The sequence below is a fragment of the Lacinutrix sp. genome, assembly GCF_029238095.1.
GTDB lineage: Bacteria > Bacteroidota > Bacteroidia > Flavobacteriales > Flavobacteriaceae > Lacinutrix.
On record NZ_JAQWGS010000026.1, the window covers coordinates 115,344 to 304,134 of the forward strand.

Genomic DNA, 188,791 nt, shown 5'->3' on the forward strand with positions numbered 1-188,791 from the left:
GGCTTTCTCTAATTTTAGTTTATTATCTTCAATGTTATTTGTAGATAAAACAAGTTGGTATTCTAACCAAGTCCAATACCAAGAAGTTAAATAAACAAGTAACATATGCTTACTTTCAAAATAACGATAAATAGAACTCTCATTAGAACCAATTTTTTCTCCCAATTTTTTGAAAGTAAATCCATCAAAACCAATAGTATCTATTAAATAAATACTGTTTTCAATAATTCGCTTTCCCAAATCTGAAGATTCTGGATCTTTTAAATAAATTTTTTCGTTTATATTAATTTTAATATTTGAAAGTAAATATTTCATAGTAAAATAATTTAATTGCAAATATTATAGTATTACTATTAATACTATAATTATATTAACTAATAATTAACTATTAAGCTATTTTAATAAGTATTAATTAAATTAATCACTACTTAAAAGCACTAGAATTTGGAAGTTCGAAGATTTCTAAATCAAAATAAGGCACTGAAGCTAAGAAGTGATCGAAAAGATCTGACATAACATATTCGTAATTTTCCCAACGTTTGTCTTTACTAAACGCATAGATTTCTAGAGGAATACCTTGAGTGGTTGGCTGTAATTGTCTTGCCATTAGCAACATGTCTTTATTAATAGCTGAGTGATTTTCTAAATAGGTTTGTATGTATTTTCTAAAAACACCAATATTAGTAAGATTTCTTCCGTTTAGCAGTTGGGTTTTATCTGCATTATTTTGCATATTATATTTACTAATCTTACTATTCATTTGTTCTAAATAATCGCTTATTAGCTGAACAGATTTGAGACGCTCGATATCTTCATTAGTTAAGAATTTAATAGAGCTCTGCTTAATCATTAAATGTCTTTTAATTCTTCTACCATCAGAATTTGTCATGCCTCTCCAGTTCTTAAAAGAATCAGAAATCATTGCATAAGTAGGAATTGTAGTAATTGTATTATCGAAATTCTGAACTTTAACTGTTGCTAAGTTTATTTCAATAACATCTCCATCTGCACCATATTTTTCGAATGTAATCCAGTCACCAATGCGAACCATATCGTTTATAGAGACTTGAATACTAGCTACAAAGCCTAAAATAGTATCTTTAAAAATAAGTAGAATAATTGCTGAGGCAGCACCAAAACCTGTAATAAATTTCCAAATAGAAACGGAACTAAAAACTGCAATTGCGGCAATTATACCTGTTATCCAAGCAAAAATCATGAATACTTGAATGTAGCTATCTATTGGTTTATCTTTTAATCTTGGTAAGGTTTTAAAATAATCTTCTAGTGTATGCAAAACACTTCTAACAATCCATAGTGTTAATACTATAAATAGAACTTGTAATATTTTACGCACTGGAATCTCTATAAAACCAAAATCAATAAAAATTATTGGCAATAAGTTTAAACCAATAATTAATGGCAGAATATGTGCAACATTTCTAGGAACTTTATTGGCTAACAATAAATCATCGAAAGGTGACTTGGTTTGTTTGGCTATTCGAGCAGATAATGCACGCAAAATGGCTCTAATAATTTTATCTATAATATAAATAAGAATGATTGATAACAATAATAGTGTTAGCATGTTTAGATATTTTGCAGTTATAGGTTCTACACCTAAACCTTGAAAAATATCGTAAAAAAAACAACCTATTTGCTTTTGCATATTGTATTTAAATTTTAAACAAAACTAATGAGATTTATTGATTCTTAGTCTTATAAAAGTAATAAATTATAGTTAAAGCTCAGCAAGAATATTTATGGCGTTAACATCGCCAACTTTCATATTATCAAGCCTAATTTTACCAATCCTAAAGCGAACAAGCCTTAAAGTTGGGCAACCAATAGCACTTGTCATTTTTCTAACCTGTCTAAACTTGCCTTCTGTTAACGTTATAGAAATCCAAGACGTTGGACCATGTCTTGCATCACGAATTTTTTTTGAGCGGTTGGGCAGAAGAGGAGGTGTTTCTAGTTTTAAGACCTTACATGGTTTGGTTTGGTATTTTTTACCATCAAAACCTATTTCTACTCCTTTTTGAAGTTGAGTAATTTGACTTTCAGAAATCGCTCCATCTACTAATGCATAGTATTCTTTTTCTACACCATTACTATTAATATAATTACTTATTTTTCCATCTGTAGTTAATAATAATAAGCCTTCACTTTTTTCGTCGAGTCTACCAATAGGCATTATGCTTTCTGGAAAATTTCCCAACTCTCCTAAAAAATGTTTTCTTTTTTGTTGGGTTGAATTACTCGCGAATTGTGAGAGCATACCATAGGGCTTGTGTATTTTAAAGTGTTTATGCTGTTTAGCGTCCAATTAATATTGTGTTTTAAAGATGATGTAGCAACAAGTACCTCATGCTAAATTTTTTAATTCTCTTTCAAAATTTTATAAACCAAGTCTTTAGTTAATTGCTGTCCATTTGCATTTTTACGAATTAAATCATAATTATATCTAAAGTCGCAACCACTTTTATATTCGCTGCAACCATAAGCTGTTTTTCCTTTTATAATTGTGCCTTTATTGCATTTTGGACATTTGTTTTCTTCGGAAGTGTTCTTCGAAATAACCTTACTTCTTTTTGCTTCAAATTTAAGTTTGAAATTATCATCAAAACGAAGGAGTCCTTCTGTAAAAATCTTATTAACTTTAAATCCTTTTAAATTAACTGTAGATCCTTTTTTAAGTAACCTAATGTATTGTTTTTCGGAAATCGTTTTGCCTTCAAACTTAAATGGTATCACAAAATCACAAGTTTTTTTAAATTCTGAACAACCATAAGCCGATTTTCCTTTCAAAATTCTACCATTCTTACATTTTGGACATTTTTCTGATGTTATTTCAGTGGATTTCTTAACTGTTTTTTTATTTGTTACCGTTGGTTTATTATTTACAGAAGAGATATTTGCTTTTATGGTTTCACTTCTAACATCAAAAACCAAACGATCTACCATACGCTTCATTTGTTTAATAAAACTTCCTGCACTAAAGGTTCCTTTTTCAATATCCTTTAATTGTTTTTCCCATTTACCAGTAAGTTCTGCAGATTTTAATAATTCATTTTGAATAGTATCTATTAATTGGATTCCAGTAATTGTTGGTATGACTTGTTTTTTGTTACGTTTTATATATTTTCTTCTAAAAAGCGTTTCTATAATATTTGCACGCGTAGAAGGACGACCAATACCATTTTCTTTCATGATCTCTCGCAACTCCTCATCATCTACTTGTTTTCCTGCAGTTTCCATAGCACGTAGGAGAGAGGCTTCTGTAAATTGATTTGGTGGTTTAGTTTGTTTTTCTAAAAATGAAGGCTCATGTGGTCCTTTTTCGCCTTTTACAAATGTTGGTAACATTTCAGAATTACTACTTGTGGCGTTTGTTGTCTCAAAAACAACTCGCCAGCCTTTTTCTAAAATTTCTTTTCCTGTGGTTTTAAACTTTACTTTCTCGGCTTTACCTATAACTGTGGTATTAGACACTTTACAATCCGGATAAAAAACAGCAATAAATCTACGTACAATAATATCGTAAACCTGTTGCTGGTTGTACTGTAAATTCATTTGTTGCCCAGTTGGAATAATCGCATGATGGTCTGTTACCTTACTGTCATCAAAAACTTTTTTAGTTTTTTTAAGTTTTTTGCCTTGAAGTGGTTGTGTTAGTGCAGCATAATTAGTTAACTTTTTTAGTATTCCTTGTGCTTTTGGATACACATCGTTTGGTAAAAAGGTGGTATCTACTCTTGGATAAGTTACTACTTTTTGCTCGTATAGTTTTTGAACAATTTTCAAGGTTTCGTCTGCACTAAAACCAAATTTTGTATTGCAATAGACTTGCAAACCAGTTAAATCGAATAATTTTGGAGCATATTCATTGCCTGCTTTTTTGGCTGTAGATACTATCTCAAAATCATGTTCTTTTACAATTACGGCTAGTTTTTTTCCATCTTCCATTTTAAGAAAGCGTCCTTCTTCATAACTAAACAAGGTGTTACGATACATGGTTTGAAGTTCCCAATAGGGTTGTGGTATAAAATTTTCAATCTCTTTAAAACGGTTAACCAACATGGCTAGAGTTGGTGTTTGTACACGACCAACAGATAGTACTTGCTTATAACCTCCATGTTTTACGGTGTATAAACGTGTGGCATTCATACCTAACAGCCAATCTCCAATAGCACGAGAAAAACCTGCATAATATAAATTATCGTAATCACTCGACGGTTTAAGGTTGTTAAAACCTTCTTTTATTGCTTCTGTTGTTAAAGACGAAATCCAGAGTCTCTCTACTTTACCTTTATAATTGGCTTGGTTTAAAACCCAACGCTGTATGAGTTCTCCTTCTTGTCCAGCATCACCACAGTTTATAACAACATCTGCTTTATCAAATAAACTTTTTACAATGCTAAATTGTTTTTTAATTCCAGAATCTTTGGAAACCTTGGTTTCAAAGCGTTCTGGCAACATTGGTAAATTATTTAAATCCCAGCTTTTCCAATACGGTTTATAATCGTTTGGTTCTTTAAGCGTGCATAGGTGTCCAAAAGTATAGGTTACAGCATAGCCATTGCCCTCGTAGTAACCATCACGTTTTGTGTTAGCTCCAAGAACAGCAGCAATTTCTCTTGCTACAGATGGTTTTTCGGCAATGCAGACTTTCAACATTAAAAATAATTTAGAAACTGCAAAATAGTAATTTCAATTAGAGGTTTTTTGTGAAGTTATTGAGAGTTATTAACTAATAAATATTTTATAATTTATTTAAACTTTAGCATCACATATAACTATAAATTCTATAACTGCTCTTAATTATTAAAAGAACAGACATTTAAAGCTAGGGAAAAAACACATTTAGTTGTTGTAGGTTTAACATTAAAACGCTTACAATCAATATTTTTATTTATATTCGTTTTTTAATTAATATAATATGATCAATAAACTACCCAAAATTACCATTATACTGTTACTTCTTCTAACAAATTTTTCTTGTTCTGAAGATAATAATCCTGCAACTGATGATGGTTACGAACCAACTCCAATATCTCCAGTGGTTTTAAATATGGACGCTTATCCTTTTAATACGCTTTCTGAATATCGTTTTTTTGAAGGTGATATGAAAGCTCAAGATCCAGCAATAGGAGTTATAGCTTACGAACCGATTTCTACATTATTTACAGACTACGCAAAAAAGAAGCGTTTTGTATGGATGCCTAGCGATGTTAAAGCGACTTATAGTGCTGATAATGAAATTATAAACTTTCCAGTTGGAACAATTTTAATTAAAACATTTTATTATACAAATGTCCAACCTGGTAATACCACACGTATTATTGAAACCCGTTTAATGTTAAGAAAAGAGGACGATTGGCACTTTGCAGATTATATTTGGAATGATGACCAAACGGAAGCAACTTTTAGTCTAGAAGGCTCTTTTACTAATGTCGACTTTATAGAAAATGGAGTTGTAAAAAATACTAATTATCGCATACCATCTGAAGTGGAGTGTTTTACATGCCATAAACTTCAAACCAGCTCAGTTCCAATTGGTGTAAAACCACAAAACTTAAATAGTAATTATAATTATCCTGAAGGTTCTATAAATCAATTACAAAAATTAATCAATGAAGGCTATTTAGAAAACAATATACCAGCAACAATTAATACTGTAGTAAAATGGAGCGACGAAACCCAGCCTATTAACTTAAGAGTACGATCATATATTGATATTAACTGTGCTCATTGCCATTCAGAATTATCACATTGTGATTATAGACCTGTACGTTTTGCATTTGATGAAACAGAAAATGAAACAAATTTAGGTGTTTGTGTTGATCCAGACACAAATATTCCTGGTATGATTGATATAGTAACACCTTCGTTAAAAGAACGTTCAGTAATGTATTACAGAATAAATACAACTGCTGAAGAATTTAGAATGCCTCTTCTAGGTAGAAGTATTATTCACGAAGAAGCAGTTAGCCTTATTGGCCAATGGATTGATAGTTTAACAACAGAATGCGAATAAATAACTATTTAACAAACTAAAAAGCATTCTTAAAAAAAATATTTACATTTTAAATAAAAAACCAGCTTATGAAAAAGATTACTTTAATAATCTGTTTATTGGTTTCTTGCCTTTTTGCAGAAGCTCAAATAACAGTAGATTGTTCTGCAGGAGCAGTAAACACAACTTATTGTTACACTAACAACGACACAACAAGTTTCGTGTTTGTGAGTACTGATGGTTCAGACTTACAAGTTACATTTAACTCTGGTCAAACAGAAGACACTTGGGACGAATTGATTGTTTTAGACACAAATGGTTCTGAAATATATAATGGTTACGGAAATAATGGAGATTTAACCGGTCTCACATTTCAATCTAATGGAGATACAATTACAGTCTCTATAAATTCTGATATCACCATTAATTGTTCTGATAATAACTATACACCTTGGGATTTTGATGTTACTTGTTCTACCTGTACAAATCCTACTGCTGCTTACACAGTTGTAAACGACTGTGATACTAGTGGAGGTTTTTTAGTGAATGTTGATGTATCAGACATTGGTTCTGCAACTTCATTAACTGTTTCAGATAATCAATCTAGTCCAACGCAGTCTTTAAGTACTGCTGGAATGGTTCAATTTGGACCATACGTAAATGCTACAGATGTTACTTTTAACATACAAAATGATCAAGATGTAAATTGCTCAATAAACAGTGGCTCTATTACTCAAAGCAATTGTCCACCACCTGCTCCTGTTGGTGTAACTTGTGCTTCGGGTAATTCAACATTTATTGTAACAGAAGAATTCGATGTTGTTTCTGGATGGACAGGAGATTTAAATAATGGCAATGGAAGTTGGGAAATCCCTAACGATTCAGGATCTGCAGGTACAGGACCAAATAATGCGTTTAGTGGCTCTGCTTTTATGAACTATGAAGCTTCTGGAAATACTTCTGCCACAGCATCTGCAATTAGTCCTGCTATAGACTTAACAACTGCTACAGATGGAGCAGAATTGTCTTTTTATATGCATGCTTATGGAGCAGATATTGGAACATTAAATGTTAACGTAGGAACTGCTGCAAGTGGTCCTTTTACAACCTTATTTACACATACTGGAGAGCTACAATTAAGTGGAACAGAAGCTTGGGCTCCAATAGGAGTAAACTTAGATACTTATGTTGGTCAAGTTATTTATTTGGAGTTTAGTCATACAGGAACAGGAACAGGATTTGAGGGCGACATGTCTATCGATTTTGTTCGTATTGAGACTTGTGGAACTTTTTGTATTGCTCCTTCAAGCTTAAATACTAGTGCTATCACTCAAGATTCAGCAACCTTAACATGGGTAGCCAATAGCGGAGAAACTGCATGGGAATATGTTTTACAACCTGCTGGAACAGGTATTCCTTCAGGAACTGGCATTGGAGTAAGTGCAAGTACAGTTAATTTAACAAGTTTAAACGCTGGATCCAACTATGAAGTCTATGTACGTGCAATTTGCGGATCTGATGTTAGTATTTGGGGAGGACCTTTAATGTTTACAACATTAGCACCTCCATCTCCTTCAACATTTACTGTTTCTAATGTTTCTGTAACAGGATCACAAAGAGCAGCAGTAGACATGAATGGTGACTTTTTAGATGATGTTGTTTCTATTGGCAATACAAATGTAAATATCTTTTACCAACAAGCTACAGGTGGACTGAGTTCTACAGCTACAAACATAACTACAACCAGCGCAGACAATTCACCTTCTTGGAGTTTAGCCGCTGCAGATTTCGACAGAAATGGTTTTACAGATTTATTATATGGTGGAGGAAATGGTGTTACATTTATGAAAGCCAATAATACAGGAGATGGTTTTACTGAAATTTCTGGATCAGAATATGTATTCTCTCAACGTTCAAACTTTGTAGATTTAAATCAAGACGGTCATTTAGACGCTTTTGTTTGTCATGATGTAGATCCAAATGTTTACTATTTAAATGACGGTAATGGTAACTTAGTATTTAACCAAGGTGGCCTTGGAGATATAGCTGGTGGAGGAAATTACGGCTCTATATGGATTGATTATGATAACGATAGAGATATGGATATGTTTATTGCAAAATGTCGTGGTGGTTCTTCTACAATTAATATTAATGAAATGCACGAAAATGACGGTACAGGTAGCTTTACAGAAGTAGGTACTGCTGTTGGTTTAGCAGATCCTTTACAAACTTGGTCTTCTGCTTGGGGAGATTTTGATAATGATGGTGATATGGATGTTTTTATAGGCGCAAGTTCAACTGCAGATGGAACGCATAAATTAATGCGAAATAATGGTAATAGCACCTTTACAAATGTAACAGCTGCATCGGGAATTTTACCTGCATTATCCAACTTAGGAATAGAAAATGCAACCTATGATTTTGACAACGATGGAAACTTAGATATTGCCTCAAATGGTAGTGTACTATTTGGAAATGGAGATATGACGTTTACAGTACATGATAATGTTTTATCTGGCAATAATGGTTCTTTTGGTGACCTTAATAATGATGGCTTTGTAGATGCTATTTCAGGCTCAAGTTTATACCTAAACGATACAAATACCAACAACTGGGTAACTATTACAACAACAGGTGTTGCTAGTAATATAAATGGTATTGGAGCTAGAATAGAAGTGCATACTGCTGGTGGTATTCAAATACGCGATGTTCGTAGTGGTGAAGGCTTCCGTTTTATGAGTACTTTAAATGCTCATTTTGGAATAGGAACAGAAACAGCGATCACTAATATAATTATTTATTGGCCTTCTGGAATTATAGATAATATAGAAAATCCAACCATAAACACTCATCATGTTATTACAGAAGGACAGACTTTAAGTGTAGAGGATGAGACGTTAGTAAATACTGTTATTTATCCAAATCCAGTTGGAAAAATAATGAATATTAATAGTCCTGTTAGTTTAGTTGGGAAAATTGCAACTGTTTTTAATATTGAAGGAAAACGTGTCATGAACCTGAAATTAACTAAACACACAATAGATGTTTCTAATCTAAGTCAAGGAAGTTATATCCTTCGTTTAGAATCTAATGGTAAAATGTTTACAAAGAAGTTTATAAAAAAATAGTTTATAAACTATTAAATTTAAAAAGCCATTACTTTTAAGTAATGGCTTTTTTATTGAAGTACTTATAGAACTATATAATTAATTTTTAAATTGCCTTTTTAACTTTTAATTATCTACAAATCAAGAAACTACAAAACATTTAGCTATAACACCTGAAGGCTTTTTAAGCCATAACATGGGCGAGTAACCTTCAGTTTGAAATACTTTTAATTCTGGTAAAATGGCATCATAGGATCTCCAATCTACATTTAGAGTAACATCAAGTAACCAATCTGTTTTTTTAGGTTTATAGAATTTGCAATCGTTAAATTCATATAATTTATCATATTTAAAATAGAAACCATAAATACAATCTTGATTGAGCGTTTTTAATTCTATTTGTTTTCCAAAAGGCACAAAAATTTGCGCTTTAAAGTAAATTTTCTGACTAAAATCTTCAGCTTTTAAATTTAATCGATCAAGGAGTGGCTTTGTTTCCTTTGCAAATAGTAGTGGCAACTGCTTTTCTTTTAGCTTTTGCAATTTTTCGTTTAAAGTGTCACGTCGCATAGGACCTATACAATGATCAATTTCTGTGCTACCTAAAGTAACATCATACAAATAAAACTTAAACTGAATTTCTAAATGCACAGGCTGTTCACCTTCTAAAAACAAACAATCTAATTCGCCAATAGTCTGTCTATTTTCTGTTTGAATTTGCGGATTTTCAGATAAAATTTTAATAGTGTTATTTTGAATCAATTCTGTAGTAACAAAACGTTCCACACGTTGTCCAAGTCTTATTTTTTCTAGATTACTACCAGAAAAAACAGGAGTATTTTGCTTTAAAGGTACAAATGGCTCCATCTTACGAACACGATCAAGAAATAAATGAGGCGTATTGTAGAATCCACTAAACTGTGCTTGTAAATTATCTGAAATGTCTTTCATATGAGATCGCTAAAATAAACATTTAAAAAAAAATTCCCATATTGTTCTTGTAAAGCCTTTAATTCGTTGTATTTTTGCACATCGCAAATTTGAAACAGATTAATGAAAGTTACAGCTTTAGAATTAGAAGAAAGACAAGAAGGAAAGAGTTTATATAGCTACCAAAAAGGTGCAATTGATAAGATTTTTAAGTGTTTTGAAGATGCTCCAGAAGATTATCATTTACTATACCAATTACCAACAGGTGGAGGTAAAACGGTTATTTTCTCAGAAATTGTTCGTCAGTATTTAAAGCATCACAAAAAACAAGTTTTAGTGATGACGCACAGAATTGAACTTAGCAAGCAAACCTCTAATATGCTGTCTGAATTTGGTGTAACCAATAAAATTGTTGATTCTAAAGCAGATTTAAGCGACCAAGGCGATTACAATTGTTTTGTTGCCATGGTAGAAACTTTAAATAACCGTTTAAATGACGATAAACTAGACATTAGCGATATTGGTTTAGTTATTATAGATGAAGCGCATTACAATTCGTTTACAAAACTTTTTAAATTTTTTGAGAAATCTTTCATATTAGGTGTTACAGCAACGCCTTTAAGCAGCAATATTAATTTGCCAATGAAAGATAATTACAACGAATTAATTGTTGGTGAAACCATACATTCTTTGATTGAAAATGAATTTTTAGCACGTGCCGAAATATTCTCTTACAATGTAGGTTTAACGTCTTTAATCGTTGGAGCAAATGGTGATTATACTGTAAAATCTTCTGAAGATTTATATACCAATACAGATATGCTTACCAAGCTTATTCAATCTTACGAAGAACGTTGTAAAGGTAGAAAAACACTAATATTCAATAATGGAATTAACACCTCTTTACACGTTTATGACACCTTTAGACGTGCAGGTTATCCTGTAGCACATTTAGATAATAACAACACAAAAAAAGAGCGTAGAGCCATTTTAAAATGGTTTAAAGAAACGCCAGATGCCATATTAACTTCTGTTAGTATACTAACTACTGGATTTGATGAACCTACTGTAGATTGTATTATTTTAAACAGAGCTACAAAATCGTTAACTTTATACTACCAAATGATTGGTCGTGGTTCACGTATTTTAAAGCATAAAAATAAATTTACTGTTGTAGATTTAGGAAACAACCTTCACCGTTTTGGACCTTGGGGAAGTGACTTAGATTGGCACAAAATTTTTAGATCTCCAAACTTTTATCTTGATGGTATTTTAAGTGATGAAGATTTAGAAGAAAATTTTAGGTACGAAATGCCAGACGAACTTCGAGCTGAGTTTGCAAAGTCTGAAGATATCTATTTTGATATTAAAGCCATGTATATACAATCTGTTAGAGAAGGAGATTCATCAAAAGTCATATTAGAACGCTCTATAAAACACCATGCAAAAATTTGTATTGAAAATAGTGAAGATTTATGGGATGCTTTAGCACTAGCAAAATTACTTAAAGACGATATAGACTACAGAATTCAACGTTATACAAAGTGTATTAGTAAAAGTACTTTTAACTTTGTAGAATGGTTAAAAGACGACTATAAAAAGAAATTAAATGCCTATTTGCGTTCTAATTTTGATAGTGATTTTGAAGCCATTCATGGCTATCCACCAGAAGATTAATTTTTAGATAGTTATAAGTCGTCTCGTCGAGCGCAGTCGAGACGTTTTTTACTCAATACTTATTTAGGTCTCGACTGCGCTCGACCAGACAAAACAAATAGATTATGAGTACTTTTAAAGATTTAGGATTACACAGCAATTACATAAAATCACTTAAAGAATTAGGTATTAAAACACCTACAGATATTCAAGAACAAGCGATTCCCATATTAATTAAATCTAAAACCGATTTTGTTGGTTTAGCACAAACAGGAACTGGAAAAACTGCTGCTTATGGTTTGCCTGTTTTACACAAAGTTGATGCTAATAAAAACGCAGTTCAAGGCTTAATTATAGCTCCAACACGAGAATTGGTTCAGCAAATAAAAAAACAGCTCTTTAAATTTACTAAATATAACGACAAGAAAATTTTTGTTGAAGGTGTTTATGGTGGCGAGAAAATAGACATACAAATAAGTAATTTAAAACGACCTACACATATTATAGTTGCTACTCCAGGTCGTTTAGTAGATTTATTAGACAAAAATATAATAGATTTAAAACACATTAACACTTTAGTGTTAGACGAAGCAGACGAAATGCTAAGTATGGGCTTTAAAAAAGATTTAAACACCATTTTAGACGCTACAACTAAAAGCGCTCGTAATACATGGTTATTTTCTGCAACTATGCCAAAAGATTTAAAAGTAATTGTAGAACGCTATATTTCTAAAGATGCTAAACGTGTTGAAATTGATAGAGAAAGTATTGTGAATGCTAATATTTCTCATCATTTTGTAAAAACTGCAATTGTAGATAAGTCGCATACTGTTATGCGTTTATTAGAAGATAGAGAAGAGGAACGTGGTATTATTTTTTGCAGAACTAAAGCAGGAGCACAGGCTTTAAAGCAACAATTACAAAAAGAAGGTTTTAATGTTGATGCTCTTGAAGGTGACATGACACAGAAAGAACGTGATAAAGTGATGCGTGCTTTTAAAAACACAAATTTGCAAATATTAATCTCTACAGATGTTGCTGCTCGTGGCATAGATGTAAATAATTTAGCGTTTATTATTCATCATCAATTACCAGAACACATAGAGTACTATACACACCGAAGTGGAAGAACTGCTAGAGCAGGAAAAAAAGGACAATCTATTGCTTTAGTTTTGCCTAGCGAACTACAAAGAGTGGCAGATATTGAAAAGATATTAGGCATTAAAATTAAAGAATTGACGCTTTAATACTATGAGTGAATATGCATCAAGTATTACTTCAAGTTACACACCTAAACGATTAGCTGTAAAGTTAAATGCCAAAGGAGAACAGTTTGTAATGCAAGGCCATCCATGGGTATTTAGTGATAATATTACAAAAATTAATGATGATGCTAAAAGTGGTGATCTAGCTATTATTTTTGGAAAAAATAAAAATAAAGTTATTGGACTTGGCTTATATGATGGTAATTCTCCCATTCGTATAAAAATGCTGCATAGCGGAAACACTTCAGCTACTATAAATACAGCCTTTTTTAACACAAAAATTAAAGAAGCCTTCGCAAAACGAAGCACGCTACTAAAAACCAATACTAACAGTTATAGACTTTTATTTGGCGAAAATGATGGTTTTCCAGGTTTAATAGCAGATGTTTATGCACATGTTTTGGTGGTAAAAATATATTCTGAAATCTGGATTCCCTATTTAGACTCTATTTTAAAAAGTCTGCAAACCACTTCTAAAGTTAAAACTATTGTAATTAGACTTAGTAGAAACCTAGAGCAGTCAAAACTTCACAATCTTGAAAATGGAGCAGTGGTTTATGGTGTTTTAGAAAATGAAGTTGTTGAATTTGTTGAGCACAACGTTAACTTTTCGGCAAATGTAATTAAAGGTCATAAAACGGGTTATTTTTTAGACCATAGAGCCAATAGAAAACAAGTAGGTGAGTGGAGTAAAGGCAAAACCGTTTTAGATGTGTTTAGTTATGCTGGAGGATTTTCGGTACATGCTTTAGCCAATGAAGCAAAAGAAGTTACAAGTCTAGATATTAGTAAACAAGCATTAGAGATTGCAGTTTTAAATGGCAAACTAAATCGTTATTCTGGTTCACATAAAACCATTGCAGACGATGCATTTATAGCTATGAAAACCATGATAAAAAACAAACAAACGTTTGATGTTGTGGTAATAGATCCTCCTAGTTTTGCCAAACAACAAAGCGAAATAGAATTAGCTAAAAAAAAATATGCACAATTAGCACAATTAGGTGCAAAACTAACGACTAAGAAAGGACTTTTAGTTTTAGCCTCTTGTTCTTCTAGAGTAATAGCACAAACATTTTTTGATATTAATGCTCAAGCGTTAGGAGAAGTAAGCAGAGGCCAAGAGTGTATACTAAAGACATATCACGACTGCGACCATCCTATTAGTTTTCCTGAAGGTGCTTATTTAAAATGTGGTTATTATCGTTTTGAGGATTAATTTCAATAATTCTCAACTATTTTATTATTGTAATTTGTATAAAAAAAGCCACTCTGTAGAGTGACTTTTATTTAAATCAATTTTATATTAATGCGTTTGCATCAGGCTTTTTCGTTTATCTAATTGCCTCTCTAAAGCGGTTAAAACTTCAGCAGCACTTTTATGAAAAGAATCTGATGTGGTCTCTGCAAACAATCTAGGTCCAGGAGCACTCAATCGAATAGAAGTTTTCATTTTAGAGCTCCTGTTAGATGTGTTTTCTGTTTTAAAAAATACATCTGCACGCACTATAAATTCATATTTATTAAATAATTTATCTAATTTACCCTTTACGTAAGCTTCCAGTTCCTGGCTTGCTGTTACGCCATCGTATTCATAGTTCACTGTCATATAATAAAAATTTTAAGTTATACTTAAAGATACAAAAACTGTTACATGTAATTGTTTTTTTAACCAAAAATTATGAAATTATTATAGTAAAATAATACTAATATATTTTTCCTTTGCATGTATTAATTAAACGAATTAACTGTTAAAAATAATCTATCAAAATTAAAATTAATTCTACAATATTGTTAATTTCGAAGCATAAAACACAACTATAAACATTAAATAAAACCTCGTTTTTAGGACTTAAAATTGTAATTTTGTTTTAGTATAATATAAGTATAATAACCAATTACAATGACTAAGAATTCTAAATATATATATATTATTGGTGCTGGAATTAGCGGACTGATTACTGCTTTAGAACTTGAGAAAGCCAACTTTAAACCAACTATTATTGAAGCGACCAATGGTGTTGGTGGACGCGTTAAAACAGACACAGTAGATGGTTTTCAGTTGGATCATGGATTTCAGGTCTTGTTAGAAGCCTATCCAAAAGCAAAACAGTTTTTAGATTATAAAGCTTTAGAACTTCAAACATTACTGCCAGGAGCTGTTATTTTTAAAAATGGAACACCAACAACTATAGGTGATCCATTAAGAGCTATTTCGCTTTTTATTCCAACTCTTACGTCTAATATTGGCTCTGTAAAAGACAAGCTTGCTATTTTTAAATTGAATTTGGAACTGAAAAACAAATCTATTGAGGCTATTTTTAACGCAGAACAAACCACAACACTTCACTATTTAAAGGCAAAAGGGTTTTCAGATCGTATTATCAATAATTTTTTTAAACCTTTTTTTAGTGGTATTTTTTTGGAGACCGAATTACGCACCTCGAGCGTCATGTTTCAGTTTATCTATAAAATGTTTGGTGAAGGTTTGGCTGTTATCCCTAAAAATGGCATTCAAGCTATTCCTAATCAGTTACAATTAAAACTGAAGAACACTACGTTTAAATTTAATACTAAAGTTAAAGCAGTAGAAGAGAATCGTATTATTTTAGAAGATGGTTCTGTTATAGAAACCGATGCTATTGTTATTGCCACAGAAGCTTCTAAACTATTAAATTTAAAGCAAGAAATGAATTGGAAATCTTGCGATAACCTCTATTTTGAAGTCGAACAAAACACACTAAAAAAACCTATTATAGGTTTAATTGCCGATGAAAAAGCAATCATAAATAATATTTTTTACACTACAAGTATTGAAACAAAAAATAGCATTACAAATAATCATTTATTATCTGTAACCGTTGTTAAACAACATCATTTAAACGAAGCTGAGTTAATCCAGAAAGTAATATCTGAACTAAAAACCTATTGCAATATTACAACCAAACGTTTTATTAAGCGTTATGAGATTAAGCAAGCTTTACCAGACTTAAAACTAGTGAGATACACTAAAGATTACTTAAAATATAAACACTCAGATAGCATCTATTTAACAGGAGATACTGAACTTAATGGTTCTTTAAATGCTGTAATGAGTAGTGGAGAGGCAGTAGCAAAACAGATTGTTGAAGATTTTAAATAGCATATTGCTCTAAAACATCTAAAGAAACAAACTTTAATGTTAATTGATGTGTTGCGTTTAAGTCTATTTTTGGTGCAACATTTGCTTTTAGTGCTTCTTTCCAACGCGATACACACAAACACCATTTATCACCAGCTTTTAAACCAGGAAAGTTCCATAATGGTATTGGTGTGATTAAATCATTGCCTTTTTGTAATGAGTAGTTTAAGAACGCATCAGTAACGATTGCACAAACCACATGTGTGCCAAAATCGTCTGGTGTGGTATTACAAAATCCATCACGCAAATAACCTGTTAATGGATTACATGAACAGTTTTGTAGTGGTTTACCGTAGACATTAAGTGCGTTAGTCATAATTTATATTATATCTTTAGCAAAGATAGAGAGCTAATAACAAATAGTATTAACAATATGTTTATTAATTAAAAATTAAGCTACAAAGTGTCTACTGTTACAAATCGATATTTTGTTAAATTTACTTTTTTTAAAACAAAGAAAATTTATGAATAGAAAGGCTTACACAATATTTATTAGTTTTATAGTAGCGTTAGGAGGCTTTCTTTTTGGTTTTGATGCTGGAATAATATCTGGAGTCATGTCTTTTGCAGGTCCAGAATTTAATTTAGATCCAGGAGGTGTTTCTTGGGGATGGATAGTTAGTGCGCCATCTTGGATTGCTATGTTTGCAATGTTATTTTCTGGAAAACTAAGTGACACTTTTGGAAGAAAAACAATACTTATTCTAGTTGCTTTTTTATATGCCATTTCAGCATTATTATCAGCATTAGCTATAAGCTACGAAATGCTTTATATCGCAAGAATGATTGGTGGTTTAGCCTTTGGTGCAGCTTTAGTTTTGGCACCAATGTACATAGCAGAAATTTCAACTCCAGAAAATAGAGGTAAGCTAGTATCAATACAACAACTAAACATCGTTTTTGGTTTTTTTGCTGCTTTTTTAAGTAATTATTATTTTAATAAATATAATACTCCTGAATACACATTTTTAACAGATGAAACCGTTTGGCGATGGATGCTAGGAGTGGAGTTAATTCCAGCTTTATTATATTTTATTTTATTATTTTTTGTACCTAAAAGTCCCAGATGGCTCTATTTAAAAGGAAAATATGAGGAAGCAAAAACAGTCTTAATACAAATTCACGGAAAAGAAAGAAGTGCCATAGAAATAAAAGCTATTGAACACAACATAAACACAGATAAAAATAAAACGCCTTCAACGATTAAAGACTTATTAAAGCCATCACTCCGTTTTATTATTGTTTTAGGTTTAATTATTGGCATTTTGCAACAAGTAACTGGAATTAATGCGGTTTACTTTTATGCGACTTCAATATTTAAACAAACAGGAATTGGTACAGATGCTGCATTCTCATCTGGTGTATTACTGGCTGTTAATTCTGTGATTTTTACTTTTGTAGCCATCTATTTAATAGATAGAATGGGAAGAAGACCCTTATTACTCATTGGAACTGCTGGAATTGCTATAAGTTTATTACTTTGTGCCTATGGCTTTAACCAAGCGACCTATAAGCTTACGCAAGAGCAAATTAATACGTTTACGTTTTTAAATTCTGAAAAACTATTACCTTTTGCAGATAAGGTTTATGATAATGATATTGATTTTAAAAATGATGTTAAAACTGCTCTAGGAAATAAAGTCTATGGCAAAAATGATGGTGCTATTTTAGAGGCTGCAACCATAATAAATGCGAATTTAATACTCATTGGTATTTTGGGTTTTATAGCGTGTTTTGCTTTTTCTTTAGGCCCAGTAATGTGGGTTTTATTATCAGAGCTATATCCATTAAAATATAGAGGTTTAGCCATAGGTTTTATTGCATTTATTAACTCATTATTTAGTTCTTTAGTACAATTAATTTTTCCATGGGAACTAGCTACTTTAGGTAACGCTTTAAGCTTTTTTATATTTGGAGCTATAGCATTGATAGGTTTCTTTATCTTTTTAAAAATCTTACCAGAAACCAAAGGGAAATCTTTAGAGGCATTAGAATACGAATTAGCAAAAACAGGAAATTAAATTATATAAATTTAAAACCATGAAACTATTTAACATCAATAGATTTAAATCTATTAAAACCAAACGTTTGCAGAATTACCTAGTTTATGCTATTGGAGAAATTATACTTGTAGTTGTTGGTATTTTAGTTGCTGTGGCTATTAATAATAGAAATGAAGCAAAAAAAGACGAAGCACAAGTAGATAAAATTGCTGCATAGAAACAGATATTAAAGAAATAAAAAGAATTAAACAGATTTTAGATGAAGATTTAAAACTTTATAATCTTTTTCTTAAAAAAGATAAAACACCAAAAGAAACTAAATACGTAAGCCAACAAGCTCCTTATCTAGTAACTATGGTTGTTGAGTTTGCATCTTTTAATTCTATTGTTTCTTCATCTTTAGATAAAGCAACTCTAAGCAATTCTGTATTATCTAACAAATTATTAGAAATAGATCAAGATTATAAATCTATTTACGAGACGCTTAAACCTACAGAAGACTTAATTAAGGATGAATTAATTTCAAATATTAACCACATAAAAAAGAACTTCTATTGGTACGAAAAGTTAATGAATGATCAAGCACCTATTTTACATAATATTAATTATAGGACAATTGCTATTATTTGGTTTTCTAAGTCAGAGTACCAATTCTCAGCTATAATGTTATTATGTAAAATATCCCAGAATAATCCGTTTCCATAAGTATGTGCAGTACTTGGGCATTAAACCAGAAATCGGTCTGCTACGCAGCGTTAATCAATGTTCCTATAATTAGACTCCACAAAAACAGCGAAACGGACATTGCGTTACTCGGTAAAGAAAAAGAACTAAAATCACTTACTATTTTATCTAATCTGCTATCTTTTTGTTTATTAATAACTAGCTCATTTTCTAAACTATCTATTACTTTATTTTGTGATAAACTAATGGTAGAGAATTGAAGAAAAAAGATTAAAAAAACAGAAGATTTGATAATTTTCATAATAAATTAAAGAATAATCAGCTAATTAACAATATAAACTATAAAAACAAGAAAAAATACAACAAAAGAAATGTGTCATTCCTTTTTTAAATAGTTTGAAGCCATAAGCGTAGCGTTTCATTACATATTCGTTTACCACAAATATAATTCTCTATTAGAAGTCTTTATAAAACACTTTAAAATCCTTTAAAAGGCTTGGTTATTAGCTATTTAACGTACTTTTTTAGTAGATCTTGAATAAGCCTTACATCTGTTTCCTTATTTCGGATTAAATTATTTTTAGAATCACAATCAAATAAAGAATAATCAATTTCTATTAAATTAATATTCTTTTTCTGTAATACGTCTTTGCGTCTTTTATTATATCTAATAATTTGTTCACCTCTAGTAATACCACTGGTAGTCATAACTTGCAGTTTCTCTTGATAAGCTTCTGTGTGGTTCGTTTTCTCTTTAAATTCTATAACCAAATTTGCATTTTCATAATAAGCTGCTAGAGGTAACTTTGTTCTAGTTTTTCCTCTTTTGTGCATGTCGCCTAGCAAAAAAGAAAAAGTATGTTTTCGAGAAGATTGTTCTTTAAGATACTCATCACAAAGATCTAAAATATAAAATTCATCGCTGCTTTCTCTTGTCGCTTTTGCTCTTTCTTTTTTAGATATTGTACTTGTAGGTTCTTGAGGTGTAAATGTTGTACCTTCTCTAACCAAGTACCAATAAACAGCTGACTCTGTTCGTTCTGCATGAACAGAAGGAATACTACTAAGTAGGGTTTCTTGATCTAAAGCACGTAAAACTTTACGAAGTGGTAATCCTTTTTTTTGATCTTTTGAAAAAACACCTGCTTTTACTAAATCGTGCATAATGTCTTTTACTGGAATCCAATCTTTATCTGGATTTGCGTTAAAAAATGCTTCAACAACTTTATTAATTTGTGTTACTTTATCTTCTGTTTTACTTCTTTTTTTCATGATTTTAACTTTTTATATTATCTATATTGCAAATACAAATAAAACGCGTGCAAGATAAGCGAATATTATGTTGAAAAAGAAGATTCTACAAGACTCTTTTTATAACTTTTATACTAATAGCCTTATCTTAAGTTCATAAATATGAAGAATCTAAAGTAGATTTGTAAACTACTTAGACCTCAGGTCTAAATGACTTTAAAAAAAGGAACGTTTATTTTAATAATTTGAGTGAAATTATAAAGCATGATTATACCTAAACTACATTATATTACTCAAGGCAAATCACCTAAAGAACACATAGAAAACATACAAAAGGCATGTTCTTCTGGAGCCGAATTAGTGCAACTACGCTTAAAAAATATTTCTGAAAAAAAGATTTTAAAACTAGCAACAGAAGCAAGAGAAATCACCTCTCATTTTCAAACCAGATTAATTATTAACGATTATTATAAAATTGCAAAAAGTGTAAAAGCAGATGGTGTGCATTTAGGACCAACAGATACTTGTCCTAAAGAAGTAAGAAAACATTTGTATACTTGGCAAATAATTGGTGGCACTGCAAGTACATTACAAGAATGTCAAACATTAATTACTAAGGATGTAGATTATATTAGTTTAGGACCTTTTAAAGCTAGCAAAACAAAAGAGACTACAAATCCTGAGTTAGAATTAGAAGCTTACAAAACAATTTTAGATACTTTAAATACTCAAATACCAATTATTAGCGTTGGTGGCATTACAACTGATGATGTTAAAGCTATTTTAGAGACAGGTATAGTTGGGATTGCAGTTTCTGAAGCGATAACACTCAATTTCAATAGCATTAAAACATTTAACAATTTGCTAAAAGCCTCTTCAACAGAAGAAAAACGTTATAGCTTTAAGTAGATATTATGCTTTTTTACATATGCTTAAAAAGGAACTAAAAGCATTTCATACTCAAAATTTAGACAGCCTCTCCTCTTCAGTCATGTTTTCTAGATAAACTAATTTTTTTAGTCAATAAAAATACGCAGTATATCGTATTGTAATTTATTAAGGCAAAAATGGTTATTTAATTAAAGAAATTTTACAAAGCGGAATTTACGATTATAAAGTAATTGTGGATAAAAAAGGTAACAAAATCGACTTTTATGATATTAATAAAACCGATGCTAAACACTTTAAAACCTACAACTTATACTTTAGGCGGAAAAAGAAATGGTTATGGTATATATACCTATGTAGACCGTTCTGTATTTAAAGGCTTCTTTAAAGATGATAAAATAGATGGTCTAGGTGTCATGAAGTATAACAAATCTGGAGACTTAGTTCAAGGTGTTTTTAATAACAAAGGAGCAAAGATTAAAGATTTTTAAAATTTAAATATAACACCTATCCAAATAAAATTGTAATCTTGTTAAAAATTAAAACAACAATAAAAAAGCCCATCAAAATATTGATGGGCTTTTTAAAAAAACTTGAAATATATATTAGATAACTTTTACGTTAACTGCATTTAATCCTTTGTTTCCTTCTTGTAGGTCAAATTCAACCTCGTCACCTTCACGAATTTCATCTACTAAACCTGAAATGTGTACAAAGTGATCTTTGTCTACACCTTCTTCTGTGATAAATCCAAAACCTTTAGTGTCGTTGAAAAATTTTACTGTTCCTTTACTCATAATAATGTAATATTTAATTTTAATAATTGTTTACTAAAGCGCAAAGATAGTGCCAATAATTTGATATAACCTACCAATCTATAGGAAATTAAATTTATGAGTTTAAATCGCTACTGTTTTTTTGTATCAGAGTTCATCAATAAATGCTGAATTTATTAATAATAACAACAGATATTTGATAAAAAATCAACAGTTGAAAACAGAAATATTAGGTTTTTTTTCTAGATGTAATGAAATAAACACCTGTAAGCAATACTGCAGCTGCAATTATAGATTGTGTACTTAAGGTTTCATCTAAAACATACCATCCTAAAACCATAGCAACTATTGGATTTACATAAGCAGATGTTGCTACTTTCTCTGCAGATACTTGTTTTAAAAGATAATTAAACGCAGTAAAAGCTGCAATACTTCCAAAGGTTACAAGTCCCAACATAGAGAGTTGTACATTTATGCTCCAGTGTAATGGCGAAACCCATGCTTCTCCAAAAATAAGGCTTAAAATGGTTAGCATAATACTGGCTATTAGCATTTGGTAGCCTGTACTTACAAAATAATTTTTAGGCAAATCTGCTTTACCCACAAACACACTTCCATAACTCCAGGCAAAAACACATGTAAAAATCATAAAAATACCTAATAAGGTGTCTTTGTCTGTTACTAATTCTTGTTGGCCTACAAGCAAATACATTCCAATAACACCTAAACCAACACCTATTAAAGATTTTGGTTTCATTTTTTTATTATCAATAAAACGCATTAACAATAAAACAAATAAAGGTTGTGTAGAAGCTAATAAAGCACCAAAGCCACTATCCACATATTTTAAAGCCCAAACAAAAACACCGTTACCGTAAACTAGAAATAGAAATCCAATTAATGTAGAATTTAATAGCTGTTTTTTTGAGATTTTTAGATTGAATTTTAAAGCTTTTGCTATACTAAAAATTAAAATACTAGCACTAAAAAAACGAATTGCTGCAAGAAAAAAAGGTGGTAACTCTGTTACAGATATTTTATTTAGCAAGTATGTAGATCCCCAAATAACATAAATACCTATAAATGCAATAATAATTAAAGCTTTAGAACTTAATTTTGGCATGGTTAAAATTAGTTATTTTTAATTATTAATATGAATTTAAAACCTACCAATCAATTGGAAAATAATCTTTTAAAAACTTACCAGACCAATGTTTTCCTGTGTTAATACCATCTATCAAAGGATCCATAACTCTGGCAGCACCATCAACAATATCTAAAGGTGGCTGAAAATCGTGTACTTCTACTTTTTTCTTAGATAATTCTGCAGGATCTTCGTCTGTTACCCAACCAGTATCAACTGCATTCATATAAATACCAGATTTAGCAAATGTTGCTGCAGAAGTATGCGTTAGCATATTTAAGGCAGCTTTAGCCATATTTGTATGTGGATGTCTGTCCTCTTTTTTAAAGCGATGAAACTTACCTTCCATAGCAGAAACATTAATAATATGCTTTTTACCTGTGTTTTCTTTCATCATAACATTTGATAATCGATTGCACAGTACAAATGGAGCAACAGCATTTACTAATTGCACTTCTACCATTTCGGTAGTTTCAATTTCACCAAGCTTTAAACGCCAGCTATTGGTTTTACGTAAATCTACTTGTTGTAAATCTGCATCCAATTTTCCTTCTGGGAAGACTTCAGACGTTTGTAAAGAATTATCAAAACTATAAGGGATTTGAGATAATTCTGCCGAGTTACGCAATCCAATGCCAGGTTCTGGACCATGCCATGTTACTGGTAACACATTGTTTTTACTCGTTTTTGATGTACTTATACTTAAATCTGATAGTTCTTGTAAACAATTAATATGGTCTTTTAATAACGGTTGAGCCAATTTTGGTAGTTGGTCTACAGGAAGCTTTTCGTTTGCCATTAAATGAAAATAAAAGCCTGATGGTCTTCTTACTGTTTGCGCTGCATTATTAATTAAAATATCTAATCGGTTGTATTTTTGTTCAATGTAATTGCAGAAAATTTCTACACTTGGTATATGTCTTAAATCGAGTCCGTGTATATGTAAACGAGCACTCCAATCCTTATAATCTTCTTCTTTAGAAAACCTGATTGCAGAATCTGCAGGAAAACGCGTAGTAGCTACTACTGTTGCTCCAGAACGCAATAACATAAGTGTAATATGGTAGCCTATTTTTAATCTAGAACCTGTAATTACAGCCACTTGATCTGTTAAATCTGTAGTTTGAAATCGTTTGGCATAATTTAAATCACCACAGTTTGTGCACATGGTATCGTAAAAGTGGTGCAGTTTTGCATAAACAGTCTTGCAAACATAGCAGTTTCTTGGAGATTCTAATTCTGGTGTGTCTTCTGGTATTGATGCCGCAGACAATAATTTTGGAGCTACAAATAATGCAGCTTCGCGAGCAGAACGAATTCCTGTAGATTTCCTAGCATGTTTATCGCTTTCAATTTGTTTACGCTTTGCAGCTTTTTTTGCATCTTTTCTTCTGCGCTGAAACTCTTCTCTATTAGGACGCGTTAATTCTCCAGCTGCTTTAAATAGCGCGACACGTTGTGCTTCTGGCAATTCAAAAAGTGTACTAGTATTTTCTAGCAGCTTTTGTAGCGTTGCAATACAAGCTTCTATCTCTTGATTATGGTTGTTTTCTTTCATGTAAATTACAACTAACTAGCTACCTTTCTTATTTTTATTATCTTCAGATTTTGTAATCACATTTTCTGTTTCCTTTACATAATTTGCAAGAATTTTATCTACTAATTCTTCTTTTGTTAAATGATGAAAAATAGTTTTAACTTTAGCTTTCACATCTTCAGAAATGGTTCTATTTGGCTTGGTTTTAAAAATTCTTTTTGCCCATAATAAGGTGTTATTGTCTTCAATACTTTTAGCATCTGCCTTTTTAAAACGTTTAAATACAATATCGAGTTCGTTTTCAAAATCCGAAATATCTTCAATCTCTTCTTTTTGAATTATGGTAAGCGACAAGCCTTTTGCTCCTGCTCTAGCTGTTCTTCCACTTCTATGCACATAAGCATCATAAGTATCTGGTAAATGATAATTTACAACGTAAGACACTTCTTTTACATCAATACCACGAGCAGCCAAATCTGTTGCTACTAAAATATCTATATGTCCTTCTCTAAACTGACCCATAATACGGTCTCGTATACCTTGAGATAAACTACCATGTAAAGCACCAGATGAAAATTTATTTATTGCTAATTTTTTTGCTAACTTGTTTACAGCAGCTTTTGTTTTACAAAAAATAATAGCGCGTTCTCCTTCTCGAGTGTTTAAAAAATGAAGCAACACTTCAAGTTTCTCTATTGGCTCTACAACAATGTATTGATGCTCTATACCTTGATGACCAACAGTTGCCATATCTACTTCTATTTGAATTACTTTTTTAGACATGTAATTTTGGACCAATTGCTTTATGGCTCCTGGCATAGTTGCAGTAAATAATAAAGTTCTTCTTTTTTTAGGAATTTCTTTAATTATACTATCTAAACCTTCTTTTAAAGCACTTACCATTTCATCTGCTTCGTCTAAAATAAAATATGAAATGTTTTTAATATTAATTGCTTCACGCTTTACCAAATCTGCCAATCGACCTGGTGTTGCTACAACAATATGCGTAGGTTGTTTTAAGCGTTCAATTTGAGGTTTAATTGGAATGCCTCCACAAACGGAAGCTATAGAAATCTTAGGACTATGTGCTGCAAAAGATTCTAGACTATTAAAAATTTGTTGTCCTAATTCTCTTGTTGGAGCTAAAATTACTGCTTGAATAGTGCTGTCTTCTACATTAATTAATTGTAATAAAGGCAAGCCAAAAGCAGCTGTTTTACCAGTTCCTGTTTTTGCTAATGCAACTACATCTTCTTTTTGGTTTAATAGTACAGGAATTACCTGTTCTTGAATTGCTGTTGGAACAGTAATTTTTATAGCTGAAAGACTTTGTTGTAAAGCTTCATTAATACCTAAATCTGAAAAATGGTTTGGCATAGAATATAATTTTGAGCAAAGATAACTACACTTTTATAAGATGTACTACCAATTCTTAAAATATACTTTAAAGTACTTCCAACTTATAACCTACTCCATGAACGTTAGTTAGCTTTATTGAAGCATCCTCTTGTAGTTTTTTACGTAATTTAGAAATATAAGTATCTAAACTTCTACCAACAAAAACACCATGGTCTTCCCATACTTTTTTTGTGAGTTCGTCTCGCTTTATTATTTTATTTGGGTTTGCTACAAATAGAGCAAGAAGCTCGCATTCTTTTTTTGAAAGACTAATTTCTGTTGCTGCTTTTACTAAATTGTTTTGCTCTGGATAGAATTTGTACTGTCCAATCGCCTTATAATTGTCTTGATTAATTTCATTCGATGGTTTAGACCTTGTTCTAAAAAATTTAAATAGCAATAACCCAAAAATACCTATAATAGATAAAACTATAGGCAAAGTATAACCAGAACCAGCTTTAGTTATTTTAGTAAATCTAACCGTTACCAAATAACAATCACTATGTAATTGTCTGCCACCACAAGGGATGATTCCATTTTCTTTGTTTTCTTTCATTTCGTAGCTATAAGCTACTTGATTGTCTTCACATTTTATAACTTCGGTAAGATACTGATTAGGTAAACTAGCTTTTTCAAAACTAATTTTTATATGTTTTACCAAAGTATCTGGATGAATACTTAGTTGGTTTTCAAAAGATAATTCATATTTAAAATTACCTAAATTTATAACTGGCATAATTAAAGAAGTTGAATCTTGATTGCTTAGTAATAAATGATGTCCAACATCACGTAAAGCTAGTTTTGTGGTTTCAGAACGTGTAGTGTTTGGTTCTTTTGTACAAGATAAACTCACTAATAAAAGAGCAAAAACAGTACAATAGAATACTACAGAATAAATGTGTTTTCTCATAATTAGCTGTAAATAACACATAATTTTATGACTTTTGGTAGTTGTTGACACTTCTTTTACATTCTTTTGACATATTTTGAAACTATTCCTCCTAGTTTTACTTCATCAAACAAAATAAGTCATCATTAATCATTAAATTTAAAGTTATGAAAAAAAGTATCCTCATTATTTGTACTACAGTTATTACATTAAGCGTTATTGCTTTTTGTGTTTTAAACAGAAACAAAAAAGAAGTTAATGTTTCAAAAGACCTTGCAATTAACTCAACACAAACAGACAAAAAAGAACCAGAAGTATTTGAAGATTTTATATATGATGTTGGTACACGATTTAGACCAATAAAAAAGAGTGCGCTAAAAAAGATAAAATCCTTTGAAGCTTTTTTAGATCAAGAAGTTGTGGATGGTATTATAGACGTTGAGTCTGTAAGTGTTGTAATTTTTAAAGATGAAAAATATTCTGAAATACAAGAACAAGCTAAAACACCTTTATTTAATGTCAACCAATTAAAGCTTTTACAAAACTCAGACTATTCAACAAATTTTAAAATTTCAGTATACTTTACTGAAAAAAATACCGAAACAAATGCTATCCAAACTAATCATTGGACACCACACCATACTATAGTCCCAGAAAAACAAGCTGAATATTCTAAAGGAAAAGCTGTGCTTTTAAACTTTTTAAGAACTAAAGGAAAAGCCATTGTAGCTTCTGAAAAAGTAGAACCAAAAAAATTACAAGCCGCTAAACTCTTTTTTACAGTTTCAAAAATTGGAGACATTAAAAGTGTAAGATTAGACAGATCCTCTAATTATCCAAAAATAGACGATTTTATGATTCAATTAATAAAAAACACTCCAGACCAATGGGTTCCTGCTGAAAATAAAAAAGGTGAAAAAGTAGAACAGGAATTAGTGGTATCGTTTGGATTAATGGGTTGTTAAACCTAACACTAAAATTGTAAAAAAACAGGTTGTATTTATCAGCCTGTTTTTAGTTCTATACCTCATGAACACGTACTTTTTTCTTCTTTAGTCGTGTATTATTGGTATTAGCAATAATGGTTTCCAATTTAACTTTTGGCACAGCAACAAAAGCGCAGTCTTGTTTTAACTCAATTACACCTAATTCGTTACGTTGCAAATTACCTTGTTTAAAAAACAAACCAGCAATATCGGCTTTAGAGATTTTATCTTTTCTTCCTCCAGAAATAAATAAGGTGGACCACTCACTTTTAATTTTAGAGGTCTTTCCTCCTAGCTTTTCAATTTGAGTAGATGTTATAAACTCTGGTAAATATTCGTTTTCCCATTGCAAAACATATGCTGTTCCTTGTGCATTCATTCTGGCAGTTCTACCATTTCTATGAGTAAACTCTTCAGCTTTTAAAGGCAATTGATAATGTATAATAAAATTTAATTCTGGAATATCTAAACCTCTAGCAGCCAAATCTGTAGCTATAATAATTTGATGCGTTCCGTTTCTAAATTTTATTAAAGCACGCTCTCTGTCTATTTGTTCCATTCCTCCATAAAAACAACCATGTGGTATGTTGTTCTCTAGAAGAAAATCGCTTACATATTGAATGGTATCTTTAAAATTACAAAATACAATTCCTGGTTTATTACCAATAGAATGTAATAAATCTACTAAGGTTTGTAGTTTGTTCTTTTCTGGAGAAATCACCTTCTTAACTACTAAATTAGAGGTTTTAGTATCTAAATAATCTATAACTATTTCGTTTTCAAGACCAACAAATCTTGGAATTTCCATGTCCTGAGTTGCAGAAGTTAAAATTCGTTTTTTAATATTTGGTAAACTAGCTAAAATAGCACTCATTTCTTTTTCAAAACCTATTTCTAGAGATTTATCAAATTCATCTAAAACCAGCGTTTTAATGTCTTCGACTAAAAATGTTTCACGCCTTAGGTGGTCTGCAACGCGACCTGGTGTTCCAATTAATATTGCAGGAGCATGTGCTAATTCTATTTTATCTTTAGAAAATGGTCTTCCGCCATAAACTGCATTTACTTTAAATCCAGATCCCATTTCTCTAACAACTTGCTCAATTTGTATTGCCAATTCACGAGAAGGTACTAATATAAGTAATTGTACATTTTCGCATTTAGCAGATAAATTATTAATAGTGGGTAGCAAAAAGGCAAGTGTTTTACCAGTTCCAGTAGGAGATAATAAAACCGTATTATCAATAGATGAAATAGATAAAAACGCTTCTTCCTGCATAGGATTTAGCGCTTCTATATTCAATTTGTTCAAAATAGCTTGTTGCGATTTATTTTGGTTTGCCATTACTGTTTTTTTGGTAAAGATAAAGACACTTTAATTAATTATAACCTAGAAGCCAAACTAGTTTTAATACTATCAAACCATTCGTTTTTTAGAATACTTAAAACAATGCTATCGCGTCTGTTACCTTCTGGTGTAGAGCAATTTTGCCTTAAAACACCTTCTACTCTACAACCTATACTTTTCATGGCTGCAATACTCTTTTTATTATTATTGTCTGCTCTAAATTCTACACGTTCAACACCTAATGTTTCAAAAGCAAAAGAAAGCATTAAATATTTACAATTTTTATTTAAACCTGTACCTTGATAATCCTTACCATACCAAGTGTAACCTAGCTGTACTGTGTTGTGTTCTGGTTGGTAATCGTAAAAGCGAGTACTTCCTGCGTATGCGTTCTTTCGTTTATCGAATACAATAAAAGGATACGATTTATTATTTAATTTATCATGTAATGCTTTCTCAATATAAACCTTCAAATTTTCTAAACCATTAGCAGGTTGCAAAGAGAATTCCCATAATTTTGGTTCGTAAATTGAAAACCTCGATAACAAATTAATATCATCTGCTTTTAGAGGTGATAGTAGAACAACATCATTTTCTAAGATATAGTCGAAATTAAAGTCTAATAGTTTCATTGCATAAAAAAATAATTAACACTTGTTAAACTAAAGTTCTTCTCCAGAAGCACGATATTCTACATCTTTATTTTTTCCTTTTTGTTTGAATTCTACATCATAAAATTCACCTTTTAAAGCACTATCAACCTTTTCAATCTCAGCGATTTCCTCTTTAGAATAATTTTTCTTAATGGCTTCTCTTATAGATTTTGGTAAGTCTTTTTTAGATATGCTGGTTTCTGTTTCAATCCAAATACCTTCAGGAGAAAAATCAGCTCTATATTTTACACCTTCTTTTTTAAAATGAGATTCAAAATTACCGTGAGCATCTATTTCCCAATCTGGATCGTTTTCATCTGGATACTTTAATTTAAAAGCCTTTTCAACAACTTTTGGAACTTGACTTACAGCTTGATTTTGGCATCCAAAAAAAGCCAACGAACAAATAATTATTAGTATTCGTGATTTTTTTTTCATCTTTTCAATTCTCTATTTTTTTATACTGTTGTAAATTTATTGATTTAAAAATCAAGATTTTATAATCTTATCTTAAAAATCAAGTTTCAAATTATTAAATTTAAAAAATATTATAAATTTATTACTAATACTATGCTTAAAGAATTTTGCAAAACGCATAGTTTCTGTTACCTACACAAATTAATAATTTAAATGAAAAAACTTCTAATTACAACACTATTATTGTTTGTTTCTTTAAATACAATGCAATCACAATCTATTGCAAGACAATGGAATGAAGAATTATTAAATGCTATTAGGTCCGACTTTGCAAGACCTACAATACATGCTAGAAACTTATTTCATACTTCTGTTGCAATGTATGATGCTTGGGCTTTGTTTGATACTCAAGCCGAAACTGTTTTTTTAGGAAAAACATTTCAAGGTTACAATTTTAGCTTTAATGGTATCGCTACACCTACAGATATAAATGTTGCAAGAGCAGAAATGATGAGTTATACAATGTATAGACTTTTAAATTATAGATTTGCAAACTCACCAGACTCAGCTAACACTCTTATTTCAATTAACACTCTGTTTAGTAACTTAGGATACGATGCTACATTTACTTCTACAGATTATAGTACCAACTCTTATGCAGCATTAGGAAACTATTTTGCACAAGAAATTATAGCTTTTGGTCTTCAAGATGGCTCTAATGAACAAAATAGTTATACAAATCAATTTTATTCTCCATCAAATCAGCCTTTAGTTTTGGAGCTATACGAAGACAATACTGCTATAAATCCAAATTCGTGGCAACCTCTAGCATTCGACGTGTTTGTTGACCAGAGTGGAAACACTTATCCTCTAGACACACCTAGTTTCTTGAGTCCTGAATGGGGAGAAGTGAGTCCGTTTGCACTTAAAAGCACAGATTTACAAATATTAAATAATGGTTTTGATTCTTATGTTTATAACGATCCAGGACCACCAGATTATATACAAAACTCTAATGAAGATGGTATTGACGATCCTTATAAATGGTATTTTACATTAGTTGCCTCTTGGTCATCGCATCTGGATCCAAACGATAATACAACTATTGATATTTCTCCAGGAGCTTTAGGAAATGTTGACTTAACCAATTATCCTCAAACTTTTCAAGAATATAAAGCGTTTTACGACTTTACAAATGGAGGAGATTCTGGAACTGGACATGCTTTAAATCCAAGTACAGGATTGCCTTATGTACCACAATTGGTAAAAAGAAGTGATTACGCTAGAGTTTTAGCAGAATTTTGGGCAGATGGCCCAGATTCTGAGACTCCTCCAGGACATTGGTTTACTATTATAAATTATGTAAGCGATCATCCAGATACCGTAAAACAATTTAATGGTCAAGGTCCTATATTAAGCGATTTAGAGTGGGATGTTAAAGGCTATTTGGTTTTAGGTGGAGCAATGCATGATGCTGCTGTAGACACTTGGGGAATTAAAGGTTATTACGATTATATTAGACCAATATCTGCAATTAGATATATGGCTGGAAAAGGACAAAGTACAGATGCAACTTTACCTAGCTACGATCCTCATGGCATGCCATTAATTCCTGGTTTAGTAGAATTAATAGAAACTGGAGATGCTCTAGCTGGAACTGGTGATGAAAATGTAAATAAAATTAAAATTAAATCATGGAAAGGTCCAGATTTTATTACAGATCCAGCAGTTGATGTTGCTGGAGTAGATTGGATTCTTGGAGAGCATTGGTGGCCCTACCAACGTCCTACATTTGTAACACCTCCTTTTGCTGGTTATCTTTCAGGACATTCTACTTTTTCTAGAGCTGCTGCAGAAGTATTAACTTTAGTAACTGGAGACGCCTTTTTTCCAGGTGGAATGGGAACATTTGATATTTTACAAAACGATTTTTTAGTTTTTGAAGAAGGACCAACTCAAAGTTTTACTTTACAATGGGCAACCTATAGAGATGCTTCAGATCAAACAAGTTTATCTCGTATTTGGGGAGGAATTCATCCTCCAATAGATGACATAAGAGGTCGTATTATTGGTGATAAAATTGGTAAAGAAGCCTATGACTTAGCAGTACAATATTTTGATGCGTCACTATCTACCTCTGAGAATACTTTGGAAAACGATATTGTTATATATCCTAATCCTGTTTTAAACCAATTAAACATTCAAACCAGCAGTATTAAAAATTACACTGTTGATATTTACACTATTAATGGTGCATTAGTAAACTCTAGCGCTATTAGCAATAATAAAAGTGTTAATGTTTCTCATTTGTCTGCAGGCTTATATTTAGCAAAATTTATAGATCCTAACACAAAAGAAATCACTATCAAGAAATTAATAAAAAAATAGGATGCTTAAAACGTTTAGAATTATTGCTTTGTTAGAAGGTGTTTCGTATTTGTTATTAATGGCAGCAGCTGTATATAAGCGTATGCCAGAAGGTAACGATGAATATGTTCAACTTCTTGGTATGCCTCATGGCTTACTTTTTGTAGCTTATATTGCTTTGGCAATATTTTTACAAACAACATACAAATGGAATACTAAAACTTTTATTGTTATTTTACTAGGCTCTTTAATTCCTTTTGGAACTTTTTATGTCGATAAAAAATATCTAAAACCTTTAGCGTAATTTAAACTTTTAATTCAATTTTTTTTTGAAAGTTTTAATCACACTAATCGTTTAACCTGTCGCTTATAAACTCTACTTTAGTTTTACCATGTGGTTTTGGCTTACCATCATCTCCAAGGTTTACCATAGTAATATTATCTACTGTAACTATTGTTTCTCGTGTCATCATATTTCTAACTTCGCATTTTAAAGTAATAGAGGAACGTCCAAAACTTTTAACTTCCATACCAATTTCAACTATATCACCTTTTAAAGCTTTACTGTTAAAATTAATTTCGCTAATATATTTTGTAACAATTTTTGAGTTATTAAGTTGAACGACAGTATATAAAGCTGCTTCCTCATCAATCCATGCTAATAAACGTCCTCCAAATAAAGTGCCATTAGGATTTAAATCTTCTGGTTTTACCCATTTTCTTGTGTGAAATCTCATAGTATATTAATTTTTATAAAGATAATTGTTCATAAGACCGTTAACAAGAAAATTCTATAGTGAATCATTATAGCTTCATAATTAATATTTTTATAAAAACTGAAACAATTATGACTACTAGAGATGAACAATTATTAGCTATTAGACCTATTATTTCTTCTATTAAAATTAGTAATAATATGAGTACAGACGAGCGTTTTCAGAACTTAACACTACGTCCTATAATTAAACTGCAAAACGATTTATTTGTTGAAGTTTTTAAAAACTATATTTCTAAACACAAAAATGTGTTTTATGAATTGACTTTAGATAAACGAATGCATTATATAGACAATGCTATACATAAAGATATAAAATTTAGAAATGCCTTAAAAGGAATAATTATTGGCCTATTTACTATTGAAGAATATAAGCTTTACATTACCAACTCTTCAGCATTAAATAAGCGTATGATGAATTTGGTAATACAACGTATACAAAGCCAAATCCAACTGTTAGAACCTGTTCTTGCAGAGGTATAGTTTACTTTTTTTTAAAAAAATTAAATAAAAAGCCACAATTACTAATGAAATTGTGGCTTTAAGATTGATTATTAAATTAACCTTTATTTTTTATTTCCAAAAATATCTAATTCAATAACGGTTTTACCTAATTTCTTTACTTCTTCAAATTGAGTTTTCTTATCTCCTACTACAACATAAATCATCTCCTTTTCATTTAAGTAAGTACCTATAACTTCTTTGTAATCAGATAATTTCATATTAACTAATTCTTCTTGGTTTTTCACTAAAAAGTCTTCAGCTTTATTATACTTGCTCATTTGTCTTAACATACCAAGTTTAGCTCCTAAGCTTTCGAAAGCACGAGTTTGGCTTTTTAAAACTTTTGTTTTTGTTAGCTCTACTTCTTTATCTTTAAAGTTCTCTGCATAATTAGTCAACATCTCTTTTATAATATCTAACGATTTTAGTGTGGCATTTGCTCTTACACTAGTTCGTACTGTAAATGGAGAGACTTCTTTATTAGAACTTATTGAAGAATAAGCACCATAAGTATAACCTTTACCAATACGAAGCGTTTGAAATAATTGTCCGCTAGAACCACCTCCAATAATTTCGTTTGCAAAACTTAAATTATTAGCGTCTTCATTTGTTTGAGATAAGGCTAATTTACCAATGTAAAGTACAGATTGTTTTGCGTCTGGAACATCTATAAAATACAATGTGTTTGCTTTATTTTGTTCTGGTATAGTGTAATTATCTATAACTATAGCATCATTTTTCCAATCGTTTAAAATTGAGATTTTATCTAAGGTTTGCGCTTTAGTTAAAGCACCTGCAAGATGAAAGTTAGCATCTTTTGGTGATAATTTTAAATAATACTCTTGCAAATCGTTTAAAGTAATTTTACTAACCGATTCAAAGTTTCCAGATGTTGGAACTCCAAAAGGATGATTTTCTCCATATATTAATTTATTAAAATTAGAAGATGCTATAAAATTAGGATTAGCCTCTCTACCTTTTAAGTTAGTTTCTAATGCTTGTTTTAAACGGTTATATTCTTTTTCATCCCAACGTGGTTCTAATATAATTTCTTTAACCAATGCTATTGTTTCTTCAAAATTTTTAGCTAAACAAGAGCCAGTTACATGAAAGTCTTCGTTGGTAGTATACATGTTAATTGAGGCTCCTAACATACCAATAGCTTCTTCTAAATCTGCTGCAGATTTAGTTTTAGTGCCTTGCATTAGCAAATCGCTTAAAAGACTTGAAACTCCTGCTTTTTCAATAGATTCTATTAGTTGTCCTCCAGGAATTGTTATATCGAACTCTACTAATGGTACTTCATTATTTTCAATGCCAGTAAACGTCATTCCATTTTCTAACTTGCCTTTCCAAACAATTGGTGATTTAAATAATGGTAACTCACCAAAATCTGGTTCACTTCTATCATATTTGCTTGGTGTTTTCTCATAAACCGCTTCTTCTCCTTGGCTAACTTCTTCGTTTGCAACATCTTTTTTAACTTCTTCTATCCAAACTTTTGCTTCTGTAGATTCTGTAATGGCTAAATTTAGTTGTTCTTTTGGAACAACACTAGTCATTAAATAGTTTTTACCTTTTAAGTAAGTATTATAAACACGCATTATATCTTCTGCTGTAACTGCATTGGTTAATTTAGCAGTTTCTGTTATGTAACTAGGATCGCCAATAAACTCATTATCTTGAACCAATTGGAAGGCTTTGTTTAAAACGGTACTGACACCTCGATATAAGTTAGTTTCTTGCTCTGCTTTTATGCGTTTTAAATCTTTTGTATTAACGCCTTCTGCCTCAAACATGGCTAAACCTTTATCTATGGCAACTTTTACACTATCTAAATCTATGGTTTCGTTAGCTCTTACTCTAAAAATAAATTCTCCAGCTAACTCGCTACTTGACTGGTAACTTCCTACATTAGGTGCTAATTTTTCTTCTTCAACAATAACTTTATATAAAGGTGCTTTTTTACTTCCGCTTAATAATTGTCCTAAAATGTTTAAGGCATAAGAATCCTTATGATACTCCTCTACTGTTGGAAAAACGATACGAAGTTCTGGTAATTTTGCAAAGTTATCTTCAAAATATAGAGATTTAGTAGCTTCAAGTGTAACAGGTCTAGGCTCTAAAGGCTTAACTTCTGGTCCTCTTGGTATTTCTCCAAACCATTTCTTTACTAAAGCTTTAGTTTCCTCAACATCGATATCTCCAGCAATTACAAGTGAAGCGTTACCTGCTCCATAATATTTTTTATAAAATGTTTTAACATCTTCTAACGTTGCCGCTTGCAAATCTGGAAGCGACCCAATAACTGTCCAGTTGTAAGGATGGCCTTCTGGATAAAGGTTTTTTCTAATAATTTCGTTTGTATAACCGTAGGCTGCGTTATCAACACGTTGTCGTTTTTCGTTTTTAACCACTTGTTTTTCGCGTTCTAATGCTGCTTCGGTTACAGTATTAATCATATAACCAAAACGGTCTGAATCGATCCATAAAATTTTCTCGAACGCATCTTTAGGTACCACTTCATAATAGACGGTATAATCGTTAGATGTACCACCATTTCTGCTTCCTCCCCATTCTGGTATCATTTTACGATTAGCACCAACAGGAGTGTTTTCTGAATCGTTAAAACTCATATGTTCAAAAAAGTGTGCAAAGCCTGTTTTTCCTGGCTCTTCACGATTAGAACCAACATGCATTACTGTTGCTACAGCTACAATAGGATCGCTTTTATCTACATGTAATATTACTTCTAGACCATTATCTAAAGTAAATTTTTCATAATCTATTTTAAATTCTGTCTCAGTTTTGGAATCTGCTAGAGATTTGTTTTTGTCTGTACAGGATAGTACAGTTAAAAGCCCAAGAATGGGAAATACAATTTTCTTAATCATGTAATGTTTGTTTTATATTAAAGATTCTCCGTTTAAATTAGTGGTTAAAACATCGCTCATATAATCAAAATATGGTCTTATGCCTTTAAAAGCTTGGTCTATTTTTTCTAATATATCTTTATTTTGCACTTCCTCATCTGTAAATTTCTTAGTGAAAATAAATTGTTTGCGTCTTATTAAATCTATAGCTTTATGCTCTTTATCAAATCCTTTAGGAGCTGTTTTTAATGCTTCACCTTCTAGTTCTCCCCAAACAGATTTAAATGTCTTATTATTGATAATGGCTCTAATTTCTTCATCATCCATTTCGAATTCTTTACGAATACGAAATAAATCTTCTTTTGAAGGATCCCAAAAACCAGTAGCCACAAAACTCTCGTTATTAGGTTGAATATGAAAATAGTAACCTCCTCTTAAGTGAGGTTTTACACGATGAAATGAGCCACTAAAGTGTGTTTTGTAGGGCTGTTTGTTTTTTGAAAAACGAACGTCTCGATAAATTCTAAAGAGTTTTACTTTATCGGTTTTGTCGTGAATGTTTAGCTTTTGGTTTACTTTAGAGTAAAACATTTTAACTTCGCTTTCTAAAGTTTTAAACTCTAACTTATTGCTATTAAACCAATCTCTATTATTATTTTTCTCTAATTTTTTTAAAAAATTAAAGACGTCTTTTGAAACCATAAACCATTTTTAAAAATGAATTTAAAGTTACAAAAAAAGTCTCAGTTGCTAAATTAGCTACTGAGACTTTTAAATTTAATAATTATAAATTTATTATTCTTCTACTTCTTCTACATCTTCAATAACGTCTTGAACATCTTCTGAAGCTGCTTCAACCTCTTCACCTACTTCTTCAATTGTTTCTTCAATAGTTTCTGCTGGAGTTTCTTTTTCTTCTCTACAACCTACAAAGACTAAAGAAAGACATAATAATAAAGTTAAAGTATATGCTGATTTTTTCATTTTTACTGTTTTTTAATTGTTGTTAATACATTTGATATTTCGCCGCAAATGTAATTTTTATTTTAATACAAATTACATTTATTATTAGTTTTTAAATAAAATAATTACAGCGTTTATTAATAGATAAATAACTGCTTGTTAGTAACTTAAATTAGATTAATTTATGTTAAGACATCCAAGTAGTTGATAAAATAATTAACAGCTTTATTCAAACTGAAGACTCTTAAGTATTAATCCCGAAGCAGGTGCAATGTATTCCATTTTAATAGTATTTTCAGGCTCTAAAGACTTTTCGATATCATTTAAAGTAAGCTTTCCTTTTCCTAAATCTATTAAAGTACCCATCATTAATCTAATTTGATTTCTCATAAATCCTTTACCACGAACTCTTAACAAATAGCTTTTTTTAGGAAAGAAATTTGCAGAATATATTGTGTTTTCAATTATCTCACAGGTTAAAATTTCGCGATTATAAATTCCATTATCAGATGGTTTGTAGCAATAGGTTTTTAAGTAATGTTCACCTTGAAATAGTTTGGCTCCCTTTTTCATGATTTCAATATCTAAGTCCTCTAAAATAGTAGTTAATATAGGTGCACAAAACGGATGAAACTTATCTCCAAAAGCAAACAAATACAAATATTCTTTAACTTTAGAGTTATTAATGATATTAAATTTAGCATCTACCTCTTTTATGGCTAATGCTCTAATATCTTGTGGTAAGTTGGTGTTGAAAAGCTTTAAAAAGGCTACCTTATCTTCTATAGGTTCATATAAAAACAACTCTATGGCTGCTTCTTCGGCAGATACCATTGCGTCTGTTCTACCAGATGCTAGGCTCTTAAAGCGTTGGCCTTCAAGTATAAAATTTAATGTTCTATCTACCATTAGATGCAAAGTTTTTACATCTGGCTGCTTTTGCCAACCGTGAAAACGATAGCCTAGATATTGTATAGTTATTAGATAATAAAATTTCTTCAAAAGTGTGCTAATTTATAAACTCGAAAATAACCTATAACTAGCGTTAAACAAAATTTTTATATATTGTATTATTATTAACTAACTAAATATAAAATATTATGACAGTAAATTCAACACAAAAACCGCCAATTTGGTTTTGGATAGTAGCCATTATTGGCTTAATTTGGAATGGCATGGGAGTTAATGCTTATTTACAACAAGCTTACAATACAGAAAGTTTTAGAAACATGTATACTCAAGAACAATTAGATATTGCAGCCAATACTCCTTCTTGGGTTACTGCAGCATTTGCTATAGCTGTTTTTGCTGGCTTCTTAGGTTTTGTATTTATTCTTCTAAGAAAAAAAATAGGCTATTCTTTATTGCTTTTGTCGCTTTTAGCAGTCATTGTTCAAATGAGTTACATTTTAATGAATGGATACGCTAGCAATATTGGGATGACAATAATGATTATTGCATTTGCTATCTTATTTGTTATTTTAGGAAGACTATTTAAAACTAAAGGCTGGATTTCTTAACTAGCAATTAAAAAGAACACACAAAAGCATTAGTTCTAAAATTTTAGAGCTGATGCTTTTTTTATTAAATTCGTTAATAGAAAAAGCATTCTATTGAAAACAAAATACCCATTCGATCCTGAAATTAAACACCATTTAATTATTGCTTTAGGTGTTGCCTTTTGGGTTTTTGCTTTTTTATTTTTTACAGAACCTTTGGATGTTTCAGAATTAAACCATTCTGAAAAGCTGACCTATCTTCCACTCTATGCTTTAGTTGGTGCTTTTTCATATTGTAGCTTTATTCCTTTACAATATTATTTACTTAAAAAGAGTAAGCAAAATTGGAAGTTAAAACACGAATTGGTTTTTATAATTACGCTTTCTCACAAATACCGTCTGCTAAACCAATATTTGGTGCAATTTCAACAGAGCCATTAATAATATGAAGGTTCGCTTTTATACCATTTTTATCTAAAAACTGATTAACAGTGTTTGGATATGAAGTTGCTATTCTTTTACCTGCTAAATCTTTTAAGCTTTTTGCTTTAGAGTTTTTAGGTACAGCTATAGATACCTTACATTTAGAAAAACCTAAACGTTCTACTATTGGCAAATCTGTACCTTTTTCTATTAATACATTCTCGCCAATAATAGCAATGTCTATACACCATCTCTTAAATATTGAGGGATATCTCCATTCCTTAAATAAAAAACTTCTAAAGGAAAGTTTGCTGCTACTGCTTTTAATTGATCTTTACCATTGTCTATAGAAATTCCTATATCTTTTAGAAGCTTCATTGAGTCTTCATTAAGTCTTCCTGATTTCTGAACCGCAATTTTAAGTTTACTCATTTTATTTTTTAGTTTTTGTTTGTTAGAGTAAATCTTTATTCGGATAAACTCCCTTGGTTGTTGGGAATAAAAAAATCCGCTTGATTTACTCAAACGGATTTAATATATGTTGGTTTTATTCAATACATTATCGCTTCGCTCGAGTGCAAGTATGATAATGATGATGTATTTGAATAAAGTTCATTTTCTTTTTGTTATATACAAATATTCATAAAAAAATCAATAACACCAAATCCAATTAGATGTAAATTAAAAACTTTATGATTTTATTAGCAAATTTATTGATTTCCTAAAATAATTGGCATTCCGCTATCACCAGAACCTATAACAATAACCTTACTATTTTGTGATTCTGAGAGTTTAACAGTTGCTTCAATACCTTTATCTTGAAGTATTTTATCTGTTAACGACGCACTTAAAATACGGTTTGCGTCAGCCTTTCCTTGTGCTTCGATAATTACTTTTTCTGCTTCTTTGGCTGCAGTTACAAGTCTAAATTCGTATTCTAAAGACTCTTGTTCTTGTTTTAGTTTACGTTCTATCGCTTCTTTAATGGTAGGTGGTAACGTTACGTCTCTAACTAAAACTTCATTTAATTGTATGTATTGATTTCCTACAAGTTTCTTTGTTTCTTCAAAAATTTCTTGTTGTATTGCGTCACGCTTACTTGAGTAGAGTTGTTCTGGAGTGTATCTACCTACAACGCTTCTCGCGGCAGAACGAACAGCTGGAAGCAAAACACGTCCAATATATTCTTTACTTTTTTCTTGATGCAACTTTCCTAAATTCTTAAAGTCTGGCTGAAACCAAATTGAAGCATCTAATTTAATATCTAATCCATTAGATGACAAAGCACTCATTTTTTCAAAAACCTCTTGTTGACGCACTTCATAAATATAAACCTTGTTCCATGGTGCTACAATATGAAAACCTTCTCCCATTGGTGGCTTATCTGTTACAACACCTTTTCCAAAAGTTTCAAAAAGCACTCCTGCTTCACCAGAATCTATAGTTACAGCAGATTTTGCAACAACAATAACTAGTATTATTATTCCTATTAATATTGGTAATCCAATTTTTGGTAATTTTTCCATTTCTTTTTTATTTTTAATTATATTAATCCGTTATATTTTCTCATAAACCATTCTATTGCAAGTGTTAACGCTATTAGAACTAAAAGGTATTTCCAATCGATTAAAGGTACACTATTTTTACTGCTTTTTTGTATAGGTTTGTATCTTTCATCTTTTGCTAAATAATCTATTAGCGTTTTGTAATTACTTACAAAATAACTATTACCATTACTTTGGCTAGCCAGTGTATTTAATTTTGAAACGTCTGCGTTTAAAAATTGCTGCTCCACATTATATTCTAAAATTTTAAAACTTCCAGACTTAGAAATAGTCTCGCTAGTCGCTTTTACTGTAAAAGTATAATCTGAAGCTGGCAAAGTGCTTAAGTTTACTTGATAATTATTATTTTTTAAGATAAAAGGAATGGTTTGCGAGGTTTTATTAACTTTATCTGTAACAATAATGTTTAAACTCTCATTAGCATCAAACTCATAGTTTTTATTAAAAAACTGAGCAGACATAACAATAGTACTGCTTCCTAAGTAAAACGATTCGTAATCTAAATTCAATCTATTTTTACGCTTATTAGAAGCGAGATACTGTATCAATTTTCCTGTAAAATCATCGAAAGAATTAAAACTTTCATTGTTTACAAAACTCTGTGCTCTCCATTTCCAAATATTTTCGCCAAATAAAACGGCTTCTCGTCTTCCATTAATTTCAAATGTAGCTAGAAGCGGTTCTTCTGTACTAATAGAACCAACTGTTTTGTATAAAACAGTCTCAAAAGGTACTGAAAAATTAGGTTCACCAAAATTAGCAAACACTGGCGGAAAGGATTCAAAATCTAAATCTTCAATAATAAAAGCACTGTAATTTAAATTTAATTTAGGCTGATAATCTTCAGTTTGGGAAGTAATATCCTGTTGGTAATTTTCGCTAACAGTATTTAAAAATTTAAAATCTGTTTTTGGTCCAGCAATTACAAATTTATTTTTGTTTTGAAGCTTTAAAGCTTCAAACAGATTTTTAAATGTATTGTTTGGTTGATACACAATAACTAATTGCAAATCATTAAGTTGACTAATCGCTTCTTGTGGCTTTAAGAACACCACCTTACGCTGCTCGTTAGTTTCTATGCTTTTTTTAAGCATGCCTAAATCTGGATGTAAAACAGAAGTTACTATACCTACTTTTGTTTTTTGGTCTATAACTTCTACTGCAAAATTTTTACTGTTGTTTGCTTTGTTTTTTTCATCTGTAATTGGCAATATAGCTGCTCTATAGCTTTTAACGCCTACGCTATTTGCTGGTAAAGTGAAGTTTAAAATTATAGAATTATCATCTTGAGAAAAATTAAGATTTTTAGAATAAACAGTATTATTTCCAGAAGTTACTACAAATTTAGTATTTACGTTTTGATCTCCTGTATACAATAGAATAGCTTCTGCTGGAAACTTATTTTTGAAAAATGCAAACTTGTTTACATTAAGTTGTTTTAACTGTAAATCTTGATACTGTGCAGTATCACCAATAATAACAGGATAAATGGGTTGCTTGTATTTTTTAGCCGCATATTCGTAATCATTACCATAAGTTTGGTTTCCGTCTGTTATAATAATAGTTGGAGCTACCGTTTTTTTATACACTTGGTTTAAAGCCTTAAAAGCTTTGTCTATATTGGTTTGTTGCTCTTTAAAAGACAAAGAGTCTAAAACATTAAGTGTCGCTCCAAAAGAAAAAACGTCTATGTTAAACTTGTCTTTTAAAGTCTTGTTATTTCTAATATTATCTACTATTGTTGATACATTTTCTACCTGATTTAAATGCTTTATTGAATTAGAATTATCTATCGCTAAGACAAGGTTAGGCTTTTCGTTAAAAATGGTTATTTGTTGGAATTTTGGGTTGATTATTAATAATAAGACTCCAAAAATGCTTAAAAAACGTAAAAAGGCAAAAAGCGCATTCTTTTTTGATGCGCCTTTTGCTTTATATTTATATTGAAATAGCGCTAATAAAAGCGCGACTATTCCTGCAAGTAATATGTATAGAATTTTTTGTGTTGTCAATTATTCTTTTACTTTTAAAATATTGAATGCATCCATAAAACGTTTAATACCTGGATTATTATCATTATCTGTAAGACAAATAACTTGAGTTATATACATGATGTTTTCTACTAAGTATGCATTAATATAAATAAATCCACCTGCTATTTTTATTTTAATGCTTCTGCCAGGATAACCATTTAATTTTATTTTATCATCAAAAACTAATTCACCTTAAACATTATTTACAGCTCCATTTACAGCTCCATCTAATACATTGGTATTATATTCATCATCTGCATCTTCAAATTGGTCTTTGGGATAATCTGATCTAATTAAGGAATATACTGCGTTATCATCGCCAGATGTTGGCGCATGCATAATCATGTGCATTTTAAGTGTTCCAACAGCAGTTTCTAAGTCTTGCACTGTTCTTTTTGGTTCTTTTGGATATTCAGAAATAAAAGCTAAATCTTCAGATTTATAATCGATCCAGTCTTGCGCATTTACATACGCTGTAGTCGCTATAAAAAGCGTAAAAACATAAATTAATTTTTTCATGAGTGGTTATTTATTAAGATTAATAATTGTACTAGGTTAGCATGCCACCATCTACATTTAAGGTCTGTCCTGTAATGTAAGCAGACATGTCGCTTGCTAAAAACACGCAAACATTTGCAATGTCTTCTGGAGTTCCACCTCGTTTTAATGGTATTGCATTACGCCAAGATTTAACGGTGTCCTCGTCTAGCTTTGCAGTCATTTCGGTTTCTATAAAACCTGGAGCAATAACATTACTTCTTATGTTTCTTGAACCTAATTCTAAGGCAACAGATTTTGAAAAACCAATAATGCCTGCTTTAGAAGCTGCATAGTTTGTTTGTCCTGCATTTCCCTTAACACCAACTACAGAACTCATATTAATAATAGAGCCTTTACGCTGCTTTAGCATTGTGCGTTGCACTGCTTTTGTCATATTAAAAACAGATTTTAAGTTAACTTCTATTACTTTATCAAAGTCTTCTTCTCCCATACGCATTAGCAAATTGTCTTTTGTTATGCCTGCATTATTTATTAAAATATCTATACTACCAAATTCTAATAGAACATCTTCTGCTAGTTTTTGAGATTCGTTAAAATCTGCCGCATTACTCTTATACCCTTTAGCTTTAACACCTAAGGCTATTAATTCTTTTTCTAATGCGGTTGCTGCTTCTACAGATGCACTGTATGTGAATGCAACGTTTGCGCCATGTTGTGCAAAAACCTCTGCAATACCTTTTCCAATACCACGACTTGCTCCTGTTATTATAGCTGTTTTACCTTCTAAAAGTTTCATATAAAAAATTGGTTAATTGAGTTTCCGATTGTTTCGGAAGATTTGTATTTATTAAATCAAATATAAGAATTTCAATGGTGTTCAGAATAAAAAAACCTCACAAATACAATAATTTGTGAGGTTTTAATATTAATTTGTTTAAAGTTCTTTTATCCTAAAACTTCTTTTACTTTTTTTCCTATTTCTGCGGGTGAATCTACTACATTAATTCCACAAGCTCTCATTATTGCTTTTTTAGCTTGAGCAGTATCGTCACTTCCTCCTACAATGGCTCCAGCATGTCCCATTGTTCGACCTGCAGGTGCAGTTTCTCCTGCAATAAAACCAATAATTGGTTTTTTACTACCACTAGCTTTATACCAATTTGCAGCATCTGCTTCAAGTTGTCCACCTATTTCTCCAATCATTACTACACATTCTGTAGCTGGATCGTTTATTAATAATTCTACAGCTTCTTTTGTTGTTGTTCCTATAATTGGATCTCCACCAATACCAATAGCTGTTGTTATACCCAATCCTTGTTTAACAACTTGATCTGCAGCTTCGTAAGTTAATGTTCCAGATTTTGAAACAATACCAACTTTACCTTGCTTAAACACGAATCCTGGCATGATACCAACTTTAGCTTCTCCTGGAGTTATTACACCTGGACAATTAGGACCAATTAAACGACAATTTTTATCTTTTATATAATCTGATGCTACAATCATATCTGCAACTGGAATACCTTCTGTAATACAGATAATAACTTTAATTCCAGCATCTGCAGCTTCCATAATAGCATCAGCAGCGAAAGCAGGTGGTACAAAAATAATTGTTGTATCTGCTCCTACTTTTTCTACAGCTTCTTCAACAGTATTAAAAACTGGCTTGTCTAGGTGTGTTTGCCCTCCTTTTCCTGGAGTAACACCACCAACAACATTTGTTCCATACTCAATCATTTGTCCAGCGTGAAATGTACCTTCACTACCAGTAAATCCTTGAACTATAATTTTTGAATCTTTATTTACTAAAACGCTCATTGTTGTTTAATTTTTTATGTTTTAAAACGTGGCAAAAGTAAGTTTTTAACAGCTATATATAAAGTTTTTTAAACTTTTATTTCTGAAAAAGAATTTGCAATAATCGCAGCATCATCAGCTAATTGACTAATTTGATGTCCTCTATATAATTTTTCGTCCTTTATTTGCCAAATACTTATATAATGAGCCAATGGAATTTCTTCGTCTTGGTTTTCAATAGTTCTTCCAAAAACGGTATGTCTACTAGTTATAAAATCTCCATCTTGAAGTAAATGACTAATTTCTGTTCTTAAATTATAGTAGTTTTTATTTATATTATTAAAGAATGTTAAAATAGCATCGTAATTTAAAATCTGAAATCCTGTACTACTGTTCCAATGTAATTGACAGTCTCTATGAAAATATTGTTCTACTGAAATTTTATTTTTCACTAAATCATATTCATAAAACTGCTTTACTAATTCTTTAGGGCTCATTTATTTAATCTTTAATTTGTCTAAAATCTCTGGTATCTTTCTAATAGAAGCTATTTCTTTATATTTCGATCTAAAGTCATCTGCTGGAGTACCAAAATAACTTTTATGTCCTTCAAGAGATTTACTAACACCAGATTGTGCAGATATAACAGCTTTCTCTCCTATTGTAATACCACTTGTTATACCAACTTGTCCCCAAATGGTAACTTGGTCTTCAATAATAACACAACCTGCAATTCCTACTTGAGAAGCAATCAGGCATTTTTTACCAATAACAGTATCATGACCAACCTGAACTTGATTATCTAATTTAGAGCCTTCGCCAATTGTAGTATTTGCTGTAACACCATTATCTATTGTGCAAAGTGCTCCAATATGAACATTATCTTCTATAACCACGCGACCACATGATAGCAATTGGTCGAATCCTTCTGGTCTATTCTTGTAGTAAAATGCACTTGCACCTAATATTGTACCAGAATGAATTGTTACATTATTACCAATTATGGCATCATCATAAATGGTAACATTTGCATGAATAACACAGTTATTACCAATACTAACATTGTTTCCTATAAAGCAATTGGGTTGTATAATTGTGTTCTCACCTATTTTAGCTGAAGGAGATATTGCAATATTAGAGGATTTAAAAGGCTTAAAATGATTTGTTAATTTATTAAAATCTCGAAAAGGATCATCACTAATCAAAAGTGCTTTTCCGTCTGGACATTCTACTACTTTGTTGATTAATACAATTGTTGCTGCAGATTGCAAAGCTTTATCGTAATACTTAGGATGATCTACAAAAACAATGTCACCAGATTCAACAACATGAATTTCATTCATTCCTAAAATCTCAAAATCATCTGCACCAACATAATCACAATTAATTATATGGGCTATTTCCTTTAAGGTTTTAGAATTTAGGAATTTCATTGTTGGTTTTTAGTGTTGAATTATAATTATTAAGTTTAAGTATTCTGAGGCCATTATAAAAAACTTAGTGCTTTTTTGTTATTCTTTTACACGTTCTTTATAAGTCCCTTTTTCTGTTTCAACTTTAATTTTATCGCCTTCATTAATAAACAAAGGCACATTTACAGTTGCTCCTGTTTCAACAGTAGCAGGTTTTGTAGCATTTGTGGCAGTGTTTCCTTTAACTCCTGGCTCTGTTGCAGTAACCTCTAATACAACTGTTGCAGGCATATCTACAGAAAGCGGCATGTTATCTTCTGTGTTTATTTGTATAGTAACAATTTCTCCTTCTTTCATTAGTTCTGGAGTATCTAAAGCTGATTCTAAAAGACGAATTTGTGAGTAATCTGCTTCATTCATGAAGTGATAGAATTCACCATCATTATACAAGTATTGAAATTTGTGCGTTTCTACACGTATATCTTCTAATTTATGTCCTGCTGAAAATGTATTATCTAAAACTTTTCCGCTAGTAACACTTTTCATTTTAGTACGCACAAAAGCTGGTCCTTTACCAGGTTTCACGTGTAAAAACTCAATGATTTTATAAATATCATTATTGTATTTAATACATAATCCGTTTCTAATATCTGAAGTAGTTGCCATGTGTTTTTATTTTATTTTTTAATTTGATTTGAAGTAACCTTTCATGATTCCGCGATGAGAATTCTTAATAAATTGAAGAATCTCGTCTCTTTCTGTTGTTGCTTCCATTTCTGCTTCAATTATTCCAGCAGCTTGAGTATTGTTATAGTTTTTCTGATACAATATTCTAAAAATATCTTGAATTTCTCTAATTTTTTCAGTGGTGTAACCTCTTCTTCTTAATCCTACAGAGTTAATACCAACATAAGATAATGGCTCGCGACCAGCTTTTACATAAGGTGGTACATCTTTTCTAACTAAAGATCCTCCTGTTACAAACGCATGACTTCCAACTGAGCAAAACTGATGCACAGCTGTCATTCCTGCTAAAATAACATAATCACCAATTGTAATATGTCCTGCTAATGTACTATTGTTAGAGAATATACAGTTGTTTCCTACTATACAATCGTGGGCAATATGACAATAAGCCATGATTAAGCAATTGTCTCCAACTACTGTTTTCATTCTATCTGTTGTACCTCTATTAATGGTGACACATTCTCTTATGGTTACATTATCACCTATAATTGTAAGTGTATCTTCATCGTCGTACTTTAAATCTTGAGGTACTGCCGAAATAACTGAACCTGGAAAAATACTGCAATTTTTACCTATTCTTGCACCTTCCATAATGGTAACATTACTTCCTATCCAAGTGCCTTCTCCAATGGTAACATTATTGTAAATAGTAGTAAAAGGTTCTATTACTACATTTTTTGCAATTTTAGCTCCTGGATGCACATATGCTAATGGTTGGTTCATTTCGTAATATTATTTTAAGTGGAAAAAATGTGTTTGCAATATAAATTTTACTAATTCTTTAAAAGACTTCATTTTGCTCGATTCATAAAAGTATTATTTTATTTTTGATATTTGAGCCATTAATTCTGCTTCTGCACATAATTTTCCGTTGGCATATGCATAACCTTGCATATGGCATATTCCACGCCTTATTGGCGTTATTAAAGAACACTTAAAAATTAATGTATCACCAGGAACCACCTTTTGTTTAAATTTAACTTTATCTATTTTCATGAAAAAAGTCAGATAATTTTCTGGATCTGGAACAGTACTTAATACTAAAATTCCACCTGTTTGTGCCATAGCCTCTACTATTAAAACACCTGGCATTACTGGTGCTCCTGGAAAATGACCTTTAAAAAACTCCTCGTTCATGGTAACATTTTTCATACCAAGTACATGAGAATCGCTTAACTCAAAAATTTTATCAATTAATAAAAATGGCTGTCTGTGTGGCAACATTTCCATTATTTGATTGATATCCATTAATGGAGATTGATTTAAGTCTACTTCTGGAACATTATTACGTCTTTCATTTTTAATAAGCTTAGACATTTTTTTTGCAAACTGAGTATTAACAAAGTGTCCTGGCTTATTAGCGATTACTTTTCCTCTAATTCTTGTTCCAATTAAAGCTAAATCACCAATTACATCTAATAATTTATGTCTTGCAGCTTCATTTGGATGATGCAAGGTTAAGTTATCAAGAATACCATTTGGTTTTACTGTAATTTTATCTTTATTAAAAGCAACTTGTAATTTCTCCATTGTTTCTGGAGACAATTCCTTGTCGACATAAACAATAGCATTATTTAAATCTCCACCTTTAATTAAACCATGTTCTAGGAGCGATTCTAATTCGTGTAGAAAACTAAACGTACGAGAATCTGATATATCTTTTTTAAAGCCTGAAAGATGATTTAATGTAGCATTTTGTGTGCCTAAAACCTTAGTGCCAAAATCTACCATAGCAGTAACCTGGTATTCCTTTGCTGGCATGACTAATATTTCGCTACCAGACTCTTCATCTGTATAAGAAATAACATCTTTAACAACATATTCTTCACGAAAAGCCTCTAAAACTACAACTCCTGCTTTTTCTATAGCTTCTACGAAGAATTTTGAAGATCCATCCATAATTGGAGGTTCAGCATTATCTAATTCTATTATAGCATTATCTATATCTAAACCCATAAATGCAGCTAAAACATGCTCACAAGTTTGTATTGTTACACCATTTTTCTCTAAGCAAGTGCCACGTTGTGTATTTGTAACATAGTTTGCATCTGCTTCAATTACTGGACAACCTTCTAAGTCTATACGCTTAAATGCAAATCCAAAATTGGCTGGTGCTGGTTTAAATGTTAAAGTAACTTCTTTACCTGTGTGTAATCCTACACCTGTTAAAGAGACTTCTTTTTCTATAGTTTTCTGTTTAATTTCCGAATTAACTATTGCCATTTCCTTTTTTTTCTAATTCGTTTATTGTTTTTACAAGTTTAGGTAGGTTTTTAAAATAAACATAAGATTTGTTCCAATCGCCATAACCAAATGCTGGAGAACCTTGAAGCGTTTCGTTATCCTTTATATTTTTACCAATACCAGACTGTGCTTGTATTTTAACATTGTTTCCAATTACTAAATGTCCTGCAAATCCTACTTGTCCACCAATTTGGCAGTTTTCACCAATTTTTGTGGAACCTGCAACACCAGTTTGGGCTGCAATTACAGTGTTCTTTCCTATTTCTACGTTGTGTGCAATTTGAATTTGGTTATCAAGCTTCACTCCTTTTCTTATAACTGTAGATCCTAAAGTGGCTCTATCTATAGTTGTTGCGGCTCCAATATCTACAAAATCTTCTATAATAACATTACCTATTTGTGGAACCTTATCGTATGCTCCATCCTTGTTTGGTACAAAACCAAAACCATCTGCTCCTATAATTACTCCAGAGTTAATAATACAGTTATTACCTATTATACACTCTGAGTAAATTTTTGCTCCAGCAAATAAAACTGTATCGTTTCCTATAGTAACATTATCACCAATATAGCATCCTGGAAATATTTTTACATTATTTCCTATAAATACATTCTCTCCAATATAGGAAAAAGCACCTACATAAATATCAGAACCTAGTTTTGCTGAACTTGTTATAGAAGATGGTTGTTCTATTCCAAATTTATTAAGCTTTACTTGATTATAGTATTGCAATAGTTTTGAAAAAGATTTATAAGCATCGTCAACTTTAATTAATGTTGTTAAAATATCCTGTTCTGGTTCAAAATCTTTATTTACAATTGCAATAGATGCTTTTGTACTATAAATATAATGCGTGTATTTAGGATTAGCCAAAAAGGTTAATGCTCCTTCTTCTCCTTCTTCTATTTTGGATAATTTAGAAACTTCTACCAGTGGATTACCTACCACATCGCCTTCTAAAATACCAGCTATTTGTTCTGCTGTAAATTTCATGTCAAGCAAAAATAGAAAAAATGTATCATATATTGTTGGTTGTTTAAAAGTTGTTTGATTCTAATGCTTTTAAAAACGGTTTAACCATATTAAAAACTGGCTTTATCAAGCTTTTAGATTTCTATATTTTCTAATCCATTGCATGTTTATAAATCCAAATTAAGATTTAGGATAGCATATATAATATTTTGTAACTGGTTTAGCTAATGCTTTTAAATTTAACTGATCGCTGGCTTTTACAACATCTTCGGTTTTACCATTTTTATGCAAAATAGTAATTCCTTGCTTCTTTCTTGTATAGGCTTGATTAGATATTTCTCCTGTAAACACAAAGTAATCTGCTTCTGCTTTAGATATAGAGTACTTGGTGATTAATTCTTCTTTGTGTTGAATTAATACTGAAGCTTCTATTGGTTTTTTCTTTATTTTAACTTTTAATAAATCTCTATTAATAATCATATCGCAGAGGTTTTTCAAAATAAAATCTTCGTGATACTGCCATGCTTTCATAGCCGAAACAATATCGTAATCGTCTAACTTTGAAAACGTCTCGAGGCTTTCTGTATTAAAGTTATTAAGTATTATTTCTTCATTTAAAAAATACTGAAGCGGTTTACTAGCTGGTAACTTCACTCCTTTTTTTGTTAATTCCTTTGCACGCTTAAGTACTCTTATTAGTAATTGTTCTGCAGTTAAGCTTGTTTTGTGCAAATACACTTGCCAATACATTAAGCGTCTGGCGACAAGAAACTTTTCTATGCTATAGATGCCTTTATCTTCAATCACTAACTTGTTGTCTTTTACGTTAAGCATAGTTATTAAGCGTTCGCTGTTTATGTTGCCTTCTGCAACTCCTGTATAAAAACTATCACGTTTTAGATAATCTGCTCTATCCATATCTATTTGACTAGAAATAAGCTCGCACATAAAAGGTCTTGGATATTCGCCTTTAAAAATTTTAATAGCCAACGTTAAATCGTTGTTAAATTCTGCATTGAGCTTTTCCATAAAAAGCAATGATATTTGCTCGTGAGACACACCATTTACAATACTATGCTCCATTGCATGAGAGAATGGTCCGTGACCAATATCATGCAGTAAAATAGCTATGTAAAGTGCGTTTTTCTCATCTTCAGAAATTTCAACACCTTTAAAACGAAGCACTTGCACTGCCTTTTGCATTAAGTGCATACAACCTATAGCATGGTGAAAACGAGTGTGATGTGCTCCTGGATAAACCAAATAACTCATTCCCATTTGAGTGATTCGACGTAGTCTTTGAAAATAGCGATGTTCTATTAAATCGAAAATTAACGAATTAGGGATAGTAATAAAACCGTAAATTGGGTCGTTTAATATTTTGAGTTTGTTACTTTTTTGCAAACTGATAATTTTTTACTGATTTAGATAAACAAATATACATGGATAAAATAAAAATACTTTGGGTTGACGATGAAATCGATTTACTAAAACCACATATTATCTTTTTAGAGCAAAAAAACTACAGTGTTACCAAGTGCAATAGTGGTACTGAAGCGCTAGAAATTTTAGATGACCAAAAATTTGATATCGTATTTCTAGATGAAAACATGCCTGGATTAAAGGGATTAGAGACTCTAAACGAAATTAAGGAAAAACAAGATACGCTTCCTGTGGTCATGATTACCAAAAGCGAAGAAGAATACATAATGGAAGAAGCTATTGGTAATAAAATTGCCGATTATCTAATAAAACCAGTAAATCCAAATCAGATTTTACTGAGTTTGAAGAAAAATTTAGACCATTCGCGACTAATTTCAGAAAAAACAACTTCGAATTATCAACAAGAATTTAGAAAAATAGCTATGGATATGGCCATGGTAAATAGTTATGACGAGTGGGTTTCGCTATACCAAAAACTAATTTACTGGGAAATGCAACTTGAAGATATAGAAGATTCTGGAATGTTTGAGATTTTAGAATCTCAAAAAAACGAAGCTAATATTCAGTTTGGAAAATTTATTGACAAAAACTATCCTTCATGGTTTGAGCCTAATGTAGATGCGCCAACACTGTCTTACAACCTGTTTAGAGATAAAATTGTACCTGAACTAAGCCAAGAACAACCAACATTATTAGTAGTTGTAGATAACTTACGTTACGACCAATGGAAAGCGTTTGAACCTTTTGTGACTAACCATTACAAAAAGAAATCTGAAACTGCATTTTTTAGTATTCTTCCTACTGCTACACAATATGCTAGAAATGCAATTTTCTCGGGCTTAATGCCAAGTGATATGGAAAAAATACATCCTGAATACTGGAAAAACGACACAGATGAAGGTGGTAAAAATATGCATGAAAACGATTTTCTAGAAGCACAATTAAAACGATTAGGATTATCGCATTTAAAACATGAATACTATAAAATCACTAATTTAAAAAATGGAAAAAAATTAGCCGAAAACTTTAAAGGCACTAAAGATAATGACTTGACAGTTGTGGTTTATAATTTTGTAGATATGTTATCGCATTCTAAAACAGAAATGGATGTTGTTAAAGAGTTAGCGTCTAACGATAAAGCTTATCGTTCTTTAACACAAAGTTGGTTTAAAAACTCACCATTACTAGAAATGATACAACAAGCACAACAAATGGGTTTTAAACTAATATTAACTACAGATCATGGAACTATTAATGTAAAAAACCCATCTAAAGTAATTGGTGATCGGGATACAAGTTTAAATCTTCGTTACAAAACAGGACGTAGTTTAAGCTATGAGAACAAAGATGTTTTAGCTGCAAAAGACCCAAAAACAATACACTTACCTTCTATATCTATGAATAGCTCTTTTATTTTTGCAAAAAGTGATTTGTTTTTTGCCTATCCAAATAACTACAATCATTATGTTAGCTATTACAGAAATACTTATCAACATGGAGGCGTTTCGTTAGAAGAGATGATTATTCCTTTTGTTGTTTTAAATCCTAAGTAAGAAACTTTATTTTGAGATTTCTTTTTTAACTTTGTGTCATGCTAAAAATTGATTATAAATTAGATGATTTAGAGCGTGTAGCTAAACAAATACTAGCACACTCTAACACAACAACATTTCTCTTAAAAGCTGAAATGGGTGCAGGTAAAACAACTCTTATTAAAGCTTTGGTTAAAGCGTTAGATAGTAACGACACCGTTAGCAGCCCAACATTTTCTCTTGTTAATGAATACCAATCTAAAACCAGAACAATTTATCATTTCGACTTATATCGCATAGAGGACGAAAGTGAACTTTACGATTTTGGAATTGAAGAGTATTTAAATTCTGATGCTTATTTATTTATTGAATGGCCAGAATTGATAGAGAATTTAATTTCAAATCATCATGTAATTACAATAAAAATTAAAGATGGTTTTAGCAGAACATTAGAAATGTCCTCTCATTAAAACATTTAGATTTCGCTAACTCAATTAATAAATCAACAACATACTTGTTAATTTACTATTTATTCGTAATTTAAATCTCTGTAAAAAACGATTAGTAAAACATGGCAAAATCCATTACTCCTTTCTCTAAAGCGCAACTCTTACCACAAGAAGAAACTTTAGAGGTTTTAAAAAGCAAAAGTTCATTGTTTATTGGTATTCCCAAAGAAACAGCTTTTCAAGAGAAACGCGTTTGCTTAACACCAGATGCAGTTTCGGCTATTGTAAACAATGGTCATCGCGTACTTATAGAATCTGGTGCTGGAAAAGGCTCTAAGTTTAGCGATAAAGACTACAGTGAAAATGGTGCAGAGATAACTAACGATGTTGCAAAGGTTTATAGTTGTCCAATGATATTAAAGGTCGAACCACCTACTCTTGAAGAACTAAAACTAATTAATCCGCAAACGATATTAATTTCGGCTTTACAGTTAAAAACTCAATCTAAAAAATATTTCGAAACACTTGCTAATAAACGCATAACAGCTCTGGCTTTCGAGTTTATTCGAGATGACGATGGTGCTTATCCTGCTGTTCGTGCTTTAAGTGAAATTGCAGGTACAGCTTCGGTTTTAATTGCTTCAGAGCTTTTAAGCAACACAACAAATGGTAACGGACTAATGTTTGGAAACATAAGTGGTGTTCCACCAATTGAAGTTGTTATACTTGGCGCTGGAACTGTAGGAGAATTTGCAGCTAGAAGCGCAATTGGTTTAGGTGCAAATGTCAAAATATTCGACAATTCAATTACCAAATTGCGATGTGTACAAACTAATTTAGGGAGAACACTCTACACCTCTACCATTCAACCAAAATACCTAAACAAAGCCTTAAAGCGCTGTGATGTTGTTATTGGAGCTGTTAGAGGTCGAGATCGCTCTCCTGTAATTGTTACTGAAGCCATGGTAGAACAAATGAAAAAAGGCTCTGTTATTATAGATGTTAGTATAGATATGGGTGGTTGTTTTGAAACCAGTGAAGTAACAACGCATAATCATCCTGTATTCGAAAAGCATGGTGTAATCCATTATTGTGTTCCAAATATTCCAGCACGTTATTCTCGAACGGCTTCTGCTTCTATCAGTAATATCTTTACGCCATACTTACTTAAAATTGCTGAAGATGGTGGACTAGAACATTCTTTACGAATGGATCCTGGTCTTAAAAGCGGACTCTACTTCTATCATGGTATTTTAACTAATCGTGCAGTAGGAGAATGGTTTGACCTAAGTTATAACGATATTAATTTACTTATTTTTTAATAATTTAATTAGTTCTTAAAACGTTACTTTAAATCGGTTATATTTCCGAATTTTGTCAAAACATTTAGATTTAAATTTATTCAAAAAATAAAAAAATGAGTTTAATAAAAAGATTTGGCTACTATTTTGGAGGTTTTGCTATTGGTTTAGTAATTCTCGCCTTTTTTTTAAACGGAAAAAAAGCTTCTTGCGATTATGGTCCAGATGCTAGAGTTTTAAAAAACATTAGAACCAAAACATTAGAATACTCTGCTGAAGCAACAGCCTTTATAAGCTTAAAAGGCATTGACACAACCAAAATAAACTACATACTTTACAAGGGAGATGTTAATTTTTCTGATAGTGATACTAGAAAAAAACCTTGTGGTGTTTATTTTGTTGAAGGCGAAATAGACGGAAAAGATACTGGACTCTCAGTAGAAAACTGTGATAAAACAGCTACAATTCAAAGTATAGAATTTATAGATTAATTTTAGTTAGATTTATAAAAACACTTACGCCTTTCTTCTTTTCATTTCTTTATTTAAAAGCGACAACTCTCGACCAGTTTGCCCTGCAACACTGGTGTTTTCTTCAGCACGACGAATAAGATATGGTATAACTTCTTTTATTGGTCCGAAAGGAATTAATTTTGCTGTGTTATAACCTTGTTCTGCAAGATTAAAACTAATATGATCACTCATACCATACAATTGACCAAACCAAACAGTATTATTATTACGCTCCATCTTTTTTTGAGCCATAAGCTCCATGGCTAAATATGAACTGGCTTCATTGTGAGTTCCAACAAATACAGAAAAATCTTTAGAATGATCTAATATATAACTTAATGCTGTGTTAAATGTTGTATCTGTATCTTCTTTAGTAGCGCATATTGGAGATGGATAACCTTTTTCTTCTGCACGTTCACGCTCTTTTTCCATGTAAGCACCACGAACAATTTTTAAACCTATTAGATAACCTTTTCCTTTGGCGCGTTCGTGTAACTGTTTCATGTAATCTATTCGATCCCAACGGTAACACTGTAAGGTATTGTATACTGTTAAACGTTCTGTATTGTATCGCTCCATCATTAATTCTACTAAATCGTCTGCTGCGTCTTGCATCCAGCTTTCTTCAGCATCAATCAATACACGAAGCTTTGCTTTATAAGTAGCTTTGCAAATGGCATCAAAACGCGCAACAATTCTATTCCACTCCTCTTGCTCATTAGTAGTTAACTCAGCTTTTTCAGAAACTTTCTGAAATAAACCAAAGCGTCCCAATGCAGTAGGTTTCATGGCTACTATATGAATTTCGTCATGCTCACTAGCAAATTGCACCAACTCCACCTTCTTTTTTGCAGCAGCATCAAAATCGGCTTCACTTTCTTTTCCTTCTACAGAAAAGTCCATGATAGAAGACACGCCTTTTTCATTTAACTTATATATAACTGGCAAACACTCCTTCTCTGTTTCTCCACCACAAAACTGACTAAAAATAGTCTTTTTTATTAAACCTTTAACTGGCAACCCTATATTTAAAGATGTTAAAGCTATTTTAGAACCTACACTAACCAATGTTGGGCTTGCCATCGTTTTAAATAAAAAATGTGCTTTTTGCAATTCTTTTTTAGATTTTAAAGCAAAAGCAATTTCTGTATTATTAAAAAATTTTTCAGTACTCATAAAAAAGCGAATATATTTAAGCAAATATAATTCAACTAAGTTATATTTCTTCAAAAACTCCTTACTTTTACAACATAATAATTTACTTTTTAATGAAACCAATAACAACACAGGATTACACTATTTATTTTAATAACGAAGGTTACAAACAAGTAAATGAGCATTTAAAAACCATAAACTATTCTAAAGTTTTTATTTTATGCGACACCAATACAAATATTGATTGCGTTCCTTTTTTTCTAGCAAATATTGATGCTGATGTTGCTTACGATATTTTAGAAATTGATCCTGGAGAAGAATCAAAAAATCTAGATATTTGTCTAGGACTTTGGGAAGCCTTGTCTGAATATGGTGCAGATAGAAAAAGTGTTATTATAAATATTGGTGGTGGTGTTGTAACAGATTTAGGTGGCTTTGTTGCGTCTACTTTTAAACGTGGCATAGACTTTATTAACATTCCAACCTCCTTATTAGCAATGGTAGATGCTTCTATAGGTGGAAAAACCGGAATTGACTTGGGACATCTAAAAAACCAAATTGGAGTTATTAATACTCCAGAATTAATAGTAGTTGATACAGCTTTTTTAGCGACTTTACCACAATTAGAAATGCGTTCTGGTTTAGCCGAAATGCTAAAACATGGTTTAATTTTTGATGAAAGTTATTGGAATAAGATTCAAGATTTATCTCAATCTACAATAGAAGATTTAGATGAATTAATTTACGAATCTATTATCATTAAAAAAAATATTGTTGCTCAAGACCCTACAGAACAAGGCTTACGAAAAACCTTAAATTACGGACACACCTTAGGACATGCCATAGAGTCTTATTTTATGGAAAACGACAACAAAGAGCGTTTACTCCATGGAGAAGCCGTTGCTATTGGTATTATTTTAGCAAATTTTCTTTCGGTTAAATATTGTGGTTTTTCAGAAGAAAAAAATACAGCCATTAAAGGAATTATTAAAGCTATTTATGGACATGTTGATATTCTTGAAACAGATTACTCATCAATTATAGAGCTTTTAAAATATGATAAGAAAAATGAGAATGGCAATGTCAACTTTGTGCTTTTAAAAGCAATTGGTAAACCCAAAATAGATTGCATTGTTAGCAACGAAGCAATAATAGAAGCTTTTGAGTTTTACAAACTTTAATTTAATGTAAATAAAAACTATTACAAATAACGTTCTTTAATTATTTCGCAATGGTGTTTTTCATGTCCTGCAATTAAAAAACCTAGTGCTCTAACAGATACTTCTCCTCCGCCTACAGTACCAACACTCCTTAAAGCATCGCTATTAAACGTTCTGTAAAGCGCTATTGTAGATTGCCTAACATAAGTATACTCTTCCAATAAGTCTTCTAATGTTCTAGTATTTGCATAACTTGTTTCAGCATATTCGTTTTCATTAAAACCAACAACAGGTGTTTTATCTTTTCTTGCAAAACGCAAAGCTCTATATGCAAAAACACGTTCTGAATCTATTATATGGCTAATAATTTCTTTAATAGTCCATTTATTAGCCTCGTAACGGTATTCTAACTTGTCTTCCGGAATGGATTTAAAAAAGCTAATAACCGTTTTTAGTCCATCTTCTAAACCATCTACTAATACTAATTCTCCAATTCTATTGATATAAGGCTGAAAAAAAGGTAAATACTCTCCTTTTTGTAAATCTGTGACTTTCATAACTTATGCTTAGGGCTTTAAAATTTATTTTCGGTTTTTTAATCCATAAAAAATGCCAAAACAATATAACTAAAGGACTTTAATTTATGATAGTTTAATACTATAGAGAGTTAAAAATATAATGCATTAACCTCTTTTTATCATTTAAGCTTTCTTCTAGAGAAATCATAGTTTCAGTTCTATACACTCCTTCAATATCATCTAACATAAAAATAACATCTTTAGCGTGCTCTGTATTTCTTGCTCTAATTTTACAGAAAATATTAAATTTACCAGTAGTAACATGTGCTACAGTAACAAAAGGTATTTCGTTAATACGTTCTAAAACAAACTTTGTTTGCGACGTATTTTGAAGAAAAACGCCAACATAAGCTATAAACGAGTATCCTAATTTTTTATAATCTAATTTCAACGAAGAGCCTTTTATAATACTTGCATCTTCCATTTTCTTTACTCTAACATGAACTGTACCAGCAGAAATTAGTAATTTTTTTGCTATATCTGTAAAAGGTACTCTAGTATTATCAATCAACATATCTAAAATTTGATGATCAATCTCGTCTAATTTAAACTTTGCCATTTTTTTGGTTTTATTAAATAAAAAACAAAAATAATACATTTTTAATGAATTATCCACATTAAAAACACGGATTAATCAAAATTTAATGCATATTTTTCATTATTTATTAAAACGAAAACGTTTTCGCTGCCTACAAATATTGGTTTATTTTTTTCGTTAAAAACCACTTGACCATTAGCGTCTATGTAGTTATGCGCAAAAAAAGCATCAAGCTTTTCAATTTTTTCAATTTTTGGTATAAAATGTACTGAATTTTCAATCAATCGTTCTTGATATTGAATAGCAACGTCTAATACTTCATTATTAAAAAGTACATTCTTAATAATAACATCGAAAAACAGCTTTCTATTTTGTGGAATTTGAAAATAATCATGATAATCGTTTAATGCAATAGCCTCTTCTACAATTGTAGTTAATGCTATGATATAGGACTGAAACACCAAACACCTTACCGCTTCTCTATCGTAATCGCTAGGGTAATGTCCAGCCTCAAACAAAATTGTAGGAACATTAAAACTCTGAAAAGTGTCTCCAACGCAGTTTATATTAAAAGCATCATCGTAAATACCAACCTGGTTAGGAATTTCATTTTGCAACATCTTATTTATTTTAACAATAACAGACATTGCTACCTTTCTATTTTCTGTTATTGAACAAACTTTATCCTGAGCTGGTGATAAAAAAGACAAAGTAGCAGGATTATTTGTATTGCCTGCGCTAAAAATAGTACGCTGTCCATGTAAATTAAAGCAATAATGCGGCTTGAACTCACTAAAAACGGTTCTTAAAACTAAACTTTCAGGCTGTGTAAGCTGTTGCGCATCTCTATTTAAATCTACACCATTAGCATTTAATCTCGTGTATGCTTTTGCTCCATCTGGATTTAAAATAGGAATAATAACAATTGTACAGGTTTTTAAAATTGATTTTGAATTTACGTGTGAAGACAAAAAATTAAGTAAATCGAAAAGCGATTTTGTGGTTGTAGATTCGTTTCCATGCATTTGAGACCACATTAATATCCTTTTTTTACCAGAACCAATAGTTATAGAAAAAAGGTCCTCTTTTAAAACAGACTGCCCAATAACTTGAATTTTAAAATTAGTTTGATGTTTTTTTAAAAGCGCAGCAATAGATTTTGTATGTATATAACGACCAAAAAGAGTAGTCTCTTTGTAGGTTTTAAAAATGGTTTTTAATGTAGTGTTCGTCATTCGTTAAAATCTTGTTTACAAATGTAACACTTTATATATTTACAATTGTAAACAGAAAATGTTACAATTGTAATTTACAACTGTAACCAAATCTTTAGAAAAATAGACTTGCATGCTATTGAAATTAGAACAAAATATATCACTAATATAAAATAAAGATTAAATTACATGTTTTCAGTTATTTAAGTGTATTCATATAAAGTTTTTAATTAATTAAATACTCAGTGATATACATTAATAATGATGAAGTTTTTTAAAAAATATACATTTGTAAACATGTTTATTCCAATTGATTGTTTACATTTGTATAACAATGATTAACAACGAAGATTTTACTAAAAGACTTAAAAAAGTCATAGATTACTACGGTGAAAGTGCCTCTTCTTTTGCCGAAAAAATTGGTGTGCAACGCTCTAGTATATCGCACATTCTTTCTGGTAGAAATAAGCCAAGTTTAGAATTTGTTTTAAAAGTACTCTCCTCTTTTCCAGAAGTAGAATTATATTGGTTAATGAATGGAAAAGGTGTTTTTCCTTCTGAAAAGATTTTAGAAGAAAAAACTGTGTACCAACCTAAAATTGATAATTCTGAAAATCAAGAATTATTTTCGAAATCTGAAACAGAACATTTACCTCCAGAAATTTCTGATATAAATCAAATTGCTTCAAATTCTAAAAAAGAAATAGATCGAATTGTTATTTTCTATAAAGATGGTAGTTTTTCAAATTTCGAAAATTAAGCAGTATTCTATTTAAAAAATTAAATACGCGATTCTTAGCGCTTCACTTTTATTGCTTTAAATTAAGTTTAAATTCTACTATTTTGTAAATTTGTTTAAAATCTATTATATGAGATTTACACTTCCTATTGTATTAATATTTCTATTATCAAGTTGCCAAGGCATTGAACGTAATTGTAAAGATTACAAAACAGGCTTTTTTGAGTTTACTTTTAAGGCTAATGGTGTTGAAAAAACTGCTAAATTTATTAGAACAGAACTTTTAAACATTGATCTTTTTGAAGGCAAAATAGACTCTGCTTCTATTAGATGGATAAATGATTGTGAATTTATTCAAAAAAAAATAAACCCAAAAAACATGGCAGAAGAACGTGCTGTGCATTTTAAAATCATTGCCACTACCAAAGACTCGTATACCTTTGAATACCAAGATGCCTCTCCAGATAGTAATAAGAAAAAACGAGTTGAAAAAGGAATTGCTTATCGTGTTTCAGAATTTAATATTAATCCATAAAAAAAACAACAACTCATGTTAGATTTTCTATTAACTTCGGATGCCATTTTTGCCTTATTAACTTTAACCTTTTTAGAAATTATTCTTGGGATAGATAATATTGTTTTTATTTCTATTGCTGCTAATAAGTTACCAGAAAAACAACGTAATAAGGTAACAAACATTGGATTATTACTGGCAATGGTGCAACGTATAATATTATTATTCTTTGTGTCGTTTTTAGTTGGTTTGTCTAAGCCTTTCAAAATAATAGAAACCAACTGGCTACATCTTGAAATTAGTTGGCAAGCTCTTATATTATTTGGTGGTGGATTATTTTTAATCTACAAATCGACTTCTGAAATAAGAGAAAAAGTAGAGACTCCTAATCATGATGAAAATGAAGTAAAAGGAAAAGTGATTAAATCTTTACAACAAGCCATTGTCCAAATTTTAATTATTGATTTTATTTTTTCTATAGATTCTATATTAACTGCTGTTGGTATGACTAATGGACTATCTGATAACCACAACCACAATCTGGTTTTAATGATTATTGCTGTGGTAATATCTATTATTATTATGATAGTTTTCGCTAATAAAATTAGACTTTTTATTGAAAGAAATCCAAGTATACAGATACTAGGATTGTCGTTTTTAATACTTATAGGCTTTATGCTAATTACAGAAGCTGGACATTTGTCTCATACTGCATTATTTGGTAACTCTGTTGGTGCAATACCTAAAGGTTACTTATATTTTGCTATTGCTTTTTCTTTGTTAGTAGAATTTTTAAACCAGAAAGTTAGTAAAACAAAGAAGTAGTAATAAATTTAATTTATGAAATTTCATCAGAAAAAAACTTTAGTATTAAAAGTACTCGATAGTCTACCAAATAAGTTAGGCTATTATTTATATCATAAAATTCAAAAAAAATCTTTTAAAGATATCACTAAAAATATTAAAGCAAATAATAATAGTTATAGCGTAGTTAAGCATATATTAAACACTATAAATATAGATTTAAAAGATAAAAACATAATTGAAATTGGCTCTGGATGGCTACCACATATGCCTTATTTACTCAAGATTAAAGAAAATTATAAAACGATTTACACATACGATTTAAATAACCATTACAATGTAAAAAATATTGAAAAATTAAATACCTATTTTAAAACCTGTGGGAGAACCAAAATAAATAACGCTACACTTTAAAATAACTTTGCTTGTCCTGTTTCATCAATATCAAAAGCGTCGTCATTAGGATTTTCTGGAGTGTTAGAAGATTCTTTGCTTATGCTTTGATTGTCACTCTCCTCTTTTTTTGATGTAGTAGCTGTATTTGAAGTTACATTTTCCTCATCTACAACATCAATATCTTCTGCATGTACTTCTTCTGGAGCTTCGTAGGGTATAGGATCTAACAAATTAACCTGGTTTACCTTGTATTTAGTAAGCTGATTCCCTAAAGCAGCTATGCCTTTTATAGCAATAAATTCTTCAATATTAATTTCTTCATTATCTCTTCTATCTTTACCTCTGTCTTTAGCAAAAACAATTTCTGCCATTGGTTTCCAGTCTGTAGAAACAATTTCTAATTGTGAGTTTTCGTGTTCTGAAATAAATACTTCTTCTTTGTCTTCGTTTTCTATTAAAAAACGTTTAACATAGTATTTTTCTTTTTCACCATCGAAATAAATGGCTGAAATGGGCTTTTTAGGAATCCATTTTTCCATAACAATCATATCATCATCAAAATGCAATGTTACCTCTGGTGTTACGGTTTTAACCTCTCCTTTTTGGTGAATAATTAAAAGTTTGTCTTCTCCTCTAAATTCACCAACTAGTTCGCCTCGACCATCTACATTTAAACGTTGTACAGTATCATCAAACCATATTTTACGCGGTTTAAGTGTAGACACTCCTTTTTCTTTTAATTCTATTTTTTTGATAGGATATTTTGTAACCACGTTTCCTTTACTTGCACGTCCTTTAATTAAAATATCGGCAAAATCAATATCCCATTTTAGTTTTTTTACACTACCTACTTGACGTAAGAAAACCGAAATCACTTCGGCTTCGCCATTTGGATTTGCAGAAAAATACCATAATTTAGAACTTTTAGTTCCGTTTGTTAAATCGTATTCTTTATCTCTTGTTATTGAGGTGACTGCAAAACGTTTTATGTAAGATGCTCCTTTACTGCCATCACGATAAATCATGTTGTAAATGGTGCGTTTATCTTTCTTTTTAAACACAGCGACATGAATAATATCTTTACCTATAAAGGTTTTAGAATCAACTTTAGTTACCATCATTTTTCCGTCTCCTGTAAATGCAATAATATCGTCTATATCACTACAATCACCTACATACTCGTCTTTTCTTAAAGACGTACCAACAAAACCTTCTTCTCTATTTACATACAGTTTTGTGTTTCTAATAACAACCTTTGTTGCGTCTACATCTCCAAAGGTTCTTATTTCTGTTTTACGCTCACGTCCTTGGCCATATTCCTTTTTTAATCTTGTAAAATAAGCAATAGCATAATCTATTAAGTGTGCTAAATGATGTTTCACTTCTGCTATTTGCTCTTCTAAAGCATCAATTTTTTGTTGTGCTTTATCGATATCAAATTTTGAAATACGTTTAATTCTAATTTCTGTTAAACGTGTTATATCATCAACAGTAATGGCACGTTTTAAATGTTTTATACGTGGTTGAAGTCCTTTGTCTATTGCATTAATAACACCTTCCCAAGTTTCTTCTTCTTCAATATCTCGGTAGATTCTGTTTTCTATAAAAATGCGTTCTAAACTTGCAAAATGCCATTGTTCTTCAAGTTCGCCAAGTTTTATTTCAAGCTCTTGTTTTAAAAGTTGAACTGTATTATCTGTACTTCTACGAAGCATTTCGGTGACACCAACAAATAATGGTTTATTGTCTTCAATTACACAACCTAATGGTGAAATTGAGCTTTCACAACTTGTAAAGGCAAATAAAGCATCGATAGTTTTGTCTGGTGATAATCCTGAAGGTAAATGAATTAAAATTTCAACCTCAGCAGCAGTATTATCTTCAATCTTTTTTATTTTAATTTTTCCTTTATCGTTCGCTTTTAAAATAGAATCTATAAGCGTTGATGTTGTTGTACCAAAAGGAATCTCTGTAATAGCTAATGTAGTTTTATCGACTTGTGAAATTTTAGCGCGAACACGTACTTTCCCTCCTCTTAATCCATCGTTATACCCTGAACAATCTGCAATTCCTGCAGTTGGAAAATCTGGTAAAATTGTAAAGCGTTTGCCTTGTAGATGTTTAATTGAAGCATCGATTAACTCTATAAAATTGTGTGGTAATATTTTGGTAGACAAACCTACTGCAATACCTTCTCCTCCTTGTGCTAACAATAGCGGAAACATAACTGGTAAGTTTACAGGCTCTTTACGTCTGCCATCGTAACTGGCTTGCCATTCTGTAATTTTTGGATTGAAAACAACGTCTAATCCAAATTTAGATATTCGTGCCTCAATATAACGAGATGCTGCTGCACGATCTCCAGTTAATATGTTTCCCCAGTTTCCTTGTGTGTCTATTAATAAATCTTTTTGCCCAATTTGCACCATTGCATCTGCAATACTAGCATCTCCATGTGGATGATACTGCATGGTGTGCCCAACAATGTTTGCTACTTTGTTGTAACGACCATCGTCGAGATCTTTCATAGAATGCATAATACGACGTTGCACAGGCTTAAAACCATCTTCAATTGCTGGTACTGCACGTTCTAAAATAACGTACGAAGCATAATCTAAAAACCATTCTTTGTACATTCCAGTAATTCTGGTAATGGTTTCTTGTGGTTCTTGGTTCTCTGGGTTTTCGTTATTTAGATTTTCTAAATCGTCGTTTTGCTCTTCTGTCATCTACTTTTCCTCTTCAATTATATCTAACTCCACTTTAAGGTTATCAATTATAAACTCTTGTCGTGTTGGTGTGTTTTTTCCCATGTAAAAAGATAACAAGTCTTCAACAGACATGTTGTCGTCTAACATTACAGGATCTAAACGAATATTTTCACCAATAAAATGTACAAATTCGTCTGGTGATATTTCACCTAAACCTTTAAATCGAGTAATTTCTGGTTTTGGTTTTAATTTTTCTATTGCTTCTCGTCGCTCTTCATCTGAATAACAATAAATAGTTTCCTTTTTATTACGCACTCTAAATAAAGGTGTTTGTAATATGTATAAATGTCCTTCTTTTATAACTTCTGGAAAAAACTGAAGAAAAAAGGTAATTAACAATAGGCGAATGTGCATACCATCTACATCTGCATCTGTTGCGATTACTACATTATTATATCGTAAGTCTTCTAAGGATTCTTCAATATTTAAAGCTGCTTGGAGCAGGTTAAATTCTTCATTTTCGTAAACAATTTTCTTTGTTAAACCATAGCAATTTAATGGCTTTCCTTTTAAACTAAAAACCGCTTGAGTATTAACATCTCGAGACTTCGTTATACTTCCTGATGCAGAATCTCCCTCTGTAATAAATAGCGTAGACTCTAAGTTTCTATCGTGTTTAGTGTCGCCAAAATGCACACGACAATCGCGCAATTTTTTGTTGTGTAAGCTTGCTTTTTTAGCGCGATCTTTAGCTAATTTTCTAATACCAGACAACTCTTTACGCTCTCGCTCTGCTTGTAATATTTTACGTTGAATTTTTTCGGCTGTTTCTGGATTTTTATGTAAATAATTATCTAAATAGGTTTTTAAAAAATCGTTTATATAAGTTCTAACGGTTGGTAAATCGCCACCCATATCTGTAGAACCCAATTTTGTTTTGGTCTGACTTTCGAAAACAGGCTCCATTACTTTTATGGCAATGGCAGAGACAACAGATTTTCTAATATCTGATGCATCGTATTGTTTTCCATAAAAATCACGAATGGTTTTTACAAGAGCCTCTCTAAATGCGGTTAAGTGCGTTCCACCTTGTGTTGTATTTTGGCCGTTTACAAAACTGTTATATTCTTCGCTATATTGGGTTTTACTGTGAGTTAAAGCTACTTCTATATCGTCTCCACGAAGATGAATAATTGGATAAAGCAAATCGGACTGTGCTATTTTTTCAGCCAACAAATCTTTTAAGCCATTTTCACTAAAATATTTTTCGCCATTAAAAACTATGGTTAAACCAGGATTAAGATAAACATAGTTTTTTAGCATCTTAACTATGTATTCTGATCTGTACAAATATTTCTTAAAGATGATTTCATCTGGAATGAAAGAAACTTTTGTTCCTTTTCTTCGACTGGATTCTTCTAATAACTCTTGGTTAATTAAATTACCTTGTTCAAAATCTGCTGATGCACTTTTACCATCTCGAGAGGATTCAACTCTAAAATAAGACGATAAGGCGTTAACTGCTTTGGTACCAACACCGTTTAATCCTACTGATTTTTTAAAGGCTTTAGAGTCGTATTTTCCTCCTGTATTCATTTTAGAAACAACATCTACAACTTTACCAAGTGGAATACCACGTCCATAATCGCGAACAATCACTTTACTACCTTGAACAGAAATTTCTATGGTTTTTCCTGCTCCCATAACATACTCATCTATAGAGTTATCGAGCACTTCTTTTAGTAGAATATAAATACCATCGTCTGGTGATGAACCATCGCCTAATTTACCAATATACATACCTGGACGCATACGAATATGCTCTTTCCAATCGAGCGAGCGTATATTATCTTCGGTATATTTAGTTTGTTCAGACATAGAATTGATTAAAATTTCGTGATAGAACGCTAATATAATACAACGTTACAAAAAATGAAACACTGCATTGATAAAGTAATTAACAATGTAGTTTGATAAGTATTATTGACAAAGAAACTATCTTTTTTATTAAAATAAATATACAAAAAAACGAGATGAATTACCATCTCGTTTTAGTCTTTTGTATAAATTTACTTTACTCTTTTTAGACATTAAAAAGAAAGTGCATCACATCACCATCTTTTACAGTGTAAGCTTTACCTTCTACTCGCATTTTCCCTGCTTCTTTTACTTTAGCTTCGCTTCCAAAAGACACATAATCTTCGTACGCAATAACTTCGGCTCTAATAAAGCCTTTTTCAAAATCGGTGTGGATAACTCCTGCTGCTTGTGGTGCAGTAGACCCTATATTTATAGTCCAAGCTCTCACTTCTTTTACACCTGCAGTGAAATACGTCTGTTGATTTAATAATTTGTATGCTGAACGAATTAATTTTGCAGAACCTGGTTCGTCTAAACCGATGTCTGCTAAAAACATTTGGCGTTCCTCGTAATCGTCTAATTCTGTAATATCTGCCTCTGTTCCTACTGCAAGCACTAAGACTTCAGCATTTTCATCTTTTACTGCTTCTTTTACTCTATTAACATAATCGTTTCCATTAACTGCTGCGCTTTCATCTACATTACAAACATACATTACTGGCTTATCTGTTATTAATTGAGATGGTTTTACAAAATCGTTATATTCTTCTTCTGTAAACTCTAAAGCTCTAACAGATACTCCTGCTTCTAAACCTACTTTAAGTTTTAACAAAACAGCTTCTTCTTTTTGTGCTTCTTTATTTCCAGTTTTAGCAGCACGCTTTACTTTATCAAGCTTTTTATCTACGGTCTCTAAATCTTTTAACTGCAATTCTATATCAATAGTTTCTTTGTCGCGAATAGGATCTACACTATTATCTACGTGAACAATATTATCGTTATCAAAACAACGTAAAACATGTAAAATTGCATCTGTCTCGCGAATATTTGCTAAGAATTGATTGCCTAAACCTTCACCTTTACTTGCGCCTTTTACTAAACCTGCAATATCTACAATCTCTACTGTTGCTGGTAATACGCGCTCAGGATTTACTAAAGCTTCTAATTTTTGAAGTCTAGGATCTGGTACGTTTACCACACCAATATTTGGTTCTATTGTACAAAACGGAAAATTTGCACTTTGTGCTTTCGCATTAGACAAACAATTAAATAATGTTGATTTTCCTACGTTTGGTAAGCCTACAATTCCTGCTTTCATTGAAATATATTTTTATTGTTTCCGTAAAGTTGGAAACCTCTTAGATTTTGCGTTTGCAAATGTAGTTAATTCTTTAAATCTTCAATGAATACGTTTAGAATAATTTGCTTGTTTAGGAAATACTCAACTTAAATTGTTATATTTGTGAATCAACATAAACTAATCATTATGAAATCATTTATTATATCTTTATTGTTTCTATTATTTGTTTTTTCTTGCTCTAAAGACGAAAAGCCAAATCCAATTCCAGAAAATATTAGTATTAGAGGAAAACTTTTAGCACCAAACAATCAAGATCCAATTGTGGATGCAAAAGTTGTTGCTTTTCAAAATAATATTAAACAATACGAAACTACTACAGATCCTGAAGGTGTTTTTGTTTTGAATATTCCAAAAGGTGAATATGATATTTCTTTATCAAAAGGCTTATTTTCTACCCAAAAACAAATTACTGTTGAAGGTGAAACTACCCAAGAAAATTATAAAATTGAAATACTACCAAATATTGGAGTTATTACAGGAAGTTATGATAATATTGAAAGTGTACTATATGGAATTGGATTAGTAAACCCTATTACTGGATTACCTTTATTCGATATTATTGATGGAATTACAACTAACAGAACTACAACTAATAAGCATTATCATGGTAAGAACAATGGTATGGCGAATAGAAATCCAATATTAGATCCAAATGTAAGTTTTTCTTATACAGATTTAATGTCTAATCCTGCGCTTTTAGCTTCATATGACATTCTGTTTATTAATTGTAGCTCGCATTCTAATAATCTTTTGTACGAACAAAATTTAATGGACTATGTTAATAATGGTGGCTTTTTGTATGTTACAGACTGGTCTTCTAGTCTTTTAAACACAATCACTAATAATGATTCAGATTACTTATCGTTTTATACACCAAGAAGAAGTGGTCAATCTTTAACAACGACAGCAACTATTCTAGATGGGAATTTAAGCGCTTGGTTATTACTTAATTTTGGAATATCTATTAATGATACTGTAGAAATCAACGCGTTTTTACCTGGTTGGCAAGTGGTAGATTCTTACGACGCTTCAACAACTATTTCTTGGTTAAATGGTACGGTTGATTATAGAGATGATACTAATACAACTGTTACTGAAAACAAAGGATTAGCATTTACATTTTTGTTAGGCCAAGGTGCAATATTCTATTCATCATTTCATACTGAAAATGAAGCATTCGATTTTACAACAACAGATAGAGTTATGGAATATTTAGTTTTTGAAATGACAGATATTGAATGAAGTAAAAAAATAAATTTATAAAAAAAGCCAAACTAGTCTCGTTTGGCTTTTTTATATATCATTTAATATTATTTATGCGTATTATTCGTTAGGATGCATAAATTTCTGCTTTCCTAATAATACTTCCTCTGTCTCAACATGATTATCATCAGGAACACAACAATCTACAGGACAAACAGCTGCACATTGTGGTTCTTCATGAAAACCAACACATTCCGTACACTTATCTGGTACTATATAATAAATTTCATCGCTTATAGGCTCTTGAGCTTCATCTGCATCAACAGCTTTACCATCTGTAAGCACTATACTGCCTTCTAGACTTGTTCCGTCTTTGTATCTCCAATCGTCAGCACCTTCATAAATTGCTGTGTTTGGGCATTCTGGCTCGCATGCTCCACAATTTATACATTCGTCTGTTATAATAATTGCCATAGTTGTTGTTTTATTTAGTTTGCGTAAATTTGCTACTGCAAAAATAATGACTATACACTTCTTACGCAAGTAGCAAATGGAATTACAACAAAGAATTAACGCTTTCATTAAATTAGGAGCTTTTTTAAGTCAATTTTCTTCGGAAGAATTCAAAAAAAATGAAACTGTACCACAAAATGATCTATTTTTTGATGGTTTTAAGCATCAAATTAAAATAGCACAAGAGAGTAATGGATGGTTTACCAAAGCTAATATTGTTTTTGCTTTAAACGGCTGGACTAATTCTCTAAATAAAACTAATTTAAGCAAATGGGTTTCAGCTTATAATTTTAATAAAACTAACCAAAAAAATGTAGCTATAATTATGGCTGGAAACATTCCATTGGTTGGATTTCACGATTTTATTTCGGTGTTAATATCTGGACATTCTGTTACAGTTAAACAATCTTCTAACGATAAACATCTCTTACCTTTTATAGCAAAATATTTAGAGTATGTAGAACCAGAATTCAAAGGCAAAATTAAATTTACTGAAGGACAACTAGAGGAGTTTGATGCTGTAATTGCTACTGGAAGCAGTAATACTGCTCGCTATTTTGAATATTATTTTAAAAACAAGCCATCCATTATAAGAAAAAACAGGAATTCTGTTGCAGTACTTTCTGGAAAAGAAACAAAAGAAGAACTTGAAAACCTCTCTGAAGATATTTTTAGATACTATGGTCTGGGTTGCAGAAACGTATCTAAACTATTTTTACCAAAAAATTACAATTTTGATGCTTTTTTTAACGCCATGTACAAATGGCACCCAATAATTAATGAAGCCAAATACGCCAATAATTACGATTATAATAAGGCTGTATATTTAATGAGTGAATTTAATATGCTTGAGAATGGTTTTTTAATGATAAAAGAAGACGAAAGTTATGCTTCTCCTATTGCTACAGTTTTTTATGAGTTTTATGAGGATTTTACAACGCTAAATCATAGGCTTTTAAATGAAAAAGAAAACATACAATGCATTGTAGCCAAAGATTTTATTAATAATGAAATTGAGTTTGGTAATACACAAAAACCAAATCTTTGGGATTATGCAGATAATGAAGACACTATTGCTTTTTTGTTAAAATTATAGCTAATAAATTATCATTTTCATAACAAAAAAATGCACATTATTTAGCACCTTTGTAATATTAAAATTTAAATCATTTTTATAAAAAAAATGAGAACTAATAGATACTGAAATTAAATTCAGCATACCATGAAAAGACATAATTTTAGCGCAGGACCATGCGTATTACCAAAAGAAGTTATCTTAAAAGCATCAGAAGCCTTATTAGACTTCGATAACGGCTTATCATTAATAGAAATATCACACAGAAGCAAACCTTTTGTCGATGTTATGGAAAAAGGTAGAGCTCTCGCGCTAGAGCTTCTTGGTTTAGAAGGCAAAGGATACAAAGCTTTGTTTTTACAAGGAGGAGCGAGTACTCAGTTTTTAATGGTCGCGCTTAATTTATTAGAAAAACGTGCAGGATACTTAAATACAGGAACTTGGAGTGATAAAGCAATTAAAGAAGCTAGAATTTACGACGATGTATACGAAGTAGCTTCTTCAAAGAACGCAAACTTTAATTATATTCCAAAAGGTTACGATGTACCTTCAGATTACGACTATTTTCATTGCACCTCTAACAATACTATTTTTGGTACACAAATGAAAAGTTTTCCAAAAGTAGATATTCCAATGGTATGTGATATGAGCAGTGATATTTTTTCTCGCACACTCGATTTTTCACAATTCGATTTAATTTATGCAGGAGCTCAAAAAAATATGGGTCCAGCAGGAACAACTTTAGTAGTGGTTAAAGAAGATATTTTAGGAAAAGTATCGCGTAAAATTCCTTCTATGATGGATTATAAAATTCATATAGATAAAGGTAGCATGTTTAATACACCACCTGTTTTTGCAGTATACACCTCTATGTTAACTATGCAATGGTTAAAAGATTTAGGTGGTATTAAAGCAATAGAAGAAGAAAACGAAAAGAAAGCAGTTTTAATGTATTCTGAAATAGATTTAAATCCACTTTTTAAAGGTTTCGCTGCAAAAGAAGATCGTTCTAAAATGAATGCAACATTTACCTTAGAAAACGAAAATTTAAAAGAAACTTTTGAGGCTATGATAGCAGAGGCTGGAATTAACGGATTAAATGGCCATAGAAGTGTTGGTGGTTACAGAGCTTCAATGTATAATGCCTTATCCTTAGACAGTGTTAAAGTATTAGTAGAAGTCATGAGTGAATTAGAAAGTAAAGCTTAAATAATAAATTAATTTTAAGTTAAAATGCTAACTGTTCCATGAACTTTTAACTTTTAACTTTTAACTTTTAACTACAAAAATGAAAGTATTAGCAAATGATGGTATCTCGCAAAGCGGAATCGAAGACTTAGAAAAAGCAGGTTTTGAAGTATCAACAACAACAGTAGCTCAAGAGCAATTAGCAAACTACATAAATGACAATAAAATTAGTGTAGTATTAGTACGTAGTGCTACAACAGTAAGAAAAGAAGTTATAGATGCTTGTCCAAACTTAAAAATTATTGGTCGTGGTGGTGTTGGTATGGATAATATAGATGTAGACTATGCACGAGAAAAAGGCATTCACGTTATTAATACACCTGCAGCCTCTTCACAATCTGTAGCAGAATTAGTTTTTGCACACCTATTTACAGGAGTACGCTATTTGTACGATTCTAATAGAAACATGCCATTAGATGGTGATACTCAATTTAAAAAACTAAAGAAAAACTATGCCAAAGGTATTGAGCTTAGAGGCAAAACACTTGGTGTTATAGGTTTTGGTCGTATTGGTCGTGAAGTTGCTAAAATAGCTTTGGGTGTTGGAATGAAAGTTATTGCAACCGATAAATTTGTTGGAAAAGCAAATATAAAAGTAGATTTTTATAACGGACAATTTATTAATGTGGAAATTGAAACTGAACCTATGGAAGAAGTTTTAAAACATTCAGACTTTATAACACTCCATGTTCCTGCCCAAAAAGATTATGTTATTGGTAAAGCAGAATTCGATATCATGAAAAATGGTGTAGGATTAGTAAATGCTGCACGTGGTGGTGTTGTTAACGAAGTAGAGTTAGTAAAGGCTTTAGATAGTGGTAAAGTTGCATTTGCAGGTTTAGACACCTTTCAGGATGAGCCAACTCCTGCAGTACAAATATTAATGAATCCAAAAATTTCATTAACACCACATATTGGTGCAGCAACAAACGAAGCTCAAGATCGTATTGGATTAGAATTAGCATCACAAATTAAAAGTTTACTTCTCACCGATAAAAACTAACATTTTATAGATAAAATTGCAAAATAATTAAAACTAAGCCTTAAAAATATCGTTAAGGCTTTTTTTATGTAATTTGGATACATTAATAACAATAACAAAATAAAAAGATGTCAGGAATTTTAGATTTATTAGGAAGCGATTTAGGAAAATCGATTATTAGCGGTGTTGCAGTATCAACAGGAAACGATACAAACAAAACTAGTAGTGTACTTACTATGGCCTTACCAGTTTTAATGAAAGCAATGCAACGTAATGCTTCTACTCCACAAGGAGCTGAAGGTCTTATGGGTGCAATACAAGGAAAGCACGATGGTAGCATTTTAGATAATCTTGGCGGATTATTTGGTGGTGGTGTTATGAGGAAGTAAAAAATGATGGATCAAAAATTTTAGGTCACGTATTAGGTTCAAGACAACAAGGAGTAGAAAAAGTAATTGGTGAAAAATCTGGTTTAGATGCTGGTTCGGTAGCTAATATTTTAAAAGTTGCTGCTCCAATATTAATGGGTATGATAGGTAAACAAGCACAACAACAAAATGTAAGTTCTTCTAATGGGATTGGAGATTTATTAGGAGGTTTACTAGGCGGAAACTCTGCTGCAAAAGAGCAAAGTTTCTTAGAATCTATATTAGATGGTGATGGTAGTATAGTAGATGATGTAGCTGGAATGGTACTTGGTGGTGCAAAGAAAAAAGGAGGACTTGGCGGATTGCTAGGTGGTCTTTTTGGAAAGTAATACTTTCACCTAAATATAAAGTATTTATAGAGTCGAATTTTTTTCGGCTCTTTTTTTTGCTTTTTATCTCAGCTATTTATTTTGTATTTTTATTAAAAAATTGAAATCATGAAAAATATACTACTCATCATAACAATTCTTGTTTTTGTGTTCGCCTGCAATACATCAAAAAAGATAGTGCCTGCAAAAAACGAAACTTTAAAAGTAAAAACAGGAGACACAATTAAAATCTCTGGAGACAATCTTGAATACGATGTTGTTATTATAGAACCTGGTTTTGGTACTTACCTAGCAATTAACGCAAAGCCTAAAGGCTTTTATAATCAGAATTTTTTAGAGAATAGAAACCTACGCTATGTTCAAGAATGGAACAGGCGCGTATTATCACCTTCACGATACAACTCAAATTTATACGAGTTTGAAATTAATTATAGACAAGGTATAGATTATGGCTATGATGTAAACTATAAAATGTATAACTACTTTATTTATTTTCAAAATAAATATAACCAAAACCTATTAGGCACAAGAGTTCCTCCAAATTAATCTATATTTGCACCTTTAAAATTTATGCAATGGAGGACTTTAAAAAGCGTTGGGAAATCACTAAAAACTGGCAATTATTTTTTCCTTTAGTAGGTTTGCTAGGTCTATTTTACTCATCATATAAAATTGTAAGTGTATTAAAATCAGAGCTTCACGTTGCATTAAAATTAACAATAAGCATTTTAATTACTTCCATTCTTTTAAAATTAACTTTATTAATTTTTAAAAAACTAGAAAAAAAATGGGTCGTAAAACAACGTTGGGAAATTATTAGGATTTTTATTGTTTTTGCCATTACTGGTTCATCTTCTTTGTTTATAGGTAGACCGTTTATTAAGTTTATAGGAATTACTAAAGAAAACTTAAATATCTTTGTCTATTGGTTTTTATATAGTATCATTGGTCTTATTTTCTATCAAATACTTTTAGTGACCTTTGGTTATTTACTTGGACAAGGTAAATTTTTCTGGGAGTTTGAAAAGAAAATGTTACGTAGATTTGGATTAGGACGATTTATAGATTAAATGGAAAACAGAATGTTAAATATTATAATTAAAGGTATCGCAATGATACTGTTAGTTGCTATAATATTGCCTTCTGCTGTAAAGTTAACACACGCCTTTAAAAATCATAAACATGAAGTCTGTACTAACACATTAGATACTCATTTTCATGAAGTAGAAATAGATTGTGAATTTTACAAGTTTAAACTAAACAATAATTTTACAGTAGCATTTAATGAGATTATTATTTTTTATAATAATAACAATTATAGTACTTTCTATAGCAAATATAGATTTTTAAAAAGTTATAAAAACTTTGGTATTGCACTTAGAGGACCACCAACAACATAAATCTCTTCAAACTAAATTGGTTTAACACCTCATTTTCAAATTATTATATATTACATTATTACTTCTAAAATATTTTTATTAGTGGTCAAGTGTTTTATATTTTACCTTAATTCTTAACAATACATGCGTGTATTTATCTTATTATTTTTATTAATTAGTAGTAATTTTATTATTTCACAAAACTGTAATAATACTATAACTGGTAAAGTTTTAGACCTTCATGATAATACCATTTTGGTTGATGCTAGAATAGTTGTTTTGGAAATCAATAAACAGTTATTAACTAATGAAAGTGGAGGATTTACTATTTCAGGGTTGTGTAATCAAACCTACACAATTGAGATAAGTCACGCCTTTTGTTTGCCAAAGACTTACAAGATTGAATTAATAAGTAGCATTGAAAAGGTTTTTCTTTTAGAACATCATTTAGAAGAATTAAATGAAATTATTTTAGAAGGTAAAACTAATAATGATTCCGAAACCAGTTTAGAAAATAAAATAACTAAAGAAGAATTAGAAAAAAGCAGTAGTAAATCTCTTGGAGATGTTTTAAATTCTATTTCAGGAATAAGCTCACTAAATACAGGTAATACTATTGTAAAACCTGTAATAAATGGCTTACACAGTAGTCGAGTAGTTATTTTAAATGATGGAATTAGGCTAGAAGATCAAGATTGGGGAGCTGAACATGCACCAAATTTAGACATTAATGCTATTGATAATATTACAGTTATTAAAGGTGCTAGCGCATTACAATATAGTGGTAATGCCATAGGAGGCATTGTTATTACGGAAACTGCTAAGGCTCCAGTTAAAGATAGTATCTATGGTAAAACCATAGTTACTGCTGCTTCTAATGGCAGAGGTGGCACGACGACAACTCAATTAACTAAAACTTATAAAAGTGGTTGGTATGGAAACATACAAGGAACTATAAAACGTTTTGGTGATTTTAATGCGCCAGATTATAATTTAAGTAATACAGGCGTTTATGAACGTAGCTTATCTGTTCGAGGAGGAATTAATAGATTTCGATCTGGTCTAGAAGCTTCTTATTCTCTCTACAAAATGGAAACTGGAATTTTAAGAGCTTCACACTTGGGAGGTGCACAAGATCAAATTAGAGCTATTAATAACCTTGAGCCATTATTTGTTGACGATTTTACTTACAATATAAATTCACCTAAACAAGATGTTGAACATCATATATTAAAGTTAAAAGGTTTTAAAAAATTTGAAAAACTAGGAAAATTAGACTTTAAATATAGCTTTCAACAAAATAATAGATTAGAGTTTGATGTAAGAAGAGGAGATGACAGAGATAAACCGTCTTTGGATTTAAAACTTAACACACATACGCTGCTTTTAGATTTAGATTCTAAACTATCTGAAACAGCAAATCTAAAATTAGGTCTAACAGGACAATACCAAACTAATTTTGCAGATCCTAGCACAGGAATAAGAAGATTAATACCAGATTACAGCGAATATAATACTGGGCTTTATGCTATTTTAGAAAAACAAATCAATAATCAATTCATTTTTGAACTTGGTGCGAGATTAGATTACACTTATTTAGATGCATTAAAGTTTTACAGAACCTCGTTTTGGGAAGACAGAGGATACGACTCTACTTTTCAAGATATTGTTGTAGAAGAATTTGGAAACCAAATTTTAGTTAACCCTAAATTAAACTTTTATAATCCTTCGGCAACAGCAGGAATTTCTTATAATTTTAAAGAAGACTTTAAGCTATTGTTTAATTACTCTTTAGCATCTAGAGCACCAAATCCTTCTGAATTGTTTAGCGAAGGATTGCACCATTCTGCATCAAGAATTGAGTTGGGTGGTTTAGAGTTTAAGTCGGAAACTGCACATAAATTTTCGTTTACTCTTCAACACGATAGTGATCGTATTCGTTTTACTATTAATCCTTACATAAATTTAATATCAGATTTTATAGTTATAGAGCCTATAGAGGTACAACAAACTATAAGAGGTAATTTTCAAGTATGGGAATATAGACAAACGAACGCTAGACTTATGGGTGTTGATATAGATGGTGAAATTAAATTGAATGATTATTTTAAATATAACCATCAGTTTTCCATAATTAAAGGTAAAGACATAACCAAAAAAGATGCTTTAATTAATATGCCAGCTGCGAGCACAAGAAATGCAATTGCATACACTAATAAAAAATTAAATAATTTAAATTTAAGACTACAAAGTGAATATGTTTTTAGACAAAATGAATTTCCAGATAATAATTTTGAAGTCTTTGTGCCTGAAACAGAAACACTAGAAATTGTAGATGTAAGCACACCTCCTGATGCTTATCATTTACTTGGTTTTAACTCAAGTATAGATTATAAACTCAGTAAAAAATCAATACTAACAATTGGATTTGGTGTATCCAATATTTTTAATACCAATTACAGAAACTATCTAAATCGTTTAAGATATTATGCCAACGATTTAGGTAGAGATTACTCAATAAATTTAAAAATAAACTATTAATAATTAAAAAATAAAACAATGAAAAATTTCAAATTAATAACATTAGCATTAATTACATTACTTTTTACTAACGCTTGTTCAAATGATGACGATGCAACACCTCCTCCAGTAAATGAAGAAGAAATAATAACAACAATAACAGTTACATTAACACCTAATGGTGGTGGTACTGCAATTACTCTAAAAACACAAGATTTAGATGGTGATGGCCCTAATTTACCTGTAACTACTGTATCTGGAGACTTAGCAGCAAACACTACATATAATGGAAGAATAGAACTATTAAATGAAACTGAAGATCCAGCAGAGGATATTACTGAGGAAGTAGAAGAGGAAAGTAACGAGCATCAATTTTTTTATACTGTTAGTTCTAGTTTAAACCTAACTACAGCTTATACAAACTTTGATGATAATGGCAATCCATTAGGCACTGCCTTTACTATTACTTCTGGAGCTGCAAGTACAGGAGTATTAACTTTTACTTTACGTCACGAACCAATCAAACCTAACACTAGACTTAGTGATGCAGGAGGAGAAACTGATATAGAAACATCTTTTAATGTAACCATACAATAAATAAATTTAACACTTTAAAAAAACTCAAGACTGGTTAGTCTTGAGTTTTTTTTTGTTTTTAACTTTATTTTAGTAAGAGATTTACGTATTACTTATTGTACATTTGTAAAACCTATAAAATTAGGTTGGTATATTCCACAGTACAGACTTCCCAAGACAATATAATGTCAAAATTACCTAAGGAGCATAAATTTTTAGATCTTTCAGATTATGGAAGACCTTTGGCAAGACAAATTGCTAATGCATTAAAAAACACAAACTTTACACCTATTCATGTTACTATAGGTTTTATAATTTCTGGTTTATTAGCAATCTATTGCATACTCAATGCTTATTATTGGTTGGCTGCGTTTTTTCTTATATTTAAATCTATTTTAGATGCAGCAGATGGCGAATTAGCGAGAGTTAAACAAACACCATCTTACACAGGAAGATACCTAGATTCTGTTGCAGATATTATTTTGAATGCGCTTTTTTTTATAACTATTTGGCACATTACCAATACTAATATCTGGATAACACTTTTTGCGTTTTTAGGCTTACAACTTCAAGGCACACTTTATAATTACTACTATGTAATTTTAAGAAATAAATTTGATGGTGATACAACAAGTCGTGTCTTTGAAAATAAAACACCAATAGCTTTAGCTGGCGAAAAACAAAAACATGTTAATATCCTTTTTGGCTTATACAAGTTTTTATATGGAGCTTTCGATAGTATTATTTATAAACTAGACCACAATGCTAGTAAAGGAAAAGTTTTTCCTAATTGGTTAATGACGAGTATTTCTACTTTTGGACTTGGTTTCCAACTCCTTATCATAGCAATAATGTTGGTAATAGGATTAAAACAATTTATACTACCATTTTTCTTAATCTATACTTTAATGTTGTTTGTATTTATTAGTATTAGAAAGGTTTTTTTCTAAAAAAACACCCTAAAAAAGAGTGCTTTTGTTAAAAACTTTAAATTTAATGCTTTACAATTCTAAAATCTGCGCAGCATGATCTTTTGTCTTCACTTTATCTATTACGTGAGCTACTACTCCATTCTCATCAACTAAAAAAGTTTTTCTATGGATGCCATCGTACTCTTTGCCCATAAACTTTTTTAATCCCCAAACACCAAAAGCATCAATTACTGTTTTATCTTCATCTGCCAACAAATCAAAAGGAAACTTATACTTAGTTTTAAAATTAGTTTGTCTTTTTTCAGAATCTGCACTAACACCTAATATCTCATATCCTTTGTCTTGTAAAGCCTTATAATTATCTGTAAGATTACATGCCTCTGCTGTACAACCAGGTGTACTCGCTTTTGGATAAAAGAATACGACTAACTTTTTTCCTTTAAAATCTGATAAGGACACTAGATTTCCATCTTGATTATTAACTGTAAAATCTGGTACTTTATCGCCTTGTTTTAATGTGTTCATAGTTGTAATTTTGATTTTTATTTTCTTTCATCAAAAATACAACTAATGACTAAACAAGAAAAGGTCGATTTTGTTATAAATACGTTAAATACATTATATCCAGAAATTCCAATTCCGTTAGATCATAAAGATCCTTACACGCTATTAGTAGCTGTATTGCTCTCTGCACAGTGTACAGATATTCGTGTAAATAAAATTACACCATTACTATTTGCTAAAGCAGATAATCCTTATGATATGATAAAAATGAGCGTTGAAGAGATTAAAGACATTATTAGACCTTGCGGCTTATCACCAATGAAAAGTAAAGGCATTTACGGATTGTCTCATATTCTTATTGATAAATACAATGGCGAAGTACCACAAAGTTTTAAAGCTTTAGAAGCTTTACCAGCTGTTGGACACAAAACTGCAAGTGTAGTGATGTCTCAAGCCTTTGGTGTACCTGCTTTTCCGGTAGATACACACATACACAGATTAATGTACAGATGGAATTTAACAAACGGAAAAAATGTTACACAAACAGAAAAAGATGCTAAACGCTTATTCCCAAAAGAAACGTGGAACGATTTACATCTTCAAATTATTTGGTATGGTAGAGAATACTCTCCTGCTAGAGGTTGGGATCTAGATAAAGACATTATCACAAAAACTATAGGAAGACGTTCTGTTTTAAAAGCTTACGGGCAATCTAAAAAATAAAAATGAACACAATAACGTTGTAATAATTAATACATTATTAAAAATGTAATGCATGAAAAACTAACTTCAAATTTTAGCGATTTTCCTAATTATAACGTTATGTATTCCAATTAAAATTGCTCAAGAAATTGAAAACCAGAAGTTACAACTGCAAGAAAATTTAAAGTAAGCTAAAAAAAGTAGCCTCGTTTATATTTAATGACCCAAAAGAAGCTGCAGCGTTTTACACTTTTTTAAATGCAATCGAAAAAAAAATCCTGATATATATCAGGATTTTTTCAGTCTAATTCAGAAGCGCTTCAAACTTCATTTTTTGGTAATTTATAACACTTAAAGCTTTGGAATAATCAAGAATGAAACTTATCGTTTCATCCTTAGGGTTCAATTTTTTAATTTTTTTAGAATTTTCAGAGTAAATTTTCGCCATGTATTTGTTTGTTTGTTCAAATAGATAACGTAAAATTTATTCTAATATTGTGTACTGTTAATTTGTTAAAATAATATTGTGTTTTTCTATAACCTTTCTCATGTTTATTAAAGCATATCGCATACGTCCTAAAGCTGTGTTTATACTAACACCAGTACGCTCAGAGATTTCTTTAAAACTCATATCTTGATACATACGCATCATTAAAACTTCTTTTTGGTCATCTGGCAACTCTTCAATTAAACGCCTTACATCAGTTTCGACTTGATCTTTAATAAGTGCTTTTTCAGCATTTAAACTGGTATCGCTTAACACAGAAAAAATACTAAACTCACCAGTATTATCAAACTTAGGCATACGGTTATTTTTTCTAAAATGATCAATAACCAAATTGTGAGCAATACGCATAACCCAAGGTAAAAACTTACCTTCTTCGTTATACTTTCCTCTTTTTAGGGTACGAATAACCTTTATAAAAGTATCTTGAAAAACATCTTCGGCAATATCTCTATCATAAACTTTCGAATAGATAAAACTATAAACGCGCTGTTTATGTCTTTTTATTAAAATTTCTAGAGAAAATTCATCACCTTCAATATAACTACTTACAAGAGTAGCATCAGATATAAGTTCTTTTCGCATAATCATTACTTTTAATTGCAGAAGTTAAGCGTCTACAATGGAGTTAATAAATTTAAAAGTAATATTATGTTATAGGCTTGTGAATTAGTTTATTTATAATGAGTTAAATATAACAACAATCATTCCGAAAAAACAAAAAAAATTTAAACTTTTAACATTTTATTACACAATAAACTTTTTTATAAGCTCCTTTTTAAGTGTTATCTTTGTATTCTTTTTATATTATAAACACTTATGAACACTAAGCTTTCCGAAGTAAACCCAAAACATAATATTATTATAAAAGGTGCAAAATTGCACAACTTAAAAAATATTGATGTAGTAATTCCAAGAAATAAATTGGTAGTTATTACAGGTTTATCTGGCTCTGGAAAGTCTAGTTTGGCATTCGATACGTTGTATGCCGAAGGCCAAAGACGCTATGTAGAAAGCCTATCTAGTTATGCAAGACAATTTTTAGGTCGATTAAATAAGCCTAAAGTAGATTACATAAAAGGTATTGCTCCTGCTATTGCTATAGAGCAAAAAGTAAATTCTACAAATCCTCGCTCAACAGTTGGTACTACTACAGAAATATACGATTATTTAAAATTATTATTTGCCAGAATTGGCAAAACCTATTCTCCTATTTCTGGTCAAGAAGTAAAAAAAGATAGTGTAACAGACGTTTTAAATTATGTAAAATCTTTAGCTAAAGGACAAAAACTCCTCCTCCTCGCTCCTATTCATCTTGAAGATGGACGAGAAATGAGTGATAAGCTTAAAGCTCTAAATGCACAAGGTTATGCTAGAATAAAAGCCAATGGAGATATTATTCGTCTAGATAAAGTTGAAGGTATTACAAAAAAAACGAAAGATCTTTTTTTAGTTGTAGATAGAATTGTTGTAAAAGACGACGAGGATTTTTATAACAGATTAGCAGATGCTATACAAACTGCTTTTTTTGAAGGTAAAGGCGAATGTTTTATAGAAAGTTTAGATGATAACCATTTACGACAATTTTCTAATAAATTCGAGTTAGATGGTATTACTTTTCTAGAACCTAATGTACATTTATTTAGTTTTAATAATCCTTATGGCGCTTGCCCTAAATGTGAAGGTTATGGTGATGTTATTGGTATTGACGATGATTTAGTAATCCCAAACACCGCATTATCGGTTTACGAAAATGCTATTTTTCCTTGGAGAGGCGAAAGTATGAGCTGGTATCGCGATCAATTAGTTAATAACTCTCATAAATTCGATTTCCCAATTCATAAACCGTATTTTCAACTCAAGCAAAAAGATAAAGACTTAATTTGGAATGGAAACCAATATTTTGAAGGTTTAAACTCCTTTTTTACAGAGCTAGAAAGTAAAGCCTATAAAATTCAAAATAGAGTAATGCTATCGCGTTACAGAGGTAAAACAAAATGCAAAATTTGTAAAGGTAAACGTTTAAGACCAGAAGCAAATTATGTAAAAATTAATAATGCTACATTAACAGATTTAGTAGAAATGCCTCTAGATAAACTAGCCACTTTCTTTAAAGAGTTAACATTAAATGATAACGATACAACCATTGCTAAAAGACTTTTAAAAGAAATTGAAAACAGGCTCGCTTTTCTATCTAATGTAGGATTAGATTACTTAACACTTAACAGAAAATCTAATACGCTTTCTGGTGGAGAAAGTCAGCGTATAAACTTAGCAACATCATTAGGTAGTAGTCTTGTAGGCTCTATGTATATTCTCGACGAACCAAGTATTGGCTTACATCCAAAGGATACCGAAAAACTTATTTTAGTTTTAAAAGCTTTGCGCGATTTAGGTAACACAGTTATTGTTGTAGAACATGATGAAGACATCATGAAAGAAGCAGACGAAATTATTGACATTGGTCCAGAAGCAGGAACTTTTGGTGGCCATGTTGTAGCTACAGGAACTTTTAAAGACATTTTATCTTCTAGTTCTTTAACTGCTCAATATTTAAATGAAACACTTAAAATTGAAGTTCCAAAAAAACGACGTAATTCAAAATACAATATTGAAATACAAGGCGCTCGCGAAAACAATTTAAAAAATATAGATGTTAGCTTTCCTTTAGGCATGCTAACAGTGGTAACAGGTGTTTCAGGAAGTGGAAAAAGTACTTTAGTTAAAAAAATAGTATTTCCAGCTCTTCAAAAAAAGCTCACTGGCTTTGGAGATAAACCAGGACAATTTTCAGAGTTAAAAGGAAATTATAGTAATGTAAAGCATATTGAGTTTGTAGACCAAAACCCAATAGGTCGTTCGTCTCGCTCCAATCCTGTAACTTACATAAAGGCTTACGATGATATTAGAGCGCTTTTTAGTAAGCAAAAACTAAGTACTATTAGAAACTATGCTGCAAAACATTTTAGCTTTAATGTAGATGGTGGACGCTGTGAAACCTGTAAAGGTGAAGGAGAAGTAACTATTGAAATGCAATTTATGGCAGATGTACATTTAGAATGTGAAACTTGTAAAGGCAAGCGTTTTAAAAAGGAAGTACTCGAAGTTACTTTTGCAGATAAGAATATAGACGATATTCTAAATATGACAATTGATGATGCCATTTCCTTTTTTGAAGCCAATCATGTTACTAAAATTAAAAATAAATTACAACCCTTACAAGATGTAGGTTTAGGTTATGTAACACTTGGACAAAGCTCTTCAACACTTTCAGGTGGTGAGGCACAGCGTATTAAATTAGCTTCGTTTTTAGGAAAAGGAAATACCAAAGAAACAGCTTTGTTTATTTTTGATGAACCTACAACTGGTTTACACTTTCACGATATTAAAAAACTTTTAAAATCTTTTAATGCTTTAATAGAAAAAGGCCATTCTATAATTGTGGTTGAACATAATCTAGAACTTATAAAATGTGCAGATTATGTTATAGATTTAGGACCAACTGGTGGCGAACATGGTGGACAACTAGTGGCTTCTGGCACTCCTGAGGAGCTTGTAAACATAAAAGCCTCGGTAACTGGAAAATATTTAAGAGAAAAACTTTAAAAAAATTATCGCCAATATTTATTATTTTTTAAAATTCAGTTTTAGTAAAACATAAAAGATATCATTCCTAGTGCAATTAAAGCTATAGGCAAAACCATAGATAGAAATACAAACGTTATTATTCCGCTTTTTATTAAACTCAAAAACCAGCCTTGTTCATAAAAACGTTTTAAAGCAATGTAGAGATAAATAAATGTAGATAGAATTATTAAAAAATCTATCCAACCTGGAACATCTATTATAAAATCTGCAATTAGTAGTGCATTAAAAACTATAAATAAAAATGCGAAAAAATAAAATGTAAATACTAAATGATAGGCATAGCGACCTTTTCTCCAATAGAACACTTTTAGTAATAAAGCAAAAATTGGTAATAATACAAACAATGCAATTGGTGTTGCATCCAACATAGATTTTAAAACCGTTCCTAAATCTTGTTCTTTGTAAAATTTTAAAATTTGGGAATACCAAACCTTTGAAAACCAACCAGCATCCGCATTCATTCCCATGGCTTTATACACTTCCTCTATAGGAGCTTGAATTAGCAACAAAGAATCAATTGCTTTTGTATTAAAATCGAAAGATAAATTCTTATTGTTTTCTGTGTTATTTATAATAGAGTCTAAGCTTTTATTTGCACTTCCTGCAAGCAATTTAGAGTCTTTAAAAGTGTTTTTTCAGCTCCTGCTTAGCAACAGAGTCCAACTCCATTTGATTAACTTCGTTTACAATTTTAAGGAATTGAATGCTAAAAAGAAAATTTTAAGAATTTTATTTTACTTTAATAGTTTGCGCACGATACATAAAAGTATCTTCAAAACGTTTTAATCTTGCACTTAATGTTTCAGCAAAAACAAGGTATTGGCATTTATTTATACTCTCTGGAATACGATTAATAGCAGCAAAGTATAATCCTTTTTCTGCAAATTCTGCATCTTCTAAAATGTATAATTTTAATTGGCTTAAGTCTAAACTATTCATTAAATACAACTTGTTTAAGCGTTTTGGTGTTGCTATTAATATATCTTGTCCGTAATAAATTTCTTCACGTTGTTGGTCTAGTGTTTGTTCATCGTAGGCAGTATATATCCTAATCGTTCTTGGCTTTATAAATTTCTCAAATGCTTCCTTTAGGTTTAGAGCATCGGCTTTTGTTTCTACCAAAATTAAAGCTCTAGGCGCATCACCTTCAGGTTTACACTTTAATTTCTGCATCACACTAATTATTATAGCTGTGGTTTTTCCTGAGCCTTTACTACCAATACAAAACAAATTAGCTCCTCCCTTTATAATTGGCAATGCTTTTTTTTGTAATGGTGTTGGTGCTTCAAAATTATTAGTTTCTAAAGCTTCTAAAATTTGTGGATTGAGTTTTTTAAAAGACATATGAGCTTGCTTACTTTAAGTATAACGCGAAACTACGTGTATTTCTTCGGTTTACAAAACTACATCGTTTTAGTTTTGGCATGATGCTTGTATTTATTTAATTGTTCAATCTTAAAAAACGAATATTATAAAATGAACATGCTAAAATTTTATAGCTAAAAGATTGACAAATAACGAACAGCATGTGACCTTTATTAAACAATAAATATAAACACTATGAAACATTTAATCTATTTATTCTCAGCATTACTCTTTACGAGTTTTACTGTTAATGCAGACGACACTAACACCCTAAACCATATAGAAACCAATACTGCAAACTCTTACAGAGGTTATGGTAAATCTTTTATTTTTAACGAGCAAGGCATTGAGTTTTCGATTTATGCAGACGGTCAATTCGATTTTTACATGCCTAATTATGGACCTAATGTAAATGTATCGATTGGATCTCCAAATGGAAATATTAGTTTTAACTCTGGTTATGATTATGGTGCTTATGTACAATATGATGAGTTTGGTGCCATAATTCAAATTGAAAACACACCAATTTTTTACGATTATTATGGTAGAATAAGTCAAGCCGGAAATGTAAACATTAACTACAATAATAGAGGTTATATTAACAGAGTTGGTGGCTTGTTTGTTCACTACAATAGGTTTAATGTTTTCGATTATTGTACAGGTTATATAAACATCTACAACAGAGCCTACGTGTTTAGACCTTGGCACAGATTTTATATTTTACCACCAGTTAACTACTGTGTTGTTTTTAATAGACCTTATAGAAGACATTACACTCCAATTCGTTATAGATACGATAGACCTTATACAAATAACTTTAGACGTACAACTGCTGTTGCTAGCAGAAGAGGAAACACCATTACAAGAAATAGAAGTTATGCTTCTAGAACAGAAGGAAGAACTCGCGTTGCAACTACAACTAGAACACGTAGCGATGCAACTACTTCTACTCCAAGAACAAGAGGAAACAACGTTTCAACACCTAGAACGAGAACTAATAGAACTGCTTCTACACCAAGAACAAGAAGTAATACTACTGTTTCTGCACCTAGAACAAGATCAAATACTTCTACTCCAACAAGGACAAGGACTCAAACAAAAAGAACGATAAAACAAAGTACACCAAAAACAAATAAACGCGTGATAACTAAAAGTAGAACTACTCAATCTAGAGCATCTAGACCAGTTTCAAACTCTACAAAACGCAAATCTACATCAAACAGATCTAGTCGTAGATAAATAAATTAAGTGGTTAATTAATAAATCCTGTAACTTGTCTTTAAAAAGCAAGTACAGGATTTATTTTTGGAGGTTAACTTATCTCAGAATCCAAGCCTTTTAAATAACATTATCGTTTTAGATACTTGTTAAGAATAGCGTTTACGTCTTTGGAAAAATTAAAACGATACACCACAACACCATAGATAACCACAACAATTATAGATTTTATTGCCATATTTAGTATGGGATGCCAATTAAATTCCCAAAAGTAAAAACTAAATGAAAGTATCGTTATTAAAGACAATACATATAAAGTAGATTTAGAAAATGGATGCATTTTAAATTGCTTGTTTACATACCAAATTTTTAAACTTCCATATAAAAACAAGGCAATAAATGAAGCAATTGCTGCTCCATTAATATCGTAAATTGGAATTAAAATATAATTAAGCATTACATCAACAAAAATGATTAAAACACCAAATAAAAGAATGATTCTATAATAATTAGAATTAAAAATGATTGAATTATTGATACCTAGCAAACTGTCTATTAATTTAACAACTGAAATAATAATAACAACAAACAACGCTTGACTATATTCAACTTGCATTAAAGCATATAACTGGTTAATATTTACTACAATTAAAACAAATAGCAAACCACTTACTATTACTAAATTCAACGAAGATTTTTTATATAATACTGAAAGCGATACATTATCGTGTTCGTTTAAAAATTTTGCTGTTAAAGGATACGTAATTTGATGCATAGCTCTAGCTGGAACAGCAATTACAATAGCAATATATACAGCAACATTATAATAGGCAATATTTTCTATCTCTATAAGTTTACCTAGCATAAATTTGTCTAGATCTAACATAAACATAGCAACAGAACCTGCTATAATTATTAATACACTATACTTTAAAACTGAAAACACCTCAAAATTAAATTTAAAATCTAATTTGGGAAATCTTAAACTAAAAGCATAAAGCTTCATTATCAGCATTCTTAACACATAAACTATTGCAATTGCAATAATAAATTGTTCTACATTTAAAAGTTGATAATACAAAGCGAACAGTAGAATCAAAATACAAAAACGATGAAACACTTCTTTCATGATGTTACCAAAAACACTTTTGTAATGTATTTTACTCCAAGCAAAAAACACCTCAAAATAAGCCATTGCAACAGCTATAATATAAATCAAATATGTATAATCTTTAATAATCGTATTTTCAGTAGATAACCAGTTACTGATAGTTTCATAACCAAAAATGCCAATTAAACCTATAGGTATTATAGCTATTAAAGGTAAAAACAACATTAATGTTAAAAAGCTATTTTGCTGATTTTTAGTTTTATAAGAGGTATAAAACTTAACTAAAGTATTACTTACACCAAACATAAAAAATGGCATCATTACATTGGCTGTAGAGAGCAAGAAACCTACTAAACCGTAATACGCGTCTGTTAAAAAATTAGTGTATAGAAAAAGTGTGTTTATTGCACCTATTGCAAAACCAATAAAGGTTGTGATAGTATTTTGAATAGATTGTTTTATTACAATTCCCATAAATTTAAAACGCCTTGACTTTAAAACTCTAAAAGTATTTTAGATAGTTTTTGTGTTAAATGCACTCTACTATATTGGCTTACTCCAATAGGTTTGGCCTCTAAATTTCCAAATTTAAAAGCTTGAAAATGACTTAATATTTTTGCTTTTAATGCTGTTTTAGCATTATAATAAAAATAATCTCCTGTATTGGTTTGTTTAATAATAGTCTCAACATCTGATCCCGAAGGACCAATAGCAATAATAGGTCTGTTTGAGACCATATATTCAAATAGTTTTCCAGGAATTATGGCTTTTGTATCTTGAGAATCTATTTCAATTAACAATAAAACCTGTGCTTTTTTTTGATACTTAACAGACTCATTGTGTGATACATAACCAACATTGTTCAAGTATTTAGTTAAATTATACTTTTCAATAGTACTTAAAATTTCTTCACCTACTAATCCTACCAAATTAAGCTTAAAGTATTGAGCAAATTCGTCGTTTTCATTTATTAATTCTTGAAGAGATTGCCATAAAATTAAGGGATTACGTTTAGATAAAAATGAACCAATATGAGCTAATGTAAATTTAGAATCTAAAGTTTTAGCTTTAACTTGTTCTATATCGTAACCATTAGTAATAACTTCAATAGGCTTTGTTGTTAACTGTTTAAACTCAGTTTTAGTGACATTACTCGTTACAATAATAGTATCTGCGTTATTTAGAACTTCACTTTCAAGTCTCTTATGTCTTTTTTTAGCAATTTTTGTTAATTTTAATTGTTTGTGGTAACCAATAGTTGTCCACGGATCACGAAAATCTGCGATCCATCTAATATCTATATTCTTTTTTAATTTAAAGCCAATAAGGTGTAAACTGTGTGGTGGTCCTGAGGTGATAACAGTATCTATATTATAGTCTGAAATATAGGTTGAAAGATAACGAACAGAAGGTTTTACCCAATTTTTTCTTGCATCTGGTATAAAGAAATTACCACGAACAAAAAGCATTGCTTTTTGAATAATACTTTGTTTATTTTTATCTGGAAATATACCTTTACTAATCGTTTTTGTGCTTTTAGAAAATACATTTGCAATTTTATAAGGCTCACTAATAGGCTGTTTAAGTATAGTAATACCTTTAGGTATTTCGTCTAATAAACTGTTATCTATTTGAGGATAAACTGGGTTTGATGGACAATAAACAATAGGTTCTATATTAAATTGAGGTAAATATTTTACAAATTTTAGCCAACGTTGCACGCCTGGTCCTCCTGCTGGTGGCCAATAATACAAAACTATTAAGACTTTTTTTTTCTGCATGAAAATAATTATATGCTATTAGTAAAAGCTTTTATTTTTTCTTTCTAAAATGAAAAAATAAACCTCCAAAAACAATAAGCATTAATAGAATTGAACTTGTTAAAGTTATAGTTGTACCTGTTTTAACAACTTGTGGCTCAAACTTAAATTCAATATTATGCTTCCCTTTAGGAATTTCCATACCACGTAAAAGGTAATTTACACGGTTATATGCGATTTTTTCGTTATTAATGTAGGCATTCCAACCGTTTATATAATACATTTCAGAAAACACAGCATAGCCATCGTTGGTATTGTTAGCTTCGTATTTTATATAATTAGGTTGGTATTCTATAACCTTTATAGTAGCTAAAGAATCTACTAGAAACTTTTTATTTTGTTCTTTAAGTTCAATAGTATTAATTACTGCTTCTGTTTTAGTTTTTAAATCAAATAGCGCAATAATTTCTTCATCTGCAGTATTAACTGCTTTTAGTTTTTTTATAAACCATGCATTTCCGTTAGCATCAGAATTTAAGTAAGGATAAGGTTGGTTAGTGTCGTCTTCACTAATAATATACTTAACATTAAGCATATTAAGAATTTCTATGTTGCTTGTAAAATCGTAAAAATCTGAAAGTTCATCAAAACGTTTTGGTTTTGCTGCATGATAACCATTAATTGTATTATGAAAATATGGAGCAGAATTACCACCATTAGTCATATCATCTACTTTTTGAGAAATGGCTCTTCCTCCTCCTGAACTTACATCGTAAACTCTAAAATGATCTGGATCGTTTAAAATTAATTTATCGGCATTATTAGGTTTAAAGGGTCTTTGTACTTCTTTACTGGTTACAAAATTATCTGAATTTACATAGCGTCTATCTACACCAACTAAATCAAAAATAATTAATATAGCAAAAGCTATAATTACTTTATTTTTAGAAAGTTTTTGCTTTAAAAACAAGTAGATTGTTCCTGAGGAAATTAGAACTAGTAACATGGTTCTTAGCGTATCATTTCTAAAAATTGCTTTTCTATCTGCAACAATTGCATCTACAAAATCTTGTCCTCTAACTTCTGCCCAACTTGCGTCTCTAATACCTTCAAAATCTAAAAGAATTCCTGTATATTTAAAAATCAAGAATAGTGAACATAAACCAGCTGTAATAAGTGTTGTAAATTTTAAAGCTTTTAGTTTATTTTCATCTTTTTCATAGTCATTAAATAATCTTACCAATCCAAAAACTCCCAAAACTGGTACACATAGTTCTATAATTATTTGTATAGACGTTACTGCTCTAAACTTATTGTACAATGGCACAAAATTGATAAAGAAATCTGTTAATATACTAAGGTTTTTTCCATACGATAGTAATAAAGCTAAAATTGAAGCTGCTACTATCCACCATTTTAGTCTGCCTTTTACTAAAAACAAGGCGAAAATAAATAAAAACAAAGATACTGCTCCAATATAAGCAGGAGCTTCTACTATGGGTTGATTTCCCCAATATGTAGGTATAACTTTTGCTGCTTCTGATGCTTGGTAAGGAGGAACATTTCTACTTCTGTAAAATTTATAAAAAGCAGAATTCTTTCCTAAATCCTCATACATTCCTCCTCCTAAAAACCTAGGAATAAACAAGTTAAATGTCTCTAAGTAACCATAGCTATACTCTGTGATTCTTTCTTTAGCTAAACCAGAACTAATTTCTTTTCTTGGTGATCCATCTGGCTTAATGGTTAACTCTGTTTTACTACGCGTACTTTCTTTAGCATATTCTTGAGTTGCCAATATGTTAGTTGCATTTAAACCAATTGCAAGTATCACAGCAGCTAATAGTATTCCTGTAGACCTAAAAAAGTGTGTTAATAATTTCTTTTTACAGGCATCTATTAAATATACAGTTCCTAGAACAATAACCAAAATCAACAAATAATATGTCATTTGAAAATGGTTTGCTACAATCTCTAATCCCATTGCAACTGTGGTTAAAACAAAACCAACAATATATTTTCGCCTAAAGGTTAACACAATACCACTTAAAACTAAAGGCATATAGGCAATAGCATGAGCTTTACTATTATGCCCAACACCTAAAATAATTATTAAATAAGTAGAGAACCCAAAAGCTAAAGCACCAATAATAGCTAATTTATATTCTACTTTTAAACTGAGTAATAAAATATATAAACTAACAAAATATAAGAACAAATAATCTGCAGGACGTGGTAAAAAGCGTAAACTTAAATCTAAGTTTTTAATATAGGTGTGTGGATACCTAGCTCCAAGTTGGTAGGTTGGCATACCTCCAAAAGCACTGTTTGTCCAGTAGGCTTCTTCACCAGTTTTTGCTTTAAAATCCTGTTGTTGCTTAGCCATACCTTTGTATTGCAAAATATCGCTTTGTAATATTTGTTTACCTTGTAATACAGGACTAAAGTATGCTAATGAGAGTATTATAAAACCTACGAGCACAACTAAATGTGGAAGGATTTTTTTAAAAGTTGATTGCATAAATAATGATATGATTCTTAAAACCGAAAATTAATCAATTTCTTCGTAATCTACATATTCACCAACCGTTTTGTTTGAAGTTTTATTTTCAGGCATTTTATCTATTGTTATTTCGCCTGCTTTTTTTGGTGGTTGTTGCTTGTTTTGGTTACCAAAATCTCTAAACTGGCTACCAAAACGTTCTGCAGCCTTTTTGGTGAAGTATTTAAGGATTAATGGTCCAAAATATCTTGAGATAATTTTTACACCAAGATAAATTAATAAGATTATTAGTAGAACTCTCAAAATAAAATATAAACAGTAATATTAGAAAACAAAAATACAAATCTTGTAGAGTAATTTCAGATTAAAATCCTTAAAAAAAATATAAAATCTCTATATTTGAACCTAAACCTAAAACTTATGTTCCTAAATAAAACTTATTTAACAATAATCTTATTTATTGCTAGTTTAACAGCACAAGCTCAATATACAGAAGTTATAAACTCTAATCGTCCTGGTGTTTCAAGATCTGCCTTTTCTGTAGGTACTAATGTTGTACAATTTGAAGCAGGACCATTTACTGTAAAAGAAGAGCATACACCTTTAAAATATGATGTTTCTGGTTTTGGTGTCGATTTTGCAGCACGTTATGGACTACTGTTACCTCAGTTAGAAATAAATATAGAAGGTACTTATCAAAATGATACACAAACAGATTTTAGATCTTTAATACCAACAGAATTTAAGCGTTCAAATTTTAAAAACCTAACCGTAGGCGCAAAATATCTTGTTTACGATCCATATAAAAATGCTGAAGAAGAAAAACCAAATATTTATAGTTATCACGCCAACAAGCGTTTTAAATGGAGTAGTTTAATTCCTGCTGTTGCTGTTTATGTTGGTGCAAATTTTGATACTAAAGACAATCCATACACTGCTCCTGGAGTTGAAGGTTTTAGTCCAAAAGTAATGGTTGCCACACAAAATAACTTTTCTAGTGGTTGGGTTTTGGTAATGAATTTCTCTAAAGATAAAATAGGTACAGATTTTTCAGATTTTCAATATATAGTTACAGTTACAAAAGCCATTAATCAACAATGGGTTCTATTTGGTGAAACACAAGGTATACAAAGCGATTTTTATGCCGATAATCTATTTAGATTTGGTGGTGCTTATCTTTGGAGTAAAGATTTTCAGCTCGACACGGCTTTAACGTTTAACACAAAAGATACGCCTTCTGTATTTGGTGTAAATTTAGGTGTATCTTATCGTTTAGATTTTCATAAAGATCCAGAAATGGATAATGGAACATCTGCAGAAGAAGAAGCCGAACGTAAAGCAAATAAAAAACGTAAAAAGAAAAACAAGAAAAATAAAGATGATGATGCACCAGATGGTGATAAAAAGCGCAAAAAAGAAACTCAGAGTATAGATTTTGATGACGAATAATGCATATGATTACAATTAAAATTGTTACCTCCAAAAAGGACTTAAAAACATTTGTTAAGTTTCCGTTTTCTCTATACAAGGACTCAAAATTTTGGGTGCCTCCTATTATTAGTCAAGAAATGGAGACTTTTAATAAAGATAAGAATCCTATTTTTAACGATGCTGAAGCCACGTTACTACTTGCTTACAAAGACCAAAAACTTGTTGGACGCGTTGCTGCCATTATTAACTGGCTTGAAGTAAAAAACCAAAATCTGCTTAAAATGCGTTTTGGTTGGTTTGATTTTATAGATGATTTAGAAGTTTCCAAAGCACTTTTAGACGAAGTAGATAAGATTGGTAAAGCACATAATCTTGAATATACAGAAGGTCCAGTAGGGTTTTCGAACCTAGACAAGGTTGGCGTAATGACAGAAGGTTTCAACCAGATAAGTAATATGATAACATGGTATAACCATGCCTATTATATTAAACATTATGAAGCTTTAGGTTTTAAGATAGAAAAATCCTACTCAGAAAGTAAATTTCCTTTTAAAAACGTTAAACCAGAGTTTTTCTATAAAGCTCAAGAACTCATAAAACGGCGTTACAAATTAACTGCTTTGCAGTTAACAAAAACATCTGAAGTGATGCCTTATGTAGACAGAATGTTTGATTTGTTTAATGCTTCTTATGCTTCCCTGTCTTCTTTTGTTGAAATTACAGATATTCAAAAAGAATATTTTAAAAAGAAATTCATCTCTTTTGTAAATCCTGAGTATATTAAATTTGTAGTCGATGAAAATGATAATATGGTTGCTTTTGCTATTGTAATGCCAAGGTTCGCACATGCTTTACAGGAAATGAATGGTAGATTGTTTCCCTTTGGTTTTGCAAAATTACTAAAGGCTAAAAAAACTAGTAAAGATGTTGTTTTCTATTTAATAGGTGTACATCCAGATTACCAAAACAAAGGTGTCCACGCTGTTATTTTTAATGAGTATTATGAAACTTTTAAAAAGAAAGGTATTATAGATTGTTATAGAACACCAGAATTAGAAGATAACGATGCCATACATAAAATTTGGAAACATTTTTTTCCAGTTGTTATTAAACGAAGAAAAACCTACAGAAAAAACATTAGTTATTAGAAATAAGCTAAAATTTAAAAAAAAAATCCGATTCAAAATTGAATCGGATTTTTTAATTTACAATTATAAAGTTTTATTCTCCCATTGCTTTCATTAAAGCAGCAGACATTCTTTTATAAGTACCATTTTCTAAACGTGTTCTAATGGCATCAAAAGCATCTAATGTTTCAGCAACATCTTGTAAAGTATGTGTTGCTGTTGGAATCATACGTAATAATATTAATCCTTTAGGAATTACTGGATAGACTACTATTGAGCAGAAAATACCATAATTTTCTCTTAAATCTCTAACTAGAGCCATAGCCTCAGGAATACTTCCGTTAAGATATACTGGTGTTACACAACTTGTAGTAGAACCAATATCAAATCCTCTTTCTTTCAATCCAGATTGTAGCGCATTAACAATTTTCCATAAGTTTTGCTTTAACTCTGGCATTGTACGTAACATATCTAATCGCTTTAGAGCACCTACTGTTAAAGTCATTTGTAAAGACTTTGCAAACATTTGCGAGCGCAGATTATATTTTAAATAATCCATGATCTCTTTGTCTCCAGCAATAAAGGCACCTGTACTCGCTAAAGATTTTGCAAAAGTTGCAAAATAAACATCTATGTCATCTTGAACACCTTGCTCTTCTCCAGCTCCAGCTCCTGTTGCTCCTAAGGTTCCAAAGCCATGAGCATCATCTACTAACAACCTAAAATTAAATTTCTGTTTAAGCGCTACTATTTCTTTTAATCGTCCTTGTTCTCCTCGCATGCCAAAAACACCCTCAGAGACTACTAGAATTCCTCCTCCAGTTGTTTCTGCCATTTTGGTAGCACGTTCTAGATTTTTTTCTAGACTTTCGATATCGTTATGCTTGTAAGTAAAACGTTTTCCCATATGCAAACGCACACCATCTATAATACAGGCATGAGAATCTACATCGTAAACTATTATATCGTCTTTAGCTACCAATGCATCTATTGTAGACATGATTCCTTGGTATCCAAAATTTAATAAATAAGCGGCTTCCTTACTTACAAATGCTGCTAATTCATTTTGAAGTTTTTCATGTAATGCTGTATGACCAGACATCATTCGTGCTCCCATTGGATATGCAGAACCATATTCTGCAGCTGCCTCTGCATCTACTTTACGAACTTCTGGATGATTTGCTAAACCTAAATAATCGTTAATACTCCAAGTAATAACGTCCTTTCCTTGAAACTTCATACGGTTTGATATTTGTCCTTCTAGTTTTGGAAAAACAAAATAACCTTCTGCCTGCTCAGCCCATTTTCCTAATGGACCTTTATCCTTGTATATTTTTGCAAATAAATCTTTCATTTGTAATTTGTTAGTTTAGAGAATACAAAATTAAGCAATTCTAAGTTTTTTGTATAACATTTTTTCATTGTATTATTAACATAAAAAAAGCTAATACTTTTTTATGAGTATTAGCTTAAATATTAATTAGCAATATAATCTTATTTAATGTATTGAATACTTTGTGCGGCTTCAGCGTTTTTGCTATCGAAAAAACCTTGTTCGCTCATCCATTTATCGCTATAAATTTTACTCATATAGCGTGAACCATGATCAGGAAAAACAACAACTATAGTATCTGAGGCTTTAAATTCACCTTCAGCATCTAGTTGTTTTACTGCTTGCATAGCTGCTCCAGAAGTATAACCTACAAACAAACCTTCGGTTGTTGCAATCTCTCTAGCAGTGTGTGCGCTTTCTTCGTCTGTAACTTTTACAAACTTATCTATGGCATCAAAATCTGTAGCTGTTGGAATTAAATTTTTTCCTAAACCTTCAATACGGTAAGGATAAATTTCTTTATCATCGAACTCTCTCGTTTCATGGTATTTTTTTAGTACCGAACCAAAAGCATCTACTCCAATAACTTTTATATTTGGATTTTGTTCTTTTAAATACTTTGAAATACCTGAAATGGTACCTCCAGTTCCACTACATGCTACTAAATGTGTTATATTACCTTCGGTTTGGTTCCATATTTCTGGTCCTGTAGAAGCGTAATGAGCATCTATATTTAGTTGGTTGAAATATTGGTTAATATATACAGAACCTTTCATTTCGTCATGTAAGCGCTTAGCTACTTGGTAATATGATCTAGGATCGTCTGCACTTACATTTGCTGGACAAACATAAACCTTGGCTCCCATATTTTTTAGCATATCTATTTTATCTGCCGAAGATTTAGAGCTCACTGCTAAAATACAATCATAACCCTTAATAACGCTAACCATAGCAAGACTAAAGCCTGTATTACCTGAAGTTGTTTCAATAATAGTGTCTCCTGGTTTAAGGATTCCTTGCTTCTCAGCTTGTTCAATAATATATAGTGCAATTCTATCTTTAGAAGAATGTCCTGGATTAAAAGATTCAACTTTAGCTAAAAAGTTACCTTTAAAATCCGAAGTCATTTTTTTTAGCTTTATCATTGGTGTATTACCTACTAGGTCTAATACGTTATCAAAAACTTGTCTTTCATGTGCCATAAACAATACTTGTTCTGTTACTTTGTTTAATTAAATGTATCTTAAAACCTCGCAAAAATAAGCATTTTTTTTTTAACTATTAATTCCTTCTAAATCAAACAAAAAAGCATATTCTAGTGCTACTTCCTTTAAACTCTCAAAACGTCCAGAAGCACCACCATGTCCTGCTTCCATATCGATATGAAATAATAATTTATTAGTGTCTGTTTTTAGTTCTCTAAGTTTTGCAACCCATTTTGCTGGCTCGAAATACTGCACTTGAGAATCATGTAAACCGGTTGTAACTAGTAAGTTTGGGTAGTTTATTGCTTTTACATTATCGTATGGTGAATAGGATTTCATATAATCGTAATATTTTTTTTCGTTTGGGTTTCCCCATTCATCGTATTCTCCTGTTGTTAAAGGTATAGTATTGTCAAGCATTGTTGTAACAACATCTACAAATGGTACAGCAGCTATAACACCTTTATATAGTTCTGGATTAAGATTTAATATCACTCCCATTAACAACCCTCCTGCACTTCCTCCCATGGCATATAAATGCTCTGGAGATGTATATTTTTGTGCAATTAAATATTTTGAACAATCTATAAAATCACTAAAGGTGTTCATTTTTGTTAATAACTTTCCGTTTTCGTACCATTCTCTACCTAAATATTCTCCACCTCTAATATGGCTAATTGCATATACAAAACCTCTATCGAGAAGACTTAAACGTATTGTGGAAAAATAAGGATCTATTGTTGCGCCATAAGATCCATAAGCATATTGCAATAGTGGATTTTTTCCATTTAAAGTAATTCCTTTTTTATAGACTATAGAAATGGGCACTTTAATACCATCTCTTGCTGTTGCCCAAACACGTTTAGATTCGTAGTTGTCTTTATTAAATTTACCACCTAAAACTTCTTGCTCTTTTTTTATAGTTTTTACTTTAGTTATAAAATTATAGTCTATAACAGAGCTTGGTGTTGTTAATGCGTTGTAACTATATCTTAATTCGGTACTATTAAAATCTGGATTATTACCTAAGGTTGCAGTATAGGTTTCGTTATCGAATGGTAAATAATAATCTTCATCTCCATTCCAACTCATAATTCTAATTTTGTTAAGTCCATTCTCACGTTCATTAATTACAAGATAATTATCAAAAATTTCAATGTCTTCTAATAAAACGTCTTTTCTGTAAGGCAATACATCTTTCCAGTTTTCTTTTTGTGTATTGTGTTCTGACGTTTTTTGAAGTTTAAAATTTATAGCACCATCTTTGTTTGTAATAATGTAAAAACTATTGTTATAATGTGCAATTGAATATTCTAACTCGCGTGTTCTTTCTTGAAATATTTTAAAATGGCTATCAGGAGTCTCTGCGTTTAATATTCTATATTCTGAAGTTAGAGTACTAGAACAACCAATAACGATATATTTTTTAGATTTTGTTTTGTAAACAAAAGCATTAAACGTGTCGTCTGTTTCATGATATACTAAAACATCTGAAGTTGCTTCTGTATTTAATTTATGTTTATAAATTTTGTCTGAACGCAAGGTTACTGCATCTTTCTTAGCGTAAAACAGGGTTTTATTATCATTTGCCCAAGTAGAGCTTCCTGTTGTATTTTCTATTTTATCTGAAAAGATTTCTCCTGTTTTCAAATTTTTAATTTGAAGTGTATATTGCCTTCTACTTACAGTATCTACTGCAAAACTTGCCATTGTATTGTCTGGACTAATAGAAATACCTCCTAATTTAAAATAGGCGTGACCTTTAGCCATTTCATTACAATCTAAAATAATACTTTCGGGAGCTTCTAAAGTTTCTTTTTTTCTGGTGTAAATAGGATAATCTTTACCTTTTTGGAATTTAGTTATATACCAATACCCATTTAATTTATAGGGAACAGAACTGTCATCTTCTTTAATTCTACCTTTCATTTCCTCAAAAAGGTCTTTTTGAAAAGCTTCGGTGTGTTTTAAAACCGACTTAGTGTATGCGTTTTCAGCATTTAAATGCTCAATAACTTCTTTATTTTCTCTATCATTCATCCAGAAATAATTATCTAAACGAACATCGTTATGTTTTTCTATAGACTTGGGTGTTTTTTTTGCAATTGGAGGTTTAACTAACACTGATGTTTTAAGCATATTCTATTTTATTATTTTTTAAATAGTGAAACAAAAATAAAACTAATACTAATAAAAGTATCAGTTTTTTGAATAGATATTATGTTGGTTATTAACCATTCAATTTAATAAATTTGTATTTATATTAATATAAAACAAAGATTATGTTTGGAGATTTATCAGTAATGATGGGTAAACTTAAAGAAACCCAAAAAAAAGTAGAAGAAACAAAATTAAGATTAAATTCTGTTTTGGTTGACGAACAAAGCAACGACGGTCTTTTAAAAGTTACTTTAACAGCAAATAGAACTTTAAAAGCAATTACTATAAATGATGCGCTTTTACAAGACAAAGAACAATTAGAAGATTATTTAATATTAACATTAAATAAAGCAATAGAAAAAGCCACACAAATTAATGATGCAGAATTAGCTGCAGTTGCAAAAGAAGGAATGCCAAGTATTCCTGGTATGGATATGTTTAAGTAAATTAGTTGTAAACAATACATAAAAGCCTCTAAAAGTAAAATACTGTTAGAGGCTTTTATGGTTTAAATACTATACTTGTATAACGTCAGCAAAAAGTGAACTAGTTATCACTTTAATATAAGAGAGAGGTTTTATTATTTTTACAAACCTTTAAATCTTAAATGATGAAAAACAAGAAAAGATAAGATTGTTAGTAATACTTTTTTCATTTTTTAATAATTTTAATGGTTATTTATAGATTATTTTAAACTAAATTTTTAGTCCATAATTTAATACTATGCAAAAATAAATCTAAATGAAAAAAAAGACCTTTAAATGTTAAAATTTCAAGAGCATTTCGACAAAGTGCAAATATATCTGATTAAAAACAAAAATATACTTTTAAATATTGATAATCATTAAGTTACAAAAAAGTAGTTTTAAAAATTAAAAGTCTGTAAATAACTTAAAAAAGCATCATGCATTCTAGAATTATAGTCTAAATGCGTTACTATTCTTAATTTTCCTTGTCCCATATCACTTATAAAAATACCTCTATTTTTTAGTTCATTTATAAAAGTAACACCATTAATGTCATCATTTAAATTAAAAATAACAATATTGGTTTCAACTGGTTTTACATTTTTTATAAAAGAACAATTTTCTAAAACAGAGCCTATTTCCTTAGCTTTTTTATGGTCTTCCTTTAATAGTATTAAATTATTATCTAATGCATAAAGTCCTGCTGCAGCTAAAAATCCAACTTGACGCATACCACCTCCAAGAATTTTTCTAATTCTTATAGCATTTTTCATTAAATGTTCGTCACCCACTAATACTGAACCAATTGGACAACCTAATCCTTTACTTAAACAAACAGAAATAGTATCGAAAATTTCACCATAAGCTTGAGGTTTTTCATCTTTAGCTACTAATGCATTCCAAAGACGTGCACCATCTAAATGAAATCCTAGGTTATTAGTCTCACAAACATTCTTTATTTTTTGTAGCTCGTTAAAATCCCAACAAGATCCTCCACCTTTATTTGTAGTGTTTTCTATTTCTACTAAAGTGGTTAATGGACTGTGGTAAAAATCTGGAGGATTAATAGCTTCTATAACTTGTTCTGCAGTAAACATACCTCTATTGCCATCGATTAATTTACAAGATACACCACTATTAAAAGAGGCTCCTCCACCTTCGTAGTTGTAGATATGAGCATATTTATCGCAAATAACTTGATCTCCAGGATTAGTATGTAACTTTATTGCGGTTTGGTTAGCCATTGTTCCACTAGGAAAAAACAAAGCATGAGACTTACCAAATAGCTTGGCTACACGTGCTTCTAAAGCATTAACAGTTTCATCTTCCTTATAGACATCGTCTCCTACTTTAGCACTAACAATAGCTTCAAGCATACCTTGAGACGGCTTAGTAAAGGTGTCACTCCTTAAATCAATTTTTATCTGTTCGTCTTTCATTTTAAATAATTGTCAGATAGAATTTGCCATTAACATTTTAATTAGAAATATATTATGTGGCTCATTTCATTTGTATTTATTTTTAGCATAAAACTATAAAATAAATGAGGAATAATTTTCAAATGCTGCTATTAATTCTATTTTTGTTTTAAACTTAAATATAATGATAACACAAGATCAAATTAAAGATCTCTCACAACGCCTAACTAAGTTAAGGCAATATCTTTGACATAGATGCCAAACTTATAGAAATTAGTAATGAAGAAGAACAAACTTTTTCTCCTGATTTTTGGAACGATTCTAAAGCTGCAGAAATTATAATGAAATCACTTCGTGTGAAAAAAAAATGGGTAGAAGACTATAATACTGCATTTACCTATATTGAAGATTTAGAAGTTATTTATGATTTCTTTAAAGAAAATGAAGCCACTGCAAAAGATGTTGAAAACCGTTTTGAAAAAGCAGAAACATTAATTGAAGATCTTGAATTTAAAAACATGTTATCTGAAGAAGGTGACAGCCTGAGTGCTGTGCTTCAAATTACTGCTGGAGCTGGTGGAACAGAGAGCTGTGATTGGGCACAAATGCTTATGCGTATGTATTTAATGTATGCCGAAAAAAACAACTTTAAAGTAAAAGAACTAAACTTTCAAGAAGGTGATGTTGCTGGAATTAAAACAGTAACCATAGAAATTGAAGGCGATTATGCTTTTGGTTGGCTTAAAGGTGAAAATGGAGTGCATAGATTAGTACGTATTTCTCCTTTCGATAGTAATGCAAAACGACATACCAGTTTTGCTTCGGTTTATGTTTATCCTTTGGTTGATGATACTATAGAGATTGAAATCAATCCATCAGATTTAGAAATTACAACAGCAAGATCAAGTGGTGCTGGTGGGCAAAATGTAAATAAAGTTGAAACAAAAGTACAACTATTACACAAGCCTTCTGGAATACAAATACAATGTTCTGAAACACGTTCGCAACACGACAATAGATCTAGAGCATTACAGATGCTTAAATCTCAGCTTTACGAAATTGAATTGCAAAAACAATTAGCTCAACGTGAAGACATTGAAGCAGGAAAAATGAAAATTGAATGGGGAAGCCAAATTAGAAATTACGTCATGCATCCATATAAATTAGTAAAAGATGTTAGGTCTGCTCATGAAACTGGAAATGTAGATGCTGTTATGGATGGCGATATTACTCCTTTTCTAAAAGCCTATTTAATGATGATGGGACAAAAAACAACAGATTCTAATCAATTATAAAATAATAAAGTTCTATGATTATAATTTACCATAACAACCGTTGCAGTAAATCGCGTAGTGGTCTAGAAATTCTAAAAAAATCAGGAAAAGATTTTAAGGTGATTAAATATCTAGAAAATGTACCTACAAAATCTGAACTAAAAGCGTTAATTAAATTATTAGGAATTGAACCTATAGATTTGGTGAGAAAAAACGAAGCTATTTGGAAGTCTAATTACAAAAATAAAGACATATCCAACGACTCCATTATAAATGCTATGTTAGAACATCCCAAGTTAATTGAGCGACCTATTGTTGTTAGTGGTAACAATGCAGTTATTGGCAGACCTCCAGAACGGATTTTAGACCTAATATCTTAAACTTTAAGCCTTGTGAATTCACAAGGCTTTTTTTATTTAACAAAGATTTAAGCAAAACACTTTAAACCAAATTCTACTTTTGAAATCTAAAAAACAAAACTCAAGACATGCACAAAATAATTATTAGTACCATTCTATCTCTTTTTTTAACAAGCTTAGCTTTAGGACAAGAACAGGTGACTGTTTCTGGAAAAATTTTAGAAAAAGACACAAATATACCATTAGAATGGGCTACTGTTGTAATTTCTAATCCTACAGATGGTAAAATTGTTTCTGGTGGAAGCGCAAACGAAAAAGGAGATTTTAACTTTAAGGTTGTTGCTGGTACATACAATGTATCTTTTGAGTTTATGAGCTTTAAAACACAAACACTTAAAGCTAGAGAAATAAATAAGTCTACAGATTTTGGAAACATATATCTTATAGAAAGTGCCACAACACTTGAAGAAGTAGAACTTATTGCAGAAAAAACAACTGTTGAAATTAAGCTCGATAAAAAAATCTATAATGTTGGAAAAGATTTAACTGTAAGAGGTGGAACCGTTAGCGATGTTTTAGACAACGTACCATCTGTTTCCGTTGATGTAGAAGGTAATGTAGCACTTCGTGGAAACGACAACGTTCGTATTTTAATTAATGGTAAACCTTCTGGATTAGTTGGTTTAAACTCTACAGATGCTTTGCGTCAACTTCCTGCTGAATCAATTGAGAGAGTTGAAGTCATTACTTCTCCATCAGCAAGATACGATGCCGAAGGAACAGGTGGAATTTTAAATATAATCCTGCGTCGAAGTAAACTTCAAGGCTTAAATGGAGCCATTACAACTAACGTTGGTTATAATCCTTCAGCTGGAATAAATGGAAATATAAATTATAGAACAGGAGATCTCAATATTTTTAATACTTCTGGCTATAGCTATAGAGAATCTCCAGGTAATTCTTCTTCTTTAACACAATACAATTCTACTGGGAATTTTTTAGATGAATCGAATACTTACGATAGGCAACGTAAAGGATTAACCACTAATTTTGGTGTTGAATGGTATGTTAACGATTCTGCCTCTTTAACAGGTTCAATACTATACAGAGATAGTAATGACAAGGATTTAAATACAAACATTCTAAATCAATTTGATCCAAATAGAAATTTATTTTCTACAACTATACGATTAGAACCAGAAACAGAAGAAGATAAAACCATGCAATATGCGTTAAACTTTCAAAAAAACTTTAAAGAAAGTGGACATGTTTTTAAATTCGATTTTCAATATGAAGACAATCAAGAAAACCAGAATGCTTTAATTACTGTTAACGATATTGCTGTTGAGAATGTAGTTACATTAGAAGACCAAAGCCAGATTCTTTTGCAATCAGACTATGTATTACCAATTGGAGAAAATAGTCAATTTGAAGCTGGCTATAGAGGTAATTTTGACACCACAACAACAGACTTTACTGTTGCGCAACTAAATAACGATACTGGTTTTTTTCAAACAAATTTAGACTTAACAAACGTGTTAAATTTTAAGCAATACGTCAATGCTTTCTACGCTCAATATGGTAGCAAATTTAATAAGTTTTCATTTTTATTAGGATTAAGAGTAGAAAACACAAGAATCACTATAGACCAACCGACTTCTGGAGATTTTAACAAGAAAGATTTCACAGGTCTATTTCCAACTATAAATTTAAATTACGAATTTAGCGATAAAGAAAGTTTAACCTTAGGTTACGCTAGGCGTTTAAGAAGACCACGAGGTTTCTTTTTAAATCCGTTTCCTTCTCGTAATAGTGTAACAAACTTTTTTCAAGGAAATCCGGATTTAAACCCAAGTTATTCTGGACAAATAGATTTAGGTTACTTAAAACGTTTTGGGAAATTTACATTTAATTCGTCTGCTTATTATTCTCATGCAACAGATGGTTTTAATTTTATTAGCTTCGATACTGGAGACACAGCAAATGTAAATGGTGAAGAATTACCAATTATTAAGCGAACTCCTATTAATCATGCAACAGAAGACCGTTACGGTTTTGAGTTTACTTTAACCTATAACCCTTCAAGAAAATGGCGTATAAATGGTAATTTTAATTTCTTTCAAAATGAAATAAAAGGAACAACACCTAACGGTTTATCTTTAGACAATACAAATAACAGCTGGTTTGCACGAATAAATAATAAATATACCTTACCAGGAAACATAGATTGGCAAACCAATTTAAACTATAATGGTCCAAGTGCAGATGCCCAAAATACAAGAAAAGGCATATTTTCTACAACTATGGTATTTAGTAAAGACTTATTTAATGAAAACGCATCTATTGCTTTTAATGTAAACGATTTATTTAACAGTAGAAAAAGAATACAAACCACAACTACTCCAACTTTTAATGCCGAAAGTGAGTTTCAATGGAGAGAACGTAGTTTTAACTTAGCATTTACTTATAGATTTAACCAGAAAAAGAAAGTTGAAAAACGTGGTGATTATGGAGACGATGGTGGTTTTGAAGGATAGATTTATGTGGCACTGTTCAGTAATCATTTGACAGAGCATAATCTTGCGAAAAACAGTTATAAAAAAAAGGGAAACTTAATATTAAGTTTCCCTTTTTTTATGTAGTAATATAGCTAATTAAGCTTCACGCTTAGCTTTCTTCTCTTCTTTAATTTCTTTAAGACGCTCTAATAAACTTCCACCAATCCAATAAGGAACAACAAAAGTGATTAAAAATATCATTAACCAAAAGCCTATGGTTAAAATAGTTAAGAATGCTAAAAAGCCTAAATATTGGTCAAATTCGAACATAATCGATGTGTCTTTTATTAATTATTGCACAAATATAAGTTAAACTGTTTTTTTATACAATATAAAGTTTGAAATTATTAACAGCATTGTTAACATATTTAAAATACTAGTCTATCTGTTCACCATGTTGACTGAGGTCTAAACCACGAGCTTCTTGGTCTTCACGAACTCTCATTTTTAAAAGCACATCTACAATTTTAAAAAGTAAATAACTGCCACAAAATGTAAAAACAACAGTAATAAACAATGCTAAAACATGATAATAAAAAGTGTTAGTTTCACCATAAATAAGTCCAACTTCATTAGCAAAAACAGCGGTTAAAATCATTCCAACTACACCACCAATTCCATGACTTGGAAAAACATCTAAAGTATCATCAACACTAGATTTATTTTTTAAATAAATCATCCAGTTACAAATTATAGCTGCTACAAAACCAATAAGCATAGACTGTCCTATATTAACAAATCCAGCAGCTGGAGTAATAGCTACTAATCCAACAACAGCACCAATACAGGCACTTACAGCAGACATTTTTCTACCCATATAGCGCTCGTAAAACAACCAAGTAATCATAGCAGTAGCAGAAGCAATATTAGTATTTGCAAATGCAATAACGGCATCTCCATTTGCGCCTAAAGCAGAACCTGCATTAAAACCAAACCACCCAAACCAAAGTAATCCAGTTCCTAAAATAACGTACGGTACATTTGCATGCGCTTCTTGTACAACTTTTCTTTTTCCTAAATAAAGTGCTCCAGCAAGTGCTGCAAATCCAGCAGACATATGTACAACAGTTCCACCAGCAAAATCTAAAACGCCCCAATTTCTAAATAAACCGTCTGGATGCTACGTCATGTGTGCTAAAGGACTATAAATAAAAATACTAAACAAAACCATAAATAAAATATAGCTTCTAAAACGAATACGACCAGCAAAACTACCAGTTATTAAGGCTGGCGTAATAATTGCAAATTTTAAGTTAAATCCATACTCGTCATAAAGGGAGTGGTTGACGAAAATGCTGGATTTGGTTCTAAACCTACGTTTTTAAAATTAAGATAGGTTAACGGATTACCAATAATGCCACCTATACTATCTCCAAAAGCTAAACTAAAACCAACAAAAACCCAAAGTATACTAATAACACCCAAAGCAACAAAACTTTGAAGCATGGTAGAAATTATATTTTTTTTGTCAATCATTCCACCATAGAAAAAAGACAATCCTGGTGTCATTAAAAGAACAAATGCACTAGCAACAAGCATCCAAGCGGTATCGCCTTTGTCAATCTCTGAAGATAACTCCTGATAATTTGTTGCAGTAAATGCACAAAAACATACGATTAAAAGAAGCAGAATAAAATTAACTTTCCTTCCCATTTTAATTTTTTTTATGATGTTAATAAAATGATTAAAAATTAGGTTGCAAATTAGTTCTTAACCTACTAAAAATCAATGCCTAATTCGTAAAAAAAAGTGTATTTATTTTAGAATATGATATTTATAATACCAGAAAAATCAAACTATGGTAAAGACCTAATTTTATGTATGTGAAGAATACTATAAATACATTTAAAAATATAACCTGTTTATTGATTATAGTTCTTTTTTGCGTGCTCAAATAGATTATTATTTAATTTATTTTTCACACCAAACTGAATTTACAGTTATATCTACTATTTGCATGTACAAAAACATTCATAAAACTAAGTTAGTTTTTATAAAACCAATACTCAAAATCAAGTATTGTAATTCTATTAAAACTTATCTACATTCATTAAAAAATAATCCTCAAAATTTCGTAATTTTGCTAACCTAAAACAAACCTGAAAACACATGGAATTTAGAATAGAAAAAGACACAATGGGTGATGTTAAAGTGCCAGCAAATAAACTTTGGGGAGCACAAACAGAACGTTCAAGAAATAACTTTAAAATTGGCGCAGCGGCTTCTATGCCTTTAGAAGTGGTTTACGGTTTTGCTTACTTAAAAAAAGCTGCGGCTTTTACAAATGCAGAATTAGGCGTTTTAGACGAAGCAAAAAGAGATTTAATTGCTCAAGCTTGCGACGAAATTTTAGAAGGCAAACACGACGACCAATTTCCATTAGTAATCTGGCAAACAGGTTCCGGAACACAGTCTAATATGAATGTAAATGAGGTCGTAGCCAATAGAGCTCAGCAATTAGCAGGACGTATTGTTGGTGAAGGCGAAAAAGTAATAGCTCCTAATGACGACGTTAATAAATCGCAATCCTCTAACGATACCTTTCCAACAGGTATGCATATTGCAGCCTACAAAAAAATTGTAGAAATCACCATTCCTGGTGTTATAAAATTAAGAAACACACTTCACAATAAATCTATAGCTTTTAAAGACGTTGTGAAAATTGGTAGAACGCATTTAATGGATGCAACGCCTTTAACTTTAGGTCAGGAATTTTCGGGTTATGTATCGCAATTAGATCATGGTTTAAAAGCGTTAGAAAATACGTTACCACATTTAGCAGAATTAGCGCTTGGTGGAACAGCTGTTGGTACTGGTTTAAATACACCTAAAGGCTATGATATTTTGGTAGCCAAATACATTGCAAAATTTACTAATCTGCCATTTGTTACTGCCGAAAATAAGTTTGAAGCTTTAGCTGCACATGATGCTATTGTAGAATCTCATGGCGCATTAAAACAATTAGCAGTCTCTTTAAATAAAATAGCTAACGATATTAGAATGATGGCTTCTGGACCACGTTCTGGAATTGGAGAAATTATTATTCCTGCAAACGAACCAGGAAGTTCTATCATGCCAGGAAAAGTAAACCCAACACAATGTGAGGCTTTAACCATGGTTTGTGCACAAGTAATGGGTAACGATGTTGCGATTACTGTTGGTGGCACACAAGGCCATTACGAGCTTAATGTATTTAAACCAATGCTAGCTGCAAATATTTTACAATCTGCACAATTAATTGGTGATGCGTGCACAAGTTTTGAAGAGCACTGTGCAGCTGGAATAGAACCTAATCACGCTATTATTAAAGAATTATTAAACAACTCGTTAATGTTAGTAACGGCTTTAAACACCAAAATAGGGTATTATAAAGCTGCCGAAATTGCAAATACAGCGCATAAAAACGGAACCACTTTAAAAACAGAAGCTGTAAACTTAGGTTATGTAACTGCCGAAGACTATGATGAATGGGTAAAACCAGAAAACATGGTTGGTAGTCTAAACTAATTTAAAATCTACAACATACTTAAAAAAACCGATTATTATTATTCAATAATCGGTTTTTACATTTTCTCTATATTTACACTATGATTAAACATCTCGACAACCCAAAAAACAACATCATTGCAATCATTATTGTAGAAATAATCACCTTATCCATAACTTTTTCTGCAGATTTTTCTGATGCTGGACCATTAGCGTCTGTAGTCTTAAAATGGATTCCAGGTATTATTGGTGTTACCACGCTTCTACTCTATTTTGTGTCGCGTTTGATTATAAAAAAATATAATTGGTGTATAAGCTTACTCGGTATTATCATTATGTTTTTTGTCGCTTTTAATTTATACTCATCAGATTTCTCACAAACACTTTAGTATGACTATTTTAATAAAAAATATAAAAGAATTACTTCAAATTAGAGAACCAAATATTTTAAAGGTTTCTGGTGAAGCCATGAAAACATTGCCAACGCTTAAAAACGCTTATGTATTTATAGAACACGATATCATTGTAGACTTTGGCAGTATGGAAAACTGCAAGTATAACAATACAGATGAAGTGATTGACGCTCAAGGAAAAATTGTTTTGCCAACCTGGTGCGATTCGCACACACATATTGTATATGCAGGAAATAGAGAGCAAGAATTTGTAGATAGAATTAACGGCTTGTCTTACGAAGAAATCGCCAACAGAGGTGGTGGCATTTTAAATAGTGTAAAAATACTAGAAAACACTTCCGAAGAAGACCTATACCAACAATCTATTGTTCGTGTTAAAAACGTAATGCAATTAGGTACTGGAGCTTTAGAAATAAAATCTGGTTATGGACTGTCTACAGAAGCCGAACTTAAAATGCTTCGCGTAATACAACGCATAAAAAAAGAATTTCCAATAAAAGTAAAAGCCACTTTTTTAGGAGCTCATGCTTTTCCACTAAAATTCAAAAACAATAAAAAAGGTTATTTAGACTTGATTATTAATGAAATGTTACCTAAAATAGCTAAGGAAAACCTAGCAAATTACATAGATGTATTTTGCGAAAAAGGCTATTTTTCTTTAGAAGAGACAGAGCAAATTCTTAAAGCAGCAAAACAATACCATTTAACACCAAAAATACACGTGAACCAGTTTAATACTTTTGGAGGTGTTGCTTTAGCTGTAAAACATAACGCACTAAGTGTAGACCATCTCGAAGAACTCAATCAAGACGATATAAATGCACTAAAAGGCAGCAATACAATGCCAGTGGCCTTGCCTTCTTGTTCGTATTTTTTAAGTATTCCATACACTCCAGGACGACAAATTATAGATGCAGGTTTACCTCTAGCATTAGCAACAGATTATAATCCTGGTTCTACACCTTCTGGAAATATGAATTTTGTTGTGAGTACTGCTTGTATTAAAATGAAGTTAACTCCCGAAGAAGCAATTAATGCAGCCACTATAAATGGTGCTTATGCTATGGGAATTAGTAACCAATACGGAAGCATTACAAAAGGTAAAAAAGCAAACCTAATTATTACTAAAAAAGTACCTAGCTACAACTATTTACCATATGCTTTTGGAGATAATAGTATAGATAAAGTGATTATTAATGGTGAAACCATTTAATTTTAATATTGAAAGTACCTTGTCTTTCTCTATGTTATGTAAAGCGAATGGCTTGAACAATTTTCTATTACTTTGCAATTATCTTAAAAACGTACCTTACGGAAGAACAGCAGACCGAAGTAAGTATCTTTCTGTTTTAACAGAAAATAAAGGCACATGCTCTACAAAACATGCCTTTTTAAAACAGGTTGCTATTGAAAATAAGCAGGATACTGTTCAGTTTTTTATTGGTATTTATAAAATGAATGAAGCGAACACCAAAGGTGTAGGCAACGTTTTAAAACAATACAATCTAGAGTATATTCCAGAAGCACACACCTACTTAAAAGTAAATGGAGCTATTTTAGATATTACTAGAACTTTAGTTTCTAAAGAGTCTTTTAATAACAAACTGCTACTGGAAACAGAAATACAACCAAAAGGTATTGGAGACTACAAAATACAAATACACCAAAACTATCTAAAACAATGGCTTTTAGATGAAAAACTAACTTATACATTAGATGCTATTTGGAACATTAGAGAGTTGTGTATATATGCCTTAAGTAAATAAAAAAGCCTGAAAATTTAAATTTTCAGGCTTTTTAAATATCATGTGTTTTGAAATCATTTCATAGTAAACTGAGAACTCGTCACTAATTCTTTACCATTAAAAACATTTACTTTGTAAGTGCCTTTTTCAAAATCAACATCATCATTTTTCTTTGCAAGGTACTCGCAAATTGGTAAACTTTGGTTTTCGTAATTAAACTTACTAATTAAGCTATAATTTAAAACTTCTTCTCCAAAAGTAATTTGTTCGTTTACTCCTAAAATATTGTTTTTAGGATCTATAACTTGTACAAATAGTTCTTTGTCTCCAACCTGAACTAGTTTATTTTTAGCTACTGTAAAACAAATTCTAATCTTATCGCTACGTCTTGCGCGTTCTGTAGGTATTTGCTTTCCAGAAGAACGCTCAATTACACCAGTAACATTCATGCTATTTGCAGATAATACAGCAGCACCTTCCACTATATCTACTAAAGCTGTATTTTGTACTAAAAGGGAATCTGTAAACGTAGTACGTTCTGCTAGTTTAAGTTCGTAGTCCACCTTAGTACTATCTAAAGTTGTTGCTAGCAATTGGTTTTCCACTTTAAGTTTATCGTTTTCAGTTAAAATGAAGTCCATTTCCTTTTGTAATGCTAAATACTTCTTTTTAAATTTCCATAAGCTTTTTACGTTAGTTTCAGATACTTTTAAAGAATCTATTAAGCTTTCAATACGCGCTTTAGCTTCAACTAAATTTTGGTTTACTACTTTATTCTCACGCATTGCAACATCGTATTGTACTGCCATTTGGTTTAATTCATTTAATACTTTAGTCTTTTCATCTACTAAAACTTTTTCGTTTTCTACTTTTTCCTTGTATAGAGAAGTTGAAAATACGCCTAATCCAACAAATAAAGCGATTGCAATACCTAAGGCCACTTTTATACTAGTGTTTACTGTTTTACTTTCCATAATAGTTTAATTTTAAAGGTTATTTATATTTAATTTAAAGGTAACAATACTTATAATCTACTTTTAAAACATTAATTTTAATCTTTTAAAACGCTATCTTAAACGTTATGAATAAATTGGTTTTAATGTCCAAATCTAAAGTTGATGAACTTGTAAATACACGTTCTGGCGAAACTAAATTTGGAGAGCAAATTATGGTATTACCATCCATTACAAACATATACGACGACTTAAAACATTTAGACGTCAAGTATGTATTAATTGGTTTACCTGAAGACGTTGGCGTTTTTGCAAATAAGGGAAAACAAGGCACTTGCAAGGCTTGGGATGCTACAATTAAAATTTTGTTAAATACACAAAATAACTCTCTTAATCAAGGAGAACAATTGTGTATTCTTGGACATTTGGATTTTTATGAAGCACAAAAACAACTTTCTAAATGGGATCAAAACAACGAAAGACATTTAAAAAAGGCAAGAGCTCTTGTTTCAGAAATAGATAAAGAAGTTAGTAATCTTGTGTTTAATATTGTGAAAGCTGGAAAAATCCCTATTATTATTGGTGGTGGACATAACAACGCTTATGGTAATATAAAAGGAACATCTCTGGCCTTAAAAAATAAAATAAATGTAGTTAATTTCGATGCGCATACAGATTTTAGAGCACTCGAAGGCAGACACAGTGGTAATGGTTTTAGTTACGCTTTCGCGGAAGGATTTTTGAATCGGTATTTTATCTTTGGGATACATGAAAATTATACCTCTCAAAACATTTTAAATGAGGCTTTAAATGGAGAAAACACTATAAAGTATAATACTTTTGAAGCTATAGAAGTTAGAAAAGAATTTAAATTTAAATCTGAAATAAAAAAAGCTTTAAAATACGTTTCAAAAGCTAATTTTGGCATTGAAATAGATTGTGATGCTATTGCAAATATACCAAGTAGTGCACAAACACCTTCTGGTTTCTCTGTAAATCAAGCGCGAGAGTTTGTTCATTCTTTTGGAAGTCATAAATTGGCTGCCTATCTTCATATTTGTGAAGCTGCACCAACCAAGAAAACAGAAGCACAAGTAGGAAAATTAATTGCATATCTTATAACAGATTTTATGAGAGCTAACAGTAATTAATTATGAAAGACCGATTGGCATTAGAAAATAACAGGCTTCGTGCAGCAATTGCTGTTTGCATTTATTTTTGTTTTATACTCTTAGTGTTCTATTTTAAATTAGAATTTCAATTTATAAGAGTAATTGGAGAATTATTAACCATTCCTGCGCTTTTAGCACTTGTTTTTATACCCATTTGGGCTCTTATAGATGGTTTTAGAAAGAAAAACAAAAAACAATCTACCTATATATTAACTTTATTAGTTTCCTTAATTACAATGGTACTATTATTACTTACTAATTTTTTTTCAAGTTAAAATGCATTTAGAGATTATTCCGTTTGATAAAAAATACTCGCGTGATTTTTATAACTTAAATATAGAATTGCTTCAAACCTTTTTCTATGTTGAGCCATACGACGAAGAAGTTTTAAGTTACCCAGAAAAGTATATAATAAATAAAGGTGGTTATATTTTTTTTGCTACACTCGATAATATTATTGTTGGCACTTATGCTTTAATGCCATTACCAAAACAAGATGCTTTCGAACATACTAAAATGGCTGTATCTCCAGAGTTTCGAGGTCAAAAAATTGGACAAAAGCTTTTAGAACACTGCATTGCTTTTGCAAGAACAGAACAGTTTAATAGACTACTACTCTATTCTAGCAGAAAACTTGAAAATGCCATCTATTTATATCGAAAGTTTGGCTTTGCAGAAATAGAAGTTGAAGACAACTGTCCTTATAAACGTTGTGATATTAAGATGGAGTATTTAGGCTTATAATTCTAAATAATTATCTAAAGCTTCGCAATATTTTAAATCAGATTGACACAGAGCTCGTGAAGTTTCAATTAATAAATTGATTACATCTTTGTCTTCTGAGCAAATTTTATGAGCCAAAACCAATTCTGAATAAGCGCTAAAATAGTTTTTAGAATAAAATCTATTTCTACCAGATTTTAATAAAAATTGAAAAGCTTCATCGTTCTTTTTTAAGTTTATTTCATTAACTAATTCAGATTGAGTAGACTCGTATTTATGAAACTTAAAGCCATATATAACTACAGTAGTCGTTAATAAAAGTGTAATCAAAACAGTTAATAAACTTACTAATTTTTATTTCTTTTAATTGAAGGTTTTAATTTAAACTCTCTAAAATATAAAGGTAAAGATGAGAAGGTTGGTACTTTTCCTCTTTTAGAAAAAGGCTTTCTTAGTATTCTCTTATAGATCCAACTTTGCATGCCAAAACCCATGGGCAAGCTTAGATTTCATGGTATCTATTGCTTTTCCCCAATTAACATCTACTTTTTCGGTTTTCTCGTTTGAGTTTGTTTCTAATAAGTCAAAATCATCAGACATAGGATATACTTGGTTTTAAAGTTGTACATTTTTTTTTAGAATTTATATTTATTTTGTTGAAACAAAAAGCAACATAAATTCTAAAGCAATTTCGTTAAAAAATCTAACTTTTGAAATAAAATAGCTTACTTATATGTGTTAACTTATATTTAAATGTTACAAAAGTCTATTGTTTTATTTGTTTTGCTTTGAAAATTATAAATAATGAAATAAAGAAATTATCTTTAACCTCTAAAAAAAACACTAAATATGAAAATAAAATACGCTTTAGTTATTTTTTTTACTTTGAGCTTATTAGCCTGTAAAAATGATAAAAAAACAGATACAGATAAAAAGAACTCACAGAGTGCTGAGTTAAAAATTACGCCTATTGAACATGCAACTATGGTTTTAGAATACAACGGTAAAACTATTTATGTAGATCCTACTGGTGGCAAAGAGGCCTTTGAATCTCTGCCAAAAGCAGACTATATATTAATTACAGACATTCATAGCGACCATTTACATTTAAATACAATAGAAGCTATAGAAACAAGCACTGCTACTATTATTGCGCCAGAAGCTGTTTATGAGCTATTGCCTAAAAACTTTAGACAACAAACTGAGGCTATGATTAATGGCAGTAAGGTTGATTATGAAGCTTTCTCTATTGAAGCTATTCCTATGTATAATTTACGTGAAGAAGCTTTAAAATATCATAGCAAAGGAAGAGGTAATGGTTATGTATTAACCTTTGGAAAAGAGCGTATTTATATATCTGGTGATACTGAAGATATTCCTGAAATGAGAAAACTTCAAAATATAGACAAAGCCTTTATTTGTATGAACTTACCTTATACTATGACTGTTGAAAGTGCCGCAGATGCTGTTTTGAATTTTAAACCAATGCAAGTGTATCCTTACCATTATCGTGGTACTGAAGGATACAGTGATGTAGAAAAATTTAAGGCTATTGTTAATGAAAAAACCAAAGATATTGAGGTCATTCAATTAGATTGGTATCCTAATGATAGTGAGAAATAATAAAATATAATACACACAAAAAGCAGACGATTGTCTGCTTTTTTTTATGCTTAAAATTGAAATATTATCTAATTAATTTTTTATACTTAATACGTTTTGGCATTAAATCGCCTCCAAGACGTTTCTTTTTATTCTCTTCGTATTCACTAAATCCTCCTTCGAAGAAATAGACTTGACTATCGCCTTCAAAAGCTAAAATATGTGTACAAATTCTATCTAAAAACCAACGGTCGTGACTAATAACTACTGCACAACCAGCAAAGTTTTCAAGACCTTCTTCTAACGCTCTTAAAGTATTGACATCTAAATCATTAGTAGGCTCATCTAAAAGTAAAACATTACCTTCTTCTTTAAGTGTCATAGCTAAGTGCAAACGGTTACGTTCACCACCAGATAGTAGTTCTACTTTTTTGTTTTGTTCTCCTCCTGAAAAGTTAAAACGACTTAGGTAAGCTCTGGAGTTTACTTCCTTTCCTCCCATCATGACTAACTCTTGCTCATCACTAAAGTTTTGCCATATGGTTTTTTTAGGATCTATGTTAGTATGCTTTTGATCTACGTATGCAATTTTTGCTGTATCACCAACTTTAAACTCACCTTTGTCGGGAGTTTCTTCACCCATTATCATTCTAAAAATAGTGGTTTTACCAGCACCATTTGGACCAATAACACCAACTATACCAGCTTGTGGTAGGTTGAAATTTAAATCTTCATACAATAACTTATCATCATAAGCTTTACTAACTCCAATAGCTTCAATTACATTAGTTCCTAAACGAGGCCCATTAGGAATATAAATCTCGAGTTTTTCGTCCAATTGTTTTTGGTCTTGACTCATTAATTTATCGTAATTTTTTAAACGCGCTTTCTGCTTAGTTTGTCTTCCTTTTGCTCCTTGTCTAACCCAATCAAGCTCACGTTCTAATGTTTTTTGTCTTTTGGAAGCCGTTTTGCTTTCTTGAGCTAATCGTTTAGACTTCTGGTCTAACCAAGACGAATAATTTCCTTTCCATGGTATTCCTTCTCCTCTATCTAATTCTAAAATCCATCCTGCAACATTATCTAAAAAGTACCTATCGTGCGTTACAGCAATAACAGTTCCTTTATATTGTGCTAAATGATGCTCTAACCAATGTACAGACTCTGCATCAAGGTGGTTAGTTGGTTCATCTAAAAGTAATACATCTGGCTCTTGCAATAATAAACGACATAATGCAACACGACGTCTTTCTCCTCCAGATAATACTGCTATTTTTTTGTCACCATCAGGAGTTCTTAAAGCATCCATTGCTATCTCTAGTTTGGTATCTAGTTCCCAAGCATTAGCTGCGTCAATTTCATCTTGTAAAACAGCTTGTCTAGCCATTAACTTATCCATTTTATCAGCATCACTATAGACTTCTTCTAGACCAAACATATCGTTAATTTTATTGTATTCGTCAAGAATGGCAACGGTTTCTGCTGCTCCTTCTCTAACAATTTCCATAACGGTTTTATCTTCATCTAACTTAGGTTCTTGCTCTAAGTATCCAACCGAATAATCTTGAGAAAATACAATATCGCCTTGATAGTTTTTATCTACTCCAGCTATTAATTTTAACAACGTAGATTTACCAGAACCGTTAAGTCCAAGAATACCAATTTTAGCTCCATAAAAGAAACTTAAATATATGTTTTTTAATACTGGTGTGTTTGCACTAGGAAATGTCTTGGTTACACCAGACATTGAAAATATTATCTTTTTATCGTCAGACATACTTTTAGTTTATTTAATTATTTATTATGATGGTTAGTTAGCAATTGTAAAACTATTACTAAACCCTTCCTTTTAGAGCATTAAAAACCCAAGCAATAGCAAAAAAGCCAAAACCTACTGCTGCAAATCCCCATCCAGCGACATCATCGTATCTAAATGCTCCTAAAGCGATTAAACCCAAACCTACTATTATCATTATTGTGGTAGCCCAAGCTAGCACTGTATTTTTATTCATTGCCATAATTATTAATTTTTAGGGAAAACAAATATCGTATTTTTAAACTAAAAAAACATCCAAATTTGGATGCCTTTTCTCTATTAATTAATAATTATAATTAATGCATTGGTACTTCTACTATTATTAATTCTGAATTTATATTTGCTTTTATTTCTAAGGCTTCAGTTTCTAAAACACCTATAGCATCTCTTTTATCTAGTGTAGTGTTTGCTACTTCTATTTCACCTTCCACTACAAAAATATAGAATCCGTTTGAAGTTGATTTTACATTAAGACTGATAGTGTTTTCTGCTTCTAAGTTTGATTTGTAAATGTAGGCTTGCTGATTTATTGGAAGCGCATTGTCTTCTAACTTATCTAAAGGTGCTACAAGTGTTTGTAATTGATTTTGCTTTCCTTCAGAAGAAAAATTGCGCTGCTCGTAGTTTGGCTTAACACCTAATTCTTGAGGCATAATCCAGAGTTGAAGAAAATTCACTTCGTCCGTTTTACTATCATTAAACTCAGAATGAGTTAATCCAGTTCCTGCACTCATGACTTGAACTTCTCCTACTTCTATAGCTCGCTTGTTTCCCATACTGTCTTTATGAGATAATGCTCCTTTTAATGGGATTGAAATAATTTCCATATTTTGATGTGGATGTGTACCAAAACCCATTTTAGGTTGTACAATATCATCGTTTAAAACACGAAGCGCTCCAAAACTCATGCGTTCTGGGTTTTGATAACTTGCAAAACTAAAAGTGTGATGTGATTTTAACCAACCATGATTTGCGAATCCTCTTGAATCTGATTTATGAATTATTGTTTTCATTATTTGTAGTTTCTTTTAATTAATTTGAAGGTAGAAATCCCATTTTACCCATTTGGTAATCTCTCATAGCCTCTAAAAGTTCTGTTTGAGAGTTCATAACATATGTACCATAAGTTGCTACTGGTTCATTAATAGGTTCTCCTGATAAAAATAACAAAGTACTATTCTCTTCAGCTTTAATAGAAAAGCCTTCTCCATCTTGGTTAAATTCCATAAGTTGATTTTTATCTAATTCTAAATTTTCAACTCCATTTACAATTACTTTTCCCTTTAAAAGGTATAGCAATCCATGATGTGTGTTAGAAAACGAAATAGACTGTTCTCCACCTATTTTTGCATCTATCATAAAAGCATTTACTGCTATTTGTGTGCCTATTTTTCCGTATTTATTATCTAATTCTCCTGCGATAATTCTAGTTTCAATTTTTTTATCTTTTGAAGTGATGACATTAAATTCTTCGTATTTAGCATGTTGGTAATTTGCTTCTATCATTTTTTAACCAGAAGGTAGGTTTAACCATAATTGAATTCCTTCTATTGTTCCACCTTTCTTTACTAAATCTTTAGTAGGACCTTCTGCATGAATAATACCTCTTCCAGCTGTAGTCCATTGAACATCTCCAGCTTTTACAACACTTTCGTTTCCTAGAGAATCTCTATGCAGTTGCTCGCCTTGCACTAAAAATGTTACAGGCTCAAAACCTCTATGTGGATGTGGACCAAGGTCGAATGGGTTATTAGTTTCTGATATCTCATATGGACCATAATGATGGAGTAGTACGAATGGATCTATCATTTCTATGTGTTGTGTAGGAAATGGTTGACGCAATCTTATTGGTCCCATATCTACAAAATGACTTTTCCCTGCTCTTTTTATTGTATTTAATTTCATAATTATTTGTAATAGCAATACTTTCCATGGAAAGTATTTGGTTAAAAAATACGATTAACGCATTTTGTCAAGCAAATTGCTTAATGTTTCAGCTTCTGCTTCATTTAAGTTTTTTAACAGACTTTTATTAAAATCTACAGGTATAGAATTTAATAAATCTAAACCGTCTTGAGTTATCGTAATATTTACTACGCGTCTATCGTAATCTGAAGGAAAACGTTGTATATAGTTTTTAGCACACAACTTATCCATTAATCGTGTAGCGTTTGGAGATCTTTCTAGCATTCTATCTTTAATCGTTTGCACATTTAAAGCTTGATTTGCTCCTTGCAATATGCGTAAAATATTATACTGTTGAGGAGAAATAGCATAATCTTTAAAAAATTCATTCTGGCAACTTGTTATCCAATTGGCAGTATAAATAATATTGAGCATTGCTTTTACTCTATTATTTTCAAATTTTGAATTGATATCTTTTGCTAAATCTCCCATTATATATTTATAAGTTCTGAACTGTTTTTATAAACTGTTTTGAAATGTATTCACTTGTTCTAATAACTGCTCATTTATTTCATTATTAATAATTTTGTCATCTTTAAAATTTTCTCCAAAAGAAGGACATGAAAATTCAGCTACAATATTTCCACCCATATATCCAAAACGACCTTTAGCTATTTCTAATGCTGTTGCTCCACCTCTAGCACCAGGAGAAGTAGCCATTAATAACATTGGCTTATTACTCCATAATTTTCCATCGATTCTAGACATCCAATCGAAAAGGTTTTTAAAAACAGTTGCATAAGTTCCGTTGTGCTCTGCTAGAGATAATATTAGACCATCTGAAGATTTAATATAATCTAAAAATTTATGAGCGTTATCTGGAATACCATGTTCAATTTCATAATCTATTCCATAAATGGGTAATTTAAAATCGTTTAAATCTAAAACTGTTACATTAACATCTTTTACTAATGTAGAAGCATAAATTGCTAATTGTTTATTTATTGAATTCTTACTGTTAGATCCTGCAAATGTTATTATGTTTTTCATATTCTTTGTTTTTTGATAGTACAAATATACAATAAATATTTAATATATTACTAGGAATATAATTCCGTGTTAATGATTTTAACAAATTATTCACTTTTTAATCCGTTAATGGTTTTGTAAATTCGTAGGAAATTAAAGAGACTATGGATATTAACTTCAATAAAAACGAAGATTACAATAAATTATTATTATCAGATTTACGTAGCAAATTTGCTAAAGTGAAATTAGGAGGTGGACAAAAAAGAATAGATAAACATCATGAAAAAGGAAAGCTTACAGGAAGAGAACGTATAAATTATCTATTAGACAGCAAACGTAAAAGTATTGAAATTGGTGCTTTTGTAGGTGATGGCATGTACCAAGAACATGGTGGTTGTCCTTCTGGAGGTGTAGTAATAAAAATGGGTTATGTTAGCGGTAAACAATGTATTGTTGTTGCAAATGATGCTACTGTTAAAGCTGGTGCATGGTTTCCTATTACAGGAAAAAAGAATTTAAGAGCCCAAGAAATAGCAATTGAAAACAAACTACCAATTATTTATTTGGTTGATAGTGCTGGAGTATACTTACCATTACAAGACGAAATATTCCCAGATAAAGAACATTTTGGTCGTATTTTTAGAAATAATGCGATAATGAGTAGTATGGGAATCACGCAAATTGCTGCAGTTATGGGAAGTTGTGTTGCTGGTGGTGCATATTTACCTATTATGAGTGACGAGGCTTTAATTGTAGACAAAACTGGAAGTATTTTCTTGGCAGGAAGTTACTTAGTAAAAGCTGCAATTGGAGAAAGTATAGATAATGAAACGCTTGGTGGTGCAACCACACATTGTGAAATTTCTGGTGTTACAGATTATAAAGCAAAAGACGATAAAGATGCCTTAGATACTATTAAGCGACTAATAGACAAGATTGGTGATTATGATAAAGCTGGTTTTAATCGTGTAGAAGCAAAAAAACCTAAGGATAATCCTGAAGATATTTATGGCATTTTACCAAAATCAAGAGCAGACCAATATAATATGTTAGATATTATCTCACGATTAGTGGATGATGGTGAATATGACGAATATAAAGCTGGTTATGGACAAACTATTATTACTGCTTACGCTAGAATAGATGGTTGGGCAGTTGGTATTGTTGCTAACCAACGTAAACTCGTAAAAACCAAAAAAGGCGAAATGCAGTTTGGTGGTGTTATTTACAATGATAGTGCAGATAAAGCCACACGTTTTATTGCAAACTGTAACCAGAAAAAAATACCATTAGTATTCTTACAAGATGTTACTGGTTTTATGGTTGGCAGTAAAAGTGAGCATGGTGGCATTATTAAAGATGGAGCAAAAATGGTAAATGCAGTGAGTAATAGTGTTGTGCCAAAATTTACTATAATTATTGGTAACAGTTATGGCGCAGGAAACTACGCTATGTGTGGTAAAGCCTACGATCCAAGATTAATAGTGGCTTGGCCAAGTGCTGAACTTGCTGTAATGAGTGGCAACAGTGCTGCTAAAGTATTATTACAAATTGAAAAAGCCTCATTACTTAAAAAAGGTGAAGTAATTACTCCAGAAAAAGAAGAAGAATTATTTTCTAAAATAAAAGACAGATACGATAACCAAGTGTCACCATATTATGCAGCATCTCGATTATGGACAGATGCCATAATAGATCCACTAGATACAAGGACTTGGATATCTATGGGAATTGAAGCTGCAAACCACGCTCCTATTGAGAAACCTTTTAATATGGGTGTTTTACAGGTTTAATATGAAAAATATAGTATTCACTTTTTTTTGCTTTTTATCGCTTCATTTGTATTCTCAAAATGAAGATATTATTACTTTGAATAAATCCTATGAAATTTCAAGTACAGATAAAACTTTAACTGTAATGTTTCCTAAAAAAGAAACTATAGCGATTCATACTACAGTAGTTAAAATAGATTCGTCCCAATTACATTCTTTAAAAGACTTTTCAATTTTAGATAATACTTCTTTTATAAAAAACTACAAAAAACATGTTTTTAAAAGCTCTAAAATCAGAAAAATTAATCAGTTTGCTGCTCCAATAGTTATTTATATAGATAAAAAATTACCTAAAAAAGTAATTTCAGATTTTACAGATTTTATTAACGATATCCCTAAAATAAAAAATCTAGAATTCTCTATTACAAATGATATTGATAATGCCAATTATTTTATTGAAGTATTAAATACCGAAGTTAGTGCATTTACCAATAAACATAAAGAAGACTTAGACGAGGACGCTATTAAGAACTATACTTTTAGTAGAATGACTTACAAAATGTATAATAATAGTAACAATAAATTTATTTCTTGCCACTATAAAATTAGCCCTTGAAAAGCTATGCATAAAACAATGACTATTTGTAGTACTTTTTTCATAATATTTATTTTTTTGGTTTATTTAAACTACGCAGTAGTTTTTATAAATTAAATCTATAATGAGTAAACACGCCTTTTCAATACGTGTATGCTACCTTTTATTGAGTGAACGTACTTTATTTCTTTTTAATCTTTTTTAAAGTTTCTATTCTTTTTATTTTTCCTGAATCTGTCGCTACAAATTCATCTACATAATATACGACTTTTGGTTTATAATATGAACTTAAATCATTTAAAGCTGAAGCATTTAAACTGTTTTCTTTTCCTTCTATAACTAATACTACACGCTCTCCTAAAGTATTATCCTTTTCTGAAGCAATAAAAAAGCGATTATTGATTTTATGATATAATACGTTTTCAATTTGCTCTGGAAACACTTTTAAACCACCAGAATTTATAATATTATCGAATCTACCTAACCATTCAAATTCGTTTTTTGAATGCACTTTAACAATATCGTTTGTTATGATCTTTTCATCGCAAATATTTGGTGCTTCAACTACTAAGCAATTTCTATTATCTTGGGAAATATTGATATTTGGTAATACTTTAAAATTTAAGTTATTATCTGGATTGTTTAAATGTTTAACTGCAATATGTGAAACTGTTTCTGTCATACCATAAGTCTCAAAAATAGCAGTTTTTAATGTCTGTAAATTAGATTGCAATACAGAAGACACCTTGGCTCCACCAACAATAAGCGTTTTTATATTGTTTAATTTATTTATGTTTTTTTCAAGCTGCATTGGTACCATCGCAGTAAACTGATACTGTTTATTGATATCGATTTCTAAATTAGATTTTGGCTCGATGCTATCTAATTCCAGTCCTAAAACTATGGCACGAACTAACATCATTTTTCCAGCTATATAATGCGCAGGAAGACACAAAAGTGCTCTTTGTTTTGGTTTTAAATTAAAATATACTCCTGTAGCAATGGCACTATTTACCATAGCTTGCTTTTGCATTGTAATGGTTTTTGGAACACCAGTTGAACCTGAAGTGTTAAGTGTTATTGTTTTTGACTGATCTAGCCATTGTATTAAAAAAGAACCAATGTCGCAATTATAAGATGCTTTAGTTTTAACTAAATCTAGCGCTAAATTTTGTAAGTTTTTAAAGTTATAATGTACACCATTATATTTAAAACACTCATGAACGCAATTAAAACTAAGCATGTATTAATCTAATATTTTATAATTATCTTTTGATGGTTCTATAACAGTTCCGAAGAGCTTATCTTTCCAATTCGACCATTTATAAACACGACTAAAAATGAAAAGAATTATGGGAAATATGATAAATACAGGTAAAACAATATCCATAATACCAGATTCTGGCTCAGAAACATCCTTAAAAACAGAATGTGTTTGTAGAGCTGTCCAGTTTGCTGTAACTAATAGTGCTGTAAATAAGTTATTTGCTGCATGAAAACCTAAAGCCAGTTCCATTCCTTCATCCATTAAAGTAATAACACCTAAAAACAAACCTGTTCCTATGTAATAAACCATAATGATGTAACCCAATTTATCAACCTCAGGATTAGAAATATGCAGTAATCCAAAAATGAGTGAAGTTATAACTAACGGTATCCATTTGCTATTAGTAACAACACCAATACCTTGCATTAAATAGCCTCTAAATAAATACTCTTCACAACTGGTTTGAATTGGTAATAAGAGTATAGCTATTGCTGCTAGTACTAAAAACCTATTCAATTCAAAATTATCTATATAACTTTCTGGAGCTAAATAATAATCTAAAAGCACCATTCCAGAAGATATAATTCCCCAAAAGAAAAAAGCAAAGAAAATACGTTTCCAATCTATTTTTTTTCTTGATGTTGTTAAGCTTGTAATCGTTTGTTTGTGCAATAATTTTACAATTCCAAATAGAAAAATTAAACCACCTACAAATGGAAGTAACAAAAACACAAGGTTAGTATTAGAATCGAATAAAGACATTAAATAATTAACGTCATCAAGTCTTAATAAATCTACTTCTGCATTTAATCTCTTAATAAAAACAGCCACAATATGTGGCAAAGAAAAAACAAAAACACCAACAACAACTACCATTATGCCTACGGCGTATCTCCACCAATCGTGTAAACTATTAAATGCTTGAGCTATATACATGTTTCTTATAAATTAAAGTTCCAGTTTATATTATTTTTGTATTGCAATGTACCATTTTTTACTTGTAATGGTGATGAAAAATTATTGGTAAACAAACCTCCTGTACCCAAACCTTGAGGCATTGTAGTCTGCTTTAAATACGTGTATTGCGCGATTGCATTAAGACCAACATTACTTTCTAAAGCACTTGTAATCCACCAACCTATTTTTTGTTTTTCGGCTAGAGTAATCCACTCATTTGTTCCATTAAACCCACCTATAAAGCTAGGTTTTAAAATAATGTATTGTGGTTGTATAGCTTGTAATAACTCTTGCTTTTTATCTATTGTAAAAACACCTATTAATTCTTCGTCTAAAGCAATTGGTAACGGTGTGTCTTCACATAACCTTGCCATAGCTTCCCATTGATTTTGTTTTATAGGTTGCTCTATAGAATGTAATTTAAAATCGCTTAATTTTTTTAGTTTTTCTAAAGCTGTTTCTGGACTAAACGCACCATTCGCATCAACACGTAATTCTATATCACTTGCGCTAAACTGCTTTCGAATACCTTTTAATAAACCTAATTCTGTATTAAAATCTATAGCTCCAATTTTAAGTTTTATACACTTAAAACCTGCTTCAATTTTATCTTGAATTTGTTGTTTCATAAAGGCTTCGGTTCCCATCCAAATTAAACCATTAATTGCTATTGAATCTTGGTTTTTAGTAAATTTAGAAGGAAACAATTCAAACTTATTTTCTGCATTAAAAGATTTAAAAGCCATTTCTAAACCTATTTGTATGCTTGGAAACTCTATGTTTTTAGCTAAAAGAAAAACTAATCCTTTGTCAATATTATCGCAGGTATATTTAAGTTGCGCCTTATAATCTGGTCTATCGTCTATTGATAAACCTCTAAGAATACCGCATTCTCCAACTCCACTTTTACCTTCAGAACTTATGATGATAAACCAAGTCTCTTTTGTTTTTAAAACACCACGTGAAGTTCCACTAGGTTGTTTAAAATTAAGTACGTATTTATGGTAGGTTGCTCTCATTTTCATGACTTCAAAAATACGCAGAAATATAAAAAGTTGATGCTTTTATTACTAAAAACATCAACTTTTAAATAATAGAGACTAATCCACTTTTTATTTATAAGAAATTAACGCGACCTGTTGCCATATCGTAAACTGCTGCTACAATTTTTATAGTTCCATTATCGTCAAGCTCTTTTAGTTTTGGTGATTGCAATTTAATATCCTCAACTGTTTTTAAGGCGTTATTATTAATCACATTATTCGTGAATGCTTCATTTTTAGAAGATACTTCTCCTATTCGCTCTGTCATATCAACTGATGGTCTTATTTCTGATAATAAATCGCCCAAGGCTATCATATTCATTGATTTTGCATCTGTATTATCGATGGCGTGTTTTACTGCTCCACATTGTGTATGACCCATAACAATTACTAATTTAGATCCTGCTACTGCTGTTGCAAATTCCATAGAGCCTACTATGTCTCTATTTTCTATATTTCCTGCAACACGAGCAACAAAAATATCTCCAATACCTAAATCGAAAACATCTTCTACTGGTACTCTACTGTCTACACATGATAATACTATTGCTTTTGGATATTGCCCAATAGCAGCAATTCTACGTTGTTTAGAATGATCACGCTGTGTAAGATTATTACTCACAAAATTCTCGTTTCCTTTTTTTAATCGACCAATAATTTCATCTGGTGTCATGCTTGCCTGTTCTTCTGCTGTTAAAATACTTTTAATTGCAGTTTGCTTAATTTCTACTTCTTCTTCTACAGTATTAATCGCTTCCTTTTTTTGTTCCAGCCGAAAAACACTACTGCTAAACCTAAAAACTTTAAACTCTTTTTCATATTAATTGTTATTAAATTTGTTGATATTAAATTGATTAAAAATTATGATGCATACTTAATTGTAATTGTCCTTTTCCCCAATTAGTTGTCTTTTGATTCATCCAACCCAATTGAAAACGTACAGATGGTTTTAACACATATCCCAAACCTAAATAGGTTCTGTTTCTATCGAAAAGTTCTACTGTTCTATTGTTTCCAATATTTTGTTGTCCATTAATAAATAACTCGTTGTAAAATGCAGCATATAATGCTTTTTCTTCAAGTACTTTTTTATTTAATGGCACATTAATAAATAAGTTATAACGATAACGTGTTCTAAAATCTTGATTTTCTACAAAGCGTTGCTCATATCTAAAGCGATGAGTCAAAAACACGCGATTTAGAATTTTTTGTGGAAGTAATGCTTCTTGATATAATCTATTTTCTCCTGAATTTTCATCGCTATCTCCAGGAGTTCCAGTTGTAATGTTTGCATAACCTAAGGTAAACTTTACGTTAGACTCTTTTGGAGAATAGGTTAAACCAGTTCTTAATAGTAATTGTTCTAGATCTCCAGCAATATTCCAATTACGGTATTGTATATCTCCTTGAATACCAAACTCACTGTTTTTAAAATCATGGTTAAAAAAATACTAATATACAGCGTATTAATGCAATTAGAAAAGTGAATAAAAAGAGGCTATAAGCGCGTTTGGATTTTAAACAATAAAATATTTAGGGAATATTGTACTTCTTTTAATGAATAGTATACAGTAACTGTTTTAGAATTTACAGTAAACATTGGAAATAAACCATTTTCAATTTTGGTTATTAAACAATATATACAATTTCATCATCTTTAGGTCCACCTAGATTGTTTAGTGGCTTTGTACTAAAATTTTCTTTAGATAGAATCGCTTCTATTAATTCTTTATTTGGTAAAACTGAGTTAACATTACTATTGTTACAGAAATTATAATAGTTTCTTTATTTTGGCACTCCTTACAACTCTATACTTTCGCCAATTTCTAATAACATGAGGTCTTTATCTTTATTAAAAAACAAGCGTTTTGCCATTTCATGGTCTATTTCTATATAACCAAAGGTATCAAAATGATAGCCTAAAACTTTATCGCACTGCACAAAATCGCTTGCAATAATTGCGTCTTGAATTCCCATGGTAAAATTATCTCCAATTGGTAAAATGGCTAAATCTAAATTAGTTTGTAATGGTATAAGCTTCATATCAAACGTTAACGCAGTATCTCCAGCGATGTAGATGTTCTTTTTCTCGCCTTCTAACACAAATCCACCTGGTTGTCCTCCATATTTTCCGTCTGGAAAAGAAGAAGTGTGGATTGCATTTACATATTTAAGGCTTCCAAATTCAAAATCCCAAGTTCCTCCATGATTCATTGGATGACCTTCTAAACCTAAATTTTGAAAGTGTGTTACTATTTCAAAATTAGAGATAATTACAGCATCTGTTCTTTTTGCAATAGCTTCAACATCTAAAATATGATCTTGATGTGCATGTGTAAGCAAAATATAATCTGCTTTTAAAGTTTCAATATCAATATGAGAAGCTTTTGGATTTCCTGTAATAAAGGGATCGACCAAAATATGTATATCTTCAATCTGAATACCCAAGCAAGCATGACCATAAAATGTAATTTTCATATCAAAATAAGTTTAATTAAATATAGCAAATAATATGGCAAACAAAAAGGTACTTAGTGCTACCTTTTTTAATTCGCTATCTAATTCTTTATGAATAATATTTTTAGCAACAGTAACTATATTGAGCAGTAACGGAATAAATGCTAGTAAAAACATGTATTGAATTGGTGAATTATAATGAAGCTGAACGTAGGTGACTGCACAAATTAAGGCCAAAATAATTAAAGTATAATGGTATAATTTTGCTTTTTGACTTCCCATTTTTACAACCAAAGTATTTTTATTGGTTTTTGCATCTTCAATTCTATCACGCATATTGTTTAAGTTTAAAACAGCAATGCTTAGCAAGCCTATTGTTGTTGCTGGCAAAAACAATTCCCAATTAATGGATTTAGTGTAAAGAAAATAACTTCCTACAACACTTAACCATCCAAAAAACAAGAAAACAAACACATCGCCAAAACCAGAATAGCCATAGGCATTTTTACCAACAGTATATTTTATGGCTGCAACAATTGATGCTATTCCTAGAACAAAAAATAATATAGAATAGCCAAAATTATCTTTGCCAAAAGCTTGATAGATTAGAGCAATAGCAACTATTAATGTTAATATTGCTGTAATTATCATAGCCTGTTTCATTTGTTTTGGCGATATAATTCCTGAAGCAACTAACCGTTGCTCTCCTACTCTATTATTGTCTGTGCCTTTTATACCATCACCATAATCGTTTGCAAAGTTTGAAAGGATTTGGAAACCGATTGTGGTTAGAATGGCAAGAATAAATATTGATAAGTTTAATTCTGGATTTAAAAATTGAACTAAAAGCCCATCTGGTGGTAAATCTATTGTGCTGAAATCAGCCAATCCACAACCCACAATTATTCCAGAAACGGAAAGTGGTAAGGTACGTAATCGTGCTGCTTGAATAAATGCTTTTAGTTTAGACATTTATGGAATCCATTGTTTTGGGAAGTTAGGTTTACGCTTTTCTAAAAAGGCATCACGACCTTCTTTGGCTTCATCTGTCATGTAAGCCAAACGTGTTGCTTCTCCTGCAAATACTTGTTGTCCTACCATACCATCGTCTGTTAAATTCATAGCAAATTTTAGCATCTTAATAGACGTTGGTGATTTTTCTAATATCTCTTGAGCCCATTTATATGCTGTATCTTCTAATTCATCGTGAGGAATTACAGCATTTACCATTCCCATTTCAAAAGCGTCTTGAGCAGAGTAATTTCTTCCTAAAAAAAAGATTTCGCGTGCTTTTTTCTGCCCAACCATTTTAGCTAAATAAGCAGAGCCATAGCCTCCATCAAAACTAGTAACATCTGCATCTGTTTGTTTAAAAATAGCATGTTCTTTACTGGCTAAAGTAAGATCGCAAACCACATGTAAGCTGTGTCCTCCTCCCACTGCCCAACCAGGAACTACTGCAATTACTACTTTTGGCATAAACCTAATTAATCGTTGTACTTCTAAGATGTTTAGTCTGTGATAACCATCGTCACCAACATAACCTTGATGACCTCTAGCCTTTTGGTCTCCTCCAGAACAAAAAGAATATACACCATCTTTGGTCGATGGACCTTCGGCAGACAATAAAACTACACCTATACTCGTGTCTTCTCCTGCATCATAAAAAGCTTCGTATAATTCTTTTGTAGTTTTTGGTCTAAACGCATTTCTTACGTTTGGTCTATTAAAGGCTATTCTTGCAACACCATTACACTTTTTATAAGTTATATCTTCAAATTCTTTAGCGACTTTCCAATCTGGTTTGCTCATTTTTCTTATTTTAGTCAAAAATAAATCATTTTAAATAAATAGCAGTCTTCCTATGAAAAATATTAGCGCATTATATATTTTACTTTTTGTATCCTTTTTTGGTTTTTCACAATCTTACGAGTTTAAAACTGTTGTAGATTTAGATGCTACAGATGTTATTAGCCAAGGTAGTACTGGAACTTGTTGGAGTTTTTCGGCCTCTTCGTTCTTAGAAAGTGAAATCATTAGGCTTACTGGCAAGCAAATTGATTTATCTGAAATGTATACTGTAAGGCAAACATACACAGACAAAGCCTGGAATTACGTAATGAGACAAGGAAAAGCACAATTTAGCCAAGGCGGATTAGCACACGATGTAATTAATAGTATTTCTAAAAATGGTATTGTACCGAATATTGTATTTTCTGGATTGAAAGAGAACGAAAAAAAACACAACCACTCTAAATTAGCAGATTCTTTAAAAACTATTGTTACCACCTATCTAAAAAATGAAAAAGCTTATAAAACTAATTGGAAAACAGATGTTGAAGCTGTTCTAGATTATTATTTAGGAAAAAAAATAACGACTTTTAATTATGAAGGTGTAGACTACACGCCACAGTCTTTTTTAGAAATGTCAAAAATTAATCCTAAGAATTATGTTACTATTACATCGTTTACTCATCAACCTTATTACACTAATTTTATTTTAAACATTCCAGATAATTTTTCTAACGGAAGTTTTTATAACGTACCGTTAACTGATTTAATGTCAACAATAAATTATGCTCTAAATAAAGGCTACACCATTGAATTAGATTGTGATGTAAGTGAAAAAACATTCTCCTCTAAACATGGTGTAGCTGTCATTCCAGAAGCTAAAGATAGTAGTGATGCACTTGTAAATATTATGCCAGAAATGGATGTTACACCTGAATATAGACAACAAGAATTCGAAAACTTTAATACAACAGACGATCATTTAATGCATATAACTGGCATTATTAAAGATCAAAATGGAAACACTTATTATAAAGTAAAGAATTCTTGGGGAACTAAAAATGTAGGAAATGATGGTTTTATAAATATGAGCGAAGCTTATATGAAACTTAAAACTATTTCTATAATGGTGCATAAAGATGCTATACCAGAGGCTATAAAATCTAAAATTAATTTAAATTTAAACTAAACGAATACCATCTTTCTCAATAGTAATTTGTTTTTGCTTATAAAGCGTACCTATTGCCTTTTTAAAATTCTTTTTACTCATCTCTAAAGCTTCTTTTATGGCTTCTGGAGAAGATTTATCGTGAAGTGGTAAATAACCAGAATTATCGCCTAATGTATCTAGAATTTTCTTTGCATTAGGTTCTATATTTCTGTAGCCTATTTGACCTAGAGCGATATCTAACTTGTTTCCTGGTCTAATTTTTTTAACAATACCTTTTAAACGATCTCCAATACTTAACTCTTGAAAAATATTATCCTTATAAATTAAGCCCATATGCTGCTTATTTATAATCACATTCATTCCAAAATCACTAGGATGAGAGACTATTAGATTTACCTCTTCAAACTCTTCAACAGTGAGTTCTGTATTATCTAAAAAACGATTTGTTTTACTAGAAGCTACGAGTCTTTCAGATTTTTCGTCTAAATAACAATGTACCAAGTACCATCCTCCTTTTTTCATTGGGAAAGCTTGCTCTTTAAATGGACAGAACAATTCTTTAACCATTCCCCAATCAAGAAAAGCACCATAATCGTTTACTGCATTACATCTTAAAACTGCAAAATCACCTTTGGTAATGTGTGGCTCATCTGTTACAGCAACTAATCGCTCATCGTTATCTAAGTAAATAAATACTTCTACATCATCTCCAACTTTAAAAACATCTTCTACATAACGGTTAGGCAATAAAACTTCATTACCTTCTGTATCGCCCAGAAACATACCTGGTTCTGTATCTCTAAGTATTTCTAATGTATTAAATTCTCCAATATGTATCATGGTACAAAAATACTAATATTAAATTTTAAATATGCTTTTTTTAATTTAGAAAACTGCTTTATAAAACTAAATTAATGTTTAAATAAAAAGCGCTATAACCTAAGTTATAACGCTTGATAAAATTTATTGAACAAGGCCTATTTATAAACAGACTCTTTTTTAAAATGCTTAGCAAGTAAGTAATATACTACTGCTCTATATTTGTTTTTGTTTGAACGACCGTATGTTTCCATTACAGAGTCTATTGCTTTATCTAAATCTGCACTATCTTTTAAACCCAATTTCTTAATTAAGAAATTATTTTTTACAGTATCTAACTCACTTTGATCTGAACCAGAAACAGTTGCAGCATCTTTATTATAGATAGATGGTCCACAACCAATAGTTACTTTTGTTAAAAAATCCATATCTGGATTAGTACCACACTTGTCTTTTAAATCTGAAGCATATTTTACGATTAGGTCATCTCTTTTACTCATAATTGTAGTTTTAGTTTTTTTAATACTCTCTAAATATACAATTTTTTTGAATGAATAAAATTACTGTATTTAAAAATTAAAGTTTCAATTTCGATAAACGGAAAAATCTATCGTTTAATCACTTAATCTTGGCAAAATAGTTTAAAAGAATCTCATCATTTTTATCTCCAGGAGTAAAAACTTCTAATAATTTAGGCTGTTTTCCTACAGTATAAAAATTATCTAAATGTACAGATAACTCCTTTTCATTTGTAGCTGTAGCGTATTCAAATCCAAACATTTGACATAAGTGTTTTGCTGTTAAATTGTGTTTAGTTTCAAAAAAAGTATCAAAGTTAGACGTGTTTTTATGTCCAGGTAAAATTCTAAAAATACCTCCACCTCCATTATTTATAACAATAATCCTAAAATTGTTAGGTGTGTAATTATTCCAAAGTGCATTACTATCGTATAGAAAACTTAAATCTCCAGTAATATAAGTGGTTTGCAATGGAGAGGCTAGTGCTGCACCAATTGCTGTACTTGTACTACCATCTATTCCACTTGTTCCTCTATTGCAAAAGACTTGAATAGTAGTATCTAAATCGAAAAGCTGTGTGTATCTAATGGCTGAGCTATTACCTACTTGAAATTGAGAATGTCTGGGAATTGCTTTTAATAAAATAGCAAATACTTTAAAATCGCAATAAGGCATTAATTTTATATAGTCTTCATGCTTTTCTCTTCTGCTTTTAAATGCAGAAAGCCAAAAATTATTATAGTCGCTTTGTATTGCTTTAGTTTGTACTAAAAATTTAGAAAAGAACGTATTTACACTTGTTTTAAATACTTTATTTAATACAAAGTAGGTATCATTAGCGTTATGTTCTCCAATATGCCAATGTTGTTTAGGTTTATATTCTCTTAAAAACTTTTTAATTTTTTTAGACACAACAAGTTCTCCAAATGTTAATAGGATATCTGGTTTTAGTGCTTCAAATTCTTTTGTGTTTAGAGCTGCAATTAGCTTGTCTATTCCAGGAATAAAACGCTCATGGTGAATATTAGAAGTTGTTTCAGTTAATACTAAAACACTTTCGTCTGCTGCTAAAATATCTAGATAGTTTTGGTTAACGGTATTTGGCAAGTTTGAACCTACTAAAATTAGTTTGCGTTTTGCTATATTCCACTGCTTTATAAAGGCACTTAAGTCTTCAACTTCAATACCGTTTTTGGATAACGGAATCACTTTTGGGTTAACAACTAATTCGTCTACCATATCATACAAAGGTTCGTTAAATGGCACATTAATATGAATTGGACCTTTTTGTGAAATAGAGGTATTTATTGCTGCATTTATCTGTTCATCATTATGTTGCTGAATTGTTCTTTGTAAGCCAAGATATTTTTCTAGCTTGTTTTTAATATTTTTTAGTAAAGGCAACTCTTCTAACTCAAGTTTATTTTCTTCACTTAAATCTTGCTTTAAATTAGCAGAATATAAAATATGATTTTTAAATACGTCTTCTTGATTAATAGTTTGTCCATCTCCAATACCAACTAAATGTTTTGGTCTGTCTGCACTTAAAATAACTAATGGAATGTTACTATAAAAAGCCTCTGCAACAGCAGGATAATAATTTAAAAGCGCACTACCAGAAGTACAAACAACAGCAACTGGTTCTTGAATTTGTTGTGCAATTCCTAAAGCAAAAAATGCAGCACAACGCTCGTCTACAATACTATAACAATTAAAAAAAGGATCGTGAGAAAATCCTATAGTTAAAGGTGCATTTCTACTGCCTGGTGACAATACAATATGCTGTATGTTTTTAGCTTTACAAAGCTGAACAACGGTTTGAGCGAGTGGAATTTTTGGGTGTTTCATCTGAAATGTAAAAATACAAAATCGTCTATTTTAAACCGAATTAAAACAACACCTTTTTCATGGTTTGAGATTTATTAACAGTTTCTTCCCATTCCTGTTCTGGAATTGAATCTTTGGTAATACCACCTCCAATATAAATGTGCGCCTTAACGTCTGTTAATTGCATACACCTTAGATTAACAAATAAGTTCGAAACGGTCTTTACAGAATTATAAGCACTGTTCTCGATATTACGTCTGTTTGTGTTTCTGGTTATTTTCTCGGTTATATTTAATTCACCTAAAAAACCAGTATAAAATTCTCGTTTGTAGTTTTCATTTTCTAATATAAATTGTTTTGATACTGCTTTTGGCAGTCCACAAACTGCAGGTGTTGGATGCAACACCTCGACAATTGCTTTTAAATTTGAATTTAAAATTCCTGAAACTTGAGTTCTTAAGTGTAGTAAAGTTCCTGCTTTAACAGTTTCTACTTTTGAAACATTTAAACTACTTACTAACGGTTGTAAATTATTTACCAAAAAATCGGTAACTAACTGTTGTTCTTGGGTTTCTTTTGTTTTCCAAGTAGGATTATTGTTGCCTTTATACGCTTGTGTTCCTGCCAAAGCCATGGTAGTAAACCTATTTCCAGTAATGCTTAATAAGGTTTCTGGTGTTGCGCCAAGCCACAATCCTATTTTAGGATGGTACCAACAATATACTAAAGCTGATTTGTATTGTGATAACAAGCGTTTAAATAGCTCTATTGGATTTCCTTCTAAAAGGCTAACCTCCTCCTTCCTTGAAAGCACTACTTTTTTAAACGTGTTATTTTTAATAGCTTTTATAGCTTTCGATACCAGATTGATATGAAATGATTTGGCTTCAGATAAATTATTAGCTTCCTGTAAGTTGATTTCTGTTTGCGCAGGAATTACAAAATCACATTCTAATATTTCAGATTGATTACTAGGAATAAGTACTGTACGTTCTTCAATATTAAAAGGCGCAAAAACAAAACCACTTTCGGTTAAGTTTTCTGAAGTGTAAACCAAATCATTATTTTGAAACAAACCTTTTACTACAGACGCGTTTGGCTTTTGATATAACACAAAGGGCAAAGCATCGTTAAATTGGTTTTGGGCTATTTCAAAAAAATCTTCTAATAGCATTTACTCCTTCTTTTTTGGTAACGAAATTGTAGATAATCTACAAATAGAGACTAAATTACCGGCTTCATCTGTTACTCTAATATCTAATAATTGTGTGGTTCTACCTTTATGTAAAAAAGTAGCTTTTGCATAAACAAAACCATCTGTTACGCTCTTTAAATGGTTGGCAGTAATTTCTAAACCACGAACAAACAACTTTTCTGTGTCAATAAAAATATGAGAAGCAAAACTACCAACACTTTCTGCCAAGGCTGCTGTTGCTCCACCATGTAAGACACCATCTGGTTGGTGTACTCTAGGTGTTACTGGCATTCTAGCAACTAAAAAATCATCACCAAAGTCGGTAATTTCTATGTTTAAAGTTTCCATTAATGTATTTTGACTTGCTGCATTTGCTTTGGCAAGCATTTCTTTTTTAGAAAGACTCATCTATTTAATGTATTTTTATACTTCATTTTATCTTGTAAAAATACGAAACAAAGCACAATGCAGTCAAAAGAAAAAGAAATATTTTACAGTACTAAAAAACCATATTCTACTTTAAACACTTTAACCAAAAACACAAAAAATGTCTGGTTGGTTTGCCATGGTATGGGTTATTTAAGCAAATATTTTATAAACTATTTTAAAGGACTAAATGCTGAAGACAATTACATTATTGCTCCTCAAGCTCCAAGTTTGTATTATCAAAATGGTTTTAAACATGTTGGTGCCTGTTGGTTAACCAAAGAGAACACAGTAAAAGAAACCGAAAATATTATGCGTTATTTTGATGCGATTTTAGCTGAAGAAGAAATTCCTGATAGCAAAAACCTGATTATTTTTGGCTACTCTCAAGGCGTTAGTGTATCTACTCGATATCTAAAACACCGTAAACTACAATGTTCACAATTAGTATTACATTCTGGAGGCATACCAAAGGAATTAGTTGCAGATGATTTTGCATTTTTAAAAGCTAAAGTATCTCTAGTTTATGGTACTGAGGATGACTATTTAAATGAAGAACGTATGGCTTATGAAACCAATCGTTCAAGAGAATTATTTGGTGATGAAGTAAATATTATGCCTTTTAATGGGAAGCATGTGGTTAATGTAGAAATTATTAATGGGTTGGTTTAGGTCTAACCATTTTTGAGTTTGAATTACAAATACTATTTTTTAACAAATTCAAATTTATCTAGATTAACTGTTTTTGGCATCAATAAATCTAAAAGTAAACTATGGTCTGGAGTATAAAGTCCAGATACCATCATTGTATATACTGTTCTTCCTTGTCTAACAATATAGAACATACCATTTGGTTCTCCATCAAGCGTTCTTAGCGCATAATAAGAATTATCTCCTGGAAGCTTAATTGTATCAATTTCTTTAGTGCCTTGTCCAAAAGAATTTCCTACTAAACTTAGTGCTCCTTTTCCAAGAAGATACACTTCTTTAGCATCTTTTATACTTCTCTCTTTATCAACTGTTATGGAGTAATATAAAGGATCATATTTTTGTGACTCTAATAATTCATAAGTATATTCTAACTCTGTAGATCCATCAAAATAATTAGTGATACTTGCTGTTTCATACTTTCCGGATTTGTCTATTTTCAGATCAAAATATTCTGATAATTCATTTATGGAGGTAATAATTGGATAGTCCTTAATATCTAAATCGTCACGAGTTGAACAAGACGAAAAAAATATAATTATAAAAATAAATACAGCTTTATTCATTTTTTTAAGTAGTTTGAGAATATTAAAACATACAATATTTATATGCTACTCTAAAAAAGCTTCTAACTCACCAACTTGGCAATAATATCTTTTACTGGCAAAATCGCTTTGGTATGCTCTATACTTGGTCCTGCAACCCAAACCGTTTTATAGGTTGCTTTTTTAGCAGCGTTTTCTGTGTCTTTCATACCTATCGAAAAACGAATCATTTTTACCCATTTTTTAAGTTTTCTGTTTTTGTTTAAAACAGATTCTATCCAAGATTCTTTAGTCCCGATTTTTTGAATATATGGAGTATTAATTACTGTACATGGTGTACCAGAAATACGTTGTGTCATCACTATATCATCTGCGCCATAATCTACACAAGCCTGTTTGTACTCGTCTGTTACTTCTGCTTCAACAGAGGCTATAAACGGACTTCCAACGCTAACGCCTTCTGCTCCATAGCTTAACATTCTATCTATATCTGCTCTACAGCCAACACCTCCAGCAGAAATTACTGGAATACTTAAAGCTTTACTTAATTGACTAGTTAACTCCTCTGGAGATAAGTTGCCTCTATGTCCTCCAGCTTCGCTATTAACTGCAATAGCAGCATCTGCTCCTAGCTGTTGTACTTTTTCTGCAAAACGCAAATCCGTAACATCACAAAATACTTTTATGCCTGCTTTATGTGCTTGTTTTATGGTTTCTTCTGGACTTCCAAGGGAAGTAATTATAAAATCGCAGCCTTCTTGGCAAATGACTTCTAATTGTCCTTTATATTTTAAATTCGATTTGTTAACAATTAAATTAAAGCCAAAAGCTCCACCTTCTACCTTATTTGCTTTTAATTGCTTTAAGGCAGCACGTAACTCATCAAGTGTTCTGTAATTAAGCGCTGGTATGCAACCTGCAATACCTCCTTTCATCGCTTCTGTTACCATTACTACGTTAGATACCAAAAACATTGGTGCTTGAATAATTGGGTGTTTTATGTTTAAAAGTTGTGTGAGTTTGGTTTTCATATGACTTGTAAATTTAAACAAATATAATAAATATTATGCATGCATAGCTTTTAACTAAACGCACAAAAATAATATTTTAATTCCTAAAGGCTTTTATAATTGTTTCGTTTTCAGAAAAACCAAAAAGATTGTCTTTAGCGTTTGTAAAATGAAGCGTTTCTGTTGTAAAGCCAACATTATGAAGACGTTCTATTAATCCAGAAACAGAATAAATTCTTACATGATCTTCTTGCCCAAAGTGTTTTAGTCGCTCTACTTTACTTATAATGGTATCATCTTCATAAATTGTACCATCCTTAAAAGGTGTTTGAATGTAGCAGGTACCATTAGGTTTTAATATTCTAAAAGCTCTGACATTGCTTTAGTGTCTAGCTTGATATGCTCTAAAATGTGAAAACATACAATACAATCAAAATACTGATCTGGTTCATTTATATTTTCAATATCCAATTGTTTATTAGCATTAAACTCACCCACATAATCTGTTGTAATATATTCTTTTACTTTAGAGTTTTTAATATTTTGACTTAATTTAAGCGAAGGAGAAAAATGAAGCATTACTTTACCTTCAACCTCATCTTTTAAAATATGCCATAACCGTCTTGATCTAGAGACGCTTCCACATTTAGGGCAAAGACGACCTCCTCTTTCGTTTTCGATGAATTGAGATAACTTAAACTCGCAGATATTACATTTAAATGTATTGCCTTTATACTTTAAAGCAATTACGCTTCTTAAAAATTTTTCGTTTTTATAGATTAATGCTTTTGGAACTATTTTTTTAATGACTTTTTTTAAGTTTTTGTACATCAATTATTAATATTAGTGTCGCTAAATTAATTTAATAAAATGACATTAAATAAAAAAAGCGTAACTCTAGAGAGTTACGCTTAATTAAGAATGAATATACTAACTTATTAACTAACTAATAACAGTTTCATTCTTTTTTACTGCTAATGAGTATATAACTAATCCAAATCCTATTTTATTAATAGCATCTGCAATGTTATACACTACATCAATTCCTCCTTGTGGTAAAATAGAGTTGTACCATCCTTCAGTTCCCATCATATATCCTAATGGGTAGATTGCCCAACCTACTAAAACAAACCAACATAAAATTTTGTGTGCACTCAATACATCTCCACCAGCAGCTACTGCCAATTTTTTTGCACTTCCTAGCCATATTTCATAAACAATGTAGAAGTATGCAGCACCTGAGATTGCTCCCCAAACTGCAGGTCCACTACCTGTATTAAAAACAGCTTCTCCAAAGTAACCTGTTACTAACATCACTACAGAGAAAAAAATCATTTTCCACATTAGTGATTTTTGAGCACCTGCTACTTTAAGAATTAAGTAAAACTCTACACACATTAATGGTACAGTTAAAATCCAATCTACATACCTAAAGAAGGTTGGAGATTCCATGTTAGCTGCCCAATAATCTCTCATGTAAAAATAATGTACAGCTGCAATAAAGGTAATAAGTCCAGAGACCAAAACTGAAGTTCTCCACTTTTTATCGAATTGATTTAATGATAAAAAGAAAAAGGCTGATGCTGCCATCATGGCCATACAACCAACAAAAAATGTAAATCCTACATAATCAGTTGGATCCATTTTTTGGGTAACGTCTGCAAAAAATAATAAAGTTTTCATAGTGAAATTGTTTAGTTAATTATAAATTATGTTTTAACAAAGTTACTAAATTTTTTAACAAAGTTATTTCGATTTTAACAAAATTTTTTGTTTTTTATTATTAATCTTGTATAATTAAATGGACAAAATTTACAATATATCAATTGTGTTGAGTTTTTTAGGATTATGGATTACTTCCATAGTTCCTGGAGAATATGAAATAATTTTGGGTTTTATTTTAATTTTTTCTTTCGGAATCTTACATGGATCTAATGACATCTTATTAATAGAAAATATTTCTAACAAAAAGACAAAACATCCATTTTTTAAAGTTTTAGGTGTTTATTTACTTACCGTATTTTCAGCAGTTGTATTATTTTATTACATACCTATTATAGCTTTTATATTATTTATAATTTTTAGTGCTTTTCATTTTGGAGAACAACATTGGGAAAGTAAAATGAAAAAATCCAATCCATTTTTTGTTAAATTATTTTATCTCTTCTATGGGTTATTTATTCTTTTTCTTTTATTCCTATTTAATGCAACAGAAGTAATTGAGGTTATTTATTCCATAACCAATTATACCATTTTTGAAGAAATTATAATTTATGGTCTTGTAAGCTCATCAATAGCGTTGGTGTTACTAGCATTGAAATTATTTAATACAATACAAAACTTTAATACTATAATATTTAAAGAATTATTTTATTTAATCGTTTTTGCTATAGTCTTCAAGGTTTCTACTTTAATTTGGGGATTTACAATATATTTTATCCTTTGGCACAGTATTCCTTCACTTTTTGAGCAAGTGCATTTTATTTATGGTAGTTTTAAAAAGGAAACTATTATAAATTATCTAAAAGGTGCTTTTCCGTATTGGTTAGTTTCTTTAGTTGGAATAGTAGTTGTTGTATCAATTTTTAAAGAAGAGAAACTACTTTATGCTATTTTGTTTTCCTTTATTGCAGCCATAACCTTTCCTCATGCCTTGGTAATAAATAAAATGTTTAAGCATAAAAAAACGCAATCAAATTAATGATTACGTTTTTAGTATTTATTGGTTTTGCATCAAGTGCAGGATAACAAAAAGCTTATTTTACCTCTTCGAAATCTACATCTTCAACATTGTCACCTTCTGCTTGAGCTGGTTCTCCTGCTCCTGCTTCTGGTCCTGCTGCTCCACCTTGAGCTTCAGCTTGTGCTTTATACATTTCTTCACTAGCTACTTTCCAAGCTTCGTTAATTTTCTCTAACGCTGGCTCTATAACTGCGATATCTTTAGTTTCATAAGCCTTTTTCAATTCTTCTAAAGCGTCTTCAATTGGTGCTTTTTTATCATTAGATAATTTATCACCAAATTCTTTTAATTGCTTTTCAGTTTGAAAAATCATAGAATCTGCTTCGTTTAATTTCTTAGCATTTTCTGCTGCTTTAGCATCTGCATCTGCATTAGCTTCAGCATCAGCTTTCATTTTTTGAATTTCTTCTTCAGTTAATCCAGAAGACGCTTCGATTCTAATGTCTTGTGTCTTGTTTGTTGCTTTATCTGTTGCAGAAACTTTAATAATTCCGTTAGCATCAATATCAAAGGTTACTTCAATTTGAGGTGTTCCTCTTTGTGCTGGAGGAATACCGTCTAAATGAAAACGACCAATAGTTTTATTGTCTGCAGCCATAGCACGTTCTCCTTGTAACACGTGGATTTCTACTGAAGGTTGATTATCTGCTGCAGTAGAGAATACTTGCGACTTTTTAGTAGGTATTGTTGTATTGGCTTCAATAAGTTTTGTCATTACGTTACCCATTGTTTCAATACCTAAAGATAAAGGTGTTACATCTAAAAGTAATACATCTTTAACATCTCCAGATAAAACTCCACCTTGTATTGCTGCTCCTAAAGAGACCACTTCATCAGGATTTACACCTTTTGAAGGTGTTTTTCCAAAGAACTTTTCTACTGCTTGTTGTACTGCTGGAATACGTGTAGATCCACCAACTAAAATAACTTGATCGATATCGCTTTTAGATAAACCTGCAGCTTTTAAAGCTGTAGCACATGGCTCAATTGTTCTTTTTACTAAATCGTCAATTAACTGTTCGAATTTAGATCGTGTTAATGTACGCACTAAGTGTTTTGGTCCACTAGCAGTAGCTGTAATGTATGGTAAATTAATTTCAGTTGATTCAGAAGATGATAATTCAATTTTCGCTTTTTCTGCAGCTTCTTTAACACGTTGTAAAGACATTGCATCTTTACGTAAATCCATACCTTCTTCTGCATTGAACTCATCTGCTAACCAATCTATAATTTTTTGGTCTACATCGTCTCCACCTAAATGCGTATCTCCATCTGTAGATAACACTTCAAATACACCATCTCCTAATTCTAGGATAGATACATCATGTGTTCCTCCACCAAAATCGAATACTACTATTTTTTGGTCTGTTCCTTTTTTGTCCATACCATAAGCTAAAGCTGCTGCTGTTGGCTCATTAATAATTCGACGTACCTTTAAACCTGCAATTTCTCCAGCTTCTTTTGTAGCTTGACGTTGTGCATCGTTAAAATATGCTGGTACAGTAATTACTGCTTCACTTACTGAAGTTCCTAAATAATCTTCAGCAGTTTTTTTCATTTTTTGTAATACCATTGCAGATAATTCTTGAGGTGTGTATAAACGACCATCAATATCCACACGAGGTGTGTCATTATCTCCTTTTACTACTTTATATGGTACACGCTCTGCCTCTTTTTTAGATTCAGAATACTTGTTACCCATAAAACGTTTAACAGAATAAACTGTTTTAGTTGGATTAGTTACTGCTTGTCTTTTAGCTGGATCTCCAACTTTAATTTCACCACCTTCTACAAAGGCAATTACAGATGGAGTTGTTCTTTTACCTTCTGCATTTGGGATAACTACTGGCTCGTTACCTTCCATTACAGAAACGCAAGAGTTGGTAGTTCCTAAATCGATTCCAATAATCTTACTCATAATTTATATTTGTTTTAGTTTGCCGCTTTTGCGGAAATGTATTTTAATAATTATTTACGTATTGGTTAAAACAATGATTATGCCAGTAGAAAAAATGTGACATGATGTCATATGTTATATTTCTGAAATAATTTAATTTCATCTTACTTTGGTATCAGTTTTGATATAAATTAAATAAAAACAAATATCATGAAGCGTATATTATCTATTATCACAGTTCTTACATTATTTTTAACATCTTGCGAAGGTCCGCAAGGTCCTCCTGGATTCGACGGTTTTGATGGCGTCAATTTTGTAGGACAATCTTTTGAAAGAACCATAAGTTTTTCATCTACTAATAATTACCAAGAGTCTTTAGAGGTTCCTCTAAATATTGAGTTATTTGAATCTGATATGGTATTAGTTTATCATTTAAGAGGTCAAATAGACGGTTTTGATGTCTGGAAACCACTTCCTGAAACTATATATATTAATGCCGCAGAGGAATTTCAATATAATTTTGAACACAACTTCGATTTTGTTACCATTTTTATTGACTCTCATCCAACTTTTAATTTTAACTTGTTAACAGATAATGAACGGATTAATCAAACCTTTAGAATTGTGGTTTTACCTGTAGATTTTATAAATAATAGAAACATAGATATTAACAATTATAACGAGATTAAACAATACGTTAAGTAATTAATAAATGTATTACTTAGTATGGCAGCTTCATTTAATAATTGAAGCTGTTTTTTTATGCTTAGAGCTTAGACAAAAAGCTATATTTGTGTAACTAAAACGATATAGTAATTATGGAATGTATTTCGGTTTTCGATATGCTTAAAATTGGAGTAGGACCATCAAGCTCTCACACGTTAGGACCTTGGCGTGCAGCAGAACGTTGGTTGCATGAGTTAAAAGAAGAAAACGTTTTTAAAGACGTTACTAGAGTTCAAGTCGATTTATATGGTTCACTATCTTTAACAGGAAAAGGTCATGCCACAGATTTAGCAATCATGCTAGGTTTGAGTGGAAGCGATCCTGAATACATACCAACTGAAACCATAGATATTATCATAGCTTCTATAGATAATACCGAAAAACTCGTTTTAGGCAATGAAAAAATAATTGACTTCGATAGACATTCAGAAATTATTTTTAATCGTGTGTTTCTTCCATTTCATTCTAATGCTATAACATTTACCGCTTTTAAGTTTAATACCGAAATTCACCAATCTACCTTCTATTCTATTGGTGGTGGTTTTGTAATTAAAGAAGAACGAACCATTGACGCTGAAAACAAAATTCTAAAAAAAGAATTTCCATTTCCAGTAGATAAAGCTACAGAATTATTGGCCTTTTGTCAATCTGAAAATAAGTCGATTTCTGAAATTGTTTTAGAAAATGAAAGATCCCTTAGAGACGACAAGACTATAGATTCTGAACTACAACGCATCTGGCAAACCATGTTAGATTGTATGTTTACTGGTTGCCATACTGAAGGCACTCTACCTGGAGGATTAAATGTTAGGCGTCGTGCTTTTGATATGCACAAGAATTTAAATATAGAAATGCCTTATGTAACTTCTCAAGATTGGTTAGAATCTATTAGGCAGAGTGAAGTAAAATTCAGACAAATTTTAAAATGGGTAAGCTGCTTTGCCTTAGCTGTTAATGAAGTCAATGCATCTCTTGGTCGTGTAGTTACAGCTCCTACAAACGGAAGTGCAGGTGTAATACCATCGGTTTTAATGTATTATTTAGTCATAGAAAACCATGAAGCCAATTTTAAACACATCAAGCAGTTTTTACTTGTGGCTGGAGAAATTGGAAGTATTTTTAAAAAAGGAGCAACTATTAGTGCTGCTATGGGTGGATGTCAAGCCGAAATTGGTGTAAGTTCTGCAATGGCAGCTGGAGCCTTAACAGAGTTACTTGGTGGTACACCAGAACAAGTAATGATTGCTGCCGAAATAGCTATGGAACATCACTTAGGTTTAACCTGTGACCCAATTGGTGGTTTGGTGCAAATACCATGTATAGAACGTAATAGTATGGGAGCTATTAAAGCCATTAATGCCGCTGAGTTAGCTTTAGAAACAGATCCAAAAAATACAAAAGTACCTTTAGATAAAGTCGTGGAAACCATGTGGGAAACAGCCAAAGACATGAATAACAAGTATAAAGAAACTAGCAAAGGTGGATTAGCAGTTAGAGTTAACATGGCAGATTGTTAAGAAAAAAATATTCAGCAGTGTACAGTTTTCAGTAAATACAGAGTAATGTTCATTCCTTATTGCATCCTTCGCGACGACGTGTGTCTACTAAATAGAAAATTTTCCAAGTATTGTTTTCTTTTATAAGCTGAAAGGAATTAACACCACAATGGCTAAATTGACCATTAAACCAGAACTGATAGTCTGTCCATGCATTTGCCATATTCCCATCAATTTGAATAGTGTAGTTTAATATTTTTTCTTCAAATTTTTGATCTTGAGGTATAGACACAATAGATTTTAAAAATTTAGAATATACTGTAGTTGTTAACTCAAGCGCTCCTTCTCTATTCTTTCCTATGGATTGTAACTTTATATCCTTATAAATTATAGAATTCATTATAGTACTATCTTGCTTATGAAAACCTTCAAAAAAAGTTTCAATAGTTTGTTTAACTTCTGTTTCAGCTTCAGATTGCGCAGTAATATTTCCGAAGAAAAAAAGCATGATAATTATAATGTAGTATTTCATAGTAGAATAATTTAAATGCAATGTATTGTTTTTCAGCTTTAAATAAAAACTGAACATTATATAGTAATTTAGTATTTTTACATCCTATCTTAAATTAAACTAAATGTCTGTAGCAAAAAAAGAATATAAAAGAGTAACTGTAAAATCGTTAGTCGATATGAAAAAACGTGGAGAAAAAATATCTATGTTAACAGCTTACGATTATACCATGGCAAAAATTGTTGATGGAGCTGGAATAGACGTAATTTTGGTTGGCGATTCTGCCAGTAATGTTATGGCAGGACACGAAACGACTTTACCTATAACTTTAGACCAAATGATTTATCATGCCTCATCTGTAGTTCGTGCAATTGAACGTTCTTTAGTTGTTGTAGATTTACCTTTTGGTAGCTACCAGAGTGATCCAAAAGAGGCCTTACGTTCTGCCATAAGAATAATGAAAGAATCTGGAGGACACGCTGTTAAAATGGAAGGTGGAAAAGAGGTGAAAGAATCTATTAAACGTATTTTAAATGCTGGAATTCCTGTAATGGGACACTTAGGTTTAACACCACAATCTATTTATAAATTTGGTACTTATACTGTTCGTGCAAAACAAGAACAAGAAGCACAACAACTTAAAGAAGATGCTCTAATGCTTGAAAAAGCAGGTTGTTTTGCTATAGTTTTAGAAAAAATACCTGCTAAGTTAGCTCAAGAAGTTGCTAAAAGTGTTTCTATTCCTGTAATAGGTATTGGTGCTGGAAATGGTGTTGATGGCCAGGTTTTGGTTACTCACGATATGGTTGGGATGACACATGAATTCAATCCGCGTTTTTTAAGACGCTACATGAATTTATATGAAGAGATGACTACTGCTTTTACGCAATATGGTGAGGATGTTAAAAGTGGAGACTTCCCTAATGATAGTGAACAATACTAACCTTTTAGTTTTTTTTTTTTTAAAAGTCCCTAAGCCACAAAGTAATAAAGCAGATTGTGGACATTAAAGCTTGTTAACTTTACTATAATTTCTCTGTGAATCTCAGTTAAAACTTTATGAATCTCAGTGTAAAAAAATATTAGGTTAAGTCTTCAGTTATCAGTAAACTCTAGGCATTTTAAATACTTATAACTTATTTCAGTGTTAAAAATTCTTTCAAACAAATCCAACCTTCAAGTCCTATACGAAGACAATCACATTATTGTAGTCAACAAACGGGCTGGAGATATCGTACAAGGTGATAAAACTGGAGATAAACCACTTAGCGATGTTGTTAAAGAATACATTGCAGAAAAATACAATAAGCCAGGCAATGTGTATTTAGGAACCGTTCATAGACTAGACAGACCAACAACTGGCTTAGTTATTTTTGCTAAAACGAGTAAAGTATTACCTCGATTAAATAAGCTATTCGTCTCTAAAAACATCTCAAAAACCTATTGGGCTTTAGTAAAAAATCAACCTGAAAAAGAATCGGACTCTTTAACGCATTGGCTAAAAAAGAATCCTAAAAATAATAAGTCTAAAGCACATATAAACCAAGTACCAGATAGCAAAAAAGCCATTTTACATTACAAAACTATTAAGACTTTAGATAACTATTTTCTATTAGAGGTGAATTTAGAAACAGGTCGCCACCATCAAATTCGTGTACAATTATCTAATATTGGTTCTCCCATAAAAGGTGATTTAAAATATGGATTCGATAGAAGTAATAAAGATGCAAGTATTAGCTTACATGCTAGAAATATTAAATTTGTTCATCCTGTCTCTAAAATTGAATTAGATATCACTGCGCCTTTACCAAAAGATGCTATTTGGGATGCTTGCCTTTAAATTGCTACATTTACGTAATACTATAATTCTTATGATTCCTGAACTATTACAATCTCAAAAAAACTTTTTTAAAACTGGTGACACAATAAATGTAACTTACCGAAAGCTGGTTTTACAACAGTTAAAAATGGAACTCATAAAACGTGAAAGCGATATTATTGAAGCTTTAGCTAAAGACTTTAAAAAGCCAGCTTTTGAAACTGTGTTAACAGAAACAACTGTTGTATTATCTGATTTAGATTTAATGATTAAAAACATTAATAAATGGGCGAAACCAAAACGAGTTAGACCTAGTTTATTAAATTTCCCATCTTCAGATAGATTATACTCTGAACCTTACGGACAAACATTAATTATTGCACCTTGGAATTATCCGTACCAATTAGCAATAACACCAATGGTTGCTGCTATTGCAGCAGGAAACACAGTGGTTTTGAAGCCTAGTGAACTCACACAAAATACTTCTGCTCTATTAAATAACATAATAAAAACGGTCTTTAAACCAGAACATGTAAGCGTTATAGAAGGTGGAGTTGATGTTTCTACAATATTATTAGCGCAACGTTGGGATTATATATTCTTTACAGGAAGCGTAAATGTTGGAAAAATAGTAGCAAAAGCTGCAGCTGAATATTTGACACCTACAACTTTAGAACTAGGTGGCAAAAACCCATGTATTATCGATGAAACTGCAAATATAAAACTAACAGCTAAGCGAATTGTTTGGGGCAAATTTTTAAATGCAGGACAAACCTGTATAGCTCCAGATTATATATTAATTCATCATAGTAAAAAAGAAGATTTTTATAAAGCTATGAAAACAGAAATTGAAAAGGCTTACACCAGTGAACCAAAAGCTTCAAGCGATTTTTGCAGAATAGTAAACAAAAAGAATTTTAATCGGTTGGCTAAAATGCTAGACAATGAAAATTGTATTATAGGTGGACAGACTGATGCTGAAACAAATTACATCTCTCCTACTTTAATAGATGAACCAAGTTTAGATAGCGAAGTCATGAAAGATGAGATTTTTGGACCTATCTTACCTGTTCTGGCTTATAAAAATAAACAAGACATTGAAACTATCATTTCTAAATACGAAAAACCTTTATCACTTTATGTTTTTAGTACAAACACTGCTAAAGCTAGAAAAATTATAGAAACCTTCTCTTTTGGAGGTGGTTGTATTAACGATACTGTAATTCACTTTGCAAACCACAGATTACCTTTTGGAGGTGTTGGAAATAGTGGTATTGGAGCCTACCATGGTAAATTGTCTTTCGACACCTTTTCGCATAAAAAAGCAGTTGTAAAAAAAGGAAATTGGTTAGATTTACCTTTACGATATGCACCTTACACTGGGAAACTTAAAAAAGTGAAGAAGCTATTAAAGTGGCTATAAGTTACTTTAAAAGTTATTAGTGTAAAATGAAAACTGAAACTGAAAATTACCCAAGCCAACCTTCTCTATCTAAACTTCTGTATTGAATAGCTTCGCTAATATGACTACCGTTAATATCTTGAACACCTTCTAAATCGGCAATCGTGCGAGAGACTTTTAAAATACGATCGTAAGCTCTTGCAGATAGGTTTAAGCGTTCCATTGCTGTTTTTAATAGTGTTTTTGAGGCATCATCTAACTTACAATGTGTACGAATTTGCTTTACATTCATTTGTGCATTGTAATGTACTGTTTCAGAATCTTCAAAACGTTTTGTTTGCCTTTCTCTTGCTTTTGTAACTCGTTTTCTAATATCTATAGATGATTCGCCTTTACGTTCATCGGATAATTTATCGAAAGGTACAGGAGTCACTTCTATATGAATATCTATTCTATCTAATAAAGGTCCAGAAATTTTACTTAAATAGCGTTGCATTTCTGCTGGACTAGAGGTTACAGGTGAATCTGGATCGTTAAAATAGCCACTAGGACTTGGATTCATACTAGCTACCAACATAAATGACGATGGATAAGTCACCGTAAATTTTGCTCTAGAAATAGTGACTTCCCTATCTTCTAAAGGTTGTCTCATGACTTCTAAAACTTCTCGTTTAAATTCGGGTAATTCATCTAAAAACAAAACACCGTTATGGCATAATGAAATTTCTCCTGGCTGTGGATAACTGCCTCCTCCTACAAGTGCCACGTTTGAAATGGTGTGATGTGGACTCCTAAAAGGACGTTGTGCCATTAAGCCAGAATTGGCTTTTACTCGACCTACAACCGAATGTATTTTTGTAGTTTCTAAGGCTTCTTTAAGCGACATTGGTGGTAAAATACTTGGCAAACGCTTTGCTAACATGGTTTTTCCTGCGCCTGGAGGACCAACTAAAATAATGTTATGTCCACCAGCTGCAGCAATTTCCATACAGCGTTTTATACCTTCTTGGCCTTTTACATCTGCAAAGTCAAAATCTGGATAATCTAAATTCTTGTAAAACTCTTCTCGCGTATTAATTATGGTTTCTTCGATAGCTTCATTTTTATCAAAAAAATTAATGATCTGCTTAATATTATCTATTCCATAGACTTTAAGGTCATTAACAATAGCTGCTTCTTTTGCATTTTGAATTGGTAAAATAAAGCCTTTAAAACCTTCTTCTTTTGCTTTAATGGCAATTGGCAAAGCGCCTTTAATAGGTTGCAAACTCCCATCGAGAGAGAGTTCTCCCATTATTAGATAGTCTTCTATATTTTCGGCTTGAATTTGTTTTGATGCTGTAAGAATACCAATAGCTAAAGTTAAATCGTAAGCAGAGCCTTCCTTTCTTAAATCTGCAGGAGCCATATTAATGGTAATTTTCTTACCAGGAATTTTGTAACCATTATTTTGCAAAGCAGCTGCAATACGATAATTACTCTCTTTTATTGCATTATCTGGAAGTCCTACAAGATGATAGCCTATTCCAGCATCTACATTTACTTCTACAGTTATAGTTGAAGCTTCAACTCCAAAAACAGCACTTGCATAAACTTTTTTTAGCATATTTAAATTCCTTTAGAACTTAAATTTAAAAAAAAGAAAGAGATTATTTAATATCTAGACTAGTAAATTTAAAACCTTTACCATCAAACAGGCCTTTATCACTTAATTTTAAAGAAGGAATAACTAATAACGCCATAAACGATAAGGACATGTAAGGAGCATTAAGCTTGCTTCCCATTTGTTTTGCCTTTTTATCGAGTGCTGCATATTTTGCACCAATGGTTTCACCATCTTGATCACTCATTATTCCTGCAACTGGAAGTGCTAGTGTTTTTTCTTCGGAAGCATTAACTGCGCAAATACCTCCTTTTAAATTAATTATTGCATTCACTGCCTTACAAATGGAAGCATCATCTACTCCAACAGCAATAATATTGTGAGAATCGTGTCCTACAGAACTGGCTATTGCACCTTCTTTTAGTCCGAAATTTTTTATAAAAGCAATCGCAGGTTTTTGGTTATTATATCGATTTACAACGGTCATTTTCAGAACATCAGTTTCTGTATTAGAGACTAAGTTTCCGTTTTCTATTAGAGCATCTGCAATAATTTCGTTTGTGACTAATTCGCCATCAAAACATTCTATAACTCTGATTTTTTTAGCTGAAGTTTTAAATCTAAAGTTTTCTACATTTTTTGTATCACAATTAAAATTATTTAGATTATCGAAAACTACATCTGAAATATTTACTTTTCCACGGTCGAAAACTAATTCACCATTTATATAGGTTTGAAGCGTTTTAAAGTCTTTTAAATCTTTAATTACAATACAATCTGCAGTTTCACCAACTTTTAAAGTCCCAACGTCTAAATTATAATGTTTAATTGGGTTTAAACAAGCTGCTTGAAGCACTTTAAACACATCGATGCCTTTTTTTACTGCTCTAGCACAAAGCTGATTGATATGACCTAATAATAAATCGTCTGGATGTTTATCGTCACTACAAAACATTATGTTTTTAAAATGTTCTGGGAGTAAATCTATTAAAGCATCAAAGTTTTTTGCTGCACTGCCTTCACGAATAATCACTTTCATACCTTTTTGAAGCTTCTCTAAAGCTTCGTCGAAAGTAAAACATTCATGGTCTGTAGATATTCCTGCTGCTATATATTTGGTAATGTCTTCACCTCTTAAACCAGGAGCATGACCATCAATAGGTTTGTTATTGTGTTTTGCCCAAGCTATTTTTTTGAGGACTTCTTCATCGTCGAAAAGTACGCCAGGATAATTCATCATTTCGGCCAGATATTTAATATCTGAATTTGCCATTAAGGTTTTAATGTCATCAGAATCTATTACTGCTCCTGCAGATTCAAAACTAGTTGCAGGAACACAAGAAGGTGCTCCAAAATTGAATTTAAATGGTGTTTGTTTTCCGTTTTCAATCATAAACTCTACACCTTTTACACCAAGTACATTTGCTATTTCGTGAGGATCGCTAACCGTTGCAACTGTGCCATGTCTTACTGCTAATTTTGCAAACTCGCTTGGCACTAACATAGAACTTTCTATATGTATGTGAGCATCTATAAAACCTGGTAAAATGTAATGGTTTACATTATGTTCCTTTTCAACAATAGTCTTTATTATTCCGGCTTCTATAGTGATTTCACCTTTAAATATAAGATGATTTTGAATATCTACTATGTTGCCTTTTATTGTTTTCATATTATAAAAATACAGTAAAAAAAATCCTGCAAAAGCAGGATTTAATTTGTTATTTAAAATTATCTATACCTGTTTTTAGCCAATTGTAATACTCATTTGCATCTGGAGTAAAGGCCACTGGTTCTATTAAGTTTTCTTCATTATGATCCATTAACACATAATAAGGTTGCGTATTAGACTTATACTTAATGGTTTGAAATTCGCTCCATTTTTGCCCTATATACTTTAGTTTTTTGCCTTCTCTAAGTTTAGAATCTACAACTTCATCCTCTTCAAGCAGTCTTTTATCATCTACATAAAGTGAGATTAAAACCACATCGTTTTTTAAAGCATTTAGAATATTAGGCTTTGGCCAAACATTTTGTTCCATTTTTCTACAGTTTACACAAGCCCAACCTGTAAAGTCAATCATTACTGGTTTATTCACTTTTTTAGCATAGGCTAAACCTAAATCGTAGTCGTTAAATGCCAAAATATCGTGTGGTGCTAACAAGTGAGCACCTTCTGGCAAATCTGAATGATCACTACTTGCACTACTTCCTCCTCCTTTGGAGTTTCCTACGCCATAAGGCGACTCGCTATAATCTAAAGGTGGTGGAAATGCACTTATTAAATTTAATGGTGCTCCCCAAAGTCCAGGAATCATATATATGGTAAAAGATAAAACAACTAATCCTAAGCTTAATCTACCTACAGAAATATGTGTTAAAGGTGAATCGTGTGGCAATTGAATTTTACCAAAAAGATATAATGCTAAAGTTCCAAATATAGCAATCCAAATAGCAATAAATACTTCTCTTTCTAGTAGGTGCATTTGTAAAACTAGGTCTGCTTGCGATAAAAATTTAAATGCTAATGCTAACTCTAAAAACCCTAAAACGACTTTTACTGTATTTAACCAACCTCCAGATTTTGGTAAAGAATTTAACCAACCAGGAAAAGCTGCAAATAATGCAAATGGTAATGCAATTGCCATAGAGAACCCTAACATGCCAATAATTGGTGCTAAACCTCCTTTTGATGCTGCTTCTACTAAAAGTGTACCTACAATTGGACCTGTACATGAAAACGATACTATGGCTAAAGCTAATGCCATAAAGAAAATACCAACCATACCTCCTCTATTGGCTTGAGAGTCTACTTTATTTGCCCAAGAATTAGGTAGCATAATTTCGAAAGCACCTAAAAATGAAAAAGCAAAAACAACTAGTAATAAAAAGAAAATAAGATTAAACCAAACATTTGTAGCTAGCGCATTTAAAGCGTCTGCTCCAAATATTCCTGTGACAGCTGTGCCTAATAATACATAAATTACTATAATACAAAGTCCATAAATAATAGCGTTTTTTATTCCAGCTGCTTTAGATTTACTTTGCTTAGTAAAAAAACTTACAGTCATTGGTATCATTGGAAAAACACAAGGTGTTAGTAAGGCTGCAAAACCCGACAAAAAGGCAATAAAAAAGATACTCCATAAACCTTTAGAATTTCTATTAGTCTCATCAATAGAATTGGTGTTATCTACAGCTATTCTAGTTATAGCATCTTTTAAATTGGTTTTGAATTCGACAAAGGCTGGTGCTAAACACTTTTCGTCATCACAGGCTTGAAAATAAGCTTCTGATTCTATTGTTTTTAAATCTGTATTTAAAACTTTGATTTTTTGAGTAAATACGGCTTGATTAGAAAAGTATTTTACATCCATATCGAATGCTTTCTCAAACTTTTCAATGCTTTTTGATTCTCTTAAACCACCAACTAGCTCAAAGTCTTTATTTTCATTTTTAAATGCAATCTCTGTTGCTATTGGACCCATTGGGTCTGTATTGTCTTGAGAGTAAATATGCCACTTATCGTCTAAAACAGCTGTGTATTCTATTTCATACTCGTTTTTGCCTAGTGTATAAACAGACGACGTCCATTTTACTGGATCTAGTATTTTACTTTCGTTTTTAGTTTCTTTTTTAATCTGAAAATCTACAGTTTTACTCTGAAAAAAACATTTTGCATCATCACAAGCTTGGTAACTGACCTCTACTTCTATAGTTGTTAATTCTGGATTTAAAACCTTAATTTTTTGAGTAAAAGTGGCTTCGTAATCAAAATAGGTCATCTCCATTTCAAAGACCTTGTCAAATTTTGTGGTGCTTTCGCTTTCTGTAGCTTTTCCAATTAATTCAAAATCTTTTGATACTACATTTTCATTGTAAATAAACTCTGTTGGTATTGCACCTCCTTCTGGAAGATTTTGGGAATATAAATGCCAGTGGTCTTCTATGGTTGCTTCGTAAATGAGATTATATTCAGTGTCTGATATTTTCTCAATTTTACCGTTCCATTTTACTGGTTCTAATACTTGTGCAAACAAAACTTGCATAGAAAATATCAAGAGTACTACTGCTAAAATTTTCTTCATTTTTTAAATGTTATTTTTATGATATTGTTAGTTGTGTTATTGACTTTATAACGTTGATCTGCACGATGATTTATTACCCAGATTATTTCGTTATTAGAACACAATAACAGACATTTTTCTTTATCTAACAAAGATAGTTTTTCATCTTTAAAGTATTTGCTCAATTTCTTTTTACCGTTTAATCCTAATGGGTAGAAATAGTCGCCTTCTTTCCACTTCCTTACAGTTAATGGGTAGTTTAACGTTTTAGCATCTACAAATATTTCATTTTTTAAAGTTTTGGTGACGCTTTCAGCTTTTTCAAAAAATATAATACCGTTTTGAATACTTTTATCTTTTTCTTCAATATTAATTGTTATTACTTCATTGTCATCTTCTAATGGTAAAGGTGCTAAAATTAAATGTGTTCGGTCTTTTATCAATCTAAATGATTGAGATACAACTTGTTTTCCACTTTGCGCAGTTAACAAACTTAAAATATCGTTAAAAGCTGTAAAACCAAACGGTTTGAAAATTTCATACAAATAGGCCTTTGGGTTGTTGAGTTTTAAAAATTGTGAAATATCGTAAGTGATTTCATCATTATTAATATCTATAATTGCGCGTTTTAAAACTGCATTTACACTTTCTTCTACAATGTCTTCAGTTTCTCTAAGGTGTTGTAATGTGTTTTCAAAGTTTTGAAGCACATTAGAATTGACTTCTTTTAACTTAGGTATAACTTCATGTCTTAATTTGTTTCTTAGATATTTTATAGATGCATTGCTACTATCTTCTCTCCATTTTAATTGTTTGCTTTTGGCATAGTCTAGAATAACATCACGAGAAAAACTTAATAATGGTCTAACTATGTTTCCGTTTGTTTCTGGAATACCAGTTAAGCCTTCTAGTCCTGTACCTCGCGTTAGGTTTATTAAAAAGGTTTCTAGGTTATCGTCTGCATGATGTGCAGTCAAAATATAATCTAAATCTAAGTGTTCTGCTAATTCTTGAAACCAATTATAGCGTAATTCTCTAGCTGCCATTTGAATAGACAACTTGTTTTCTTTGGCATAATTACTAGTGTCAAAATGTTGAATAAAGACTTCTAATTTTAGAGTTTTGGCTAATTCCTGAACGAATATTTCATCTGCATCACTTTCTTTAACTCTTAAATTAAAATTGCAATGCGCTAATGCTATGTCTAATTTAGTTTCTTTACATAAATGTGTTAAAACAACACTATCTAGTCCTCCAGAAATGGCTATAAGCAACTTGCTTTCTTGTAGAAAAGGAAGGTTTATTTTTATACGATTTTGGAAATTTTGAAGCAAGTTATAAATTATTAGGCACAAGGCATTAGTTGAGCATTTTTTTGATTAAAACATTAAGCATTTTTTATACTTCTATTGAAAGTGATTTAATTTCGGTTAATTCATTTTCATAAATAACACCAAGGTTTACAGCTATTTGCAATTGTGTCTGCATTTCAAATAGTGATCCTCTAGAAATTTGTAAAAAGCGAGCATAGTCTTTAGTGTAATTTCGACCAAAACCTTCAGCTATATTTGAAGGAATGGAAACTGAACTCAGTTTAATGTGAGAGGTTAATCCAAATTTTTCATCACTAGGAAAATTTTTAATCAAGGCATTTACTAGAGTCACCATATTAACCGATTTATTCCAAACAATTAAATCTCTATAACTCTTCATAATACAAATTTAAGCTTTTTATCTTTTTCTATTTCACTTCTTGTTATTGCAATTTCTCCATGTGCTTATCCCTTATAACTTTAGCCTTATCCCTCTTACCTTCTACACTTACCCTTCCAACACTTCTCGCATAGCCTTTGCTTTCACTAAACATTCTTCATATTCCTTTAAAGGTTCGCTTTTAGCAGTAATTGCACCACCAACAGAATACGACACGTATTTGTTAGCTTCATTATATAAAATACTCCTAATCACTACATTAAAATCGAAATCTCCATTTGGCTTAATATAACCTACACTTCCAGAATATAAACCGCGTTTGGTTTCTTCTAGGTCTTCTATAATTTGCATTGCTGAAATTTTTGGTGCTCCAGTCATGCTTCCCATTGGAAAAGTAGTTTTTATAATATCTATAGGATTTGTGTCTACATCAACTTCTGAAACCACAGTTGAAATCATTTGATGCACTTGATCGAAACTATAAATCTTACATAATTCTTCGACTTTTACTGTTCCTTTTTTTGCTGTTAAAGATAAATCGTTTCTAACCAAATCAACAATCATAATATTTTCACTTCGTTCCTTTTCATCGCTTACCAAATCATTTTTTAAAATGGAATCCATAATAAGGTCTTTATCTCTTTTTGCTGTGCCTTTTATAGGCTGAGAAACTATTTTAGTTCCTGTTTTTTTTATGTAGCGTTCTGGTGAAGCAGACAATAAATATTTACTACCAACTTTTAAAAACGTTGCAAAAGGTGGTTTTGAAATAGCATTAAGCTTGTTGTAAGTTTCTAAAGGTTGAATAGTCGTGTTTTCAGCATAAAATTCTTGGCAAAAATTGGCTTCGTAAATATCGCCTCTATGTATGTGAGATAATATTGTTGTTACTTTATTAAAATACTCGTCTTTGTGTATTTTTAGTTTAATTTTTATTGAATTTTTAAATTTTTCTATTGATGGATTGTTAGATTTTTCAATGTCTAATAAATCTGCTTCCAACTCATCATTTACAGCATTTAAATATTGCGTTTCAAGTGTATTTCCTTTTATTAAAAATATTTTTTTGGGTTGAAAAAAAAACAAATCTGAAAAATCTAAACCATCATCATTAATAGATTCTAAGGCTTCGGTATCATTTTTTAAATCGTAGGTTAAGTAACCAAAAATCCAATCGTTTGTTGTAGTATAATACGTTTTTAATTTATCGAAAGCATTAGTATAATCAGTTTGTATGGCTGTAAACGCATCTACTGCTAAAATGGCATCATAACTGGAATAGTTTTGACTATAATTATTAGAGTCTAACCAAACCACATTATTAAATTGCTGAGCCCAAACAAGTAAATTTTGCTTGAATATTTCTATGTTTTTAATGTTGTGTTTTTGCTGAGTCCTCAATGTGATGTGATTGATTACAAAGTACCGAAATTTTAATCATATTAAAAACTACTTATTGTTTTTTGATACAAAACAAAAATGATTAGCGATTTCAATATTAACAAACTAACTTTGCAGCATGACATTTAGAGATTTAAACTTAAATACACCATTATATAATGCGCTTGACGATTTAGGCTTTACAACGCCTACTCCTATTCAAGCCGAAGCTTTTAGCGTTGTTGCCAGCGGAAAAGATATGGTTGGTATTGCACAAACTGGAACAGGTAAAACGTTTGCTTATATGCTACCTGTGCTTAAAAACTTACCATTTTCTAAACAAGAAAACCCAAGAGTTTTAGTTTTAGTTCCTACAAGAGAGCTTGTGGTTCAAGTTGTAGATGAAATTGAAAAATTAACAAAATACATAAATACTCGTGTTCTAGGTGTTTATGGTGGTACAAATATTAACACACAAAAAAAAGCCATTGCCGAAGGTATAGATATTCTAGTTGCAACTCCTGGTCGTTTGTATGATTTAGCTTTAAGCAGAGTTTTGCAATTAAAATCTATTCAAAAACTAATAATTGATGAAGTAGATGTCATGCTAGACTTAGGCTTTAGACATCAACTTATTAATATTTTCGATTTATTGCCAGAGCGTCGCCAAAACATTATGTTCTCTGCAACCATGACGCATCATGTAGATGAATTAATCACCGATTTCTTTAAGTCTCCAGAAAAAGTATCTATTGCTACCTCTGGAACTCCTTTAGAAAACATTAAGCAAGTACGTTATAAAGCGCCTAATTTTTATACAAAACTAAACTTACTAAAGCATTTGCTTCAAGATGAAGGAACTTATAATAAAGTCTTAATCTTTGTAGCTTACAAAAAAATGGCAGATCGTCTTTTTGAAGCTTTAGATGAAGAATATAACGAAGAACTTTGTGTTATTCACTCTAACAAAACACAAAACTATAGGTTACGCAGCATAGAACAATTTCGAGAAGGTATTAATAGAATTTTAGTGGCTACAGATGTTATGGCTCGTGGTTTAGATATCGATAATGTTTCTCATGTTATTAATTTTGACACACCAGAATTTCCAGAAAATTATATGCACAGAATTGGTAGAACTGGGCGTGCAGAACGCGAAGGAAATGCGATAGTAATAACAACAGAAAAAGATGAGCATGCAATAGAAGACATTGAAACTTTAATGCAAATGCAAGTTGAAGTTCTAGATTTACCTGCTGAAGTAGAAATTTCTAAAGAACTTATTGAAGAGGAAAGACCACAAATTAAAGAACACAATAATCCGCACAAACGTTTAAAAGACGAAGATGCTCCTGGTCCTGCTTTTCATGAAAAATCTGAAAAAAATTCTAAAGAAAACCAAGGAGGTTCTTACAAATTTAAAATTGCAGCAAAGTATAAAAAACCAAAAACTAGAGGAGACAAGAATTACCACAGAAAAAATAAGAATAAATAGTGTTATAATATTATCCTGTTTTTTAATTGCCTCAAGATACGTTTATCTTAAAATTGGCGTTTAATTTTAAATATTAAATTCATTAGCTTAAATTTAAGGATGCCATCATCGACTCACAATCAAATCAATAATTCAGATTTCTCCAAAGACGACTTTAATTACACGTCTATATTGATAGATAATAATTGGGTTCTAATAAATGATATTAAAACAAGAAAGACCATCTATCGTTTTCATAAAAACAATGTACTTTCTATTACTAAAAACAATATTATTTCTAAAGGAGAATGGCATTATGTAAATGCAGAATTCATTCGTATTACTAGCGACGATGAAATTAATATTATTAAAATAATGTTTAGAGAAAATCATCTCTTAACACTTGATATAGACAGAAAGTCTAAAAATTTAGCAGTGTTTGTTAATGAAAGTAAAAGTGATACACCATTAGACAGCCAAGATTCTATAAGGCGCTTTTTGCATTCTAGATATATAAATAAAGCTAAAGATATTATTTATACACACGAGTATTATTACATAGAAAAATCTAAAGAATATGGTCCTTTTACTTCAAAAGAATTAATTGATAAAGCTAATAATAACCTTATAAGTTCTCAATGTTTTATTCGAGAAACTAATGAAAGTAATTATAACAAAAGATTACGTATTGAAGATTTAATAAAGGCTATTTAAAAGCTGTCCATTTTTATAATAAAGAAATATCTCAATACTATTTAAAAGAGGTTATAACTGTTTAAAACGCTTACTATTTAAGAGTTGTTTTGCTTTATTTTTAACACCTTTTGTTATCCCATTTTTGGCTAAATTTTCAACTACTGCTTTAGTAATTGCTTGATGATCTAATAGCAAGTCTTGAAGAATTTTATGATTAGATTCTATAACTTTGATTACCACGTTAGATGTCAATCCTAAAAGCAATTCTTGTCTAATCGATTCGTTTACTTCATCTACAACACCTGGCTTTAATAGAATGCGAGAATCTTTATAAGGCTTTAAAGTTAGTAGTAATTGGTTTATTTTTTTAACTAACTCTAAACGGTTTTTTGTAGTAAATTCTAGTTCTGGTGTTTCCCACAAACCACTATATTCCATTGTATTAGTTTTTTTATTAAAATTAGGAAGCATACAAATAACTTGTAACTGGTAAGCACCATTTAAATTGGCTTCTGGTCGCCAAGAAACATCTATAGCTTTTAATCTGGTTGATGAATTTATTAATAATAATGAACTGCCTGTAAACTCGTGTATTGTTTCTGTAGTAGGATCTGTTTCTGTAAGTAAATTCCACTCTACAGTCCATCCTGATGGTATTTTTAAGGGTTGAAGATTCATCTTTATTATTGCTGCGATTACAAAGTTTATTATTTTTTATTTAGATGGTATTCTATATCATTTAAATGGTGGTTTAATGCATCTACCGAAATTTGAATTTCGCGTATTAAAAATCCTAAAGATAAAATTAACAACAATAACGCAAGACCAAATACCCAAACTGCTAAATTATGTTGTCCAACGTAAATTAAGAACATTGTTAACACACAAAGTAATAAACTGGTGATACCATATATTTGCATGGAACGTGTAAGGTATAATCGTTTTTTTAAATTATTAATTTGAAGTAGTAGTGCTTCATCTTTTTGCTGTAAAAATTTTTCTTTTAAATTTCTTACTACAGCTGCATAGGCTAAAAACCTATTAGTATAAGCTAACATAATTAAAGATATAGCTGAAAATAGTAGTGCTGGTGTGCTAAGCGTTAATTCATTCATGTTATTTTTATTAAAAAAAGCAAGCTTTATAGCTTGCTTTTTAATATTTAAAATCTTCTTTATTAATGATGTAGTAATTATTTACACATGCAAAGCACAATCTTCAGTAGCTGCTAATGCTGCTTCTTTTACTGCTTCTGCAAATGTAGGATGTGCATGAGACATACGCGAAATATCTTCGGCACTTGCTCTAAACTCCATAGCTACAACAGCTTCTGCAATTAAATCTGCACAGCGAGCCCCAATCATGTGTACTCCTAATACTTCATCTGTATTTTCATCTGCAAGAATTTTTACAAATCCGTCAATATCTCCACTTGCTCTGGCACGACCAAGAGCTCTAAATGGAAATTGCCCAACTTTGTATTTAGTGCCTGCTTCTTTTAATTCTTCTTCTGTTTTACCAACAGCAGCAACTTCTGGCCATGTGTAAACCACACCTGGAATTAAATTATAATCGATATGTGGTTTTTGTCCTGCTAAAGTTTCGGCAACAAATACGCCTTCTTCTTCTGCCTTATGTGCTAACATTGCACCTTTTACAACATCTCCTATTGCATAAATATTAGAAACATTGGTTTGCAAATGTTCGTTTGTTTCTACTTGTCCTCGATTTGTTAATTTAACACCTGCTGCTTCTAAGTTTAAACCTTCTGTATATGGACGACGTCCTACAGAAACAAGGCAATAATCGCCTTTAAATTCCACATCTTGTCCTTTTTTATCTTTTGCTTTTACAACAACTTCATCTCCATTACGTTCTACAGATTCTACCTTATGAGAGAGCATCATATTACATTTTGCTTTTTTAAACACTTTGTTTAACTCTTTAGATAAGCCTGCATCCATTGTAGGTATAATTCTGTCCATATACTCTACAACAGTAACCTCTGCACCTAAACGACGATACACTTGACCTAATTCTAAACCAATAACGCCTCCTCCAATAATAATTAAATGTTTTGGAATTTCTTTAAGCTTTAAAGCTTCGGTAGAAGTTATAACGCGTTCTTTATCTAATGTTATAAATGGTAAATTTGATGGCTTTGAGCCTGTGGCAATAATGCTATATTTTGCTTCAATCTCTGTGGTTTCTTCACCATCAATTTTTATGTGTGTAGCATCTTTAAAACTTCCAACACCTGTAAATACATCGATGTTGTTTTTCTTCATTAAATAATCTATTCCTCCTGTTGTTTGGTCTACAACTGCTTGCTTACGACCAATCATTTTTTCAAGATTAACTTTAATCTCTCCTGGAATTTCGATACCATGTTCTTGGAAGTGTTTTGTTGCTTCTTCGTAATGATGCGAGGAACTTAACAACGCTTTACTTGGAATACAACCAACGTTTAAACACGTTCCTCCTAATGTTGAATATTTTTCTATTATTGCTGTTTTCATACCTAGTTGTGCACAACGTATTGCTGCTACATATCCTCCAGGTCCTGAACCAATTATGGCCACATCGTATTTACTCATAAAATAATGTTTTTGTTATATTTTCCGTCTTCTCGGAAATGACAAATTTAATTACAATACAAAAATACAATTTTGAATGACTAATTACGAATGCATTGTATGAATTTTAACGCATATTTATTTAATAAAAAAAGCCTATTTAAGAAATAAGTTCTTTAAACAGGCTTTTAAAAAAATATTGATTATTAGCAAAAGCTAAGTTCAAAATAATAATAAAACTCTACAATACTCAATTTGAGTAATTTTAAAGTATGGTTTTATTCATTTTAAGCATACCAATTAATTCTCCAGTTGAAGATATATTTAATTTCTTTAAAATGTTTCTTCTATGCGTGTCTACAGTATGAGGATTAATATTTAGTTTACTAGAAATTGCTTTGCTAGAATAATTTAAAACCAATAACCTAATAATATCGCGCTCTCTATTACTAATTCCTGAATTTAATAATTTTTGAGAAAAATTATTATAATAAATAGTTTCGTACTCATTATTATTGTTTAACAGCATAGCTGTGGCTGTAATTGGCATTTTAATTTTATCTGAAAGCACTGTGTAGTGTGCTAAACCAATAATTGGCTTCATATCACTATCGAATGCTAGAGGTGTAGTATTTTGAATCACATTTACATAATCTCCTTTTGCATTTTTTAATCTATAATTCCAAGTATAATTTGCTGTTTCTCTTTGTGTTGCTGTAATTTCAGATAGTGTAAACTCCATTAAATGATTTAAAGCAGATAGCCATGCTTCTATATCATCTGGATGAATTAAACTCCAGAAATATTTCATTCCTTTTTTTTAAGTTCTATTGGATTTATACCCAAACAAGTTTTAAAATTTTTACTTATGTATTCGAACATTAATTCTTGAGTATTAGTGATGCAAAAAAATGTAGAACTATAAGGCAAAAAACTATCAAGCTCTATTATTTTTTTAATGTGGTTTTCTAAAGAAGGATTACTGTAAGATTCGAAAATAGATTTGTAAATCTCTTTAATTTTTTGATGCTTCATGTAAACAAATTATATAAACCATTAAATTACCATTTTTTACAAATACAAACTAAGTTAAACATTAAAATTTAGAATTTAACTAGGAAAACCGAGCATATCTCCCATTCCAACAGTAAAGAGCCAGCAACCATATATAGCGTGCTCTATGGTTACTAATAGTGTAGATTTTGTTTTTTTATATGTAAATGCGAAGAGTAAACCTCCTAAAAAAGTAAGTATTATGACCAAAGCATTTCTAAAAAACAAATGTGCTAAGGAAAAAACTACAGCATTAATAAAAAGGAATACTTTTTTATTTTGAAATAAAGCATCATAACGACTAAAATAAAAGGTTCTAAATATTAGCTCTTGAGGATAAACAGAAAAAATAGAATAGATAAATAATAAAACAACCCATTTTAAAGGTTTATTAATTAGCACTTTAAAGAGGTTTGCTTTATCGAAGAAAAACACAAAATCCACAGTAATAATTACTATGACTAATAACTTTAGCATGGTGTTTTTAAAAAAAATATTCCAATTTATATGTTTTGCCAATTTTAACCTCTTGTTTTCAATTTTTAATAGTAAATATATAATGTAAAGGAACCCAATTATTGAAACTGTGAGCTTTATCCAAATTGAAAAATCTAAAACAAAACTAACTGGTACAAGAATAAATATGATAAAAAATTCTGATAATTTATAAGCAGTAGAATGCATCATAACCATTAATTTTTTATACAGAAATAGATGTTGTGTGTTTTACCTCATTAATCATAAAAGTACTGTGTGTACTACCAATATGACTAATACTAGTTAGTTTACTTACCATAAACTCCCTAAAAGCTTCCATATCTTTTACTAAAACTTTTAGTAAATAATCAAAATCTCCACTTATATGATAACATTCTAAAACTTCTGGCAATTTTGCGACTTCTTTTTCAAATTTTATAACATAGTCGTGCGTGTGTTTTTCTAATTTAATATGACAAAAAGCAACAAACGCTTTGTTGATTTTTTCCTTATTTACTAGCGCAACATATTTATTGATAACACCATTATTTTCAAGCTTTTTAATACGCTCATAAACAGCTGTTACAGACAAATTTAACTGATTTGACAACTCTTTATTTGTTTGCTTACTGTCTTTTTGAAGTAAGTGAATTAATTTAGTATCTAAAATATCGAAACTCATTTTGGAAAAATTTTCAGTTAAAGTTATAAATTTAACAAAACATATTTAAAATAATCTAATAATAATTATTAATCTAGTTTTATTAACTAATTATTAAGTGTTCTATTGATTTATATTCTAAATAATCTCAATTTTACATGATATAACTATAAACAATAAATTTTTTTCTAAAACTTATGGCATTTAAACCAGCAAATAATATTCAAGACTTACAATATTTTGGTGAGTTTGGAGGTGTTAATCCTTCAATTTCAGATTCTTCAACTTATACTTTTTTATCGGCAAAAACCATGTTCGATACTTTTGAAGGAAATGCAGATGGTTGTTATTTATACTCTCGTCACTCTACTCCTTCTAATTTATATTTAGGAGAGGCACTTGCTGCTATGGAAGGCACAGAAACTGCTAATGTTACTGCTTCTGGTATGGGAGCAATTACTCCAGTAATTATGCAGCTTTGTCGAGCTGGAGATCATGTTGTTTCTAGCAGAACCATTTATGGTGGAACTTATGCTTTCTTAAAAAACTTTACTCCTAGATTTAATGTTTCAACTTCATTTGTAGATATTACAAAATTAGATGTAGTTGAAGCTGCAATCACTCCCAACACAAAAATACTGTACTGCGAATCTGTAAGTAATCCTTTATTAGAAGTTGCAGATATTAAAGGTTTATCTAAACTAGCTAAAAAACACAATCTTAAATTAGTTGTAGATAATACGTTTTCACCTTTATCTATTTCTCCAGCAGAATTAGGTGCAGATATTGTAATACATAGTTTAACAAAATTTATTAATGGTTCTAGTGATACTGTTGGTGGTGTTATTTGTGGTTCTCAAGAATTTATTAATGATTTAAGAAACGTAAACGATGGTGCTTGTATGCTATTAGGTTCTACTATGGATAGCTTAAGAGCTGCTTCGGTTTTAAAAAACTTAAGAACTTTACATATTAGAATGCAACAACATAGTTTAAATGCTAGCTATTTAGCTAATAAATTTGAAGGTCTTGGACTAAAAACTGTTTATCCTGGTTTAGCTTCGCATCCTTCTCATGACTTATTTAAAAGTATGATGAATGATAAATATGGTTTTGGTGGCATGCTTACCATAGATGTTGGATCATTAGAAAAAGCAAACGCTTTAATGGAATTGATGCAAGAAAAAAACTTAGGTTACTTAGCTGTAAGTTTAGGTTTTTATAAAACGTTGTTCTCTGCACCAGGAAGCTCTACATCTTCTGAAATTCCTGAAGACGAACAAGCTGAAATGGGTTTGAGTGATGGGTTAATTCGTTTTTCTATTGGATTAGATGCAGATATTGAGCGTACTTTTAATATGATGAAAGACTGTATGAAAACATTAAGCATTCTTTAATTTAGAATTAAAATAATAAAATTAAAAAGCCTTTTGATTAATTTCAAAGGGCTTTTATATTCCTTTTAAACGTTGAAACATATTAGACATAGTCTCACCAAAATCATCAACTTTAGGAGCAAACGGTTTCATGTTTAATCTATTATTTTCCTTAAAAAGCATCAGGCTAAAAACAGATTCATATCCTTTTTTAGTTTTTACCAATGGGTACCTCAAATCATTGTATAAATATTCAGAATCAGTAGTTTTTTCAACACTATAATAATTGTTACTAAACCAAGCTAAGTCTTTTAAATCTTTATAGTCTAAAATTGAAATATCTTTGGTTTTTGGTAGTGTTTGCCATTCAGAAAAACGGCTACTTTCATCTAACAAAGAGTAGTAAGCAACCTTGTAAGATGTTTCGGTTTCTGCAATAGCATACCATAGAATATTATTTAATATTGAAGGTTGAGCACTGTATCTTAAATACTTAATGTTTTCTTCAGCTAAAGACGCTTTAAAAACACTATCTATATAAAGTTTATTTCCTATTGTAAATAGCATGTATATTGAACTTATTCCTATTCCAAATCTGAGCCATTGTACTCTTTTCATAGATTGTCTATTGTAAAACATTAAAACAATCATACAAATTAAAAAAGGTAATGTATAAGCTGGATCAGCAACAGCAATATTATTAAAAGCTACTCGATAATTAGAAAATGGTGCAAATAATTGTGTGCCATATGGTGTAAAACAATCTAATATTGGATGCGTGAAAAGTGCCCAAAAGAATAACAGAATCCAATTGTTTAATGTTGTTGTATCTTTTCTTTTTCCAGAATTATACAATATATACACCAACCAACCAAAAAGAAAAGCTCCAATAACCGAAAACAAAATAGAATGCATAAAGCCACGATGAAAGAGCATATTATCTATTTCATTATTATAAAATAGTCTTCCAATAAATACATCTAAATCTGGAATTGTGCCAGCAATAGCACCAAAAAGCAAGGCTTTATTTCCTATCTTTCTTCCTAAAACTGCTTCTCCACAAGCTGCTCCTAAAACTATTTGCGTTAATGAATCCATAATTATTGCAAACATACATCAAGGAATTCAATTTGCATACTTTATTCTAAAATCGTAACATTACATATCTAAAAAAACTAACTAATATGCAAGACGATAATCTTTCGGAAATAGATATTAAAGATCAAAAAATAATAGATAATAAAGAATTAAACATCTTTGAAGCACTTGTTCCTGTTGTAATTTTAATGGGACTATTGGCTTATAATATCTTTTTTGTTGAAGATCAAGAATGGTTTGGTGGTTATACTAATCAAATTATTTTATTAATAGGTGGATTTGTTGCAATGGTTGGTGGCTTCTTAAATAAAGTTCCTTTTATCGTCATGATTCAAGAAATTTGGGAAAACCTTAAAAGTGTTTTTGTGCCATTAATGATTTTATTTTTAGTTGGTGCATTAGCAGGAACATGGCTAGTTAGTGGTGTAATTCCCGCAATGGTACATTATGGATTACAAGTTTTAAGTCCAGCTATATTTTTACCAGCTTCTGTTATTATTGCTGCAATTATTTCTATTGCAACAGGAAGTTCATGGACAACCTCTGCAACAGTTGGTATTGCTTTAATTGGTATTGGTAGCGCACTTGGTATTCCAACTGGAATGATTGCAGGAGCTGTAATTTCAGGCGCATATTTTGGAGATAAAATGTCACCCTTAAGCGATACTACTAACCTTGCGCCTGCTATGGCTGGAACAGATTTGTTTACACACATTCGCTACATGACCATTACTACTGTACCTACAATAATAATTACTTTAATTGTTTTTTCTATTTTAAGCACAACTATTGACACATCAGGTAGTTCAGATACAGCATTTATATTAGAAACAATAGATACCTATTTTAATATAACTCCTCTTCTTTTCTTAGTTCCTGTTGGAGTAATTGTATTAATCCTATTTAAAACAAAACCTTTAATAGCTTTAGCTTCAGGTGTTATATTAGCAATAATATTTGCTTTTATTTTTCAACCAAAGCTTATTAGTTCTATAACAGATTCTTCTTCAAAAACTATAATAAATTCTATACTTACAGATACAAGTGTTGAAATTGATGATACAACTTATAAAGCAGCTTTATCTGAACAAGATTTAGAAAAAATTAATAAAGATGAAAAGCTCCAAAATATTTTTACAGGCGATGATTTAAAAGGAGTATATACTGTTGAAAATTTAAAAACTTTCTTTTCATCAGAATATAAAGATCAAACTGTAATTAAAAATAAAGCTGAAAATTTAGATAAACTAATAACTATTAAAAGATTGAAAAAGCTTTTTAGTTCAGGAGGAATGAATGGAATGCTTTGGACTATTTACCTAATCTGTTGTGCAATGGTTTTTGGTGGCATTATGGATGCCATAGGTGCTTTAGCAAGAATAACAAAAGCATTACTATCTGTCGCAACTACAGTATTTGGTTTATTTGCAAGTACAGTAATTAGTTGTTTAGGTTTAAACGCAATTGCTAGTGATCAATATTTAGCATTAGTAATACCTGGAAAGATGTTTAAAAAAGCTTATGAAGATAAAGGATTAGCGCCAGAAAACTTAAGTAGAACTTTAGAAGATTCAGGTACTGTAACTTCTGTACTTATTCCTTGGAATACTTGTGGAGCATACCAATCTGGAGTATTAGGTGTAGGTGTAGGTGAGTATTTTGTGTATGCCATTTTTAATTGGTTAAGTCCATTTACAACTTTATTCTTTGCAGCTCTTAATCTTAAAATAAGACAAATAGCAAAAAAATAAAAAATAGTATTATATAAAAAAGCCAACACAATTGTGTTGGCTTTTTTTGCTATTAATCAATATAATGTATCCTGTACATTATTTACTTTAAATCAAAACGATCTAGATTCATCACTTTTGCCCAAGCTGCTACAAAATCATTTACAAAACGTTCTTGTCCACCATTTGCTCCATATACTTCGCAAACTGCTCTTAACTCTGTATTTGAACCAAATATTAAATCTGCACGTGTTCCAGAAAATTTCATAGCATTTGTTTTTCTATCACGTCCAATAAACTCTTTATCTTCAGCTGTAGCTGCTTTCCATGTTAATGAAAAATCAAGAACATTAGTAAAGAAATCATTAGTTAAACTACCAACATTATCTGTAAATACACCATTTTTTGAACCATCATAATTAGCACCTAAAACTCTTAAACCACCAACTAAAACAGTCATTTCTGGAATAGATAAATTTAACAGGTTTGCTTTATCAATCAATAAATCTTCACCAGCTACATTTAATTTAGCATTCATATAATTTCTAAAACCATCTGCTAAAGGTTCTAAATACCCAAAAGACTCTAAATCTGTTTGTTCTTGAGAAGCATCACCTCTACCTTGAGAAAAAGGAACAGTAATAGAATGTCCAGCTTTTTTTGCTGCTTGTTCTACACCTACATTTCCAGCAAGCACTATTAAATCTGCCATTGATACCTTAGAAAAGCTTTGTTGAATACCTTCGTATACCTCAAGTACTTTATTTAATGCTTCTGGATTATTAACTTCCCAACTGCGTTGAGGCTCAAGTCGTAAACGACCTCCATTAGCTCCTCCTCTTTTATCTGAATCTCTGTAAGTTGAAGCAGCAGCCCAAGCTGTTGATACCATTTGTGAAATAGATAATCCAGAATCTAAAATCTTATTTTTAAGTGTATCAATATCATCTTCAGTTAATTTATAATCTACTGTTGGTATTGGATCTTGCCAAATTAATTCTTCTTGTGGTACTTCTGGACCTAAATAACGAGATACTGGTCCCATATCTCTATGCGTTAATTTATACCATGCACGTGCAAAAGCATCTTCAAAAGCCTTGTGGTCTTTATGAAAACGCTTAGAGATTTCTAAATACGTAGGATCCATTTTTAAAGCCATATCTGCTGTAGACATCATTAGGGCTTGTGTTTTATTAGCATCTCCAGCTTTTGGCGCTCTTTTTGCGTTAGAAGCTGCGGTTGGTGTCCATTGGTAAGCACCTGCTGGACTTTTTGTTAATTCCCAATCGTAGTTTAAAAGCACATCAAAATACTCGTTATCCCAACGTGTTGGATTTGGTGTCCATGCACCTTCTAATCCACTTGTAATAGTATCGTCCAAAACACCTGTTTTGAAAGAATTTTTCCAACCTGTACTCATTTCTTCAATTCTGGCACCATGAGGTTCTGTACCAACATATTCCTCTGGATTTGCAGCACCATGCGCTTTACCAAATGTATGACCTCCTGCAACTAGAGCAACGGTTTCTTCATCATTCATTGCCATACGTCCAAAAGTAATCTTTATATCGTGTGCAGATTTTAATGGATCTGGTTCTCCGTTTGGGCCTTCGGGATTTACATAAATTAATCCCATATGTACAGCACCTAAATGACCTTCTAAATCTCCATCACTTGTATCGTAACGGTTATCGTTGTCTAACCAACCTGTTTCACTTCCCCAATAAATATCTTGTTCTGGTTCCCAAACATCTGCTCGTCCTCCTGCAAATCCAAATGTTGGAAAACCCATAGATTCTAGAGCACAATTTCCTGCAAGAATCATTAAATCTGCCCAAGAAATTTTATTTCCATATTTCTTTTTTACTGGCCATAATAATAATCTAGCTTTATCTAAATTACCATTATCTGGCCAACTATTTAATGGTGCAAAACGATGCGAACCCGAAGCTGCGCCTCCTCTTCCATCTCCTACTCTATAAGTACCAGCACTATGCCATGCCATTCTAATCATAAATGGTCCATAATGCCCATAATCTGCTGGCCACCAATCTTGAGAATCTGTCATTAAATGTATAACATCCTTTTTTAACTCTTGAAAATCAACACTATTAAAAGCTTCAGCATAATCAAAATCGTCTCCCATTGGGTTAGATTTTGATGCATTTTGGCGTAAGATATTTAACTTCAACTCATTAGGCCACCAATCTCGATTACTTGTTCCACGGCCTGCAGTTTGTTTTTGATCGCCACTTAAAAAAGGGCATTTACTTGTGTCTCCATTATTGTTGTGTTCCATAAATGTGTGTTTTTGTATTCTTATTATTTGTAAATTTAAACAATTATATATTTAACTCCACATAAATATAAATTGAATAAGATTATCTAACTATAGTTATAAACTATATAATTAATTTATTAAATAGTAATTAGTTATTGGTTTTAATAAAAATATTAGATTCTTAGGTATAAATTTTAAGTAGAATGTTTATTTTTAACATTCACTAAATAAAAACAAAAAAATGGCAAAAATAACATTAGGAGGAACTCCAGTTGAAACAACGGGAAACTTACCAAAAGTAGGAGTAAAAGCTCCAGATTTCATATTAACAGTTAGTGATTTATCTACCCAGAAATTAGCAGATTTCGAAGGCACCAAAGTAGTACTAAATATTTTTCCAAGTGTAGATACTGGCACTTGTGCAACTTCTGTTAGATCTTTTAACAAAGAAGCAGCAGAAATGGAAAACACCAGAGTTTTATGCATTTCAAGAGATTTACCATTTGCTCAAGCTCGATTTTGTGGTGCAGAAGGTATTGATAATGTAATGATGTTGTCCGATTTTAAAACTGGCCAATTTGGTAAAGACTATGGACTAGAGTTTGCTAATGGTCCATTTGAAGGTTTACACTCACGTTGTGTAATTGTTTTAGATGAAAATGGGATTGTAAAATACACTGAGCAAGTTCAAGAAGTTGCAGACGAACCCAATTATAAAGCCTCTTTATATGCGCTTTTAGATGAGTAAAAAAAAAGATTCCTTTTTAATAAACAGAATTAAAAGTATAGGCTTTGCGTTTAAAGGTGCTTACCTATTAATAACCACAGAAGCTAGTTTAAAAGTACAATTGTTTATTGGAGTTTTAATGACTGTTGCTGGATTTTATGTTGGGCTTTCGCCAACAGAATGGTGCATACAAATTTTAGTTATAGCATTAATTATGGCAATAGAAGGTGTTAACACTGCTATTGAAGAAATAGCAGACTTTATTCATCCGGAACATCATCCAAAAATTGGCTTGATAAAAGATCTAGCCGCAGGAGCCGTTTTTATAGTTGCTGTGGCTGCTTTTATTATAGGTTGTATTATTTATATTCCTAAATTTTTTTAATCGCATTTAAATACAATTACTAATTAGGAATAACGTTAGTTATTTGTATTTTTACGTCACATAAACATAAAATGTCCAAAGCAAAAGCAAAATCTAAAACCACCAAAAAAAAGCTGTCTTTTAAAAGACCAAGTTTTAAATTAACCAGTCAGCAAAAGCTTATTTTTGGTAGTCTTTTAATGCTTTTAGGAATTCTAATTTTTATTTCATTTTTATCTTTTCTTTTTACAGGAAAAGCAGACCAAAGTGTTATTAATGAGTTCCCTTCAAGAATAGTAGAAACGCAAAATTGGGCTAGCCAAACAGGTGCTTGGCTGAGTGATTTTTTCATACAACGTGGTTTTGGTATTTCTTCTTTTATTTTTTCTGGACTGCTTATTATTTCTGGAATTTATATTCTTTTAGATTTAAAAAAAGAAAAGCTTTTTAAACATTGGTTTTGGGGAACACTTATAGTAATATGGACTTCTATATTACTTGGATTTATTTTTTCAAAAATTGGAGTTTTATCTGGCACTATAGGATTTGAGTTAAATATTTTTCTAGAACATCATATTGGTAAAATTGGTATAGTACTATTACTCGTTTTTGTCTTAATTACCTATCTAGCCATAAGATTTGGTTTTTCACCAGAACGTATTGGTGCTCTTTTTAGAAGTGCAAAAAAAGATATAAAATCAGAATTTACGGAAGCCTCAGACAAAACAATAATTCCTATTGATAATGCATTAACAGAAGAGGCTGAAGCAATTAAAACAGCATTTGAAATTAATGTTGAAACTACAGAGCCTACAATTAGTAATCATTCTAAAATTGAAGAGCCAAAACTTAAGAAACATCAACAGCCAACGACCACTTTTGAAGTAGAAATCCCAAAAGACGAAAAAGAAGAAATAGCAATGGAAGTTGAGGAATTTGCCGAAGAAAAATCTGAAACTGATAACCTTTCAGATAAATTAGTAGCCGATTTTGGTCAATTTGACCCAACTTTAGAACTTAGCAATTTTCAGTTTCCAAGCTTAGATTTACTAAAGAAATACGATGTTGAAGGTATAAAAATTGACCAAGAAGAACTTGAAGAAAATAAAAATAAAATTGTTGAAACGTTAAACAATTATAAAATTGGTATTCAGAGCATTAAAGCTACCATTGGCCCAACAGTAACGCTTTACGAAATTGTTCCAGATGCAGGCATTAGAATTTCAAAAATTAAAAATCTTGAAGACGATATTGCACTATCTCTAGCTGCATTAGGTATTAGAATTATTGCTCCTATTCCAGGAAAAGGAACTATAGGTATAGAAGTACCAAATAAAAATGCAACCATTGTTTCTATGCGATCTGTAATAGCATCACAAAAATTTCAGAATACAGATATGCATTTACCAATAGCTATTGGTAAAACAATTAGTAACGAAACGCTGGTAATAGATTTAGCAAAAATGCCACACTTGTTAATGGCTGGTGCTACAGGACAAGGGAAATCGGTTGGATTAAATGCTGTATTAACTTCGTTATTATACAAAAAACATCCTGCTGAAGTTAAATTTGTTTTAGTAGATCCTAAAAAAGTAGAACTTACTTTATTTAATAAAATCGAAAGACATTATTTAGCAAAATTACCAGATGAAGCAGAGGCTATTATTACTGATAATACTAAAGTAATTAATACGCTTAACTCACTTTGTATAGAAATGGACAACCGTTACGAAATGCTTAAAAACGCACTCTGTCGTAATATTGTAGAATACAACGCTAAATTTAAAGCGCGAAAATTAAATCCTAACGATGGTCATGCTTACTTACCTTACATAGTTTTAGTGGTCGATGAGTTTGCTGATTTAATTATGACCGCAGGAAAAGAAGTAGAAACTCCTGTAGCACGTCTAGCACAATTAGCACGTGCCATTGGAATTCACTTAATTATTGCAACGCAAAGACCATCGGTTAATGTAATTACTGGTATTATTAAAGCCAATTTCCCAGCACGTATAGCCTTTAGAGTTTCTAGTAAAATAGATTCTCGTACTATTTTAGATGCTGGTGGAGCAGACCAACTTATTGGTCGTGGAGATATGCTCTATACGCAAGGCAACGACATGATTAGAGTTCAATGCGCTTTTGTAGATACACCAGAAGTAGAACGAATAGTCGATTTTATTGGTGCTCAAAAAGCATATCCTAATGCTTATTTACTTCCAGAATATGTTGGTGGCGACGATGGCACGAGTCTTGATATAGATATAGAAGATAGAGATAAACTATTTAGAGAAGCTGCTGAAATTATTGTTACAGCACAACAAGGTTCGGCCTCATTATTGCAACGTAAACTAAAATTAGGATACAATCGTGCAGGTCGAATTATAGATCAACTTGAAGCTGCTGGTATTGTTGGTGGTTTTGAAGGTAGTAAAGCGAGACAAGTTTTAGTAACAGATCTAATCGCTCTCGATCAATTATTAGAAAATGAAGGTCAATAAAAAGTATTCCATTTTTAGGAAGCTTTTAAAATTTAAATTTTAAAATGAAAAAAACAGTATTAGTACTCGCTTTAATTATTTCAACAGTAGCATTTGCACAAAATGATAGCAAAGCAAAAAACCTTTTAAATGAAGTTTCTTCAAAAGTTAAAAGTTATGAAAACATCTCATTAGATTTTAAAAATGTTTTGGAAAATACTTCTGAAAACATGAGACAAGAAACACGAGGAGATGTTGTACTTTCGGGAGATAAGTATAGATTAAATTTTAATGGTTTTACAAGAATATTTGATGGAAAAAAGTTATACACAATAGTTCCAAGCGATAATGAAATAACTGTTTCTACAGAAGATGAAAACGAAGAAGGAGACATAACACCAAGTAAAATGCTTCTGTTTTATGAAACAGGCTTTGTTTATAAAATGGATATTGTTCAGAATATAAAAGGTAGAAAAATTCAATATTTAAAATTAACTCCTATAGACTCTAATGCAAGTTTTAAATATATTCTTCTTGGTATAGATGCAGAAACAAAACATATCTATAATCTTATACAAATTGGTAATAATGGAACAAAAACTACACTAACTGTTAATTCTTTTAAAACTAACGAACCTATCTCGAAAACCTTGTTTACATTTGACAAAAGTAAATATGAAGGTTATAATATTTATAACACAGATTTAGATTAGGTACACTTAGTGAAAATATTAGATAAATACATATTAACTTCTTATCTAAAAACTTTTATCAGCGTGTTTGTTATACTCATGCTGATTTTTGTATTACAGGCTATTTGGCTATATATTAAAGAATTAGCTGGTAAAGACTTAGATGTTTTAACCGTTTTAAAGTTTCTTTTCTACATTACACCTACATTAATACCCTTAATTTTACCACTTACAATATTACTATCTTCTATTATGGTTTTTGGTAATTTTGCCGAAAATTATGAGTTTGCTGCGATGAAATCTACTGGTATTTCCTTGCAACGTGCTATGTCCAGTCTTAGCGTTTTTATAGTAATACTAAGTATTATTACTTTCTTTTTTAGTAATAATATCATTCCAAGAGCAGAATACGAAAGTTATAACTTGAGAAAAAACATTGCAAAAGTTAAACCTGCCATGGCTATTGCTAAAGGACAATTTAACCAAATTGGTGATAATTTTAATATTAAAGTAGCCAATAAAACTGGTGATCGTGGACAATATTTAGAAGATGTTGTGATACATCAAGGACAAATTAAAAAACCTGGAAACCATAAAACTATTGTAGCAAAAACTGGTGAACTGGTTAGTGCTGAAGACTCTGATATTTTAAAACTTGTACTCTTTGATGGTTATTATTATGATGATACACCTCCAAAAAAACATGAAGACAAAATAAAGAACCCTTTTTTAAAAAGTGAATTTGCAAAATATACGATGAATATAGATTTATCGCAACTAAACACTGTAGATTTAGATGAAAAAAACACCGATAACAAATACACAATGCTTGCTATTGGAGATTTAAATTACACAACAGATTCTCTTATTATACAGCGTGAAATTGAATATGAAAAATTTGGAACAACACTCTATAATAGAACTAACATTGGTACTTTAAATCTTTCTGTAAACACAAAAAAAGACACTATCTATAATGGAACAATTATAGACCTTTTTAATACTAAACAAAAAGTACAACTTTTAGATTATGCTATAAATGCAGTATCTAGTACAGAACAAATTATAACTGCAAAAGAAACTAATTTAAAAGGTGGAACTATTTGGTTAAACAAACATATTATTGCGTTGCATGAAAAATTTGCTCTAGCAATAGCATGTATTATTTTATTTTTTGTTGGTGCTCCTTTAGGCGCCTTAATTAGAAAAGGAGGCTTAGGATTACCTATGGTAATTGCCATTGTACTCTTTTTAAGCTACCATTTTATTGGTATTTTTGCTAAAAACAGTGCTAAAGATGGTTCTTTTAATCCAGCTTTAGCAACATGGTTTTCTACACTAATCATGCTACCACTAAGTATCTATTTAACAACAAGAGCAACAAAAGACAGAGGTTTATTTGAAACAGATGGTTTATTAGAACCACTTAAAAAATTCTTCAAAATTAAAACAAAGAAAACAGAATTTAGCACAAGAGTGTTTAATGTAGATTCTAATGATTATAATATTCTTAACAAATTAGACGACAACAAGCTTATAGCGATTGTAAGAAATTATAGAAATTTTGACTACACAGTAGAACATAAAAACACAGCAATTTCTGTTTTAATATCTAGAGGCATTACAAGACAAGAGCTTAAAATGGCTGGCCATTTAAATAAAGATTTTCTTGAAGAAGCTAGTACGCTAAAAAACGATTATGTTGAAGATTCTAAACTTGCATTCATATTATATGGTATTGGAATGCTTTTTATAATTGTAGGAAGAGTACTAATTAATAATAAATTATCTGGTATTGGTAATATTGTTTTTATTATTGGTATTATTATTTTTTTAACATTCATATTTGCTTTAGCAAAATCGTTTTCAAAACACACAAACCTATATAAACACTTAGGAAAGAATAATAGCATATATGGGATTCTATTTTCTTTAATTGGCTTTCCGCTTTATTTTATCTTCTATTTTATTCAGAAAAAACAAATAAAAAAAGATTTAAACGCTGTAGAGTTTAATAATTCTAGCACTTCTGAAGCCGTTAAAAAACCTGAATCCACAGAAAAAACACTTAATAAAACATTAAATAAAAAAACAAAGTTGCTCTTTAAAGCTTCAATTGGAACTTTAATATTAGCTGCTATGCTCGTGGTTTTATATTTTATATTCGCAAATAACAAGTTGCCTGAATATGCTTTAGCTGCTATACAATTAAGTGTTGTTTCGTCAATAGTAAGTCTATTTTACTATGTAAATTACAATAACGAAAAAAAACAGGTTTTAAAATCTTTAGCTGCTTTTAAAAATACGTTTCAAAAAAACAATAGTACAACTAAAGACGCTACCTTTAATACAACAAAGCAAATTAATAACACATTAGTTAAACTCTCAATTGGAACTTTAATATTATCAGCAATTCTAGTGATACTTCATTTTGTTTTTGCTAATAACAACTTGGCTCAATATGCCTCAGCTTTATTACAATTGGGTTTAATTTCATTAATAGTTAGTATATTTTACTTTATAAAATATAAATTAAAATAAGAGTGCGCTTTTTAAATACTAAAACTATTCTGAAATATAAAAATCAAATCTTTATTCAATTAATAAATCATAATTAAGCAATATATTTGCATTATAAAAGTATTATAATGATTACTAAAACCAAACCAAAAGTGGCTTTTAAACTAAACACCATTCAAGAAGCGATTAACGATATTAAAGCAGGAAAAATTATTATTGTAGTTGATGATGAGGATAGAGAAAATGAAGGTGATTTTCTTGCTGCTGCTGAGTTGGTAACTCCAGAAATGATAAACTTTATGGCTACTCATGGAAGAGGATTAATTTGTGCGCCTTTAACCGAGGAACGCTGTAAGGATCTTGGTTTGCATATGATGGTAACCAATAATACAGATCCTATGGAAACTGCTTTTACAGTTTCAGTAGATTTAAAAGGACAAGGTGTAACAACAGGAATCTCTGCAAGTGATCGCGCTTTAACTATTAAATCTTTAATAAATAAAAGCACAAAACCATTCGATTTAGCTAGACCTGGTCATATTTTTCCATTAGTTGCCAAAGAAGGTGGTGTGTTACGCAGAACTGGCCATACAGAGGCTGCAATAGACTTCGCGCGTTTAGCAGGTTTAGATGCTGCTGGTGTAATTGTAGAAATAATGAATCAAGATGGTACAATGGCACGTTTACCACAACTAATAGAAGTCGCTAAAAAATTCGATTTAAAATTAGTTTCTATCGAAGATTTAGTGGCTTACAGAATGGATCACGATTCTCTAATTGATAAAAAGGAAGATTTTAATATAGAAACAAGGTTTGGGCGTTTTAGACTACGTGCATACCAACAAACTACAAACAATCAAGTCCATATAGCATTAACTAAAGGCGATTGGACAACAAATGAACCTGTATTAACTCGTGTAAACTCAACCTTAGTAAACAATGATATATTAGGTACGTTAACTAATAATGCAGATGAAAAATTAGACGATATGTTTCGTGTAATAAACCAAGAAGGCAAAGGTGCTCTATTATTCATTAACCAGCAATCACAATCGTTAAACCTTTTAAAACGATTAAGTCTTTTAAAGGAAGATCAGGTTGAAGGACAGGTAAAAAAGGCTCCAGCCATAAATATGGATGCTAAAGACTTTGGTATTGGCGCACAAATTTTACACGATTTAAACATACACAAACTAAAACTAATTTCTAATTCACAACAAACAAAACGAGTTGGTATTATTGGCTATGGTTTAGAGATTGTAGAGTATGTAAGTTATTAAATTGATGCTTTTATAGACTGAACCATTTTAAATGCTCTTGCTTTAACTTCTTCTGTTGTCCAAGATAGTTTAATAAGACATGAAATATTTCTTCCAATATAATGATCGCTTTGGGTAAAGGTTTTATCACTTAATATATTTAATGCATCTTTAATCTCTTGAGATATGGGAAATAAAGACTTCGCTTCTTTTAAGTGATCCCACTTTCTTACATAGTGCCAATTATTATCGTAATAATGCCAACAAGCATCAATACCATTTTCTTTAAAATTATCTATAGTTTTTCTAGCAGAATCAAGATTTGGTAAAAAGAAATTTAAAAACGCATAGCTTTCCTCTCCTCCATCAGGAACGGTTCTAAAGGTAACTTCTGGGATTTTAGATATAGCATCTCTTAAAACTGTATAGCTTTTTTTCTGAACAGCCAAGAACTCTGGTAATCGTTTTATCTGGGCTAAACCAACAGCTGCGTGCAATTCAGATATTCTAAAATTATAGCCTAAAAAAGGGTGAGATTCTGCTCCTCTATCGTTACCAAAATGATCATGACCATGATCGCTAAAACCATCTGCGTTTATATAGTAGTCTTTATTATTTGTAATTACAGCTCCTCCTTCTCCACAAGTTATGGTTTTTACAAAGTCAAAAGAAAAACAACCTAAGTCACCTATAGATCCTAAAGGTTTAGAATTATACCGTCCACCTATGGCTTGACAAGCGTCTTCAATTAATAATAAGTTATGTTTTGAACAAACAGCTTGTAATGCATTCATATTTGCCATACTTCCACACATTTGTACAGCCATTACTACTTTTGTTTTAGAAGTAATAGCATCTTCTACGGCTTTAGCATCTAACCCTAATGTATCATCAATATCAACCAATACAGGTATTGCTCCTAGCATTAGTATGGCTTCAAAACTAGCAACAAAAGTGAATGTTGGCATAATTACTTCATCTCCTGCACCTACTCCAGCACTGGCTAATGCTACAGATACAGCAGATGTTCCATTAGAAACCAACTGAACATAATTAGACTCTAAAGTGTTTTTTAGCTCCATCTCTAATGTTTTTGCTTTCCAATGACCATTTCGCATTCCCTCGAAACCATAACGCATTAAAACACCGTTATCTAAAACATCTTTTAATTCCTCTCTTTCTAAATCTCCAAAGCGTTCAAATCCTGGCATAAATTTATTTTAATTTAATTCAAAAATAGTTCAATTTCATTAATAAAAAAAGCCTCTCAAATCAAAGTTTAAAAGGCAATACTTTAATAAAACATAAAAACTAATTCTTTTGTATGATTGCATCAATAAATTCAAAATGTCTATCAGTCTCTCTTAAAAAAGTATATCCAGACAATTCACCCAAAACTTTACCTTTAGCATTTATTCCTACTAGGTTAGGGTAACTTCCTTTTTTATTATAGATGTTTACTACTTTCTTATTTTTAACACGTTGTTCTTTTGTAATAATATCCTGCCTTCTTGGCATATCTACCATAAGTAAAACAAAATTTTCTGATTTTTTCTCAAATGCTTCCGAATTAAAAAAATCTGATTTTAACATTTTACACGGAGGACACCAATCACTACCAGTAAAATAAATTAAAATTGGCTTATTTGAAGTAGCTGATTCTTCTTTAGCTTCTTCTAAATCAGTTAACCAATTAATATTTGAGTATTCGTCATCTTGTGAAAAAGATTGTACAGAAACACAAAGCAATATTAAAACTAATAGGTTTTTCATAATAAAAAATTAATACATTACAATTATATAAAATATGTAAATATAATCAATAATCAGACCAGTATATTATTTAAACCGTAATAACACTGTCAGTCAACTCCTTACGAACTTTATGCAATTGAGCCATATAATCATCAACTGCTCTATATCCAATAGGCAAAACTAAAACAGATTGTAAACCTTTTGATTTTAAATCTAAAATTTCATCATACATATTAGAATCAAAACCTTCCATTGGGCAGGCATCTATTCTCTCTATAGAACATACAGTTAACAAGTTACCTAGTGCTATATATGCTTGTTTTGTTGACCATTCATTAATTTCTTTTTTAGACTTATTCTCAAAATCAGCTATCAAAAAGTTTTTAAAAGGATCTAAAATCTCATCTGGTGTATTTCGAATAGCTTTAACCAATTCAAAATACTTATCAATATATATTTTATCAATTGTAGTTTCTATACAAAATACTAACACATGAGAAGCTTGAGCTACTTGTTTTTGACCCATAGAGTGTTTAACTAAACTATCTTGTAGTTCTTTATTCGATATAACCAATAATTTAATTGGTTGAAGACCATAAGAGGTTGCTGTTAAGTTAAAAGCCTCTATTAAAATATTTAATTTCTCTTTAGTTACCATTTTATCTTTGTCAAAAGATTTAGTAGCGTATCTCCAATTTAATGCTTTAATTATTTCCATAGTATTGCGTAATAAATTTTTTACAAAAATAGAATTACATTCGCAATAAAGAAGAACAAAGTCTTAAAGAAATTAAAAATACTATTTCTGAATTTGAAAACTACTCATGAATTAATTAACTCATGAGAAACTGGAATATTCAAAAGCAAGATTTCCAAATATCATAAATAATTATAACACAATTTTTGGAAGAAAAACTTTAAATATGATGAAGCTTCTTTTATTTGAGCGATTAGGTTTAGCTAAAAAAATATAACAACTTTAACATATAAAATTGATAGAAAAAACAATTCCTGAGGTAACAATTCTAAAACACGTTGCAAAAATTTATAAAAAACTAAAAACACAAATTGAAGTGCAAAAGTTGTTATTTATTTGGAAAACATGTCATCTTAATCAAAAAGAATTAATAATCACAAGACACATTAAATTTTTAGCAATCAATAAACAAACGAAAGCTATTCCAATTTTTAAATATTATTTTGAAAAAATCGCATTATTTATTTGAAAAGAACTAAAAAGGATACTATATTTGCAGCCGCATATAGGCAAATAGCTTGTAGATGCACTCTAGGAGAATTGGCAGAGTGGTCGAATGCGGCAGTCTTGAAAACTGTTGAGGGTCACACCTCCGGGGGTTCGAATCCCTCATTCTCCGCCAAGATTTATTCAAAATCGACGAAAGTCCTGTAAACTCAATGTTTATGGGACTTTTTATTTTACCCAAAACATCAAAATATGTATTAAAAACCATTCTGTTGGTGACCTATTAGGTGACCTTTTTATAACCTTAATTAGGTCACCTAATTGTTTATAACTGTTTATAAATCAGAACAATATATCAATTAAAAGACCTCGAAATTTTGTAAATTAATGTATAATTAAAGGTCACCAGAATGAACAAAACATTTGGATTATTATTCTACTTAAAAAAGAGTAAAGTAGATGCACAGGGCAAATGCCCTATTTACCTACGTATTACCATAGATGGTAAGCGTACAGAGATTAGCACAAAACGTACCATTGAGATTGAGAAATGGAGCGTTGAAGCCAATAAAGCTATTGGTAGAACAGAAGATATACGAGAACTAAATGCCTATTTAGATTCACTTACTACAAAAGTATATCAAAGCCAAAGAGACTTAATTCAAGATAACAAAGAGGTTACTACCGAAACCCTTAAAAACAAGTTTTTAGGAGTTGAGGAAAAACAAAGAACACTTATAACCATCTTTAAAAATCACAACAAACAAGTTGAAAAATTAGTAGGTAGAGAGTTTTCAGCCGGAACTTTAGAGCGTTATAAAACGGTATGTAAGCATCTACAAGAGTTTATGCAACTTCAATACAATGTAAGTGATATACCTGTAAACAGAATTGACCACAAGTATATCACAGATTTTGAGTTCTATTTAAAAACGGTTAGAAACTGCGGACATAACAGTACAATCAAGTATATCAAGAATTTTAAAAAGATTGTACGTATAGCAATAGCAAACGATTGGATTAAAAAAGACCCATTTCTTAATTATAAAGTACGTTTAAAAGAAGTAGAACGCCAATTCCTTTCAGAAGAAGAAATACAAACAATGCTCGAAAAAGAGTTACACACCAATAGATTAGAGCAAGTAAGAGACATTTTTATATTCTGCTGTTTTACTGGTTTAGCATACAGCGACGTTAAGAAGCTCTCAAAAGACAATTTGGTATTTGGTATTGATGGAGATAAGTGGATAAAGACAAAGCGTACTAAAACAGATACACGCAGTAACATTCCACTACTTCCAACCGCTTTAGAAATTATAAAGAAATATGAGAATCATCCAGAGGCAGTTACAAAAGATGTTTTACTTCCTGTATTGAGCAATCAAAAGTCTAATGCCTATTTAAAAGAGATAGCAGACTTGTGTGGTATCAATAAAAACTTAACCACCCATTTAGCTCGTCATACGTTTGCAACTACTGTAACATTGTCTAACGGTGTGCCAATGGAATCAGTAAGCAAAATGTTAGGGCATAAATCACTTAAAACGACACAGCACTATGCTAAAATATTGGATAGAAAAGTAAGCGATGATATGGCAATTTTGAAACAAAAGTTTGCTGATAAAAATACTCGACCAAACACCAATAAGATAGCCCAATAACAATTTAATCTAAAAATAGAGATTTATACCTGAAACTGCCTGTAATACAGGTGGTTTCTTGTTAAAAAGTTCACCTATTTCGTTAATAACTGTCAATAACTTTTCATTTATAAAAGGTGATTTTGGCGTATATTGTATGTTAGAAATCAGGTAGTTAATACCTATTAATATTTTTTATATAGAATGACATTTGAAGTAATTACAAAGGATGATTTAAAGACTCTAAAACAGGAAATCATAACAGAACTTAAGACAATTTTAGGAAGCCAAACAGAGCAAAAAAAGTGGTTAAAATCAGCGGACGTACGTGAGCTATTAAATATCTCACCAGGTACGTTGCAAAATTTACGAATCAATGGTACACTACCCTTTACCAAAATGGGTAAAACAATGTACTATGAGTATGACGATGTAGTTAGAATTTTAACCCAAAACAAGAGTGCTTAATGAGATTATACATACCAGAGAATTTAGACATAGACCAAATTGTTTATGATTACCCACCTAATTTTAAAAAGTACAAACACAAAAGAGATAAGCTATTATATGTTATTCATTTAATAAATGCGCTTACACTCTACAACAAAGATTTAATGTATGATGACTTTGTATCTATAAGTGCAAAAATCTTACAGGACAAAATCTCTAATTATAAAGAGTACTTAAACTATCTTATCAACGTTGCGAAAATTATAGAAACAGATAATCAATATTTTGTTGGCTCAAAATCAAAAGGGTTTAGACTTACTGAAGAATACAGATGCGAAGTAGCTATTCATTCTATTAGCGACCAAACATTTCACAGGAAATTAAAAGTTGAACGTAACAATAGAGCAGTTTCAGTAAACCATCTAAACTACCTAACAAAATGGTTTGATGAAAAATTAGAAATTGATATTGATTACGTCAATAATTTTTTAGCCGAAGAATATGCGTTGAAGAAAGACAACAAATCTTTGTGGCAATCCAAAAAGTTTAATAACTATGGTAAGGTCGAAGTCAAATATAAAAGACCTATTGACCAATTAAATCACGCAAAAATTAGCGTAGAAAAAATAAGCCGTAAAGATTATTATTTGTTGCACGATGATAATGTATATCGCTTCCATTCCAATCTTACTAATATGCGAAGCGTTATCAGAAATGCAGTAACGTATGATGGCCAAAAATTAATTTCGATAGATATTAAAAATAGCCAACCTTATTTAAGCACTATATTGTTGAGTCGCTCGTTCTGGATTGAGCAAAAAAATGAGCCAAATACACAAAAAGAGTTATCAATCAGATTCGACGACCCCAAAAACCGACCTTTTTATTCTTTTAATAGTATAAATGATAATAATTATAAGGTTGATGGTAAGATTGATGATAGATTGAGTATATCTCACATAAAGGTACACGATACTGATTCTTACATTATGTTAGGAGATATTGATAAAACCCTTATGAATAATGAGTTTAGTCAGTATACAAATCTTGTGGTGAGTGGGACACTTTATGAGTTTTTAGAACAACAATTTAGTCTACGTTTAGGTGAAACATTCTCAAACCGTAAGGAAGTAAAAACAGCAGTATTTCAAGTGCTATTTACAGATAATAGGTTTTTGGGGCAAGAGGATGCAAAACCAAAGAAGATGTTTAAGGAGATGTTCCCATACGTGTATGAGGTGTTTAGACAGATTAAGAGTAAAGATAAATCATTACTTCCAAGATTGTTGCAGAGCATTGAGAGTTACTTAATGATAAATGTTATAGCAAAACGCATATCAATAGAATATCCAGATGCACCAATATTTACAATACACGATAGTATTTCTACCACAGCAGAATATGTAGATATTGTTGAGGCTATAATGACAGAGGAATTAACCAAAGCGATAGGACACACACCTAAATTAGAGCCAGAGGTATGGTGTAAAAGCAATATGGTAAAGCATCTTGAAACTTTAAAGGAGAAAGCAAAGGTTGTCGCTTAAATAAAATAATTGCACAACCATTGCATCATTAAATTTTTATCTTTGTAATTGTGAAATTTGTAACAATCATATTATCCTTAATAGTACTATTGCTTTCAGCAAAGCCTTGTTCTGATGGTCAAAATATAGAAGACCAGCAGCATCAAGACGAGATAAGTACAAATCATAATCATCAAGAAGATAGCGACGATTCTTGTCCTGTAACTTGTATTTGTAATTGTTGCGGTATGACAATTACTTACGAACCCATCAAGACATTTGATTTAAAACTTAATATTGAAATCTCGACGGAGTTAATTTCTACATATCAACCTATTTACGGGTTTAATTTCCTTTCCAATATTTGGCATCCGCCACAAGTAATCAGCTAAAACAAATCGATTTTAAATCAATTATTTAGTTAATTACAAATACAATTCAATGAATAAATACCTATTGAGCATAAAGCTCATATTAATACTTTGCCTATCGTTACAGGCACAAACATCAGACATACAAATAAAAGTTCTAACAGAAGCTGAAAACGAGCCTTTATTTGGTGCTACGGTTTACTTTGAAGCATTAGAAAAAGGAGCAGTAACCGATTTTGATGGTATTGCAACTTTTACAGAAATACCAGATGGTCAGCATCAAATAATAATTTCCTTTTTAGGCTTTGAAGCATTTGAGACAACAATTCAAATTCCAAGCAATACAGCGTTAGTCTTTAAATTAAAAGAAGGTGGCAATCAATTAGATGATGTAGTATTGCAATCTTCAAGAAGTACGAGAACCGTTAGAAAAATACCGACACGTATAGAGTTTATAGGTGCAGAGGAATTAGGAGAAAAAGCAATAATGAATCCTACTAATATTTCTATGGTGCTTCGTGAAAGCACAGGAATACAAATGCAACAAACATCATTAAGTAGTGGGAGTACCAATATTCGTATTCAAGGTTTAGATGGTAGGTACACACAACTTTTAAGAGATGGGTTTCCCTTATATGGTGGTTTCTCAAGTGGGTTAAGTATTTTACAAATCCCACCTTTAGACTTACAACAATTTGAGATAATCAAAGGAAGTTCATCAACGCTATACGGTGGAGGTGCGATAGCAGGATTGGTAAATATGGTATCTAAAACACCAGATGAAGAACCTGCATTAGATATTATGCTAACTCAAACCCAAGCGTTAGGAAGTACAGCCAATGTATTTTATAGTAAAAGAAATGAAAAATTCGGTGTATCACTTTATGGTTCTGGTCATTATCAAAAAGCATACGACCCAGAAGATGATGGCTTTAGCAATCTACCAAAAACAACATCAATTTCATTTAATCCTAAATTGTTTTATTACCCATCAGAGAAAACAACACTTTGGTTTGGATTAAACGGAACGTATGATGATAGAATTGGTGGAGATATGACAAAAATTGAAAGTGGTGCGGATGGTATTCATCAATATACAAGATTACGTTCGTAAATTAGGTGTCATACAAAACTCAATTTATGGTGTAGATATACAACCCAAAGTGTTGTT

General features: G+C 31.0%; 180 protein-coding genes, 1 tRNA gene and 3 pseudogenes (1 of these 184 running past the window's edge). 80 read left to right on the forward strand and 104 right to left on the reverse strand.

Annotated features, from left to right (window positions below; translation table 11 throughout):
* The 4 genes from P8H50_RS08525 to P8H50_RS08540 form a co-directional block, all read right to left on the reverse strand.
* Positions 1 to 315, reverse strand: the beginning of a protein-coding gene (locus tag P8H50_RS08525) for a TetR/AcrR family transcriptional regulator (RefSeq protein ID WP_300207785.1). It extends 363 nt beyond the left edge of the window; only the first 315 of its 678 coding nucleotides appear in the window; the start codon lies at positions 313 to 315; its stop codon lies beyond the left edge, outside the window.
* Positions 316 to 424: 109 nt separating this feature from the next.
* A complete protein-coding gene (locus P8H50_RS08530; protein WP_300207787.1) occupies positions 425 to 1,669 on the reverse strand; it encodes a mechanosensitive ion channel domain-containing protein in 1,245 nt (414 codons plus the stop codon).
* Positions 1,670 to 1,741: 72 nt separating this feature from the next.
* Entirely contained in the window at positions 1,742 to 2,329 is a 588-nt protein-coding gene (locus P8H50_RS08535) for a pseudouridine synthase (RefSeq protein WP_300207789.1), read from the reverse strand.
* Between the two features lie 53 nt (positions 2,330 to 2,382).
* Positions 2,383 to 4,677, reverse strand: a complete 2,295-nt coding sequence (locus P8H50_RS08540) for a type IA DNA topoisomerase (protein WP_300208247.1) — start codon at positions 4,675 to 4,677, stop codon at positions 2,383 to 2,385.
* A gap of 265 nt (positions 4,678 to 4,942) precedes the next feature.
* Here P8H50_RS08540 and P8H50_RS08545 point away from each other — a divergent pair, with 265 nt between their 5' ends.
* Together P8H50_RS08545 and P8H50_RS08550 are read left to right on the forward strand one after the other, a co-directional pair.
* Complete coding sequence (locus tag P8H50_RS08545) at positions 4,943 to 6,040, forward strand: hypothetical protein (RefSeq protein WP_300207792.1); 1,098 nt, start codon at positions 4,943 to 4,945, stop codon at positions 6,038 to 6,040.
* 68 nt (positions 6,041 to 6,108) lie between these two features.
* Entirely contained in the window at positions 6,109 to 9,147 is a 3,039-nt protein-coding gene (locus tag P8H50_RS08550) for an FG-GAP-like repeat-containing protein (RefSeq protein ID WP_300207794.1), read from the forward strand.
* Between the two features lie 120 nt (positions 9,148 to 9,267).
* Here P8H50_RS08550 and P8H50_RS08555 read toward each other — a convergent pair whose 3' ends face one another.
* The gene (locus P8H50_RS08555) at positions 9,268 to 10,077 is read right to left on the reverse strand and encodes a DUF1853 family protein (RefSeq protein ID WP_300207796.1); all 810 of its coding nucleotides are present in this window, start codon (positions 10,075 to 10,077) and stop codon (positions 9,268 to 9,270) included.
* 102 nt (positions 10,078 to 10,179) lie between these two features.
* Here P8H50_RS08555 and P8H50_RS08560 point away from each other — a divergent pair, with 102 nt between their 5' ends.
* The 3 genes from P8H50_RS08560 to P8H50_RS08570 all read left to right on the forward strand — a co-directional run bounded on the left by P8H50_RS08560 (position 10,180) and on the right by P8H50_RS08570 (position 14,196).
* Positions 10,180 to 11,733 carry a DEAD/DEAH box helicase family protein gene (locus P8H50_RS08560; protein WP_300207799.1) on the forward strand — a complete coding sequence of 518 codons (1,554 nt, stop codon included), beginning with the start codon at positions 10,180 to 10,182 and terminating at the stop codon, positions 11,731 to 11,733.
* A gap of 104 nt (positions 11,734 to 11,837) precedes the next feature.
* Positions 11,838 to 12,959, forward strand: a complete 1,122-nt coding sequence (locus P8H50_RS08565; protein WP_300207801.1) for a DEAD/DEAH box helicase — start codon at positions 11,838 to 11,840, stop codon at positions 12,957 to 12,959.
* A gap of 4 nt (positions 12,960 to 12,963) precedes the next feature.
* Entirely contained in the window at positions 12,964 to 14,196 is a 1,233-nt protein-coding gene (locus P8H50_RS08570; protein ID WP_300207804.1) for a class I SAM-dependent rRNA methyltransferase, read from the forward strand.
* A gap of 87 nt (positions 14,197 to 14,283) precedes the next feature.
* On the opposite strand, the gene raiA is transcribed toward P8H50_RS08570, so the two are convergent.
* A complete protein-coding gene (gene raiA / locus P8H50_RS08575) occupies positions 14,284 to 14,586 on the reverse strand; it encodes a ribosome-associated translation inhibitor RaiA (protein WP_300207806.1) in 303 nt (100 codons plus the stop codon).
* A 294-nt stretch (positions 14,587 to 14,880) separates the two neighbouring features.
* Here raiA and P8H50_RS08580 point away from each other — a divergent pair, with 294 nt between their 5' ends.
* Positions 14,881 to 16,119 (forward strand): FAD-dependent oxidoreductase, encoded by a 1,239-nt coding sequence (locus tag P8H50_RS08580; protein ID WP_300207808.1) that lies wholly within the window; start codon positions 14,881 to 14,883, stop codon positions 16,117 to 16,119.
* Here the strand turns inward: P8H50_RS08580 and P8H50_RS08585 are convergent.
* A complete protein-coding gene (locus tag P8H50_RS08585) occupies positions 16,112 to 16,474 on the reverse strand; it encodes a DUF2237 domain-containing protein (protein WP_300207810.1) in 363 nt (120 codons plus the stop codon). The genes P8H50_RS08580 and P8H50_RS08585 overlap by 8 nt on opposite strands.
* A 148-nt stretch (positions 16,475 to 16,622) precedes the next feature.
* Here P8H50_RS08585 and P8H50_RS08590 point away from each other — a divergent pair, with 148 nt between their 5' ends.
* The 3 genes from P8H50_RS08590 (at position 16,623) to P8H50_RS08600 (ending at position 18,866) form a co-directional block, all read left to right on the forward strand.
* On the forward strand, positions 16,623 to 18,179 hold the full coding sequence (locus tag P8H50_RS08590; protein ID WP_300207813.1) for a sugar porter family MFS transporter: 1,557 nt from the start codon (positions 16,623 to 16,625) through the stop codon (positions 18,177 to 18,179).
* A gap of 19 nt (positions 18,180 to 18,198) precedes the next feature.
* A complete protein-coding gene (locus P8H50_RS08595; RefSeq protein ID WP_300207815.1) occupies positions 18,199 to 18,378 on the forward strand; it encodes a DUF6090 family protein in 180 nt (59 codons plus the stop codon).
* A 137-nt stretch (positions 18,379 to 18,515) separates the two neighbouring features.
* On the forward strand, positions 18,516 to 18,866 hold the full coding sequence (locus tag P8H50_RS08600) for a hypothetical protein (protein ID WP_300207817.1): 351 nt from the start codon (positions 18,516 to 18,518) through the stop codon (positions 18,864 to 18,866).
* A gap of 486 nt (positions 18,867 to 19,352) precedes the next feature.
* Here the strand turns inward: P8H50_RS08600 and P8H50_RS08605 are convergent, their stop codons facing one another.
* The gene (locus P8H50_RS08605; RefSeq protein WP_300207820.1) at positions 19,353 to 20,117 is read right to left on the reverse strand and encodes a hypothetical protein; all 765 of its coding nucleotides are present in this window, start codon (positions 20,115 to 20,117) and stop codon (positions 19,353 to 19,355) included.
* A gap of 243 nt (positions 20,118 to 20,360) precedes the next feature.
* On the opposite strand from P8H50_RS08605, the gene thiE reads away from it, so the two are divergent.
* Both thiE and P8H50_RS08615 read left to right on the forward strand, forming a co-directional pair.
* Positions 20,361 to 21,005 carry a thiamine phosphate synthase gene (gene thiE / locus P8H50_RS08610; protein ID WP_300207822.1) on the forward strand — a complete coding sequence of 215 codons (645 nt, stop codon included), beginning with the start codon at positions 20,361 to 20,363 and terminating at the stop codon, positions 21,003 to 21,005.
* Positions 21,006 to 21,250: 245 nt separating this feature from the next.
* Complete coding sequence (locus P8H50_RS08615) at positions 21,251 to 21,475, forward strand: hypothetical protein (RefSeq protein WP_300207825.1); 225 nt, start codon at positions 21,251 to 21,253, stop codon at positions 21,473 to 21,475.
* Positions 21,476 to 21,589: 114 nt separating this feature from the next.
* Here P8H50_RS08615 and P8H50_RS08620 read toward each other — a convergent pair whose 3' ends face one another.
* The 5 genes from P8H50_RS08620 to P8H50_RS08640 form a co-directional block, all read right to left on the reverse strand.
* Positions 21,590 to 21,781, reverse strand: a complete 192-nt coding sequence (locus tag P8H50_RS08620) for a cold-shock protein (protein ID WP_072302199.1) — start codon at positions 21,779 to 21,781, stop codon at positions 21,590 to 21,592.
* A 208-nt stretch (positions 21,782 to 21,989) separates the two neighbouring features.
* On the reverse strand, positions 21,990 to 22,883 hold the full coding sequence (locus P8H50_RS08625) for an EamA family transporter (protein WP_300207833.1): 894 nt from the start codon (positions 22,881 to 22,883) through the stop codon (positions 21,990 to 21,992).
* A gap of 43 nt (positions 22,884 to 22,926) precedes the next feature.
* Positions 22,927 to 24,462: an SDR family oxidoreductase gene (locus P8H50_RS08630; RefSeq protein WP_300207835.1), complete on the reverse strand. Its 1,536-nt coding sequence runs from the start codon at positions 24,460 to 24,462 to the stop codon at positions 22,927 to 22,929.
* A 15-nt stretch (positions 24,463 to 24,477) separates the two neighbouring features.
* A complete protein-coding gene (locus P8H50_RS08635) occupies positions 24,478 to 25,818 on the reverse strand; it encodes a DEAD/DEAH box helicase (protein WP_300207838.1) in 1,341 nt (446 codons plus the stop codon).
* Between the two features lie 67 nt (positions 25,819 to 25,885).
* Complete coding sequence (locus P8H50_RS08640; RefSeq protein ID WP_300207841.1) at positions 25,886 to 26,749, reverse strand: winged helix-turn-helix domain-containing protein; 864 nt, start codon at positions 26,747 to 26,749, stop codon at positions 25,886 to 25,888.
* A gap of 146 nt (positions 26,750 to 26,895) precedes the next feature.
* Between P8H50_RS08640 and P8H50_RS08645 the strand changes: the two genes are divergently transcribed.
* Positions 26,896 to 27,693, forward strand: coding sequence for a hypothetical protein (locus P8H50_RS08645; protein WP_300207844.1), 798 nt, complete (start codon positions 26,896 to 26,898; stop codon positions 27,691 to 27,693).
* 55 nt (positions 27,694 to 27,748) lie between these two features.
* Here the strand turns inward: P8H50_RS08645 and P8H50_RS08650 are convergent, their stop codons facing one another.
* From P8H50_RS08650 to P8H50_RS08660, 3 genes are read right to left on the reverse strand one after another with little or no spacing between them, the layout of a single operon-like run.
* The gene (locus P8H50_RS08650) at positions 27,749 to 29,059 is read right to left on the reverse strand and encodes a DEAD/DEAH box helicase (protein ID WP_300207847.1); all 1,311 of its coding nucleotides are present in this window, start codon (positions 29,057 to 29,059) and stop codon (positions 27,749 to 27,751) included.
* Between the two features lie 38 nt (positions 29,060 to 29,097).
* The gene (locus P8H50_RS08655) at positions 29,098 to 29,694 is read right to left on the reverse strand and encodes a GNAT family protein (protein ID WP_300207850.1); all 597 of its coding nucleotides are present in this window, start codon (positions 29,692 to 29,694) and stop codon (positions 29,098 to 29,100) included.
* 30 nt (positions 29,695 to 29,724) lie between these two features.
* Entirely contained in the window at positions 29,725 to 30,153 is a 429-nt protein-coding gene (locus tag P8H50_RS08660) for a PepSY-like domain-containing protein (RefSeq protein WP_300207852.1), read from the reverse strand.
* Positions 30,154 to 30,345: 192 nt separating this feature from the next.
* On the opposite strand from P8H50_RS08660, the gene P8H50_RS08665 reads away from it, so the two are divergent.
* Together P8H50_RS08665 and P8H50_RS08670 are read left to right on the forward strand one after the other, a co-directional pair.
* Positions 30,346 to 32,520 (forward strand): T9SS type A sorting domain-containing protein, encoded by a 2,175-nt coding sequence (locus P8H50_RS08665; RefSeq protein ID WP_300207854.1) that lies wholly within the window; start codon positions 30,346 to 30,348, stop codon positions 32,518 to 32,520.
* A 1-nt stretch (position 32,521) separates the two neighbouring features.
* Positions 32,522 to 32,803, forward strand: coding sequence for a DUF3817 domain-containing protein (locus P8H50_RS08670; RefSeq protein WP_300207856.1), 282 nt, complete (start codon positions 32,522 to 32,524; stop codon positions 32,801 to 32,803).
* Positions 32,804 to 32,846: 43 nt separating this feature from the next.
* Here P8H50_RS08670 and P8H50_RS08675 read toward each other — a convergent pair whose 3' ends face one another.
* Positions 32,847 to 33,236: a hotdog domain-containing protein gene (locus P8H50_RS08675; protein ID WP_300207858.1), complete on the reverse strand. Its 390-nt coding sequence runs from the start codon at positions 33,234 to 33,236 to the stop codon at positions 32,847 to 32,849.
* 110 nt (positions 33,237 to 33,346) lie between these two features.
* On the opposite strand from P8H50_RS08675, the gene P8H50_RS08680 reads away from it, so the two are divergent.
* Positions 33,347 to 33,757 (forward strand): glyoxalase, encoded by a 411-nt coding sequence (locus P8H50_RS08680; protein WP_300207860.1) that lies wholly within the window; start codon positions 33,347 to 33,349, stop codon positions 33,755 to 33,757.
* Between the two features lie 83 nt (positions 33,758 to 33,840).
* Here P8H50_RS08680 and P8H50_RS08685 read toward each other — a convergent pair whose 3' ends face one another.
* From P8H50_RS08685 to P8H50_RS08700, 4 genes are all read right to left on the reverse strand, one after another.
* Positions 33,841 to 36,672 carry a pitrilysin family protein gene (locus P8H50_RS08685; RefSeq protein WP_300207862.1) on the reverse strand — a complete coding sequence of 944 codons (2,832 nt, stop codon included), beginning with the start codon at positions 36,670 to 36,672 and terminating at the stop codon, positions 33,841 to 33,843.
* A gap of 12 nt (positions 36,673 to 36,684) precedes the next feature.
* Complete coding sequence (locus P8H50_RS08690; protein WP_300207864.1) at positions 36,685 to 37,353, reverse strand: DUF2461 domain-containing protein; 669 nt, start codon at positions 37,351 to 37,353, stop codon at positions 36,685 to 36,687.
* Positions 37,354 to 37,446: 93 nt separating this feature from the next.
* The gene (locus P8H50_RS08695; RefSeq protein WP_300207867.1) at positions 37,447 to 37,635 is read right to left on the reverse strand and encodes a hypothetical protein; all 189 of its coding nucleotides are present in this window, start codon (positions 37,633 to 37,635) and stop codon (positions 37,447 to 37,449) included.
* A 204-nt stretch (positions 37,636 to 37,839) separates the two neighbouring features.
* The gene (locus P8H50_RS08700; protein ID WP_300207870.1) at positions 37,840 to 38,616 is read right to left on the reverse strand and encodes a tRNA pseudouridine synthase A; all 777 of its coding nucleotides are present in this window, start codon (positions 38,614 to 38,616) and stop codon (positions 37,840 to 37,842) included.
* Positions 38,617 to 38,714: 98 nt separating this feature from the next.
* On the opposite strand from P8H50_RS08700, the gene P8H50_RS08705 reads away from it, so the two are divergent.
* A complete protein-coding gene (locus tag P8H50_RS08705; protein ID WP_300207872.1) occupies positions 38,715 to 39,134 on the forward strand; it encodes a hypothetical protein in 420 nt (139 codons plus the stop codon).
* A 355-nt stretch (positions 39,135 to 39,489) separates the two neighbouring features.
* Here the strand turns inward: P8H50_RS08705 and hisG are convergent, their stop codons facing one another.
* From hisG to P8H50_RS08775, 14 genes are all read right to left on the reverse strand, one after another.
* On the reverse strand, positions 39,490 to 39,864 hold the full coding sequence (gene hisG, locus P8H50_RS08710; protein ID WP_366900973.1) for an ATP phosphoribosyltransferase: 375 nt from the start codon (positions 39,862 to 39,864) through the stop codon (positions 39,490 to 39,492).
* The gene (locus tag P8H50_RS08715) at positions 39,777 to 39,968 is read right to left on the reverse strand and encodes a hypothetical protein (RefSeq protein ID WP_300207875.1); all 192 of its coding nucleotides are present in this window, start codon (positions 39,966 to 39,968) and stop codon (positions 39,777 to 39,779) included. Before P8H50_RS08715 ends, hisG begins: the two co-directional genes overlap by 88 nt.
* A gap of 278 nt (positions 39,969 to 40,246) precedes the next feature.
* Positions 40,247 to 41,062, reverse strand: coding sequence for a prohibitin family protein (locus tag P8H50_RS08720; RefSeq protein WP_300207877.1), 816 nt, complete (start codon positions 41,060 to 41,062; stop codon positions 40,247 to 40,249).
* Positions 41,063 to 41,079: 17 nt separating this feature from the next.
* On the reverse strand, positions 41,080 to 43,113 hold the full coding sequence (locus P8H50_RS08725) for a VWA domain-containing protein (protein WP_300207880.1): 2,034 nt from the start codon (positions 43,111 to 43,113) through the stop codon (positions 41,080 to 41,082).
* 213 nt (positions 43,114 to 43,326) lie between these two features.
* Positions 43,327 to 43,653, reverse strand: coding sequence for a hypothetical protein (locus P8H50_RS08730; RefSeq protein ID WP_300207883.1), 327 nt, complete (start codon positions 43,651 to 43,653; stop codon positions 43,327 to 43,329).
* A 31-nt stretch (positions 43,654 to 43,684) separates the two neighbouring features.
* Entirely contained in the window at positions 43,685 to 44,431 is a 747-nt protein-coding gene (gene fabG, locus P8H50_RS08735) for a 3-oxoacyl-[acyl-carrier-protein] reductase (RefSeq protein WP_300207886.1), read from the reverse strand.
* A gap of 149 nt (positions 44,432 to 44,580) precedes the next feature.
* Positions 44,581 to 45,453, reverse strand: a complete 873-nt coding sequence (gene sucD, locus P8H50_RS08740; RefSeq protein WP_300207889.1) for a succinate--CoA ligase subunit alpha — start codon at positions 45,451 to 45,453, stop codon at positions 44,581 to 44,583.
* 68 nt (positions 45,454 to 45,521) lie between these two features.
* Complete coding sequence (locus P8H50_RS08745) at positions 45,522 to 45,929, reverse strand: nuclear transport factor 2 family protein (RefSeq protein WP_300207892.1); 408 nt, start codon at positions 45,927 to 45,929, stop codon at positions 45,522 to 45,524.
* Complete coding sequence (locus P8H50_RS08750) at positions 45,930 to 46,865, reverse strand: UDP-3-O-(3-hydroxymyristoyl)glucosamine N-acyltransferase (RefSeq protein WP_300207895.1); 936 nt, start codon at positions 46,863 to 46,865, stop codon at positions 45,930 to 45,932.
* 78 nt (positions 46,866 to 46,943) lie between these two features.
* Positions 46,944 to 47,510, reverse strand: a complete 567-nt coding sequence (gene efp, locus P8H50_RS08755; RefSeq protein ID WP_300207898.1) for an elongation factor P — start codon at positions 47,508 to 47,510, stop codon at positions 46,944 to 46,946.
* Positions 47,511 to 47,528: 18 nt separating this feature from the next.
* A complete protein-coding gene (gene lpxA / locus P8H50_RS08760; protein WP_300207901.1) occupies positions 47,529 to 48,314 on the reverse strand; it encodes an acyl-ACP--UDP-N-acetylglucosamine O-acyltransferase in 786 nt (261 codons plus the stop codon).
* Positions 48,315 to 48,407: 93 nt separating this feature from the next.
* On the reverse strand, positions 48,408 to 49,814 hold the full coding sequence (locus P8H50_RS08765) for a bifunctional UDP-3-O-[3-hydroxymyristoyl] N-acetylglucosamine deacetylase/3-hydroxyacyl-ACP dehydratase (RefSeq protein WP_300207903.1): 1,407 nt from the start codon (positions 49,812 to 49,814) through the stop codon (positions 48,408 to 48,410).
* Positions 49,801 to 50,829 carry a UDP-3-O-(3-hydroxymyristoyl)glucosamine N-acyltransferase gene (gene lpxD / locus P8H50_RS08770; RefSeq protein WP_300207905.1) on the reverse strand — a complete coding sequence of 343 codons (1,029 nt, stop codon included), beginning with the start codon at positions 50,827 to 50,829 and terminating at the stop codon, positions 49,801 to 49,803. Before lpxD ends, P8H50_RS08765 begins: the two co-directional genes overlap by 14 nt.
* Positions 50,830 to 50,988: 159 nt before the next feature.
* Positions 50,989 to 52,212 (reverse strand): HD domain-containing protein, encoded by a 1,224-nt coding sequence (locus P8H50_RS08775; protein WP_300207909.1) that lies wholly within the window; start codon positions 52,210 to 52,212, stop codon positions 50,989 to 50,991.
* A 38-nt stretch (positions 52,213 to 52,250) separates the two neighbouring features.
* On the opposite strand from P8H50_RS08775, the gene P8H50_RS08780 reads away from it, so the two are divergent.
* The 4 genes from P8H50_RS08780 (at position 52,251) to P8H50_RS08795 (ending at position 56,024) form a co-directional block, all read left to right on the forward strand.
* Entirely contained in the window at positions 52,251 to 53,804 is a 1,554-nt protein-coding gene (locus P8H50_RS08780) for a bifunctional response regulator/alkaline phosphatase family protein (protein ID WP_300207911.1), read from the forward strand.
* A 38-nt stretch (positions 53,805 to 53,842) separates the two neighbouring features.
* The gene (tsaE, locus tag P8H50_RS08785; protein WP_300207913.1) at positions 53,843 to 54,253 is read left to right on the forward strand and encodes a tRNA (adenosine(37)-N6)-threonylcarbamoyltransferase complex ATPase subunit type 1 TsaE; all 411 of its coding nucleotides are present in this window, start codon (positions 53,843 to 53,845) and stop codon (positions 54,251 to 54,253) included.
* A 101-nt stretch (positions 54,254 to 54,354) separates the two neighbouring features.
* Positions 54,355 to 55,554 carry an alanine dehydrogenase gene (locus tag P8H50_RS08790; RefSeq protein WP_300207915.1) on the forward strand — a complete coding sequence of 400 codons (1,200 nt, stop codon included), beginning with the start codon at positions 54,355 to 54,357 and terminating at the stop codon, positions 55,552 to 55,554.
* Positions 55,555 to 55,649: 95 nt separating this feature from the next.
* Positions 55,650 to 56,024, forward strand: a complete 375-nt coding sequence (locus P8H50_RS08795; protein WP_300207918.1) for a hypothetical protein — start codon at positions 55,650 to 55,652, stop codon at positions 56,022 to 56,024.
* 24 nt (positions 56,025 to 56,048) lie between these two features.
* Here the strand turns inward: P8H50_RS08795 and P8H50_RS08800 are convergent, their stop codons facing one another.
* Positions 56,049 to 57,221, reverse strand: coding sequence for a proline dehydrogenase family protein (locus tag P8H50_RS08800; RefSeq protein WP_300207921.1), 1,173 nt, complete (start codon positions 57,219 to 57,221; stop codon positions 56,049 to 56,051).
* A 92-nt stretch (positions 57,222 to 57,313) separates the two neighbouring features.
* On the opposite strand from P8H50_RS08800, the gene aroB reads away from it, so the two are divergent.
* Positions 57,314 to 58,381 (forward strand): 3-dehydroquinate synthase, encoded by a 1,068-nt coding sequence (gene aroB, locus P8H50_RS08805; protein ID WP_300207923.1) that lies wholly within the window; start codon positions 57,314 to 57,316, stop codon positions 58,379 to 58,381.
* A 20-nt stretch (positions 58,382 to 58,401) separates the two neighbouring features.
* Here aroB and P8H50_RS08810 read toward each other — a convergent pair whose 3' ends face one another.
* The 3 genes from P8H50_RS08810 to P8H50_RS08820 form a co-directional block, all read right to left on the reverse strand.
* On the reverse strand, positions 58,402 to 58,917 hold the full coding sequence (locus P8H50_RS08810) for a DinB family protein (RefSeq protein ID WP_300207925.1): 516 nt from the start codon (positions 58,915 to 58,917) through the stop codon (positions 58,402 to 58,404).
* Positions 58,918 to 59,017: 100 nt separating this feature from the next.
* Complete coding sequence (locus P8H50_RS08815) at positions 59,018 to 59,497, reverse strand: AsnC family transcriptional regulator (RefSeq protein WP_300207927.1); 480 nt, start codon at positions 59,495 to 59,497, stop codon at positions 59,018 to 59,020.
* 71 nt (positions 59,498 to 59,568) lie between these two features.
* Complete coding sequence (locus tag P8H50_RS08820) at positions 59,569 to 60,711, reverse strand: M14 metallopeptidase family protein (protein WP_300207929.1); 1,143 nt, start codon at positions 60,709 to 60,711, stop codon at positions 59,569 to 59,571.
* A 313-nt stretch (positions 60,712 to 61,024) separates the two neighbouring features.
* Between P8H50_RS08820 and P8H50_RS08825 the strand changes: the two genes are divergently transcribed.
* The 4 genes from P8H50_RS08825 to P8H50_RS08840 all read left to right on the forward strand — a co-directional run bounded on the left by P8H50_RS08825 (position 61,025) and on the right by P8H50_RS08840 (position 63,161).
* Complete coding sequence (locus P8H50_RS08825) at positions 61,025 to 61,450, forward strand: helix-turn-helix transcriptional regulator (RefSeq protein ID WP_300207931.1); 426 nt, start codon at positions 61,025 to 61,027, stop codon at positions 61,448 to 61,450.
* Between the two features lie 109 nt (positions 61,451 to 61,559).
* On the forward strand, positions 61,560 to 61,964 hold the full coding sequence (locus P8H50_RS08830; protein ID WP_300207934.1) for a hypothetical protein: 405 nt from the start codon (positions 61,560 to 61,562) through the stop codon (positions 61,962 to 61,964).
* Positions 61,965 to 61,979: 15 nt separating this feature from the next.
* Entirely contained in the window at positions 61,980 to 62,768 is a 789-nt protein-coding gene (locus P8H50_RS08835) for a TerC family protein (RefSeq protein WP_300207937.1), read from the forward strand.
* A gap of 15 nt (positions 62,769 to 62,783) precedes the next feature.
* The gene (locus P8H50_RS08840; RefSeq protein ID WP_300207940.1) at positions 62,784 to 63,161 is read left to right on the forward strand and encodes a hypothetical protein; all 378 of its coding nucleotides are present in this window, start codon (positions 62,784 to 62,786) and stop codon (positions 63,159 to 63,161) included.
* Here the strand turns inward: P8H50_RS08840 and P8H50_RS08845 are convergent.
* From P8H50_RS08845 to ychF, 3 genes are all read right to left on the reverse strand, one after another.
* Positions 63,158 to 65,872, reverse strand: a complete 2,715-nt coding sequence (locus P8H50_RS08845; protein ID WP_300207943.1) for a DNA gyrase/topoisomerase IV subunit A — start codon at positions 65,870 to 65,872, stop codon at positions 63,158 to 63,160. The two genes, P8H50_RS08840 and P8H50_RS08845, sit on opposite strands and share 4 nt — an antisense overlap.
* Positions 65,873 to 67,732, reverse strand: a complete 1,860-nt coding sequence (locus P8H50_RS08850; RefSeq protein ID WP_300207946.1) for a DNA topoisomerase IV subunit B — start codon at positions 67,730 to 67,732, stop codon at positions 65,873 to 65,875.
* 205 nt (positions 67,733 to 67,937) lie between these two features.
* Positions 67,938 to 69,032, reverse strand: coding sequence for a redox-regulated ATPase YchF (gene ychF, locus P8H50_RS08855; protein WP_300207949.1), 1,095 nt, complete (start codon positions 69,030 to 69,032; stop codon positions 67,938 to 67,940).
* Positions 69,033 to 69,200: 168 nt separating this feature from the next.
* Here ychF and P8H50_RS08860 point away from each other — a divergent pair, with 168 nt between their 5' ends.
* Positions 69,201 to 70,316 (forward strand): carboxypeptidase-like regulatory domain-containing protein, encoded by a 1,116-nt coding sequence (locus tag P8H50_RS08860; RefSeq protein ID WP_300207952.1) that lies wholly within the window; start codon positions 69,201 to 69,203, stop codon positions 70,314 to 70,316.
* 81 nt (positions 70,317 to 70,397) lie between these two features.
* On the opposite strand, the gene P8H50_RS08865 is transcribed toward P8H50_RS08860, so the two are convergent.
* Positions 70,398 to 70,751 carry a 4Fe-4S dicluster domain-containing protein gene (locus P8H50_RS08865; protein ID WP_300207955.1) on the reverse strand — a complete coding sequence of 118 codons (354 nt, stop codon included), beginning with the start codon at positions 70,749 to 70,751 and terminating at the stop codon, positions 70,398 to 70,400.
* Between the two features lie 76 nt (positions 70,752 to 70,827).
* On the opposite strand from P8H50_RS08865, the gene P8H50_RS08870 reads away from it, so the two are divergent.
* The 10 genes and pseudogenes from P8H50_RS08870 to P8H50_RS08915 all read left to right on the forward strand — a co-directional run bounded on the left by P8H50_RS08870 (position 70,828) and on the right by P8H50_RS08915 (position 80,277).
* A complete protein-coding gene (locus P8H50_RS08870) occupies positions 70,828 to 71,886 on the forward strand; it encodes an acyl-CoA reductase (protein WP_300207958.1) in 1,059 nt (352 codons plus the stop codon).
* A gap of 126 nt (positions 71,887 to 72,012) precedes the next feature.
* Positions 72,013 to 73,074: a 3-phosphoserine/phosphohydroxythreonine transaminase gene (serC, locus tag P8H50_RS08875; RefSeq protein ID WP_300207961.1), complete on the forward strand. Its 1,062-nt coding sequence runs from the start codon at positions 72,013 to 72,015 to the stop codon at positions 73,072 to 73,074.
* Positions 73,075 to 73,153: 79 nt separating this feature from the next.
* Complete coding sequence (locus P8H50_RS08880) at positions 73,154 to 74,116, forward strand: D-2-hydroxyacid dehydrogenase (protein WP_300207964.1); 963 nt, start codon at positions 73,154 to 73,156, stop codon at positions 74,114 to 74,116.
* A 107-nt stretch (positions 74,117 to 74,223) separates the two neighbouring features.
* Positions 74,224 to 74,852 (forward strand): annotated as a pseudogene (locus P8H50_RS08885) (DUF937 domain-containing protein).
* A gap of 108 nt (positions 74,853 to 74,960) precedes the next feature.
* Positions 74,961 to 75,398 carry a DUF6146 family protein gene (locus P8H50_RS08890; protein ID WP_300207967.1) on the forward strand — a complete coding sequence of 146 codons (438 nt, stop codon included), beginning with the start codon at positions 74,961 to 74,963 and terminating at the stop codon, positions 75,396 to 75,398.
* Between the two features lie 29 nt (positions 75,399 to 75,427).
* On the forward strand, positions 75,428 to 75,922 hold the full coding sequence (locus tag P8H50_RS08895) for a DUF6787 family protein (RefSeq protein ID WP_300207970.1): 495 nt from the start codon (positions 75,428 to 75,430) through the stop codon (positions 75,920 to 75,922).
* Between the two features lie 12 nt (positions 75,923 to 75,934).
* Positions 75,935 to 76,252 (forward strand): hypothetical protein, encoded by a 318-nt coding sequence (locus P8H50_RS08900; protein ID WP_300207973.1) that lies wholly within the window; start codon positions 75,935 to 75,937, stop codon positions 76,250 to 76,252.
* Positions 76,253 to 76,375: 123 nt separating this feature from the next.
* Positions 76,376 to 78,772 carry a TonB-dependent receptor gene (locus P8H50_RS08905; protein WP_300207976.1) on the forward strand — a complete coding sequence of 799 codons (2,397 nt, stop codon included), beginning with the start codon at positions 76,376 to 76,378 and terminating at the stop codon, positions 78,770 to 78,772.
* 18 nt (positions 78,773 to 78,790) lie between these two features.
* Complete coding sequence (locus P8H50_RS08910) at positions 78,791 to 79,348, forward strand: type 1 periplasmic binding fold superfamily protein (RefSeq protein ID WP_300207979.1); 558 nt, start codon at positions 78,791 to 78,793, stop codon at positions 79,346 to 79,348.
* Positions 79,349 to 79,512: 164 nt separating this feature from the next.
* Positions 79,513 to 80,277: a CDP-alcohol phosphatidyltransferase family protein gene (locus P8H50_RS08915; RefSeq protein ID WP_300207982.1), complete on the forward strand. Its 765-nt coding sequence runs from the start codon at positions 79,513 to 79,515 to the stop codon at positions 80,275 to 80,277.
* Between the two features lie 51 nt (positions 80,278 to 80,328).
* Here P8H50_RS08915 and bcp read toward each other — a convergent pair whose 3' ends face one another.
* Positions 80,329 to 80,784 (reverse strand): thioredoxin-dependent thiol peroxidase, encoded by a 456-nt coding sequence (gene bcp / locus P8H50_RS08920; RefSeq protein ID WP_300207985.1) that lies wholly within the window; start codon positions 80,782 to 80,784, stop codon positions 80,329 to 80,331.
* A 45-nt stretch (positions 80,785 to 80,829) separates the two neighbouring features.
* On the opposite strand from bcp, the gene nth reads away from it, so the two are divergent.
* Positions 80,830 to 81,486 carry an endonuclease III gene (gene nth, locus P8H50_RS08925; RefSeq protein ID WP_300207987.1) on the forward strand — a complete coding sequence of 219 codons (657 nt, stop codon included), beginning with the start codon at positions 80,830 to 80,832 and terminating at the stop codon, positions 81,484 to 81,486.
* A 484-nt stretch (positions 81,487 to 81,970) separates the two neighbouring features.
* Here the strand turns inward: nth and P8H50_RS08930 are convergent, their stop codons facing one another.
* Complete coding sequence (locus P8H50_RS08930) at positions 81,971 to 82,555, reverse strand: sigma-70 family RNA polymerase sigma factor (RefSeq protein WP_300207989.1); 585 nt, start codon at positions 82,553 to 82,555, stop codon at positions 81,971 to 81,973.
* A gap of 234 nt (positions 82,556 to 82,789) precedes the next feature.
* Here P8H50_RS08930 and uvrA point away from each other — a divergent pair, with 234 nt between their 5' ends.
* Positions 82,790 to 85,576 (forward strand): excinuclease ABC subunit UvrA, encoded by a 2,787-nt coding sequence (gene uvrA, locus P8H50_RS08935; RefSeq protein ID WP_300207992.1) that lies wholly within the window; start codon positions 82,790 to 82,792, stop codon positions 85,574 to 85,576.
* A 41-nt stretch (positions 85,577 to 85,617) separates the two neighbouring features.
* Here uvrA and P8H50_RS08940 read toward each other — a convergent pair whose 3' ends face one another.
* Together P8H50_RS08940 and P8H50_RS08945 are read right to left on the reverse strand one after the other, a co-directional pair.
* Entirely contained in the window at positions 85,618 to 86,229 is a 612-nt protein-coding gene (locus P8H50_RS08940) for a hypothetical protein (protein WP_300207995.1), read from the reverse strand.
* 118 nt (positions 86,230 to 86,347) lie between these two features.
* Positions 86,348 to 86,962: a DEAD/DEAH box helicase gene (locus P8H50_RS08945; RefSeq protein ID WP_300207997.1), complete on the reverse strand. Its 615-nt coding sequence runs from the start codon at positions 86,960 to 86,962 to the stop codon at positions 86,348 to 86,350.
* Between the two features lie 216 nt (positions 86,963 to 87,178).
* On the opposite strand from P8H50_RS08945, the gene P8H50_RS08950 reads away from it, so the two are divergent.
* On the forward strand, positions 87,179 to 88,222 hold the full coding sequence (locus P8H50_RS08950) for a hypothetical protein (protein WP_300208000.1): 1,044 nt from the start codon (positions 87,179 to 87,181) through the stop codon (positions 88,220 to 88,222).
* A 109-nt stretch (positions 88,223 to 88,331) separates the two neighbouring features.
* On the opposite strand, the gene P8H50_RS08955 is transcribed toward P8H50_RS08950, so the two are convergent.
* The 4 genes from P8H50_RS08955 to P8H50_RS08970 are packed head-to-tail and all read right to left on the reverse strand — an operon-like array spanning position 88,332 to position 93,878.
* On the reverse strand, positions 88,332 to 89,786 hold the full coding sequence (locus P8H50_RS08955; protein WP_300208003.1) for a polysaccharide biosynthesis C-terminal domain-containing protein: 1,455 nt from the start codon (positions 89,784 to 89,786) through the stop codon (positions 88,332 to 88,334).
* 20 nt (positions 89,787 to 89,806) lie between these two features.
* Positions 89,807 to 91,093 (reverse strand): glycosyltransferase family 4 protein, encoded by a 1,287-nt coding sequence (locus tag P8H50_RS08960; RefSeq protein WP_300208006.1) that lies wholly within the window; start codon positions 91,091 to 91,093, stop codon positions 89,807 to 89,809.
* 31 nt (positions 91,094 to 91,124) lie between these two features.
* On the reverse strand, positions 91,125 to 93,593 hold the full coding sequence (locus tag P8H50_RS08965; protein WP_300208008.1) for a YfhO family protein: 2,469 nt from the start codon (positions 93,591 to 93,593) through the stop codon (positions 91,125 to 91,127).
* A 30-nt stretch (positions 93,594 to 93,623) separates the two neighbouring features.
* On the reverse strand, positions 93,624 to 93,878 hold the full coding sequence (locus P8H50_RS08970) for a DUF4834 family protein (RefSeq protein ID WP_366900972.1): 255 nt from the start codon (positions 93,876 to 93,878) through the stop codon (positions 93,624 to 93,626).
* A 117-nt stretch (positions 93,879 to 93,995) separates the two neighbouring features.
* Here P8H50_RS08970 and P8H50_RS08975 point away from each other — a divergent pair, with 117 nt between their 5' ends.
* Both P8H50_RS08975 and P8H50_RS08980 read left to right on the forward strand, forming a co-directional pair.
* Positions 93,996 to 95,024 carry a transporter gene (locus tag P8H50_RS08975; protein ID WP_300208010.1) on the forward strand — a complete coding sequence of 343 codons (1,029 nt, stop codon included), beginning with the start codon at positions 93,996 to 93,998 and terminating at the stop codon, positions 95,022 to 95,024.
* Positions 95,025 to 95,029: 5 nt separating this feature from the next.
* A complete protein-coding gene (locus P8H50_RS08980) occupies positions 95,030 to 96,154 on the forward strand; it encodes a GTP cyclohydrolase (RefSeq protein WP_300208011.1) in 1,125 nt (374 codons plus the stop codon).
* Between the two features lie 73 nt (positions 96,155 to 96,227).
* On the opposite strand, the gene P8H50_RS08985 is transcribed toward P8H50_RS08980, so the two are convergent.
* From P8H50_RS08985 to P8H50_RS08995, 3 genes are all read right to left on the reverse strand, one after another.
* On the reverse strand, positions 96,228 to 97,487 hold the full coding sequence (locus P8H50_RS08985; protein WP_300208013.1) for an aminotransferase class I/II-fold pyridoxal phosphate-dependent enzyme: 1,260 nt from the start codon (positions 97,485 to 97,487) through the stop codon (positions 96,228 to 96,230).
* Positions 97,488 to 97,627: 140 nt separating this feature from the next.
* A complete protein-coding gene (locus tag P8H50_RS08990; RefSeq protein ID WP_300208015.1) occupies positions 97,628 to 98,668 on the reverse strand; it encodes a pyridoxal-phosphate dependent enzyme in 1,041 nt (346 codons plus the stop codon).
* A 72-nt stretch (positions 98,669 to 98,740) separates the two neighbouring features.
* Positions 98,741 to 100,810, reverse strand: a complete 2,070-nt coding sequence (locus P8H50_RS08995) for a S9 family peptidase (RefSeq protein ID WP_300208018.1) — start codon at positions 100,808 to 100,810, stop codon at positions 98,741 to 98,743.
* Positions 100,811 to 100,953: 143 nt separating this feature from the next.
* Between P8H50_RS08995 and P8H50_RS09000 the strand changes: the two genes are divergently transcribed.
* Positions 100,954 to 101,277, forward strand: coding sequence for a YbaB/EbfC family nucleoid-associated protein (locus P8H50_RS09000; RefSeq protein WP_300208021.1), 324 nt, complete (start codon positions 100,954 to 100,956; stop codon positions 101,275 to 101,277).
* 419 nt (positions 101,278 to 101,696) lie between these two features.
* On the opposite strand, the gene P8H50_RS09005 is transcribed toward P8H50_RS09000, so the two are convergent.
* A complete protein-coding gene (locus P8H50_RS09005) occupies positions 101,697 to 102,722 on the reverse strand; it encodes a GntG family PLP-dependent aldolase (RefSeq protein WP_300208254.1) in 1,026 nt (341 codons plus the stop codon).
* A gap of 178 nt (positions 102,723 to 102,900) precedes the next feature.
* Between P8H50_RS09005 and prfB the strand changes: the two genes are divergently transcribed.
* The 3 genes from prfB (at position 102,901) to P8H50_RS09020 (ending at position 106,886) form a co-directional block, all read left to right on the forward strand.
* Positions 102,901 to 104,011, forward strand: a protein-coding gene (gene prfB, locus P8H50_RS09010) for a peptide chain release factor 2 (RefSeq protein ID WP_300208023.1) whose coding sequence is annotated in 2 segments (ribosomal slippage) — positions 102,901 to 102,963 and positions 102,965 to 104,011 — 1,110 coding nt in all. Because the reading frame shifts where the segments join, the coding sequence is not laid out codon by codon here.
* 14 nt (positions 104,012 to 104,025) lie between these two features.
* Positions 104,026 to 104,370 carry an arsenate reductase (glutaredoxin) gene (gene arsC / locus P8H50_RS09015; RefSeq protein WP_300208025.1) on the forward strand — a complete coding sequence of 115 codons (345 nt, stop codon included), beginning with the start codon at positions 104,026 to 104,028 and terminating at the stop codon, positions 104,368 to 104,370.
* 107 nt (positions 104,371 to 104,477) lie between these two features.
* Positions 104,478 to 106,886, forward strand: a complete 2,409-nt coding sequence (locus tag P8H50_RS09020) for an outer membrane beta-barrel family protein (protein ID WP_300208026.1) — start codon at positions 104,478 to 104,480, stop codon at positions 106,884 to 106,886.
* Positions 106,887 to 107,003: 117 nt separating this feature from the next.
* On the opposite strand, the gene P8H50_RS09025 is transcribed toward P8H50_RS09020, so the two are convergent.
* Positions 107,004 to 107,177, reverse strand: a complete 174-nt coding sequence (locus P8H50_RS09025) for a hypothetical protein (protein WP_300208027.1) — start codon at positions 107,175 to 107,177, stop codon at positions 107,004 to 107,006.
* Between the two features lie 106 nt (positions 107,178 to 107,283).
* Positions 107,284 to 108,560 (reverse strand): annotated as a pseudogene (locus P8H50_RS09030) (ammonium transporter).
* Between the two features lie 456 nt (positions 108,561 to 109,016).
* Between P8H50_RS09030 and fumC the strand changes: the two are divergent.
* The 4 genes from fumC (at position 109,017) to P8H50_RS09050 (ending at position 112,572) form a co-directional block, all read left to right on the forward strand.
* Positions 109,017 to 110,414: a class II fumarate hydratase gene (fumC, locus tag P8H50_RS09035; RefSeq protein WP_300208028.1), complete on the forward strand. Its 1,398-nt coding sequence runs from the start codon at positions 109,017 to 109,019 to the stop codon at positions 110,412 to 110,414.
* A gap of 80 nt (positions 110,415 to 110,494) precedes the next feature.
* Positions 110,495 to 110,782, forward strand: coding sequence for a hypothetical protein (locus P8H50_RS09040; protein ID WP_300208030.1), 288 nt, complete (start codon positions 110,495 to 110,497; stop codon positions 110,780 to 110,782).
* Between the two features lies 1 nt (position 110,783).
* Positions 110,784 to 112,019 (forward strand): imidazolonepropionase, encoded by a 1,236-nt coding sequence (gene hutI / locus P8H50_RS09045; RefSeq protein ID WP_300208033.1) that lies wholly within the window; start codon positions 110,784 to 110,786, stop codon positions 112,017 to 112,019.
* A 52-nt stretch (positions 112,020 to 112,071) separates the two neighbouring features.
* On the forward strand, positions 112,072 to 112,572 hold the full coding sequence (locus P8H50_RS09050) for a hypothetical protein (RefSeq protein ID WP_300208035.1): 501 nt from the start codon (positions 112,072 to 112,074) through the stop codon (positions 112,570 to 112,572).
* Positions 112,573 to 112,625: 53 nt separating this feature from the next.
* Here the strand turns inward: P8H50_RS09050 and P8H50_RS09055 are convergent, their stop codons facing one another.
* Positions 112,626 to 113,525 carry a chromosome partitioning protein ParA gene (locus tag P8H50_RS09055; RefSeq protein WP_300208037.1) on the reverse strand — a complete coding sequence of 300 codons (900 nt, stop codon included), beginning with the start codon at positions 113,523 to 113,525 and terminating at the stop codon, positions 112,626 to 112,628.
* Between the two features lie 107 nt (positions 113,526 to 113,632).
* Between P8H50_RS09055 and P8H50_RS09060 the strand changes: the two genes are divergently transcribed.
* Genes P8H50_RS09060 through P8H50_RS09070 form a run of 3 tightly spaced genes read left to right on the forward strand, consistent with a single transcriptional unit; the run spans position 113,633 to position 115,420 of the window.
* Positions 113,633 to 114,655 carry a formimidoylglutamase gene (locus P8H50_RS09060; protein WP_300208040.1) on the forward strand — a complete coding sequence of 341 codons (1,023 nt, stop codon included), beginning with the start codon at positions 113,633 to 113,635 and terminating at the stop codon, positions 114,653 to 114,655.
* A gap of 2 nt (positions 114,656 to 114,657) precedes the next feature.
* Positions 114,658 to 114,951: a hypothetical protein gene (locus tag P8H50_RS09065; RefSeq protein ID WP_300208043.1), complete on the forward strand. Its 294-nt coding sequence runs from the start codon at positions 114,658 to 114,660 to the stop codon at positions 114,949 to 114,951.
* A gap of 1 nt (position 114,952) precedes the next feature.
* Positions 114,953 to 115,420, forward strand: a complete 468-nt coding sequence (locus tag P8H50_RS09070; protein ID WP_300208046.1) for a GNAT family N-acetyltransferase — start codon at positions 114,953 to 114,955, stop codon at positions 115,418 to 115,420.
* Here the strand turns inward: P8H50_RS09070 and P8H50_RS09075 are convergent.
* Together P8H50_RS09075 and P8H50_RS09080 are read right to left on the reverse strand one after the other, a co-directional pair.
* Positions 115,415 to 115,729 carry a hypothetical protein gene (locus P8H50_RS09075; RefSeq protein WP_300208049.1) on the reverse strand — a complete coding sequence of 105 codons (315 nt, stop codon included), beginning with the start codon at positions 115,727 to 115,729 and terminating at the stop codon, positions 115,415 to 115,417. The genes P8H50_RS09070 and P8H50_RS09075 overlap by 6 nt on opposite strands.
* A 132-nt stretch (positions 115,730 to 115,861) precedes the next feature.
* Complete coding sequence (locus tag P8H50_RS09080; protein WP_300208052.1) at positions 115,862 to 115,999, reverse strand: hypothetical protein; 138 nt, start codon at positions 115,997 to 115,999, stop codon at positions 115,862 to 115,864.
* A 249-nt stretch (positions 116,000 to 116,248) separates the two neighbouring features.
* On the opposite strand from P8H50_RS09080, the gene P8H50_RS09085 reads away from it, so the two are divergent.
* The gene (locus tag P8H50_RS09085; RefSeq protein ID WP_300208055.1) at positions 116,249 to 117,022 is read left to right on the forward strand and encodes an MBL fold metallo-hydrolase; all 774 of its coding nucleotides are present in this window, start codon (positions 116,249 to 116,251) and stop codon (positions 117,020 to 117,022) included.
* A 64-nt stretch (positions 117,023 to 117,086) separates the two neighbouring features.
* Here P8H50_RS09085 and ettA read toward each other — a convergent pair whose 3' ends face one another.
* From ettA to P8H50_RS09120, 7 genes are all read right to left on the reverse strand, one after another.
* Complete coding sequence (ettA, locus tag P8H50_RS09090; protein ID WP_300208058.1) at positions 117,087 to 118,778, reverse strand: energy-dependent translational throttle protein EttA; 1,692 nt, start codon at positions 118,776 to 118,778, stop codon at positions 117,087 to 117,089.
* Between the two features lie 58 nt (positions 118,779 to 118,836).
* Positions 118,837 to 119,019 carry a CAL67264 family membrane protein gene (locus tag P8H50_RS09095; RefSeq protein WP_300208060.1) on the reverse strand — a complete coding sequence of 61 codons (183 nt, stop codon included), beginning with the start codon at positions 119,017 to 119,019 and terminating at the stop codon, positions 118,837 to 118,839.
* Positions 119,020 to 119,113: 94 nt separating this feature from the next.
* Positions 119,114 to 119,830: a pirin family protein gene (locus P8H50_RS09100; RefSeq protein ID WP_300208063.1), complete on the reverse strand. Its 717-nt coding sequence runs from the start codon at positions 119,828 to 119,830 to the stop codon at positions 119,114 to 119,116.
* 19 nt (positions 119,831 to 119,849) lie between these two features.
* Positions 119,850 to 120,323 (reverse strand): pirin-like C-terminal cupin domain-containing protein, encoded by a 474-nt coding sequence (locus tag P8H50_RS09105; protein WP_300208066.1) that lies wholly within the window; start codon positions 120,321 to 120,323, stop codon positions 119,850 to 119,852.
* A 3-nt stretch (positions 120,324 to 120,326) separates the two neighbouring features.
* Positions 120,327 to 120,722: a pirin family protein gene (locus P8H50_RS09110; protein ID WP_300208070.1), complete on the reverse strand. Its 396-nt coding sequence runs from the start codon at positions 120,720 to 120,722 to the stop codon at positions 120,327 to 120,329.
* Between the two features lie 54 nt (positions 120,723 to 120,776).
* Positions 120,777 to 121,214 (reverse strand): MarR family transcriptional regulator, encoded by a 438-nt coding sequence (locus P8H50_RS09115; protein ID WP_300208073.1) that lies wholly within the window; start codon positions 121,212 to 121,214, stop codon positions 120,777 to 120,779.
* Positions 121,215 to 121,241: 27 nt separating this feature from the next.
* Complete coding sequence (locus tag P8H50_RS09120; RefSeq protein WP_300208077.1) at positions 121,242 to 121,772, reverse strand: NAD(P)H-dependent oxidoreductase; 531 nt, start codon at positions 121,770 to 121,772, stop codon at positions 121,242 to 121,244.
* A 143-nt stretch (positions 121,773 to 121,915) separates the two neighbouring features.
* Between P8H50_RS09120 and P8H50_RS09125 the strand changes: the two genes are divergently transcribed.
* Both P8H50_RS09125 and P8H50_RS09130 read left to right on the forward strand, forming a co-directional pair.
* A complete protein-coding gene (locus P8H50_RS09125; protein WP_300208080.1) occupies positions 121,916 to 123,544 on the forward strand; it encodes a carboxyl transferase domain-containing protein in 1,629 nt (542 codons plus the stop codon).
* 1 nt (position 123,545) lies between these two features.
* A complete protein-coding gene (locus P8H50_RS09130; protein ID WP_300208082.1) occupies positions 123,546 to 124,139 on the forward strand; it encodes a hypothetical protein in 594 nt (197 codons plus the stop codon).
* A 160-nt stretch (positions 124,140 to 124,299) separates the two neighbouring features.
* Here the strand turns inward: P8H50_RS09130 and P8H50_RS09135 are convergent, their stop codons facing one another.
* The 8 genes and pseudogenes from P8H50_RS09135 to P8H50_RS09170 form a co-directional block, all read right to left on the reverse strand.
* Positions 124,300 to 125,361: an AMP-binding protein gene (locus P8H50_RS09135; RefSeq protein ID WP_300208084.1), complete on the reverse strand. Its 1,062-nt coding sequence runs from the start codon at positions 125,359 to 125,361 to the stop codon at positions 124,300 to 124,302.
* 3 nt (positions 125,362 to 125,364) lie between these two features.
* Complete coding sequence (locus tag P8H50_RS09140; protein ID WP_300208087.1) at positions 125,365 to 126,321, reverse strand: CPBP family intramembrane glutamic endopeptidase; 957 nt, start codon at positions 126,319 to 126,321, stop codon at positions 125,365 to 125,367.
* A gap of 5 nt (positions 126,322 to 126,326) precedes the next feature.
* Positions 126,327 to 127,361 carry an o-succinylbenzoate synthase gene (locus P8H50_RS09145; RefSeq protein ID WP_300208257.1) on the reverse strand — a complete coding sequence of 345 codons (1,035 nt, stop codon included), beginning with the start codon at positions 127,359 to 127,361 and terminating at the stop codon, positions 126,327 to 126,329.
* 97 nt (positions 127,362 to 127,458) lie between these two features.
* Complete coding sequence (locus P8H50_RS09150) at positions 127,459 to 128,157, reverse strand: carbonic anhydrase family protein (RefSeq protein ID WP_366900974.1); 699 nt, start codon at positions 128,155 to 128,157, stop codon at positions 127,459 to 127,461.
* A gap of 82 nt (positions 128,158 to 128,239) precedes the next feature.
* A pseudogene (locus tag P8H50_RS09155) lies at positions 128,240 to 128,824 on the reverse strand (DUF2490 domain-containing protein); the annotation flags it as partial.
* Between the two features lie 361 nt (positions 128,825 to 129,185).
* Positions 129,186 to 129,863 carry a metal-dependent hydrolase gene (locus tag P8H50_RS09160; RefSeq protein ID WP_300208090.1) on the reverse strand — a complete coding sequence of 226 codons (678 nt, stop codon included), beginning with the start codon at positions 129,861 to 129,863 and terminating at the stop codon, positions 129,186 to 129,188.
* A gap of 12 nt (positions 129,864 to 129,875) precedes the next feature.
* Positions 129,876 to 130,814 carry a 1,4-dihydroxy-2-naphthoate octaprenyltransferase gene (gene menA / locus P8H50_RS09165; protein WP_300208094.1) on the reverse strand — a complete coding sequence of 313 codons (939 nt, stop codon included), beginning with the start codon at positions 130,812 to 130,814 and terminating at the stop codon, positions 129,876 to 129,878.
* Positions 130,815 to 131,654, reverse strand: a complete 840-nt coding sequence (locus P8H50_RS09170) for a 1,4-dihydroxy-2-naphthoyl-CoA synthase (protein WP_300208096.1) — start codon at positions 131,652 to 131,654, stop codon at positions 130,815 to 130,817.
* 52 nt (positions 131,655 to 131,706) lie between these two features.
* On the opposite strand from P8H50_RS09170, the gene P8H50_RS09175 reads away from it, so the two are divergent.
* Positions 131,707 to 132,822, forward strand: a complete 1,116-nt coding sequence (locus P8H50_RS09175; RefSeq protein WP_300208100.1) for a C1 family peptidase — start codon at positions 131,707 to 131,709, stop codon at positions 132,820 to 132,822.
* On the opposite strand, the gene P8H50_RS09180 is transcribed toward P8H50_RS09175, so the two are convergent.
* From P8H50_RS09180 to P8H50_RS09200, 5 genes are all read right to left on the reverse strand, one after another.
* Positions 132,814 to 133,644 (reverse strand): S1-like domain-containing RNA-binding protein, encoded by an 831-nt coding sequence (locus P8H50_RS09180; RefSeq protein WP_300208103.1) that lies wholly within the window; start codon positions 133,642 to 133,644, stop codon positions 132,814 to 132,816. The genes P8H50_RS09175 and P8H50_RS09180 overlap by 9 nt on opposite strands.
* A gap of 137 nt (positions 133,645 to 133,781) precedes the next feature.
* Positions 133,782 to 134,123 (reverse strand): DUF2853 family protein, encoded by a 342-nt coding sequence (locus P8H50_RS09185; protein ID WP_300208105.1) that lies wholly within the window; start codon positions 134,121 to 134,123, stop codon positions 133,782 to 133,784.
* A gap of 118 nt (positions 134,124 to 134,241) precedes the next feature.
* A complete protein-coding gene (locus P8H50_RS09190) occupies positions 134,242 to 135,990 on the reverse strand; it encodes a 2-succinyl-5-enolpyruvyl-6-hydroxy-3-cyclohexene-1-carboxylate synthase (RefSeq protein ID WP_300208107.1) in 1,749 nt (582 codons plus the stop codon).
* A 40-nt stretch (positions 135,991 to 136,030) separates the two neighbouring features.
* Entirely contained in the window at positions 136,031 to 137,143 is a 1,113-nt protein-coding gene (locus P8H50_RS09195) for a chorismate-binding protein (RefSeq protein WP_300208110.1), read from the reverse strand.
* Positions 137,144 to 137,572 (reverse strand): hotdog fold thioesterase, encoded by a 429-nt coding sequence (locus P8H50_RS09200; RefSeq protein ID WP_300208112.1) that lies wholly within the window; start codon positions 137,570 to 137,572, stop codon positions 137,144 to 137,146.
* A 57-nt stretch (positions 137,573 to 137,629) separates the two neighbouring features.
* On the opposite strand from P8H50_RS09200, the gene P8H50_RS09205 reads away from it, so the two are divergent.
* The gene (locus P8H50_RS09205; protein WP_300208115.1) at positions 137,630 to 138,262 is read left to right on the forward strand and encodes an esterase; all 633 of its coding nucleotides are present in this window, start codon (positions 137,630 to 137,632) and stop codon (positions 138,260 to 138,262) included.
* A gap of 32 nt (positions 138,263 to 138,294) precedes the next feature.
* Here P8H50_RS09205 and P8H50_RS09210 read toward each other — a convergent pair whose 3' ends face one another.
* From P8H50_RS09210 to P8H50_RS09225, 4 genes are all read right to left on the reverse strand, one after another.
* Positions 138,295 to 138,864 (reverse strand): hypothetical protein, encoded by a 570-nt coding sequence (locus tag P8H50_RS09210; RefSeq protein ID WP_300208117.1) that lies wholly within the window; start codon positions 138,862 to 138,864, stop codon positions 138,295 to 138,297.
* A gap of 62 nt (positions 138,865 to 138,926) precedes the next feature.
* The gene (locus tag P8H50_RS09215) at positions 138,927 to 139,874 is read right to left on the reverse strand and encodes a nitronate monooxygenase (protein ID WP_300208119.1); all 948 of its coding nucleotides are present in this window, start codon (positions 139,872 to 139,874) and stop codon (positions 138,927 to 138,929) included.
* Positions 139,875 to 140,207: 333 nt separating this feature from the next.
* Positions 140,208 to 140,684: a methyltransferase domain-containing protein gene (locus P8H50_RS09220; protein WP_300208122.1), complete on the reverse strand. Its 477-nt coding sequence runs from the start codon at positions 140,682 to 140,684 to the stop codon at positions 140,208 to 140,210.
* A 111-nt stretch (positions 140,685 to 140,795) separates the two neighbouring features.
* Positions 140,796 to 141,536, reverse strand: coding sequence for a bacteriorhodopsin-like (locus P8H50_RS09225; protein WP_300208125.1), 741 nt, complete (start codon positions 141,534 to 141,536; stop codon positions 140,796 to 140,798).
* A 118-nt stretch (positions 141,537 to 141,654) separates the two neighbouring features.
* Here P8H50_RS09225 and P8H50_RS09230 point away from each other — a divergent pair, with 118 nt between their 5' ends.
* On the forward strand, positions 141,655 to 142,554 hold the full coding sequence (locus P8H50_RS09230; protein ID WP_300208127.1) for a Brp/Blh family beta-carotene 15,15'-dioxygenase: 900 nt from the start codon (positions 141,655 to 141,657) through the stop codon (positions 142,552 to 142,554).
* A gap of 55 nt (positions 142,555 to 142,609) precedes the next feature.
* On the opposite strand, the gene dnaK is transcribed toward P8H50_RS09230, so the two are convergent.
* The gene (gene dnaK / locus P8H50_RS09235; protein ID WP_300208130.1) at positions 142,610 to 144,514 is read right to left on the reverse strand and encodes a molecular chaperone DnaK; all 1,905 of its coding nucleotides are present in this window, start codon (positions 144,512 to 144,514) and stop codon (positions 142,610 to 142,612) included.
* A gap of 189 nt (positions 144,515 to 144,703) precedes the next feature.
* Here dnaK and P8H50_RS09240 point away from each other — a divergent pair, with 189 nt between their 5' ends.
* Together P8H50_RS09240 and P8H50_RS09245 are read left to right on the forward strand one after the other, a co-directional pair.
* Entirely contained in the window at positions 144,704 to 145,198 is a 495-nt protein-coding gene (locus P8H50_RS09240; RefSeq protein ID WP_300208132.1) for a dihydrolipoamide dehydrogenase, read from the forward strand.
* 113 nt (positions 145,199 to 145,311) lie between these two features.
* Positions 145,312 to 146,736 carry an L-serine ammonia-lyase gene (locus P8H50_RS09245; RefSeq protein WP_300208135.1) on the forward strand — a complete coding sequence of 475 codons (1,425 nt, stop codon included), beginning with the start codon at positions 145,312 to 145,314 and terminating at the stop codon, positions 146,734 to 146,736.
* A 49-nt stretch (positions 146,737 to 146,785) separates the two neighbouring features.
* On the opposite strand, the gene P8H50_RS09250 is transcribed toward P8H50_RS09245, so the two are convergent.
* Entirely contained in the window at positions 146,786 to 147,247 is a 462-nt protein-coding gene (locus tag P8H50_RS09250; RefSeq protein ID WP_300208138.1) for a nuclear transport factor 2 family protein, read from the reverse strand.
* 103 nt (positions 147,248 to 147,350) lie between these two features.
* Between P8H50_RS09250 and panB the strand changes: the two genes are divergently transcribed.
* From panB to P8H50_RS09265, 3 genes are all read left to right on the forward strand, one after another.
* Positions 147,351 to 148,169, forward strand: a complete 819-nt coding sequence (panB, locus tag P8H50_RS09255) for a 3-methyl-2-oxobutanoate hydroxymethyltransferase (RefSeq protein ID WP_300208140.1) — start codon at positions 147,351 to 147,353, stop codon at positions 148,167 to 148,169.
* A 201-nt stretch (positions 148,170 to 148,370) separates the two neighbouring features.
* Positions 148,371 to 149,066, forward strand: coding sequence for an RluA family pseudouridine synthase (locus tag P8H50_RS09260; protein ID WP_300208143.1), 696 nt, complete (start codon positions 148,371 to 148,373; stop codon positions 149,064 to 149,066).
* 31 nt (positions 149,067 to 149,097) lie between these two features.
* Positions 149,098 to 150,468: an aldehyde dehydrogenase gene (locus P8H50_RS09265; RefSeq protein ID WP_300208146.1), complete on the forward strand. Its 1,371-nt coding sequence runs from the start codon at positions 149,098 to 149,100 to the stop codon at positions 150,466 to 150,468.
* 46 nt (positions 150,469 to 150,514) lie between these two features.
* Here P8H50_RS09265 and P8H50_RS09270 read toward each other — a convergent pair whose 3' ends face one another.
* The 6 genes from P8H50_RS09270 to P8H50_RS09295 form a co-directional block, all read right to left on the reverse strand.
* Positions 150,515 to 152,053: a YifB family Mg chelatase-like AAA ATPase gene (locus P8H50_RS09270; RefSeq protein WP_300208149.1), complete on the reverse strand. Its 1,539-nt coding sequence runs from the start codon at positions 152,051 to 152,053 to the stop codon at positions 150,515 to 150,517.
* Between the two features lie 43 nt (positions 152,054 to 152,096).
* On the reverse strand, positions 152,097 to 153,722 hold the full coding sequence (ade, locus tag P8H50_RS09275) for an adenine deaminase (RefSeq protein ID WP_300208152.1): 1,626 nt from the start codon (positions 153,720 to 153,722) through the stop codon (positions 152,097 to 152,099).
* A gap of 49 nt (positions 153,723 to 153,771) precedes the next feature.
* Entirely contained in the window at positions 153,772 to 156,138 is a 2,367-nt protein-coding gene (locus P8H50_RS09280) for a cytochrome c biogenesis protein CcdA (RefSeq protein ID WP_300208155.1), read from the reverse strand.
* Positions 156,135 to 157,451: a tRNA lysidine(34) synthetase TilS gene (gene tilS / locus P8H50_RS09285; protein ID WP_300208159.1), complete on the reverse strand. Its 1,317-nt coding sequence runs from the start codon at positions 157,449 to 157,451 to the stop codon at positions 156,135 to 156,137. The genes P8H50_RS09280 and tilS overlap by 4 nt, the downstream gene beginning before the upstream one ends.
* A 64-nt stretch (positions 157,452 to 157,515) precedes the next feature.
* Positions 157,516 to 157,830: a four helix bundle protein gene (locus tag P8H50_RS09290; protein WP_300208161.1), complete on the reverse strand. Its 315-nt coding sequence runs from the start codon at positions 157,828 to 157,830 to the stop codon at positions 157,516 to 157,518.
* Between the two features lie 108 nt (positions 157,831 to 157,938).
* Complete coding sequence (locus tag P8H50_RS09295) at positions 157,939 to 159,231, reverse strand: anthranilate synthase component I family protein (RefSeq protein WP_300208163.1); 1,293 nt, start codon at positions 159,229 to 159,231, stop codon at positions 157,939 to 157,941.
* A 118-nt stretch (positions 159,232 to 159,349) separates the two neighbouring features.
* On the opposite strand from P8H50_RS09295, the gene P8H50_RS09300 reads away from it, so the two are divergent.
* Together P8H50_RS09300 and P8H50_RS09305 are read left to right on the forward strand one after the other, a co-directional pair.
* Complete coding sequence (locus tag P8H50_RS09300; RefSeq protein ID WP_300208166.1) at positions 159,350 to 160,705, forward strand: DEAD/DEAH box helicase; 1,356 nt, start codon at positions 159,350 to 159,352, stop codon at positions 160,703 to 160,705.
* Between the two features lie 99 nt (positions 160,706 to 160,804).
* Complete coding sequence (locus P8H50_RS09305; RefSeq protein WP_300208168.1) at positions 160,805 to 161,398, forward strand: hypothetical protein; 594 nt, start codon at positions 160,805 to 160,807, stop codon at positions 161,396 to 161,398.
* A gap of 51 nt (positions 161,399 to 161,449) precedes the next feature.
* Here the strand turns inward: P8H50_RS09305 and P8H50_RS09310 are convergent, their stop codons facing one another.
* The 7 genes from P8H50_RS09310 to P8H50_RS09340 form a co-directional block, all read right to left on the reverse strand.
* Entirely contained in the window at positions 161,450 to 162,058 is a 609-nt protein-coding gene (locus P8H50_RS09310; protein ID WP_300208170.1) for a hypothetical protein, read from the reverse strand.
* Between the two features lie 29 nt (positions 162,059 to 162,087).
* On the reverse strand, positions 162,088 to 162,495 hold the full coding sequence (locus P8H50_RS09315) for a DUF2721 domain-containing protein (protein ID WP_300208172.1): 408 nt from the start codon (positions 162,493 to 162,495) through the stop codon (positions 162,088 to 162,090).
* An 81-nt stretch (positions 162,496 to 162,576) separates the two neighbouring features.
* On the reverse strand, positions 162,577 to 163,977 hold the full coding sequence (lpdA, locus tag P8H50_RS09320) for a dihydrolipoyl dehydrogenase (protein WP_300208175.1): 1,401 nt from the start codon (positions 163,975 to 163,977) through the stop codon (positions 162,577 to 162,579).
* A 244-nt stretch (positions 163,978 to 164,221) separates the two neighbouring features.
* Positions 164,222 to 164,767 (reverse strand): LuxR C-terminal-related transcriptional regulator, encoded by a 546-nt coding sequence (locus P8H50_RS09325; protein ID WP_300208179.1) that lies wholly within the window; start codon positions 164,765 to 164,767, stop codon positions 164,222 to 164,224.
* Positions 164,764 to 164,991 (reverse strand): hypothetical protein, encoded by a 228-nt coding sequence (locus tag P8H50_RS09330; protein WP_300208182.1) that lies wholly within the window; start codon positions 164,989 to 164,991, stop codon positions 164,764 to 164,766. Before P8H50_RS09330 ends, P8H50_RS09325 begins: the two co-directional genes overlap by 4 nt.
* Positions 164,992 to 165,066: 75 nt before the next feature.
* Positions 165,067 to 165,528: a CPBP family intramembrane glutamic endopeptidase gene (locus P8H50_RS09335; RefSeq protein ID WP_300208183.1), complete on the reverse strand. Its 462-nt coding sequence runs from the start codon at positions 165,526 to 165,528 to the stop codon at positions 165,067 to 165,069.
* Positions 165,529 to 165,709: 181 nt separating this feature from the next.
* Positions 165,710 to 166,168 (reverse strand): Lrp/AsnC family transcriptional regulator, encoded by a 459-nt coding sequence (locus P8H50_RS09340; RefSeq protein WP_300208186.1) that lies wholly within the window; start codon positions 166,166 to 166,168, stop codon positions 165,710 to 165,712.
* A 176-nt stretch (positions 166,169 to 166,344) separates the two neighbouring features.
* Between P8H50_RS09340 and P8H50_RS09345 the strand changes: the two genes are divergently transcribed.
* Positions 166,345 to 167,544, forward strand: coding sequence for an aminotransferase class I/II-fold pyridoxal phosphate-dependent enzyme (locus tag P8H50_RS09345; protein WP_300208188.1), 1,200 nt, complete (start codon positions 166,345 to 166,347; stop codon positions 167,542 to 167,544).
* A gap of 54 nt (positions 167,545 to 167,598) precedes the next feature.
* Here P8H50_RS09345 and P8H50_RS09350 read toward each other — a convergent pair whose 3' ends face one another.
* Entirely contained in the window at positions 167,599 to 168,621 is a 1,023-nt protein-coding gene (locus P8H50_RS09350) for a metal-dependent hydrolase (protein WP_300208190.1), read from the reverse strand.
* An 86-nt stretch (positions 168,622 to 168,707) separates the two neighbouring features.
* On the opposite strand from P8H50_RS09350, the gene P8H50_RS09355 reads away from it, so the two are divergent.
* Positions 168,708 to 170,372, forward strand: a complete 1,665-nt coding sequence (locus P8H50_RS09355) for a Na+/H+ antiporter NhaC family protein (protein ID WP_300208193.1) — start codon at positions 168,708 to 168,710, stop codon at positions 170,370 to 170,372.
* 82 nt (positions 170,373 to 170,454) lie between these two features.
* Here P8H50_RS09355 and katG read toward each other — a convergent pair whose 3' ends face one another.
* On the reverse strand, positions 170,455 to 172,650 hold the full coding sequence (gene katG / locus P8H50_RS09360; RefSeq protein ID WP_300208196.1) for a catalase/peroxidase HPI: 2,196 nt from the start codon (positions 172,648 to 172,650) through the stop codon (positions 170,455 to 170,457).
* A gap of 223 nt (positions 172,651 to 172,873) precedes the next feature.
* On the opposite strand from katG, the gene tpx reads away from it, so the two are divergent.
* From tpx to ribB, 6 genes are all read left to right on the forward strand, one after another.
* Positions 172,874 to 173,380 carry a thiol peroxidase gene (gene tpx, locus P8H50_RS09365; RefSeq protein WP_300208199.1) on the forward strand — a complete coding sequence of 169 codons (507 nt, stop codon included), beginning with the start codon at positions 172,874 to 172,876 and terminating at the stop codon, positions 173,378 to 173,380.
* A complete protein-coding gene (locus P8H50_RS09370; protein WP_300208202.1) occupies positions 173,373 to 173,744 on the forward strand; it encodes a diacylglycerol kinase family protein in 372 nt (123 codons plus the stop codon). Before tpx ends, P8H50_RS09370 begins: the two co-directional genes overlap by 8 nt.
* A 71-nt stretch (positions 173,745 to 173,815) precedes the next feature.
* Positions 173,816 to 176,224: a DNA translocase FtsK gene (locus P8H50_RS09375; protein ID WP_300208205.1), complete on the forward strand. Its 2,409-nt coding sequence runs from the start codon at positions 173,816 to 173,818 to the stop codon at positions 176,222 to 176,224.
* A 44-nt stretch (positions 176,225 to 176,268) separates the two neighbouring features.
* The gene (locus P8H50_RS09380; protein WP_300208207.1) at positions 176,269 to 176,916 is read left to right on the forward strand and encodes an outer membrane lipoprotein carrier protein LolA; all 648 of its coding nucleotides are present in this window, start codon (positions 176,269 to 176,271) and stop codon (positions 176,914 to 176,916) included.
* A 9-nt stretch (positions 176,917 to 176,925) separates the two neighbouring features.
* Positions 176,926 to 179,436, forward strand: coding sequence for an LptF/LptG family permease (locus tag P8H50_RS09385; RefSeq protein WP_300208210.1), 2,511 nt, complete (start codon positions 176,926 to 176,928; stop codon positions 179,434 to 179,436).
* A gap of 107 nt (positions 179,437 to 179,543) precedes the next feature.
* Positions 179,544 to 180,695 (forward strand): 3,4-dihydroxy-2-butanone-4-phosphate synthase, encoded by a 1,152-nt coding sequence (gene ribB, locus P8H50_RS09390; protein ID WP_300208213.1) that lies wholly within the window; start codon positions 179,544 to 179,546, stop codon positions 180,693 to 180,695.
* Here ribB and P8H50_RS09395 read toward each other — a convergent pair.
* The 3 genes from P8H50_RS09395 to P8H50_RS09405 all read right to left on the reverse strand — a co-directional run bounded on the left by P8H50_RS09395 (position 180,692) and on the right by P8H50_RS09405 (position 183,147).
* A complete protein-coding gene (locus tag P8H50_RS09395; RefSeq protein ID WP_300208215.1) occupies positions 180,692 to 181,885 on the reverse strand; it encodes a DegT/DnrJ/EryC1/StrS family aminotransferase in 1,194 nt (397 codons plus the stop codon). The two genes, ribB and P8H50_RS09395, sit on opposite strands and share 4 nt — an antisense overlap.
* Positions 181,886 to 181,985: 100 nt before the next feature.
* A complete protein-coding gene (locus P8H50_RS09400) occupies positions 181,986 to 182,447 on the reverse strand; it encodes a thioredoxin family protein (protein ID WP_300208217.1) in 462 nt (153 codons plus the stop codon).
* Positions 182,448 to 182,517: 70 nt separating this feature from the next.
* Entirely contained in the window at positions 182,518 to 183,147 is a 630-nt protein-coding gene (locus tag P8H50_RS09405) for an NAD(P)H-dependent oxidoreductase (RefSeq protein WP_300208219.1), read from the reverse strand.
* Between the two features lie 274 nt (positions 183,148 to 183,421).
* Here P8H50_RS09405 and P8H50_RS09410 point away from each other — a divergent pair, with 274 nt between their 5' ends.
* From P8H50_RS09410 to P8H50_RS09440, 7 genes are all read left to right on the forward strand, one after another.
* On the forward strand, positions 183,422 to 183,655 hold the full coding sequence (locus P8H50_RS09410; RefSeq protein ID WP_300208221.1) for a hypothetical protein: 234 nt from the start codon (positions 183,422 to 183,424) through the stop codon (positions 183,653 to 183,655).
* A 65-nt stretch (positions 183,656 to 183,720) separates the two neighbouring features.
* Positions 183,721 to 183,808, forward strand: a tRNA-Ser gene (locus P8H50_RS09415).
* A gap of 235 nt (positions 183,809 to 184,043) precedes the next feature.
* Positions 184,044 to 185,294: a site-specific integrase gene (locus P8H50_RS09420; protein WP_300208224.1), complete on the forward strand. Its 1,251-nt coding sequence runs from the start codon at positions 184,044 to 184,046 to the stop codon at positions 185,292 to 185,294.
* A gap of 183 nt (positions 185,295 to 185,477) precedes the next feature.
* Complete coding sequence (locus P8H50_RS09425) at positions 185,478 to 185,741, forward strand: helix-turn-helix domain-containing protein (protein WP_035325026.1); 264 nt, start codon at positions 185,478 to 185,480, stop codon at positions 185,739 to 185,741.
* Complete coding sequence (locus P8H50_RS09430; RefSeq protein ID WP_300208228.1) at positions 185,741 to 187,270, forward strand: hypothetical protein; 1,530 nt, start codon at positions 185,741 to 185,743, stop codon at positions 187,268 to 187,270. The genes P8H50_RS09425 and P8H50_RS09430 overlap by 1 nt, the downstream gene beginning before the upstream one ends.
* A gap of 50 nt (positions 187,271 to 187,320) precedes the next feature.
* Entirely contained in the window at positions 187,321 to 187,641 is a 321-nt protein-coding gene (locus P8H50_RS09435; RefSeq protein WP_300208231.1) for a DUF6660 family protein, read from the forward strand.
* 49 nt (positions 187,642 to 187,690) lie between these two features.
* Positions 187,691 to 188,734: a TonB-dependent receptor gene (locus P8H50_RS09440; protein WP_300208234.1), complete on the forward strand. Its 1,044-nt coding sequence runs from the start codon at positions 187,691 to 187,693 to the stop codon at positions 188,732 to 188,734.
* Positions 188,735 to 188,791: the final 57 nt, after the last annotated feature.

Bases quoted from the DNA above. Each gene is read 5' to 3' on its own strand.
- P8H50_RS08530 (WP_300207787.1), bottom strand. From the start codon at position 1,669: ATGCAAAAGCAAATAGGTTGTTTTTTTTACGATATTTTTCAAGGTTTA.
- P8H50_RS08545 (WP_300207792.1), top strand. From the start codon at position 4,943: ATGATCAATAAACTACCCAAAATTACCATTATACTGTTACTTCTTCTA.
- P8H50_RS08550 (WP_300207794.1), top strand. From the start codon at position 6,109: ATGAAAAAGATTACTTTAATAATCTGTTTATTGGTTTCTTGCCTTTTT.
- P8H50_RS08555 (WP_300207796.1), bottom strand. From the start codon at position 10,077: ATGAAAGACATTTCAGATAATTTACAAGCACAGTTTAGTGGATTCTAC.
- P8H50_RS08560 (WP_300207799.1), top strand. From the start codon at position 10,180: ATGAAAGTTACAGCTTTAGAATTAGAAGAAAGACAAGAAGGAAAGAGT.
- P8H50_RS08565 (WP_300207801.1), top strand. From the start codon at position 11,838: ATGAGTACTTTTAAAGATTTAGGATTACACAGCAATTACATAAAATCA.
- P8H50_RS08570 (WP_300207804.1), top strand. From the start codon at position 12,964: ATGAGTGAATATGCATCAAGTATTACTTCAAGTTACACACCTAAACGA.
- raiA (WP_300207806.1), bottom strand. From the start codon at position 14,586: ATGACAGTGAACTATGAATACGATGGCGTAACAGCAAGCCAGGAACTG.
- P8H50_RS08580 (WP_300207808.1), top strand. From the start codon at position 14,881: ATGACTAAGAATTCTAAATATATATATATTATTGGTGCTGGAATTAGC.
- P8H50_RS08585 (WP_300207810.1), bottom strand. From the start codon at position 16,474: ATGACTAACGCACTTAATGTCTACGGTAAACCACTACAAAACTGTTCA.
- P8H50_RS08590 (WP_300207813.1), top strand. From the start codon at position 16,623: ATGAATAGAAAGGCTTACACAATATTTATTAGTTTTATAGTAGCGTTA.
- P8H50_RS08595 (WP_300207815.1), top strand. From the start codon at position 18,199: ATGAAACTATTTAACATCAATAGATTTAAATCTATTAAAACCAAACGT.
- P8H50_RS08600 (WP_300207817.1), top strand. From the start codon at position 18,516: ATGGTTGTTGAGTTTGCATCTTTTAATTCTATTGTTTCTTCATCTTTA.
- P8H50_RS08605 (WP_300207820.1), bottom strand. From the start codon at position 20,117: ATGAAAAAAAGAAGTAAAACAGAAGATAAAGTAACACAAATTAATAAA.
- thiE (WP_300207822.1), top strand. From the start codon at position 20,361: ATGATTATACCTAAACTACATTATATTACTCAAGGCAAATCACCTAAA.
- P8H50_RS08615 (WP_300207825.1), top strand. From the start codon at position 21,251: ATGATATTAATAAAACCGATGCTAAACACTTTAAAACCTACAACTTAT.
- P8H50_RS08620 (WP_072302199.1), bottom strand. From the start codon at position 21,781: ATGAGTAAAGGAACAGTAAAATTTTTCAACGACACTAAAGGTTTTGGA.
- P8H50_RS08625 (WP_300207833.1), bottom strand. From the start codon at position 22,883: ATGCCAAAATTAAGTTCTAAAGCTTTAATTATTATTGCATTTATAGGT.
- P8H50_RS08630 (WP_300207835.1), bottom strand. From the start codon at position 24,462: ATGAAAGAAAACAACCATAATCAAGAGATAGAAGCTTGTATTGCAACG.
- P8H50_RS08635 (WP_300207838.1), bottom strand. From the start codon at position 25,818: ATGCCAAACCATTTTTCAGATTTAGGTATTAATGAAGCTTTACAACAA.
- P8H50_RS08640 (WP_300207841.1), bottom strand. From the start codon at position 26,749: ATGAGAAAACACATTTATTCTGTAGTATTCTATTGTACTGTTTTTGCT.
- P8H50_RS08645 (WP_300207844.1), top strand. From the start codon at position 26,896: ATGAAAAAAAGTATCCTCATTATTTGTACTACAGTTATTACATTAAGC.
- P8H50_RS08650 (WP_300207847.1), bottom strand. From the start codon at position 29,059: ATGGCAAACCAAAATAAATCGCAACAAGCTATTTTGAACAAATTGAAT.
- P8H50_RS08655 (WP_300207850.1), bottom strand. From the start codon at position 29,694: ATGAAACTATTAGACTTTAATTTCGACTATATCTTAGAAAATGATGTT.
- P8H50_RS08660 (WP_300207852.1), bottom strand. From the start codon at position 30,153: ATGAAAAAAAAATCACGAATACTAATAATTATTTGTTCGTTGGCTTTT.
- P8H50_RS08665 (WP_300207854.1), top strand. From the start codon at position 30,346: ATGAAAAAACTTCTAATTACAACACTATTATTGTTTGTTTCTTTAAAT.
- P8H50_RS08670 (WP_300207856.1), top strand. From the start codon at position 32,522: ATGCTTAAAACGTTTAGAATTATTGCTTTGTTAGAAGGTGTTTCGTAT.
- P8H50_RS08675 (WP_300207858.1), bottom strand. From the start codon at position 33,236: ATGAGATTTCACACAAGAAAATGGGTAAAACCAGAAGATTTAAATCCT.
- P8H50_RS08680 (WP_300207860.1), top strand. From the start codon at position 33,347: ATGACTACTAGAGATGAACAATTATTAGCTATTAGACCTATTATTTCT.
- P8H50_RS08685 (WP_300207862.1), bottom strand. From the start codon at position 36,672: ATGATTAAGAAAATTGTATTTCCCATTCTTGGGCTTTTAACTGTACTA.
- P8H50_RS08690 (WP_300207864.1), bottom strand. From the start codon at position 37,353: ATGGTTTCAAAAGACGTCTTTAATTTTTTAAAAAAATTAGAGAAAAAT.
- P8H50_RS08695 (WP_300207867.1), bottom strand. From the start codon at position 37,635: ATGAAAAAATCAGCATATACTTTAACTTTATTATTATGTCTTTCTTTA.
- P8H50_RS08705 (WP_300207872.1), top strand. From the start codon at position 38,715: ATGACAGTAAATTCAACACAAAAACCGCCAATTTGGTTTTGGATAGTA.
- P8H50_RS08715 (WP_300207875.1), bottom strand. From the start codon at position 39,968: ATGAGTAAACTTAAAATTGCGGTTCAGAAATCAGGAAGACTTAATGAA.
- P8H50_RS08720 (WP_300207877.1), bottom strand. From the start codon at position 41,062: ATGGAAAAATTACCAAAAATTGGATTACCAATATTAATAGGAATAATA.
- P8H50_RS08730 (WP_300207883.1), bottom strand. From the start codon at position 43,653: ATGAAAAAATTAATTTATGTTTTTACGCTTTTTATAGCGACTACAGCG.
- fabG (WP_300207886.1), bottom strand. From the start codon at position 44,431: ATGAAACTTTTAGAAGGTAAAACAGCTATAATAACAGGAGCAAGTCGT.
- sucD (WP_300207889.1), bottom strand. From the start codon at position 45,453: ATGAGCGTTTTAGTAAATAAAGATTCAAAAATTATAGTTCAAGGATTT.
- P8H50_RS08745 (WP_300207892.1), bottom strand. From the start codon at position 45,929: ATGAGCCCTAAAGAATTAGTAAAGCAGTTTTATGAATATGATTTAGTG.
- P8H50_RS08750 (WP_300207895.1), bottom strand. From the start codon at position 46,865: ATGAAATTCCTAAATTCTAAAACCTTAAAGGAAATAGCCCATATAATT.
- efp (WP_300207898.1), bottom strand. From the start codon at position 47,510: ATGGCAACTACTTCAGATATTAGAAACGGATTATGTATTAAATACAAT.
- lpxA (WP_300207901.1), bottom strand. From the start codon at position 48,314: ATGAACCAACCATTAGCATATGTGCATCCAGGAGCTAAAATTGCAAAA.
- P8H50_RS08765 (WP_300207903.1), bottom strand. From the start codon at position 49,814: ATGGCAATAGTTAATTCGGAAATTAAACAGAAAACTATAGAAAAAGAA.
- lpxD (WP_300207905.1), bottom strand. From the start codon at position 50,829: ATGAAATTTACAGCAGAACAAATAGCTGGTATTTTAGAAGGCGATGTG.
- P8H50_RS08780 (WP_300207911.1), top strand. From the start codon at position 52,251: ATGGATAAAATAAAAATACTTTGGGTTGACGATGAAATCGATTTACTA.
- tsaE (WP_300207913.1), top strand. From the start codon at position 53,843: ATGCTAAAAATTGATTATAAATTAGATGATTTAGAGCGTGTAGCTAAA.
- P8H50_RS08790 (WP_300207915.1), top strand. From the start codon at position 54,355: ATGGCAAAATCCATTACTCCTTTCTCTAAAGCGCAACTCTTACCACAA.
- P8H50_RS08795 (WP_300207918.1), top strand. From the start codon at position 55,650: ATGAGTTTAATAAAAAGATTTGGCTACTATTTTGGAGGTTTTGCTATT.
- P8H50_RS08800 (WP_300207921.1), bottom strand. From the start codon at position 57,221: ATGAGTACTGAAAAATTTTTTAATAATACAGAAATTGCTTTTGCTTTA.
- aroB (WP_300207923.1), top strand. From the start codon at position 57,314: ATGAAACCAATAACAACACAGGATTACACTATTTATTTTAATAACGAA.
- P8H50_RS08810 (WP_300207925.1), bottom strand. From the start codon at position 58,917: ATGAAAGTCACAGATTTACAAAAAGGAGAGTATTTACCTTTTTTTCAG.
- P8H50_RS08815 (WP_300207927.1), bottom strand. From the start codon at position 59,497: ATGGCAAAGTTTAAATTAGACGAGATTGATCATCAAATTTTAGATATG.
- P8H50_RS08820 (WP_300207929.1), bottom strand. From the start codon at position 60,711: ATGACGAACACTACATTAAAAACCATTTTTAAAACCTACAAAGAGACT.
- P8H50_RS08825 (WP_300207931.1), top strand. From the start codon at position 61,025: ATGATTAACAACGAAGATTTTACTAAAAGACTTAAAAAAGTCATAGAT.
- P8H50_RS08830 (WP_300207934.1), top strand. From the start codon at position 61,560: ATGAGATTTACACTTCCTATTGTATTAATATTTCTATTATCAAGTTGC.
- P8H50_RS08835 (WP_300207937.1), top strand. From the start codon at position 61,980: ATGTTAGATTTTCTATTAACTTCGGATGCCATTTTTGCCTTATTAACT.
- P8H50_RS08840 (WP_300207940.1), top strand. From the start codon at position 62,784: ATGAAATTTCATCAGAAAAAAACTTTAGTATTAAAAGTACTCGATAGT.
- P8H50_RS08845 (WP_300207943.1), bottom strand. From the start codon at position 65,872: ATGACAGAAGAGCAAAACGACGATTTAGAAAATCTAAATAACGAAAAC.
- P8H50_RS08850 (WP_300207946.1), bottom strand. From the start codon at position 67,732: ATGTCTGAACAAACTAAATATACCGAAGATAATATACGCTCGCTCGAT.
- ychF (WP_300207949.1), bottom strand. From the start codon at position 69,032: ATGAAAGCAGGAATTGTAGGCTTACCAAACGTAGGAAAATCAACATTA.
- P8H50_RS08860 (WP_300207952.1), top strand. From the start codon at position 69,201: ATGAAATCATTTATTATATCTTTATTGTTTCTATTATTTGTTTTTTCT.
- P8H50_RS08865 (WP_300207955.1), bottom strand. From the start codon at position 70,751: ATGGCAATTATTATAACAGACGAATGTATAAATTGTGGAGCATGCGAG.
- P8H50_RS08870 (WP_300207958.1), top strand. From the start codon at position 70,828: ATGGAATTACAACAAAGAATTAACGCTTTCATTAAATTAGGAGCTTTT.
- serC (WP_300207961.1), top strand. From the start codon at position 72,013: ATGAAAAGACATAATTTTAGCGCAGGACCATGCGTATTACCAAAAGAA.
- P8H50_RS08880 (WP_300207964.1), top strand. From the start codon at position 73,154: ATGAAAGTATTAGCAAATGATGGTATCTCGCAAAGCGGAATCGAAGAC.
- P8H50_RS08890 (WP_300207967.1), top strand. From the start codon at position 74,961: ATGAAAAATATACTACTCATCATAACAATTCTTGTTTTTGTGTTCGCC.
- P8H50_RS08895 (WP_300207970.1), top strand. From the start codon at position 75,428: ATGGAGGACTTTAAAAAGCGTTGGGAAATCACTAAAAACTGGCAATTA.
- P8H50_RS08900 (WP_300207973.1), top strand. From the start codon at position 75,935: ATGTTAAATATTATAATTAAAGGTATCGCAATGATACTGTTAGTTGCT.
- P8H50_RS08905 (WP_300207976.1), top strand. From the start codon at position 76,376: ATGCGTGTATTTATCTTATTATTTTTATTAATTAGTAGTAATTTTATT.
- P8H50_RS08910 (WP_300207979.1), top strand. From the start codon at position 78,791: ATGAAAAATTTCAAATTAATAACATTAGCATTAATTACATTACTTTTT.
- P8H50_RS08915 (WP_300207982.1), top strand. From the start codon at position 79,513: ATGTCAAAATTACCTAAGGAGCATAAATTTTTAGATCTTTCAGATTAT.
- bcp (WP_300207985.1), bottom strand. From the start codon at position 80,784: ATGAACACATTAAAACAAGGCGATAAAGTACCAGATTTTACAGTTAAT.
- nth (WP_300207987.1), top strand. From the start codon at position 80,830: ATGACTAAACAAGAAAAGGTCGATTTTGTTATAAATACGTTAAATACA.
- P8H50_RS08930 (WP_300207989.1), bottom strand. From the start codon at position 82,555: ATGCGAAAAGAACTTATATCTGATGCTACTCTTGTAAGTAGTTATATT.
- uvrA (WP_300207992.1), top strand. From the start codon at position 82,790: ATGAACACTAAGCTTTCCGAAGTAAACCCAAAACATAATATTATTATA.
- P8H50_RS08945 (WP_300207997.1), bottom strand. From the start codon at position 86,962: ATGTCTTTTAAAAAACTCAATCCACAAATTTTAGAAGCTTTAGAAACT.
- P8H50_RS08950 (WP_300208000.1), top strand. From the start codon at position 87,179: ATGAAACATTTAATCTATTTATTCTCAGCATTACTCTTTACGAGTTTT.
- P8H50_RS08955 (WP_300208003.1), bottom strand. From the start codon at position 89,786: ATGGGAATTGTAATAAAACAATCTATTCAAAATACTATCACAACCTTT.
- P8H50_RS08960 (WP_300208006.1), bottom strand. From the start codon at position 91,093: ATGCAGAAAAAAAAAGTCTTAATAGTTTTGTATTATTGGCCACCAGCA.
- P8H50_RS08965 (WP_300208008.1), bottom strand. From the start codon at position 93,593: ATGCAATCAACTTTTAAAAAAATCCTTCCACATTTAGTTGTGCTCGTA.
- P8H50_RS08975 (WP_300208010.1), top strand. From the start codon at position 93,996: ATGTTCCTAAATAAAACTTATTTAACAATAATCTTATTTATTGCTAGT.
- P8H50_RS08980 (WP_300208011.1), top strand. From the start codon at position 95,030: ATGATTACAATTAAAATTGTTACCTCCAAAAAGGACTTAAAAACATTT.
- P8H50_RS08985 (WP_300208013.1), bottom strand. From the start codon at position 97,487: ATGAAAGATTTATTTGCAAAAATATACAAGGATAAAGGTCCATTAGGA.
- P8H50_RS08990 (WP_300208015.1), bottom strand. From the start codon at position 98,668: ATGGCACATGAAAGACAAGTTTTTGATAACGTATTAGACCTAGTAGGT.
- P8H50_RS08995 (WP_300208018.1), bottom strand. From the start codon at position 100,810: ATGCTTAAAACATCAGTGTTAGTTAAACCTCCAATTGCAAAAAAAACA.
- P8H50_RS09000 (WP_300208021.1), top strand. From the start codon at position 100,954: ATGTTTGGAGATTTATCAGTAATGATGGGTAAACTTAAAGAAACCCAA.
- arsC (WP_300208025.1), top strand. From the start codon at position 104,026: ATGATTATAATTTACCATAACAACCGTTGCAGTAAATCGCGTAGTGGT.
- P8H50_RS09020 (WP_300208026.1), top strand. From the start codon at position 104,478: ATGCACAAAATAATTATTAGTACCATTCTATCTCTTTTTTTAACAAGC.
- P8H50_RS09025 (WP_300208027.1), bottom strand. From the start codon at position 107,177: ATGTTCGAATTTGACCAATATTTAGGCTTTTTAGCATTCTTAACTATT.
- fumC (WP_300208028.1), top strand. From the start codon at position 109,017: ATGGAATTTAGAATAGAAAAAGACACAATGGGTGATGTTAAAGTGCCA.
- P8H50_RS09040 (WP_300208030.1), top strand. From the start codon at position 110,495: ATGATTAAACATCTCGACAACCCAAAAAACAACATCATTGCAATCATT.
- hutI (WP_300208033.1), top strand. From the start codon at position 110,784: ATGACTATTTTAATAAAAAATATAAAAGAATTACTTCAAATTAGAGAA.
- P8H50_RS09055 (WP_300208037.1), bottom strand. From the start codon at position 113,525: ATGGAAAGTAAAACAGTAAACACTAGTATAAAAGTGGCCTTAGGTATT.
- P8H50_RS09060 (WP_300208040.1), top strand. From the start codon at position 113,633: ATGAATAAATTGGTTTTAATGTCCAAATCTAAAGTTGATGAACTTGTA.
- P8H50_RS09065 (WP_300208043.1), top strand. From the start codon at position 114,658: ATGAAAGACCGATTGGCATTAGAAAATAACAGGCTTCGTGCAGCAATT.
- P8H50_RS09070 (WP_300208046.1), top strand. From the start codon at position 114,953: ATGCATTTAGAGATTATTCCGTTTGATAAAAAATACTCGCGTGATTTT.
- P8H50_RS09080 (WP_300208052.1), bottom strand. From the start codon at position 115,999: ATGTCTGATGATTTTGACTTATTAGAAACAAACTCAAACGAGAAAACC.
- P8H50_RS09085 (WP_300208055.1), top strand. From the start codon at position 116,249: ATGAAAATAAAATACGCTTTAGTTATTTTTTTTACTTTGAGCTTATTA.
- ettA (WP_300208058.1), bottom strand. From the start codon at position 118,778: ATGTCTGACGATAAAAAGATAATATTTTCAATGTCTGGTGTAACCAAG.
- P8H50_RS09095 (WP_300208060.1), bottom strand. From the start codon at position 119,019: ATGGCAATGAATAAAAATACAGTGCTAGCTTGGGCTACCACAATAATG.
- P8H50_RS09100 (WP_300208063.1), bottom strand. From the start codon at position 119,830: ATGAAAACAATAATTCATAAATCAGATTCAAGAGGATTCGCAAATCAT.
- P8H50_RS09105 (WP_300208066.1), bottom strand. From the start codon at position 120,323: ATGATAGAAGCAAATTACCAACATGCTAAATACGAAGAATTTAATGTC.
- P8H50_RS09110 (WP_300208070.1), bottom strand. From the start codon at position 120,722: ATGAAATTAAATACAATAAAAAGAGCAGGGAAAAGTCATTTTGTAGAT.
- P8H50_RS09115 (WP_300208073.1), bottom strand. From the start codon at position 121,214: ATGGGAGATTTAGCAAAAGATATCAATTCAAAATTTGAAAATAATAGA.
- P8H50_RS09120 (WP_300208077.1), bottom strand. From the start codon at position 121,772: ATGAAAAACATAATAACATTTGCAGGATCTAACAGTAAGAATTCAATA.
- P8H50_RS09125 (WP_300208080.1), top strand. From the start codon at position 121,916: ATGGATATTAACTTCAATAAAAACGAAGATTACAATAAATTATTATTA.
- P8H50_RS09130 (WP_300208082.1), top strand. From the start codon at position 123,546: ATGAAAAATATAGTATTCACTTTTTTTTGCTTTTTATCGCTTCATTTG.
- P8H50_RS09135 (WP_300208084.1), bottom strand. From the start codon at position 125,361: ATGCTTAGTTTTAATTGCGTTCATGAGTGTTTTAAATATAATGGTGTA.
- P8H50_RS09140 (WP_300208087.1), bottom strand. From the start codon at position 126,321: ATGTATATAGCTCAAGCATTTAATAGTTTACACGATTGGTGGAGATAC.
- P8H50_RS09145 (WP_300208257.1), bottom strand. From the start codon at position 127,361: ATGAGAGCAACCTACCATAAATACGTACTTAATTTTAAACAACCTAGT.
- P8H50_RS09160 (WP_300208090.1), bottom strand. From the start codon at position 129,863: ATGAAAATTACATTTTATGGTCATGCTTGCTTGGGTATTCAGATTGAA.
- menA (WP_300208094.1), bottom strand. From the start codon at position 130,814: ATGTCTAAACTAAAAGCATTTATTCAAGCAGCACGATTACGTACCTTA.
- P8H50_RS09170 (WP_300208096.1), bottom strand. From the start codon at position 131,654: ATGAGCAAACCAGATTGGAAAGTCGCTAAAGAATTTGAAGATATAACT.
- P8H50_RS09175 (WP_300208100.1), top strand. From the start codon at position 131,707: ATGAAAAATATTAGCGCATTATATATTTTACTTTTTGTATCCTTTTTT.
- P8H50_RS09180 (WP_300208103.1), bottom strand. From the start codon at position 133,644: ATGATACATATTGGAGAATTTAATACATTAGAAATACTTAGAGATACA.
- P8H50_RS09185 (WP_300208105.1), bottom strand. From the start codon at position 134,123: ATGAGTAAAAGAGATGACCTAATCGTAAAATATGCTTCAGATTTAAAA.
- P8H50_RS09190 (WP_300208107.1), bottom strand. From the start codon at position 135,990: ATGAAACACCCAAAAATTCCACTCGCTCAAACCGTTGTTCAGCTTTGT.
- P8H50_RS09195 (WP_300208110.1), bottom strand. From the start codon at position 137,143: ATGCTATTAGAAGATTTTTTTGAAATAGCCCAAAACCAATTTAACGAT.
- P8H50_RS09200 (WP_300208112.1), bottom strand. From the start codon at position 137,572: ATGAGTCTTTCTAAAAAAGAAATGCTTGCCAAAGCAAATGCAGCAAGT.
- P8H50_RS09205 (WP_300208115.1), top strand. From the start codon at position 137,630: ATGCAGTCAAAAGAAAAAGAAATATTTTACAGTACTAAAAAACCATAT.
- P8H50_RS09210 (WP_300208117.1), bottom strand. From the start codon at position 138,864: ATGAATAAAGCTGTATTTATTTTTATAATTATATTTTTTTCGTCTTGT.
- P8H50_RS09215 (WP_300208119.1), bottom strand. From the start codon at position 139,874: ATGAAAACCAAACTCACACAACTTTTAAACATAAAACACCCAATTATT.
- P8H50_RS09220 (WP_300208122.1), bottom strand. From the start codon at position 140,684: ATGTACAAAAACTTAAAAAAAGTCATTAAAAAAATAGTTCCAAAAGCA.
- P8H50_RS09225 (WP_300208125.1), bottom strand. From the start codon at position 141,536: ATGAAAACTTTATTATTTTTTGCAGACGTTACCCAAAAAATGGATCCA.
- P8H50_RS09230 (WP_300208127.1), top strand. From the start codon at position 141,655: ATGGACAAAATTTACAATATATCAATTGTGTTGAGTTTTTTAGGATTA.
- dnaK (WP_300208130.1), bottom strand. From the start codon at position 144,514: ATGAGTAAGATTATTGGAATCGATTTAGGAACTACCAACTCTTGCGTT.
- P8H50_RS09240 (WP_300208132.1), top strand. From the start codon at position 144,704: ATGAAGCGTATATTATCTATTATCACAGTTCTTACATTATTTTTAACA.
- P8H50_RS09245 (WP_300208135.1), top strand. From the start codon at position 145,312: ATGGAATGTATTTCGGTTTTCGATATGCTTAAAATTGGAGTAGGACCA.
- P8H50_RS09250 (WP_300208138.1), bottom strand. From the start codon at position 147,247: ATGAAATACTACATTATAATTATCATGCTTTTTTTCTTCGGAAATATT.
- panB (WP_300208140.1), top strand. From the start codon at position 147,351: ATGTCTGTAGCAAAAAAAGAATATAAAAGAGTAACTGTAAAATCGTTA.
- P8H50_RS09265 (WP_300208146.1), top strand. From the start codon at position 149,098: ATGATTCCTGAACTATTACAATCTCAAAAAAACTTTTTTAAAACTGGT.
- P8H50_RS09270 (WP_300208149.1), bottom strand. From the start codon at position 152,053: ATGCTAAAAAAAGTTTATGCAAGTGCTGTTTTTGGAGTTGAAGCTTCA.
- ade (WP_300208152.1), bottom strand. From the start codon at position 153,722: ATGAAAACAATAAAAGGCAACATAGTAGATATTCAAAATCATCTTATA.
- P8H50_RS09280 (WP_300208155.1), bottom strand. From the start codon at position 156,138: ATGAAGAAAATTTTAGCAGTAGTACTCTTGATATTTTCTATGCAAGTT.
- P8H50_RS09290 (WP_300208161.1), bottom strand. From the start codon at position 157,830: ATGAAGAGTTATAGAGATTTAATTGTTTGGAATAAATCGGTTAATATG.
- P8H50_RS09300 (WP_300208166.1), top strand. From the start codon at position 159,350: ATGACATTTAGAGATTTAAACTTAAATACACCATTATATAATGCGCTT.
- P8H50_RS09305 (WP_300208168.1), top strand. From the start codon at position 160,805: ATGCCATCATCGACTCACAATCAAATCAATAATTCAGATTTCTCCAAA.
- P8H50_RS09310 (WP_300208170.1), bottom strand. From the start codon at position 162,058: ATGAATCTTCAACCCTTAAAAATACCATCAGGATGGACTGTAGAGTGG.
- P8H50_RS09315 (WP_300208172.1), bottom strand. From the start codon at position 162,495: ATGAATGAATTAACGCTTAGCACACCAGCACTACTATTTTCAGCTATA.
- lpdA (WP_300208175.1), bottom strand. From the start codon at position 163,977: ATGAGTAAATACGATGTGGCCATAATTGGTTCAGGACCTGGAGGATAT.
- P8H50_RS09325 (WP_300208179.1), bottom strand. From the start codon at position 164,767: ATGAAATATTTCTGGAGTTTAATTCATCCAGATGATATAGAAGCATGG.
- P8H50_RS09330 (WP_300208182.1), bottom strand. From the start codon at position 164,991: ATGAAGCATCAAAAAATTAAAGAGATTTACAAATCTATTTTCGAATCT.
- P8H50_RS09340 (WP_300208186.1), bottom strand. From the start codon at position 166,168: ATGAGTTTCGATATTTTAGATACTAAATTAATTCACTTACTTCAAAAA.
- P8H50_RS09345 (WP_300208188.1), top strand. From the start codon at position 166,345: ATGGCATTTAAACCAGCAAATAATATTCAAGACTTACAATATTTTGGT.
- P8H50_RS09350 (WP_300208190.1), bottom strand. From the start codon at position 168,621: ATGGATTCATTAACGCAAATAGTTTTAGGAGCAGCTTGTGGAGAAGCA.
- P8H50_RS09355 (WP_300208193.1), top strand. From the start codon at position 168,708: ATGCAAGACGATAATCTTTCGGAAATAGATATTAAAGATCAAAAAATA.
- katG (WP_300208196.1), bottom strand. From the start codon at position 172,650: ATGGAACACAACAATAATGGAGACACAAGTAAATGCCCTTTTTTAAGT.
- tpx (WP_300208199.1), top strand. From the start codon at position 172,874: ATGGCAAAAATAACATTAGGAGGAACTCCAGTTGAAACAACGGGAAAC.
- P8H50_RS09370 (WP_300208202.1), top strand. From the start codon at position 173,373: ATGAGTAAAAAAAAAGATTCCTTTTTAATAAACAGAATTAAAAGTATA.
- P8H50_RS09375 (WP_300208205.1), top strand. From the start codon at position 173,816: ATGTCCAAAGCAAAAGCAAAATCTAAAACCACCAAAAAAAAGCTGTCT.
- P8H50_RS09380 (WP_300208207.1), top strand. From the start codon at position 176,269: ATGAAAAAAACAGTATTAGTACTCGCTTTAATTATTTCAACAGTAGCA.
- ribB (WP_300208213.1), top strand. From the start codon at position 179,544: ATGATTACTAAAACCAAACCAAAAGTGGCTTTTAAACTAAACACCATT.
- P8H50_RS09395 (WP_300208215.1), bottom strand. From the start codon at position 181,885: ATGCCAGGATTTGAACGCTTTGGAGATTTAGAAAGAGAGGAATTAAAA.
- P8H50_RS09400 (WP_300208217.1), bottom strand. From the start codon at position 182,447: ATGAAAAACCTATTAGTTTTAATATTGCTTTGTGTTTCTGTACAATCT.
- P8H50_RS09405 (WP_300208219.1), bottom strand. From the start codon at position 183,147: ATGGAAATAATTAAAGCATTAAATTGGAGATACGCTACTAAATCTTTT.
- P8H50_RS09420 (WP_300208224.1), top strand. From the start codon at position 184,044: ATGAACAAAACATTTGGATTATTATTCTACTTAAAAAAGAGTAAAGTA.
- P8H50_RS09425 (WP_035325026.1), top strand. From the start codon at position 185,478: ATGACATTTGAAGTAATTACAAAGGATGATTTAAAGACTCTAAAACAG.
- P8H50_RS09430 (WP_300208228.1), top strand. From the start codon at position 185,741: ATGAGATTATACATACCAGAGAATTTAGACATAGACCAAATTGTTTAT.
- P8H50_RS09440 (WP_300208234.1), top strand. From the start codon at position 187,691: ATGAATAAATACCTATTGAGCATAAAGCTCATATTAATACTTTGCCTA.